The sequence below is a fragment of the Desulfitobacterium dehalogenans ATCC 51507 genome (assembly GCF_000243155.2).
GTDB lineage: Bacteria > Bacillota > Desulfitobacteriia > Desulfitobacteriales > Desulfitobacteriaceae > Desulfitobacterium > Desulfitobacterium dehalogenans.
Genome location: NC_018017.1, coordinates 576,717 through 807,402, shown reverse-complemented (window position 1 = coordinate 807,402; position 230,686 = coordinate 576,717). Strand labels below are relative to the sequence as shown.

Genomic DNA, 230,686 nt, shown 5'->3' with positions numbered 1-230,686 from the left:
GAGCAACCGCCGCCCCAACGTTCGATTTGAACAGTGACCTCTTGAACCCCTGTACCGGAAGCCCCGACAATCCCGATGTTGCCGCGGTTGATGACATTGGCGAATCCCAGGCAAGCACCATTAATAATGGACGTACCGCAATCCGGCCCCATCATGAGCAGACCCTTCTCCAGAGCCATTGTCTTCAGTTCGACTTCTTCCTCAATGGTTACATTGTCGCTGAAGAGGAAGACATTCACCCCTTTGGCTAAAGCCTTGGCTACTTCGATTTTGGCAAAAGCACCTGGTACAGAGATGGTAACCATATTGGCCCCTGGCATTTCTTCCAGGGCCAACTCTAAATTTTTGGCTTTTTGAGCTTCTGCCTTTCCTGAACCGGTGGATTCGGTAAGGGCATTTTCTGCTGCCTGAAGTGCTTCCTCAGCCACTTCCGGCGTTTCTCCATCTACTGCGATGACCAAGTCATTCGCTCCGGCGGCAGCCGCCTCAGGCCCCAGCAGTCCAGCCATTTCCATAACTCGTTTATTGGCGTCGGTGGCCATCATGACGGACGCATTGACAACCCCGGCAATCTTTTTTAATTGGCCGGAAATCCGCATTAAGCGTACTGAATCTTGGTAGCTGTTTTTCTTGACACTATTTTTGACACTCATCGTTGCCCCTCCTTATTGTTTGGTTGACATGGTTTTTGCCATAGCCAGCACGGCTTCCTCGAAGATACTGATGGGGGCGCGTGCTACTCCTGCCCCGATCTGCCCAATACCTGCTTCCTTATGAATAACACCCGTATCGATAATGGGTACGATTCGGGATTCAACCACTTTGCGGATATCAATTCCAGTAGGTGAACCGGCAAAATCCATATTAGGAATAGCAAAAGTCTTGTTGCGGCCATGGGCGATCGAAGCCATTTGTTTATTCAACTCAATAGCATCTTTCACTCCCCCGCCGACAAACGATGCAATGGTGGGAGCGCAGGCAAAGGTCATACCGCCAAAACCTACGGTTTCGATAATGGCACTGTCTCCGATATCCGCTACTGCATCCTCCACACTAAAACCGGCATAGTATAGGCAGTCATCCAGTGCAGGCGCAGCGGTGATAAACCATTGATTACCCATCCCGCCCACTCGAATTCCAAAATCCGTACCATTCCGGGTCATAGCGGTAACGATGGTGCTGTTGGGCACTCCATGAGCGGCATCCAAAACAGATTTCGAAGCAGCCATAGCCAAGTTTAAGCTGAAGGTATTATTGCGGGCCATAAAACGCACCATATCGGCAATATCCTTGCCGTCCACACCGGCTTCAGCCATGAGAGGAACAAGCTCCTTGATCACTAAAGCGGTGGTTGCCTGGCAGCGAACATGGACTTCGTCTCCCATGGATAATCCTTGGGCAACCAGATTGAAGACATTGATGGTACCGCTTTGCTTATCCAGAGCTTTTTTCACATTAGGACCAAAGACATCTCTGAACCAAGTCAAACGCTCAACGGTACTCTCATCAAAATCCCCGTACCAGAGTGTCACTCCTTTTCCTTCATTTAAGGTAGAGTAAGCCCGATTGCCAAAGGCCCTGTTCTCAACAACCCATACAGGCATGGAGGGTGAAATAATTCCGGTCATAGGACCTACCGCATTATGAAAATGATTGGGGGAGAATTCGATTTCATTGTTTTTGATCAGTTCCAGGGCACTCTCCCGATCCTTTGCCCAGCCTTCAAAAACAATGGCTCCAAGCACCCCGCGCTGTACCCCTGGGCACATCCGTTCCCAGGTTAAGGGCGGGCCTGCATGAAAAATACTCCGCGGACCCATCCCAGGGATAACATCCTGAGCACGCTCCATACCGATTAAAACAGGTTCACCCTTAAGAATCTTTTCGATGGTCAGATGATTGGCTTTCTCCACTTCAGCGTTCTCGATCACTTTAAGAGCATTGATTAATTCCGTATTTCCCCCCGCCGGAATCTGCCAGTCTACCAGAACGGTCTCTACCTCCTGGGTGATTAAGTCCTCACCAAAGGAAGGTAAGCCGATGTTAATGGTTTTTAATTTTTGGGAAAACAACTCATACGTAGCCATATTTTTTCCTCCTCACTATTGAGCATCCGGGATAATATAAGTACCGCTTTGCCCTTTCAGAGCATCCTCTAACTTTTCAGCTGAAGTAATTAAGACTTCTTTCCCACTGCTCTTGATGAACTTTAACGCTGCGGCAATCTTCGGTCCCATGCTGCCTGGCGGGAAATGTCCTTCAGCCATATATTTTTCCGCTTCTGAAACGGTGATTCTATCTAACAACTTCATATTGGGCTTACCAAAATTGATGGCGACTTGAGATACCCCGGTAAGGACAATATAAAGATCTGCACCAATTTCTTCTGCCAATAAACTGGAAGCCAAGTCCTTATCGATGACAGCCTCCAGGCCTACGAATTCATCATTCACTCTAGCCACTGGAATCCCACCCCCTCCGCAGGCGATGACAATATTCCCGGCTTGGGCCAATTCCCTGATGGCTTTGCTCTCCATGATTCTCCGTGGTTTCGGTGAGGGAACCACCCTGCGGTACCCCCGCCCGGCGTCCTCGATGATTTTCCATCCTTTGGTTTTTTCCATCTCTTGGGCCCTCTCGGCAGACATGAAGGACCCAATGGGTTTGGTAGGATTCTCAAAGGCGGGATCTGCAGGACTCACGGCAACATTGGTGAGCACGGTAACTGTATCGACATCGACATCGAGCCGTTTAGCCGTCCGTCGCAATGCGGTTGTTAAGATATAGCCAATGGTTCCCTGAGTTGCTGCCACGCAGGCATCCAACGGCTGCATGGGCACCTTTTCTGAGGACTCCTCGTTTTGCACTAAGACCTGACCTACTTGAGGGCCATTGCCATGAACTAAAATGACATCATAACCATTCCGGGATATTCCGATGATGGATTCTGCAGCCGCATCGGCATTCGCCTGTTGCTCCTCAAAGGTTCCTTCTTGTGTCTCTGGCAATAAAGCATTTCCCCCGAAGGCCACTACAGCTATTTTCTTCTCACTATTTACCAAGATCTTGCTCTCCTTCATCTATACAAAATTTAAATATCAAGACCCATAGATTCCACGACCAAAGCCGTAATGTCTTTTTGCACCAGGTCTTTATGAGAAGCCTCAATGGCTTGAGATAGATTGGTCTTGCAGAATGGACAGCAGCTGGCCAGAATGCCGGCACCCGTTTCTTCAGCTTCATCCACACGGGATATTCCGATTCCCATAGCCACATCAGGCATACCTGCTTTCATGCCGCCCCCGGCGCCGCAGCAGCGGGACTCCTCACGGACAAAGTCCATCTCGATCAGCTCCACCCCGGGAATTGCCCTGAGGATATCCCGAGGAGCAGCATATTCTCCAGCATGCAGCCCTAGATGGCATGGATCATGATAGGTTACTTTTTCATGGATGGCCCTTTTAAACTTAAGCTTACCCTCTTGAATTCGTTGGGCCAGGAACTGAGTGATGTGCATCATCTTAAAAGGCAGCTCTTCCCCGGTAATCACCGGATAATCTCCACTAATGGTTTTGAAGCAGCCTGTACAGGAAGCCACAACAATCTCCGCTCCTGTATTCTTAAGAGCTTCTACATTATGGGCTGCGATTTCTTTAATTTGGCTTCGTTGTCCAGTCCGCAGTAATACAGAACCACAGCACCATTCATCTTCTCCCAAAACTGCCACATCTTCGCCTAAGGCTTGGAGTATCTTCATGGTATCCTGAGCCAACTGCTGCATCCGGTAAGAAGAGGTACACCCTACATAAAATGCTATTTTACCCTTCCTCTTCAGCTCCACATTAATGTCTTTCGCCCAATCATTTCTGGCAGAAGCCGGTTCACGATAGGTATTGTGGCTTTCCTCTACAGATGCTCCGATTTTCTTATGAGGTTCCAGAGGACCAAGTTTGTCCTCAACCAGCCAGGAGCGTACATCTTCCCAGATCTCTACCAAGGGCAAATCTGTCTGACAAACTTTCTCGCAGCGACTGCAGGTGGTACAAGCGTAATAACGCTCTTTAACCGTATCGCTGGGTTGTACATCCTTTTCAATCAAAAGTTTAAGAAGATGCATTCTTCCCCGAGGACCATAACTCTCCCATCCGATTTGTTCGGATATGGGGCAAATAGCTGTACAAAATGCACAGGACGCGCAGGTATAGATATGATGTTCAATAGATCGCAGTTTTTCTTGTAGCATTATTGTCTCCCCCTATTTGCCATACTTTACAAAAAGGCCCAACCCAAACATACCCAGACCGTAAGCGAACTTAGGAAGAGCTATCTTAAATCGGGTCATACAGTGAATCGCCTTGCCAGGGTTCATGACTTTACGGGGATCAAGCTCTTTTTTGAGCTGAACCAATTCGTCGAATCTCTCCCCATGGATCTCCTTGGCATAAAAGGCATTGAATAAACCTGCACCATAGGGTACTCCACCTAGATCAATACTCATATCATTTAAGTCTTTAACCAAGGACATCATCGTCAAATAACGGAATTTCTTTCGTTCATCACTGAGCACCTGAGGCATAAACAACATCTCGTTAACACCGAGAGTCCCGTGAATACCAATGGTGATGTTCTTATTTTCCGCCAATTCATTAACCCGTCTGACCACTTCCGTTAACTGATCGATTGGGGCGCTGAATTCCCCGCCGAGAAGATTGGGTCCGGCACTTTTATGGCGCATAGCATAATAACGACCCGCCCATTCTTCCTCTGCAATCTCTCGGGATAATTCCTGGCCCCCATGAGTGATCATGATCTTACGCAGTTCTTGGATATCGGAGTCTAAGGAAGCCCCTTCTCCCTCCAAGACCACAGTGACTAAGTTTTTAGCTGGTGGAACATGAAGCCCGGCTTTTTTCTTAAAGCCAAGCATACCTTCATCTTCGATCAGCAGGAAGAAGGGTTTAAGTGCCGCACTTTCTTTAACTGCCCAGCAAAGCTTGGTTACTTCGTTAAAATTAAAGCTGAAGGGTTCTTGCCGTGCAGGAAGAGGGCGGACTCTCAGCGTCACCGTATCATAGATAGCCAGGACTCCGTCACTGCCGATGAAATCTTGCACTTTATATTGAGAAGCTGCCACGGATTCAATGTATTCCCCTGAGGGTAGAACTACCCCCAGATCCACTACCGTATCTGCCGCATAACCATACGCGGGGGAACCAATTCCCAATCCGCCTTTTCCCAGCCCGACTCCGCCATTGCCCAACCAACCGCCCACGGTGGCCGAGGGAGCGCTGGTAGGGTAGCAATATAAAGTGAGTCCCCGTTTTTCTAAGTATCTTAAGACATTATCCCAGATTATTCCTGAACTGACCTTCACTGTCCTGTTTGCCTCATCCAGGGAGATAATCCCCTTGCGTGCCGTCATATCCACAGAGATTCCGCCCCAAACGGGGTAGGACCCTCCCATCATGGTTGTGGAACGTCCCCGGGGGATAAGGGGGACCCCATTGGCAGCTGTAAATTTCACCAACTGCTGAACCTGCTGAGAAGAATTCGGACGCACAATGGCATCGGGCATGGTCTTGAAGAACAACCCGAAGATCTTCGGCACAGGGGCCATATCATGGGCATATTGCCTGCGTTCAATATCAAGAGTTGATACCGAATCCGGGCCGAGGAGCTCGGTCAATTGGTTTTCTAATGCTTTATTCATAATTCACCTCGCACTTAGGATTGGGCAAAACCCATTAATGGAGTTTTCAAATCCCAGATAACTTTACTTGCTCCGCGTCCCCAGACAGTTATAGTTGAATCCTCTATAACCCTCCCATAAGGAACGCAGCATATTTCCTTTTTCTCAAATACATTCATGACATCCCGCACTTGTTCCGGTCGAACAGATAAGATAAATCCATAACTATGGAAAACTTTTAACCATTGTTCCAGCCCGACTCCCAGCGGGCAGGGAATCTCATCCAAATCAATCTCGGCACCATATTCAGAGGTCTCTAACATCATAATCGTGGTTCCCAGGATTCCCGCCATACTTACATCCTTAGCGGTATCACAAAGTTCCGCCTCTGCCAGGAAGGGAAGACATTCTAATTCCTCTCTGAGTTCCTCAGGTGAACACCTGCTGGAGCAATCCCAGAAATTAAAACCATCTCGTATATTCCCTTCTAATTTGCAGACGAGCATCAGTTGATCCCCCGGGCGGGCGGTGTGACTGGTTAGTAATTTTTTGGCCTGACCTAGTATGGCAACAGCTAAAGCTGAAGTATCTCTGTTCTTGGTAAAATGCCCTCCAACGATAGGTACCCCGAATCGCTCGGCATTCTCCTGCATTCCTTTTAAGACCTTTGAGGCAACCTCATCATCGGTAGCAAAAAGAACATCCACAACTGCCGTAGGTCGTCCTCCCATTGCGTAGATATCGCTGACATTGGTTAAGACGCAACACCTGCCGGCCAATTGAGGATCGGCTCGTAACAAAGGTGGCCATACCCCCTCGGCCGCCAAGAGCAGATAGCCCTCATTACTTGGAATAGCCGCGGCATCATCCCCCAGAAGAACCGGTTGACCATTCACAACGGGGCTAATCGGCAAACTGCTCGCGACTGTCTGGATATCCTGCTTCTCTTGTAGACCGCTTGTCTCCATCCAATCAGCGACAAAATCATTGAGCCAAGACATACTCTCATCCTTCCATGCTGGTTACTCTCGATGTTAAAAAACCACTTTCATATCATAATGAACTACATTGCTGAACACTGAACTTTTCCCTGTTAGAGACCATCCTAATCTCTCAAAAAACTTAACATTTTGCTCCTGAATATGAGCATAGAATATACGGCACCCACGACCTTGAACTTCCTCCATGGCTTTACGAACCAGAAGGGCTCCCAATCTCCCGCGAAATTCGGGCAATACGGCAAGCCTTCCCCCCACCCAGTCTCCATTTTCTATGGGATAGCAACGTACTACTCCAGCTACTCTCCCGCTTTCAGCTTCTACAGCAATAATCGGTACGGCTATGGTATCGTAGTCATCAGAGTCGTCTTCATTAAAAATGCCTTGTTCGTTCACAAAGACTGCTCTTCTTACCTCTTCATACTGCTTGATTTCTTCTCTACTCTCAGCGACTTTCAACTCATATTTAGCCATGCTTTTTCCTTTCAAAAGCGGGCAGCACCGAACAAGCTCCACAACGCACACAGCCGGCTTTACTGTCCGATGCGCTTAACCCATGATCAGCTAAAGCTCTTGCAACTTCCCCATAGATTTCCGCCATAGCCTTCGGCTCCGGCGGTGCCATATTAGCGAAGGGGGTCTCTTTCACCGGCCGAAGGGGTACCACAAAAGGATATACTCCCATTTCGATGCAACGCATACAGCCTGCTAACGTATCGGCCAGACTCTCCCCTAATCCGATGATGATATAAGTGCTCACTTGATTTCGGCCGAAGACTTCTACCGCTCCGGCGAAGCCTTTGAAATAGTCTTCTATGGATATCTTGGCCTTTCCAGGTGTAATACGCTCTCTGACTTTTTGGTCAAAGCTCTCCAGGTGCATTCCAACTGTATCCACGCCGCATTCTTTTAGGTGGCGATAAATATCCGGATCATCTACAGGTTCAAATTGGACATGGACAGGAAGTCCTGTCCCCTCTTTGATAGCCCGGGCGCAATCACCCAAATGCTTGATACCGTATAAGGGATTAACTGTCGTACCGGCTGTAAGGGTTACATGAGTTACCCCATCTAAGCGCTGAGCTGCCCCGGCTACCTCTGCCAACTGTTTAGGGGTTTTTACCGGTACCGTGTTTTCATCATCCAGACTTGTCCCGATGCCACAAAACTGGCACCGCTCCCCCCCATGCCAACGGGAACATGTTTGAATGACTGTGCTGGCCAAACAATCCCGTCCGTGGAGAAGAGCAATTTTGTTATAAGGCACACCATCCTCTGTATGCAATTCATAGAAACGGGGGGGGGCGATTAACCCCACCTCGCTGACTACTTCCCCATCTTTGTAAATAAGGGCGTGCTCTCCATCCTCATGCAAGGAGTATTCAGAACTCATAGCACATTCCCCACTGGTGGGAACCGTAATCTGATAGTTCCCAAAGACCATCCCCTTGCCATTAGCGGGACCCGCCCCGCCTTGACGCCCCTTGCCCGAACCTTGTTCCAGGCGAATACCTTTACTCTGCAATTCCACCATGAGTTTCGCTTTTTTCAACGAGCTGCCCATTTTCCTTACTCCTTTACTGCTCCCATCGGGATAGCCCCCTCCCCCGGCGAGCCGGGGAAGGGGTGAATGTTTATTTACCGATAGAGAGATTTACATCCAAGTTCCCATGATGAAAGCGCCTGATTTATAGTGATCAAGGGAGATGTCAAGAACATCAAGGGGATCTACGGGAATTACACCTTCAAGCAAATCTTCTTCCCGGAATCCGGTAGCACCTAATCCGAATTGGCAGACATAGACTTTGCCGCCTTCTTTCATGAATTGGGTCAATCGTTGGCTATGGGCCAGATGGCCTGGATAAAACTCGTCTCCAACTTTGGGGTAACCCTTGGTTCCGCTTCCCAGAAGAACGCCGGAGGGTCCATAAAGGAGAATAGACGTTTCAAATCCCTTACGTTGAAGACGGGTAGCGGTTAAGAGCGCAATTAAGGTAACGGATGCTTCAGTAAACATCCCGTGAATTTGGACCAGTGCTCTTTGTCCAGGTTCAGCTTTATGATCTGGAAAGATCTTATTTTTAGAGTAAAGACTATCTCCAACTTGTACCTTGGCCATTTGTATTTCCCCCTATCGTTTAATCCTTAAATTTCTTACTTTTTCTTGAAACCGTAAACGCGTTCAGCGTTTTCCCAGAAAATCTTATTCTTGAATTCCTCGGAGATATCCGCGCCTTCCCATTTCCAGTATTCGGAGGGGAGGTCGCTCCATGGTTCGTCAGAACCCCAGAGGATGCGATCTTCGCCTACTCCAGCTTTAGCGATTTCATCCAATAGGAAGCGCACACCGAAACCAATTGCCCAGCAACCGTCGGTGTAAACTTGATACCCTTCTTTCACCCAATTGATGAATTTAGGAACCATTTTAATATGACCACTTACACCGCCACCGAGATGGATGATATGGATACGGATGCGTTTTCCATACTTCTCAATGAATTTATAGTAATTACTGATGTCTGAGCTGCCGCCTGAGCTTGAGTGAGTTTGCAAAGTGAGGTCATATTTTTCACAGGTGCTTACGATCAATTCTGTAAGCTCTTCTTGCTCTGCATCATATTTTTCCGGGTCGGGATTGCCTCCAAGCAAATAAGTCATCTTCAGGCAGGCAATACCCGGTTCACCTGCGTATTTAAGCGCTTCTAACGTGAGTTCCTTATTACGAGGAAGATTGGATACCCAGATACCACCGAGAAGACGGTCGGACTTTCTTACTGCTTCAATGACCAAAGGGTTAAGGCTAAAGGGTTGCTCATGCTTGGGAATTCCATAGTTAGGACAAACAAGTGCCTTTTTGATCCCATACTTGTCCATATGAGCTAAGTAAGAATCCACATCAGGATATTCGATTACCGTGGGGTTTACTTCTTCCTGGAGATCATAATACTTCCAGGGGGCCATTGGCCCAATGTGCGAATGTGCATCGAAGACATTGCGCAAAACCTTCAAGACAATTCCTCCTTTTAATTCTCCTACCCCGCCTAGGATGGGGTATTCCCTATAGGGTTGTATTCATTGTACAATTCCAAAATTTCAGGCAAGTGGTAATTAGCTAACAACTCATCGGATTTTTCATACCATAACATTGTACTTTTGCTTTCCGTAACCTTATCTTGTCTATCTTTTTAGCTATATTTTACTTGCAGGACTATCACACATTTCTTGCAGGAATATTACATCGTCAAATCTCATGTTTCCGGACAGACTGAAAGCCGCCCTACAGGCGGCTTTCAGTCTTCTCGATATTTTCTCAGATTAGCCTAGCACGACGGTTTGCTAGAAGAGCCATATGGTTGACTACTTAATCAGGCTTCGATACAATGTACGAAAAGAAGGGGAATTTGTTTTAAAATCTGATGAAATAATGAAAATAAAAACTATATGTTTGCTTTTTTTAAAATTAAATTAAAAATATAACAATGTATCTTTATAAGTCTGAAAATTTTTATAATTGCAAGGATGGACATTTTGAAACTTTTTAAAAAATCCCCTCAGAAATATCTTAATACGCAAATACTAGGGCTAGTTACCATAATTATTACGATGTTTATGAGTGTATACATAGCAATCAGCGGATATCAGCAATATCAATTAGCTCTTAAAAACCTGCACAATAGTACCTCCATGCTTGCCCAAGAACTGATTGCGACTCGTGTCTTCATCGCTGAACAACAGGATGTGATCAACGTCGATCGGGATGGCACCCTGAACTTTAAACATTTTAACCCTTCGGTAGCTATTCGGGGAATCTCTGAAATTTTTAACGGAACTTTAGGCTATACTTTTAAGCAAACTCAGCTTAATGTACGGAATTCAGTCAATGCCCCCGACTCATACGAACAAGAGGTTTTAGAAAAGTTCTACCAGGATCGCAGTTTGACCGAATATTATTCAATTGATTATACAAATAAAACCTACCGGTATTTAGTACCCCTTGACTATGAAGAAGGTTGTTTGAGCTGCCATGGTGGTCCTGCCGGAAGTATAGATATTACGGGATACTCCCGTGAAGGGGCACAATTGGGGGATTTTGCCGGAGTCATCAGTATTACGGCCCCATTAGAGCCCACCTACGCTGCGCTTTCCTCCGCCGTGATTCAAGATCTTATCTCAACCTTAATCCTGATTATCAGCTTATCCGCCGCCATCTACCTCGTCATCCGTTCTCGAGTGGTAAAACCTCTTGAAAGTATGGCTGATTTAGCGACTCATTTCAGCGAAGGGCATCTCTCCATTCCCACTATGGCTCCAGCAGAGAATTATGAAATCCACGTCCTCCAAAGAAATCTCTTTACTATGGCAAATAATCTAAAAAACCTCTATGACACTCTGGAGTCTAAGGTTGACGAGAGAACCATTGAATTGCTCAGGGCAAACCAAGCTCTGCGTCTCCATCAAGAAAGTCTGCATCGTATCAATGAAGAACTGACAAAGGCCAACGAGGTCAAGTCAGAATTTATTGCTCTTATGAGCCACGAACTGCAGACCCCTCTTACTTCTATCATCGCCTATAGCGAAATCCTCATTCAACAAGGTATAGACGTTCCTGAGTCTTCTGAATATCTGTTTGATATTTACCAGAGCGCTCACCATTTACTGGATCTCATCACAGATCTTCTGGATTTCTCCAAAATCGAGCAGAATAAATTGCATCTTCATCCTTCCTTCTTTGAATTCTCCGAGGTGACTACTGTCCTCGAAAATATCTTTAACCCAATGATTCAGAATAATAAACTTCAGTTTTCTATGGATATTCCCCCTGATTTGCCTGCCATCGAAGCCGATAAAAATAAAATCAAACAGATCCTTATGAACCTCTTATCCAATGCGATTAAATTTACTCCTTGTGGCGGAAGAATTCATCTCCAGGCCCGCTATAATGAACAGAAGGAAGAGATTCAGGTCTCTCTGACGGATACCGGCCGAGGAATTGCCCCAGAGCAACTTCAACAAATATTTGAGAAATTTTATCAGGTGGACTCCGGTACCTGCCGCGAATTCGGCGGATTAGGACTCGGCCTGGCGGTTACTAAGCAAATGATAGAGCTCCACGGGGGGAAAATACAGGTTGATAGTATTCCAGGACAAGGAAGTACATTCCATTTCACCGTTCCGACTACCGCTTCATACCGAGCAGACACTATTTAGAAAGAAGGGGTACACCATGCCAAAGGTTTTGGTTGTCGACGATGAACCTAAAATTCTCAAGATTATCGAGCATAGCTTACGGCGAGAAGGCTATGATGTGATTACAGCCCTTGATGGGAGCCAGGCTATCGAACAATTCCACCGTCAGGAACCTGAACTGATCATCCTTGATTTAATGCTCCCTCATGTAGACGGTTTCCAGGTCTGCAGAACGGTTCGAGAAACGTCTTCAATCCCTATCATCATTTTGTCAGTACGAAACGAGGAGCTGGATAAAATATTGGGGTTCAACCTAGGTGTCGATGACTATCTCGCCAAACCGTTCAGCCCTGTAGAGCTCTGTCTGCGCGTTAAAGCTGTTTTACGACGTACCCGCAAAGAGGAAAGCACACCGACCCCGGATTCCAGCGTTTTTAACAGTAATGGCCTTTATATTAACCCATCAACACGTGAAGTCGCGATCAACGATCAGCCTGTGGAGTTAACCGCTAAAGAATTTGACATGCTTTGGTTCCTTGCCAAGCATCCCAACAAAGTTTTTACCCGAAAGCAGTTGCTCTATCAAATTTGGCAAGCGGACTATTATGGTAATGATGATGCGGTAACTGTTCTTATCAGCCGCCTACGGGAGAAAATTGAACTCGACAAATCGCAACTTTTCCATATAAGGACTTTAAGAGGAGTCGGATATAAGCTTACTATCGAATAATCCACCTCTAGTTCAAGATATTTGATCTAGAAGTAGATCTGGGGAGATCGTTATGCAACTCATTTTGCTTTCCGGTGGAGCGGGAAAAAGACTTTGGCCCATTTCCAATCAAGCACGTCCCAAACAATTCGTCAAGATTCTCCAAAATCAAGATGGTCAGACCGAATCCATGGCCCAACGGGTATGGCGGCAGCTTCACGCCAAGGGATTGACCTCATCAACACTTATTGCCTGCTGTGAATCTCAGACTGATAATCTGACCTCTCAGCTTTGCCCCGACATCAAATTCGTTTGCGAACCTGAACAACGGGATACTTTTCCCGCTATTGCTCTTGCCTGCTCTTACCTGCATACTCAGGAAGACCTTAATGAAGATGAGGTCGTCATCGTTGCTCCCATCGATACCTATGTCGAAGAAAACTTTTTCGATAACTATAGAGAACTTGCCCGATTATTGACTGAAGAACACGGGGAAGTCGGATTGATTGGGATCGCACCCACATCACCTTCCTCTTCTTTTGGGTATATGGTTCCCTCCTCAGAAGCGGCGGACCCTGACTTTTTAAGAATAGAGCGTTTTGTGGAAAAACCTCAACCTGAAGTAGCAGAAAAAATAATCAAAGAAGGGGCTTTATGGAATAGTGGAGTTTTTGCTTTTAAGTTAGGTTTTATTCTGAACTGGTTAAATAGCCATAACTTCCCGACTCAATACGAAGACCTGCGATATTGTTATTCTTCCCTGCCAAAGACGAGCTTTGATTATGAAGTATTGGAAAATTCCTCTCAAATCATTGCCGTAAAATATGAAGGAAACTGGTTAGACCTTGGTACATGGAAGACCTTAACCGCTATCTTGCCTCAGACCATAGGTAAGGGGAGAACAAGTCCGGATTCGGTAAATACCCACATAATCAATGAACTCGATATCCCCATTCTCACCTTGGGGACCTCTGATATAGTGGTAGCTGCCGGCCCCGATGGCATCCTTGTGGCTGATAAGGACTCAAGCCCCCGCCTGAAAGACTTTACCGGTGCTTATCAAAACCGCCCTAGGTATGAAGAGAGGCGCTGGGGTTGGTATTATGTCCTCGATCACTCAAAATCGCTGGATGGTTATGAAGTTCTAACCAAGAAACTTCATCTTCACCATGATAAGTGTTTAAGTTACCAAGTTCATGGCATGCGTACTGAGGTATGGACCGTTACCAGTGGGAACGGACTGTTTGCCTGCGATGACAAGATCTATCCGGTGAAATCAGGGGATGTCCTTCATATTCCGGGCGGAACAAAACATGGTCTGAAGGCCATCACTGATTTAGAGCTCATCGAAGTTCAATCCGGGATTAACTTAATCGAAGAAGATATCACCCGCATTTACCTCTCCTGGGAAGAAGTCGTAAAGCACTGCACCCAGTAAAATAAATAAGCTTAATTGCTCCCTTCATAATTAATCTTGAATATGCAATCTCCAAATGACTAAAGCCCGGGAAGAAATCCTTAAAAAAGAATTTTCCCGAGCTTTCTTTATTATACTTCCCTATCCTTTTTCCTCACATAAATTCATAGAGTATGAGCATCTTACTCATGAGTGCTTCATATCTATTCTGCTAGTTTAATCGTAACTGCTTCATCCTCATTAAGCTTCATCGGTCGAGCATAATATCCAACCTTTTTTGCCTTAGCGATAATCTCTTCGCCGCTGACATCCTTAAAGGTAAGGGTAATGGTGATTTTCCCGGTTTCCCGGTCATAGCTGTCATCATGAAACGCTGCAAAATCCAAACTCTCACCGTTTTCATCCAGCAGTATCAAATCAGGATAACTAATCCCCACTGCTCCCTCCTGATGGAAAGTAGCTACCGCTTTTTCCGGGGTAAGCTCCAGCCCTTCCATCACAAAGCCACCCAGTTCACTCTCCGGCATAGCAATCGGATAACTGCCGATTTCTGCAGTCCGCAGCTTCGGTGCAGGTAAGCCATCCTCCTCACTTCCGCTAACTATGGGAATAAGAGTCAGCTCCTTCATATCCGTTCTGCCTCCGATAAACTCAAAGTTGTTGGTGACCTTTATGAAGAAATTGCCTCCATAGGTAGCCGTAGGAATGACCGTCAGATACCGGCCCTGCTCATCTCGAAGAGCAAACTGTGAGAAGGTATTTTCTGCTCTTTCACTAAGCACAATTTGATTGCCAAAGGGAGAGATGGATACCTTTTCGATGGTAATATCATGCTTATATTCCCCATTCCAGCCAGTGGTCACCTTAGCCTTCATCTTGGGGGCAACCGTTAAGCTTTCCACGGCAACACTGCTTTTGTCCACACTTAAAGGAATATGCCAGCGCCCTTCTTTACCAAAAATCTCTTCAGTGTAGATCTCAAGATTCATAGTATCCTCTAAAAGCCCCACCACAGCAAATCGTTGCATACCTTTCAGAGTATAAGGATCTTCCAGATAAGCATCGATTTCATTTTGGGCAGGAGGTTCAATATAACGCCCATTCTCTTTAAACCAGAAATGAGGGGCTGTCCAATTGATGCGCCACTGCTCTATAGTCTCTTCGTCGCCTAATAGTTGGATAGGCTCTTCACTCTCGGCTGTATAGAAAACACTAATATAATTATCATCAACCGCCAGATTATCCACCGTCACCTTAATTCCCTGGTCACTGGCAGAGACTCCGACTTGACTGTTATACTGCTCATAGACCGCTTGCTGGGAGAGATATTTGAAATCCCGCGGGGCATTAAAATAGCTGATCACGCCGCTGCTCATCTCACCTACGAGAGGGGAAGCAACCACCGACATCGAAGCAAATACTATAAAACCCGCTACAACAAGAAACATCTTCTTGGGTAATCTTCTTACTCCCTGTGTCTTCTCGGGTAAATTAGCCATTAAAGAATCCATCCTTTCCGAAAATCCTCTGGGGACGTTAATCGGTTCACCTTTTGCTTTGTTTTTTATGAATTGGTCAAAGTCATGATGTTCCATTTATTCCATGCCCCCTTCATTCACTAACAACACTTTTAATTTTTGTCTTGCCCTGGCCAAACGCGATTTCACCGTGCCTGTGGGCAAGCTTAACGTTTTACTAATATCCTTGATACTCATATCCTCATAATAAAAAAGCACGGTTATGGTGCGGAACTCCTCATCCAGTTTTTTCACGGCAGTCCATAGCTCTCCTGATTCATTAATCATGCTTTCCGAACTCTCTTCGGGAACCTCAAGTTCTTCTAAGTATATGACTTTCTTGCGCTTATTGGCTAAAGAATAGGCTTCATTGATGACAATCTTCATAATCCAGGGCTTAAAACTGGCAAAGGATCGCAGATCGCTCAAATTCCTATAAGCCTTCAAGATCGCTTCACTGGTCACATCTTCTGCATCTGCGTCATTATGGACAATGCTCTTGGCCAGCCGAAACATATTTAATTTGTGATTATCTATGTAGGTACAAAATCTCTCTTTTTCTTCACTTGCCGTTCTACTTAAGCTACGATTAAAGACGGTTTTCGTAAGCACATGGGGTACCCCCTCGTTTCCCACCCTTTCCAAATCTCTTATCACCTCAGTCTTGCTTATTTGTCCAGACACCTGATAGATGATTATGAGAAGGAAAAGGTTCCCGTATTAAAAACTTTTTTAAAAAATATCTTATTTAGCAAAACTTTATTGGATTTATTGTGTATTAATTAAGTGAGGCAAAAACTATAAACATAGAAGGATGATCCGAGCTTTGGACTCTTCAGATGCAACCCTCCTGAAACTTTATAAGAAGGATAAAAATCAAGGGTTGGAGCTTCTCTACGATCGGTATAAGAAGTATATCTATACAATTGCTTACCATTATGCCGGAAACAAGGAAGATGCTCTCGATTTAACCCAAGATGTTTTTCTGTCCATCTTTAAATCCTTGGATCGCTTCGATGACAGCTTTTCTATGCTCCCTTGGATTAAACGGATTACGGTCAATAAATGTTTAAACTACCTAAGGGATAAAAAGGACGCCTTATCCTTAAACCAACATAATGAAAATGGTCATGAAATTCAAGAGCTACTTCCTTCCAGCAATCGGACCGAGGAAGCGACTCTATACCTGGATACAAAGGAGACCCTGGTCAAGGCCATTCATGCCCTTCCTTCTGAAGAACGCATGGCTATTATCCTAAGGCATATGAAGGGTATGAAGTATGAGGAAATTGCCAAAATTATGGGAGTTCCTTTAGGAACAGTAAAGACCTATTTATATCGAGGGCGAAAAAATCTTAAGACGTGTTTAAGCAAAGACGGATTATGGGAGAGATAAAATGATGACATGTAAACTGGATAAGCTACTGCTTCAGGATCTGCTGGACGATACTCTTGATCCCATAGAAAAGCTCTTTGTGGATGAACACCTTAAGATCTGTCCGGAATGCCGAAAGGAGCTCAATGAGCTGAAGCTTCTTTTCTGGGATCTCAGCGATAAATCTACTTATGAAATTGAACTTCCTCCTGAGCTGGATCAGCTTAAAGGCATCCTCCTTGAGCAAGTCTCTGAGCCTTCTTCTCAGAGTTCTTTCACTGCCCTTGTGGAAATCCAGCGTAAAAATATAAGATCGGCCAGCAGGTTCCTCGATTATGTACCCGGTGTTAAAGCAAGCAATAACCTCGCTAAAGAAAGTTTAAAAGCCACCCCATCAGCTCTTAAATTGGTATCAAAAGGTCTGCTCAAGAGCACTAAGTTGCTCAAAGCTAAGTAGTAGGCCTTGGAGGTGATTTATTGTTCTTATCCATACTTGGTTTTCTTTTACAAGCCCTTGGTTACCTCCTCTTAGCGATCCTCATCATAGTTTTGGCCCTATTAATCATTCCCTACCGCTATCGTATAGCCGGAGAAAAATATGAGCAAAGTCTATTGGAAGGCTCCATCACCTGGCTCTTTGGAGGAATAAAGATTGATTTTAGCCGCACTTTTCCTGGAAGGTTCAGAATCAATCTCGCTGTTTTTCGATGGATTGAACATACCTTTGAACCAAAGACTCCTCCCAGTAAGTCAGAGAAAGAAGGACTCCCTCCTATCGGGAAGTCCGAGAAAGACAAGTATAGCAAAGGAGTTGATCACGCTGCAAAGAGCAAATCCAGTCATAAGGGCAAGGGAAAGAAATCTTCATTTAAAGAGTTTTTAAGGCCGGACATCCTAAAGGAGGCTCTCTCAACTCTGGTCAAACTACTTAAGCACTTTCAGCCCCATACCCTCTTTGTTTCTGCCAAAGTGGGATTCAGCGATCCCATGATGACCGGCTTGCTTTATGGTCTGCTCAGTCAGTTTCATTTCTTGATTCATAAACATGATCTTCATGTGCAACCGGTGTTCGATGAAGAAGTCCTTGAAGGAAAATTTTTAATTGGTGGCCGAGTTTGGGTTCCCTCTCTCCTCTTTATGATTCTAGGGTTCCTGCTCTCTAAACCAGTTAGAAGTATATACATTCCCAAGCTCTTTAAAAAACCAAAGAAATCTAAAGGAGGTCCTCAATATGTCAATTAACACAAAAGAAAACATCGATACGATTTTTGAAAAACTGGAAAGCTTTCTAAAGTCCAAGACCGTGGTTGGAGATCCTATTAAAGTGGGCGAAACTACTATTATTCCCTTTATTGACATTACTTTCGGTCTTGGAACAGGCGGCGGCGGTGGTAAAGATGAGAAAGGTAACGACGGAACCGGCAGCGGTGCCGGCGCAGGGGCTAAAATCCATGCCACCGCAATCCTGGTCATCAAAGGTGATCAAGTTGAGCTCCTTCCCATTAAAAAAGCCGGTGGTTTAGAAAAGCTCCTGGATATGGTTCCGGAAATCGTGGATAAAGTAAAAGAACAAAAGGATGATGAAGATTAATCCTTATTCAAACAGCGAACATTATAGATAACCACTTCCTACACAAAAACGCGGCTCAAAATGAGCTGCGTTTTTGTGTAGGAAGTGGCATCTTCTTTAGAGAGTTTACATCTGACAAATTATGTTTTATACTTAGAACATAAAAATTAACTTGGTTAACTTTTATGTTCAGTTCATATTTTTACTAAGTAAGCTTATTGTCTCTATCGGAGCCAATACAAAACCCTAAGGAGGTCATGATGAGTAAGAACAGTACCTTAAATCGGCGAGAACGAAAAAAAGAAGAGACAAAGCAAAGTATCCTTACTACAGCTATTCAGTTTTTCCAAACCCAAGGCTACGATGCCACGACCATGGAGCAAATAGCGGAGGCTGTGGACATTTCGAAAGTGACACTCTACAATTACTTCCCCTCTAAAGAGCTTATTGTGGCCGAGTTCTTTCAAGACATGAGTCATCAATTTGTGGATCAGGTTTTGGACTTTTTGGCAAAACTACCGACTACCCGCTCAAAAATTTATGAATATTTTCGTGGGCAGTTTGAATGGAACCTCCAATACCGTGAACTCCTTCAAATCTACTTTGTTCACCAGTTTCAATCTATGTTACAGCCAGAGGCTTATCAGAACAGCGGTATGGATCAGGTTCTTGCCCAAATCATTCGCTACGGTCAGGAAGCGGGTGAATTACGCCAAGATCTGCCGACAGAATACTTGGCCAAGCATCTTGAGATTATGTATGTCATGGAATTTATGGTCTGGATCCTTGAGGGAGATTCTTGGAACCCTGAAAAACATCTCGCGGCAATGGTTGATCTCTTTATGAATGGTGCTGAAAACAAAAGCGAAATGAGGTAAAAGCAATTGAAAGTACTATTGATCCAGCCTCCCAGCAGCACAGTCTTTATGGACAAAGTATATATGTATGAGCCTCTCGGATTGGAATACCTTGGTGCGGGTTTGAAGGAAGATGGTCATGAGGTACTTCTCCTTGATGCCCGCCTGGAACCGGATTTTGAAAGGGCCTTTTACTCCTTTCAACCAGATATTGTGGGTATAACAGGATATACTAACCATCTAAACATTGTTAAAGCAATTGCTGCTCACTTCAAGGAGATTAATCCAGATGTGTTTATCATCGTTGGCGGTCATCACGCCACTGTAAAACCTGCCGACTACAACGACCAGGCTATCGACTTAATCGTTATCGGGGAAGGGGTCTTTACCCTGCGCCAGGTTCTGAAGCATAAAGAATCTCAGCTCCCCTTGGGAGATATACCGGGCTTGGCCATACCAGGCTCCATCATGTCCTTTACCGCTGAGCGTCCCTATACAAATCTGGATGATCTGCCCTTTCCCGACCGTTCCTTGACCGCCCGTTACCGCAACCATTATTTTAGTGACTGGATGAAACCCATCGCCTCGATCCGGACTTCTTTGGGATGTTTCGGACGGTGCAATTTTTGCGCCCTATGGTCAATAACCAACGGAAAATATCTGCAGCGAAACCCGGAACGGATCGTTGCGGAATTGCATGGGATCCAAGAAGAAATTGTTTTTTTCTGTGATGATGAATCCATGTGTGACACAAGAAGAATGGATCAACTGGCCGATCTGATCCAGGTAGCAGGCATACGCAAAAAATATTTCCTCTATGGCCGGGTTGATACCATTGTGAAACATCCTGAACTATTTGCCAAATGGAAAAACATCGGCTTAATCCAAGTCTTCGTCGGCTTTGAGAGCTTTTCCGATGAGCACTTGCAAGGCCTTAATAAAAACATTACAGTGGCACAACAAGAAGAGGCAGTAAAGATTCTTAATGACCTTAACATCGATATCTATGGTTCCTTTATCATTGATCCTTCCTTTACCCGCCAAGAATTCGATCAACTGATTGCTTATACCCGTAAACTCAATATTTCTTATGCCGCCCTCTCCATCCTTACCCCTTTACCGGGAACAGCACTTTACGAACAGAACAAGGACCGGCTTCTGACTCATGATCCCAAATTCTTTGATTTCATGCATACGGTATTGCCCACTGCCCTGCCACTTAAACAGTTTTACAGTGAATATGCCCGAACCCTTATGAAGGCTACTCCGGTTCCCCGTTATTTCAGGTTCATTTCCAAGTTTGATCGCAAAAGAAGAATGTCCACCATGAAGGAACTCTATGGAGTAGTGACCGATGTCCGGGAAGGGTATAAATGGCATCTGGCAAAAGAATCTTAAGTGACTATAAAGAGCATCTCACTTCTTGTCGAACAATACTATAGAATAACCCATAGAGCGATTAAGATGAGGTGGCAGACATGAATATCTCCCGGGAAAGGCTTCACGATTTAATTAACCAAATACCTGATGATCGTTTATCTTATCTTGACGATGTGTTTAACCGGATCTTGAGAATCGAATTACATGAGCGTCCTCCCTTGCTGCAATAGCGAGTGAGGACGCTTTTCGTCAATGATTAAACAAACAAATGGATAAACATCACAACAAGAAAAAAATATCCTGTAAAGCTTGCTTCCAGATACTCAAAGCAGCATCAAAATAAAGCAGTAAAGTAATACTAAGAGTAAAATGACAGGTAGCGATTAATGTATACATTTCATATACCGTGCACCTTCTTATTTTTCCTTCAGATATCATATATAATATTAGTGTTCTTCTGAGATGCTTTATAACAAGAATTTACTTGACTAATTCCCACTGACAACTCATAATGTATATAAAGTTGTCTGCAAGTAATCTCTTGCTTTCAGCAGGCTATACAGCTTAAAAGTAAGCCTGTCACACCAAAAGAATATACGATTAAAAACATAAAGAGGAGTTGTTGCTATGGAAAATGTTGACCTCAAAAATTTTGAAGAAAGTATGCTGGATGAACTCAGTGGACTTACTGTAAAGAAAGGTCCCATTGACCCGGAACTTTACCAGAAGTATGAAGTTAAGCGCGGACTTCGCGATTTAGACGGTAGAGGTGTGTTGGTGGGCTTAACCGAGATCGGTGAAGTTCATTCTTATATTATCGATGAAGGGGAAATGGTTCCCGTACCCGGCCGGCTTATTTATCGGGGCTATGATATTACGGATCTTGCTCGGGGCTTTATGGAGGATAACCGTTTTGGATTTGAGGAGACAGCCTATCTTCTTCTCTTTGGCAAATTACCGAACAAGCAGGAGCTCTTTGATTTTCATAGTCTTCTCGACATCTATCAAAAACTCCCTGATAATTTTGCCAAAGATATGATCCTCAATGTACCTAGTAAAGACATCATGAATGGAATGGCCCGCAGTGTCTTGGGCTTCTATTGCTATGACTCCAATCCCGATGATACTTCCATAAGAAACGTACTCAAACAATGCATCCGCCTGATTGCTGCCTTCCCTGCCCTTGCTGTTTATTGTTATCAAGCCTATACCCATTATCACGGGAACAAAAGCTTGGTTATTCATAGCCCTCAACCTGAATTAAGTCTGGCTGAAAATATTCTTTATATGCTGCGCCCAAACCACAAATATACGGAGCTGGAAGCTAAGCTTCTGGATCTGGCCTTAGTCCTTCATGCGGAACATGGCGGGGGAAATAACTCCTCCTTTGTCACTCATGTGGTTACCTCCACCGGAACGGATACTTATTCAGCCATAGCATCAGCATTGGGCTCCTTACGAGGACCAAAGCATGGCGGTGCCAACCATAAAGTTATTCAAATGTTCCAGGATATCAAAGAAAAGGTCTCCGATTGGCAGGATGAGGATGAACTCAGCGCCTACCTTGACAAAATTCTTCTCAAGGATGCCTTTGACCGCTCCGGATTGATCTATGGAGTCGGTCACGCGGTCTACTCCATCTCCGACCCCAGAGCCGTAGTTCTGAAGCACTATGCTTCGAAACTCGCCGCTGAAAAGGGTCTGGATAACGAATTCAATCTTTATGCTAAAGTAGAAGAACTGGCTCCCCAGATCATTGCTAAGCACACGAAGATTTATAAAGGAGTCAGTGCCAATGTAGACTTCTATTCAGGTTTCGTGTATCAAATGCTCAATCTCCCTCTGGAAATGTTCACTCCTATTTTTGCGCTCTCCCGCATCGCCGGTTGGAGTGCTCATCGGATCGAAGAAATCGTCAATGGCGGAAAGATCATTCGCCCTGCTTATAAGAGCGTGGTACCCCGTCAAAAATATATTCCCCTTAACAAAAGATAACGGCGTCAAGTCGTATATTGGGAGCTTTAGGTTAGAACTATATGGACCTTGCTCAATCAAAAGGAGCTGTTGTACCGCGAACTATTTTGTTCGTAGTGCAACAGCTCCCTTTTTGCCACATCTTCACCTTAGCTTCCACCCGCTAAGTATTTCATTTAACACTTTTTCTTCTGCCGGTGTCGTTTCAACCAGGGGCGGCCGTACACTCCCTACTTCAATCCCCATCTGATTGAGTAAATATTTGATCGGAACAGGATTGGCCGTAATAAAAACTCCTTTAAAAATTGGCATCAGCTTTAAGTGCCACCAGCGTGCTGTTTCAATATCTCCGGAAATCCAAGCATCGATCATCAGCTTCATCTCATTCCCAACAATGTGGGATCCTACACCAACGACCCCATTACACCCCAGTGCCAGCATGGGGAGAGTCAGGGAATCATCCCCGCTAAAGATTTCAAATTCATCAGGTAATATTCGCTTCAATTCGCTCACTTGATCCATTGATCCTGAAGCCTCTTTAAGTGCTGTGATGTTGGGGACACAGCTTAAACGCAGAACGGTTTCAGGCAAAAGATTCGCAGAAGTCCTCCCCGGCACATTATACATCATGAGCGGATGAGAAGATACTTCCGCGATCCCGCGAAAATGGCGGTATAACCCTTCCTGTGAAGGTTTATTGTAATAAGGCACGACGGCAATTAGACCATCGACCTCCGTCTCTAAGGTGCGAAGAGCCATTCCGACACTTTCCTGTGTTGAATTGCTCCCTACACTTGCGATGACTTTGGCCTTTGATCCGACCGCTTTTTTTACAACCCTAAATAATTCAAGCTTCTCTTCATCTGCTAAGGTAGGGGATTCTCCAGTTGTGCTTGCCACAACGATTCCATCTGAGCCATGTCTTACCAAGTACTGCGCCAAATCGGCCGCCGCTTGATAATCCACTTCCAGCTCTTTATTCATTGGCGTAACCATCGCAGTTAATAACCTGCCAAAGCTCACTACTCTCAACTCCGATTTCAATTCAAAATTCCGATTCTATTCCTGCTTCTTGTACATTCTGAATAGTTAACAAAGAAACAGCCATGGCTGGGGCTGTTTCTTTGCTTAACTATTTAGGAGGAATCTAAATCTTATTTGCCTTCTTGGGCAAGTAAGCTGATTAAATTCAGAGCAACCTGCTCTGGATCGACCTTCTTTTTGGCCACACCGCTCTCCATGGCTGCTTTGGCTACAGCCGCAGCTACAGCGGGAGCCACCCGATGGTCGAAAGCTTTCGGAATGATATACTCTGCATTGAGCTCCTCAGGGCTGACAATGGAAGCGATTGCTTCCGCAGCGGCAATTTTCATTGGCCCATTGATTTCTCTCGCTTCGGTGTCAAAGGTCCCGCGGAAAATTCCGGGGAAAGAGAGAATATTGTTGATTTGGTTGGGATAGTCGGAACGGCCGGTTCCTACTACAGCAGCGCCCGCTTCCTTAGCCTTTTCAGGCATGATTTCCGGAACAGGATTAGCCTGAGCAAAGACAATTGCATCTTTGGCCATGGACCGGATCATTTCTTGTGTTACTGTATTTCCTACGGAAATTCCGATAAATACGTCAGCGCCCTTCAACGCTTCCGCAAGGCTGCCCTTAACCTTAGAACGATTCGTCTTTAAAGCGATTTCCGCCTTATATTTATTCATGCCTTCGGTGCGTCCCTCATAAATCGTTCCTTTGGTATCGCACATAATTATATTTTGGAGACCGCAATCCATCAACAGCTTAACGATGGCCATCCCTGCCGCACCGGCTCCACTTGTTACGATCTTAACATCCTTCAGGTCCTTCTTAACAATCTTCAGAGCATTGATCATAGCCGCCAAGGTCACGACAGCCGTTCCATGCTGGTCATCATGGAAAACAGGACCATCATACACTGCTTTCAATTTCTCTTCGATTTCAAAGCATTCAGGTGCTTTAATATCTTCTAAATTGATGCCTCCAAAAGTAGGCTCCAGTAATTTGACCACTTCGACAATCTTATCCATATCCTTTGTGTCCAAACAAATGGGAAAGGAATCTACCCCAGCAAAATTCTTGAATAGAAGAGATTTCCCTTCCATTACAGGCATAGCCGCACGGGCACCAATATCTCCAAGACCAAGAACAGCGGTACCATTGGAAACCACGGCCACACAATTAGCCCGATTGGTGTAAGTGTTAACCAATTCAGGATTTTTAGCAATTTCCAGACAGGGTTCAGCCACTCCCGGGGAGTAAGCTAAGCTCAAATCATTGTAATCACGGCAGGGAACTTTAAGAGCGATCTTGATTTTGCCATGATGATCAGCATGGAGTTTCAGCGCATTCTCTCTTAAAGACATTTAAAACACTTCCTTTATCTGTTTACTTTTTCCCAAGCTTAGCATCAATCTCAGCTTGATTCGCAAGAATGTCGAGAGCATTGCTATAAACAGGAGTATCCACCAGCTTATCCTTATAGACGATTGCTGCTTTTCCTTTAGCAATAGCCTCTTCTTCGAAAACCTTCTTAATCTCTCTGGCCCATTGTACATCTTCCGGGTCAGGAGAATAGAGACGATTAGCGGCTTCCACAAGGCTGGGATGAACAATCATCCGTCCTTTATACCCCAATTGGCGCCCTTCCGCTATGTTGCGCGCATATCCTTCTTTGTCAGTGTAATTGAGGAAGGGCGCATCAAGAGCTATAATACCGGCAGCACGAGCCGCAACAGCAACATAACCCCGAGCGAACTGCTGCTCTTTTGCTTCAGGGGTCAGCTTAACCTGCATATCACGGGTAAAATCTACCGCTCCGAAAATTGCCGCAGTAACACGAGGGCTGGCAGCACAAGACTCATAGGCGTTGATGACACCGATGGCGGTCTCTATAAGCAGGCAGATCTTTATGCTTCCTACTTCCAGACCATTCTTCCGTTCCAGCTCCTCAAGTCTCCAGGCCAAACGCTGTACGTCGCCGGCACCGGCAACCTTGGTGAGATTGATTCCTGTAAGACCTTCACATACTGCAGCTTCCAGATCATCATCAGTCATATTCGTTTCCCAGGCATTCACTCGAACCCACGCCTCAGCACCTTGAGAGCCCGCGTGCTTGATATTCGCACGCACCATTCTGCGTGCTCTTGATTTTTCCTGAGGTGGTACCAAATCCTCCAGATCTAAAATAAGTGCATCCGCCTCATAGGTTAAGGCCTCATCCAGAGCCTCCTTATCATTTCCTGCAACAAAGAGTACTGATCTCATAATAGCCATGTTTCTTCCTCCTTACTGAATTGCGTTTTCATACGCTTTTTGTGCTTTCATTGTAGATACCCCACGCCTTTAAGTAAAATACCTATTCTGAATACAGTCTATTTACGAACTGAATAAGCTCTGACTTTTCCTAATTTCCACACTATTCATTCGCTCTACTTATTCGCACTCTTTATTCTCCCATTGAATACGCAATATTCTAAATGGTTATTTTACTCCCTTAGAAAAACTCTTTATTCTAAAGATGAGCCACAAGTCTTTTGAGGAGATGGATCAAAAGCTTAACTGAAAATGCTCAATTGAAGGGAGGTATAAGTCATGAAGTTCACCAAAATCACAGAAATATTAAGTAAGAACGTAAAAAAGACTGTACTCTATGAAAGCGAGTGCACCAATACAGCCGTAATCAATTTACAGCCTGGAGATTCCGTCCCTGCTCACCAACACCCTAATACGGATGATATTTGGGTCGTCGTCCAGGGAGAAGGAGAATTCCTAGGGGGTAAAGGAGTCTCTTTACCTATGAAAGCGGGTACGATCATCCCCAACCTTAAAGGAGAAGCCCATGGCATAAAGAACACCGGAGATGAACCTCTTGTGGTGATTGCTTTTTCTGCCCCAGTACCCATCGAAACCTTCCCAGTGGACTAAAGTCTAAGGAGGATGCCCAATGAATGAATCCTTTCGTAAATATATGAAGGTAGGTCTCGTTCATTTTATGGCTTATCCCCGCACCGGCAAAGGAGAAGGGCCCATCCTGGAAACTTTGAGAAGAATTGCTCTCGATGACTACTTTGAAGTAGTCGAAATGACCTGGATTAAGGACCCCATCGTTAGGAAAAAAGCCAAGCAGATTATTGAGACCTCCCATATGGAGTTTTCTTATGCGGGGATGCCCCGGCTCTTGATCACCAAGCAGAATATCAACTCCCTCAATGAGGAAGAAAGATTACGAGCCCTGGCCAATGTAAAGGAAGGTGTTGATGAAGCCTATGAAATGGGCGCCAAGGATTTCGCCTTCCTCAGCGGAAAATATGAAGAATCTAAAAAGGAAGAGGCCTATCAGGCATTGATCCGCTCTACCAAGGAAATATGTGCCTATGCCAAATCCAAGGGAACTATGAAGGTCGCTATTGAAGTATTTGACTATGATGTTGACAAATGCTCTCTGATTGGACCTGTGGCACTCACCCAACGATATGTTAAGGAAATTCGCCAGGAATATGACAATTTCGGCTTAATGGTAGACTTAAGCCACCTGCCTCAACTCCGGGAAACACCGGCTGAATCTCTGATCCCTGTAAAAGACTATATTATCCATGCTCACATGGGTAATGCTCTTGTCAAAGACAAACTCTCTCCAGTCTATGGAGATGAACATCCGAGATTTGGCTTCCCTGGCAGTGAAAATGATGTGGATGAACTTGTGGAATACCTCCGCGTCCTCCTGGACATTGGATTCCTTAACAAGGAAAATCGGCCGATTGTCAGCCTGGAAGTCAAACCATATGGGGACGAAGACCCTGAATTGGTGATCGCTAATGCTAAGAGAGTCCTAAATTTAGCTTGGGATCAGGTATAATTTCTCAATACAAATGATTCTTAGCTTAAAACTTCAAAAAGTAGAGTTTATGTTCAATTGGAGAACTTAAACTCTACTTCTCTTTTGTTTTATCTCAAAATAATTTGTGGACTGAATCAATGCCCCTATCCTATTTTTCCAAAAACAGAGCCATAATACAGTAAGCAGGAGTGTCAGTAAGGATAAAACTCCTGACGTAAGCGGAGAAAGGAATTCTTCCGCAATCTTGTGACTGGCAATCGTATACATCCGGAATGAAAAAATATATATCCCCCACTCCACTCGGATTGGCATTTTCTTCGTCCAGCTCTGATAGCACCATAGGATAAGGATAAAGACAACAGTCCAAATACCAAAGCCCCAAAAAAAGCAAGCCAATAGCTTAAGGGGCTGTATACTATCCAATAAACCCATGAGGAGTAGATTTTTAGCAAGATCAAAAATTGTACAGATGGTCACTCCCACAGTCCCAAGAACAAAAACAAAAAAAGTATTGATCTCAGCAAAGGTGAGGGACTGCTGAGCGATCCGGACAACGACGAGTACACTGAGGCAGTGAAACCACAGGAATCCAACTATGAACAACAGCGTGTTCATTCCTAATATCAGCCATATCCAGCCCAAGTTGAGAATAATCGCTCTTTCCAAGAGAGCATTACCAATAAGTTGAACACTCATATAGAGCATAGGTACCATGAACCAAGTTATGTTTATCTCTTTACAACTGTATATCCTTTTATAGGTCAAAAAAGAAATCCCAACCACAGTTGCAATCCAAAAAGAATTTAGCAAAATATACGCTTGAATGGGACTGAAAAAGGACATCACCTTTGACATCCATGGATAGAGAATATTGCTCCAGCTCCCCACCCCGATAATGATTGCCAAATAAACAAAGGCTCGATACTTAGAAAAAACTTTTATTGGCATATCTTTAACCCTTTCAAGAGTGCTAAGATTCTTTTACCAAGTCTGGAAGATATGAGAAATTTGCATTATACTTAAAGAGCATCAATTTAAGATACTTCTATCTTCCATTTTAATTATCTTCTATCGAGATGTGAAATACCCGTTATGAATACGGTGTATTCTGATAACGAATAAATGCAAAGGTGGATGGATAAGTGGAAATACGGCATTTAGAATATTTCATCGAAGTTGCACGTCACAAAAGCTTCAGCATCGCAGCCGAGGCAACCCATACCTCCCAACCCTCGATCAGTAAAGCGATTAAGGATCTGGAGGCGGAGCTGGGAAAAGCATTATTCTATCGCAGTACAAAATTTGTAAAACTGACAGATGCCGGAGAGCTTGTTCTTGAGCAAGCGCAACAAATTGTGGCTGCATTTAGAAATATCAATACTCAATTGGAAGGCCTGGCCAAACTACAAACAGGAAAGATCCACATCGGGCTCCCTCCTATTACCGCTGTCACAACCTTTTCCCATATGCTCGGTGCTTTTAAAAATGAGTATCCTAAAATCCAAATTCAGCTCTTTGAATATGGCCCCAAAAAGATTGAAGCTTCTCTCGAAGACGGCTTACTGGATTTCGGCATTTTTACACCGGAAGATAAGGATCTCTTTGAATGGATTTGGTTCGAACAAGACCCCCTTAGTGTCATTATGCACCCTAATCACCCATTAGCTCTGAAGGAATGTATTGATTACAAAGACTTTGCCGGAGAGCAACTTATTTTATACAATAGCGACTATAAGCTCCATGATATTATTATTGCAGGATGCAAAAAGGCGGGTATTAACCCGGAGATCGCCTTTGAAACCTCTCAGCGCGAATTAATGACCCAAATGGTGGCTGCTAAGCTTGGCCTAGCCCTTTTACCTACGAAGATTTGCGAAGTTCTTAACCCGGAAACCATTATTTACCGACCCTTTTCAGACTCGAACCTATGCCTTCAACTGGCTCTGATCTGGAAGAAAGGTCGCTATCTTCCTCATGCCGCTCAAGAACTATTGACTTTTCTAAAGGAGAATTACCTTCTTTTTAATTAAAAAGTACGGGATCAAGGTTTCAGCGAACCTTAGTCCCGTACTTTTATTTTGTTTGACTGATAAAAGATAAAGATGCCTAAATTTATTTTAAAGGAAACGCTGATTGACCATAATCAGCCTTACAGGCCGGAGGATATTTTTCTCTTTGAGAATCTTTTAGAATGGGAGTTCCAACGAATAGTTTTCCGCTAACTGCACCACGAGCTGTGTTCGCAAATGTATATACCCAAAGAAGAGCTAAAAGAACCGTCAAAAGAGCTGTATAACCTGTGGTTAGCGGAGTGATAAATACAGCAGCGATCTTTTGACTGCATAGGGTGTAAGCTGCCAGGGGAAAGATATAGGCCCACCAACCCATGCTAAAGGGAATTCCACCTTTGCGAAGCTGATGTACACTGATAATCGTGATGATGCCTACAATCCAAGCACCAAATCCCCATATGACCACTGCAATAAGATTGGCTAAGTCCGTTGAAGCTAACAGTCCAAGCTCTTGAGCATTCTTTGAAGCATCAATAATCGCACTGACCGCCAGCCCTACCGCACTGAGAAAAATCCCGAAAGAGGGTATGGTGTCCGCAGGCGGAAGAGGGTGATTAGCCAAGCGAACAAAAACAATCGCGCTAATAAAGATAAAGAGAAAAAATCCGATCCCAAATAAGGCGGTATTCATAAGGAGAACGGATACGCTCCAGGAAGAATGAAGTTTCATGGTAAGCTCCAATACAGGATTGCCAATCAGGGAAACGGCCATATTGGCTATAGGAGCCATAATCCAAGAAAAATTGATCATTTCCGGTCTGGGTGTCTCTTCCACCCGCATCATTCTAAAGGTAGTGTAAAAGGTGAAGAAGGTCACCCCGATAATAGCAATAACCCAAAAGGTGAAGATCAAGGAATAGATTAGAGTCTCACTTAAGTATTTACTCCATATTAGATAGATATTGGTTCCGAAAATTACCGTAGCCACGGGCATGGTCACAAAAAAATTACCTGCCAGAGGATGATTCAAATCACGGTAGGCATAAGGAAAATACTTAAGCCAACGGATCACCCAAGGAATGAGCACACAAAAATAGAGAATATCTGCTAAGGCAGCCAATGCTATACCTAAAAAATGCCCTAAAGGAAATGAATTTTGCCATAGAAAAAATATATTTGCTAGACCTCCTGTACCCATAATTACAGCAAACCAGGCAGGAGCCAAATATTTAATCGGATGACGTTCAAGCACTTAAGGAGTCCCCCTTATTTTGAAACGATGTTTCATTTAAAATAGTCACGCATCTATTAGACCATAAAAGTGCTGTAAGTACAAGACTCAAAGTGAATCTATCATAAGTCTGATAAGGCAAAAAGAAATGTTCAGGCAGATTGAACTCCGCCTGAACTCCTAATACTGATTGCCGCTTTTAGAATTATCCTTCTATTACATTATCCATGTTGACTTTGAAGAACTCCCCTTTTTTCATCTCAATATGCCCTGATGCATAGGGCTCTCCTTCCAGGGTAAGGTAGACTTCCGAAGCCCCATAATAATTGCCTAGAGTATTGACAATGCTCTGCAGAATCATCCCTTCATACCCCGATCCCGCGTTCATTTCCCTGACAAAATTCTTGGTAAAGTCTATATAGACTCGGCCATCCTGATTAAGATAAAGGCTCTTTATCTTTACATTATCGCCAATAAGTCTACCGTGATTTGCCTGCTTTTTGAATTCTTCTTCAAAGATCTGCTTTGTAATATCGTTGGTTTTAAAGGACAGTTGAGTTTGGGTCGTATAGATTTTGTCATCGTTAATATTGGGATCATAGACCTTCACGTTTTGAACCAATGGCGTGTCTTTTTCCAATTTGCTTAAGGTCGATATTACTTCATAGCCATCTGTACCTTTATACACAGTCTTGACTAGCCCTACATTGGGAGCATAGTAGTCCGTAATTGTGTTATCCTTACCTTCTGTCGTCACTTCTATAACTTTATAATTTCCGGAAGGAGTTGAAAGGTCCATATTCACATTGGTAATGGTGCGTTTACGATTATCTGCCAGGGTCCAGGATGTGCCTTTGGTCAAGGGCTCCTTTAGAAGAACATCCCCACTGGTATTGAGCGAGGAGCTCTGGGTGAGATCTTCCCGGTAATAGGTTTCTCCTTGGGCCAGAAGCTGTATCATCCGACCAGCGTCAAGTCCCAGAACGCGAACAGTCTCTGTCCCCCTATTGTTCGTCCTCAGCTGCACCTTGCCTCCTTTGATGTAATCCACATAGGTGGTAAAGGAGGCATACTCATTGCCCTGTCCCTCATACACATATTTGGTGTTTTCCTGGTAAGCAAGATAGTTCGCAAGCAAATCCTCTTGTGCCGGCTGCTCATTGTTGTTTTGTGGTTCACCAGTGTTCGAGCCATTAGGGGAATTGTCCTGCTTTATACCACATCCGCCTAAGAAAAGCAGCGCTAAAAGAACTGTAAAAACTCCCATCATTAAAGTGCGTTTTTTCATGATGCTAACCTCCTTGTTTATGTCCAATACTATTTTAGTCTCTTATGCTCAAGAATTTCCACTGGAAATAAAATCATAGGACTCATCCCATTTTGATACTACTTTTAGTATAACCACCATATTGAGCTTTGACCATCTTTATTCAATATCCATCCATAGAGGATTCTTATATATATAAATAATAGACTCAAATAGGGGGGCAAATCTGATACGTACAAATCTATACTCCCGTTGCATAAGAATACTAAAACAAAGAAAGGGTACTGGAAAGCTAAAAGTCTTTCCAAATACCCTCCAATCTAATCCACGTAGTGCCTATTTATAATAATGCTCACCGTTGATGCGCCCAAAGTTAATCCTATTAGCTTAACAACTTAATGATCTGCCTTTTGTACCCCATAAAGGCATCGGATATTCGGAATTCTTCTCCCCGGGGTCGCGGGATATCGATGACAATCTCATGGGCGATTATCCCTGGAGGTCCGGTCATAATATATATTCTATCGGAAAGTAGGATGGCCTCATCGATATCATGAGTAATAAATAAAGAGGACATATTGATTCGGCCCATGAGGTCCAAGTACCAGCGATGCATGGCACTCTTGGTAATGGCATCCAAAGCAGAAAAAGGCTCATCAAAAAGAGCTACATCCTGTGAGAACATATAGGTTCTGAGCAGGGCGGCTCTTTGCCGCATCCCTCCGGAAAGCTGGGTAGGGTACTTCTTCTCGGTTCCTTCTAATCCGAACTCTTTGAAATGACTGGAAGCTTCTTCCCGAGCCAAGCTCTTTTTTATTCCTCGGATAAAGAGAGGCAGTGCCACATTGTCCAACACGGTTAAGTGAGGCTGCATCAAATCCTTTTGCTGCATATAGCTTACTTTACCGGCCTGCCCTGTAATATCCTGAGCGTTGAGAAGCACCTGCCCGGAATCAGGGGTAAGGACACCGGCAATCACATTAAAAAGCGTGCTTTTACCAATGCCGCTCACTCCCAGGAGGCTTACCAGTTCCTTTTCACCAAGTCTGATATTGATATTTTCGATTGTTAATTCTCCCGCAAAACCCTTTGAGATGTTTCGCGTCTCAAGCCTTATCTTATTCATCTTTACTTGGGCAGATAGGCATTGGTAAAGCCTTGTCCTGCCTCAATCCTTTTGGAGATCAATTGATTATCCGCCATCCAAGTATAGAAATTATCCCAACGGGCTTGATCGATGAAGCCCCACTGCTCAACTTCAGCTTTATATTCCTTGGCCAAATACTTTTGGCTGGCAGTTATAAGGTCCAGATCCAATTCCGGGGCATGCTTGACAAGAATTTCAGCGGCTTCTTCAGGGTGAGCTATAGTGTATTCATATCCTTTGGCTACAGCAGCCAAAAAGTTTTTAGCTGTATCTTCATTTTCTTCTAAATATTTAGGACTGGCGGCAATAACCGGGGTGTAATAATCTAAGACAGGGTCAATATCCTTAAACGCAAAATAATTGGTGTCCAGGCCTTTGACTTCTGTAGCTATACCATCCCATCCATAATATACCCAGACGGCATCCACATCCGTTTTCAGGGCAGAAATCACATCCGTTACTGTATTAGGGATCATCTTGATGGCGTCATAGTTACCACCGTCTTTTTCGATAACTTGCTTGATAATAGCCTTTTCCACAGGAGAATCCCAAGTAGCGTAGACCTTGTTCTCCATTTCCTTCGGGCTGGTGATGTTATCTTCTTTAAGAGAGATAATTCCCGAAGTATTGTGCTGCAAAATAGTCCCTACAGCTACCATATCCAGCGGACTGTCCGAGGTAAGAGCAGCCGCAAGCTCTTCTTGGAAGGTTACGCAAAATTCAGCTTTACCGGCAGCTACCAGGGGTAATGCTCCTCCTTCAGGCGGTTGTACAATATCCACCTCAAAACCCGCTTCTTGGAAATAGCCCAATTCTTTAGCCACATAGACACCGGTGTGATTAGTGTTCGGCGTCCAGTCCAGGACAAAGGTGATTTTCTTATTCTCCTGTACACCTTGCTGTCCATTTCCACCGTTACCAGTATTTTGAGCACTGCAGCCGGCTATACCTAAAACCATGAAAACACTCATAACTATTGCAAAGAATCGTTTCTTCATCTCAACATTCTCCTTAAATACTTTTTGACTCTTACCCTTCATTCTGCTGTTCACCGATCTGTGCCCAGGGCATTGCTTTTCGTTCCAAGAGCTCCACACATTTCATAAGCACTAAGCTTAATATGATGATCAAAAAAATTACTGCAAACATTTTATCAAAGGAATAGGATTTTCTGACCCGGGTCATATATACTCCAAGGCCACTGTTTCCTCCCAGCCATTCGGCGATAACTGCACCGACGATAGAATAGGACACCGAGATGCGTAGTCCCGAAAAAAAACCGGGCAGGGCATTGGGCAGCTTAATATACCGGTAGATTTGCCACTTTTTAGCTCCCATAGCTCGCATAAGATTCATAGCGTCTTGGTCCGATGATTTAAATCCTCCTAAAAGAGCAATGGTCATAGGAAAAAAACAGGTCAAAACAATAAGAGTAATCTTTGGTGCCATATCGTAGCCCAGCCACAACACCAACAAAGGGGCTATGGCCACCGTGGGGATGGTCTGAGTGATTACCAAGATGGGATGGAACGCCTTATAGAGTGCATCGAAACGATCCATTAAAAGCGCAATCCAAAAAGCTAAAAGAATACTGAGGGCTAATCCCACGAAAGCTTCTGTCAAAGTGACCTGAGTGTGCTTCATTAGCTCAGGAAAAGAACCCACTAAGGCATGGATTACATCCCCAGGAGACGGAAGCATGAATTTGGGCACTACCTCAAAAAAGGTCACCAGGTACCAAAGGATGAGCAAAAGCAGAAGTACTGCCATTGGATAAAGCTTATTGGTGATGTTTTGTAACCTTTTCATCAATGGTCCAAATCCCGCCTTCCGGCTTATAGCTAATTTTTACATAGGACATAACACTGGGTGCCCCCTCCTCAATGCAGATCATCTGGCAGCGTTTGACTATCTCCATAAGTTGGTCATACTCCCCCTCGATGGTAGTCTCAAAAGGGCCCACATAGACATTGAGACCGGAGGATTTTATGTATTCAATGACCTTATCCACCACACGAATCACTTCTTGTCCTTCCACAGCCGGTAATACTTGAATAGCTACACTTGCATTAATCATTTCTTTTTCTCCTTCTTCCATTAATGTATTAAATAAAAAAACCTTCTGCAGCCAGAAGGTTTTTCAAACAATTCAGGGCATGGAGCCAGAAGCTCATGCATCTTAAGTCCCTCCGCTAGCATTACCTAGATCAGGTCGATGGGTCGGAAACACTCGTTTCCCTCTCAGCCGTTTTCCAGCTCCCCAGCACTATTCCCTTTTCTGTATCATAGCACCCTAATCATTAAAGTGTCAAGAATACTAAGCCTTACACTAAAGTTTACCAACGTCGCGTACTACCTCCGCCTCCGCCGGAACCTCCACCGCCGCCGAAACCTCCTCCACCGAAGCCTCCGCCTCCGCCGCCACCACGGCCACCTCTCATGAGCATACCAATAATCATGCCGAAGATAAAGCCATTAAAATAACGGTGATCAATATAAAATAGGCAGGCGATGCCGAAAAAGGCTAGGATTTTGACCCCAAGGGGTAAGGAACCCATAGTATCTGTTTCGTTACTATAATCGGACGAGGCGTACAAGGCTTGGGGAGAATCAATATCTATCGCCACTTGATACTCCTCCGCGACTTCCTGAACAAAAGCCCGATACCCATTCAAGATGCCTTGATTATAATCGTTCTCCTGGAAATATGGGAACATGTATTCATCTTGGATTCGACCGGTCTTTGCATCAGGCAGAGCGCCTTCCAATCCATACCCAACCTCAATTCGTGAAACTCGTTCATTAGGGGACACTAGAATCAGTAAGCCATTGTTTAGCCTTTTATCACCGATCCCCCATTCTCTTAAGATGGTTAGGGCGTATTCCTCCGGCTCATACCCTTTCAGATCGTTGACCGTAACCACCACGATCTGGGCTTTGGTCTTTTGTTCTAAAGCTGCCGAGTTTTGAACAATAGTCCGCTCGGTGCTTGTATCGAGAACATTAGCTTCATCCAGCACAAAAAAATCACGGGTGGGCTGCGGGATCGAAGGGGTAGCCGCCTGCAAAGGAGAAACTATCGTAAAGAAGAACAGTACCAATCCGGCAAGCAGGAGTTTCCTCTTCATGGGCTTCATTCCCTTCACTTAACCTATACCTGTTATATAATCAAATGTAGCTTGAGCTTTGACTGTGTATCTGGATAGGTTGTTACTTGGAAAAATCCACAGTCGGGGCTTCATGGGCATCCGCGTCAGCCTTAAAATACTCTCGCTCGTCAAAACCAAGAATTCCCGCATAAAGATTGGTAGGCAAATGTTTTATCTTTGTATTATAAGATTGAACCACATTATTATAGTCCATCCGAGCTGTAGTGATGCGGTTTTCCGTCCCTGCCAGTTCGTCCTGTAATGCCCGGAAATTAGCATCAGCCTTTAACTGGGGATAGCTTTCAGAGATAGCCAATAATCGGCTCAAAGCACTGCTAAGCGCTGCATCCGCCTCAGCGGCCTCTCCCACACTGCCTGCTCCGATCAATCGGGATCTGGCATCGGCTATATCCGTAAACACTTCACTTTCATGTTCGGCATATCCCTTAACGGTATTAACCAAGTTGGGAATGAGATCCGCTCTGCGCTGAAGCTGGTTTTCTACCTGGCTCCAACTGCTGTCCACAGTCTCAGAAAGAGTAACTAAATTATTATAACCAGACCCAAGGATCATAGCCAGAATAAGGATTATTCCTACGGGAATCAGCCATTTTTTCATTATGTTTCCCCCATTCACAATTTCATTCTTACTAATACAAAAACTAGCCTATAATAGTCCTAGCCGAGAAATACAAGAGCACAATCACACCTAATATGATGCGGTACCAGCCAAAGACCTTAAAATCATTCTTTTTAATATATCCCATTAAAAATTTAATGGAAATTACAGATACTATGAAGGCGACTACCATTCCTATTAATAAGATCATCAACTCCGGACCTGTAAAGCTAAAGCCAAACTTCAAGAGCTTAAGTGCACTGGCCCCAAACATGACGGGAATAGCGAGGAAAAAAGTGAATTCAGCCGCTACGGTTCGGGAAACTCCCAGCAAAAGGCCTCCCACAATCGTCGCTCCAGAACGGGAAGTTCCAGGGAATATGGCGGCAATCAATTGAAAGATTCCGATCATGAAAGCTGTCGTGTAAGTAATTTGTGATAACTGATTAACACGAGGCCTCTTTCCCTTATTGTAATTTTCAATGACAATAAAGAGAACTCCAAATAAAATCAGCATAACAGCGACGGTTTGATAGTTATAAAAAAGAGCGTTAAATACATCATCCCACAATATACCGATGACTCCTGCCGGAATACAAGCCACGATGATTTTAAACCACATTTCTATGGTCTCTTGCTTAATGGAAACCCCTCTATCGAAAGTAAAGGGATTAAGCTTCTTCCAATACAACAGTACAACAGCCATAATCGCTCCCAACTGAATGACCACAAAAAACATTTCCATAAATGCCTTAGACATATTCAGCTTAATAAATTCATCCACCAATATCATATGCCCTGTGCTACTGATGGGCAGCCATTCTGTAATTCCCTCTACAATACCCAGTAAAATCGCTTTAAAAATCTCTACAATTGCCATAATTCCTCCTATTACATTCCATTGATTTAAATACACCACGCCTATTATATCAATTCAGTTTCTGAATGGGTAGCCGCATTCCCCTCTTCAATATATGACGCAATCCATAAACGTATTATACCTGATCATGTCTAGCCTAGTCCTCAAGGATTGAGTACGCATTTATTAACTTTTTCTTAATTCGTACATGAAAAATCTTACAATAAGTTCAAGCCTATCAGATAAAAAGTGGAAGTTGCTTTCTGGATAGTAAAACAATTACCTCCTATGGTAGAGTTAAACTTCTATTCATAGGAGGTAATTAGCCGATTAAAAAGAAAGAAAAAACTTTTTTAAGAATTATTCAAGACCAATCATGACTGAACTTGCTTTGATAATTGCAATTGCATCATCGCCTACATTTAATCCCAAGGACTCTGCTGAATTCGAAGTTATACTTGCCGTGATTGACTGTCCGTTAATATCTAAAACTACTTCAGTTGACACGGGACCGTTTTTGATTCCAGTAATTTTACCTTTTAACTGATTTCTAGCTGATAATTGCATTAAATAGTGTACCTCCCTATTCAATAATCTGGACTAGTATGCGCACACTCGAAACATTGTAAACGAAATTTTATTTCTTGCCATCAGAACTGTCTTGACCTAATGCTAGTGAACATCTTCTTCCACCTTCTCCAGCCTTTCGTCAAGGAGATAAGGATTGGTTAGGTATTTCTTGACTAATTTAAAGGAATTGGAGTAGTAGAGTCCGTCACAGATGCGTTCGTCTAAGGCATAGCCGATCTCACAGCACTTTTTAACCACTACCTGCTCCCCCTCAACTACGGGTAGTTTTTTGACCTTCCCTAAGGCAACAAAAATCCCTGTAGTACCAAAATCGTAGAGATGATGATAAATAAAATCCAGATTAATCGATTTGAGATAGGTAAAAAAAAGCGAGGTGTGAAAAGGACTGGCTTCAATAATTTTTCTGGGCAATAGATTAAGCCGATCCATCTCCTTCAGCGTCCCTACTAGAAGCTTCACCAGGCCATTAGGCAAGGACATAATGCCACGTGCGATGGTATCCACATCATTGACGGTTCCTGCTGCACAACTTTCCTTTATGGTTCGATCCACTATCTCGACAATTTCTTCGATGCTTTCCAGGCCTGTAAAGAAGAATTTTACCGTTGTTTCTTCGCCTTCATCTTTTAAATAACGCTTAATAGCCATGGAAATAAGGATATCATGTCGAGCATAGATTCTATTGTTCATGACAAAGCGATTCAACTGTGGGCGTTGGGCAAGAACACGCACATAGACCCCAATGAATAGATGCAAGTAATTGAGCTCAATTCCTTGAGCTTTCTTTTCTTTAATATATTGGTCTATTTTATCCACAACAACGACTTGCTTATAAAAATTTTGTGCATCGCTTCGTCTGGTCATTATATGGGGAATAATCCTTACAAAAGGGCTTAGAGACTTAAGAAGCCTCCCATCACTTCGGCCCATCTAAATCCCCCTTTTATTTCCTAATTTGGTCTTCCTTTCATTAATTTCTCTAAGAACAAGACAATCCCTTCTTCCCTAATACATGTCATAATACAAAACTTGGCTAACCCTCTGATAGTTGTAATGAATAAAAAATGGCCGGACAAACTTAGGTTAAGCCCGTGCCATTCTCTATGATTAGTTTAGTGCTTTAAACATCCCGGAATCAAAGATATCATATGGGGTGGATCCTTTTCTCCTAGATTATTAGCAAAAAAATTATAACTTATACAGTCAGATAGTATAAAAAAGGTTTATAGTTTAACTTTTCTATGGGATGATATAAAATGAGGTAAAATGGACAAGCTTAATCAAGGAAGTGATTACATATGACAAAAATCCTGGTACCTGTAGACGGTTCTCCGAATTCTGACAAAGCCATTCGCTATGCTCTTACTCTGGCACGTTGCGAGGACGATCTTCTTATCTTTTTAAATGTTCAGCCCAATTATAACACACCCAATATAAAACGCTTTGCCACCCAAGAACAGATTAAGACTATGCAAGAAGAAGCCAGCAAAGAAGTTCTCGATCACTCTCTGGAAATCGCTAAAGATTCCATCGCATCCATCCATACGCTTCTGCGCACAGGTGACCCTGGAAGAGAAATCTGTAAAGAGGCTCAAAAAAGTGCCGTAGACAGCATTGTTATGGGATACCGAGGACTTGGTGCCGTTAAACGAGCAATCCTGGGTAGTGTAGCAACTCATGTTCTTCATGAAACAAGCTGCCCTGTTACCATAGTTCCTTAGAGGATAAGGTAATGAATAATAACCCATGGTTTGCTGTCGTCAACCCAGCATCGGCTAACGGACAAACTCGAAGAATCTGGCCCAAAATTTATAAGAGCCTTCTTGATCAGGGGATTAATCTTGAATTTGCATACACCACGGGACCAGGGGATGCCACCACTCTTACTCGGCAGGCCTTACAAAATTACGCGCAAATTCTCTCTGTCGGTGGCGATGGTACTCTTAACGAGGTTGTAAATGGATTTTTTGCCGATCAAAAGCTTATTAATCCTGAAGCAAGCCTTGCTGTTCTCTCCCATGGAACTGGGGGAGATTTTCAGCGCACCCTCAATCAAAAACGAGGGCTCCCATCCCTACTGGAAGTTCTTCAGCGGGAAAAAATCATCCCTATTGATTGTGGACTCGTTCAATATGAAGATGCCTCCGGTCAATTATACACTCGTTATTTTCTCAATGCAGCGGATGTGGGTTTGGGAGGAGTGGCGGTCAGCCGAATCAATCAGCGCAGCAAATTCCTCGGCGGCAAACTCTCCTTCCTCCTCGGTGGTATCCTGACCATCTTGACCTACGAAAATAAAAATATGAAATGTGTCATCGATGGAAAAGTCGTGGTCAATGGTCCAACCAATAGTATCTGGATTGGCAATGGGCGCTTTGTCGGAGGAGGGATGATGATTGCCCCTCATGCTGAGCTTGATGATGGCCTTTTCAATATTATTGTTCTCGGCGACCTCCCTATATTCAAAGTCTTGCGTCATTTGCCCAAAATTTATCAAGGTCACCATCTTGAGGTGCCGGGTGTTACAGTCTATCGCGGTAAAGAAATCTCCATTATTTCTAACCCTTCAGCTTACTTGGAGCTGGATGGGGAACACCTGGGATTTACACCCGTCCATTTTTCGTTGATCCCACAGGGGATTCGATTATGGACCTAAATACATGCTCTCATAAATAAACTACAGAGGTGTTATAGATGTCTTTATCCATTAGTGAAAAAGAAAAGATGATAAAAACCTGTGAAGAAATTCTCGACCGTTGTGATAAACCCTTTGTATGGGAAGATGATGGGATCTATGAATCAGAGAGAGCTAAAAGTCCTTTTAATCTTTTCTTACCCCAAGAGCAGATAGCTCAGGAATTAAGCACGTTGTTTGAAACCTTTTGCGGTACTCCCTATATCTACGATCAAGTAAAGGCCGTCTGCCATTTGGAAGCCGAATGGTATGAATATGGAACTTACGGCCTGGATCGAGACTTCACTCGGGTCTTAAGCCGTTACTCTCTGAAACCTGAATATGTGGAACAGGTTAAAGCACATTTTACACAGAGGCTCAAAGAGCTGCAAACTGATTCCTTTTCTTATGGTTCAAAACAATAATATTTGCTTTAGATAAGGTGATTAGAGAGGAGAAGTTTACATGTCCACAATTCCAGAACAGGCTGCCCTTTTAAAGGGTAAGGGGTTCCTTCTCAATAAAGATGGGGAGCATTTTTCCTGTAGGGTGGTCATTCCTGGAGGGAAAATGAATGCCCAACAATCCAAAAGAGTAAGCGAAATCTGTGAACACTATGGAAAAGGGTATTTCTACCTCACCCAAAGGCAAAATATCGAGATCCCTGGTATTCTATTAGATAACCTGGATGGGGTATCTCTAGCTCTCGCTGAAGTCGGTTTAAGCATCGGCTCTACAGGACCCAGACCAAGGCCCATAACCACCTGTAAAGGGGCTATATGCAAATTTAGCCTTTTTGACACTGAAGCTTACACCAGCCAACTTGATGAAAAGATTTATAAAGGGTATTATGACGTGACCCTGCCCGGTAAACTCAGAATCATCACCAGCGGCTGTTTTAATAACTGTTCCATGCCTCATGTGGGCTGCATCGGCATCATCGGTAAGAAAAAAGACCAAGTCGCCATCAGTCTTGGAGGGATGGCCGCTCGTAAACAATCCTTAGGTCGAGAAATCCAAGGTCTTTATACTTTAGATGAAGCTACCGGGATCATTGAAAAAGCGATTCAATATTATAAGGAACATGGCAATAAAGGTGAACGCTTTGCTCAAATGATTGAACGTATTGGCTTTGAAACTGTAGAGAAGGCTTTAATTGGCTAAGACAACCCCTTTACTGATAATTTTTGCTACCTAAAGGGAATGACACAGGGTCATTCCCTATTTTTTAATTACTTTGCCCTTATCATGGTATACTATGTTTAAGGCAAAGGAGGACAAAGGTATGCAGATTGGACAAAATCTTAAAGATAAGATTATGACAAAATTTAGACATTACCAAGAAGACGCCAAAAAGACCCTCCAAAATATCGACCTCACCCAAGATAAACTGAACGCTGTCTTTACTAAAGCAGAAAAACTAAACATTAACACGGCACCTATCCATAAGGTCTACCAGGATATCCTGTTATTGATTCAAATCGTCAAAGCCTATATCAGCAAAGAATATCAAGACATCCCCGCCGGATCCATTGTCGCTATCTTTGCCGCCTTGATTTATTTTTTATCCCCTATTGATATTCTTTTTGACTATATTCCAGGAGTTGGTTATGTGGACGATATGTTTGTCCTCGGTTTAGTCTTAAAGCAAGTAGACTCTGACCTGCAAAGGTTTCGCCTGTGGAAGCAAAGCGGAGATCCCATAGAATCCGCTCCGGAAAATTGAAGATAACCCGGCGCTTCATTGTGACCGGGTTATCTTCTGTCCTTTTTGTCTTGAATTGAATTGTGTATTTCAACAGTACTTCTTTTCTTTTTATTAGGTGTCCGTGCTAACAGAGAGGCCACATCGGCTTCAAAGGATGAAATCCATACCTTTTGCGTTTTATCAAAGAAAACTTTGAGGGTCTTCTTTAAATGAGATTTGGTCAAGGGATCTAAGGTTTTATAGCTCTTAATCATATCGTTAGCCAAGGATAGCTTTTTCTGGGACAGATCGCTGACCGTCATAGCCCCGGTGGCCTGAAGAATATCAAATAAAGCGTCTACGAATTCCGCTCTCTGCTCCATGGACAATTGATTAAGCCAAAGCCTTACAGTCCTGTTAAAATTCTTGCTCCCTTTGGTTAAACCTTTTTCATAGACGAAATGGGCGCCTCTTACCTCCCAAAAGAAAGCATTATGCTGCATAACGCTCAAGCCATTGCTGTTGACCGTAATGTACTCTTCCCCATGCTCAAGGAGCATCCCTACCACGGAGGATTTAGGAACAAAGGTGTGAATCCGGTCGAGGAGCCTCTGATATCCTTCCTGTTCAAGGACATGAGTCAAAAAACCTGGGCCATCATTGTTATACACTCCAATGATTCGATCCTGAACCTCACGTTCCATGGCCGCTGCAGCATAGACCGCCAGATTTCCGCCTTTGGAATGGCCACCTAAATAGAGCTTGCCCGAATATTTCCCTACGATTTTTCCCACATAGGAAATTGCATCCCTTTGGGCCTTGACTTCATCCCTAAAACTCATCTGAAAATCCTCTTTCCATCCGGCTAGGGTATCGTCTGTACCGCGAAAGGCAATAAAGTGCTCCTCTTGATTGATGGAAAAGACCGTCGCGGAAAATTGGTTGCAAATCTCATGATCCACCAGATTCACATAGCTGGATAACTGAACTTCTTTGAAGCGAGTCGTCAGTGAGGCTTTAATCAATAGTTTGGGTATCTCCCGAAAGAAAGGGTTGATACTATTCCGGAGCTTCTGATGGACAAGTCCTTTGAAGTACTGTTCCCCTGCCTCAGTCAAGGATATTGAATCCCTTGAATCCTCTGATGGGAGAATACCATCGAATTCAAGGTAAGCTAAGACTGAAAAGATTAAATTATCCACTTCATTAAATCCATCCTGAGCAAAGCTTAAATCCCCTCGCCAATCGAGATAATCAAATATGTTTTGCATAGGGCACCTTTTCTTCTTCACTTTTCTTGAATAGTGTAAACTCTTTGCTTAGTATGTCTTATTTTTGAATCTATTGCTTAGTCCTATTCTTCTATCTTATTCCTCTATCTTATTCTTCCTTCTTGATTAATATCCTTTTATCATGACTTTCCACCTGACTTTATCATTGGATTCTTGCCAATCAATACTCTTGCTACCCTCTGCCTACACTTCTAATGCTTTCCACTAATGCTGCCATTAAGCGGTGAAACCCCTGAGGATTCTGAGCCGGGACACGATAATGCTTATTAATCTCAATCTGGACAGCTGGAATCCCTAGTTCTCTAGCTGCAAAATTGGCTATTGTATTAGGGCCGGATGCTGCGAAATAGTCGAAGGAGATTTTTGAGAACCCGCAGTTCTGAAAGCTCCGTGCCAGGGTTTCATCTGTACATACTTTTCCGAGAAGGTTCTTCTTATTATTAGTCCCAAAATCTACGTCAAATTCCCTGTCTCGAGCTGCCCCATGGATATCCAGAAGGAGCTTGATTTTGCTTTGCTTGCACAAATAGGCAAGTTTCTCTTTATAGATACAAGGATTATCTACGTTCGGGTCTCCACCATAAAGTTTAGTGACTGCAATGGCATGACAACCCGTTAACTTATTCAACAAGTAGGCGATGGAGCCGGTATATTCGTCGGACATTTTAATCTTCTTCTGGCGAAAATGACGAACCGCATGGGGAGCTGAAATTAGGATGGGGATATCCCCTGTTGTGTACCAGAAGGGCTCCTCCTGCTTGGGATCCACTCGTTTATCAGTTTTATAGAAATAGACTCGCTCAATACTGACTGCTTCTTCATTGAGACGGGTCCGGGTGTATTCAGTAATGAGTTGTTGGTGCTTATGGTTCATAGTTCAATCCCCTTTATCATCTGCTTCTACAGATATTCGATAGTTCTTCCCCACATCCCTTCGAAGCAGGATCCCGATTCTTAAATCAGTTCTCAATGCCCCTTGTTTTCCTTTATATTGAGCACTGCAAACCCTATCAAATAAAGAAAAAGCGGCATAAACAAACCAATGGATTGATAACTTGAGTAGATATACAGATTATATAAGGCATGAATCGTCACCGCTAAAGTATAGAGACCAAACAGCAACGGCCAGATTATTCCGTTTAATTGCCTCGCTATACTAAGCCCAAAGCCAACAATGCCTGTAGTCGTTCCATGGATAAGACAGGTTGTGACACTGCGAGTGACAATAAAGGGAACCGGCGATCCATCTACATGCATGTGCTCTAAAAGATATACATAATTTTCTTGGATGGAAAACCCGATCCCTGCCGCTATCCCAAAATAAACAATGGGTATTTTCTTTTCCGATTTGAATAGAAAATACCCAAGTGGCAATGCTTTTACAAATTCTTCAATAATCGGAGCCCAAGTGATGGAAAGTTGGTGAGTATTAATCTGAAAATGGCAAACCAAAGCATTATTTAACGTCAGTGAAACCGCAAAAGCGATGAGGCCCCAGATGAAAAAGAGTATCAGCAATCTATTTTCCCCTTTTAAAATAATTGCCAGAAAAAAAAGAGGAATAATGGTTCCTACAAAAATAGCCTCACCCATCGGACATCTCCTCAACTTTCATAAAGCCATAAGCCGTTAAGGAAAGGGCCGCCGGAAATAAAGCATCTGTTGAAAGTGTATACGTATCAGGTATCAAACAGATACATATCATAAATATCATATCGCTTAAGCATAGCAAACAAAGACCTGCTATAAACAACCGGTACCGTGTGATAGGAAAAATAGGCTGAGCTTTCCACAAAGTGTACCCTATAGCTAGTGTTAAAGCCAGGTTATCAATATTGATCAGTAGAGTATTAGACCCAACTAGAGACAAGAAAACAGGAATTAGCAATAGTCCTAAGGGCCATAGGTTTCGATACTTTATCTTAATGGTATATTGAGGTATCCTTTTTGTGATTGTGTGAATTACCCCAATCAGAAAAAAATAGGTGCCCATAAAGCCTAGATCCGCAATCGATGGATAGGGAAGTGACGATCCGTCAAGAAATATAAAAGAGAACCAGTAAAGCTGTCCCAAAGTCCAACTCAATACAGCCAAAGCTACTCCCAATACTAAATAACGCTCGAAGCTGAATCGAGCATAGCAGATCACAAGCATGCCGATAGCTAATCCAGCGAAAAGCTGGATCCCATTAGCCACTGTATTTAACTTCGAATAAGGAATATTAGTAAAAAGCAAAATGTAAAACAGGGCCGCCCAAACAAAAGAAAGGATACAGACGGCTTTAACTGTTAAAATCAAGAGTTCTTTTCGCTTTAACATTCTTTGGATGACTTGATCCCACGTAATCATGAAATCCCCTACCTTGAGTGCTTTGTTTGCCTACATTGTCAACTTCATCACCATTCAGAAGTTGATATATACTCTGTATACATTATGACATATTTCACGAGCGAATGTTATATATTTCACAGATTTTTAAAATAATTTTTTGAGATTATATAATATAAAATTCTTATGGCAAATTAAATCCATATAAAAAAACCACCCTCCTCAACCAGGAAGGTGGTCAGACTAGCTAAGATGTTTTACAGTAAAATCCAAATCTTGACTAAATTAATCTTGAACCAATACATTGTGTTTAATGAAAATTGATTAGATGTTTACAGCGAAACTTTGATAAGTCAGCGCTGCGCTCCGTGCAGAGATATGATTCATGACCTTGAGAACAGTCGCCGGAGAATTAGTTAATTCTACAACGCGATACTCCCTCGATGTTTCACCAAAAGATGCTTTGAGGATGGTCAGGATCTGGTCTTTTAGGACAGAGAATTTTTTCGTCCCATTGATATTGTGCTGATCAAGCTTGCCAAGTTTCTTGATCTCTCCATGGAGAATTTGAAAATCACTTTGAAAACTCATCGGAAACCTCTTTCTTTCTTAAATACAAAATTTACACACAAGGAGTATTGTAACAAGAATGGATAATGCTGTCAATAGTTTTGGGTAAAACTTGTAAAAATTTTTAGGCAAAATTTTTGATATGAATTCTTTCATTTTTCTTCTTGACAAATATTATATAACAGGATAATATTCTTATAAATTATATATAAATATCTTAAAACCGTCGATTGAGAGTAGTAGGATAAGAACTCAGGTTCAGAGAGCTGCAGAAGGTGGGATTGCAGTACAAGTAGACTTATCACGAATGGGCTCATGAGGGCAATGCAGAAATTACATGGATAGGCTATGAATAATGAATATCATGGTAAAAGTATGCTAGCCGGGAACTTCACCCGTTATCCATGAAGCGTATATGATGGTATACGAAATGAGTGGCGTATTTTGCGCAATGCAGGTGGTATCGCAGAGATTAGAAGTCTTTGTCCTATAAGGGGACAAAGACTTTTTTAATTTCCTATTTTCTGGATAGAAAAGCTTCAATAAAAATGGAGCTTTTAAAATACTTAACTAAATAAACGAAAGGAATGAAGCCACATGACGAAAGTACCTTACAAAATCTATCTTTCTGAGGAGGAAATGCCGAAAAACTGGTACAACCTGAAGGCTGTGATGAAAGAGCTTCCCCCTCCTATGCTTCACCCAGGGACCCTGAAACCCTGCACTGCCGAAGACCTGCGACCTGTATTTTGTGACGAGTTAATTGAGCAGGAATTAAACACTAAAGACCTCACTATTGAGATCCCTGAAGGTATTCGGGACTTCTACAAGATGTACCGACCCTCTCCTCTGGTCCGAGCCTATTGCCTGGAGAAGTTGCTGGATACTCCCGCAGAGATCTACTATAAATTTGAGGGAACCAATACCTCCGGCTCCCACAAGCTCAACTCCGCTGCCGCTCAAGTCTACTATGCTAAAAAACAGGGCTTAACCTCCCTCACCACAGAGACCGGCGCCGGGCAATGGGGTACGGCTCTATCCATGGCCTGTGCCTATTACCAAATTGATCTCACCGTCTATATGGTGAAGATCTCCTCTGAGCAGAAGCCTTATCGAAAGGCTGTGATTGAGACCTATGGCGGCAAGGTCATCCCCTCTCCTTCTGACACCACAGAAATCGGCAAAAAGATCCTCGCCGAAAATCCCGGTACCGGCGGCTCCCTAGGATGTGCTATCTCCGAAGCCATTGAAATGGCTGTAAGGTCTGAGAATTGCCGCTATGTCTTGGGTAGTGTCCTTGACCATGTGGTTCTCCACCAGACAGTGATTGGTGAAGAGACAAAGATTGCCTGCGAGAAGTACGGTATCCAGCCTGATATCATCATCGGTTGTGTAGGGGGCGGTTCAAACTACGCGGGTCTGATTGCCCCCTTCCTCGGGGATAAACTCCAAGGAAAAAACAATATTAACTTTATCGGCGTAGAACCTGCCTCTTGTCCATCTTTGACCCGTGGCAAATATGCCTATGATTTTGGCGACACAGGAAAAACTACCCCACTGCTGAAAATGTACACCCTAGGTTCAGGATTTATCCCTTCTCCCAACCATGCCGGTGGTCTTCGCTACCACGGCATGAGCAGCATCGTATCTAAGCTCTATCATGATGGTCTTATGGAAGCTCGGGCTGTTGAGCAGTCTAAGATCTTCGATGCCGCTACTCTCTTTGCCCGCAGTGAAGGAATTCTCCCCGCTCCTGAATCTTCCCACGCACTGCGAGCCGCTATGGATGAAGCCCTCAAATGTAAGGAAACCGGCGAGAAGAAAACCATCCTCTTTGGACTCTCAGGTACCGGATACTTCGATCTGGCTGCATATATGAGCTATAACGCAGGCACTATGACCGACTTTATTCCTACGGATGAAGATCTGGAAAAGAGTTTCGCTACCTTGCCTAAAGTTGAGTAGTTAAAAGCCTCATCCAGCAAGGAATGTATCTTTGACTAAAGTCAATTTCCCTAATGTAAAACAAAGTGGTAGAGCGTGGATACTCCCATTCCGAGATATCCTCTCTACCACATTTTATCAAAACCCTATTAAGGCTTACTTTACTATTTCAAGGAATCACAGGTAAGCTATACCTTTTATTATAATTGTCCAGCTAAGACTTCTTTATCCATGCTGCATTCCAATTCTTTAACTTTTTCTCCTTTGTACAGTACCACAACGGCGGGGACATTGGTTACACCATATTTTTCAGCGAGACTCTTTTTGGTCGCCATATCAACTTTCACCAATTTATAGTCTTCATCATACTCTTTATAAAGCTCCTCCATTAATGAAGAAAATTCCAAGCTTTGCGTGTCAGCTGCATTAAAGAATGCAAGTAAGACCTTCTTCTCACTGCTCAGGATGTTCTTTTGGAAGGCCTCAAGTTCTTCAATATAGCGTTCTGCAGCCACAGCGGCAGTGGCACCATCTCCCGCAGCAGAGACAACCTGCCTAAGATATTTCACTCGGTTATCACCAACGGCATAGACTCCGGATAGATTAGTCTCCATTAAGTCGTTGACGGGAACATAGCCTCGGTGATCCATTTCAATCCCACTATTTTTTAGGAATTCAGTGGCCGGAATCATACCCACGAAGAAAAATACGCCTTGGCAGGGAAGGATGGATGAAGTACCTGTCTTTAGGTTCTTGACTTTCACCCCTTCCACATTTTCATCACCTAAGACCGCCTCTAAAGTGGAGTTCCAAACAAACTCCATTTTCTCATTTTGAAAGGCTTTTTCAGCACTGACCTTATTGCAGTCCAAGACCCCTTCGTCATGAAGGACAATGACTGTGACCTTACGAGCAAACTTGGTGATAAACATTCCTTCTTCAATGGCTTGATCCCCGCTGCCTACCACGACTACATCTTCGCCTTCGAAGAACTCAGCATCGCATGTAGCACAATAGGCTACCCCATTACCCCGTAATTCCTTTTCGCCGGGAATATTAAGAAGTCTGGGTTGAGTTCCTACAGCAACTATGACTGCCTTACCATAGAGTTCTTTCTTCTTCTTGGTGGTGACTTTTTTAAGATCTTGAGAAAAATCTGCGCTCACCACTTCATCCTTAAGAAACTCTACGCCAAAGCTCTCGGCATGTTTCTTGAAATCGCCCATGAGCTCTGGACCGCTGGTATTAATATATCCTGGGTAGTTTACGATTTCACGTGTATTATCTACCATACCACCGATGGTCCCTTTATTGATAATCAACGTCCTAAGCTTTGCTCTTCCTCCGTAGATTCCTGCTGTAAGTCCAGCAGGACCTCCGCCAATTATAATCAAATCATAGCAGTTATCCATGTCTAAACCCTCTCTCTTTTGTCCCAAGCATTATCCCAGGATTTCAGAAATCTTTTCTTGAATTTGCTCTTCTTCCACTTCCCCGGCAAACTTTCCAAAGTACTCCCCATCATTAAAAAAAAGAATTTGAGGAACACCTTTAAGGGAAAAAGATTGATACAAATCCTTATTATCCTCTACATCAACATAATAAAATCCGAATTCACCCTCATAGTTTGGAGCTAATTCTTCGAGAACAGGGACAACTTCTTTACAAACATGGCAAGTCTTTCTGGAGAAAATTACCAGGCATTTTTCCCCATTATCATAAATTTTTTCTTCAAAACTTTTAGAATCCAACCTTGTTAATGACATTTTTTACAGTCCCCCAGTCTTAAAAATTTAACTTTACTTTTTACATAGATTCCCAATCTGTGATAATCCCCTCAATCACAATTTTAATAAGTTACGGCTAACATGACAAGCACCAATAACTTGCAACCTTCACAACTTTTTGTTGTACCCAAGATAAAGCTATCTATAACACAAACTGCTATCATCTATAGAAAAATATAAAGATGTAAGTCTTACTTTAGCTGAAAGCATCATGCTATAATATACACAAGCAAAACTATGTCGCCATTACCCTATAGGAGGTGCTCCTATGAGAATTGATCATCTAAAGTATATTACCATCGTCGCTGAAACCGGTTCCATTAGTCATGCTGCCGAACGCTTGTACATTACTCAACAGGGCTTAAGTCAAGCTATCCGACAATTGGAAAAGGAACTGGGGGTTCCTTTACTTAATCGAACTGGCAATAAAATTTATCTTACTCAAACCGGAAAAAGGATTGTCGAGAAGGCAAAAGAACTTCTTGTTACCTATGACGAACTCATTGATATTGCCAAAACAGCTGGGGATAATCCTTTTCTAAAAAGCTCAAAACGAATCACTTTACTTACAACGCCTTTTTTATCCGGCACCTTGTTACCAGATATTATATGTCGATTCACCCAAAAACACCCTAATGCTAATCTTGTCATTAATGAAAAGCTTCCTCAGGAAATTATTGAAGAGATTCGTGAGGACCGAAATGCCATTGGGTTGTTCAGCGGTTTAAGCGACCGACTAAATCACAAGGATTTTTCCAATGCTAATTTGACATTTCAGCCTTTCTTTGAATGCGAGCAATTAATCTGTGTTACAAAGTCTTCACCATTAGCCAATCGAAAATCTGTAAACCCTTCAGAACTAGCTAAATATCCCCTTGCTTTATATGATGTGGGACAAAATGCATCCCAGCTTTGTGAATTACTCAAACCTTTCGGAGAGGTTAAGGTCATGTTAAGGACCGGCAACTCGAAACTTTATCGAGAAACTATTGCCAGCGGCTTAGCCATTGGTTTCTCCAACAGTTTTGCGGAATACTTCGAAAAAAGAAATTCTGTGGTCACCATACCCATCGAGAATACCCCAAAGTTTATTCTCGGCTGGGTTTACTGCGAGGACACCCCACGGAACGAAATGCAAAGGGAATTTATCGACCAGCTTATCCAATACGTAAATCGTATCAGGATCAGTGCGTGATGAGCCGCTGTAAGCTCAACTGATATAAACCGAGGAAAGACCGATTAAGAGTAAATTCTAATCGGTCTTTAAAATTGAGAAAGTAACTTCCTCTTACCCTCTGACGCTCAAGGTAGGAGCTTTATATTTACGATTTTTCTTTTGATTCCGGGGACGACTGATGGATTCTTTAAAGGAAACTGCATTCTTGTCCATCCCTTTTTCATTAGTAGAAGTTTCATCAGTCAGAGCCATATTTTCCATCGATAAACTCTTTAACCCAAAGCTCCTATAGCAGGCGGGCACTTTCATGCTCATACCTTTCATCCTTTCCTTTTTCGACTCCTAATAATAGTCTATGCTCTTACCACAATCCCAAGTCCATTTTAAATAAGATCATGAAGTATATCCAACATTGTTCTTTTTCAGTAACTACAAAAAACTCTTGTACTCATCTTTATCCAAATTAGTTTTCGCGAGTATAGTTATACCATAATTTCCCACATATAGTTGGAACTATTTTGGACACATTATTACAGGAGGTGTAAATATTATGCAAAACCAAAACCAAAACCAAAACCCAAGTCAAAACCAAAGTCAAAGCTACAGTTCAGATGTCCAAAGAGTAAAGAAAGAAATCCAAAATGATTTACAGTCTGCTGCTCAAGGTCAAGCTGGTTCTGCCGGTGCTGGCAGCCAGGGTATGCAATCCAATGCCATGAGCTCTTCCTTAAGCACTCAATCCGAAGCACAAAAGGTTAAACAGGAAATTCAACAAGATTTGCAATCTTAGCAGCCGGAAAGAAATTCAATCTTGAAAGTCGAAACCCTGGATGACTAAAATCGTCTCCGGGGTTTGCTTATGTCCTTTTCGAGTTATCATTTCCAAAAGCCCCCACAACAAAAGCCCCAAGTTGTCGAAAGAGCGCAGAATTTTTCTGAATTTTTAGTAACTATTCTATTGACAGAACCATTCGTGAAATAGTATACTAAATCCAAGAACCCCCCTACCCCCGGTAGGTATATAATCTGGTTGTTTACACCGTTACGTTAAGTCTAAATTTTCTTTTTAAATAAGTGGAGTATCGAATTCCAATACGACGTTTATATTTTATCGGATATTTAATATAAGGAGTGGTTATATGGCTATAAGTGAAAAAGAGGACATCCTTATACGTTTAAGAACCATAAAGGGGCATATCAGCGGCATCGAAAAAATGATAGAGGAGGAAAAGGAGTGTGCCGATATCCTTGTACAGATTTCAGCAGTTACCAGCTCTATGAACAAAGTCAAGAACATGTTGAATAGACATTTCGTTGATCGTTGCTTAGATAAGGTAATCTCCGAAGAAAAAGATCTCAAAACCGAAGTATCAAAAATTCTGGACAATATCCTAAAGTTTAACGAATGATTGGAATGGGGGCAGTTCAATGAAAAGAGTACTCATTCTAGGGGCTGGTACAGCCGGTACAATGATGGCCAATCACCTTCAACGAAAGTTGGATAAAAAGAATTGGGCTATCACTATAGTGGACCAATATGAAAAACACTATTATCAGCCAGGCTTTCTTTTTATCCCCTTTGATCTTTATTCAGAAAAGGATGTGATAAAAAGAACGAGAGACTTTATTCCCAAGGGCGTGGAATATATCAAATCTCCAATCGAATTAATCGAGGCAGAAAAAAATCAGGTATTGCTATCTAATGGCTGGGTCCTTCCCTATGACTTACTGGTTATCGCCACAGGTTGTGAAATAGTCCCCGAAGAAGTGGACGGTGTCATGGATGGCTGGCGAAAAGACATCTTTGATTTCTATACCTTTGAAGGTGCACAGGCACTTAGGGATAAGTTAAAAGATTGGCCTGGGGGAAGATTGGTTGTTCACATTAGTGAAATGCCGATTAAATGCCCTGTTGCACCTTTGGAGTTTGCTTTTCTCTCGGACTGGTTCTTTGCGGAAAAGCGTAAAATTCGTGACAAAGTAGAACTCCTCTATGTTACTCCTCTAGATAGTGCCTTTACAAAGCCAAAATGTGCAGACGTCCTTGGACATTTATTTCCCCAGAAAAAGATTCAATTGATTAATAACTTCAGCATTCCTCATGTGGATGCCAAAAACAAGAAACTCATTTCAGTGGATGGTAAGGAAGTGAATTATGATCTTCTCGTTACCGTACCTGTAAATATGGGTAGTTCTTTGATTGACCGCTCCGGCCTAGGTGATGAATTGAATTTTGTTCCCACCCATATGCATACCCTGCAAACTAAGAAGTACGAAAACATCTTTGTCATTGGGGATGCTTCCGATCTTCCTGCTTCTAAGGCCGGCTCTGTCGCTCATTTCCAAGCGGAGATCTTAACTGAGAATATCTTGAGCTATATTGCTAACAAACCCTTAACCGCCCATTTTGATGGTCATGCTAACTGCTTCATCGAGTCAGGCTACGACAAAGCCTTCTTAATCGATTTCAATTATGAACTTGAACCCGTTGAAGGTACCTTCCCTCTACCTGGAATTGGGCCCTTCTCCCTTCTCAAAGAGACGAAAATCAATCACCTGGGAAAACTGGCTTTTAAAGCAATTTATTGGAACATGCTTTTAAGAGGTATCCCCATCCCCACAGTTCCCGCCGAAATGAAAACCAGCGGGAAAAGGCTGGATGATCTCTATCAACCCTAAAGCAAAAGGAGGAATTTGGATGCAAAAAGTTATTGCAGGTTATACCGTCGATGTAACCCAAGAAGGCTACTTGGTAAACCAATCCCAATGGAACAGGGACATTGCCTCGGAAATCGCCAAAGAACTGGGGATTGAAGGTCTCACCTCTGGACATTGGAAGGTCATTGAATTCCTACAGAAGGACTTTGCTGAGACAGGAAAAATTCCAACCATCCGTAGAGTGAACAAAGTGGGCAATATTGGAACTCAAGAACTCTATGCACTTTTCCCCGAAGGTCCTCTTCTTAAAGCGACAAAAATTGGTGGCTTAAGCAAACCTGTGAGTTGTGTTTAGAGAGGAGAATGAGTATGGCCGACGAAGAAAAAATCAAAAAGGTCTCCATTATTATTTCCAAGGGTTCCTTGGAAGGAATCTACCCAGGATTAATCATGGCCAATGGAGCACGAATGATGGGAATTGAGGCTAATCTCTTCTTTACTTTTTTCGGTTTGAACACCATCACAAAGAGCAAAATGGATTCTATTAAAGTGGCTACCGTGGGCAATCCCGCCATGGGCATCCCCTCCCTGATCGGAATCCTACCCGGAATGTCCTCCCTTGCCACCTTGATGATGAAGAAACAAATGGAGGAATTGGATATTCCACCGATTCCGGAGTTTATAGAAATGATTTCTGATGCCGGCGGAAAAATCTATGCCTGTTTAGCCACTGTGGAAATGTTTAAGTTAAAGAAAGAAGACTTTTGCGATCAACTGAGCAGTATTCTTACAGTGGGTGATTTTTATAATCTTTCTGCCGGTGGACAGATAATATTTACTTGAATAATATTAAGAGGCATGGGCATTCCCTCTGGAAAACCCATGCCTCTTTTTAACTTCTCTACCTTTCATTCAGGAACCATTCCCTTAATAATCCTACGACTTCGATCTTATTCTTTACCTAATTGTTCCGCTAACACTTCTTTATCTATGCTGCACTCCAGTTCCTTGACCTTTTCGCCTTTGTCCAGTACCACAACGGCAGGAGCATTCGCTACACCGTATTTTTCAGCAAGATTTTTCTTTGTTGCCATATCCACTTTGACCAATTTGTACGAATCACCATATTCCTGAATCAGCTCTTCCATCAGGGCAGTGAACTCCAAGCTCGCTGTATTGGCAGCATTGAAAAAAGCCAACAAGACTTTTTTCTCGCTATGGAGGATGTTCTTTTGGAATGCCTCCAGTTCTTCGATATATCGCTCAGCAGCCACAGCAGCTGTAGCACCATCACCTGCCGCTGAGACCACCTGCCTGAGGTATTTAACTCGATTGTCTCCCACTGCATAGACGCCGGGGAGGTTCGTCTCCATTAAGTCGTTAACGGGAATATAACATCGGCGATCCATCTTAATTCCACTCTCTTTGAGGAATTCAGTAGCAGGGATCATACCTACAAAGAAGAACACCCCTTGACATGGAAGTACTGAAGAGCCCCCCGTCTTTAGATTTTTAACCTTGACCCCTTCCACATTGTCCTCACCTAAGACGGCTTCCAAAGTGGAATTCCAGACAAATTCCATCTTTTCATTTTGGAACGCTTTTTCAGCACTGACTTTATTGCAATCCAAAACTCCTTCATCATGAAGGACAATGACCGTAACCTTACGAGCAAATTTGGTAATGAACATGCCTTCTTCAATGGCCTGGTCACCGCTGCCTACTACAACCACGTCTTCGTCCTGGAAGAATTCCGCATCACAGGTAGCACAATAAGCGACACCGCTGCCCCTCAATTCTTTTTCACCGGGAATATTGAGAAGCCTTGGTTGAGTTCCTGTAGCGATGACTACTGCCTTTCCATAAAATTCTTTCTTCTTTTTCGTAGTTACTTTTTTAAGATCCTGGGAAAAATCAGTGCTCACCACTTCATCTTTTAAAAACTCCACCCCAAAACTTTCGGCATGTTTTTTGAAATCACTCATAAGATCTGGACCACTGGTATGGATATAACCAGGATAATTCACAATTTCACGAGTGGTATCCACCATTCCGCCAACGGTTCCCTTATTAATGATCAAGGTCCTAAGTTTCGCTCTTCCTCCATAAATTCCTGCTGCAAGCCCAGCCGGACCTCCTCCAATGATAATTAAGTCGTATGAGTTACTCATCTCTTATAAATTCTCCTCTCCAATAATTGCATCAAATAGTATTGATTATTTAGATCAGACCCACATGAGATTATCTTGAATCTTTTCTACGACTTGGCCTTGATTAAATTCGCCACAGAGCTTACCTTGGTATTCTCCATCTTTGAAAAAAAGCACCTCAGGAATTTGGTCTAATTTAAAGCAGTTAACGACTTCTTTGTTCTCATCGATGTTCACATAATAGAAACCAAATTGGCCCTTGTACTTAGGCTGCAATTCTTCCAACATAGGAATCATTTCCTTACAAGCAGAGCAGTCGTTCTTGTAAAAAAAGATTAAGCACCCTTCCCCAATGTCATAAATTAACTCCTCTAAACCACAACCATCCAACTGAATTAACGACATTTTCAATCTCCCTTCGATCATACAAATTATGAAAAGTTTTTTAAACTCAAAGTAAGCTGACTAAATTATTAATCAACTCATCATCATTTATATCATTAAAAACCAATATATGTCATATCAATTTCACAATTTTTTCACATTTATTATACGCTAAAACTTTCACATTATCAATTAATAAATATTAAGTTGATTTTAGGTATTCCATTCTGCAAAAAATATCAGAGCTATATAACTTCGCCCCACTAATTAGAAAAGCAGCGACAAGCCTTCATGCACTATCCTTTTAATAGTTTAACAATCTGCTCATGGTAGAACAGCAAGATTGCCGGTATTAATAAGAATAGTATCCTCCCCATAATCGTGTTGGCAAAAAGAATCAACGCTCCCAGCCAGCGATTCCCTCCGCTATAGACGCCATGGATATTCTCCCGTGGCACGGTCTTTTTCATAGCTCCGACCTGAGACATGGGTGGGTAATTATCGATATCCACCACAAGGTTATTTCCCTGGATTGCTACAACCCTTTCTATATAAAATACATTATTTTCTTTAAACAAGATGATCTGTCCTATCTTCAAAGGGTATTGAGGATCGAGCTTTTGAAAATAAGTTAAATCATTTACCATAATCTCCGGCTCCATAGTGTTGGACTGGAAAATAAAGGGGATAACCCCTCGGATACTTACTTCCTGACCTGTAGTAGAGGCATTGATAACAATAATGAACACGTTAATAGCTAGGGCAACGCCAATAAAAGCAGTCACCAATACCGTGACCACTTTATGGATGAGCTTGCGCTCCATGACCTGCTTCCCACCGACGGCAATAAGCTCTTTCTTCCCTGTCTTAGAGTCCATGAGGATCACCGAAGCATCCGGTGGCAGAAGACTCAAGTCCTCAGACAAATTATAATATCGAGCAAGACTATCTGCTCGAAAAAGGCAAACCAGCCCACAGATGATGACGACAATGACCCAAAAAGGAAGATAGAGAGAAAGACTCATGTCAAAGAGATTGAAGATATTCTGCATAGCTACCCTATTGCTTATGACATCATAGTGTCCCAGGACTATTTTCAGCAGGAGAATAAGAAAAGCCGATATCCCAATCCCGTACCGAGCATTGATGATGGTTCTGACATAGAGGGAAAAAACCATGGATAGTATAGTGAGCAGCACTAAGTCTATTAACCCTACCAGGAAAAGTGATGGGAGATAGGCAATAATGAGGGGAAACTTCAAGAGACTTGTAAACAATAGTATGGCTACAAATCCCAAAGTGTAGACAAACAAGGAGGTATACCCCAAAGCCAAAAGCTTAGAAAAAAACATCCCTGCCGGGGTATAGCCCATATGGATCATCAAATACCATGAATTCTTTCTGATTTCTGAAAAGAAAAGGGTATCATAGTAGATGATGTAATACCCAGCAGACAAAAAATAGGCAAGATGAATATAGATATATAGGGTGGAAAAGTAGCTGGGCTGCATGATCTCAGGGACTGCATCTGAGAGGACGCTTTCCTGTAAGGTCTGAAAGGCAAAATAAAGGGCGAAAGAAATCAGCCCCAGAAAAAGCGCAAAAGAAATTTTCCGGTTGGTGCTGATCTTATTTTCTGTATAAGCTTGACGAAGCTCCTTCTTTAAAAAGCTATTCCGGTAAATCATACTGCCTCATAAGCTCCTCCAAGGCATATTCTACTGTTTTGCTGTTCTTCTCTATGGACTGAGGAAAATATCCCGAGTCAATAATCCTTTTATAAATCACCTCCAGGTCACTGCGCAAAGAAGTTTCTCCCTTAATTAATAAACGGTCATGTTCTACAACCAGCTGATGATTGGGAAGAATTGCCCGAAGGGCTTCCTTTACACCTGCAAGGTCCTCATCCCTAAGAATCATTTCCACCTTGTCATACTGATCACGAAAATCCTGAACAAGACCTTGATGGATTAAACGCCCCTCTGCCAATACAGCTATATGTGTACAAGCCTTTTCAATCAATGGACAGATAGGGGTAGCTACAACAAGTGTTTTCCCAAGTTCTTTAATGAAGTCAGCCATATTGGCGATAACCTCTATAAGGATTGAGTCAAACTCATATTCAGGAAGATTAAAGACAATCATCTGGGCATCTGAGTAAGCTGCCGCAACTAAAGTGACTACCGCCTTCTCCTCTTTTGTAAGCAGGCCTATGGTCGTAAGAGAAAGATGACCCAAGCCAATTTTGATGATCAACTCAAAAATCTGCTCCTGTCTCTCCACAGCATTTATCTTCCATTTAGCAGTGGCGAGCATGAGAAATTCTAGTACATTCATAGTGTTATAGAGCATGTCTGAGTTACCAATATAAAACACATGCTTTAATATCACTCGTTTTAGCCTCATCATGCCCCGTTCTACTAAGACACAGCGTCCACTTTCGTAGGGTCGAATATTGGCCATGATCTCCAACAAAAGCTTGATTTCGAAACAGGATGTCCCTATGATCCCCCATATCTCAGCCCTATTGATTTGAAGATTAATATCCTTCAATACTTGCTGAAGGCTTTCTCCCTCTCGTAATAAATACTCAGCCGATGAGAGGTTTTCCATCAGTACGACCTTTTGAGACACAGTCAAACTCTCCATAGGCTTTTATCCTCCAGTTTTATAGCCCTTATATAAATTCTGTATCTCCAGCATTCAATGTTATTAATCTTTAAGATAAAGGTAGTCGTGCTATAAATACTCCAATCACCCGCTCAGGGGTAAGTACCTCCTGGTCGATCACGTTGATGGGATTATCTCCTTTGGTCAGATAACCTATACTTCCCGCTCCTTCATCGAGCACTTCAATAATGCGATGGGTTATGATGGCACCGGATAGAGTCTGAAATGTTACGATATCATTTTTTTCTAATCTTTCCGGATTTCTAGGTTCATGAGAAAGAATGACTGTGCCTACCTTTAAGGTAGGCTCCATACTTCCTGATTCAATCACAAATAAGTAATAGCCAAAAATACTGGGAACTTCTCCCCTACCCTTAGCCATATTGATAGACACTAAGGAAAAAAGTAAAGTCACAACTATAACGCCAAAAAGCATTCTACTTAAAGCTTTTAGAAGATCATTTCTACCTCCCAGTCTGTCCACTTTAAGATTCTTGTTGTTATGTAGATCAGACTTCTTTAGTTTTTTAGCCTGAATCTCTTTGCGCATGTCTTCTATTTGCTGCCGAGTTGTGTGTTTTGTGGAGGACATTGTCCGGTCCTTTCATTCCCTTATTTTGTTTACTAGTATATCCTAGCCGTTTTTTTCGATGCTTGGATATGATAAATAATTTTTAATCTCCCGTTTATTATTTTCAATAACTACACATTATAGAAAAGACCGAAACAATTTTAGGCAGGTTATGTAAAGTGTTTCAATATATTAAAAAGCAGCTCCAAGTTATGAAGTTGACGCATTTAAATACTTATAAAGAGCAAAAGAAGATCTGTGAGTATTCCACCTCCAATCTCTCACAAGATCTCCATAAGAATCTTGAGGACATCAAAACTATTTTCGGGTCAAGTTATGACTTAACAATACGCGAATTTGATTTCGGTCCTCAGGGAAATTTTAAAGGCGCACTTGTCTTCCTAACGAGTATGATCGACAAAACATTCTTGAACGAAAGCATAATGAAACCTCTGATGTTTGATACCCGATTCATCGAAAAAGAGGAAAGAAAAACCTTTAATATCAACAGTATTAAGACGACAATGCTTTCGGTTGATGAAGTCTATACAGCTGCCACAATTAATGAAATCATCGAGAGATGCCTGACAGGCTATATCGGTTTGCTCATCTCCGGCTTAAATGAAGCTTTACTCATTGGGACAGATGGTGGTGAGACCCGAAGCCTTGAGGAGCCTAAAACTGAAACCGTTGTTCGAGGCCCTCGTTTAGGGTTTACGGAAAATTTACTTACGAATATATCCCTTTTAAGACGCTATATTAGAAATTCAGATCTTACCTTTGATACCACAATAATAGGCCGAGAAACCAAAACAGCCGTCTGCATAGCCTACATCAAAGGAATAGCAAATCCCCAACTCATCGATGAGATCAAACGTAGACTCGATCGAATTGATACTGATGCCATTCTTGAGTCAGGTTATATCGAACAATTTATTGAAGATGCTCCTTTTTCGATCTTTTCTACAGTAGGAAACAACGAGAGACCCGATGCTGTCGCAGCAAAAATCCTAGAAGGGCGTGCAGCTCTTTTAATTAATGGGACTCCTTTCGTGTTAACTGTTCCCCTGCTCTTCATAGAGACTTTCGCGAGTACTGAAGATTATTATTCCCGCCCCTACTTTGCGGGTATCGTGCGAATGACCCGTTTTCTATCTTATTTTATTTCTATCTTAGGACCGGCAATTTTTGTCGCCTTGAGCACCTTTCATCAAGAATTAATTCCTACTCCATTACTGTTTACCATGGCTGCCTCTGAGGAGGATGTGCCCTTTCCTGCCGTTATCGAAGCCTTATCCATGGGAGCGGTCTTCGAGATCCTTAGAGAAGCCGGGATACGGCTGCCCCGCCCTGTTGGTCAAGCAGTCAGTATCGTGGGGGCTTTGGTTCTCGGCGAATCCGCTGTCCAAGCCGGATTTGTCAGCCAGCCTATGGTTATCGTCATATCTTTAACAGCCGTTGCCAGCTTTGTAGTCCCTGCTCAAACAGACTCAGGAGCCATATTGCGGTTAATCATGGTTCTTCTCGCAGGAACCATGGGTATTTTTGGAATCATGATAGGATTTATTGGAATCGTAGTCCATCTTGCATCACTGAGATCTTTTGGTACTCCCTTTTTTTCACCCATTGCCCCACTCACTCCTTTAGATTTGAAGGACACTATTATTCGATTTCCTTTATGGACTATGGTTACCCGTCCGCGTTTGATTGGATGGAATGATCCCCAGAGACAAGCTTTTAGATTGAAGCCGACACCTCCTTCAAAGGACGAAAAGCGGCAAGACGATCCAGATCAATAGGTTAAAGGCAATAATCGATGGAGTAAAATATCTATGAAAAGCCGAAAGTACTCTCTATTCGTTCTCTTATTATGCATAATATTGGTTTTGAGTATGACAGGGTGTTGGAATCAACGAGAATTAAACACTTTAGCTATTGTCATGGGGTTAAGTATTGATAAGACACAAGTATCGAATCAACTCCTTGTCACTGCACAAGTCGCAAATCCTAAAGAGCTCCAATCATCCCCAGCTAGATCGAATGCCCAAGCATTTTGGAACATCCAAAATACTGGAAATACTCTTTTTTCGATTCTACGTGACTTCACCCATATATCTAACCGCAAACTCTATTTTCCTCATATTCAAGTGCTAATTCTCGGGCGAGACTATGCCAAGGAAGGTATTCAGGAGGAACTTGACTTTTTTATTCGAGACCATGAAACTCGATTAAACATTTGGCTCGTTGTCTCTGAAGGTAACGCTAGGGATGTTTTAGATATTGAACCTGTAATAGATAGAATTCCTGCAATCAATATTTCTAAACTACTTGATGAACAAGACCCAAACTCTCAGACCAGTACAAATCAACTCAATGACTTTTTAACCGCTCTGATTGATCGAACCACTGCACCGACTGCACCCCTAGTTGAAATTGTCGGTAAAGGGGATAAGAAATCACTTCAGGTCAAAGGAACGGCAATTTTTAAAGACGATAAGCTCGTTGGAGAGCTAAATAAATATGAAACCCGTGGACTTTTATGGGTAAAGGATGAAGTAAAGAGTGGCATTATCGATGTGGAGTGTCCAGAGGGTGATGGTAAAGTCAGCATAGAACTTATTGATTCTAAGACTAAAGTCAGCGCAGAGATACGGGATAACCGGGTGGTTATGAGGGTTTATATTCGTGAAAAAGGTGCACTTGCTGCTCAATATTGTGCAGAAAGTTTTAGAACAAAAGAAAAAGTCGAAGCTCTTGAGCGAAATACGGCCGCAGCCATTCAAGATGAGGTTCTGGCGGCATTCAGAAAGGCTCAAGAACTCAATGCGGATATTTTCGGTTTTGGTGAGGTTGTGCGCAAAGAGCACCTCAAAGAGTGGAAGGATATGAAGGAGCGTTGGGATGAAGTTTTTTCAGAGATTATAGTAGAAGTCACTGTGGATGCCAGCATCGAACGTTCGGGCAGGGCACACTATCCTCCCGTACCAGATAAGGAGTAGAGAGTATTGATAAAGTTTGAGAAGGAAATTATTTCAAGTTCACAGCTCAACTTTTTAGTCATCGGTTTTGTCACGGGGGGCCTCGTTACAGTACCCTATTCTACACAAATCATTAATCAAGATAATTGGCTTGCTGTCATTATTGCATTCATTCTCAGCTTGCCTATGGTTTTAGTCTATATCCACCTTGCTCAGAGATTCCCAAAAAACAACTTGATAGAGATCCACGATATAGTATACGGTCCTTTTGTTGGCAAATTGATCTCGGCGACCTACATCATCTTTGTCTTCAATCTTCTCATCTATAATCTCGTTTATGTGGGAGATTTTTCGCTAACGTACCTTCTTCCCGAAACCCCTATGTGGATTGTTCTGCTCATGTTCACCTTTGTGTGTACTTGGGCCGTAAGGTCAGGCCTAGAAGTTATTGTTCGGGTTAATCCACTCTTTGTTGCAATCACTCTGTTTATCACTTTTTCGACCATGATTTTACTCATTCCAGAGATGGATTTTTCAAATCTTATCCCCCTTTTTGACACACCCATGCCTGATTTTATTCAAGGCGTACACGTCATGCTTACCATCCCATACTTGGAAATCGTTATCTTCTTATTTTTCCTGCCCAGTGTCAATAACACAAAGCAAATTCCACGATCCATCTTATTTGGCTTCAGTTTTGGATCACTTTTCTTACTTTTACCTATCATTCGAAATACCACGGTGCTGGGTCCTTTAGTCGGCATGCTAACCTCTCCCTCTTATGAGAGCATTCGCTTAATTGATATCGGTAATTTTCTTACGCGATTAGAAGTGCTGTATGCCATTGCATTGATTATTATGCTGTTTATTAAGAGCAGTCTCTTTTATTATGTGACGGTTTTAAGTATAGCTCAGCTCCTACGCCTGCACTCTTATCTCCCCTTAGTAGTCCCCTTAGGAATTATCGGCATCTGCTTAAGCTTAATTGTTCATGAACCTTCTCTATTAAATATTGATACCACTGTGGACGTATGGCCATTCTTTGCTCTTCCCTTTGAAGTTTTCCTTCCCATCCTCACATTATTACTGGCTAAATTTCGAAAATTACCTAAGCAAAAACAGGAGGGTTAAAGGGTGAACATTCTTCTCTTGGTCATAGTCTTTTTAGGTGTGGTACTATTTGAAATACCTAACTTAATTCAAAAAAAACATTGGCGGGAACTCATTACAGTCACCTTTTTCCTGTCGATTGGCTTTATTCTCTCTCTGCTGTTAACTATGGGCATTGAAGTCCCCAACCCCAGCAAAGCTTTGGTCTATATCTTTAAAGAAGTATTGCACTTAAGTTATCATTAAAAAGAATCTAAAAGCGGAAGTATTAGGTCATACTAACACTTCCGCTTCTTGAACTCTATCTATACGCTAACGAAACTCGCTTTCGTTTTCTTCCTTAAATTAAACCTTTATGGGAATCAAACTACTTTTGGATACCGGTCACAGAGACTTGAATGGCTGTCCCGTAGCCTGCCCCTGCATAGTTAATATCTACATTAGTATTACTTGGCCAGTTGACTGATACGGTATAGACCTTTTCCTGTCCTTGGGCACTAAGAACAAATTGGTCATTAATCTCTACTTTACCTTCGGAGTTTACTGTACCTATTATATCCCCCGCAGAATTTTCTACTGTGAATACCAAGGGCGCAATGGCTTTTTTGCCGTTAGGAGCTAGTACATCCACATCAATATCTAAGTCCATAGCCGTTTCACTGACTACAGTATCTTCAAAATTCTTAACGCTAAACTGCCAACTCATGGTTTCAGAAGGGGCAATCTTAACATTTTCAACAAAGGTATCTGTCCCTCCTTTAGTAAGGATAAACTCCTTAGCCACCACACTTCCTTGAGCCAATGCATCAATATGTGTGGTGTATATAGCCAAAGTTCCGGAAATGATGGATGTGGATACCACTAAAGCGAGCGCGACTATGCTTAGTACTTTTTTCATTAGTTACTTCCTCCATGATGTTATGCTTTATTTTTAATGGGGTGTAATACTTATTCCAAAACTAGACACACTGTTATAATTAGAAAGGGTACCCACCGTTAAGGAACTAAGAACCATAACCGTTAGTACAAAAATCAGAATAACCTTTGTCCTCATAACCCCTCCTCCTTCAATTCATTAAGGTTGGTGTATCACATTAACGTTAGAGATAAGACCTGTGTTACTACCACCAACACCAATATTTTGGAGTGTATCCACACCCATCCCACTGGCCAATCCTCCAAAAGATACGCTTTGTCCGGGTAAGATGTTGTCCATACTCACGTTGTTATAGGCTGGGTTTTCAAATCGATAAATTCCTTGGGGTGAACGCGATATTAACTTGGCATTCCAGGCATTATTCAACCGATCGCTTTGGAGGAGGAAGGTCATAAACCAATCTTCGATGGGTACAGAGGAATTGTTGGTGATGGTAATCTTATATTGATATTGATACTCTCCGCTTTGCCCGTTCTGCCAAGGGGGAGTGGTTTCATAAAGCACGCTTACCTGACCCTGCTCGGGTTCAGGAGTTTCCGGGTTTGGACTGCTGTCCAAGGGCACCTGGGAAGCCTGGGCATCCACTATGATACTGGTACCAAATTTTTCCCCAGCATAATCCTTATCCGACTTACTTTCGCTGGGCCAAGCAATCTCCACCAATATATCTCGTTCTTGACCTGTTTCAGCAAGAAGGAAGGATCCTAAAAGATCAAATGTCCCAACCCCCGTTACCTGGTTCAGAATAGTCCCCATTCCATCTCTCACAGTTACTGTGAGGGGCTCAATAGCCTTTTTACCTGGGGAAGCGGATATACTAAATGTAAGTTTATAGTAAATATCTGTCTCAGATATCACATACTTTTCATAGTTCTTCACTTTAAACTGCCATTGAAGAGTCTCCGAAGGTGCTATTTTTAACCCTTCTTGAAAGGTGTCCGTTCCTTCACCGACAAAAATAAACTCCTTAGCCACCACACTGCCTCCAGCAAGGTTGTCGATGGCGACAGTATAAGATGCAAGTGTCCCTGCTGCAATTGAGCTTACCATTGCCAATACCAATGCTAAAAAAAGGATTATCCTCTTCACATGACCTCACCTCCATTACATGGTGCTCTTTCTCTTATGAAACGAGACCTCAAATCCTCGGGTTATGTTCAAAACCACTCTCTGTGAGAACTGTAAGATGAATTAGCTATCTAAAATTTAGAATTACTTAAACAGATTACCATGATTAGTAAAATACGGTCTACATGTACATTATGGAAAAACAAACGATTTTAATCCATTTATTGTTAAATAGTATGAATGATATTGTAGGATGACCATTCCCCTCCAGAGAGTGTTTTGATGGCCTGTTTTTTGGGGTATATTATTTTATCAATCTCTCCATCGGTAAGACCTTTGGCCCTCAATTCCCTCACCTTATCCTGCAATTCCGTAAGAAAATCAAGCTTCTGTCTCATTTTTTCCTTGCCTTTAAGAACGACCCCGGCATGGGAACAAAACATCGTATCAAAATCAAGCTGCAGTACTTTTTCTAGGGTAGCTATCATCTGAAGCATATTTTCTTCATAAAGAGCTAAGACCACTTTCCGACCTATATACAAATCTCCTGTAATGAGCCAGCCTTGATCCTGCTCATAGAATACATGGTGGAACTCCGTATGGCCAGGTGCCTCAATGGCCTCGAAAGTGTATCGCTCCGTCCGGATCACCTTCGGCATGGCTTGAGGGTAAAAAGGTTCTCGACCTCCCCAGATAAGACGACGATATAGCCGATATCTTCCCCTTTTCTCCGCGGTTTTAATAGCCTCAGAGTGAAGATAGATGGGTACCAGTTTATTCTTCTGCAGCCAATGGGCCATACCGGAATGATCTTCATGGACATGGGTAAGAGCGACTTGTTCAATGGTCTGCTGACTGAAGAATTTCGCTGTATCTTTTTGCAAGGTAGATGGTCCAGTGTCAAAAAGCAGTCCATCCACTAAGTAGATATAGACGTTCATCTTAATACTAAGTCCACTACAGAGACCATGAGTAATAATAATGTCTTTATATTTACTGAAATTTATCATTCTTTTACCTCCTTATGTTTTAGAAGTTGCACGTAACATATTCTGAATTTATAGACTATTTAGTATATTGTCAATGCACAATTGATTATTAGCGCTCGAATAAAAGGGAATTCAATTAAAGCCTGAGTTAGAATCCAATATTCAATAAAGGTTTACTTGCGAATCTGAATTTCTCTCTTTATTATAATAAGGATAGTTGTTATTTTTATAGATAACCTCTACTAGAGAATCACTTACTGTAATAGAATCAGAAAATCATGAGCGCTATAGGCATCAATACTTTTTTTGGGAGGTTTTTTCGTGATACTAGATAAAGAATCAAATCTTATCTTTGATGGAGCAATGGGCACCATGCTGCAAAAATATGACCTTAACCCCGGTCAGCCCCCAGAGGTATTGAATATAACAAGACCGGAGATTATCGAGGAAATCCATAGGAAATACATCGAAGCCGGCAGCAATATTATCACTACTAATACCTTTGGAGCCATTGAGACGAAATTAAAAGGAACCGGATATACCGTAGAGGAAGTAGTTCAGTCAGCTATTGCCATTGCCCGAAAAGCAGCAGGAAATAACCTGGTCGCTTTAGATGTGGGACCAACCGGTGAGCTTGTTGAACCTTTGGGAGATTTATCCTTCGAAGAGGTGTATGACTTATACACCCGTCAAATCAAGGCAGCGACTTTAACCGGGAAAGTCGATCTGGTATTAATCGAGACCTTTTTTGACCTAACTGAAGTAAAAGCAGCCATTAAGGCTGCTAAGGATCATTCTTCCCTGCCCGTTATCTGTACATTTACTTTCCAAAAGCAAGGAAAAACCTTAATGGGCAACGATGTCAAGACGGTAGCAGCTTCTTTAGAAGAGTATGGTGTTGATGCTATTGGCGCCAACTGTTCTTTAGGTCCCTGTGAGATGTTGCCCATTGTTGAAACTATGGTGTCTTCTACCCATTTGCCTATTTTGGTTCAGCCCAACGCTGGGTTGCCGAAATTGATCGATAACCAAACCGTCTATGATGTAGAGCCTAAGGAATTTGCCCGATATATAAAGGCTATGGCTAATCTGGGTGTGAAGTGGTTTGGCGGATGCTGTGGGACAACTCCTGAGTTTATCCGTGCTGTAAAGGAATCGTTGAGTTTACTATAACGGATTTGGTTTCTATGTAAAATCGCTCGAAGAAGGGTAAAGACCGGGCTATCAATGGATAATCCTGTCTTTACCCTTCTAATATGACATCGTAGGATGCTCAATTATGGTATTTTTCTTCATAGTCGGCCAAGCTTTAGTCCAAAACAGCTTCCTTTCTCCCGTAAAACACTTCTTTGTCAAAGTCCTTTTCCCAGGCAGCAATAGCCACTGCACCCGATAAATCATCGGTTACATTCAATACTGCACGAAACATCTCTGCAATCCGATCCACTCCAGCCAATAACGCAATTCCCTCAATAGGAAGTCCAACCGCGTTGAGGACAATAGCCAAGGTCACCATCCCTCCTCCGGGCACTGCAGTACCACCAAGACCAATAAGCACAGCAAAGAAAACCAACATGATTTGCTCTGTTAGTCCAAACTCAATACCGAAAAATTGAGCGATCATAATACTGGCCACAGCGTGGAACATTGCGGTTCCATCCGAATTCATCGTCGCCCCCAATGGTAATGCGAACTGACTTATGGTTTTACCTACACCGAGGTTTCTCTGGGCTGTCTCAATGGATATGGGCAAACTGGCCGCTGATGAACATGTGGTAAACGCCACGATCATCGCATTCAGACTTCTTCGATAGAATTGGATCGGACTTACTCGAGCGATACCCCATACTACGATACCGCAAATAACAAATGTCTGTAAAATGAGAGCAATGATCAAAGTAACGAGATATTTTGCCAGAGGAATCAAAACCTCAATCCCCACAGTTCCTGTTACCCAGGTCATCAAAGCGAACACAGCGTAAGGGGCCATTTTCATAATGATGGTGATCATCTGAATTGCTGCGGAGTTGATGACGCTAAACGCTGATAAAATCCGAGTTCCCGCATCTCCCAACATGGATAAAGCCAGGCCAAAAAAAGCAGAAAATATCACCATTTGGAACATATCTTGGCGAGCCATAGCATCTACAGGATTTTTAGGTACCATTTTCAAAATAACCTCTGAAATCGAGGGAGCAGATATTTCACTTACCGGAGAAGAAAGAAGGTCGGTCGGGGGAGTAATACCTGTTCCTGGTTGAAATATATTACCGATCCCCACACCAATGACAATGGCGATAATTGTAGTTCCTACATAGAAAATCAACAGCTTATACCCTAAACGGCCAAGCTTTTTCATATCTCCACCCAACCCACCGATAGCGCACGACACTCCGGTGAAGATTAAAGGAATAATAGCCATTTGAATTAGTCTCAGAAAAATATCACCAATGATTTTTATAGAGCTAATCTTGTCCCCGAAAAACCAACCAAAAAATATGCCTAAAGTCATACCGATAAATATCTTCAGGGTAAGGGACATCCTTTTCTTCTCCATAAGATCATTCCTTTCGCTTGTAGATATCTGCGAAGTCTGGGTATATCCAATTAAAATAACTCAGACACATTTGCCCTTGCAGCAACTTTCATTCTTTTTAATTTTTTTAGATATATCACCGAGCCTCCTCTAAACATGATAATATTACAAAGTGAAAATGCTTCTCGATAATGACGATTATCGAGAAGCTGTCTTTCTATCTTTCAATTACATTGGAGTTAATATTTATATTACATCCAACCATACAACCATATCCAATATGGAATACTAACCACCATCAAGGCAAAATAAGTATAGGCCCAAAAACTTTCGGCTTTCCAGAACTTTTTGTGGTCAGGGAAATAGCCACTGAGAAGGAAACCGACCCCATGACCGGCACCATAAGGCGTCAAGGCTCCGAAGCCTTCTTTAGTGTGAATTAATAACATTCCGAACAGTTGTACGGGGAAACCAGGAATCGAAGAGACTACGGCCAACCATAGAGGCATTAAAGTGGTAACGTGGGCAGTGATACTTACATAGAGGTAGTGGAGTAAGAAGTCGATTAAAGCCAGTAAAATCATGATCACAACCGGCGATAAAGCTAATCCAACTAGATAAGTCGCTGAAGCTTGAGAAACCCATTCCAAGAATCCCACATCTTTTAATCCGTTAGCTAAAGTAATCAATGTACCCAGCACCATGACAATATTCCAGGCTGACTTTTCTTCAATGACTTGCTCCCAAGTAATAACCTTGGTTAAGAGCATTGCCGAAACTGCCATAATGGCTACCATAGCCGGAGGGAATATGTCGTCCATGCTGATCCACGCGACAAGTGCGAACAAGAAGATTATGAGTGTAGTGATTTCTTTTTTCGAGAATTTCCCCATTTCTTTTAACTGTTCTGCAGCCCAGTTTGGAGCTTCAGGGAACTTCTTGATTTCAGGCGGGAAGAATTTATAAGCAATCAACGGAGTCGTAACTAATAGAATTAAGGCCTGGGGAATGAAGCCCACAAGATAACCCATCCAGGAAATCGGAGTAAACCCGGTGGCTGCAGCAATATATTCAATCCCAAGAACCGTCATGGCTGCGGCAGTCAGGAAGGTGGAGCTGGAGATGAAGGTGGCAGTAAAGGATGTAAAGAGAAGGAACGAACCGATCTTTCCCGCTGATTCACCAGGGTGAGAGCCCAAGGCTTCTGCTGTGGCTCTGGTGATTGGGTACATGGTGCCGAAGCTGCGGGCTGTGTTCGATGGCATAAATGGACCAAGGCAGAAGTCGGCAAGGGTGACTGCATAACCTAAGCCCAATGAGGTTTTACCTAAAATTTTGATGAAGAAAAGTGCAATCCGACGTCCGATACCGGTGTCCTTCAGCGCTACAGCAAAGATCATGGCCGCAAAAACCAACCAGACTACACTGTTAGAAAAACCGGATATAGCCCAACTTAACGTGTCTTTACCACTTTTACCAAGAAGGTTAAAGATAGCTATAAAAGAGATTCCAATTAAGCCGATGGCTCCCATAGGGAGGGCTTCCAAGGCGACGCTTAAGATAATTGTCACAAAAGCAGCGAAATAATACCAGGCATTCGTTGGTAATCCCTCGGGATTGGGAATAATAAACGCGATGATTAGACCGATAACAATAGGGATAATAATTTGCAGCAGTTTTGACGTTTTTCTTTCCGGTTTTGGGTCCATTTCCTTTTCTTCCATAATTTCACCTCATTTTATTTTTATTCCCCTGGCTCCCTCCCTTTGGAGGGGGCCAGGATAAGGAATACCTTGAGTGAACCGTTAAACTGGAATTTCGATATCCAGTAAAGGAGGATATTGCTGGCTCCCGAACACATCGCTGTCTCCGGCACTTCCACTGGGTTTTTTTCTATTGATGGTGAATTTAATAGCAAAAGCAGGATCAAATTCCACGAAATCAGCGATATCACTGTCTGTAAGACCAAATAACTCTTTCACAGTTTCCCGTGTGAGAGCACCACTTTTTCTGACTAAGTCGTAGTTTTCTTTTTCTCTAAAAATGATGTCAAAGGTAATTCTGTCGGTACCTGCATTTTTGCTACGGATGGTCTTAGCCAACTCAGAAAGTTTTCTTGTTGCCATGTTTAAATCTCCCCTTCTAATTTTGATTATTTTACGTCGATCATAGTGACTTTGAAGAGCTCCATAGGGTCATCCACAGGTACAGTGTGATCCATGGTCCATGTATAAGCATCTGTTGCTTGTACGACTTCATCCAGGATAAAAGCTACAGAACCCGCTGTTCCCTTAACTTCTGGTAAGCGTGCGTAGAATAATTGACGGCAGCCCAGCATTGCTACTTCTTCAGCCATTTCCTTAGTAGGAGCAACACCTTGAACAATCACACAAAGTTCATGAGACTTGATTTCTTTGATAGGTTCCAGATCACCCATGACTCCGTTCTTACCATAGACATGATAATGGAGCTCATAACCGTTTTCTCCGAACCGTTCTACGACTTGACTCTTAGCCCATTCAATCATTTGATCCACATTTTGTACTGAATAGGGATCACGGATTCCGGCAATACCGATAAAGCGGGAGCCTACTCTTCCAGCTCCCTCCAGCTTAACCTTGACTTTGCCTTCAATAGGTGCAAATTTGGGATTGGTAATGCGGCAGGTTTTCTCATCATGCTGTTCGTAAACGCATTGACTCATATCCATCATGCCGCCGGCAACATACTCAAAGTAAGGATTGGTTCTTTCATACATAGCATGACCGGCAACGGATGCCACAGTGCACATTTGATCCGGATGCATTGCTTTAACTTTTACATCTTCGTGACTGATAATACCCATTACTGATTCCTTACCGCCGTAAGGTTCTGCACAGAAAGATGCGCATTCAAGGACTTTGCCTAAATAATAGGACAGGTTCTCCGGGTATCCTTGTTGAATGGCTGGAGCTGCAAAAATAGCGCAATCACTGGAGCGTCCACCAATAATAACGTCTGCTCCCATGTCAAGCAGTTTAATATAAGGATGGACTCCAGCTACCGCAACGATGCGATCGGTCTTCTCAATCTCTTCCTTTGTCAAATTGCCACGTCCGTCTAAACCCTCCAAAGTTTCACCGTTTTCGAGCTTAGTCATGAGGTACTCTTTATCAACTTCTGAATAGAAATACCCCAGTTTGAATTTGGGTATATTATGTTTTTTAGCAAGGTCCTTGATAATTTGAACATAGGCATCCACTTGTTTATTCGTGCCGGTATCTCCGGCAGAACCAATCAACATCGGTACACCCAATCTGCGTGCTTCCACCAGCATCAGTTCAAGGTCATGGATCTGAGTGGATTTTAAACTTGTGCAAATATCGGCGCCTAAAGGACCAGGCCCGATATCGTCACTACCCGAATCGCATAAGATATAGTCGGGATTTTCACTAACTCCAATGTAGAAACTCTTCTCTTTTGTCGGGCCAAAACCAAGATGACCGTTAGGACTAAGGAATTTCAGTTCTTTTTTCATGCTAGATCCCCCTATAGTTTTTTCCGGATAATTACAGTAATCATCGGCTGAATAATTATATCCACTTCCTCTAATGATATTACTGGTTATATCCAGTTATAATATGACATTCTACATTCTTCCTTCTATTCCTTCTTTAAAAATAATAAAGTTTAAAAATTTTTCAAAGTTTTTTTAATGGTTATGTCCAGTTATGCAAATTCTCTAATTGGTCTTGTAAATAATTTAGAATTATGCTAAAGTCAGACCTATAAAATAGGACGGTGGTAATATGTCAAGCGCTTTTAATGATAATCAAATTCCATTGTATATTCAGTTGAAGAACTTGATTACACAAAAAATTAAAGATGGTGAATTTCTCCCGGGTGAAAAGCTACGCTCTGAGCGGGAATTATGTGAGTTATATGATGTCAGTCGCATTACGGTCCGACAAGCCATGAATGAACTGGAAAAAGAGGGGCTGATTTTTAAGACCCACGGAAAAGGTACCTTTGTGGCAGAGCCCAAAGTAGAACAAGAGCTTTTTACAATCACTCCTTTCCAGAATTCCCTTCTTATGAAAGGACTTAAGCCCAACACCAAAATCATGGAATATCTTGTCCTGCCCAATTCTTACGAAATTAGTCTCATTCTCAATGTTCCCCTAGTCGAGCATATCTTTCAGTTGAAGTTACTTGGATTAAACGAAGATAATCCTATGGCTTTTTATAATTCTTATTTTTCCATTGAGTTGGGCCAGAAAATGCTGGAGCTTGCTGTGTCAGCTTCTTCTCGTCACGAATCCTTTACTACCCTGGATCTATATAAAAACATCCCTGAAATCAACCTGAGAACCATAAGTCAAACTATTGAGGCTTCAATAGCTGATAGTTATATTGCAAGCATCCTGGAAGTTAAGAAAGGGAGCCCGATCTTTATCGTTCAATCCGTAATCTATTCTGACCAAAATCAACCTCTGGAAAAAAAGACTGCCATTTACCGCGGAGACAAATACAAATTCTCTGTCATCCGAAACCCTAATAACAATGAAGTTTCACCTTAAGAAATTTTATAAAAGCTGCCCTTATTACCTCCCCAAAAGACCATTCAAAAAGGCAAGATTTAAAGAAATGGCATGCAAACCAATAAAGGAAATTTTAGAATGTATGAAAATAAAGAAGAAGCCGAAATATGGCTTCTAGAACAGAAAGACATCTTAAAACCCGTGGCATTAACCGGATATTGCCGATTACTACCACGGGTTTCATTTTTAGATTATATCTTCATCATTTAGGACGCTGCAGTCTTAATTTTTTACTAATTGGACTGGAAATAAAGATCCCGATCGTTAGAGGGAGCATAATAATACCCTTCTTTTTTTCCAACTTGGACGCCATCCAATTTATCCCGGAGATTTCCACATTGGATGCCTACTATATCTTTGAGTTCATCTATCCAAGATGGAGAAATGGGATTCATTAGGACTAGATTGACGCAAGCAAAGATTGGTTTGACCTGATTTGTCAGTTTCTTTAGACTACCTAAAACTGCCCAAATTTCAATGGAGTTCTCTTCCTGGCTGCTTGCAATAAAGTGTAGTCTGTTTACTTGCTCTATAAATTCAGGAAGCACCCATATTTTCGTGGATATATCAATGAAAATACGTACTTTTTGCTCGATTTTCTTTTCATTTCGAATCGCCCAAGTAGCTAAACACTCCAAAAAAGTAATAATTCTTGGAGCATAATCACAAGCACAATGGTAAATACCAGGCTTGCTAGGATTAGTAGCCCAAGAAATATCTGAATCATACGGATCTATAGTTATAACGGGGTTCTGGTGTGAATCGTGCCACATCCTTTTTTCCGAATCTGTAAGAACAATGTTGATTGTATTCTCTTTGACATATTCTCTGTCCTGAAGGATAGACCATATTAATTTCGTCTTCCCAGATCCAGCCTCACCCAGAATCAGATGACTACCGGAGAAAAATTTTTCAAAAGGTTTTACATTCTGCTCCATTGGCATTACTTCCTTTCAAAATAATATTGTGCAAATCCTATTTAGAGAATATTTTAATTGCTTTTGATATTATAGTTCTACATCTTCTTCAATTAACCTCTACATTTTTAGAAAAATACAAATCGATAAGGAATAAAAAAACCGTGGTCTTGACCGGTTCGCAGCCGACCAATACCACGGGTTTTATTATTCTTTTTTACTTCTGCAAACTATCTTGGGCTTAAGAAGTTACTCGACAGTAACGCTTTTTGCCAAATTTCTTGGTTTATCCACATCGCAGCCTCTGGCTACGGAAACATAGTAAGACAAGAGTTGCATCGGAATCACGGTAAGAATCGGAGCCAGTTCGGCGATGGTCTCGGGCAAATAGATTACATGGTCCACTGATTTGACCAGGTCCTTATTACCTTTGAAGGTGATGCCAATGACTCGGGCATCACGGGCTCTGACCTCGATAATATTGGATAGAGTCTTTTCATAGACATCCATCTGAGTGGCCAGGGCAATGACAGGAGTCTTGTCGGTGATTAAGGCTAGGGTGCCGTGCTTGAGTTCCCCGGCTGCATAGGCTTCCGCATGAATATAAGAGATTTCTTTGAGCTTTAGAGCACCTTCCATAGCCACGTTCCAATCCAGGCTACGACCGATGAAGAAAGTGTCTTCTACATCAACAAAGGACTGAGCAAAGTCTTTAATATGCTCGGCCTCATCGAGAATTTCCTGAACTTGAGCGGGAATTTTGCGTAGGGCAGCAATGACTTCCTGGATTTTTTCGGCAGACAGGGTGCCGCGAATCTGAGCCAGATATAGCCCTAGAAGGACCATTCCTTCCAATTGGGTGGTATAGGCCTTAGTGGAGGCTACGGCGATTTCCGGGCCGGCCCAGGTGTAAATTACATCATGGGCTTCACGGGCTACAGAGCTTCCTACCACATTAGTGACGGCGACTACGCGGGCACCGTTTCTTTTGGCCTCCCGGAGGGCTGCTAAGGTATCAGCGGTTTCACCGGATTGGCTGATGACCACGACTAACGTGTGCTCATCTACTAAGGGAGAACGATAGCGGAATTCTGAAGCGATATCCACTTCTACCGCGAGACGAACCCAGCGTTCAATGAGAGTTTTCCCCACTAAGCCCGCATGCCAAGCTGTGCCACAGGCCACGATAAAGACTTTTCGAAAGTTCTTCAGTTGTTCTGCAGTTAGGTTCACTTCACTAAGAACGGCCCTGTTTTCCTCCAAGCGGCCGATTAAGGTATCCCGAAGAGCACGAGGCTGTTCGTAGATTTCTTTAAGCATAAAATGATCATAACCAGCTTTTTCAGCTGCTACGGCATCCCACTTCACTTCATAAAGCTGCTTTTCCTTTTCTTTCCCTTCAAAATCCGTAATTTTTACCCCATCTTTAGTGAGAACAACCATCTCACCATCTTCGATGATATAGGTTTTGCGAGTGTAGTTAAGGATAGCAGGAATATCACTGGCTACCAAGAATTCCTCTTCTCCTAATCCTACAACCATGGGACTGTCTTTGCGGGCAGCCACAAGAATATCCGAATCTTGACGGCTCATCACCAGAATAGCGAAGGAGCCTTTGAGTTTATTAATCACTTCGCGTACCGTTGCGACTAAGTCGCCCTTATAGAAATACTCCACTAAGTGGGGCAATACTTCGGTGTCTGTCTCCGACACAAAGGCATGACCTTGTTCGATTAGCCACTCCTTCAGCTCGATATAGTTCTCAATGATCCCGTTATGGACTACGGCGAATTTCGCTTCAGTATCCAAATGAGGATGAGCATTGAGATCGGAGGGACGGCCATGGGTTGCCCAACGGGTATGCCCGATGCCGATGCAGGTCTGAGAAAAATCCTCTCCCAGCTTGTCTTCTAAAACAGCTAATTTGCCTACTGTCTTGCAGGCCTTAATGGCGTCCTGCTCAAGGACTGCCACCCCGGATGAATCATATCCGCGGTATTCTAACTTCTTTAGTCCATCCAATAGAACAGGAATAGCCGGGCGTTTACCAATATATCCAACGATACCACACATAGTTTTTTTCTCCTCTCAACTCTGCTTCACATGCATAGACACACAAGGAAGCCTCTAAAGGTAATACATAAAGAAAACCCGGCTTCGCCGTGCCTTTGACCCATATCCCCAGTGAGGCGAAGCCGTTGGTTGCCCTTATGCTTAGAAAGTATATAACGCAAGTTTATACTTTCTGATAGTGAAATAAAAAACCGCTCTCCGAGCGGTTCAAGGTTTTCTGGCAGCATGAATAAAGAGGTAATCCAAAAAAGGGCAGACTACTCCTATTCCTTGAAGTTTACCTATTGTCCCGCAAATTACTTCACGGTTTTGTGATAAGCTTACGGTGTCAAGACACCGAGAGGGCATCCGCCGAGTCTTTCGATAACCCTCCTCCTCGTCAACCATGATCGAGATTCGATGTTAGAACCTCGTGCCTCGTACTTCGTACTTCGTACCTCGATTCTGGTCCAGGCGCTATATGAACTTGCCAGATCTTAACCACACAGATGTCTTGTTACACTCATTCACTTTGCTCTTTCTTCCTTCTTACACATCCCCCCTATCAAGAATGTTCATGTACACTCCAGAGCTGTCCTTTGATCTTTACAAAGCATCATTTATCATGACACTCCACGATTAAAGAATAGTTTGAGGCACATGAACATTATACGTCTTCCTTGAAAAATATCTACAGTAAATATTTTCTTTTGACTAAATTCAGCCAAAAATTTCTTAAAGCTCTTCCCGTTTAATAATATCCACCACGGATTGGGCTAGGCCCATGAGCTGCTCATGATCCTGGCCTTCTACCATGACACGAACTAAGGACTCAGTTCCGGATGGGCGTACGAGAACCCGCCCCCGATCTCCCAGAAAGCGTTTGACTTCCTCCACCTTTTGGAAGACATAAGGGTTTTCCATGGCTTTCTTCTTATCCTTAACTTGAACATTAATCAGTACCTGAGGTAGACGCTGCATTTGGGCGGCGAGCTTTGAGATTGGTTTTCCTTGCTCCTTAAGCACTGCTAGAAGCTGCAAAGCCGTAAGCAGGCCATCGCCGGTGGTGTTATGATCCAGGAAAATAATATGCCCGGACTGTTCACCCCCTAGCTTCGCTCCTGTTTTGAGGAGCTCTTCCATAACATAACGATCCCCTACCTGGGTCTCATAAACTTTAACTCCAGCTTCCTTTAAAGCGATATGCAAGCCTAGATTACTCATGACAGTGACTACGATGGAATTCTCTGCCAGCTGTCCTTTGGCTTTTAGCGCCAAGGCACAAATAACCATAATAAAGTCCCCATCAACGACTTTTCCTTCTTCATCTACGGCTATTAAGCGATCCGCATCGCCATCATTGGCTAAGCCCAGGTCGGCCTTGTGCTCGACTACGGCTTGTTGAAGTACCTCCGTATGGGTGGAGCCGCAACCTGCATTGATATTAACCCCATCAGGGGTAACAGATAGAGGGATTACCTCCACTCCCAGTTCCTGAAGAACTTGGGGACCTACCCGGAATGCAGCACCATTGGAACCATCATAAACCACCTTAATTCCTGCAAGGGAGCCTACGGTCCTTTTCAGGAAATCCATATACCGACGCTCGGCATCCTGGACCTCTATCACTCGCCCTACTTCACCACCAATGGGGGTGGCCCAGGGCTTTTCATGACTACGGACAAGGTCTTCGATCTCTTCCTCCACCGCATCAGGGAGCTTGTAACCTGTACAGAAAAAAAACTTTATTCCATTATCTTGAACCGGGTTATGAGATGCTGAGATGACGACTCCGGCACTGGCTTCTAAAGTTCGTGTTAAGTAAGCAATCCCTGGAGTGGGTAAAACCCCTACCCTCAACACATCAGCTCCAACCGAGCATATCCCGGCAATTAAGGCTGCTTCCAACATATCTCCGGAAATCCGGGTATCTTTGCCGATTACAATACGAGGATGGGGGTGTTCCTTACTCAATACATAGGCACCGGCCTGACCCAAACGAAACGCTAAGTCGGGCGTTAGCTCCTTATTAGCCACACCTCGTACCCCATCCGTTCCAAACAATTTACCCAAGTAAACTACCCCTTCCATAACGCTACTACCTTATGGGCATACTGGATTTCTAAGGCAAAGCATTGCCATCAATATCATCTTATTCCTTAGTAATAGACTCTAAAACATAAATATATCTGATTCTCTTTTGTAATATTTCACAAATAGGAGGTTCATCCTAATCTGCAGGGTTATACTGAGCCATGATTCGTTCGGCGCTGCGGATTCCATCTACGGCGGCGCTCATGATTCCACCGGCGTAACCTGCCCCTTCACCGGCGGGAAAAAGCCCTTGGATATGCAAAGATTCTCCTGTTTTATCCCGAGTGATACGCACCGGAGCACTGGTTCGAGTTTCGATTCCCGTCAAGGTCCCCTTTTCGCCGGCAAAGCCCTGAATCTTCTGGTCAAAGGAAAGTAGGGCTCTGTCCAACACATCACCCACGGCTTGCGGTAAAACAGCGTGGAGTTCAACAGGATGAATGCCCGGAGTATAGCTGGAAGGCAAAAGAAATTCTCCTGAGACCCGCTTTGCTAAGAAGTCTCGGACACTTTGCGCCGGAGCTTTATAATCACGACCACCGGCTAAAAAAGCCTGGTGCTCCCAATACTCTTGAAATTCAACCCCCGCTAAGGGATGCTCCCCTTGAAAGTCCCCTTTTCCTACAGTCACTACCAGGGCGCTGTTGGCTACTCCTGTATCCCGTCGATATTCACTCATGCCATTGGTCACCAACCGTTCCACATCTGAAGCAGCGGCCACCACTTTTCCACCGGGACACATGCAAAAAGCATAGGCCCCTCGACCGGTCGTTGTGTCCTGATACGTCAGCTGATAATCGGCAGGGCCCAGTTTTGGATGGAGTTCCATTCCATATTGGCTGGTGTTAATGAGCTCCTGAGGGTGCTCGACCCGAAGCCCAATGGCGAAAGCCTTCTGTTCCAGATGGACCCCTTGTTCCAGCAGCAGCCGATAGGTATCCCGAGCACTGTGCCCGATAGCCAGGATCATCGCCTCTGCCGGGATCACCTCCGAGTGATTCACCTCAACACCGGTAAGCTTCCCGTTTTGATGACGTAGACCTGTGAGTTTAGCGCGAAAACGCACTTCTCCCCCCATGGACTGGATTTTTTGCCGAAGTCTTTGAGTCACGATTTTCAAGATATCTGTTCCGATATGAGCCTTAGCCAGAAAAAGTATTTCCGCAGGAGCCCCTTGCTCTACAAAGGTCTCCAATACTTCTGTAATACGAGGATCCGCTATGCGGGTGGTTAGTTTTCCATCAGAGAAGGTTCCTGCTCCTCCTTCTCCAAACTGAACATTGCTTTCAATATCCAGCTGACCTTTTTTCCAAAAGTTCTCCACCTTCAAGGTCCGAGTCTCCACATCATCCCCCCGCTCCAGGACCAGTGGCGCATAGCCAGCTCTGGCTAAAGCCAGAGCAGCGAAATATCCTGCGGGTCCAGCCCCAACCACGATGGGACGATGACTTAAGTTTTTCTCAGGCTTTATAAAAGGCTTCGGCATAACCTGGGGTTCAGGTTTGAGACCGGCTACCCGATGCAAGACACGGTCCACTTCTTTATACGGAATCTCCAAGGAAAATCCGAGGGTATAAGAGAAAAATAATTGGGGCTTTTTTCGAGCATCTACTGAGCGGCGCAAAATTCGCAAGTTGGAGATGCTCTGCTGGGGAACTTTAAGCTTACGGGCCATCATCAGAGGAAGTTGTCGTTCATCCTCTTCTACCGGCACCCGTAAATTTGTCCATATGAGGTTCAATGAGTATACCTCCACTTACTTAGTGGTACATCTCTTCTTTATACATTACTGAGTAAACCACTGTCCAAATGCTCTTTGGACGAAGCAATGTTATCCTACACTACCGGCTTGTTTCCAGGGCTACTTGGATTACCCGGATTTTCCGGCTCTTCAGGAGGATCGTCTTTGGCCTTCAGAGTATAGGTAATATCTGGGACAGAAATCATCTCAACACCGGCAGGCAAATGCCAATAAACCTTAGCGGTATGCTCTCCCGCAGTCTTGCCAACCGCATCGATCCAGAGAGAAATCTGCTCTTTAGTTAAGCTATTGAGAATTTCCGGGTAAGCTCTGACCGTCACACTGATCGCAGGAAGCGGTTTCTCAAGAACTAAATCCCCAGGAAGATTCTTAAGTTCAATGGAAAGATCGTAGAGGGTTTTGTCCTGAATAGTACTGCCCATTTCCACAATGACTGAGAAAGTTGTCCTAGATCCATAGCTTAAACCTTCAGGCAAGCTCACTTTATCCGAAGATATCTCATAGGTTCTTGTCTCAGATAGTCCATTGATATCCACAGAACCAATAGTCAATGCATTAAACTGTGCAAGAGCTTCAGTCTCACCATAGACCTGAACTCCATTGGGAACCACCTGAATGGAGCGTACTTCTCTTCCTTCGGCGGGAGTCCCTGTGGTGGTTGCGTTAAGAGGAACTCTTTTGCTTTCCAACTCTTTTGCCACAATGGGGACAATGATATCCACACTGGTGGGGCTTGAGGTGATAGTCTCTACACTGGGATCGGGGCCAAAGATGGCCAATCCGTTTTTGTCACGGAACAAGAGGGGCCGGGAAACTTGCAAGGTTTCATTGGCTCCGGCCACACTGACCTCCACCAAAACCTTATCCACTTCACCTAATAGGCTGCTGGGTCCCCTGACATTGACCTCACTGGGCTTAACGATAGTCTCCCCGGGCTTTTTGCCATTAGCAGGTGTTCCGGAAACCTCCACGGTTACAGGAAGCATTCTTTCTTCTACCGTATCCAATTGCAGGGTAACCACCCGAGGAGAAATCTCGACGATCTTAATATTAGGAATGGGATCAACCTTCACTTCATAGTCATGCTCTCCGGGTTCGCTGCCGCTGAGATCCACATAAGCAAAAAGCTCATTGACATTGATGCTTGGGTTATACCCCTCCGTCTTGACTCTCACCGAGGGCAGTTTGGTCATAATCATAGAGTTGGCGGGTGTATTCTTAGTGATCAAGGAGAGGGTCAAAGTCGGATCCCGATCTAAGGTCTGGCTGTTTCCTTGGCTTGTCACCCAAAGCCAAAAAAGAATAGCCAAGACTAAACTAATGGTTTTATATCCTAAGTTCCGTTGTATCATTTCTTTCATTCTTATGACCTCCAAAAGGGCACATAACTCTTGGTCGTGGTATCCACTTGAAGCTCGCGACACAATAATTCCTTCAGGCTTTTTTCATCAAGGAAACGAGTCAATACTCCATCAGTTGCTACTGATATAGCTCCTGTCTCTTCTGAGACAATGATAACCACCGAATCGGAGACTTCTGTAAGGCCTATGGCCGCTCGATGGCGTGTTCCCAGTTCCTTTTGAATGGCATTGCTTTCAGAAAGGGGCAAGAAGCACCCTGCCGCTGCGACACGATCATTGCGAATGATAACTGCCCCATCGTGAAGAGGAGTATTGGGAATGAACACATTAAGCAAGAATTCAGAGGAAACCACACCATCGATTTTGATGCCTGTCTCTACATAGTTTTGAAGGCCTGTGGTCCTCTCCATTGCGATTAATGCCCCAATCCGGTTCTTAGAAAGAACTTGGGTACATCGTACCAGTTCATCAATAACTTGAATCATAGCATCATTGCCTACTGCTTGAGGATGACGCACGAAGAACTTACCACGACCGATTTGCTCCAAGGCCCGACGCAACTCCGGTTGAAAGACAACAGGCAACGCGATAAAGAACATGGACCAGAGTCGATCCAACAGCCAATTGATGGTGGATAATTTTAAAAACTGAGCAATATTGGATAGAATAAGCAGCACAAGGATTCCTTTAAGAAGCTGAACAGCACGAGTTCCCTTGATCAGCATCAGGAGCTGATAAAGGACAATGGCCACGACCGCAATATCCAGTATTGTCCGCCAATCAAAAGATGATTGTAGTTGTGAAAGCAACTGACTCACGGTCTACCTCCTCTGCTTTTCTCTTTCTCCATACAATTCTGCATAGAGGGGCTGAATCCCTTGCTCGTCTCAGGAATTTATTTTACACTTTAATAGGAATAAATTAAAGGATACTTCATCTTAATAATTTATTAATTTTTTTAACTTGAGAACACAATGCTTAATTTCGTAGAACTCTAGGAGGTTTTAAATCATGGAAATTAAAGATTGGCAAAAGCAAGTAGACGACTGGATTACTCAATTCGAGGAAGGGTATTGGCAGCCCTCATCCATGATGCTCCGCCTGACCGAAGAAGTAGGTGAGCTGGCCCGGGAAGTCAACCATCGTTATGGCGAAAAACCGAAAAAGCCCAATGAGCCTGAAGGGGATCTGGCCTTGGAAATGGCCGATATCCTCTTTATTATCATTTCTATGGCCAATTCTCTCAACATCGATTTGGAAGAGGCCTTTGCCCGGATGATGGAAAAATACCGTATTCGTGACAGCAACCGCTGGACACGAAAAGAACAAGAGTAGTGTTCCCCAATGGACAGACAAGTATTTTCCAGGTATTGATTTTCTAAGTTATTTAAATATCCTTTGGGCTAATCCCGGCTTACGAATCTCTACCGCTTGGTGGGGACAAAGTTCTTGACAACAAAAACAGCGAATACAGGCCTCGAGATCGATCTCGGGTCTTTTTTTATCGTTTAATTTCAATGCCTGAGGTGGACAATTCTTCACACAATCTGCACAGCCCACACATTGGTCATGGTGAAACAAAGGCTTAGGGCGAACCTGATTCAGGATAAATTTTCTTGCTTCCGATGGCAAGGGCACTCGGTCAATGAAGTTTATAGACATGGATTTAGGAACGGCAAAACTCTGGATGCGCCATAGAGATCGAGGATCCCCTGTGAGAGCTACTTCCTCAATGCGACTGGCAAAACCCCGCTCTCTGGCAGCCATGATGGTGGGAACTCTTTCTGGCTTTAGGCCGATTAAATGGGTGGCCGCTACATCTAGGGCGAAGGGATTCTCACTCATGAGAAGTGCACCCACTGCCCGTGGTTGACCTGCCGAGGGACCATCCCCCTCCATCCCCACTATTCCATCCATAATACTGAGAGCGGGTTTAACCCAGGTGGCTATGTCCACGAGAAGATCCGCAAACTGTGTGACCTCCGGCATTTTAAAATGATATTCCGCTTTAAGCAGTCCCGGAATTATACCGAAAAGGTTTTTTACAGCTCCCGTAAAAGTCATCATGGCATGGGTTTTTAATTTTGATAAGGAAATCACCACATCGGCATCGCAGACACTTTTGGTGACTGTTAAGCTTTTAACCAGCTTTCCATCAGAATGGGCAACCACTTCCTGGCCTACATCAAAGTTGAGTTCTGCTCCCGTTCGTTCCACTACTTCCTTAAGTCCACAGCGAGCGTATATGCCTTGGAGAGCACCCACCGTATAGGGCCCCCCAGGACTGTCCCCGATGATGGGAATTCCTCCCGCTTCTTGAACCAAACGAACAACAGCCTCCACCACACTGGGATGGGTGGTGACAGCTTCTTCGGGACGTTTTTTCATAAGTAAATTTACTTTAAGGAAGACCTTTTGACCCGGTTTCACAAAAGTCTCCATGCCCCCCAATTCTTGTAATCCGCTTCTTAAGAACTCTTCTACACCAGAAGTGTATTCCGGACAGTATTTTAAGACGACTTTGGAGCCCACTAGCTCACGACCTCTCACTGAGTGTTATTATTTCAAATCTCTAAATCAAGCCCCTTCAAATAGACGAAAATAAATCGTATTAAAGGTATGTCGGACAACAATTATTATACCTTTTTTGAGCAGTTATGGGAAATTTCCAGCGATATCCGTATCTATCCAAGAATAACCTAACTCCAAGCTCTATAAAAGTTGGTAAGATGTTCCAAAATATTTCTAAGGTCGTAAAACCATTTGGAGGTATGTTATGAAAAAGGCGAAAAAGCTAGCCATCGGCGTATCCTTAGTCGTTTTGTTGGCAGTGGCTGGGGCTCCTGTTCAAGCTGCGCTTAAGGTGAGCAATTCTTATTCTTCAAGCGGTTCCAATGGTTCCATCATCTCACTGCGTTCCTGCATGCCTTGGACGAACAACACCAGACCCACGACACCGAGTACACCTTCGGCTCCTTCTTATAATGATTCTAACGGCTCTACTCAAAACGGATCTACACCTGTGAATACGAATCCCATGAATACTCCGAAAGCTGAAAAGCCTTCTAACCCAACCCCTCCACCGACTCAGCCAGCACAAACCAAACCGGCTCCAACTCAGCCTGCACCGACCAAACCAGCCACTCAGCCAACCACTCCTCCCACTAGTGCTACCACCACAGTCAGCACCCAAGAACAACTTATGATTAACGGGATCAATAAAGAGAGAGCAGACGCTGGTCTCGCTCCTATGAAGGTGGATCTTCTCTTAGTGGATGTAGCCCGGTTAAAGGCCCAGGATATGAAAACCAACGGCTATTTCAGCCACACTTCTCCCACCTACGGTTCTCCCTTTGACATGCTAAGAAATGCAGGCATTCAATACCGCTCTGCCGGTGAGAATATTGCCCGCAATATGTCAGTAGATGCTGCTATGGCTGCTTTCATGAGCAGTGACGGCCATCGCAAAAACATCTTGAATCCTGCTTATACTCATGTAGGAGTGGGTGTTGTCAGCAGCAGCTCCGGTAATTACTACGTGCAAATCTTCGCTCAGCTGTAAAGAGTGACGAGATCAGAGATAAACTCTGATCAGGGTGAAGTATCTTAATCCGTAACCTAAACCTCTCTTAGAATTAGTTAAGGCGTGACCTCAATGGTTACGCCTTCCTTATTTTTTACATAGTCTATAGCAAGTTAGTTCTGGAACCAAGCAGTTCATCTCCGTGTTCCGAGCTAATAGCCACAGAGTGGGGCAAGAAACCGCTCCCCTGTATCAAAGGAGGTGAAAGAATGCCGACCATTATTTATCCGCGGACTTTGCCTTGGAGTTGGATGGTTCAGCGCCCGCAACAACTTATGCGGGAGCTTTCTTACTTAGGGTATACCATCTTTTATGAAGACCGCGGGGCTTTTCCTCAGCCCCAGGTCAAAAAACTCTGGGATTCCTTCTATCTCTGTCAAGGAATCTCGCCTTTGGCACTGGCTCATCCTCGACCCCGTATTCTTTGGCTGACTTTTCCCCAACATCTCCATCTCATTGATACTTATCGGCCGGATGCGGTGATTTTTGATTGCTCCGATGAAGCCAAGGAGGAGTTCGCTGCCTGGGGGCCCTACATAAAACCTTTACTCACCCAAGCTAAACTGGTTTTTGCTTCCTCCCAGAGCCTTTATGATCAATTGGCACCACAGCATCCTGAGGTAACCCTACTGCGCAACGGGGTAGATTTTTCTCATTTTTGTACACCCCAAAAACGTCCTCTTGATCTACCGACAGGGCAGCCCGTTATTGGCTACAGCGGAGCCATCGCTCCTTGGCTGGATTGGGATCTGATGAAGGAGGTAATTGAAAGTTGTCCCGATTTTCATTTTATTTTTCTCGGTGCTTTGATGATGCTCAAGCGCTTTCCTTTAGAGGGACCCAATATAAGCTATCTCGGCTTAAAATCTTATGACAGCCTTCCCGGTTATCTCCACCGCTTTAATGTCAGTCTCATTCCCTTTAAGCTGACACCTATGACCATAGGCTGTAATCCCATTAAGCTATACGAATATGCTGCAGCCGGTTTACCCACTATAGCTACTCCTTTGCCGGAGCTTATAAGAGCCCAAAAAGTCATTCAGAGCCTTAGTGCCGAGGACTCTGAGCGACATCGGGAAGATTACTGTCCTGGTCTTAACCTAGCTACCACTGCAGAAGCTTTCTCCCAACACATTGAGGAAGCCCTGCTTAAGAGCACCGATCAAGAGGCCTTACAGGCCTTCGCCCTGCAAAACACCTGGCAAAAGCGAGCTGTAGAAATTCATAATAAAATCCTTAAGCAAGGGCTCTACACAGGCTAATCCTGTAACATTTGGGGTAAAACTTGAATAGAATACCCCGAAAATACAAAAAAGGAGGGAAAACAACTCATGGCTGACCTCTATCCATATGACCCCTATCGCGAAAGAGTATGCATAATTGTCGAGAAAGTCTTTTTCAGCTGCCAACAGAGAGAGTGTTTTCCAAACTTCCCAATTGACTTGCCTGATTTCGGCGGCCCGTTCACTTATGTGGACATGACTTTCCAAAATGGGGTCATCCTTCCCGAGAGTATCGTTATTACCCCTATTCCCAGCCGTCCAAATTTTGCCCGGGCTCAATTCACCGTGCGCATCTGCTTCACCGCCACTGTAAGAAATGCTGCCGGGCAGCTCCTCACTGTTGCAGGCTGTCTGCCGGACATCTTCAAGGACATCGTAATTTACTATCCGCCTACCCGTCCTGAGTTCGATTTCAACCTAAGGGTTGAAACTCGCAGCGAGCTCCTGGCTCCAGCCATCATATCTGGGGACGATTTAATCATCACTGTAGGGTCTTTCGTTATTGCGAAGCTAACCGGATTTGTGCAGCTGGCCATTGACGCTTTTGGGTATTGCCCAGAGCCTCCTTTCAGCGAAGAGTTCCCCACCGAAGAGCCTCGCATCGACTTCTTGAATCCAAATCTCACTCCATTCCCAACGGATTTCTTCCCTCCACTACTCCCCAGTCCCGTTCCCGGCCCTGTGTATGTGAATCTCACCTAAGCTTACACTCTTATCAACTGTTCTTAATGTCTGTAAATGCTAGGGCTGTCATTAGGCAGCCCTAGTCCAACATCATAGGAGGTGTGCCTATTGCCTTCATATACTTCCCCATCCCAATCCTGCCTTTTACTTAATGAGGGTACTTCTTACTTATTAGAGATGCGCAGTGATGGATTAACCTTATCTTCTTCCGATAGTCATCCATTGTTTGAGTTAAAGGAATCCATTCTTCTTGCTCAGGGAACTCTTGATGATGCCCAGCAGATTCATCTCGCCTACATAAAAGCTTCCGGTGATTTTTGTTACTCTGTTATCCTTCCTACCGGACATCATCAAACCATGTCCCTGGGTAGACTGGATATTCGGACCCAGCGTTTTGATCGTCTACTCCTCTTTCCCGCGGGTAAGGAAATTCATATCTTCTATGCCAGTTCGCATTATGGACTTCCCGATGTCTGGCGCATCACCCATCTCTTCTGGAACGGTCAGACCTGGAAATCCGCCCTGCTGGGAGAAGTAGTTCATCCTCGCTATCCTTTGTATCATGTGCTCATGGATTCCCGCTCCAATCTTCATGTTCTCATGATGACCTTTCTAGGAAGTCGCTCCGTTTTGCTGGCCAGTATGTTTAATGGGACCTTTTATCTCTGGTCTAAACGTCAGGAGGTCCTTACTATCCCCCGTGAAGTAGTGGACATGACGGCGGTTATTACCCCTCAGGATGAAGGGCATCTTTTCTGGGCAGCCAAACAACCGGCCAGTGATCGCTTTGAAATCGGTCACGGAATCCAAAGTAAATTGAATGACTTTAAGAGTACCTGGCGAATCGATGCCCCACCGGCAACCAATCTTGAAGGCCCCTTGAAGGGGTTGGGAGCTATTGAATCCCAGGGTATTCTCAATCTTTTAGTAAACATTAACCAAGCTGTACTGTTTCAGGTCCAAGAGAGGAGCTGGAAGCCTGTCTTAGCCCATTCCGGTGACTTTTTCTCCCTGCACATCGCTCAGAAAGCTGAGAGAACAACCACCTATACTCATTGGCTGGGCATAGCCGGTCAAGAAGCCCCTTTATTTGCCCAGGAACTGTCCCTGGTCAGGACCTCCTCTCTCAATGGGACTCCTCAGGTTTCTGTTCATCAGGACAATAGCCTGCAAGTTGCTCCCCATGGAAAGAACCTTCCTCAGACCACGACGGATGGAATCGATGCTCAAGCTATCTCTGGACAAGGCAACTCTCTAGCTTGTACCGCCCAAGCCCCTCCCCCTACCACCTCTGAGCAGACCAACCCCCAGGAAACATCTAATGATAGCTCCTCTTCTCGCCATTTAAGCCTTATCTTCAGTGATCTGAAAGAGAGTACCACACACATCACCAGTAACCTGGAATACTTAAGTGAAAAAGTGAACTCCCTTCCCGAGGTACTGGAACTCCTCAAGGAGCTTAAAACTAAAAACGATCAGACCCTTAACACTCTACAACAGCTGGAAACTCAAGTCCATCACATACAAACACAAAGAGAAGTGGCTGCAAAGAAAGGATTTTGGCAGCGATGGTTAACATAAACAGCCTAATGAAATACGGGGATGTACTGAAGCAATATCCCCAGTTGAAGCCTCTTTTTCGCAGACTGGGTATCCCCGTCTCCGGCTGCGGCATCTATTATTTACTGGACATGACTTTGGAACATCTGGCCCAGCGCTATAATCTGGCTACAGAAACCTTGCTCAAAGCCTTGAAAAGGGGATATTAGTGTGAAAGTTCTTTTTCAAGTCCGTCAGGATTATCGCAAAAACCCAGCGGGAGATACCATTCAGCTTCTAGCCACAGCTCAAGCCTTAAGAAACCTTGGGATACAGGTCTTTTTATCCCTTAATCCTAAGGTCCAGCTTGAAGAATATGACTTGGTTCATATTTTTAATGTCACTCGAGTGGTGGATGCCTCTATGTTTTTAGAAAATGCCAAAAAGCAGAATAAACCCATTGTGGCATCCCCCATATATTGGAACATGGCGCCTTACTTAGAAAAAGTAGAAATAAATTCGGCAGCTTTAAAGCAATGGGAATCCTATCAGCCTTGGCGCTGTCAATTGCTGCAGGATTGTGATCTGCTCCTTCCTAACGGCCAAGCGGAAATGGAGCAGATTCAAGGAGACTTCCAGGTCACAACACCTTATAAGGTGATTCCCAATGGGTTTCCTCTTGAGTATCTTGGCATTGACGAAACTTATTTCCGAGAGCAATGCCCGGGACTTCCGGAAGAATTCGTTCTCTCGGTAGCCCGTATTTCATCCCGTAAGAATCAAAAATGGCTGGCCCAATGCTGTCAGGAGCTAGGGCTTACTCTTGTCCTGGCAGGCCCTATTAATGAACCGAAGTATTTTGAGGAAGTACAAGCTTATCCCAATGTGGTTTACCTGGGCACCATACAAGGTCGGTTGCTGGCCTCTGCTTATGCTACAGCCAAGGTTCATGCTATACCCAGTTGGTTCGAGACACCGGGGTTATCCAGCTTAGAGGCGGCAGCCTGCGGTGCTGTGGTCCTTTCCACGGATCAAGGGTGTACCAAGGAGTATTTTCTGGATAAGGCTGTCTATATAGACCCCTTTGAAGAAAAAAGCCTGACTCCTGCCTTAGAAAAGGCCTTGACCTTCTCGCCGGAGCCTTTAACGCAACATATTCAGAATCATTATTCTTGGTCCAGAATTGGAGAAATGACCTTGGCGGCCTATAAGCATGTACTGGAGGGCTTCTATTCCAAATAGTCTATGAGGGTAAATCAATATGTATAATAAAGTAAAAAGACGGGACTTAAGCTGTAAAAGTCTCGTCTTTTATGATTTTAAGGAAAAATACTACTCTGGTTTGTTTCCAGCTTATACTCTTCCGGTCCGGATAAAATCCAGTACTTTCTGCCAGGTTCCATAACGATCAGTTCCTGAAATCAGAATGGCCCTCTCCAAGGGTTTAGTGCTTCCACCGACCACATATATTTTCTTAGCCGAATCCAGATACCCTTTGCTTAGAAGATCCAAGTAAAGAATGGGAGCCTGAAGATAATCCGCCAAGTATCCAGCTGCCCTCTCATCCGCTCCCCGACCCACCAAGATTAGATGCTCCACTTTGTCATCTCCTCCTACATTGCTGTTGTGTAGTCCATCGATTTCTCCCTCTAAAGCCATGATCATGTCCTCCCAGGTATAGCCGTAGGCCTTCAGATAATCGATGGGATCCGTATGATTGCTTTCTCGATAGGTAAGGGATATATCTCGATGTGAGAGGACATTGCTTGTTGCCCATCCGTAGCGGACACAGGCGTCAGCCACCAGCCAAAGGGTCCGTTTCCAGACTTCCTGGAATTTTTGGGGCTCATGTTCACGGGGTTCGCTCATTTCCACGGACAGAAAACGATGGTTGGCCGTATACCCGGCATGCCAGGCCACTTCATTTTCTGGAATGGCACGAATGATCTCAGTCCAATCCACAAAATAGTGGGCAGAGGCAGCTCGGTGCTGGCTGTTGAAATAGTTAAATTCATTTTGGGCCGTAGCCCCAGGAGTCGCTGTGGAGTGAATCACGAAGCCCTGGGGCCGCAGAGACTCTTGAGGTCGATTATTGACCAGGATTTGGTCTTTCACTTCGTATCCCGTAATAATCCCTCCATTTCTTGGTATTCTTTTCCTTCTTTAGCTCTTAGCACATCCCTTAGCATACTCTCTACTACTTATCTCCTAATTTTCACTGCTTCTTTAATCTATACTCCGTTTATTCTATGATCCAATATGCATTATGGTCCGTTTCTCTGTTTGACATTAAAGTGATGGAAAAAGTCATGGGCGAAATTAGCACCCTTACCGACCACTAAACCAGTGATAATGACCCCCACATACCCATCTTTAGTCTGAATTCCAATTAAGCTTAGGGCATTGATTTGGGTTTCATAGGCAAGAAGAATCCCTATACTCAAGCTAATCAATTCTAAGGTAAGGGGGCGAATTTTATCAGGTAGAAAGGGAATCGCGCTGACAATCGTCTTAAAGAGGTCCACAACCTTCTCTACCACGACAGCTAAAAGCACAACCAAACTTAAGGCATCCATTTCTGACCCCCCTTAAAAACCATAAATATCCCTCCACTCTAACTATATTCGAGCCTTTTCTTTTAGGTTCGTGGGGTTACCTGGAAAATAGTGTCCCATACTGCAGCCTCCATACATCAGTGATGCCGTAAAGAGGCATTGAAGTTGATAGTAATAGAAAAACGGGCCTATCCTAGTAAGATACACCCGTTTTGGCGCCAGCCGAGGCCATGCTTGCCTCTACTGAACCTTAGACAAAGCCTATGAAAATAGCATCGCCGCCTATGTTAAAAAATAGTTTGCGACACTCCATATATAATCCGTCTTACTCTTTCAAGGGGTTAGTTGATTTAAACGCTCCTGAGTGGTTTTCAGAACATTTTCAAGGAGGGGCAGATCATTGCCGGTAAAGACTTCCTCTTCATTGTCCTTAATTTTTTCGATGGTTTTTTCTACGGGGATGACGCGGAATTGCTGCCTGCCCCCTCTAGTATAACTGTGGGAGTACGTCGGAATTAGCTCCACTTCCTCCAATACGGTGGTTAGGGATACCACAGTATCGGAGACCCCTTTTGACGCAGTACCTGAAGTCTCTTTTGAAGCAAAGTTTTCCGACTTGCCGGGTTGAATTATTTTTTCAATGTTGAATTTTAACCGAAGAATGACACCGCTGTTGCGCTCCTGACCCCTTTGGTCCCCGATAAAGTTCCCAATGGAATAGGCCACAAATTTCTTTTTACCATCAATACTGAAGTATTCCACCGGCTGAATCACGTGAGGATGGCTTCCTACGATGGCATCTGCACCCGCTGTCAAAAATTCTTGAGCAAGGGTCCGTTGTTCTTCAGTGGGCTTTGTACTGTATTCCACTCCCCAATGAAGTACAAGGATTAGCAAATCTACTTGAGAGCGCAATTGATGGATATCTTGGAGAATCCGCTCTTTTTCCAGCATGTTAATAAAATACTGGTGCTCTGAAGGGAGGCTTAAACCGTTGGTTCCATAAGTATAGGCCAAATAGCCCACCTTAATGCCGCGGATATCCTTAATGAAATAACCAGAATCCTCTGGACCTTTACGAATACCCAAAACATCCAGTCCTGCTTTTTCGAGGACATCTACAGTCCTGACTGCCCCTTGGTATCCTTGATCAAGAATATGATTATTGGCTGTGACCACCCCATCCACTCCGTAGGATTTCAGGTGATCTGCGATGCCATCCGGGCTGTTAAATAGAGGATACCCGGTGTAACCTTTCTCTGGACCAGCCAGGGCTGCCTCCAGATTAGTGGTACAATAATCTCCCTCCTCCATCAAATCTCTTACTGCTCCAAAGAAATTAAAAGCATAGGAGCCATCCGGCTGGCCCCCTGACCAGATCAGGGTGTTGTGCATGAGTATATCCCCTAAAGCGGTTAGGGTAATGGTCTCCTTCTGGGTTATGAGCTCAGATTTCGGTTCGGGTACAGGAATGGGAGCAAACTCATTTTGACCCGTTCGCTCAGTCGATCCAATGGGATTCGATTGATCCTGGCAACCCGTTAGGAATAGAGATAGGAAGATAAGTAAAAAGAGCATCATAGTAAAAGGAGCTTTCGGCGAGGGATATTTTATCATGGGAGCCTCCACATTGAAGTAATTCTTTTTCCTTGTTCACGACTATCTTTGTGAACCGCTTTTCTAGATATTCGCTTCCTATTCTCTTATGTCCTCCTATACTTTGGTCTTCAGCTATTTTTTCAATTCGCCGCGAAGCGTCAGATCCGGAATTCAGGTTTACCTTAGATAGAGAAATCATTGACGTAAATATTACTTAAGGATATCATAGATACATATACTCTATAATTAAGGAGGTCTTTTTAGTGAAGTACTCGAGAGCGACAGATTATGCTCTTCACACAGTCTTGTTTCTTGCCAGGAGTGAATCAGAAAAAAAACTGGGGGTTCAGGAATTAGCTGAAAAGCAAAATGTTTCATCTACCTACTTATCGAAAATACTTAATAAGTTAGTTAAGGAAGGTATGATTCATTCTTCACCAGGAGTCAATGGAGGGTATTCCCTAAGTCCCCGCTGGGAGGAGATCACCTTTTTGGATATTATCCAAGCCATAGAGGGTAAATCCTCTTTGTTTGACTGTTGCTTGAACTCGAACCCTGAATGCTCAATAAAAAAAGTTATGCTTGCAGCGGAAAAGAATATGGAAGAGGAATTACGAAATAAAAAAATATCAGATCTTGTTTAGATACTGATGAAAAAGGGGTTATTTTTATGGCCATTACAATAAAACAACCTATTCAAAAACAGCCTGTTCAATACTCTAAAATCGGCGTGTTATCTCTAGCCCATATGCTCAATGATCTCTACAGCAATTTTCTTCCCCAGATGCTTCCCTTTCTGATTATTTTATATCCCGGCTTCACGGCTACTCAAGCGGCGATTCTCGTATCTTCCTTTACCATTTCTTCCTCTTTGGTTCAACCCTTTATCGGCTATTATCTGGATCGCCGCGGCAAGCGTTGGTTTGTCTATGTAGGAACCCTATGGATGGGCATATTGCTCAGCTTGACAGGGGTTGTTCATGAGAATTATATCCTTCTGGTTACTTTAGCTACTCTGGCCGGCCTTGGTACGGCGGCCTTTCATCCCCAGGCTTCTACCATGGTCAATATTCTCAGCGGAGATTATAAAGCGGTTTTACTTTCCGCGTTCATTGCCTTTGGTAATTTTGGTTTTGCCCTTGGCCCTCTGCTCTTAGTGCCCTTATTTGAAGCCCATGGGTTACAGGGAACCCTCTACATGGTGATTCCCGGCGTGATGGTATCCTTGCTGCTCCTATTCTTTGCTCCCCGAGTCAATGTCTCTCCCGAAAACCCTCCTGAGTTTTCCGCTCTGGTGGTTTCTCTGAAAGCCGCTGCAAAGGAACTAAGCGCTATCGTCGGAGTCATCGCCATACGTTCTTTAGCTTATACAGGAATGCTCACCATGCTACCTTTGTATTTTAAATCCCAGAATTTATCCAATATCGCGGCCAGCCACCTGGTAACCATTATGCTTGCCTCTGGAGCGGTGGGTGGAATTATCGGCGGTTTTATTTCCGATCGATTTGGCCGGAAGCCTTTAATCGTAGGATCCCTCCTTCTGACTACACCTTTGTTCTTTGCCTTCCTCTACACAGAGGGAACCTTAAGCACTGTCTTCCTGGCCTTAGCAGGGGCTTCTTTGCTCTCGAGCTTTTCTGTGACCGTGGTCGCGGCTCAAGAGGTTATTCCCAATAATAAAGCCATGGCAGCAGGTTTAACTTTAGGCTTCGCCGGAGGAATCGGGGGCCTTGCGGTGGTTCTGATCGGCCGCATCGCCGATCTTTGGGGGCTTCAAGCGGCTATTTCCACCCTCTTTGTCCTGCCCCTTGTCGCCGGTCTGATGGCGCTATTTATGAAAAGCCGTCCTGCGGCACGGGTGCAGCGGAGTGCTTAGTCATTAAATTTTAAAAATAAGATTGGCGATGAATATTACTCTTCTGCTTCTCCAGTGATTTTTCATAAACCCATTTTTGGAGCCCGCCTGTTGATGAAATGGCAAGTTCGGCAAACTCATCAGCCTTTTTATAATCTTGTTCTCTATAGGCAGCTTCTGCTTCAAGTGCATATTGTAGATGTTTATGCTTAATCTGGGCTTTATAAGTCTCGAATTCCTCAAATTTCCTGTTAAGTAAAGCAATTAAAGCCAGGTTATAATACCGGATATTTCTGTCTTTAATCTCTTGAGCGGTTGCTTCGGCTTCTCTCAGGAGATTTTTTTCTATTTGCACTGTGGCCGTGAGAGCGATTTTAGCTTGCTTGTAGAAAGAGCTGAGCCTTGCCAATTGGATCTCTGCTTCTTGATAATCTTTTTCTATTAGTGAAAGCAATAGGGCATAGTAGGGATGTTTCCTCTTCCGCTGAACATATTTGTCCACTAAATTTATGTTCTTCGTATAGATAGCAATGTAGAGATAGAATGCCACACCACAAATCACCAAAATTACGTAGAGATACAGTAACAACGGTATCAAATTGATTTCTAATCCGAAATAATCTTCCGAGATAGCTATCACTACCCCAAGTACTATTCCCAGTAAAATAAAAGATGAATAATATACTACTCTCCTATTCATTTATTAAACCCACTTTCAGTTAATTGTCTCCCAACTTAACTAGCATGTATAATCTTGACTAATAAACTGCTTTCAATCCCTGCTCCCGAAAAACCCTTTCCTATCGACTTTAGCCATAGAAAAAAGCCTGCACCCTTGCAGGCTTGAAGATCATAAAGGGTCGATGGCAGGGCTCGAAGGTTGCAAGTCTTTGATTGAAACTTTTATTAACCGTTATTGACGTCAATAAAAGGGACTGCACCACCGGTAACATTGGGAAGTTTACCATCCCATTTTTCAATGGCTTTAATCTTGGCTTCAATTTCCCTTAGTTTTACAAGTTCAGGAGTAACTTCTTGCTTTTGGAGTCGTAGAGATTCTGCTTCAGCTTTTGCCTGCTCTACTTTTTGCTTGGCCTCGATTTCAATTCTTTGCAGATCAAGATTAGCTTTTAAAGCTTGCTGCTCAGCAATTTGTTTTTGTTCAATTGCGTTATTGAATTCCTGACTAAATTTGAATTCAGTTATATTGATTTCGTCTAGAACCGCATAGTAAGTTGCTAATTTTGAAGAGAGAGTCTCTTTGATCTTGGCACTAACTTCTGAACGTTTGGAGATCAGCTCTTCAGCAGTATATTGGGCTGTGATTGCTTTGACTGCTTCACCGATGGCTGGATCGACAATTCGTTCTCCATAAGATAATCCGACGTTTTGATAGAGCTTATTCACTTGATTAGGGTCAAGGTGAAAGTTAACCGCAACGGTTGTCGTGACAATTTGCAGGTCTTTTGAAGCGGCTGTTTGCTCGGATTGGGATTTTTGGACACGCACTTCTACAGGGATTACGTCTTGAACGAAGGGAATCTTAAAATGTAATCCTTCTGTCAAGACGACTGGGCGAACAGCCCCTAATTGCAGAACAATACCTCTTTGGCCTGCGTTCACGATGACAAAGGCGTCCAGTGCCAGGATAACAAGAAATACAATCACAATGCCAAAGGCAATGAAGTTTTTGCCCATTTTCATTTTAGGAACCATATTGACAACTTTTTCAGAATCCAATTCATATCCTCCCTTTTAATTTAATTGTGATACAGATGCTTCTCCTTAACTATACCTTATGACAATAATAAAAATCTATCTTTTCTTGCTCAGCAAGAGGGAAATTATAACAAAAGACCATTTCTTAAAACCAATAATTCAGCCTGCATCAAGCAGAATTCATAGGCTTTAAGAAATGGTCTTAATCATTTTTAAGAAATGGAGCCGATGGCAGGACTCGAACCTGTAACCTGCTGATTACAAATCAGCTGCTCTACCAATTGAGCTACATCGGCTTGTCTTGCGACAAAATCTATAATAGCATAAGGCAAAAACTTTTTCAACACCAAAATAAACAAAAAAACAAAAGATAATAATCTCAGATGATTTCCCAAAGCAGGTTAGGGGCATACTAATTTTGCTTAAAAGGGAGGGCACATGATGAGCAATCTAACCTATGAAGAAATATTCGGCCGTCTGGTCAAAGCCTCTTATCAGGGAAAGCTCCAGGAGGAAATCGATTCCCTGGAATCCTCCGGAGATGAGCATACCAAGCAGTATGTCCAATATGCTTTAGGTAAAGGTGATCCGGATAAGGTCGTCTTCCAGATTAAATCCTGCAATAGAGGGTGTTCTGAAGAGGATCATAATTGCGAAGCCTCCTGTCTCTTTAATGCAGTAGTCCGGGATATGGAAGGTAATGTGATCATTCAGGACCGGAACTGCACCCATTGCGGAGAATGCATCGAGACCTGCTCTTTAGACAGTTTAGTGGATAAAAAGGAGTTTATTCCTCTGGTGGAAATCCTCCAGTCTAAGGAGATCCCTGTCTTTGCTATGGTAGCTCCGGCGATTATCGGGCAATTTGGTGGTGATGTGGCCATGGGGCAACTTCGTGCTGCTCTGAAGCATCTCGGCTTTTATGGGATGATTGAGGTAGCACTTTTTGCTGATGTTCTGAGCTTAAAGGAAGCCTTGGAATTTGACAAGCACGTTCAAACGGATAAGGATTTTGTCCTTACCAGTTGTTGCTGCCCAATCTGGGTAGGGATGGTAAAAAGGGTCTATGATACCCTGGTTCCTCATATCTCTCCCTCGGTATCCCCTATGGTAGCCTGTGGGAGGAGTATTAAACGCCTGCATCCCGATGCCAAAACGGTCTTTATCGGTCCTTGCATTGCCAAAAAAGCTGAAGCCAAGGAACCGGACATTCGAGACGCGGTGGATGCTGTATTGACTTTTCACGAGCTTAAGCAAATTTTTGAGGCCACGGATATTGATCCCTCAGAGATGGAGGATATACCCAGTGAACACTCCTCCACCAGCGGTAGGATCTATGCCCGCACTGGCGGAGTCTCCAAATCTATCTCCGATACATTAAACCGTATTCGGCCGGATAAGCCGGTGAAGATTAAATCCATTCAAGCTAATGGAGTTAAAGAATGCAAGGCCCTCCTCAATGATATTATGAACAACGAGATTAAGGCAAACTTCTATGAGGGCATGGGCTGCCCCGGCGGCTGTGTGGGAGGACCCAAGGCTATACTGAATGCAGAGAAGGGCACTGAGTTTGTAAACAAGTACGGAGCAGAGGCAGACGCCCATACTCCCGCGGATAATCAGCATGTACTGGAACTGCTTAAGCAATTAGGTATAGATAGTGTAGAGGAGCTTTTAGGAGGAGAGTCCGCGGCAATTTTCCAACGGGATTTCTAAATTAATTTCAGATGGGGGCTGATACCATGGATACCCAACAGCAGGCGACGATTAAACAAGCCTCGGTAATTGAGTTAAAACCGAATACAACAAACATACACTCTGAGAAAGACATATGCCCGGAGAAAAATATAAGTCCGGGAAAGCAAACTACAAAGAATAAGAAGATGACCCTGCTCATGTTCAGCGGTGAGTATGATAAAGCCTTGGCAGGTTTGATTCTGGCTAATTCAGGGCGGGAGATGGGTATGGATGTGACTATGTTCTTTGCCTTTTGGGGGCTTTGTCTAGTACGAGATCCTGAAAAAATGACGCTGGAAGACAAATCCCTCTATGAGCAGATGTTTGGCATGGTTACTCCTAAGGGAATCGAGGATTTGCCTCTTTCACGCATGAACATGGCCGGCTTAGGAAAGGCTATGCTCAAAGAAATGATGGAAGATGAGGATACGCCACCCCTTACCGCGTTTCTCAATGGGGCAAGAAAAAAAGGGGTGCAATTCTATGGTTGTAAGCTCTCTGTGGACGTAATGGGCTTTAAAAAGGAGGAATTGCTCCCGGAAGTGCAAATTATAACCGCTGCGGATTTTCTACAAGAGGCGATGGAGTCTCAAATACAGTTATTTATATAGAGTTATTGTTTACCAGGTTTAGGGTCATCAAGTATTTTAAAGGCTGAGAAAATTCCTCAGCCTTCGTTTTTTATGTAACTTAAGCAAAAAGCTGCTGACTATACAATGTCAACAGCCTCTGTATGCCCTGGCGTCATCCGACAGGATCGTGGTTCTGTTTAGCTTTCTTGCCTTAATGAACTGCCTTAAATAACAAGAGCAGTAAGCAGAAGGGTCCCCAGGCCCACTTCGCCGTATCCACTATAGCCCCCTACGGAGTATTGATATCCCGTATATCCGCTACTCCGAAAAAGTCGATTTCTATACATAGATCAAACCTCCTATAAAATATCATCCGTTAAAAATGAGTATACAATAAAATATGCTTGATAAAAGAAATCTGAGACAAGTTTGGAGCTAAGCATTTATTTTTTGCATAAAAGAGATTACCACATTATGGAAAAGGTATTTTATCCTATTCAAAAATCGATGGCCATTTAAAGCCTAAAACCAAAAAACGTTGCAACGCGGTTGCAACGGAAGCACTACCGCTAAAAAAAGAAATCCCGCAATCTCTTGCAGGATAAGGATTCCATTGGAGCCGATGGTCGGAATCGAACCGACGACCTGCTCATTACGAGTGAGCTGCTCTACCTCTGAGCCACATCGGCACTTTTTAACGAATGTAATTCTACCTGATTTCTTTCTTTAAGTCAACAGGAACAACTTGTTCCTTGGGTTATTTATTCTCAGTTATACCCACCGGAAGTGAATTAATTGAGAAAATTCGTATATTTTAGTGTCTATATTTGTTGAAAACATTGACTTTACGCATGTCCCGTGTTACTTTTTTGTAAGAGTCAGGAAAATAAAGCAATCAAGTTCATAAAAAACGCGGTCGCTTTGTCTTCTAGACTTGCGCAATAAAGAATCCCCAGACGTGGGGATTCTTTTCTTTTTCACAAGAGCCATGAAGTCCTTGCTGAAACCAAAAAACCCCTGAGAATCTTGTCAGAGGCTGCTACTCAATCGGACCGCCAAAGGGCTCAAAAAAAATAAGACCCTGCCAGTTATGACAGGGGAAGAAAAAATATATCTTCAAAGGAGGCTAAAAGGAAAAGGTATGGTTATATAATAACCAATAAAAGTGAGCAATGTGTTGCGAGAGTGTGAACGATTTGTGAAAACTTATAGAAAGTTATTGAAGATATATGGATCAATTCCCTGTTCTCAGGGACCGAAAGATCCTCGGACGAGAGCTGACAATCCTCCCCAGGACATCAAGAAAGGAGTCGATTTCTGCTTTGGTGTTGTAGAGGGCTAAACTTGCTCTGACCATCCCAGGGTGAGGCAAGGAGGGATTAGCCATGTGGTATTCCATCTCTTGCTTGGAGATATGCAAAAGCCGCTGTACGTAAGGTTGAGCACAAAAACAGCCATTGCGCACAGAGATTCCTCCTTCCTTAGCCAAGTACTCTGCTACATCTTCGTGAAATAAACCTTCCACATTAAAGGAGATCACCCCAATTCGCTGGGAAAGTTGCTGCTGATTAAGAGGTATTCCCCCATAAAAAGTTATTCCCTCCATCCAGCGCAATTGCTCATAGGCATATCCTAGTAAACCTTCTTCATGCTGTAATACTTTTTTCATACCTATTGCACTCAGCGTCCGTACAGCGGCAACAAGTGCTACTACCCCCATAAGATTGGGAGTCCCGGCCTCTTCCTTACCTGGAGCATCATACCAGAGGACACGATCTGGTGTTACCATCCGAGCCGTCCCCCCGCCCTGATAATCCGGAGCCCCCTGTTCGAAAAAGGCACGGGGACCAATTAATACCCCTGTACCGAAAGGGGCATACATCTTGTGGGCTGAGAAAGCCAAGAAATCAATATGCTCTATGGAGTGAGATGGGCGCATATCTACAGGAGCATGAGGAACCAGTTGTGCTCCATCCACACAAATTTTCGCCCCATAGCGGTGGGAAAGCTCAGCAATCTTATGAATTGGGTTCCGATGGCCTGTAACGTTAGAAGCCCCTGTGACCGTCACGAGTTTGACTGCACCTTGGTAGCGCTCCAGCTTAGCCCTGAGGTCGTCCATGCGCAGGCGCCCCTGTTCATCAATCTCTATGTAGTCCAGATGGAATTTTTCCCGCCAGGGAAGAAGATTGGAATGATGCTCCATCCAGGTGGTCAAGATGACCTCTTTTTTGTTTTTATTCCACAAATGATTAGCCAGTTTATTAATTGCTTCTGTAGTGTTTTTTACAAAGATAACCACATCCGTCCGGGAGTCTCCTCCAACAAACTTGAGAACCTCGGTCCTGGCCTGCTCATAAATTTGGGAAGACACAACGGATTTATACCCTGCTCCCCGATGAACAGAGCCATATAAAGGGGCAAAACGGTTGATCTCCTCAAGGACAGAAAGAAACGGCGGGGTCGTAGCCCCATTATCAAAGTTTATCCCGGGGACTGAGCCTCCTGCAGCTAAAGGAACTCGGGTATCTAGCCCGAGGAAAAGATGACCGTAATTCGTAGGTTGTGTCCATGGGAAAAAGCGAAAGTTCATCCTTTAACCTCCTATATCATCGATTATGTTGCTGCATTTCTATCACTTTGCATTATATGAACAATGTAATAATGTGGTCATTGTCCATTCCTGGAAGGATAATTATTTGATTATATCGAATTATGTCACAGAAGAGAGGTGAGTTTTTTTTGCAATCTCAAAAAAGGGAAGACATGATGATTTTTGGCTTCTTTGGTATCGCATTTGTTTGCTTTAATATCGTCCTTCCTGTCCAAAGTGATCGCTTTGCCAATAGTATGGAACTTACTTATGTGGTCAGTGCTTTTCTGGCTATAACAATCGCTTTTGCATTTAACCGAATTGTCCAATGGAATAAGGCTAAAAAACAGAAATCCATTGAAGAACAGCAAGCTGCAGAAAAAGGAAAACACCCGAAACAAAAGATGAAAAAGAAGAAAAACTAAGCCTTTCTTATGTTCTTGCCTGATTTACGGTACTATTTTCCTATCTATGAACAAATTGTTCCTTGATATTCGACACATTCCATGGTATTTTGTCATAGTCAGGAAAAATACCGCGTTTGCCTGACATTGCGTAATAAATTCCTGGACGCAGGAATTTGTAACCAGTCTACTTCGTTACCCAAACGAAAAAGGGAGTGTTCCTAAACTATTAATGTAGTTAAGGGCGCTCCCTTTTTCGTTGTTTCTTCCAATTTTTAGAATCCAATGAGGTCTTCCTTAATAACTTAATCTGTTTTCTTGGATGGATTTTTTTACATATCCTGGGGAAATATATTCTATTAAGGAGGGTTATGCCGTGCTCAATCGTCGAAAATTTCTTAAGCTGGTAGTCAAAGGAGCAATTCTAGGCAACTTTATCAGCTTAGTAACCCCCGAACTAGAAAAAGCTCTCGCTCAAGGTGAAATCAAAAAACTTCCCATTGTCATGGTGGAAACAGGAACCTGTACCGGAGATAGCATCTCCTTAGATAATATCTGGTCACCCACTTTATCCGATGTATTCACCAACATTACCGAATGGCGTTATGACTGGACCATGATGCAATCTCAAGGGGAGCTAGCCTATAATGTCTTATTGGAGACAGAAAAAAATCGAGCTCATGAATTTGTCCTTCTTGTTCAAGGGGCTATGATTCGTCGGGACGGAGGTCATTATAACCACGCCGGACTAGAAAATGGCCAACTGGTCACTGGTCTGGATCTGGTACGCAGACTGGGGCTAAAAGCCAAATATGTAGTGGCTATTGGCCATTGTGCTACCTATGGAGGACCCGTCGCCGGGTACCCTAATCCTACGCAGTGCACCGGGGTACAAAACATTTTACCTGAGCGCCGGGTGATTAACGTCTCCGGCTGCCCTGCCCATCCGGATTGGATCATGGGGACTCTCCTTCATTTGGCTCTTTATGGGGAGCCAGAGCTAGAGAAATTTGGCCGGCCCAAAATGTTTTACGGAGAAACTATCCATAATAATTGCCCCCGTCGTCGCTACTATGACCAAGGTATATTTGCTACAGATATCGGTCAGAAGGAATGTCTTTACCGGGTAGGCTGTAAAGGCCCGGTCACCTATGCGGATTGCCCGATCCGTCGTTGGAATGATCGCTACAACTGGCCCATAGGGTGCAATTCCCCCTGCATTGGCTGCACCGAACCTGGTTTTCCTGACCTTATGGAGCCCTTTACTACCCATTTTCCCGATATCCACTTTCCAGGAGGAAGCCGAGCAACAACGGATCGAATAGGCAGAGGGGTCTTGGGGCTAGCCGCTTTAGGAATCGGTGGATATTTTTTGACCTCCTTCTACAAGGGCCGCCTTCATCGCAACGTTATTAGGTCTACCATTAAAGGGAAGAAAAAGATTAGAGTGAGGAAAGTTAAAGTCTATCATCAATATCGGCCAAAGGAATCAAAGGATTAAAGCCGGCATTGAGACCTGATACCCCTGTTAAGATTACTGAAATTTTAATTACCAAGGAGTGAGCTTGCTGGAAAAGAAGATTCTCTTTCCATTTGCCCGCATACATAATCCGATGTTAGTGGAAGCCCATCTGGAAAACGGAGTTATCCAAGACGCCTTTATCTCGGATACCCTTTACCGCGGCTTTGAGCAAATCCTCGAAGGCCGCCCTGCTTTCGATATGCCTTATTACACTCAACGCATCTGTGGCATCTGTTCCTCTGTTCATGCCGTAGCAGCAGCCTATGCTGTGGAACAAGCACTGGGAATGAATGTCCCCCCTAACGGATTGATCCAGCGCAATCTCATTATGGGTAGTGACTTTTTACAGAATCATATCCGGCATTTCTACCTTATGAGTATGCCTGATTATTTTAAAGGGCCTGATATTTACCCCTTCATCCCCCATTTAGAGGGAGATCTCCGCCTTACTCCCGAAGAAGATCAACGCATGACGGAGCATTACTTCCAAGCTATCGAGATTTCCCGGGATGCTCATGCCGCCTTCGGCGTATTCGGCGGAAAGGCTCCCCATGGGCATGGAATCGTACCCGGTGGATGCACCATGCATGTAGATGCCGATAAAATCAATCGCTATCGAGGCTATCTGGTCAAAATCCTCGAGTTTATTGATAACGTCATGATACCCGATGTGGAGTTCCTGGCAGAGCGCTACCCGGAGTATGTCCACCTAGGGAAAGGTAATGGGAACTTTCTCTCTGTGGGGGCCTTCACACAGCCAGATGGCAGTACCCTATTCCCTCACGGAACTGTGCTCAACGATCGACACCAGCCCTTCGATGATCGGTTAATCACGGAGGAAGTAACAACAGCCTGGTACAAATCAACAAAACCCGCTCACCCTTGGCAAGGGACAACAGAGCCGGACAAGAATCAGCCCCAAGGTTATACCTGGGTCAAGGCACCCCGCTACCAGGGACACGCCCTGGAGGTGGGTCCCCTGGCCCGTGCCGTGATAGCTAAGGAAAAAATTATCGGTTACGGAGCCATTGGCCGCCATTGGTCTCGGGTCATGGAAACCAAAAAAATCACCCAGGCCGCCATGATTTGGCTGGAGCGCTTGGTTCCTGGAGCGGAGACTTTAAATACCAAAGTCCAGCAGGAATCAGGTATGGGAATCGGTTATGTGGATGCCATGCGAGGAGCTTTGGGTCATTGGGTAAAGATCGAAAAAGGGCGGGTTAAACATTATCAAATCATAACACCATCAGCTTGGAATTTTAGTTCGCGTGATGAAGCCGGCACCTGCAGTGTAGGGGAGTTATCCATTCGCGGCCTTACTATCAAGCATCCGGAATTAAAAGAAGCTGGGAGAGTCATTCGCTCTTTTGACCCATGCTTCTCCTGCAGTGTGCATCTCATCGATGGTAAACAACTTCGTACTTTAGATGTCCGAGTCTAAAATCTTAAGCAAAAATCCTATTCCTAAAATTTTTTCAGGCCGGGGGTGAAAGCGTTGAATAACAATAAAAAAGGCCTGGATTCCCAAATCCAGCTTAAGCTTCGCAAGCCTGTGATGAAAGAATTACACAAGGAAAATTTAATTAGTCGTCTAGGGGTGGGATACCCTGCCCCGGTCCGCTTTTTTCATTGGGGATTTGCCCTTTCCCTTGCCGGGATCATTCTCTCCGGTCTGATTCTTCATCAACCTTTGCCCTTTCTAGCGCTGCCGTATGGCAAAGTCTTCGTGGTACATGTAAGTATCGGTTGGCTAGCCTCAGCTTTTTTTATCTTTCGTTTAGTAGATATGCTTCTGCGTAGGGATAAAACACTCCTTCTCTCATGGCAGGATATAAAGAATCTCCCCAAACTTTTTGCCTACTATTTATTTCTCCGTCCAAGCCTTCCTCCCTATGGGCAGTATGATCCGGGGCAAAAGCTCATCTTTGGCAGCTGGTTTCTGCTTTTTCCTTTTCTGGTCTTCATCTCTTTAGCCTCCTACTGGGCAGGAGAGCACCTGGATTGGGTTCTAAAATTCTTAGGAGGTATTCAGGTTCTGCGTATGATTAAGTTTACCGGAGCCATTTACTTTATCTCCACCATCCTTCTTCACATTTACCTGAGCCTCACAGAGGATCTTAGCCGACTCCAATCCATGGTTACCGGGTATGAACAAAAGCCCCCTGAGAAAAACCCTCAAACCACTGCAAAATCTGGCCGCTCTTAGATTCAGAAATGCTTGGCTTGCTCCTAAGTATACTGTCGAAGTATCTTGTCGTTGAGACAAACAAAAAAGTTCCTACTTAAAGGAACTTTTTGTATACCTGTCTTAATTTATCTTATTGTTCTTAATTCCAGCTCTGTAAGACCGTTCTTAAAATCTTCCCCGAACGGGTCATTGGCAGCTTTTCTTTGATTTTAACATCGATAGGGCAATGAAGGGAAAAATGTTCCCGAACATAATGAATGACCTCTTGAGTAAAGCGCTCATAGTCCGCATCACTGCCCAAGCCATCCTCCAGTGCCAAATACACACTTAAAATCTGACATTGTGTAAGATCGTCGGACTTAGCCACCACTCCGGCTTCTAGGACCCGTGGAAAGTCTAGTAAGACAGACTCCAACTGATAGTAGCTGATGGTATTCTTTCCCGAACGGAATCCATCCATAAATATTCCGTCCCACATATCTCTTTCTTTTGCTAAAGCGATCTCTGCTCCACCCATTCTAACCCCTCCTATAAAAGACGGTTCCGTTCACTTAAAGTCTTTTAATTTATTATAGACTGTCATGACCTTTTCCTCTATAATTCTCTCCGAATTGTCTGAATTTTTGAGCGAGTGGTTTATATTCTTCCGTGAAATGCTTGTGAACCCCAGTATAAGCCCATTTGGAGGTTTGAACCTTCCTTTTCCGGATCACTTGAAGAATCACTCAACCTTTAATCTACTTAATCACCCATAACTACCTAAAAATTTCCGAGTATAAAATGATACATTTTACCTCACTATTGGGTATAATGGAATGTAGAGTTCGAAACTGGAAGGGAAGATGCATCTTGCCGTTACATATCCATTTTGTTGGAATTAAAGGAACAGGAATGAGTGCTTTAGCTCAAGTCACCGCTCATATCGAAGGGGCCCTTATTACGGGTTCAGATGTTCCGGAACGCTTCTTTACCGATGCGGTCCTGGAGCGTGCTCATATTCCCGTACTTAGCTTTTCCGCCGCCAATGTTGAAAAGGCGGATATCGTTGTGGCCTCAGCGGCCTATGGTGATAACCATGAAGAAATCGCCCGGGCACGGGAATTAAATATTCCGGTCTATTCCTACCCTCAATTTTTGGGCAGGCTTATGTCCAAAAAGCGAGGTATTGCTGTCGCCGGAACTCATGGTAAAACCACCACCACAGCCATGATTGGGCTGGCACTTCTTCAGTCGGGAATTGACCCCACCATTGTGGTGGGTAGCGATGTCCCCAGCATTGGCGGGAATGCCTATTCCGGTCAAGGGGATTACTTCCTGGCCGAATCCTGTGAATACCGTCGTCATTTTCTGAATTACTCTCCGGAATACTTAATTATTACGAATATCGAGTTTGATCATCCAGATTATTTCAAGGATTTAGATGATGTGATATGTGCCTTTTCGGAAATCGCACAGAAGATACCACCTCACGGCAAGATTTTTATCTGGCATGAAGACCCTCAGAGAGAAGCCATTCAAGCTCAATCACCTATCATAACCTTTGGGTTGAGTGAGGAAGCCGATATCCATGCCACCAATATTCAGTTCCATGACGAAGGAAGTTCTATGACCATCGTGGCTCATGGAACTGTACTGGGAGAATTTCATCTTCATGTCAGTGGTAAGCATAATATTCTCAATGCCTTAGCGAGTATCGCCCTATGCTTAGAAATTGGGGTTCCTACAGAAAAAGTCCTTGAGTCATTAGGCCATTTCAATGGCACCAAACGCCGTTTTGAACATATCGGACAGAATGCCGGAGCACTTATCGTAGATGATTATGCTCACCATCCTACGGAAATCCGTTCGACCCTTGAAGGGGCAAGACTCTCCTTCCCTGACCGCCGTATTCGGGCTATCTTCCAACCCCATACCTTTAGTCGCACAGAAAAACTCCTCCAAGAGTTCTCCCAATCCTTCCAAGCCGCCGATGAAGTGGTCATTGCTGAAATCTTCGCTTCCGCCCGGGAGACGAATCTCAATACCATTTCCGCTTCCTCTCTGGCGGACTTAATAAGCCAGCAAGGAGTTAATGCTCGTTATATTCACTCCCTTGAAGAGATTCAAACGTATCTTGCCCAAACCCTTGCCCCCGAGGATCTGGTTTTGACCCTAGGGGCAGGAGATATTTATAAAGTGGGACAAAGTTTAGTCTGCTGACAAATAGTTCGATAGAATAACCATAATAATGCTCTATTTAATTCACCACCGTTTTAGGTACTTTACTTTAGCCCTGAATCACCGGATGCTTCTGTGATTCAGGGCTTTAGGAGTTTATTGAGGAAATAGATCAAAGCAAGTTTAGAATAAAAATTCGTAGCCGGGGCTTACTATGTTATACTATTAATTAAATAGATAAAGGCCTTCACTGGTGGAGGAGGGGTAACATGGCTCAGACTACTCGTGCGGAACGGGAAAAAAAGACCGTCGAAGTCATGATCATGCTCTATTGTAAAGATAACCATAAACCTAAGGGTAACCTATGTACAGAGTGCCAGGAACTTTTGACCTATTCTCAGAGGCGGGCAGAGCATTGCAGGTTTGGAGAAGATAAGCCGGTATGCGGTGATTGTCCCATCCATTGTTATAAAAAGGATATGCGGGAAAAGATTCGAACCATCATGCGCTACTCAGGCCCCCGAATGATCCTTCATCATCCATTGATGGCTATGCAGCATGTCATCGACAAAAGACATAAGCCACAGACCGAAGAAGATAACATTGGCTGAGAAATAAAGGTGCATCATACTGTATGGAAGCCTGATACGTAAAAAAGAAATGGCCCCTGTGGGGCCATTCCTTTTTTACATAGTGATAGATTACGAATAAGATGATCTTCTTCCGATCTCCTTCAATATCTCCTGCCAGTCCTGGCAACGGATAATTCCTGAAGGCAAGTCCCCTTGGTTATAGCTGGCATCCAAGAGGAGCACGGGTACTCCTACTTCAGAAATTGCCTGGGCATTCCCTAGAAAATCCTCCAAGAATATTTCCAGTTGCCACTGCAACACATAATCCACTTTACTTTGGAAGCCCGTAAAGAGGATCTTTTCATGGGGTATCTTGTGCTTTTTCATCCAACGAAGAGTATAGACTTCCTCATCCAGAGATCGGGCAGTAACATAGACCACCTCATGGCCCTGGCGGAGGAGCTTTTCAATGCCTTCCTTAGCACCGACCATCGGATCAGGGATATCGAACAGGGTGGCCACATTATCTTCGAAGTACTTCCCCATATCCTCCCAGGACACACCAAAATCCAAATGCATATCGTAATTCTTCAGTTCTAAGATATTGGTTCCAAAATGACGGTTCAGTTTTTTGACCCAAGCCTTATAGCTGTCGGAAACCACTCCGTCAATGTCTACACCTATTCGCAAAGGACTGTTCTCTCCTTTAAGTTATCTTCAGCGCATCAATTCTTCTAATTCCAAAGGTTCCACCCGGCGCCCGTCTTGATAGGCCCGCATATTTCCTCCGGAGATCTCATCGATCAAAGCGATCTGCTTGTCATCACCGATTCTGCCAAACTCAAATTTGATATCATAGAGTTCCAGGCCTTTTTGTGCCAACTCTTCCTTTACGATCCCCGCAATCTTCTGAGTTAATTCTTTCAACACTTTATATTCATCTTTAGACAGAATTCCCAGCATGTCCAAGGCATCTTCAGTAATCGGTGGATCATTTCTGTCGTCATCTTTCAGGGTTACTTCCACAAAAGCATCCAAAAGTTGTCCATCTTGAGCGTATTTCCCATAGCGGCGCAGAAAGCTTCCTACCGCCCGATAGCGGCAAATGACTTCTAAGCCTTGTCCGAAAGGGGTGGCTTTTTTTACTTTCATGGTGCCTGCTTCGAGGTCTGCATCGATATAATGGGTTGGGATGCCTAGAGCGTTTAATTTCTCAAAAAAATACTTGGTCAGCAGAAGACCTGCTTTTCCTGCTCCTTCGATTTGTAATCCCACGGTGTTAGCCCCCGGATCAAAGACCCCATTTTCCCCAGTGACATCATCTTTGAATTTCAGCAAGCAGTTACCGTCTTCTAAGGCATAGACATCTTTTGTCTTTCCCGTATAGATTAATTCCATCTGTTTCTACCTCTTTCTCATTACTCTTCTTTGCTTTAACTTTTGCATGCTTAAGTATGACATTTATATTATAGTATACCATTTTTTACCCGTCTGAGGCTGAAAAATCGTCTTATAGCTTTGGAAGTTTAGGCAAATTCAGGGTTGGAGGGAGCTGTCTTTTATGGTTACTCTGCCGGTGCATTTTCTCAATCTTCTCTTGTATTTCTTCGGGTATCTCTTCCCCAAGAAGATACCGGTCAATCAGGTCATAGGTAATGCCCATTTCCTGCTCATCGGTTTGCCCTTCCCATAATCCGGCTGTGGGAACCCGATTCACTATCTTTTCCGGAAGGCCCAGTTGAGCAGCCCAGGCTCGCACTTCGGTCTTAGTCAGGGACGCAATCGGGAGAATATCCACTCCCCCATCACCGTATTTGGTGAAATAACCTGTATAAGCTTCGGGAGCATTGTCCGTCCCTACCACAAGATAATTAAGGGAGTTGGCTACAGCGTATAAGGCGGACATACGCAGGCGTGCCTTAAGGTTTCCTTGACTTAATCGTTCTTCGAAGGTATACCCTTGAGCAGTAAGAACTTCTTTGACCGAAGTCAGGATGCCTTGGTGGGCTTGGGTCAGATCAATTTCAACAGTCTTGAGTGATAGGGCCTCTGTCGTAAGCCATGCATCTTCTCTGTCCGCAGGATTGGACCCAGCCGGTAGTATGACTCCGATGGAGTTATAGGGGAAAGCCCGCTTACATAACCCCGCTACCACTGCTGAATCAACCCCGCCTGAGACACCGATCACTAACCCCTGGGCATGAGCCTCATGGACACACTCCCGAAGCCACTCCACAGCCCGGTTAATTCGTGTTTCTAATTCCTCAGCACTCCACATAGTTTTATCCTCCTTATGTAAGTTACTCAGATAATCCTCTTGACTGACCTTCCTCTACCTTAGTGCTGATTTCAAGAAGTAGAGACTGCCTAAGTTCGAAGAGCTTTGGTGATAAGTCCACGATGTAGCGATGAGGGTTAACCAAACGTTTCACTTCATCCCACAAGGTCTCACATTCATGTTGGGCGTAGGTCTGAATATCTTTGAGATAGGGCAACTCATAGACTCGCTTACCCCCTCGGAAAACCGGCACCAGGAGCTCCCGGGTCTTAAAATCAGTGAGAGTCTTGCGCTTCCAGGTCTCAATAGGGTCGAAGATAGTCAAAGGCTCCTCGAAATGCTCCTCCTCTAAGGCAATCAGATCCGCCATCGCCTTTCCCCCCCGATCATAAAAACGCACAATCTTCTTAACGCCGGGGTTGGTTATCTTGGAGATATTCTCTGAGACTTTGAGACGGGGCTCAAAGTCTCCATTCTGACCTTCGGCGGAGAGTTTATAGACTCCGCCTAAAGCTGGGGTGTCCTTGGAGGTAATTAAGTGAGTCCCTACCCCCCAGGAATCAATAGCCGCTCCTTGGGCGCGAATAGCTGAGATGGTATGCTCATCCAGATCATTAGAGGCCACGATGTGGGCATTTTTAAGACCTGCTTCATCCAACATTTTACGAGCCTCCCGGGAGAGATAGGTTAAGTCACCGCTGTCAATGCGGATGCCTAAGAAACGATGTCCCTCCGCCTCCAGCTCCAGCCCCACCTTGATGGCGTTGGGGACTCCGGATTTAAGTACATTATAGGTATCCACTAAAAGCAAGCATTGATCCGGGAAGGTTCTGGCATAAGCCCGGAAGGCTTCCAGTTCGCTGGGAAAGCACTGAATCCAACTATGAGCTTGAGTCCCGGATAGGGGTATACCATAGCGTTTTCCAGCCAGCACATTGGAGGTAAATTGACACCCACCGATAAAAGCTGCCCGTGAACCTAATATCCCGGCATCAGGTCCTTGAGCTCGTCTTAAACCAAATTCCATGACACTGTCTCCACCGGCAGCGGCTACCACTCGGGAGGCTTTCGTAGCAATGAGCGTCTCGAAATTCACTATATTTAGAAGTGCCGTCTCGATGAGCTGGGCTTCAAAAATCCGGGCTTTTACCCGTACCAGAGGTTCATAGGGAAAAACCACGGTCCCCTCAGGCACGGCATCTATATCGCCATTGAATCGGAAATCCTTCAATACCTTGAGAAACCCCTCATCGAACATGCCCAATCCCTTGAGATAAGCTATATCCCCAGGAGAAAACCGCAAACTTTCAATATACTCCACAACTTGCTCTAAACCCGCAGCTATGGCGTAGCCGCCGCCACTGGGGATTTTGCGAAAATAGAGATCAAAGACCGCTTCCTTATCTTCATAGCCATTTTGGTAATAGCCTTGCATCATGGTGAGTTGATATAAATCAGTTAATAATGCAATGTCCTGCACTTAAATAGCCCCCTCTTTAGTACCGAATCCCTTTTCTTCCCTCTTTCTATGTGGCCTTCCCTTAACTTTCTCTTTCCTAGTAAGATGTGTTTACACACATTTGTCCTCATTTTATCCCCACAAAAGAGGAATCTATCCCAAATTATCCCCGTGAACCTGGGACTTATTCTGCAGTTATCCACAAAGTTATCCACACTATGCACAGGCCTTCTAAGGTATTTCTATGCATACGGGCTTGTACCTGTTGATTTTCAGGATATCTTGCTTTTTATTTATACCCCGTATAGGTATCACCCCAAGTTATCCACAGGTTTTCCCACTTATCCACATTATCCACTAATAAATTGTTCCAAAATATCCTCCGTCCGGAGAATAGCTTGAACCACACTTTCGGGAGAAGGTCCGCCAGGAATATGGCGTTGACGGACGCAGTACTCTATACCGATGCTTTCAAAAAGATCCTCTGCAAATACATGTGAATGCTCTTGAAACTCCTCTAAGGTGAGATCTTCCAAACCACAGCTTTGTTTGGAGCAGTAAAGAACCAGCTTACCGACGATTTCATGGGCTTCTCTAAAAGGTACATTTTTCTTGGCCAGATAATCCGCTAAATCCGTAGCATTGGTAAAGCCCCCCTTGGCACCTTCAGCCATAGCCTTTTTATTGACCTTCATGGTGCGGAGCATGGGTTCTACCACGAGGAGGGATTTCTGGATGGTATCCACTGCATCAAAGACCTGCTCCTTATCTTCCTGCATATCCTTATTATAAGCTAAAGGGAGTCCTTTCATTACGGTAAGCAAAGCGATAAGATCACCATAGACACGGCCTGTTTTTCCCCGGACTAATTCAGCCACGTCGGGGTTCTTCTTCTGAGGCATAATGCTGGATCCGGTGGAGTAGCCATCATCCATAATCACAAATTGAAATTCTCCTGTGGACCAAAGAACCAATTCCTCGCAGAGACGACTCAGATGCATCATCAAGATGGAGGCTGCACTGAGGAATTCCAAAGCAAAATCCCGATCACTCACTCCATCGAGAGAATTCCAGGTGATGCCGTCAAAGCCCAGCTCCTGAGCCACCATCTCCCGCTTTAAGGGGAAAGTGGTCCCTGCTAAAGCCCCGGAGCCTAAGGGGGATACATTGAGCCGTTTGCGAGTATCTTTTAGTCGGCCTAAATCCCGAAGAAACATTTGGGCGTAGGCCATCATATGGTGGGCAAAGGAGATGGGCTGGGCTTTTTGCAGGTGAGTATAGCCCGGCATATAGGTCTCCAGATGTTCCTTGGCGAGATTTAAAACAGTGCGCAGAAGGGTGACCAGCAGCTCTTGAGTATGGTCGATTTCTTCCCGAAGAAACAGACGCAGATCCAGGGCTACCTGATCATTGCGGCTACGTCCCGTATGAACCTTCTTCCCTACGGTCCCTATCCGCTCCGTGAGGAGCTTCTCTACATTCATATGTATGTCTTCGGCCCCGATTTCGAATTGGATTTTTCCCTCTTGGATGTCTGTTAGAATGCCTTTAAGGCCTTCAATGATTTGCTGTGCCTCTTCAGAGGTCAGGACCCCGATCTCACCCAGCATCCGCGCATGGGCAACACTTCCTTGAATATCCTGCTTGTACAACCGTTGATCAAAGGAAATTGAGGAATGAAAATCCTCCACTAAGGTATCCGTTGATTTTTCAAAGCGACCACCCCAAAGTTTCATCTATGCTTCATCCTTTCATGCTAAGAAAAGCGCCCTGAGGGCGCTTTATCTCTCTTATCCAATTATACATACAGTGGATAAGTCAACTAAACTCCATATGGAGTATGTGCTCCATATGAAGTAAGTTTCCTTTATCTCAACCCTGATTTCTTTTCCATTAATGCTCTTACTTTAAGAGGAAGGCCGAAGAGATTAATGAAGCCTTCTGCATCCTTTTGGTTATAGACCCCATCCCGCCCGAAAGTGGCAAATTCTTCGCTATAGAGAGAGTAGGGGGATTTCACACCGGCTAAGCTGCAATTGCCTTTGTAGAGCTTCAAACGTACCGTTCCTGTGACGTTTTTCTGGGTAACATCCACGAAAGCATCTAAGGCTTCCCGTAAAGGAGAATGCCAAACGCCATCGTAAACCAACTCAGCATATTTCAGGGCGATTTGTTCCTTATAATGAAGGGTTAAACGATCCAGGGTCAGATGTTCAAGGGCTTGATGGGCTGTGTAGAGAATGGTTCCACCAGGAGTTTCATAAACCCCCCGGGATTTCATTCCCACCAAACGATTTTCCACCATATCTACTATGCCAATGCCATGCTTACCGCCAGCCACGTTGAGGGCTTCCAAAAGCTGAACAGGACCTAGCTTTTCTCCATTTAAAGAGACAGGAATACCTTGTTCAAAATCCAACTCCAGATACTCGGCTTCATCGGGGGCATCCTCCGGTGAAACCCCAAGGAGATAGAGATCCTTTTGGGGCTCATTCCAAGGGTCTTCTAAATCGCCCCCTTCATGGCTAAGATGCCAGACATTACGGTCCATACTATAAGGACGATCCTTCGTTACAGGGACAGGAATTCCCCTCTCAACCGCATAGTCGATAGCATCTTCCCGGGATTTGATATCCCAGATCCGCCAGGGAGCAATAATCTCCAGATCAGGGTTCAAGGCTTTGACGGCCAGCTCAAAACGAACTTGGTCATTTCCTTTTCCTGTGGCACCGTGAGCAATGGCCACAGCTCCCTCTTTTTCCGCAATCTCCACTAAACGTTGGGCAATCAGGGGACGGGCAAAGGAAGTTCCCAGAAGATATTTACCTTCATAGACAGCTCCGGCTTTTAAGGTGGGGTAGATGAAATCCGTAACGAATTCTTCTTGCAGATCTTCGATATATAGTTTACTGGCTCCGCTCTTAATAGCTTTTTCGTGGAGGGGCTCCAGCTCTTCTCCTTGTCCCAAGTCAGCAGCCATAGCAATGACTTCATAACCATAATTCTCTTTCAGCCAAGGGATAATGATAGAGGTATCTAATCCTCCAGAATACGCGAGAACAACCTTCTTCATAGGGATAACTTCCTTTCTTAACATGTATAACTATAGTATAGTGCATGAACCAAAATAGATCCTTCACAAAGGACTGACTGAAGTCACTTTAAACTTTAACTCTATTAATTTCTTGATAAAACACGAAATTCCTGCCTCTTACATCAATAAAGCCATGATTGCTTTATGAGCGTGGAGTCGATTTTCAGCCTCATCAAAGATTACGGATTGAGGTCCTTCAAGAACCTCTTCCGTAATTTCTTCTCCCCGGTGAGCCGGAAGACAATGCATGACAATGGCATCGGATTGAGCCATCTCCATAGTCCCCCTGTCGATTCGGTAGCCTTGGAAGGCCTTCATACGGATTGCGGCCTCTTCTTCCTGCCCCATGCTGGCCCAGACATCGGTGTAGAGGACATCGGCCCCCTTGGCTGCCGCGAGGGGATCCTCCACCCATTCCACCAGGCCGCCGTGTTTTTTAGCCTGTGCCTGTGCTTGAGCAAAAACTTGAGCATCAGGCTTATAGCCAACGGGAGTGGCAATGACCACATGCATTCCCATTTTACCGGCAAACATTAGAGAGTGGGCCATATTGTTCCCATCACCGATATAGGTCAGCTTTAATCCTTCCAGACGGTGTTTGTATTCCTGGATAGTCAGTAGATCCGCCAGGACTTGGGTAGGATGAAGAAAATCGCTTAAACCGTTGATGACGGGAATATCAGCATACTTAGCCAACTCCGTCACATCTTGATGGCTGTGGGTTCTTATCATGATTCCATCCACCATCCGGGTTAAGACACGAGCGGTATCTTTTATAGGTTCCCCACGTCCGATTTGAATATCCCGGTTACTCAAAAATAAAGCATGCCCTCCCAGCTGGAGGATACCGGCTTCAAAAGCAACCCGGGTCCGTGTGGAAGACTTTGTGAAAATCATGGCCAAGGTCTTACCTTGGAGGATGGGATGGGGAGTTCCCCCTTTCCGTTCCCCTTTCAATTCTTTGGCGACCTTGAGCATATGAAGAATCTCATCAGGTGTAAAATCTTGAAGACAGATAAAATCACGACCTGTAAATTGTGCTTTATCCAAATCCAGCATTCCTATCTCTCCCTCTTTTCAAGTGAATTCTTGATAGATTGTATAGCTTTATTAACAATCCAAGGTATTTGTTCCTTATTTAATATGAATCATTATACTAATGAATGCATAATAATTCAACCATCTTTTTTCTTTTATCTTCAATGCTGAAAATTTTAAAACCTATTCAATTTTTATCCAAGTATAAGGTAACTCCGAATCACATAAGGTAATTTAAAGTTTGCGAAATGACTATTCAAAAGGTGAGCCCCCGTGTAATATTATTATAGAACTGAAAGGTGGGATATATCGTGACTTGGACCGACCGTATGAAGAAAACCATTGAGACCTTTAAGAGAATGGCTCTCCCTCTCTTTGGCTTTTTCCTTCTTTTTGCTTTGGTGGAGGGTATTATCGCCGTTATTTCTCTTGGTGCAGCTTTTTTACCCTTTTTCAATATGAATGGCTTAGGGCCCTCCTTTTCTCCGGCACCCTATATGAATCCCAATATCCCGGTTCCTCCGGGATATGGATACGGTCCGTCCCTGGGCTATGCTTTTGGCTTGGAAGAATTGGCACCCTTTATGCACATGCTGCCGAGATTATTAGGCGGAATAGCCATACTTATGATAGTGAGCATGGTTTTAGGCAGTGTTTTTATTACAGGAGTCTTCCAGCTTACCAAAAAAGCCTACACTGAAAAAGCCCAGTTTCGGGATATTAAACTAAAAGGGTTTCCACGACTCTTAGGCTGGTATGGAATAATAACCTTTATCAGTATCATTGCGATAGGTGTTGGAATTCTGGTTGCTATGGGCTTTAGATCCCCATATTCCATGGCTTTGTTTGCTTTGATTTATATGCTCGCACTTATGGCTGCAGGTCTCTTTGTGGCTCCGTGGGTCTCCTCGGCTCCGTTCCATATGCTGAACCATAGAGAATTTACTTTTGGGCAAGCCTTTAAAGAAAGCTGGCGTTTCTACCGCCGCCATATGGGACCTTTATGGGGAGCATTTCTTACCTTATTGGGTATCCAGCTATTCATTAATTTAATTAATCGCAACTCTCCTGACATCGGGCTTATTCTCACTTTTATTATTACTCCCTTCGTTACGATTCTGCCCATCGTTTGGGTATTGACTCTTGAAGAAGAGGAGCTGCCCACTTCGGGACAGGAAACTTACAATGTGGAAAGGGATGCTCACCCTACTTCAGAACCTTATAACCATGAGGAACCGAAACTTCATGAGTCTCCAAGTCCAAAGGATGACCCTTCTGAAAAGAACAGCAGGGCAACAAGTTCATCATCCGCTCCCCCCTATATTCCACCGAAAGATCCCTATTCCGCACACGAATCTCCTTACCAGGCTCCTTATACATCTTCCTACGGAAGCACCTCTTCCGGAGAGTTCGAGAAGGAACCTATAAATTTCTGCCCCACCTGTGGTGAAAAGGTACGGGAAGGAGCCAGCTATTGCTCTAAATGTGGGACGAAGCTTTAACTCTCCCGACGAATACTCTTAACATCAAAAAGGCACGACAATGGGACCAACCATTATCGTGCCTTTTCTATTTCTCTATAGAATTTTTTAATCTTATAAAAAGCATCTCTTCCAGCGGTTTAGCGGGCGGACACATTGCTTGGACTTGCTTTCCTCGTAACCATCGCTTCAACCAAAACAAAGGCAGCCATGAGCAAGCTGGCGATCATCCCCACCAAAAAAGAATCTCTGCCGATCTGAAGTCCGAAGAGCTTGCTGACTCCGTCATAAACATAGGGCTGGATAAAGCCGCCAATATTCATAGCGCTGACACCGATGGAGATGGCTAAAGCCACCAAAGGAGGGGGAACTGTGATAGAAAGCTTAACCCAATAAGAGGGTACAAGGACTCCCATGGACAGGCCGATGATCGTCGTCGCTACAAAGAACTGTGCAAGGGTATAGGAGGTATAACCTATACCAAAGCCAATTCCGAAAAGAAGGAAAAGCAGGGTGAAGGTATAATCCTTTAACACTCTCATGACTTTTCCAGCCAGGAAACCTCCGATGAGACCACCGACGGTCATAAGAGTTAAGGCTACACCAATAGAAGATGCATCTGCAATCTTTTCCCCATCAAGCATCACCGCTGCATTGTTGGTGAGAATAAATAAAATCATTTGAAAAGCGAATAAGGCTACGAAACAGGGATAAACTCTACTGGGCATTTTTAATCTTTCACCCTTGGGAGCTACTTTTCGCTGAGGTTCCGGAAGGGCCAGATGGACGGCCAGGAAGATGAGAACCCCAAGAAGGTAGGCGTAAAAGGCATAATTCCAACCAAAGGAGCCAAGGAACCCTCCAGCCATCTGGTACATAATACCGCCGATGCTGGTAAAAGCCGACTGGAATCCCATCATAGTCTCTCTTTCGTGTCCGTCAAAAAAGTCGGAGATCAAATCTGCTGCCATAGGCATGAGAAAACCAAGACCAATCCCCAGTAGACACCGCATGGCCAAAATCAAGGAGAAATGGGTCATGAAGGCCGGCAAAAACCCTCCCAGGACAAAACAGAGAGATGCAAAAGCGAAAAGGGCCTTTTTGGGAAAGTATTGAGTTAATTTTCCATAAATCGGTGCAAAAAACACAATGAACAACGAGGGCAGACCGGAAATCAACATAACTGTAGTGGGATCAATATCAGGAAAAGCTTTCATGATATCGGCTAATACCGGATTGGTGACCATAGCACCCATCCCCATAGCACTCACAGCGAGCACCCCAAATTTTAACTTACCTTTACTCATAATTGACCTCCCGCATTAGTGCTTGGAAACTATATTCTTTAAGGCAAAGAAAACCCGGCTTCGCCGTGCCTTTGACCTATACCTCCAATGAGGAGAAGTCGCTGGTTGCCCTTGTGCACCCGCAGACTTATACTTTCTGATATGTTAAACTAAGGGTAACTCTGGTTTTCGAGAGCTGCCCCTTGCGCACAAATAGCCCTTCATTAATTCTCCTTTCTACTGTCTTTGACCTGTGGGAAGTTATCTGTTTTTTTACAGATTAGACTGTGCATATTGCATAGTCTAAAAGTTTCAAAAATAGGGAGGCATGGCTATGGAAACCTGTTCTGTTCATGGACAAACGTCATTATCACTGAAGTTATTGGAGACATTGTATTCCGAATCATCTCTTCAGTCTCTTGTCGCCATCGGTTATGAACTACTCCAGAACCCCTTTTCCATTATGGATCTGCGCTCGAATGTCCTGGCCATAACGGGGGAGTCCCCCGTAGAAGATGACCCTGTATGGAATGAGACCGTCCATACAGAAAGCCATTCTCTACAGACCTTTTCCTACTATGTTGATAATAAACTGATAGAAAAAATCGCTGAAAGCGAGCACCCATTTTTCTGGTCAGATGCCTATTCCAAATATCCTCGCATCATAGGAAAAATTAAGATTGACGGAAAACACATCGCTCACATCATTGTCTGTGCTCACCAGAGAGACTTTAACGTGAGGGACTTGGATGTGGTCTCTCTTCTATGTCAAGCAGTATCTATAGAGTTACAAAAAAACAAGTACACCACCTATTCCCAAGAGCTATCCCACGAGGCCTTCCTCTACGATTTGCTGGAAGGGATACCTAAGAACCCGAAGCGTATGGATGAACAGCTGAAGCGAGTTGGCTTGACGTTAAAAAGCATTTTCTGCGTTATAACTATTGACATTAGTAATTGGGATAAGACCATCTCTACCCTTCCCTATCTAAAGGATGAATTGGAGCTGCATTTGAATCATGCTAAGGGAGTCATTCATAACCGCAAAATTGTTCTCATCGCCAGCTTTGAGAGTGAGAAGCATTTTTTCGAAACAGAGCTCAAGGGGTTAAGGCAGTTCATCTCATCCTATAACCTGGAAGCGGGCATCAGCCGTCCTTTTTACAATCTTAAAGAGCTGCGGTACTTTTATCTGGAGTCCATAGAGGCTCTTAAAATAGGCAAACTTATCCACACCGACCGCTCTATTTTCCAATACGAGGATTATGTTATCTTCCACCTGATCATTAACTTTACAAAGGATGATGAGGATCTCTATAGTCTCTATAAGCTCATCCATCCCGGCATCATAAAACTCATGGATTACGATAAACAAAATAACAGCGAGTACGCCTACAGCCTTTATACCTATATCTACAACTTCAAAAACACTACTTCTTCTGCGGCCTCACTTAATATTCATCGGAATTCTTTTTTCAATCGTATGGAAAAAGTCGAAAAGCTAACAAATATGGATTTAAGCCATAGTTACACCCTTCATTATCTCTACTTATCTTTTAAGATTTTGGAATTATTAAACATCTCAATGCCCCGCATTTAACTTTCAGAGAAAGCCCTTCACCTAAGAATGTTGCAGAGAAATGGGCTTTACACCTGTGCCTGAGTGTTTGTATACTAGATTCAGTGCAGCGTTACATTGCATTCGTTGCAAAGAGTTATGCTATAGTAAGCAGACCTGATAAGGAGGACCTGTGATGATTAGAAAAACTATTGACGAAACAGTCCATAATGCTCGGGGTGGTGAAGGAAGTGTGGTATTCTCCCACATCCTGACTAAGGAAGAATTAATGGGGCACGCTAATGTCTATGCCAAAGTCACGGTAAAACCCCATAGCAGCATTGGTTATCACCAGCATGTCGGCAACACTGAGCCCTATTATATCCTTTCCGGAAAAGGAATCTTCACCGATAACGACGGGACACGCAGCGAAGTGGGTCCTGGAGATGTATGCGTTATCAAAGTAGGGGAAAGCCACGGCTTGGAAAATAACACCGATGAAGATCTGGTCATGATAGCCCTCATCATCAATGAAGGCTAATGATCACAAAAGCTGGCATTGCTCAATGAAGCAATGCCAGCTTTCTTTATCTTAATAGATCTTTATGGTCAAGGTCCCCCCCTCTACCAATGTCCGAAGGATAATATCTTCTTTGGTAGTGTTCTTGAATTTAAAATCCAGGACTGAATAGAATACGGTGGCATCTTGTCCCGGAGGTACATAACCAACCGGCAGGGAATGATGATGCCTTTCCACGATTTCTAAATGAGCCAGATTGGTGGCATTAAAAAGTGTGGATGAAACCTGACATATTCCTCCGCCAATGCCCGGTATGAAACTATTCCCTTCGATAACCACAGCTTCCTTATACCCGGCTGCAATGGTCCTCTCGCCTACTGTCTCGTTGAAGGAGAAGATTTCTCCCGGTGCTATGCGTGTACCGTTGATAGCCTCTGTAGCCAAGCGAATATTTTCAGTACGGTTCACTTCATTGACATTAAAGCGGGTAGAAAATTCGGCCAGGGGCAGAGGTTCACTCACCGTAAGACTCAGTTTGACGGGCTTTTCATATCCCTCCACTCTTCCTTCCAGAACCTTTAATCCCATAGTCCGGGTGTCGATGACGGTCTCATTCCACCGGACAGTCAGATTCACCCCATCGCCATTATAAAGATATGCTCGAACCGTCGCCGGTAAGGAATACTCCTTCCCTTGTACCACTGTGGCTTCGATCTCAGGTATCGAATGGATATCTATGGCTCTCACCGACCCTGAGAGCAGATCTGCAGCGCTTTTCAGGATCGCATCGGGCACTGCACCCTTGCCCCCAAAAGAAATAAGGTCCGGCTTCATTTCGTTGCGGGAAAGGTCTTCCAGGTAATGGGCCGTAGCTTTCGGCAAGGTAGGAGCCGAGGGATCGATAAAAACGATAGGATCCCCCATCTGAGCGGCAACCACACTGCCTGCTAAAGCATCCGCAAAATTATGGCCAGTGGTGAGATATAAAGTTGATGGATTGGGGGCAAAGGTCTTCGCTATCACCATGTTGGTATCAAAACGGGATTGTCCTATTAGCCTCTCCACACTGACCTGGGGCAGCAATTGACGGATCTCAGAGAGAACACGATCGGAAATAGCCCCTGTTCCCCCTGTAATATACACCTTTCCCGGTCTCTTTTCCTGAAGAAATTCCTTGATCTTTTGAGGCAGCTCAGCCGGAGGAGATAGCAAAATGGGCCAGCTTTGGTTGGCAGCGAAACTGGAGATACTTAAGGCATCAGCATACTGTTCCCCAGAGGATATGACCACGGTCGAATCATCACTTTCCTTGAGTGTGCCGGCGATTTTATAGGAGGTGTCGTATCTATCCCCGCCTGAGATTCGAACCATGTTAGAAAATCCAAGGTCGATGAATTTCCTCTCAAATTCCCTGCCGATGATACTCTCTCCGCCTATGATATATAGAGTTCCTTGAGGGTCTAAGTTTTGACCGACATAGTCGAAGGCATCCTCAGAGGTTTCAATTTTAGTATCCACTAAAATTATGGGGGCCTTCATTTCATGAGCCATCACACTTGCCGATAGAGCATCGGCATAACCATTCCCGGTGGCAATCACTACATTTTTCACTTTCTCCTGAGAATCTTCCGAAGGATGGCGGTTGTTTTCAAGGTTTATTTTACGACGATAATACTCAGAGATGATCTTAGCGGTCTCATATCTGGTCTCCCCGTAGAGCCTGTATTGGCTTATCTGACGATTTGTCGCCAATTCGGAAAAATTCCCCGGCATCGTGTCTGTCGAGGCTAAAACGGGGCTATTCACTGAGATACAATAGAAAAAGAAAACAATGGCAGCAAGTTTTTTTCTCTTCTTCATGGACTCCACTCCTTCAGCATGCATCCCGAATATTATCTCATAATGGAGAAGTGAAGCCTGTCGAAGGGAGTATTCCGTGCTCAGACTTATTTTTTGGCATTCTGTCTTAAATTCGCTAATGAACCTCTTTCACAGAGATTTATCTCCTAGCCGGGAGAGCGGTCGGTCTTTAGCTGCCTTTTCGAATATCTGTACCCTATATTGGATAAACTGTACTATATCATCTGACAATCTGTACTACTTATTGGGATGATTTTAATGTGTTTTTATATTTTTACTCCAAATCTGTTTACATTTCACTATAACAGTGATATCATAATGGTATCGAAGTAATCTTAAATCATTTTTTCCTTAAAAGGAGGCTATCCGTTATGAACGAAAAAAAGGCCTGGGTACTCAATGGTTATCTCGCTATGGTTATCGTTTTAGCTTTGCTCATCGGTGGCACAGCCCTTCTCATTCAAACACGATTTATCCTGGGGATCGTTCTTATCTGTATTGGGTTGGTTCTGTCCAGCGGCATCGTTGTGATACAGCCCAATAAATCCTATGTCATTACCTTTTTCGGCAGCTACATTGGAACGATACGCGAACCCGGACTTTGGCTCACCATCCCTTTTTCTATGCGCAAATCCGCTTCCTTGCGAGTTCGTAACTTCAACAGCAAGACTTTAAAGGTCAATGATGTGGAAGGAAATCCTATTGAGATTGCCGCGGTCATTGTTTTTCGGGTCATCGATACAGCCAAAGCCATTTTCGACGTGGATAAGTATGAGCAATTCGTCGAGATTCAAAGCGAGACCGCTCTCCGTCATGTCACCAGCCGTTACCCTTATGACAACTTCCAAAAAGAAGGCTATTCCCTGCGGGGTCATTCTGAAGAAGTAGCCGGAGAGCTCAGTCTGGAACTTCAGGAACGCCTCAAAGTGGCTGGTGTAGAAGTTATGGAAGCCCGCTTGACCCATTTAGCTTATGCTACTGAGATTGCCGGTGCAATGCTCCAGCGTCAACAAGCCAATGCTATTCTGGATGCCCGTCAGATCATTGTTGAGGGCGCCATGGGTATGGTCCGGATGGCCGTGGAACGCCTGGAAAAAGAAAATGTGGTTCAGCTTGATGAAGAGCGTAAAGCCGCGATGATTAACAATCTGCTGGTGACCATCGTCTCTGACCGCTCCGCTCAGCCTGTCATCAATACAGGTACCCTCTACTAATTTAGAATAATCCTGACAGGTGTTGATGTGTATGCCCAAGAAACAATTCGCTTTAAGGTTAGATCCCAAGCTATACACTGCCCTGGAAAAATGGGCAGCCGATGAGTTTAGAAGCGTCAACTCTCATATTGAGTTTCTGCTTCGAGAAGCTACCCGCAAGTCGGGACGCCTTAATAAGGATGGGAAAACACCTGATGAAGGAGGAGATTAATAGATGTTAACCCTCATGGAAGAAGTTCTTCTTATTTCTCTGAATGAAGAAAAGGGTAACTTCTCTTTCACTGCCAGCACCTGCATAGATTACTGTCTTACAGGTGCCATCCTTATGGAGTTAGAGCATCTTAAGCGGATTCGGGTGGATAAAAAGACTGTGGAAGTCTCCGATGCCAGGCCCCTTAATAATCGGCGACTGGAACTTGCCCTTCACCAGATGGATTCCAGCAAACGTCATCGCCCCCCTGACTATTGGATATCCAGGCTTCGCAGTACCCTCAAGGGCTTAAGGAAAGGCATTCTGGAGGAGATGGCGGATAAGGCTCTATTGCGTGAGGAAGAACAGCAAACCTTTATCTTCTTTTCCTCCACTCGTTATCCTGTCCGGGATGAACGGGCAAGAAAGGATATCTTGGATCGGATCCATCGCGTGCTTTTGCGGAGGGAAGACCCAGACCGCCAAACGGCCAAACTCATCGGCTTGCTCTATGCCGGCGGTATCCTCCCCTACCTGGTGGATAAAGGGGATCGAAAAGAAGCCAAAAAACGTGCTAAAGAAGTCACCAAAGATGATATATTGGCTAATGCCGTGAAAAAAGCCGTGCAGGCTACCTACTCCAATCCCGCCTTCTACTAAGATGGGAGCCCAAAGAAAGCAAACTCTTTCCAGCCTTTAAAAAACAGGGGGACGTTCACCGCATATGAAACGTCCCCCTGACTTATTAGACAACTAACTTTTCACCCAAGTGGCCCCAATCTCTTGAAGGGCGATCTTATCCATTTTCCCTGCCATGGCCTGGTTAAAACGCTGAATAGGTTCCTCCATGGGCTCTTGGGAGAGTTTAAAGGTTCCCCAATGCATGGGGAGAATCTTTTTCGCTCCCATTTCCTCGGCCATCTGAATGGCTTGCTCCGGAGTGGCATGACGGGCTTCAAAGGATTTGGGAGAATAAGCGGCAATACCCATAATCGCCAGCTCAATCTCTACTTCCCGCAATTGTTGCTGGAACTTTTCCGTATAACCCGTGTCAGCACCTATGAAGATATTGACACCATTTTTGGAAAGAAGGATGGAGTTAGCCTCCATCTCCTTGTTCCAAGGAAGGCGTGCTCCCCAATGCTCCCCTTCAATGGCTTTGACCTTAAGTCCCCCCGGATATTTTTTTTCGTCACCCCAATGCATCTCATCAATAGTTCTATAGTTCAACCCCTCCCAAAGGGAGCGGGTTCCCTTGGCTGTGACGACTGCGGTATCCGGTGATTGCATAGTCCTAAGGCTGGGGTAGTCAAAATGATCCGTGTGGGCATGGGAACAAATGACCAGATCCACCTTGCCTACCTGTTCAGCCGTTAAAGGGCTGGCTACATAGCGCTTCATACCGATAGTATAATTGCCTAGAGGAGTTAATCCGATTCTTTCGTAAAAAGTCGGATCGATGAGGATTTTTGTACCATAAAAGTTGATTAAAAAACCCGCATGACCAAGCCAGGCCACCGTTAGCTCCTCGTTCTTCCACTTTGCCGGCGTAGGAGTCAGGGTTGGCTTTGCTATTTTTTCCGTAGTATCATTTATATATCCCATATGAGAGGCCAAGGCTAACCCTCCTGCTGCTACAGCTCCCAAGGCGATAAACTTCCGCCGACTGATGCCGTTTTTTGGTGTTTCCATTAAGCTTTACCTCATACAACTCTTGCTATTAAAATTATACAATAGGATCTATAAAAAATACAAAGGAGAGTTGCCCTATCCTTTTCAGGTAGTGTCGCAACTCTCTTTTTATTGCATCTTTCTCTTACATCACTGGCTTGGCTTAGGCTTTTGTCGCTGCATCCAGTCCGGCCAGGTATCCGAAGATAACTCCGCCGGCTACAGGGTTGCCAGGGCCATGATAGGTAATTCCAGGGCCGCCTAATCCTGCAGCATTGCCGGCGGCATAGAGACCGGGGATAACATTGCCATGGACATCGATAACTTGTGCTTTAGCATTAATCCGTGCTCCGCCACAGGTTCCGCAATTGCCCGAGTGAATCTGAATGCCATAGTAGGGACCTTTGGCCAGGGGAGCCAAGGTGCAGGCAGGGTTCTCAGGATCTGCCTGTGCCATAGCATAGTCACCGGAGGCAAACCGATCGAAATAACTTTCTCCGCGGTGGAAATGGGGATCTGTGGGAGGAGTCTGGGAAGCATATTTATTAAATTCAGCTACAGTAGCTTCTAAACCTTTGGCATCGATGCCTAGTTTTTGAGCCAGTTCCGCCAAAGTATCTCCCTTGGTGATATAATCAGGAACATTATCCCCTTTAGCACCGGCGATACCGTACTTGCTCCATTGAACTGAGTCGGCGATGACAAAGGCCGGTAAATTGCGCCAACGATTCTCCCCAAAAGTGTCTCTCTCATAGAAAGGATAAGCGGAAGTATCATAATCACAGGCTTCGTTCATAAAACGCTTGCCCTCTTTATTAACAACGATCGTGCCGGGCTTTCCTCTCCAGAGGAACCAATCGCCAATAATCGTTTTCCAGGTGCTTTTTTTGTAATCTTTGGCGTTTTGACGATAGTTAGCCACTTCGTCTTCCCAGCCGGGGAGCAAATAAACCATTAACCCCCAGGATTCGTTCATATTGCGCAGATCGGCACCGGCCTCCATAGCCATTCTTAAGCCGTCGCCGCAGCCATAGACCCCTCCGCCACTGCCGGGATTAAAGACCACGGATGCATCCACCGGGCCTCTTTGGTAGGTTTTGAGCAGATCTTTATCCCATTCAAAACCGCCTGTAGCCAGAACGACCCCTTTGTTGGCTTTGACACGAATTTCTTTGCCATCTTGGTAAGCAGTAACGCCGATGATTTTGCCGGAATCATCCTTAATGAGCTTTTTGGCATGAGTATTTAGGGCAAATTTTACCCCTTTAGCAAGAGAGTAATCGTAAAGGGCAGCCATTAAAGCTTCTCCGGACCCTTTGCCATCGTAGGACGGACTGATACTGCGACCCAGTCTCTTTCCTCCCGGCCATTCCGGATGATAATCTGGATAGCCGAACTTGAATTCGATTTGCAATTTGTTCATAAGAAACTCAACGATTTGGGGGCCATTTTCGAGGTAAGCATCGATGAGTTCTTCATCAACCTGACCATCATTGCCTTTCATAATATACTGGCGGCCTTCCTCGATGGAATCCGGGATTCCCTCTTTTTTCTGCATAGGATTGGCAGGCACCCATAAGGCTCCGCCAGATACCCGGGTCGTTCCTCCTGGAATAGGCAAAGATTCCAAAACCAATACCGAGGCTCCGGCCTCTGCTGCGGAAACGGCAGCTCCACCGCCGGCACAACCAAATCCTATTACGACAACATCCGCTTCAGCATCCCAGTTTTCCGTAGCGGCCGGTGCTTGGGGTGCTGCGGACTGAGTACTGCACCCTGTCAAAAGGCCTGCTCCTGCTGCCACTGCAGTAGCTAACCCGCCGATCATAAATTTACGACGGCTTACATTTAAACTATCGCTCATCAAAGAGTCACTCCCTCATTACTATTGCGATTATTTTTGAAATGCCTCATCATATTTGCTTTCAATTTTTACCAGGGGTTGAGCTTGAACCCAAGTCCAAAGATCATCCCAAGCTGCTGCCGGAGCGATGGTCAGATTACCCGTCAGTGTACTCTGATATTGAGTAAGAATAGGATTTTCTTCTGTTTTACCTTCTCCCTCTATTCCCTCATTATCACTTGTGCCATCGGGATGGATCTCACCGCCTTTACCATCTCCTTTACGTCCGTCTTCATGGCAGGGCGTGCAGGTAACCTGATCCTCACTCATGGAGACAAAGGCATTGGTTTCTGTCGTTGTGCTCACTATCACGACAACAGCAAATGCAAGCAGCAAAAATACCCGTTTAGCCCACTTCATACCTTTTTCCAATCTTCTCACCTCCTCCTTGAGTGCACTTTCACATCAAAAGTGGCCCCATTCCTCCTTTGTTCTATGACCATGACCATTATATATGAAGCCTGTCCGCAGATGCGCAGACAGGCTTCATATCATTCTCCTTATTATGTTTAAGGGAGCATAGCCTTTGATATGTGAGGAATCGAAGGTATTCTGAGTATGGATAGGGTAGAGTCTTGATAAGGATAGGGTAGAGTAAAAATTAACATAAGGTAGAGTTTGCTCAAAAAGATGCCGTCGCGAACCATTGCTGAATTTTTCGAGCTGTTTGGAAGTCAGGATTTCTTCGACCCAACTCCAGCTTCGAGACCGTGGTTTGATCGATACCAATGGCTTCCGCTGCCTGCATCTGGGTCAGCCTTCTTCTTAGGCGTTCCTTCCTTAATTGCTCACCAAGGTTATTTAAGGATCCTGCTAATTTAGGCGGTTTAGTGGGTTTTGTCGCTGATTTAATCTTAGCGTATTGATCGATTATAGTCTGAGGAGGTTCCACCACCAATTTTAACTCCAGCCAGTCCTGCCCATTCTTATAGATCCGATCATATTGCCAACCGGCGATAATCTCCTTATCTTTGAGAGTATCCATCATCTTTTCAAATCGCTCGATTATTTTGGCTGAGCGTGACCTTTGATATTCCAGACGTATGGCATTAAGCAAGGTAGGGATGCGAATCGGTTCCAAATAATGTCCCCGGGATTGCCGGCTTCTCCATAACCAGGAGAAATAGCGGGCTGCCCGTTTCTCGTAAGCCTGGCGGTAAGGGTCCAGTTCAAAAACTCTTTTGGAAAGGATGGAGGTTTGCCTCTTCCCTTTCCGCAAATCGCGAACTAAAGGATTACCTGGCCGCACCTCCCATTTAAAATCCCCTTTGCTTCCTGTGTCCTGTAAATCCTTGCTTTTAGAAATAATAAAGGCTTTTTCTTCTAAGGTAAAGGAGCTGATCCCAGTGGGATTAATCCAGAGTTGATCTAATAAATCCATGTGGGCGGCAATACGTTCCCGCCACTTAGCTTTATATCCTCCTCTTTGTCCATGACCATTTTTCTGCCTGCGCAACCCTCGGAGATCGAGAATATCATCTGCATGAATCACGATTTTTTCTTGAAGGGATGTGGATTTCTTGAGCCAGAGGTGGCAGATTGAATCCATGACATCAGCTGTCTCGTCATTCATTCCTTTTATCAAGTCTTGACAAGGTTTAATGAGTGAATCATTCTCCCTTTTGAGAATCACCCTCCCGCTGGAGCTGCCGCTGGGAGTTTCCAGATTTGCACTAAACCAGATCCTATTGTCTTGTATGGCAAATTCCTGTGCTGCTACCACTTTGCGCAGTTGATGGTACATGGCCATACTAAACGTGGTAAGATACGAGGCTTTTTCTTGTATCATTCTCGGTCGGAGGATACTCTGCACCCCCATAACCGGTGCATTTAACCCTAAAAATTCTTCATAAAAAACCAAACTATACCGGGAAGGCTCGAGATACTCTTTTTGCAGGGATTGCATGTAGATATCCACAAAATTTTTGGCATAAATATTAAAGAGACTGTTAAACCGCTCGGCATTTGCATAGCAAAGGGTTTTGGAATAGACCTTTGACCAGGTTCGCTCCGACATACAGGACAGCGTTCTCAACTCAAATTCTTGAGACATGGCCTCCAGTGTCCAGATTACAGAGTGATTCCAATACCATCTCACCGCATCTTCCCACACATTCCCTTGATCAAGAAGATCCATGACAAATCTGCATACATGATTATCCACCCGTTCACTGACATCCGGGCTGAGGCTCAGGTCGCGAATATTCCCGCGATCATCAGTACAATAAATAACATGGGCCTTATGGAGCAAATCCCTATCCATTTCTCCCAGGCGTTGGGTTATGCTGTTCAAATAAGAATTTAAGAGAGCGGACTTAAGGTAGGAGGTGATCATGTCCGGGACTTGAGAAAAGCGTATCCCTGCTGTCCAACTCTTTAAATTACTTGAGTTCAAGGCATATTGAGCCTTCTCCAGCCACTCCTGATTCAATCCTTGTGACCCCAAATAGATCCTGCTAGCATTCGTGAACTCTTTCATAATCTTCCTCCTTATATTGCCCTATTCCAGGGAGGCACGGGGACGATCCTAGGATACCCTTTCAATCACAGAAACCATGTTATGTACAGTGTCGGTCATTTCTTCGATCTTTTCTTCCCTATCGTTAATAATCCATACGATCAATATTTCTACACACAATCCCACACTAGCCTTTTGCAGGAAAGAAGATATTCCTTTATTCGTCATCATGGCTGTAAAGACTTCGAGAATGTGACTGGATATGGTTTCTCTGAGAAACTCCGTCTTACTAGACTGAATCAAAGCATAGATAAGCTCACTATGGCTTGTATAATACTGATAAAATCTACGCAAATAAACCTTTTTATCATCTTCGTCATCCAAGTGGGCATTGTCATCATTAAAAGGTTGGAGGTAATCCCGAAGGACATCCATAGGCTGTGTATAATACCGGTAAAAGGTTGAACGGGACACTCCAGCTTTTAGCACTAATTCTTTTACAGTGATGTCCTCTAAATCTTTCTCTTTCATCAGTCGCATTACAGCAGTATATAGACAATCTTGGGCAAAGCTCTTTCTCAGCACGGGACATTTTCCCCCTTTATGTCTCATTTAACTGATAACATATTGAATGACTAGAGTCAGAATGTTAAGGTAATATCAGAAACCTGTGATAATAATAACAAATTACTCTATTTATGGAAAGGGGGATTATTCAACAATTGTATATACTCTGATCTATCAGCACTATACTTTTACAACTAGAGGATCGCTAAGAGGAAGGGTCAGTTGATTAGTCTTTTTCCGCTTGTATTAGTGAAGGAAATTACAAGAAGATAAATAAGGAGTGGATAATTTCATGACGACTTCAAATAGTTCGAAGGGGATCTCTCGTAAAGATTTTATCAAGGGCGCGGCTTTTAGTATTGCTGGTATAGCAACCATTGGCTTAGCCGGTTGTTCCACCGACACTTCCAAGAGTAACCCACCGGCACCGGCAGAGGGTATAGCTTGGGACCACGAGACGGATGTAGTGGTGGTGGGCTTTGGTGGTGCGGGAGGAGCGGCAGCTTGGGAAGCAGGTACAGCAGGATCCGAAGTCATCGTTCTCGAATTGGCTAAAGCGGCCGGCGGAAGTACTAATATCTGCGGCGGCCTCGTCACCATCGGTGGAGGTAATGCTCTGCAGAAAGCAGCCGGCTTTGAAGACAGCCCAGAGAACTTCTACAACTATTTAATAGCGGCATTGGGTACGGGGGCCGATGAGGACCAGTGCCGTATCTTTGCTGAACAAAGCCCGGATATGTACACCTGGCTTACGGAAAAGATTGGCGTAAAATTCAATCCCGGTGTCAACCCCCTCTGGCCCGAAACTCCTAATCCTACAGCCGGTTTAACCTGTACGGGGGACGAGTACCATATGGATTATGCTGCCGTGAGCAAAGCCGTACACCGTACAGGCTGGGTAGACAGCGAAACCCGGCCGGGGGGAAGAGACGGATCCGGTTTCTTCCAGCCTTTACTACGTGCTGTGGAAGCTCTTCCCAAGGTTAAGATTATGTACGAAACAGCGGGAGAGCAATTGGTCTATGATCATGATAAAAAACGGGTTCTTGGTATCAAGGCTAAGCAAGGGGATAAGACCCTCTCCATCAAAGCTCGCAAAGCAGTCGTTCTTACCGCCGGCGGCTTTGCCAAGAACGAAGATATGGTGAGAACCCACTGCCCAGCATTCAATGGGGTGTATGCTCTGGGAACCGCCGGGGATAACGGTGTAGGTATCAAAATGGGGCAGGCCTTGGGGGCAGCTTTACAAAACATGCACATGGCCTTTTCCACCAGTACGGCCTATGCCTACACCACCCAGGAAGGCTGTGCAGGCGGCCCCCTCTCTCAGGGCATCATTGTCAATCAATTCGGCTCACGTTTCGTCGCCGAAGATCATTACCATTCTTGGGTAGCAGAATATATGCTCCAAAATCACAGACCGCAGAAGCATCTTCCCAGCTATCTCATCTTCGATGCCAAAATGCACGATATCTTGTCGGAGAAATCCAAAGAAAGCCTGGAAAAGGCCAAGGTCACTAAAGCCAATAGTATCGAAGAGCTGGCCAAAGCCCTGGGTACTTCTGAAGGCGTGTTGGAAAATACCGTGCAATTCTACAATTCTAAAGCAGCTGAGGGAAAGGATCCTTTACTTAATAAACAGAGCAAATTCATCAAGCCGATTGCCACCGCTCCCTTCTATGCTCTGGAAATCGTCCCCACGAGCATGTTCACCGTAGGCGGATTACGGATCAACACCAAGGCCCAAGTTCTCTCCGCTGAGACCGGAGCACCTATAGCCGGACTCTACTCAGCCGGGCGGAATGCCGCCAATGTTATCGCTCAGCAATACGGCGGAAGCGGCACCAGTGTGGCCACTTGCTTTGTCTTTGGCAGGATTATCGGGCAAAATGCTGCGGCTGAAGCTGCTGTTTAAACTCAAAAGGAGAGTCCATTCATGGGGCCACGGGGACAGGTCAACTGGTACTATACTATCAAACACTAGACACTAAATGATTAATGGGACTGATTCCTATTTTGCATAGGTTCAGTCCCAATTTTCATCTTCCGATACATATTGACTATGAAGCAAAAAAATGTACTAATAAGATTAGTCATTAAACATATAGCCAATTTTACGCACAGTCTTAATGTATTTGGGCTTTAAGGGATCCTCTTCAATCTTTTTTCGTAGGTTACTAACATGGACACATACTGTTCGCACATCCCCGTAACTGGGACGCTGCCATATGAAGTAATAGATTTCTTCCAGCTCTAAGACAATCCCTTTGTTTCTCATCAAGAAGTAAAGAATTTGAAATTCCGTTGGGGATAGATACACCCTATCGTTTCCCTTTTGAACGGTATGGGTATTGGTATTAAGAGCCAGCTCCCCACTATAGAGCATGTCCTCAACGCGAGGATTACTCCGTTGCATACGCCTTAAATTCGCTTCAATACGAGCCAGCAAAACCGGGCACTTAAATGGCTTAACCAAATAATCATCGCCACCCAGACGCAAGGCCTTAACAATGGTTTCCTCATCATCAAGACAGCTAATGAATATGATTGGACAATAGAGTCTTCGCCGGAGTTGAGCACAGATTTCCATGCCATCCATTCCCGGTAAACGAATATCAAGCAAAATTGCACCGACCTGCTCATTGGCTGCGCTCAACGCCTCCTGGGCATTTTTCACCCATTGAACGTGATATTCTTGGTTTTTCGCAAGATAAAACTGAATGATCTCGGCAATCGTAGGATCATCTTCAACTAGCAAAATGCGATGCATGGATATCACCTTCTTATAGTATTCCGTCCTGATAGTCTTTCCAAGACGATTGTGAAACTTTATATTTGTACTTCAGCCTTATTTTAATGGAGGTTTCTCCTATGCGCAAGTTCACCCTTCCTTTGGTCATGTTCGTCATGATTTTTATGCTATCCTTTCTGGTCCCAGGCTATCTAACCAGCCAAACTCCAATATTCTACTCGGGTTCAGTTATTCCTGAGGATATAGCAGAACGCAGTTACATCGTTTCTAGCCCGAAGAATCAATCGATCGAGGAAAGCCAACTTTCCCTTCATCTTCACATACCCAAAGAAGTACCTGAACTCGTTCTGGTGTTCTCCGATTTTAAATCCGTGCAAGTACATATGGATGGTGCCCTTACCTATTCTTATGATAGCCATACTTTCTACCAAAGAGTGCACCAAATCCCTCTACCCAGGGACAACGTGGATGAAGATAAAACTTTAAACATAGACCTTGATCTTCAACTCCCTCGCCATTCCTTTGCAACCAAGATTATGCTGGCCACGCATGAAAACGCCGAGAAAGATATGTTATTGGCTTATGGGTTGAGCATGCTCACCTTAGGTATCTATCTACTCATCGTTATCTACAGTCTATCCCTCTATATCAAAAAGCCCAGCGAAAAATATCTGCTCCTGCTTATGGCACTGGCATTGACTGCTCTAATCTCCGCTTTATCCAATTCGAATTTTATTCTTTTAGAATTTCGTTCTCTGACGGATTTGGTACGAATATTTCGCATCGTCTTTTCTGTTGCACTCTGCTTTGTGCTAATGGATATTCACCTTCCTGGGAAGTGGAATCTGCTGGTACGAGGGCCGGGAATCACTGCCCTTACTTTTATGCTGATTCTCCTCAATTCCTTGGGGCTAAACAATTTGTTTGAGCATATAGCCTATTCCCTCGCTCTGCCCTCCGCTTATGCGGTTATAGCCGGCTGTGCGAAGAAGAGACCGGATGCCTACATCCTACTCATCGGGACTGCCATACGCGAAGGCTTACGTGTCTTTTTCCGCTTTGTGGAGCTTGGTTACTTTCTTCCTGCCATATCCATGTTTTATTACTATATCCCCCAATTCAGCGGCATGATCTTTGCCTTTTCATGTATGTTTGTGATTAATAGCCGATTCGCTCGAAAATTTGACGAGGTAGATAAACTGGTGGTTAAACTCGAAGAAGCAAATGCCCACTTGGACGCCAAAGTCTTGCTTCGTACTCAAGAACTCGAAAAGGCTAACCAAAAAATACTGGAAGAGCAAAGAAAAAAGCACAGTATGACTGCTAACATTTTTCATGATCTGCGCACTCCCATCTTTAATGCCCAAGGTTCAGCAGAAATGATAGAGCTCTCTGACGAAAGAAATGCAGCCACACTCACTGTTCTCAAAAATCAACTGGATTATCTCGGTCGCCTAACAGAAGACTTACTCCTCATTTCCAAGTTGGAGGAAGGAGGCATTACCTTTAATCAATTTCGTGTGCGATTGGATTCTCTTTGCGCTACCGTCCTCGAAGGTTCCCAGACTATGGCTCAGCGGAAAGGCATTGCATTATCCAGCCAAATCGAAAAGGATGTCTGCGTTACAGGAGATGCCTTTCGTCTCAAGCAAGTGCTGGAAAACCTTATGTCAAATGCTTTAAAATTTACTTCCGAAAACGGATCAATAACCCTTATCCTTCGTAGTGAAGGGCCAAATGCCGTCATTGAAATCTGCGACACAGGCCTTGGCATCGATTCAGAGGATTTGCCCAAAATCTTTGGTCGCTATTATTACAGCAAACAAGGGAGCAACATTGAATCCTCAGGTCTGGGCCTTTCCATCGCTTTCGAAATCGTGAAAGCCCACCAGGGTGAGATCCGTGTGGAGAGTGAGGCGGACAAAGGCTCGACTTTCATCGTGATACTACCCCTGGAACAAGTCGAAGGACATTAGTGAAACAAAACCTCTAAAACTATTTACGATAGTTTTAGAGGTTTCATCGTCTATAGAGATTGTTTATGTGCATTTTATCTTAGTTAGTTAAAGTGATTCCTATTTTCCCTTGCAAAGATTACTTAATATCTGTTGCAGCCTGTTCCCCTACTACATCACCGAATACAACAGCAACAATGAGTGCGTATCCAACTTCTCCAGCAGCGGCACCATGACCGGAAGTTGCTCCTGCGGCATAGAGGCCCGGAATGACTTTACCTTCTGTACTGATGACATGTCCAGTCTCATCCACTTTAATCCCACCGTAAGTGCTTTGCATAGAAGGTGTGACTAAAGCAGCATAGTATTTGGGCTTATCAATGGGATCAGAAATTTTCCGGCCAAATTCCTTATCCTCACCATTAATTGTATAAGATTGGTAATCCTTCATCGTCTTAAGGAAGTTTTCTTTATTGACATCGATCTTATCAGCTAATCCTTCAAGAGTATCAGCAGAGATGAAATAACCGGAATCGTTGTATCCCTTCATTAGCTTGAGATCTTCAATGACAGTTTGGTCGAAGATAGCGTAGGCTTCATGACCCTTCTGCATCATCATTTGCTCAGACTTGTAGTTAATGGAGCCATGGTCTTCATTGACAAAGCGTTTGCCATCATGATTAACCAGCACGGTATGGTTGTTAATTGCCGTGAGAGATACCGCTGACCCATCCTCTAAAACATGAGCAAGATAATTGGCTTTGACTTGATCCATATTATAAAGGGCTGCACCGACCTTTTCGGCCATGATGATTCCATCACCGGTCAAAGAAGCAGAGCCCGTGGTGGGTCGATTAAGCCAGGTGGGATTATACTTGGCGAGGAGTTCCGGATTATTGGAGAAACCACCGGTCGTTACGATGACAGCCTTCGCCTTAATCTTATAATTGCCATCGGGAGTCTCTATTTCGATTCCCGTTGCCTTACCATCTTCCATAATGATTGAGGTAGCCTTAGTGTTTAAGCGATAATCGACTTTCTTTGCGTTCAATTCCTTAGATAAGGCGGCGACAATATGGGTACCCGGTGCACTGCCATCTTTAATTTTGTGTTGGAAGGTATTGGTGATTCTACCGAAGGGTACACCCAAATCGACGAGCCAATCAACCATCGCTCCGCTGCGATCGGCATAGGTCTTCAGGGTGGTCCGATCCGCAGGCATGTTCTTTTGGGTGGCAATACCATCCAATTGTTTGTAGAAATCTTCGGCTGAGCTGTTGGGGATGCTTAATTCCTTTTGAACGCTTGAACCTGCTGCATTAAGCAAAGTAGAAGCCATCATAGTATCGCCACCACCCAGCATACCCATCTTTTCCACGAGGATAACATCTTTACCTAAAGCGGATGCTTTAATGGCGGCAATCATCCCCGCTGCACCGGCACCGACAACCACGATATCTGTCTCAGCATCCTGTACTTGGATCTTTTCCTTTTCGACTCCTTGCATCAACTTGTTAATATCTCCACCCGCTTTGGTCAGCGCTTCTTTAGCAGCTGCCAAAATCGCACCACTGGTCAAGGAAGCTCCGGCAATTGTATCAACCTTTAAGGTTTGCCCTTCCACAATCTTTTGTGGAATCTGTTGAATCGGAGCATCACTTAACATTGCCGTTTCACTATGTTCTAAAACCTTCACAGAAAGAATTCTACTTTCATCTACCGTTACTTCTAATTTTAAGATTCCATTACGTCCAGGAGCTTCAGCCGCATAGGTTCCTGGAGTAAAGCTTAACCCATCGCTTGTTTTTTTTGGAGTTTCCTTTGGTGTATTCGTTGAGCTCGAGCATGCTGTCAGTGTAAATAGCATCGCTAAGCAGATTAACAAAGAAATTATTTTCTTAAATCTCTTGTTCATACAGTTTCCCCCAACCTAATTTGGTTTTCGATTGAGCTCTAATCGAAAATTAATATAAGCACTTGATCACTGTGCTTTAATCACATTGTACATTATTTATCAAAGTAAGTGTTTAAAGATTCGCTAAAGGTTTATGGCTCTCATCATATTTCAAAGCGGGAAATACTCTCGTTAAGGGACTTAGAGTTATCTTTTGCAGACTGGGCCAGTTGGATGACTTCATTGGTCATTTGAGTAATATCCATTGCTTCACCGGCAATATTAGACGCCCCATGTGCCGCATCATTTGAAGCCTGGGAAATCCCCTGAATGGCCTGAACCATATTCTGTACTGATGCCAAAAGTTCTTCTGAGGTTACACTAATCTCATTCATCATAGCATCAATACTGGAAGAACTCTGGCTATACTGCTCGCTGGATTCAACAAGATAGCTATAATCAGCCAGCACTTTCTTATCTACGAATTCTAAGATTTCCCCCGAGCTGACGGTTAAGTCTTTTACAGCCTCTACAATGACTTTCGTGACATCCTGAATTCTCGCGACTGCATTATTGGAGCTCTCAGCCAGTTTACGGATTTCCTCTGCTACCACTGAGAACCCTTTTCCCGCTTCACCGGCTCTGGCGGCTTCTATGGCAGCATTAAGGGCTAATAAATTTGTCTGGGACGTTATGGCCAGGATTGATTCGGACAGTTCATTGATTTGGGATACTATCCCGGATTTTTCGATAGCCTCTTGCAGGTCACCTTTTGTTTTCGTGTAAATTTCCATTGCACTGCTGCTTGAAGACATGGCTTTCTTTTTCATTTCCTCTGCCATAGCTTTTACGGTTCCCACCGTTATCAAGGTTTCCTGAGATTTGGAAGCCACTGTTTCCGCAGCCCCTTCCATTTGCGTCGATGTCGCATTCATCTCTTCTGTTGCCGCTGCCGTTTCCTCTGACCCCGCTGATAATTCCTCCGTAGTGGCCGAGACATTTTCTATGGAATGATTTAGACGCTCCATACTGGCATTGATCGATGAAAGCACTTCATTCATATGAACAGACTTTTCCTTAACTTCTCCCACAATAGTTATGATCGATTCACGCATCGTTTTCATAGCATTGCCAAGGAGTCCTGTTTCATCTTTCATCTTAAGTAGCTTTTCCGAAACCTCTTGGGTAAAATCGCCAGTGGCTACAGTATTCAAATATTCCGAAACCGCTTTCAATGGACTGGAAATTTTAGAAGCAATCCAATAGGTTAAAACTATACCCAGGACAAGAAATACAACGGAGATAAGCAATATGTTCTTTGCCAGTTCATCGACTTTTGCCATTACTTCTGATTTTGGAGCTGTAATGGCAAGAGCCCAGTCCGTCCCCTCTATCGGCATAAATCCCATATATCGGGTAATATTCTGATAAGTATATTCGCCGACTCCCTTTTCTCCCTGGATCATCTTTTCGTGGAGGGCGGCCAAACCTCTCAGAGACTCATCGGCTTTAGCCAGATCGGAGAAATTGGTCATATTCATTACCAAATCCTTGTCCTTATGGGCGACAACGATTCCGCTATTATTAATCATATAAGCTTGTCCGCTTTCCCCAAACTTGATATCATCGGTCATAGCACTTAATTCATTTCCGTCGCGAGTCGCAATTACGACACCCTTTACTTTTCCAGCCTCATCCTTTATCGGCACCGCATATGTAACAATTAAGGCTTTACTCGCTTTCCCTACTACTGGGTCGGAAACAGCGCCCTCCCCTGCCAAAGCCTTTTTAAAATAATTGCGGTCTGCCACTTCTATCACTGATCCGTCGCTTAGAGTTACTTGGCCTTTCAAGTTGCCAATCCCTATTTTCTGATAGCCGCTTCGCTTAATTTCTCGACTTAACTGATTTAACTTTTGTTCTACTGTTAATTGATCATTAATAACAAGATCACTTTCGGCCACTGCCGCCATAGCATTGAGTTGTACGTCTACCCGAGCTTTGATCGTTTTTGCTCCTTCATCTGCTAGTTGCAGCAAGGATTGATCAATGTTATCCGACACTGAATGAGAGGCTGCCGAATAGGATATCATTCCGATACCGGCACAAATAAATAGAATAATAACACCAAAGAATAAAGAAAGTCTCGTTTTGATACTCTTCAAGATATTTCCCCCTATAATATGATTTATTATCAGACGAGGTATGGAATATAAAATTCCATATTTATACCAATTGTACATCTAATTACAAGACAGAAGTTTAAAGATTCGCTAAATATTGAAGGAATGGCAAAAGGAGATGAAACCCAAAAGGAGAGTCCTCTCTTACTACCCTACAGGGGTAGTAAGAGAGGACTCTCCTTTTACTATAATCTTATTCGAGTTAATCTTTTGGATTTAGAAGGAAGTAAAAGAACCATCCCCTTGCCTCACTTTACCAACACTCAGCAAAAACCTGATCGAGAATGGTGATGGCCCCATCTATTTCTTGATAAGAAACATTGAGAGGGGGTAAAAATCTTAGGGCTTTTCCTCCCACAAAATTAATCAGCAGGCCTTTTTCTCTGGCTCCTTCCACAATCTCCGCTCCTGAGCGGTCAAGAGGCCAGCCAAGGATAAAGCCCTGTCCTCGGATCTCTGTGCCGGTTTGGTATTTGTCTGCCAGCTTTTGCAGCTTCAGCTTAAAATACTGTGCCCGTTTTAGAACATCTTCCAGGAATCCTTCCTCGGTGATCACATCCATTACAGCACAGCCTACGGCTGTAGCCAGGGGGTTCCCCCCGAAGGTTGAGGCATGATCTCCGGGCTTAAAGGTGGAGGCAACTTCTTCCTTAGTCAGCATGGCCCCGATGGGCACCCCGCCCCCCAAGGCTTTAGCTAAGGTCATAATATCCGGGGCCACATTGCTCCATTCATAGGCAAAAAGCTTGCCGGTTCTCCCTAAGCCCACTTGAACTTCATCAAAGATAAGAAGTGCCCCGTAATCATCGCAAAGCTTGCGGGCTTTTGCTAAGAATTCCACCTCTAAGGGAAATACCCCGCCTTCCCCCTGAATAGGCTCCAGCATTACGGCTGCCACCTTAGGGCTCATTTTCTCTTCCAGCTGCGCCAGGTCATTGATGGGCACATAAGTGAATCCTTCCGGCAAAGGTGCATACCCTTCTTGGTATTTGGTCTGCCCGGTAGCCGTCAATGTGGCTAAAGTCCGACCATGGAAGGAGTTGACCAGAGTCAGGATTTCATATTTATCCTCGCTATAATGCTCTTTGGCGTATTTTCGAGCTAATTTTATGGCTGCTTCATTGGCTTCGGCGCCGCTGTTGCAGAAAAAAATCTTGTCGGCAAAGGAGTGTTCCACTAATTTTTCCGCCAGGGCGATTTGATTAGGAATCCAATAGAGGTTGGAGGTATGCACTATCTCCTCAGCCTGCTTTTGAATGGCCTCCACCACCGCCGGATGGCTATGACCCAGCGAGCTGACCGCTAAGCCTGTGACAAAGTCCAAATACTGCTTACCTTCAATATCCCAAACGATAGAGCCCTTCCCCTTGACAATGGCCATGGGCAGACGGCCATAGGTATTCATCACTACCTCTTGACCCCGTTGAATCATGGCATGGGTCTTTTCGAACATATTTTACCTCCCCCTTCTAAAAAGTCCTTTGATCTCAAGAATTAAACATCGTTCCAATTCCGCCATCCGTAAAGAGTTCTAAAAGAATAGCGTGAGGGATTCGTCCATCGAGGATATGAACACTTCCCACCCCCCCTTGCAGGGCTGCCCGGGCACATTCTACTTTGGGAATCATTCCTCCGCTAATCACACCCAAATCAATCAGCCCCGAGATCTCATCTTTCTTGATCACGGAAAGCAGGGAATCTTTATTCTCCATATCCCTAAGAACCCCTGGCACATCGGTGAGTAGAAGAAATCTATCGGCTTTCAAGGCTTTGGCAATTTCCCCGGCGGCTGTATCGGCGTTGATATTATAGGATTCCCCATCCTCACCGCCGGCCACCGGTGAGATAACAGGAATATAGCCTTGTTCCACGAGAGAGGTAACTATTTCCGGACGAACCTGCTCGATCTCTCCTACAAAGCCCAAATCCACATCCTCCAATTCCCCTTGGAAATTCTGAAACTTCATGGGCTTCTTAACTGCTTGGAGTAACTGAGCATCTTTTCCTGATAATCCTACAGCTTTGCCGCCGAAACGGTTGAGCAAGGAAATGATTTCTGTGTTGAGCTTTCCCACCAAGACCATGGAGGCGATTTCCATAGTTTCTTTATCGGTGACCCTCAGCCCTCGCACAAAATGGCTTTCTTTTCCGACTCTGGTCAACATTGAATTGATCTCAGGACCTCCCCCATGGACCACTACCGGACGAATCCCGACGGAGTGCAGAAGAAGAATATCCAGCATGACTTTTTCCTTGAGGTCCTGCTCAAGCATAGCATGACCGCCATATTTAATGACCATTGTTTTGCCGGCAAATTTCTGAATATAAGGCAGTGCCTCAATGAGCACTCTGGCTTTATCCAGGCCTTTATCTAGAGGAGTCATCTCCATATCCCCTTTCTTGAGGTCGGAAGGTAGAGGCCGGAGAGCAAAAACCCCCTCTTTGAAACCCCGGCCCCGGCCTTCATTCAAGTCCGATAATCTCCATTAATGGTGACATAATCATGGGTCAGGTCACACCCCCAGGCCGTGGCCTGGGCTTGCCCTTCTTGAAGCAGAAGCTTGATGGTCACATCCTTCTTGATGAGGACCTCCTTGGCTTCCTCTTCGGAGAAATTAACTCCCTGACCTTCCTTGGCTACTAAGACATGACCCAGATAGATCTCTACTTGATCGGGATCGAACTCCGCTCCGGAATACCCTGCGGCGGCAAGGATTCTTCCCCAGTTGGCATCCTCGCCATAGAGAGCTGTCTTTACCAAACTGGATCCGCAAATGCTTTTAGCGATCTTACGGGCATCCTCCACTGTAGCTGCCCCAAAAGCCTGGACTTCCAGAAATTTGGTCGCTCCTTCCCCATCCCGGGCGATGTCCTGAGCCAGCTTCTTGCATACGGCCAAAAACATCCGGCGAAACTCCGCCCACTCTCCGGAATTTAAGGTGATCCCCGACTTTCCGTTGGCAAGAACCAATACCATATCGTTAGTGCTGGTATCCCCATCCACTGTCACCATATTAAAACTTTCTTCTACCGCTTCACTTAAGAGTTCCTGCAGATCGGGGGCAGGAATTGTAGCATCCGTGGTGATAAAGCCCAGCATAGTACCCATATTGGGATGGATCATTCCGGAGCCTTTAGCCATAGCTCCCAGGCGGACTTTTCCATTCTCTGTGAGCAATTCACAAGCTGCCTCTTTAACTACGGTGTCGGTGGTCATAATGGCCAACGCTGCCTGATGGGAATTCTGCAGCGCTTCCTCTGGGGATATTTTCTTTGAGATCTCCAGAGAGGCCGCCCCGATCCCTTTGGTAACACGCTCTACAGGCAATTCCGCACCGATGACCCCGGTGGAAGCCACAAGCACATCTTCGGCGGCAATTCCCAGTACTTCTGCAGTCTTCACAGCCATAGCCCAGGCGGCCTCATCTCCCGGTTTTCCCACACAGGCATTGGCGTTACCGCTGTTAGCCACCATAGCCTGAGCCACGCCATTCTCCAAATGTTTTTTGGTCAGAAGCAAGGGATGAGCTTTCACCTTATTGCGGGTAAACACTCCCGCAGCTTGAGCCGGTGCCTCGGAATAAACCAAGGCCACATCGTATTTATTCGGATATTTAACCCCCGCCTTGACTCCCGCTGCCCGGAATCCCTGAGGAGCGGCAATCCCTCCCTGAATCCAGGACCACTTGGGTTGGGATTCGCATATGCTTTCTGTACTTTGAGTTGTTTTATCCATTTAACTCACTACCTTTATTATTTAATAGGTCCAAACTGAATGAATGAACTTATTTATGGCCAAAGTCCTCTCATTTTAAGCCCCATATTCTCCGGCAGTCCGCAGATCAGATTCATATTTTGAATGGCCTGCCCAGAGGCCCCTTTGACCAAATTATCCAGTGAGGAGATCAGGATAGCCCGCCCGGTCCGTGAATCCACTTTAAGCTGGAGAAAACTATGATTGCTTCCTGAAGCGAATTTTGTTTGTGGCCAGATTCCCTCCGGAAGAATATGCACAAACTCCTCTCCCTCATACTGCTCCTGCCAGCAGACTTTAAGGTCAGCCTCTGTGACGCCGGGTGTAACCTGGGCATAGATGGTGGCAAGGATTCCCCGAGTCATAGGCACTAGATGGGGGGTAAAATTAACCAGGAGTTCTGACCCTGCTGCCTCCGTTAATTGCTGCTCAATCTCCGGTGTGTGGCGATGGCTGGCTACTCCGTAGGCTTTAAAATTCTCATTGACTTCACTGAAATGGTTTCCCAAAGTAACACCACGTCCCGCTCCGGAAACTCCGGATTTGGCATCGATAATCAGTCCATCTTTCTGCAGCAGCCCTTTTTGGAGTAGTGGAGCCAAAGCTAAGAGGGTGGCTGTGGGATAGCAGCCGGGGTTGGCTATGAGGGCTTTTCCCACAATTTTATCCCGATACAATTCCGGAAGACCATAGACTGCTCCAGGAATCAGCTCTTTAGCAGGATGCTTTACTTTATACCAATTTTCATAAACTGTTGCATCCTTGAGGCGAAAATCTGCTCCCAAATCGATGACTTTAATGCCTCGGTTCAGCCATTGGGCAGTTCGGTCTGCTGTAAGTCCATGAGGAAGGGCGCAGAACAAAACATCCAAGTCCGGCACCTGCTCATTATCCAGCTTCCCTGTTCCTAACCCTGACCCCATACCTTGACTAGACCTTAACCCTGAAAACTGTGGGAACATCTCCTCATAGACTGCTCCGCTATTACTGGAGGAGCCTAAGTATGCTAATTCTATTTCAGGGTGATTTTGGAGTAAACGCGCCAGCTCTTGACCTGTATACCCTGTGGCTCCGATAATTCCTACTTTCACACCGATACCTCCTCATTATCGTTTTAATAATTATACATTTATATGCATAATAATTCAATTGCTTTTTTAAGTATTTTATTTTTTTTAGTCACTCTTTACCACTTACGCTCACCTTCACTAAGTTGTTCATTTTTATACTTACTGATTAATCACTATTCTATTTTGTAGGTTCTCTTGAATTTGTGCTATCATTGTATGGAATAAATTCCTTAATCCAAAGTGTATGGAATTCATAGAGCAGCTAATCCATGGTTCAACATGAATTCGCCGCTTCTACATAGGAGGAAATCAAGTGAACTCAACCATTGGGGAAATCATGGAGGTCTGCCTTCTGGCCGGTAAAATCATGCTGCAAAGCGGGGCGGAGATCTATCGGATCGAAGATACCATGAACCGTATTGCCCGTACTTGTGCGGTTCCTGAAGCTCATAGCTATGTTACACCCACAGGAATTTTCTTATCCCTTCAGGGCCAGGAGAGGGATCAGGAGCAGACTAAGTTTCTGAGAATCTATGAGCGTCAAATTGATTTGAATAAAATCGTCAGTGTCAATGAAATCTCCCGCAAATTAAGCGAGAAGGAGCTTACCATTCAGCAGGCCTATGACGCTCTTTTAACTATCGAAAAATCCGGCTTTCTTTACCCCTTCTGGCTGCAGCTCATCGCGGCAGCTCTGGCCAGCGGCTTTTTCAGTCTGGCCTTCGGAGGAACCATAATTGACTTCTTGCCCTCAGTGGCGGCTGGTGGATTGGGGTTTTTACTCTATGCCAAATCCAATCGCCGCATTGCCGTAAAGTTCTTCTCCGAAATCTTTGCTGCCTTTACCATCGGCTTTATTGCTTATTTTTTCTATTATCTCGGTATTGATATTCAGATCGACAAAGTCATTATTGGATCGGTCATGCCTTTAGTGCCCGGTGTGATCATCACGAATGCTGTCCGTGATCTGATGGCCGGGGATCTTGTCGCAGGACTTGCCCGTGGAACTGAAGCTTTCTTAACAGCCTTTGCCATCGGTACTGGAGTAGCGGTGGTTTTAGCTGTGCTAATGTAGGAAAATGGGGGACAATAAACCTGTCCCTTTTACCTTGTTATAGGAAGGAGTCGCATTTATGAATTGGACCGCACTTTATGCAAGTTTTTTTGCCACCATGGCTTTTGGAGTATTGTTTAATGTTCCTCGTAAAAGTCTCCTCACCGGCGGCCTCGTGGGGATGCTGGGCTGGGCTATCTTTGTAACCCTTACGGTGAATATGAAAATAAATATCATCACCGCCACTTTGTTTGCCGCCTTCAGTGTCGCTACCGTCAGTCAAATCCTTGCGCGACGGTACAAAATGCCGGTTACGGTCTTTAGCATCTCCGGCATCATTCCTCTGGTTCCCGGAGGGATGGCCTATGATACTATCCGGCAATTTATTGAAAACAATTATACGGAAGGAGTCCGTTTAGGCACCATCACCCTTCTCATCGCCGGCTCCATTGCCTTTGGGTTGATTTTCTCCGGTGTTATTACGGAAACCTTCAGTCGAAAAAGGGTATATCCTAAGCCGAATCTGCCTGGCCGGTGACCAGGAGCATCAGCCTATAATAAAAAAAAGGCATAATTCCCCTTTAGGGGAAATTATGCCTTTTCTTGTTGCCGGAGAGGGCAGGATTCAAACCTGCGTGTGTGATTTCGAATCCTTTGGTATAACCTGACTTAAGTCGGCTGAGCTCCTTCTGTATTATGGGGAATATTCCCCCGTTTGGTTAGTTTATTCACCAGCTTTACCAGCTCGTACCACAAGACCGACACAGCGGCCAGACCCAAAGCAGTCAGCAGCGAGGGCATGGGTAACGCAACAAGCTTTAAAATACCGGAGAGCGGCGTGTAAAGGATAAGGCCCAGCAACACCAGTGTGCCGATGTTGACCGCCCACATCACTCCGTCTTTGGCAAGGCGGCGGAGAGACTGGAATGCGAAGTCGTGGTCAGAGCTGTTAACCTGTACCAAGAACAAATTCGCCAGCATGACAATGGCAAGCCCCATGGAGCGGGCCGCGGGAGCATTGTCGGGGTTGCCCGCCAGCACCGTGAGATATGCACCAAATGAGGCTGCGAACACGGCCAAGCCTTGCAGTACGCTTTTGCCCAGCAAACCGCCGGTGAGCAGCTTGGCTTTCGGGTCGCGGGGGCGGCGTTCCATGATATCGGTTTCGGCAGGCTGGCGCTCCAGTACGATGGAGCAGGTGGGATCAATGAGAACTTCCAGCAGTACCACATGGAACGGCAGGAGTAATAGCGCAGCAGGGGCGATACCGAGGAATGGGGCCAGTAGGGATGCGAGGGCAATCGGAATATGGATGGTAAAGCCGTAACCCACCGCTTTGCGGATATTGTCATAGATGCGGCGCCCGTCCTTCACGGTCTCTACAATAGTGGTGAAGTTATCGTCAAGCAGGATAAGGTCGGCGGCCTCGCGGCTCACTTGGCTGCCCCGCTTGCCCATGGCGATACCAATATCGGCGTGCTTGAGGGCGGGCGCATCGTTGACGCCGTCGCCGGTCATGGCCACGATTTCACCGTTTTCCTTGAATGCCTTGACGATACGCATTTTGTGTTCTGGCACAACGCGGGAGAAGATGGAAGAAGTCTTGACGGCCTCCCGCAGCTCCTCGTCGCTCATGGCGTTAAGCCTATCGCCGGTGATGATGTCGTCGCCGTGAGGCCAACCGATTTTTTAGCGATAGCCGAGGCGGTGATACCGTTGTCCCCAGTAATCATTACTACACGGATGCCTGCCCGGTTACAGACGGCGATGTCCTCCTTCACTCCCTCACGCGGCGGATCAGCAAGGCCCACCAGCCCCAGCAGGGTCAGGCGGCAGTCGGTAATGGAAGCCGGAATCGCTGCTTCGCCAGCCAGCTTGGCCGTAGCGATGGCGATAACTCTTAGGCCCTGGCCGGAAAGCTCCAGATTTCTGCGTTCCGCCTCCCCACGCTGTTCATCGGTCAGATCGCAAACAGTAAAGATGCGCTCAGGACTGCCCTTGGCGGCAATCAGGATTTCGCCGTCATGTCGCCAGACATGACCCATCATTTTCAGTTCGTTGGTAAAGGCATACTCTGTAAGAAAGCCGCTTTCTTCAAAGAGGTGCTCCCGGGATATACCGTGAGCCTCGCAATAGGCAAGCATCGCCTTCTCCAAGGGATCATAGGTATCGGTCTCGCAGCCCAGCCCCATGATCTCCACCAGATTCTGTTCGTCTCCGAAAGCGACCCAAATATCCTGAACGGTCATCTGGTTCATAGTAATGGTACCGGTCTTATCCACACATAGTACCGACACCGCGCCCAGCGTCTTCACGCTGGGGAGCTTGCGCACAAGGGAATGCTTTTTTGCCAGCCGCCACGCACCCATGGAGAGGAATACGGTGAGGATGACGGGAAATTCCTCCGGAATCATAGCCATGGCCAGCGTCACGCCGGACAGAATGCTTTCCACCAGCCGGTCCATAAAGTCATGGTCCGGGATATTAAACCAAGTGAATACGCCGACCAATACGAACAGGATACCTGCGATGACCGCACAGGTCCTGACCAGCTTGCCGGTCTGCTTCTGGAGGGGAGTTTCCTCCTGTGGTGCGGCGGCTACGTTTTTGCCAATTTTACCGTATTCCGTGGATGCGCCAATCTTTTCCACCCGCACAATGGCCGTGCCCTGGATGACCAGAGTGCCGGCGTAGCAGTAGTCTTTCCTCCAGTAATCGACTGAAGGTTCCGCATTTTCCCCCGTCACTTTCCACACACCCTCGGCCTCGCCGGTGAGGGAAGATTCATCTACGCACAGGTCGGCACATTTGACCACCACGCCGTCTGCAGGAATCTTCACCCCTTCGCAAATCATCATGAGATCCCCGGGAACGAGGTCGGCGCTGACAATGGTCTGTTCCTTTCCGTCCCGGATGACCGTAACATGCGGTGCGGATAGTTCTTTCATGGCGTTCAGTGTTTTGTCAGTTTTCCATTCCTGAATCACGTTGATGCTGATCATGCCCACCACGAAGGTAAGCATGATCATGCCGTCCCTTGGCTCGCCCAGCACAAAGTAGATGGCTGCCGCCACCAGCAGCAGTAAAAACATCGGTTCACAGATAATATGAAGCGTCTTTCTGAGAAAGCTCTCCTTCCTTGGTGGGGTCAACTCGTTTTTACCGAATTGCTCCTGAAGCTCCTTGGCTTCGTCGGCGGTGAGTCCCGCCATACTTATGAGCCTGTTTGTCATAAAAGAATCCTCCATTTCGCCTTTCGACGTGTAAGATTTCTCTTATGGCACTCCATCTTCAAAAGTTGGTTGTTCCATCAGGGTATAAAAAACACCTGCGGAACAACTACTGTCCCACAGATGTATCGATAATCCATCTGCTGCCGCTCGTTAAAGCAGCCCGGCCCCACGCCAAAAAGGCATCGCCTGCTCAGTTAAAACGAGATACTACTGTAGCCGTACCGACTCGATCAGGAGGGAGCCTGCGGGGGTATCTTCAAACAATAGATCTAAGGATTTAACTTCGGCGAGATTTACACCCTCAAAAGAAGATAGGGGGAGTATCAGGCTTGCCAGCGGTGTCTTAACCGACCAAAAGTAAATTTTCTCTTCAAAAACCGGTGTGAAATCAAGCTCCCCTTGTGCTCTCATAAGTGTCTGTAATTGATCGGGTAGATTTACTCTGGCCGTATTGCCCTGAGCGTCGGTGATGCGTACTGCAAAGCGCTGATATTCCTGATGTCTATTCTTTTCATCCGCGGCATCAACCACAAGATCGAGAGCCAATGCGGCATATTCCTTCCAGTCCGTCACTGATGGGGCTAGTTGAAAAACCCCGGGAGCGTCCGCCCAACCCAGCTTCAAAAGCTGTCGGGATTGCTGCGCTCCCTCTCCGAAGGTGATGGTGTCCACCAATAGCTCGTCTTGCTTAAAATACCAGGCATCTTTCTTTGTTTCTGCCTGCAGGTTTTCTGTGGTATAGCCGGCTGTATCCCCAGCCGCCAACAACACCCTGCTCTGAGCGTTTCTGTAGAGCACCGAGGCCTTCCTGCCGAACATTGTCTCGGGCTGAGCTTTATCAGGAGGTAAAAGTGATGCCTCCTTTTGCAGGGTGAGGTAAAAGAAATCCGCCGCAAATGCTTGTAAGAACGCTTCCTGCTCCTCTCGAGCCAGCTGATCCGAGAGATCCATGGTTGAAGCCAGCATCCCCCCATCATTGCGCTGAATGTTACTGTTAAAATAATTATGATTGGCTCCTTTGAGATAGACCGCCAGGTGTTCTCCTTGTGTCTTCTCACCCAGTACGTCGTACAGAGCAAAACCGTCCAGTCCAATCACATCACCATCGTACTCGGGAATAATCAGAGCGACTTGGGCGTCCGGCCAGGTACGGTCGGCAAACAGGAAGGTCGGTGCAATGCAGAGCAGTGCGCGGGCCGGCGTTCCTTCATTTTGCATATCCTCGGCAATGTCAAAAATAGTTTCACCACCTCGGGAGTGTCCGATTAAGCCAATCTTGCCAAAGTCAATTTTTCCAGCAAGCTCCACAGGATAGCCCTTTGGCTCACCCTTTTCTGCCTGCATCAAACTCTTTAAATGCTCCGCCGCCAGATACTGGGATTTTTCGCGATCATCATTATCACCATATTTCCAGGTATAAGCTTTGCTCATATCCATGGATACCGCTACAAAACCCTGTTCGGCCAGGGCCTCAACCAAATAGCGATAACCTGTGTCAAAGCGAAGGTTTTCGTTATCATTTGAATGAGAGCCGTGGGTAATGAGCACCAGAGGGAAGGGTCCCGAGCCCTCAGGAACACCGATTATACCATTGAGGTGATAAGGCATCTTTTTGCCTGCAGGGGATACATAGGTGCCTGTGCCAACATCAAACTCCTGTACAGTATAGGGGTATTGCGATGTCGCAAGGCTATTCATATGAACCCTTTCCAGATTGACTACTGTTTGCGTAGGATTAACCTTATGGTCGGGTTGGGCATTGCCGCCGGAAGCCGTCGTGCTGATGCCGCATCCGCTCATTAAAAGGGCTGCGCAGAGAGCAAAAATACTCAGCTTATTTTTCATGCTATCCTCCATTTCATGAGATACAAGAGTACCCCCCTTTAGACGTGTCAAAGTAAGCATTCCTTTCGCTACTCAGGCTTTTTCTTGTTGTTCCGCCTTTTCACGTCCATGTTTTTTACTGTTTACCTCTCATTGGGGGCCTATGGCCGCATGATATTATTCTATTCAACTGACTTCGATGGCAACCTTGCTCCCTCCCATCCCAGCTTGGGCCGGGGTAACCATGAGCTTAACCGGCACTCTGTTCTTAATCGATTCCACATGGCTGATGATGCCCACGGATAACCGGTCATGATGGAGCCTTTCCAAAGAATCCATCACCACCTCCAGGAGGTTGTCATCCAGGGTTCCGAAGCCCTCATCCAGAAAGAATAACTCCAGGGGTGCCGTTCCCTTGAGCTGAATTTGTGCGGATAGGGCCAGGGCCAGGGATAAGGAGGCCAGAAAGGTCTCCCCTCCGGATAAGGTACTGGCATCCCGTTGAGCTCCGCCGTTCTTATAATCCCGGATCAGGAATTTTCCGTTTGGATCCACTTCCAGGCCATAGTTTCCTCCGGTAATCTCTTTGAGTCGCTTACCGGCTTCAATGGAGACGTATTTCAGTTGGTGGGCCGCTACAAATTCAACGAATCGCTTCCCTCTGAATAATTTCTCCAGATCCCGCAAAAGGCCCAGTTGACGTTCCAGCTCAGCTTGAGTCTTAAGAAGGTCTTTTTTCTTGATCAAATTCTCCTTCATGGTTTTTACATGGGTTTCGATCGTAATCTTACTTTCCTCCAGTGTTTTGAAGAGGGTATCTTTTTCTTCCCTGGCCCTTTGAATCTGCTCCCATTGTTCGGCGCTCAAGCTTCTGGCCCCAAGCTTTGTCTGCAGGTTCCCGATAGCCCCAAGGAGCTGTATTAAGGAATCCTGGTAGTCCTTGACCTTCCTTTTGAGTTTCTCGATCTCAGTTTTATCCAACAGATGGCTCTTCGCTTCCTCACTATCCTTGATCTGCTCCTCCTGAAAAACCTTATCCAGGGATTCCTTATCTTTTTGGCTCCTTTCCATCAGGCCTTGCCGGCTGTTGTGAGCCGATTGCAGGCGGATATAACACTCGTTGTACTGCTTTTCTGTCTCGTTTTTCCTTGTTTCCGCCTGGGTGTAGGCTTGTTCAATCCGGGTTATTTTTTCTGTGATCTCCTTTTGATAGGCTTCTAAATTCTCGATCTCACCCACTTTGGCTTTTATGGCAGTCTGCTTGTCCTGGATAAAGCTCTCTTTCTCTTTGAGGGTCCCCAGGCTTTCCTTCAAGGATTCTTTGAGGGCGGACAGTTCTGTGCTGAGACATTCTTTCCTGGCTTGAGCTTTTTTTAAAGTTTCTCTTAATACTTTAAGCTCACTCTCCAGTCCGGCCTTCTCCTTTTCCTTTACGGTGATCTCCTGATGCTCATGCTTAATGTCCTGGATACCCAGCTCAGCCTTAAGGGCAGCCAGTTCCTGCTCATAAGCTTCAACTTTAGATTTTGCCAGCTCAAGGTTCTTCTCCCGGCTCTCCAATTGGGCTGTCTTTTCTGTTTTAAGGGTGTTTTGTTCATTTAGTTTTATAGCCAACTGGTTTTTCTCTTGGGTCAGCCGGTTGATTTCTGCTTCCAGATGGCCTTTTTGAGCCGTATATCCGGATATTCCTTCCCTTAATGCCTCAAATTCCTTCTGCATAGCATCAGGATCATAGGCCTTGTACTCTTCTCCCATGGCTGCAGCCTTTTCTCTCACCTCTTTCAGGGTGTTCTCTAGGGTCTTGATCTGCTCCTGGGTCTTGATGATCTCCTGATACAAGGTTTGATCCTGATCTTTGCTTTCCCTTAAGGCAGCTTGGATCTCCTCGGTATTTAAAGTATCAAAAGTATTCACCGCCTCAAGCTGATGGTGGGTTGACCCGCACACCGGGCAAGCTTCTCCCTCAATCAAGGCAGAACGCAATGTATAGGCCAGGTTTTCCCTTTCCACTTTCTTAAGAGCGTTCTCCAGCTCGGTGATTTCCTGTACCAACTGAGCTTTTTTCTCTTGGGCGGTACTTAGCTTGGGCAAGAGGCCCTGGATATCCTTTTCACCCTGACTGATCGCGGCAGAATACTCATGATGTTTAGCCCATTGGTCCTTAACCTGATTGAGCTTTTCCTGCAGGGCAACCAGGGTCTCCGAGTCTCCTGGGCAAGCTTCTATTAAATTCTGAAGGGTTAAAGTAACTCCTTGGAGTATCTCTGTCTTGGCATCCAGCTCTTGCGAATATTCCAGTCCCTTGTCCTGAGCCTCCTGAAGCTGTTCTTTGATGGTTTTGACCTCTTCCCCTAAGCTAATGACCTGTTGTCCGGCCTCTTCCCAGCGGCTGAGGGTGAGAAGGGCTTCATTGATCTTCCGCTTAAACTCCTGGCCGATCGTTAATGTTTCCGCCCTTTGCTCTTGATCCTGAATATCGGCATTGACCTTGGCAATAAACTCTTCACCTTTATTGATCCGGCCCTGTTTTTCTTCCCGCTCTTTTTCAAGCCGGCCAATATTCTCTTGAAGAGAGCCCTTTTCCTGGATGAGGTTCTCCAGTTTCTTTTTTTCCTCGATGGCGTCGGCTGCATTCTGTTCACGCAGCCTTAAAGCAGGGAGCTCTTTGTCTTTTTGAGTTCCCGCTTGTTCCAACTGGGTCTCAGCTTCTTTTTTCTTCAAGGCTAAAGCTGCAGTGTCCTTTTCCAATTGGGCCACTTGTTCCTGGGTTGTTGCGATTTTCCCCAAAGTATCTTCATATTGATCCAGATAAGGCTTAACCCGCAGGGACCGTTCACCAAGTGTTGCTTTGACTTCGCTTTCCTTCATCTCGGCTTCCGCTTTTTTAAGGTCAGCCTTTTGAGCTTCCTGTCGGTTCAATTCCCCTTGCAGCTCCCACACTTCTTTCCCATGGTTAAAGTCCTCTTCCGCCTTTTTTAATTCTTCCCGGGATTGGGCCAGCTGTTCCTTAAGGGAGGCTAATTCCTTGTTCTTCTCTTCAAGAAGCTCTTCACTGCACTCTTCATAGGATTTGAGCTGACCTTCCAGGATATTGGCTTTGTCTAGCTCTTGCCGGATTCTTGTAGCTAAGCGGGAGGACAGTTCATCGCCGTATTTTTGCAGATTAAACAGCCTCTCCAGCATCTCTCTCCGGTCTCTTCCCTCCAGCCTTAGAAATTCGCTGAACTTTCCCTGAGGCAGAACCACGGTCCGGGTGAAATCCTCCAGGGTCAAGCCGATGATTTCTTCGCTTCTTTTGGTAACTTCCCTGACCTGTTCCTCTAAAACTATCTCCCCTTCATCGGTTAAATGAAGGACTTTCGCTGAATGGGTACGCACATTGCCTGTCTTTTTATCTCTGCGGAACTCCCGATCCACTCGGTACTTTTGGGTATCCTTCTCCGCAATCTGAAACTCATAGCTGACCTGCAAGGATTCGCAGTTGGTGTTCATATAATTGGTACTTCCCCGGGCTACTGCGCCATAAAGTGCCAGGGTGATCCCGTCCAGGATGGTGGATTTGCCGCTGCCGGTGGGTCCGAAGATACCAAATAAGCCTTTGCTGGTGAGCCTTGAGAAATCAATTTCCTGGGTATCGATAAAGCTATTCAGCCCTTTGATCTTCAGCTTAATGGGTCTCATGGGTTTCTTCTCCCTCCTGTTCCTGGATAATGGATAACAGCAAATCCACAATCTCCTGTTGAGGTTCTACAGCCCTCTCTTTAAGATAAAATTCCTTGAAGATATCCTCAATTTTCTTATCAGCAAAGCTATCCAGAACAAATTCCTCATTTTCCCTTTCGGAAAGAATCGGCAAAATCTCCAGGATATCTTTCTTGGTGCTTCTCATGAGCTTGATCTCATCTTCCCGTATATAGCGGTCCGTATTAACTTCCAGGTACACCCAGCACTCCCTGTCTTTATTCTTTTCACATTCCTCCAGAGCCCACTCAATGCTTTCACACTTCCAGATTTCAATCGGCTTGTACACTTTAAAGTCGACCTCTTCGAGAGTGTACTCCTGTTGAGGCTTCAAATCCACAATGAAGCATTTCTTAGCAAAATGGATCTCTTTTTTATTGTAATGAATGGGAGAACCGGCATAGCGTGCTCTTTTGTCCGTTCCCTGGACGATTTGAGGCTTATGTATATGACCCAGGGCAATATATTGGGCTGCCTTGGGAAAGCATCTGCCGTCAACAATAAAGCTTCCCCCCAATTGGATGCTTCGTTCTGAGCCTGACTCTTCGCTTCCCGTAGCAAAGAGATGGGACACCACAATATTAATCGTGTCTTCTCGAAATTTTTCACTAAGATTATCGAAGAGCAATTTAATTTTATCGCCATAGATTTTTAATCGTTCCTCTTCTTCATCCATGGCATCATAGAGGACTTCGTTGAGCCTTTTTTCACTGGGATAAGGTACAGTGAGGATTACGGCTTTTTCCCCGTTGATATCAACCTCTACAAAGCCTTCTCCCGAATCGATCACCCGATGTCTGCCATAGTCACCTTGGGCAACAATGGTCTTGGGTGTTCCCACCATAATAATCCCATGATCCCTGGCCAAAGGCCCTGCTGCCACCAAGCGTTCCGGGTTGTCATGATTACCGGCTATAACTAAAGTAAGCCGCTCACCATGAGCCGATAATTTTTTTAATGTGTCATAAAACATTTTCTCCGCTTTGGCCGGGGGGTTGGGACTATCATAAACATCTCCGGCGATGATGACTAAATCCACCTGTTTTTCCTCAACAATATCTATGAAATCCTTCAGGAAAAGCTCCTGCTCCTCCATCCGGCTCAAGCCCTCTAAATTCTTGCCTAAATGCCAATCGGAAGTATGTAGAATTCTCACGCTTCCCCATCCTTTCTCTTTGCTGAAACATCCTACTCTTTAATCCATTATAACGTATAGGCCGGACAAAATACTGACTAAAATCATCACTAAAGAAAAAGCCGCTGCTTCAACCCAAAAGCAACGACTTTTTTCACGGAATGTTACTATTTCGCAGGGACCCGGGATTTCAATTCCCGTTTGGCGCGACTTAACAGCTTGGGGACACTTAAGATATCCCAGCCGGTAAGGGCTAAGGCTTGAATAGCCAGTAAAAGCAGACGCTCTCCCGAAGCGGAAAGACAGGTCTGGGCAAAATCACGGGTATGAGGTATGTTCATGCCTCCCCCAAGAGTTAAGTAAGGATGGATAGCCGGGATAAGCCGGCTGACATTTCCCATATCCACAGAACCCATAGCGTATTGGGGAGGAGAGATATTGCGAACTCCCAATTCCCGCAGGTTATCTTCAAAAATTCCGGCTAAGGTGCGATTGGTCTGCATTTCATCGTAGGAGTTCTCAAACATGCTCCAGGTGACTTTGGCCGAGACCTGGGCTGCCGCATCCTGGGCACAGCGTATGACCTGTTTTCGAATGGTATTCAATACCTTCCTCTGGCGTGCCCGCAGATAAAACCTTGCTACCGCCCGTTCCGGTATCACATTAGGTGAGGTACCGCCTTCTGTGATAATTCCATTAATATAAGCATCGTGGGGGAGATTATCTTTTAACTGGTTTATCTTATTATAAAAATCAATCAGGGCGTCTAAGGCATTCACACCATAATAAGCAGCGGCTACGGCGTGGGCAGGTCTTCCTATAAAAACAAATTCCAGAGCATCCAAGGCTAAAGAGGAGATGCTTGTAACATTCTGGCTGCCAGGATGAAACATAAGAGCAGCATCCACCCCTTGAAAGGCCCCTTTATTCACTAATATGACCTTTCCGCCGCTGGTTTCCTCGGCAGGACTTCCCACCACCCAGATCTCACCGGGCAATTCAAGGCTTTTGCTTAAAGTGATGGCTGCACCCACGCTGGCCGCCCCGATCAAATTATGCCCGCAGCCATGACCGATTCCCGGCAAAGCATCGTACTCGGCAAGAAAAGCAAGCCGCGGACCAGGTTTATAGCCCGAGAAGCGGGCGATAAATGCCGTCTCTAAACCGGCTGCCGGCTGTTCAACCTCAAATCCATGGCTTTTAAGCAGCTGGGTTAAGGTCTCCACCGCAAAATATTCTTGATACCCAAGCTCCGGATTCTCGCCAATTAGGCATGCGGCTTCCCAAGCTTCTTTCCAGACGATACGAGCTTGATCTCTAAAGAACATCTTAAGGGCGTCCATTGAAACAACTCCATCTCTTTAGGAATTCCCATTAAATGCTTTTCTCTTAAGTTTATTATCTCGTATTCCTTCAAAGAGGACCCATGAAAACAAGATACCCATCACAGCTAAACCGTATTGCTGCCATAGGAACTGATATCCTAGTTTTAGATTCGAGAGAATGGCGAGGGTATCGAAAAGCCAAACCCACCTATCCTGGAACCAGGCCAGAATGGGAATATTGGCGGTAAGCCACAGAACAAGGGCATTTAGCCCACCACCCAGCCAAGATCCCAAAAACCAATTGATGAGGAAGAGGCTTAAGGAAAGGACAAAAAACGTGCTTAAGAAAATGATCCCCCATTTTCTACGTTGCATAGCTAAGCGCTTTTCCTGAAAATCCACCGGAGCAGCAAGAATCTGGTCCATAATCCTCATCCGCATTCCTTGTAAGGGCTCTTGAGCTATCGGCTTATCATGAAATACCGACTTGAGTATATCATCCATTTCCTTCATAGCCATTCCTCCTTTCCATGATTTGGCGAAGTTTCTCTTTGCCGCGATGGAGGTGAGTCTTTACTGAGCTGATCGGAATATTTAACACTGTGCTTATCTCTTCATAACTTAGCTCTTGTTGATAGCGCAGATAGAGAGCTTGCCGGTAATGCTCGGGCAATTCTTCCAGGATGGCTTGAACATCCAAGGCCTGCTCTTTGGCCAAATAGGCTTCCTCCGGTCCCACGTGATGATCCACCAGGTTTTCATCGATACTTAAAGGGATTTCCCGCTTTTTCTTGCGCATGAGATCGATGGCCTTATTTCTGGCAATAGCATAGAGCCATGCCCGAAAAGTGTAGGAGGATGAATAACGCCAAAGATTCCGATAAGCCGCTAAAAAAGCTTCTTGGGCACAGTCAAAAACTTCATCCTCAGTGCCCAGTATCCCACGCAAAAAATGAATTAAGGGTTCTTGATAACGCTGAACCAGCAATCCGTATTGCTCATGCCTTCCCTTGAGAACCTGCTGAATTAATTCAGCATCTTCCATAATGACGAGCAGCTCCTGTCTCTTCTTTCTACCTCTCATTATGTTTTACGTTTCCATACATAAAAAAGTTTCATTATTATCATTTTAAGCCGTATTCACGGATTGTGCAATTGAACTTTCTTTAGATGGGATTTTGGTGAGTCATGGATAAATCTTCTGTCCAAAAGCTGAGCCGATGAGGCCTACGGCTAATTCTGCGGTCTTATTTTGTACATCCAGAATGGGGTTGACCTCCACTACATCCATACTCAGCAGGCATTGGCAATCGGCAACCATCTCCATGGCCAAATGAGCTTCCCGATAGGTTATGCCCCCCTGCACTGGGGTTCCAACACCAGGAGCTTCACTGGGATCCAGCACATCCAGATCAAAGCTGATATGGACTCCGTCAGTGCCTTGATTGGCAATCTCCAGCCCTTGACGAACCACTACTTCCATCCCCAAACGGTCAATATCGCTCATGGAAAACACCGTAATTTTAGATTGGCGGATCATATCCCGCTCTTCATCATCAAAGTCCCTGGCCCCGATGATCACAGTGTTCTCTTCCTTGATCTTCCGGTCAGCCCCACCAATGCGGACTAACTCCTCAACCCCAATACCATTGGCTACAGCTAAAGGCATTCCATGAATATTGCCGCTGGAAGTGGTATCCACGGAGTTATAATCGCCATGGGTGTCGAACCAAATAACTCCAAACTGCTTACCGCTGGCAGCACACCCCGCTAAAGAACCTATTCCTAAGCTGTGATCTCCCCCGATGACTAAGGGAATCACTCCCTCCTTAATGGCTTGAGCCACCAGGGGATAGAGCTTTTCGTTGACTTCTGAAATCTCCGGGAGATATTTGAGCAGAGGATCTTTAATTTCCCGGGTCTCGGCGATAGGGACATCAATATTGCCCACATCCTCCACTTCCCAGCCCAACTTTTTTAAACGTTCATGGAGCCCTGCATAGCGAATGGCACTGGGTCCCATATCCACTCCTCTCCGATCCGCTCCTAAGTCGATAGGTACTCCAATGATGCGTACCTTTCTTCTTTCCATCGACAACCCCTTCTTTCATTTTAATTCTTCTATTAACTTTTCAAAGAAGAAGGTTTTATATACAGAAAAGCAGCAAGAGCAATTCCTTCTCTTACTGCTTAGGGATTAATTTTTTCAAAATCTCTTCTGTATCCATACCTTCAGAGAGCTCAAAACTTCCTGTTCGAAAACGACCGGCGAGATTTTTCTGCTTAACTAAATTCAAAAATTCTTCTTTCGAGGATATCCATCCTTCGGCAAGCAGAAGGTCAGCAATTTTATCTGCAGTAGACCCTGAAGGAATGACAAAGGTTTGGGTGGGCTTGCCGTTCTCAGCATCGGCACTTGAAGGGTTTCTTGAATTCGTATCCGGATTCTGTACAGGGTTTTCTCCCGTCTCATCAGGCTTTACTGGATTTTCAGGGAGCTCTGGATTGTTACTCCCCTCCTTGTTCTCATCTTCATCCTGACTCGGAACCTCACCCTGATTCTCATTGCCCGGTGTGTTACGGCCGGGGCCGGTTTGCTCCGGCGGTGAACTCCCGGCAAAGTTAATGCTTACAGGAGGGACCACCATGGCCAGAAGAGCGCTGAGTATCAGCCCTGAACCCAGTCCCAATAGATAGGAGCGGGATAGTTTCATGATCTCAGCCCCTTTCCTTGAGGGGCTGTACGCAGAACCATAGTGACCGCATCCCGGCTGATGGCCAAATGGCCGGCAATTTCCGCTACGGACCAGCCTTGCTGATCAAGCTCCAAAACCCATTGATACTTTTCCGGGAGCATGGGAGATGGAGACTCCTCTTCAACGGACAGGAAGGAAGGACTATATTGGGGAAACTTCGTAGTCTGAGCCAGAGTCTCCAAAGGAGAATCGGTCGGGGCATTGCTGTTGTCATAAAGACGATGATAGGGGTTGACCCCTTGAGCTGAGTTCAAAGGATTGGCTGAGAAGTAAGGCTGGGGGTTCATCTGGGGTTGAGGTTCAGCCTGAGCAAAAGCGTCCTTAGCTAAAGTGGTTAACCGATTAATACTAACCTTCTGGGTATTAACCTCCGTGCGGAGATCTTCTTGAACATTTTCGTTGCGAAACAGCCTCAATTCATGATCTCCTAATTGAGTTTCAACTTCCCGAAGACCTTTTTGAACTTTACTGATCTCCTTTTTTACTCCGGCTAAACCTTGAAGGATGGTGAGTATTTCCGGGCTGGTTTTGCCGGAGGAATTCCCCATTCTCACAGCCCAAATAAGACAAAGCACTCCTGATATAAACAAAAGGACGGGTAAAAGAGTCATGCGGTATTCCCTCCTAATTTTTCGCAGACAAGCATAGAGTAAATATTATTCGGGACAATACCTAACATTTCCTTCTTTTTCGGCAAATCCGGTTCTTAATCCTTCATTGGGAGTAGCATTTGTCAAAGTCAATTGGCTATAGAATGTTATACAAATATGTAATATAATGTTAGTGATATTAAAATTAAGGAGAGTTGGAGATATGTTCCGTAAATCTATTCGAACGTCCTTTACCCTTACTTTAATATTTCTATTAATGTGCTCACCTTATGTTTCGGCCGTGCCGTTACTCCCCTGGTTGCCAGAGCCCTTGGTTCACTCTACTCAAATCATTGAAGACCGGTTAGAAATGACCGGCCCAACCACCGGCATTTTCCACTACAAACTCTTTGATACAAATGGCGAGGACATCACCAGTGAATTTCCGGTTTCTGATTTATTTGTGGAAGCCAAACCTTCAAACGGCTGGGACACTTTGGGAATCGCAGAAGCAAACTTGGACCCTCAAACAGGAACCTGTACATTGACCTATAACTTTTCCGAAGCGGACAAATTTATTTTTGTTCATATCTCGCCCAGATACAGCAGAGGAGCTTATGAAAGATTAATTGTCGGCAATTCCGATGAAGAATACCTGAAAAGAGTTGATGAACTTCATATTCTTACCGATAGCTTAACGAGTTCCGGAGCAAATTCCGCCACATTTCGCTACAATGTCATCAATTTCATCGACGATATTACAGCTAAAATTCCTGCTTCTCAGATCGAAGCCTTTTCGGCCCCGGGTTCCGAGATCACCCTCGACCCTGCCACAGGTACCGGCACCATTGCTTTTGATACCTTAGATACAGACCAGTTTATCAAAACTACTCTAAGAGATAAACTCACAGGAGTTACCGCCGTTTTAAACACTCTTGGACTAGATCCGGTTCCAGCTTCGCAAGTGACAACCCCTTCGGCAATATCCAGAGTTGATTTCGTTTCAAGTGATCTGGTAAAAACCGAGACAGGTACAGCAACTTTCCAGTATAAACTGTTGGATCATTATTATACAAATATCACCAAGACCATTCCCTCGGAAGATCTGAAGGCAACAGCTATCATTAATTCTACCCATGCTGACGTAAGCCTGGAGCCGGAAACCGGTACCGGCACCATAACTTATGATTTCTCTGATAATGATGAGCAAGTCCTGGTTACTTTGGCTCACCAAAAAGGAATGGAAATCTCAGCGCTGTTAAATCTTCATTCGCCATCAGGGTATGAAGCAAACAATACTGAAAACAACACTGATGAGGATCTTGAAATCGCTCAAATATCTTTTTTACCCACTGGTAAATTATCCCCTAATATCACTACTTACTTGCATTACCGAATACTTAATAAAGAAGGTAAAGATATAACGCCAAAAATTCCCGCTTCTGAGTTAAGCGCAAGCTCATCTGTCAATTCAATGATCACCTTAAAGCCATCGGACAGAGAGTTTAGGATAACCTATAATTTTCATGACTCAGATAAAACGATTCTTGTTTCTTTGGAAGACAAAGCCACCGGTGTCAAGACATCAATCAATATCGGCAATATGCCCCCAGAGCCTGGGTCAGAAGAGAATATAGTAGATAACACAGCCATAACTTTTAAGGACCCCGTTTTAGAGCAAGCAGTCCGGGAGCTTATCTATAAGCCAACAGCAGAGATTTATAAAAATGACGTCAAAAACATTTCCGATCTATTCATCGACAAGGGCTGTAAAGATTTATCCGGAATCGAAAACTTAACCGGTCTGGTCTCACTAGCAATTCATTCTGATCATATTGATGATCTGTCACCTTTAACGGAGTTGTCAAAACTAAGAAACCTAAACTATCAAGGCACGCTCAGTGATTTAAACACTCTGTCACAACTGACAAATTTGAAACTTCTTGAGATCAGCTCTGCCGCAATCAGTCAATATGATTTCTCTTCAATACAGAAAGCTTTACCCAATTGCTACATTATCCATTAAAGAAAAATCCTCGGGGCGAACCCGAGGATTTTTTTATTCATTAGCATTAATTCATATCCACTGTAGGGATTCCGTCCTTTTGCAATCTACGGCAATACTCGGAAAGCCCTTGGTAAATGGCTACACTCAGTTGATGCTGATAGTCTGTTTCGTTTAATTTTTGTTCTTCCAGAAGATTGGACAGAAAGCCCACTTCCACAGTCACTGCGGCTTGTTCAGCCCTCTTTAGAATAAACAAATCCTGGTCGGCTTTGGCCACTCGTTTGGTACCGGCCAGCTTATTTAACTCCGCTTGTATGGTCTCAGCGAGCAGCTTTCCTTCTGGTGAACCCTCATGGTAAAAGACTTGGGGTCCGGTTAAGGAGTGGTTGGGGGAGCTGTTCACATGAATGCTTAAGTAAACATCGGCCTCGTAATCCTTAGCCAGTTGGATTCTTTGGGCCAGGTCTTCCCTTTTTCTTTTGGCCAGGCCCTCAGAAGTTCCCAGATCCACATCGGTCTTCCGAACCATGACAGGCTTTCCTCCAGCCTGTTGAATAAAGATCTGCAGGTGCTTGGCAATATTTAAGGTGATATCCTTTTCCAAGCTGACTTTCCCTACGGCCCCCGGGTCAACACCGCCATGTCCGGCGTCGATGAGGACAACCTGGTTGCCAATAGTCCAACTCCAGATCGTTTCATCCTTTTGGTTATACTTCCATACTAAGCCGCCTGTCACAATAAGCGCCAGCAAGAGCACCGATACAGCCATCCAACCCTTATTCCACCGTCTATGATGTTTAAACCTTCTCATTCTCCTCATGGCTCTTCTCCCTTCCCATACCTTGGGCCGGATGTCATCCCACCCTTAAAAAAACTTATGGAGAAGGTGCTTGGCATTATTCCTTAATAGTGGTATTCCTAAGGAATTTTCGGGATAGTCTTTACATTGGGCCCTGACTATGCCTAAACAGTAGGTCTCAGGAGCATTTTGGCGAAAAGACAACTTTCCCTTACCTTTCGAGTTGTAAGTTGCTTTTCCCTTAGATTGCGGGAACTCCTGGGCTTTGACTTTCCAATAGTAAAGTTATAAAGTAAATATTATTAGGACTCAAAAGACTTCTGCAGCTGGAAGAGGATTTCATGAGGTATAACGCAAAAGAGGAATAGTATACCAAAACCTGTTGAGTCCTATGATTGTGAAATGAGAAACAACTCTATCCGCTCCTTCTAAGTAAAAATCCAGGACATCGAAGCCGGCGGCGTAGAGGCGTAGAGTACAAGAATGGAGGGTCAAACAGATGAGCGAAACTGCAATTCAGGCTATCGAAAGGAAAGAAAAGCCCAAGGAAGTCCGAAGTAAAGGTTTTGTACCGGGGGTAATCTACGGTAAAAGTATGGACTCCATCAGTGTGAAATTTGATGAGAAGAAGCTTAATAAGGCACTGCAGGGACGTTCCCAAAAAGCCAAAATCTCTGTGCAAGTCGGAGATGAGACCAAGCAGTGTTTCGTCCAAGAGATTCAAAAAGACATTACTATAGGCAAAACCATTCATATTGCTATGCAAGTAGTGGAAGATGATCAGGTTGTGAAGATGAAGGTTCCGATTATATTCAACGGGACTGAAAGCCTCAATGAAAAAAGACTCATCCTACAGCCCTATGTTTCTGAAATCGAGCTTTCCGGCCCTAGTGTCGATATGCCTGAGTATATTGCTATAGATGTTGCCGACAAGCCCTTGGGAGAGAAATTCACTGTGGGAGATCTTATGGTTAAGCCTTCAATAACACTATTTGATGATCCGGAAAAAATCATTGCTGCCATTATCGGCTCAAGAGTTCATCTGCCTGCAGAGGATACTTCCGATGCCGCTGAAAGTTAATCTTCCGAATCCGACCTGTTAAAGAACCTATACAAAAAACAGGCCTCACAAAGTGGGGCCTGTTTTTTGTATAGGTTATTCACCTTCCCCGGAAGCGGCTTAAAAAGTTCTGCAAGCGGGCGCTCTGAGGATTATGGAAGATTTCCCGGGGCGGTCCTTGTTCAATTATGTGCCCTTCATCAAAGAAGACCACCCGGTCCGCCACATCCCTGGCAAAATCCATCTCGTGGGTGATAAGGAGCATAGCCATCTCCCCTTCATGGGCAATCTCTTTGATTACTTCCAGCACTTCACCCACCAGCTCCGGATCCAAAGCGGAGGTCGGCTCATCAAACAACATAATTTTGGGACGCATGACTAAGGCCCTGGCGATGGCCACCCGTTGTTTCTGCCCGCCGGACAGTTGGGCGGGATAGGCATCGAGCTTATCACCCAGGCCCACTTTCTCAAGCATCGTAACGGCCTGCTTCTCAGCATCATCCCGGGTCATCCCCAGTACATGGATAGGAGCGGCTGTCACATTCCTCAAAATGGTCATATGAGGAAAAAGATTAAAATGCTGAAAGACCATACCGATCTTATTGCGAATTTTATGCAGGTGTTTTTCATTGGCTTTAACCAATTTTCCATTGACCATTTGATGCCATAACAACTCCCCATCTACTTGGATGGTTCCGGAAGTGGGCTCTTCCAAAGTCATTAGCAATCTGGCCAGGGTGGTTTTTCCCGAGCCGCTGGGTCCGATCAAGGCTACTTTCTCCCCTGGCGCAATATCCAAATCAATTTCTTTTAGAACCTGCAAGTCTCCATAAGTTTTGGAGATTTTTTCGTAGTGCACTACAGGTTGTTTAACTTTTTTCCCGGCCTTGGACCGATGATTTATAGATTCCTCCGGTGTATTCTCTAACAATTTTAATTGGGCACTCATCCTATTCCCCCTTAGCGAACGCTTTTAGTCATTCTCATCTCCAAACGATGAATCATTAGTGAACAGGGATAACTTAGCAATAAGAACAAAAATCCTACAATTGTAAATCCCTCCAGATACCGAAAGGAATGGGAACCGATAATTTTGGCTGTCTGCAAAATTTCCACCAAGGTAATGGCCGAAAGAAGGGGTGTCTCTTTAAACATGGTGATCAAATAATTTCCCATCACCGGGATGACCGGCGGCACCGCCTGAGGAATGATAATCTTGGACCATACTTGCCAGGGGCTGAAGTTGAGAGCTTTGGCCGCCTCCCATTGCCCCTGAGGTACCGCTTCAATTCCCGAGCGGTAGACTTCGGAAAGATAGGTGCTGTAGTGAATCCCTAAGCCAATGATCCCGGCAGTCAGGGGACTCAGGGACAGCCCGGCTTGGGGCAGCACATAGAAAATAAAATAGAGTTGCACCAACAAAGGGGTGCTGCGGATAAACTCGACAAAACCTTTTGAGCCGTAAGCAACGGGTTTCAAGGAAGATCGCCCGCCAATGGTGAGAAACATCCCTAAAAACAAGGCTAGAAAAAATCCGGCAAAGGTGGCGATCACGGTAATCTTGAGTGCCGCAAATATCTCCGGGAAAATTTTGAGGGCAAAATCCCAATTCCACATTTTAATACCTCCCTATGGTCAGCCTGGTTTCTATCCAGCGAATCCCCCGTGTCAAAGGCCAGGCAATCAGGAAGTAGATTACAAGCAGCAAGCTGTAAATTAAAGTCGTCTCCATGGTGGAAGCATTGAGCACGGATGCCTGATAGGTCAAGTCGGCTAAGGTAATTAAGGAGACCAGGGAAGTACTTTTCAGCAGCTCAATCTGCAGATTGCCAAACCCCGGCAGCATCATGACAAAAGCCTGAGGCAGGATAACGCACCGCAGGCGTTGCCAGGGACTAAAGTTTAAGGCGATTCCTGCCTCCGTCTGCCCTTTGGGAACCGCCAAAATAGCACTGCGCACCACTTCGGAACCATAGGCCCCACAGTTTAACCCTAAGGTCAGGACACCGGCCGCCAAGGGAGGCAAGCTGATACCTAAAATAGGTAAAGCAAAATAGATCCAGAAAAGCTGAACAAGGAGAGAAGTGCCCCGGAAGGCTTCTACATAGACCGCCGTCAGAAAGCGGATCAGCGGATAGTTGGACAATCGGCCGAACCCTGCCAGGAAAGCCAGTACAAAAGCAAGGAGTGTTGCCAAAAGAGTGATGGTGAGGGTTATTTCCAGCCCTTTTAACAGTGCCGGTAAGAGGTCTAAGATGGCCAAGGTCATCACTTCCTACTTAATAATGTCTTCTACAGTCGCGTCCCCTGGAAGCTCTTGCTCTGTAAAGCCAAAGGATTCAAGGATCTTCTGCAGTTCACCGGATTCTTTCAGCTTTTGCAATTCGGCATTGAAAGCCTCCCGAAAATCACTGTCTTCATGACGGAATGCGGTTGCTCCATAACCCTTGACATTTTTACCATTGATAACCGGCTGAGTGAAGTCCATGACCCGCTCCAGATTGGGATCAGCGGCTGTATCCAAGGTAGCCTGAACCGAGGGGCCGGTGGCGGTAATCACATCTGCCCGCCCGGCTTGCAATGCCGCCAAAGCTGCCGGCATATCCGGAACAGTCACAATTCTATCCTTGGGGACACCACTGGCTACCAGGTAATCATACTCAATGGCCCCTCCAGGTAAAGCGACTTTAGCTGTTCCATGCTTGGCGATATCTTCATAGCTATGTAAGTCGAGAGGATTTCCCTTTTTGACGGCGATGGCTTCCCCAATGCTGTATTCGGGATTGGCAAAGGACACCTGTTCAGCCCGTTCAGGCGTAATAAACATTCCGGCGGTAACCATGTCGAAACGTTTGGCCTGGAGACCGGGAATCAAAGAAGCAAATTCCGTAAGCTCCCCCTGCATTTCATTAATCCCCAGCTCTTTTAAGATGGCCCGGGCGATTTCAACCGCTTCACCGGTGAGTTTTCCGTCGGCAGTTTTGTAGGCGTAAGGTTTTTCATTAGCAAAGCCAACGGTGACGGCCCCTTTCTCCTTAGCCTTCTCCAGGGTACTCATCCCGCCATCGTTTGTCTTGGTCGAGCCACACCCTCCCAAGGCAAAGACACTAAAGGCCAGCATCCCCACCAGCAGAGTCTTGAGCAGTGGTAACTTTTTCATTCAACTTCCTCCTTTTTTACCGGCTGAAATCCGCAAAAAGGCATAGAAAAAGGGCCTGAACAGGCCCAAGAAGAAGCAGCGCATAACATTGGCTATTGATTTAGCATAAAAAACACTAAAACGGTTCACACGCTTACGAGGTTAGCTGCCGGGTTCGGAATGATACCTTTCCGTCACTTCAAGAAGTTTAACTCCTAAAAAGTGATTCACCCCCATTATGGTTCCCCCGTTTTCCTTTTTGGGAAATTCAGCCTTGACTACAAACATTCAGTTCGCAATCTGACAACTTTTTATTTTATTATAAGTTGTTACAACTCAATGTTAACACCTGAATTGGCAGATTGCAATAAAAAATTTGCTTGTTTTCCATTTTCTTCAGCTATTCAGCCATCTCTTCAAAGCGAATTTATTGACCTCTCTATTTATATCGGCAAGACTGGTGGTCAAGGGAACCTCCTTGGGACAGGCCCGTACACAGTTTTGGGCGTTGCCGCAGTCGGTGATCCCTCCATCACCCATGAGAGCGGATAGACGAATATGCTTATGCATAGCTCCTGAGGGATGAGTATTGAAAAGGCGAGCCTGGGAAACGGCGGCCGGACCAATAAATCGGGAACGGGAATTAACCTGAGGGCAGGATTCCATGCAGCATCCACAGGTCATGCATTTGGAAAGCTCGTACGCCCATAGTCTATCTACTTCAGCCATACGGGGTCCGGGACCCAGATCATAGGTCCCGTCGATATCAATCCAGGCATGGACCCTCTTTAAATTCTCAAACATCATGGTTCTATCCACCATAAGATCCCGGAGGATGGGGAATTTCCGGAGTGGCTCCAGGACAATGGGCTGCTCCAAATGATCCACCAAGGCTGAGCAGGCCTGCCTGGCTTGGCCGTTAATATTCATGGTACAGGCACCGCAGACTTCTTCAAGACAGTTGCATTCCCAAACCACGGGATTGGTCGCTTTTCCCTGGGCATTGACGGGGTTCTTTTGAATTTCCATCAAGCAGGAAATGATATTCATTTTGGGACTATAAACTACTGCAAACTCTTCCCAGAAGGCAGGTTGATCCGGAGCATTTTGGCGACGGACTTTTAAACGAACAATCTTTTGCCCTGACATGAATATCCCTCCTATTTCTCTACATCATAACGCCGCTGTCTGGGCGTGATGAGTGATACATCCACAGGTTCATAACTGAACCGCGGACCCTCAGGTGTGTAGGTGGCAATGGTGGTCTTCAGCCAATTCGCATCATCCCGCTCCGGATAGTCGGGCTTATAATGGGCTCCTCGGCTTTCATTGCGATTAAGGGCCCCCAGGGTAATGACACGGGCCAGCTCCAGCATATTCCAAAGCTGCCGGATAAAGAGGGCTGTCTGATTGCTCCAATGGACATCATCAATGAGTTTGATCCTCTGCCAACGCTCTATAAGCTCCTGGATCTTTTGATCCGTCTCAGTCAGTTTGTTATTATAGCGGATAACGGTGACATTTTGAGTCATAATATCACCCAGTTCTTTATAAATGTGGTAGGGATTTTCCTCACCCTTCATATTGAGAATCCTGCTCCAGAGCTCCTCCTGGACTTTTCGTTCACGGGCAAAGGCTTCCTCTTCCCCACCGGGGGTCTTCAAGTTGTTTTTCTTAATGTACTCCAGGGACCTGGGACCGGCGATCATCCCGCCATAAATGGCCGAGAGCAAGGAATTGGCCCCTAAGCGGTTGGCCCCATGGTATTGATATTCACACTCCCCGGCGGCAAACAATCCTGGGATATTGGTCATTTGCTCATAATCCACCCACATTCCGCCCATGGAATAGTGAACCGCCGGGAAAATCCGCATGGGAACCTTTTTGGGGTCATCCCCGACAAATTTCTCATAGATCTCAAGAATTCCCCCCAGCTTGACCTGGAGTTCATGGGGATCCTTATGGGAGAGATCCAAATAGACCATGTTTTCACCGTTAACCCCCAGCCCCAAATCAAAGACCACATGATAGATGGCCCGGGTGGCAATATCCCGAGGGACCAGGTTTCCATAGGCCGGGTACATCTCTTCTAAGAAATACCAAGGCTTGCCCTCCTTATAGGTCCAGACCCGCCCACCCTCACCACGGGCCGACTCGGACATGAGCCGCAGCTTATCTTCTCCCGGGATAGCCGTAGGGTGAATCTGGATAAACTCACCGTTGGCATATTTGACCCCTTGCTGGTAGAGGGCTGAGGCCACCGAGCCTGTATTAATGGTGGAGTTGGTGCTCTTGCCGAAGATCATGCCGCACCCTCCGGCAGCCACGATGACGGCATCGGCGGGAAAGCTGTTAATGCCCATATCGTAAAGGTTCTGGGCGACTATTCCCTTGCAAACGCCCTCATCAATAACAGCAGAGAGCATCTCCCAACCTTCATATTTTGTTACTAATCCGGCCACTTCAAAACGACGGACTTGCTCATCCAGGGCATAGAGAAGCTGCTGCCCTGTGGTGGCTCCGGCAAAGGCGGTACGGTGGTGCTTGGTCCCGCCGAAACGCCGGAAATCCAAAAGCCCTTCCGGTGTCCGGTTAAACATAACCCCCATGCGGTCCATGAGATGAATAATGCCCGGTGCCGCATCACACATAGCTTTGACTGGGGGCTGATTGGCCAGAAAATCCCCTCCATAGACCGAATCATCGAAATGCTCCCAAGGTGAGTCTCCCTCACCTTTTGTGTTGACCGCTCCGTTGATTCCTCCTTGAGCGCATACGGAATGGGAGCGCTTCACCGGTACCAAAGAGAATAAATCCACCGGTGTTCCTTCTTCAGCTATCTTAATGGCAGCCATCAGACCCGCCAGTCCTCCGCCTACCACGATGACTCTGCTCATCTTCTTCACCTCTCACTTTTGTTCCACTATGAAAATCTATCGAGGAAACTTTCTTTTTACATAAAGGAGGTCAGATCAAGAAGCCCAATAACAGTCATGAGAACAAAGACAGCAAAACATGCATAGGTCCAGATCTGCTGTGCCCTGGGACCCACAGTAATACCCCAGGTGATGGCGAAAGCCCATAGGCCGTTGGTAAAGTGGAAGATGGCCAGGACAATTCCAAGCACATAAAAAATAAGCCCCCAGGGATTGGCGATGGCATTTTGCATTCCTGCAAAGTTGGCTTCCCCAAAGCGAAGAGCCAAAACATGAATGATCACGAAAATCAAGGTATAAATACCGGAAATCCGCTGGATAATATAGAACCAGTTCCGTGCGTATTGATAGCGCAGGACATTGCTTTGACCGGTGTAAACCACCCAGCTGCCATAAACAGCATGAAAAATAATCGGAACAAAGATCACGATTATCTCAATCAGGAAAATTCCTGGAACACTCTGCATGGTCTGGATCACCTTATCGTATTGCTCCGGACCGAAACGTGCAGAAAGGTTTAAAAACATATGGAATATTAGAAAGATACCGATGGGCAACAGCCCCAAAAGAGAATGGACACGACGAATCAGAAAATGGTAAGAACCCGATTCTGTTCTTCTTAAACTTACCTCATTGCTCATGCTCTAACCTCTTTTCTCCTCAATATTTCCCTCCGCAATTCTGTCTAATAACTCTTCCCAAGAGGACAAGACTATCTGTAAATTAGCCCGATAGTTCTTCACCTCCTCCAAAGTTTTATGATCGAAACTAATATCTGGTCACAATTTCGAGGCGTACTTCACCTTGAAATTTTGGACTCCGGACTCCTCATCTCAAGTGCTTTGAATGCTAGGGCATTTTGACTATTGAGTCAATTCGTGCACTTTATAGCCAGCAGACTTAAATAATGAAACTCTTATGGACAATTTATTTAAATATCTGGTAATAGTTTTAATATGTTAAATTTATATTAATACGGGAAAAGGGGTACGTCAACCTAATTATTATAATATTCCAAATTTTCGAACTAGTTGGCATGCAATCATAACCTCCTTCCCTGCACTCCTTTAGTTCAGAGTGCTTATTTCAAGAATTGAAGGAATATATAGACGAATTAGTCATTTGGGATTATACTGAATTTAGAAAAAGGTTTTAGTAGTAGGGAGGGAATTTTTATGAGTATACCGGAGTTTCGTGCCTACGACAAAAGAGAGAAGAACCTGATCTATAATCAGGATTTATGGCTGCCCAGATCTTTGCAGAACATAGGACATACTGTTTATCCCGTTCATATTACAGAAGACGGCATACACTATCGGCTGAATTGTCTGTCCAACCATTATGAACATGATTGGGAAGAAGATGTGGTGACTTGTTATGGCATAGAGATTATGGCGTTTACAGGGTTTTGGGACCATGAGGAACCTCGTAAAAAGATCTACTGCAACGACATCATCTCTTTTATCTCCAAAGAAAATTCGGACCTCCCCTCCAGTTCACAAACCGGACGGATTATATTTTGCCAGGGATCCAAGGAATGGATTGTGGTCGATAAGAAAGAACACTATCTTGAGAAATTATGCCAAGTTGTAAGCCCCCGGGTCATAGGAAATTGGTTTGATCACGCAGAGCTGCTGGAATAAAAAAAGGTACTCCGACTATCTTACATCGATAGTGCGGAGTATCTTTTTATATCGACTTCCTACCTACTTCTTACCTTATTGAACTAACTCCGTGCAACATAATGAGTATGCAGCAGCTCATGGGATCTATGACTTCCTGGTTTTTCCAGATACTCTTCGTAGATCTTTTTTATCTCAGGGTTTTCATGGGATTTCCGTTTGACAGCCTGGCGGTCCAGGGCATAAATGCCGGCTGCTCTTAACCGGTTGACTTCCTGGGTCCTGGACTTATCCATAAGAATCGGTTGGCCGCCGCCATTGATGCATCCTCCCGGGCACCCCATCACTTCAATAAAATGATAGTTCGCAGTACCCTCGCGAATCCGATCCAAAAGCTGGGCAGCGTTGCCTGTACCATGGACAACAGCGGCTTTAATCTCCAAGCCATCGATATGCACTGTTGCCTCTTTAATGCCTTCAAATCCTCGAACCGCACTATATTCAATGGCTTCTAAATCTTGTCCTGTCAGAATATCCGCCACCGTCCGCAGGGCAGCCTCCATGACTCCTCCCGTATTGGCAAAGATGACCCCAGCGCCGGTGGATGTACCTAAAAGCTCATCATATTCGCTATCTTCTAAGTCATTAAAATTGATTCCCGCTTGTTTAATCATTTTGGCCAGTTCCCGTGTAGTGATCACCGCATCTACATCTTTGCGGCCCTGAACCATCATCTCTTCCCGATCTGCTTCGTACTTCTTGGCAGTACAAGGCATAACAGAGACTACAAAGATTTTCTTGGGATCAAGACCAGCTTTCTGCGGATAGTATGACTTAGCCACAGCCCCGAACATCTGCTGAGGGGATTTGCAGCTGGATAGATTATCGAGAAAATCTGTAAAGTTATGCTCACAGAATTTCACCCAGCCTGGAGAGCAGGATGTAATCAGAGGGAGTTTGCCTCCTTGCTGAATCCGCTGAAGAAGTTCTGTCCCTTCCTCCATAATGGTCAGGTCGGCACTAAAGGTGGTATCAAAAACTTTGTCAAAACCCAAACGTCTCAGGGCGGTCACCATTTTTCCCCGGACATTGATTCCCACCGGCAGGCCGAACTCTTCGCCCAAGGCTACCCGCACGGCTGGAGCTGTCTGCACCACCACATGGAGTTCAGGATCTTCCAAGGCGCTCCACACTTTATCCGAATCGTCCCTCTCCTGGAGAGCTCCTACCGGGCAAATCTTAATACATTGTCCACAGTTAATGCAGCTGCGGCCGGAAAGGGCTTCCTCGTAGGGAGTGGTCACTGTAGTATGGGCGCCCCTCTGGGCTATTTCTATGGCATTGACCTTTTGGGTATTGGAACATATACTGACGCAGCGACCGCACAGTATGCATTTGCTGGAGTCTCTGACGATCGGTCCCCACTCATCCATCTCCGCACGGGCAGCTTTTTTCTCATAAGAAACAGAGCTTACGCCGAAGTCCTCGGCAAGCTTCTGGAGTTCACACTTCTGATTTCTCGCACAGGATAAGCATTCCCGGTTGTGGTTAGCTAAAATAAGCTCCAGAAGCTCTTTGCGGGTTTCCCTGACGAGCTTGCCGGCGGTCTTCACCACGATTCCTTCCTCGACCTTCGTGACACAGGCAGGCTGAAGGCCTCTCCATCCTTCAACTTCTACTACACAGATGCGGCAAGAGCCTGGTTCATGGACTCCTTGCATAAAGCAAAGGGTCGGGATATTGACTTTATATTCCTTGGCAGCTTGTAAGATGGTCGTTCCTTTAGGAACGGATACCTGAATTCCGTCAATCTTTAAGTTAATCTTATCCACCCTATTTACCCCCTTGCTCCATGCATGCTGCATTTTCCGCTTGGACATTGACCTTGAACATGAGCTTCGAATTCATCGGTAAAATGTTTGAGTAATGTGGTAACAGGGACTGGAGCACTCTGCCCTAAACCGCAAAAGCTGGTGTTTTTCATGGTTTGGGCTAAGCTCTTAAGACGCTGGAGATCTTCCATCGTTGCCCGGCCTTCCCCCAGCTTTTCCAGGATCTCCACCATTCTTTGGTTTCCTTCCCGGCAAGGAGTGCATTTTCCGCAGGATTCCTCTTCAAAAAACTCCATGACGGCCTTGAGGTAATCCACCACACAATGAGTATCGTCAACAACCAGTACTGCTCCTGAACCAAGAGATAAGCCATGATCCCTTAAGTCCTTATAGCAAATCTTCGTATCCAGCAAACTCCCGGGAAAGCAAGAACCGCTGGAGCCGCCTAAATGGACAAATTTCAGTTTACGGCCCTGGGCGATACCGCCGCCCAGATCCTCAATCAGTTCCCGGAAGGTGGTTCCAAAGGGAACTTCATAAACTCCCCGGTGAACCACATTGCCGGAGAGACACATGAGTTTGGTCCCGCCGCTGAATTCTGTGCCCATAGACAAAAACTTTTCCCCACCCTCTTTAACAATCCAGGGTATGCAAGCGAAGGTTTCCACATTATTCAGCACCGTGGGCTTCATATTTAAGCCGGCATTTTTTATATAGGGTGGTTTGCGCCGCGGGCGCCCGGTTTTTCCTTCAATGGACTCCACCAAGGCGGTATTTTCCCCGCAAACATAAGCCCCTGCTCCCGAGATCACTTGAATATCAAAATTCAATCCGGTACCTAAGATGTTTTCCCCAAGGAAACCGGCTTCTTTAGCATTCTCAATGGCCTTTCTCAAGATTTTCTGAATCGCGGAATATTCTCCCCGGCAGTAAATAAACCCTTCCTGAGCACCAAAAATATAGGCACCGATGGTCATGCCTTCGATCAGCATCAGTGGATCTTTGTCCATAATGTACCGATCCTTAAAGGTACCGGGTTCACCTTCGTCGGCATTACAGACCATGTATTTCAGGCCTTTTTCCAGTGGAATGGCATAAGCCTGCTCCCATTTAATTCCCGTCGGATAGGCAGCACCCCCCCGTCCAAACAGTTGAGCTGTCTTAATTTCTTCAATGATATCTTCCGGCTTCATGGTGATGGCTTTTTTCAGTCCTTCATAACCGCCTGCAGCCCTATATTCCTCCACCGAATCCGCTTGTATTCTATCAAAGCGCGAGCTGAGAATTTGCATAGTTTTCATAGCTTAAGCCTCCTCCCTGTAAGAACGAATGATCTCTTTGAGGGAATTCCGGGTTAAATTGCCATAAGTTTTTGCGCCGATTTTTATGGCAGGGGAGATATCGCAGGCCCCAAAGCAACTGGCTCGTTCTATGGTAAATAAACCGTCCTGAGTGGTTTCACTACACTTAATTCCAAGCTCCTCTTCCAGCAGCTGCTCAATAGTTTCTGAGCCGGTAACATGACAGGGGCCGCTTTTACAAACTTCTATGAGATACTTTCCACGAGGTTCCGTGCTAAACATGGCATAGAAGGTAATCACTCCGAAGACTTTATTCAGGGGTAATTCAAGGGCATCGGCCACATACTCCACCCATTCTTTAGGCAGGTAGTTTTTCCCCGAAAGGGCTTGAAGCTCAAGCATGATTTGAATTAGATTTTCTTGTGAGCAGCGATACTTTTCCAGAATACCGTCGATTCTTTCCATGTTCTAATTCTCCTCCAGTACGGTTTTTTTTACAGCAATTTTGCATCAGCTGTTGTTTCACATTCTAAAACCACTTTCCATCATATAAAACAAAATATTTATGCCTTTATTGTAATGCATTAGTGATAAAAATAACATACTTAATGTAAAAGTTCTAATTTTGGATTTAGTTCAAAATTTCTCATTATTCCCTCCAAATAAAGAAGAGAAAAACGTGCCCTTATCGGGCACGTCCTTTTCTCTTGCTGGAGACTTAATGATCGGCTGTAAGGAAAAGATTTAGAGCGTAAAATTAGCATTGACTGTCTTGGTTAAATCCTCGGAATGATGATTGAGGGCATCCATGGTATTGCTAAGCCGTATTAGCTCAGAGGAAATTCCAGTAGCCGCACTTGCTACTTGAGTAGCTCCTGCCGCACCTTGGGTAATGGTCACGGTGACATTATCCATGGCTGCGGTCACGGAGCTGACCATTTCGGATAAACTTGCCAAGGTTGTGGCAAAATCACTGGTTAGATTATACACTGTTTCGGCATCATGCAAATACTGATTCCCTGTCTCTACCAATCGGTTGTAATCGGGTACGACCACCTCATTAATAAACTGCAGATTACCCAGCGCTCCCTGGGATAAGTCCTCATGGGCTCCAATCACTTTACCCACAAGGTCTTCAATCTCCTTGACGGTTTGGGAGGATTGCTCCGCCAGTTTGCGTACCTCTTCAGCTACGACGGCGAATCCCCGGCCATTTTCCCCGGCGCGGGCTGCTTCAATGGCTGCATTCAGCGCCAACAGATTGGTCTGATCGGCAATGGCCGAGATACCTTGAGTAAGCTCAGCAATCTTCAGAACGACCTTTGAGTCCTCAATGGATTGCTCCAGACTGATTCTTTCTTTTTCATAAATGTCTGCTGAACGGGTTTGGGCTTGGATCGCTTGTTCCTTAAGCTCGTTGGCCCGTTTTCTAATCTCCATGGATTGATGGTTTCCTTCAGCGGCTCTTTGACCTAAGTCCTTTATAGTGCGATTGAGCTCTTCATTGGAAGCGGAGATTTCTTCAGCTGTCGCTGCGATTTCTTCAAAACCGGCTGATACTTCTTCAGTGGAAGCAGCCATCTCTTCGGAACTGGCTGAAATACCTGATATGGCATTCACACACTCACTGGTAGCCAGATTGACCTGCTGGGTCACATTCACCGTTTTACCGATGAGATTCTTTAGATTCTTCATGGCCCCATCAAGGTGACCGACGAGCTGCCCTATCTCATCCCGCCCTCCTTGAGCTTCGATGGTGAAATCCCCCGCGGAAAGTGCCTCAGCTACAACCTGACCTTTATGGATGGATTTTTTGACCGAGCGAATGATCAGGATGGTGACGGTTATGGAAATCAGAATCGCGGCAATGAGAATCATCAGGATGGTGCGGAGAAGTTGATTTATCAATGTATTGATTTTTAATTCTTCCAGCACCAATTGATCGGTCTGATAAGCAATGAAGGTCTCGAGAGCCTTTGTGGTGGCAGCATTGACTGGGGCTGCCGTATTCACGCCATATTGGTTCGCGGCCTCTGAACCTTGGGTCTCGAAGAGCTGGATCATTTTAGCTTGGTGAGGAGCGAATTCAGACATGGCCTGAACGACAGCATCAAGCTTATCCCGATCCTCTTCCGTGATCATACCTTGGAGAATCTCCAAATCATGGTTGGCTTTATCGATGGCCTCATTGAGATCGTTACGAAATTTCTCACTGCCCGAGGTGAAATAACCTCGCTGAGCCGCTGTTTGCTTTACAAACTGCAACGAAATATCCTGAGCAGTATTTTGAACCTTTACCCGGTACTCCGCTACACTCTGGGAAACGGTGCTCACATTAACCATCTGATAATAAACCGCCCCGACAATAATGGACATAAGGAAAATAAGACCGGTATAGCTCAAGATTAATTTTGTGGATAGTTTCACTACCTTTTCCCTCCCAAATCCATATTTATTCTTTTTTTACACTATTCAACTATACTACACCCACTAAGACCCTTCAATTTACGCTAAGTTATATCATGTATAAACCCTGATCCATTGGTCCCGGCGGTATGTGAAAAAGGTCCTGGTTTGTCTCGAAGAAAGTGATCAGGGGCGGGATTGAACACTCGCAAAAGAAAAAAACCAAGGCTGCGCCTCGGTTTCTTATTGATCATGATCATCTAACTTATAAATTCGTGGCCCTGAGTCCTGCTCGACGATTAATCCTCCTGTACCGATAACCAATGTGGCAATCGAGACGGCATTTCTTAAGGCGGTGCAGGTCACCTGTACCGGATCAATAATCCCGGCCTCCAGCATATTCACACATTGGTCTTCTGCCGCATTATAGCCCCAATTCTCGGGCAATTCTCTGACTTCATCCAGAATAACATCCCCGTCATGCCCGGCATTGTAGGCAATTTGCCGCAAGGGCTCTTCCAGGGCCCTTTGAATAATCCGCAGACCGACGTCTTCGTCCGGCTCTTCCGACTTGACTTGAGCTAAGGACTCACTAGCCCTTAGCAGGGCCATTCCCCCGCCCAGGACAAAACCTTCTTTAATAGCCGCTTGAACTGCGTTGACGGCATCATCAATCCTGTCTTTTTTCTCCTTTAATTCCAGCATGGTCGGAGCCCCGACTTTGATCAGCGCTATGCCGCCCTGCAGCCAGCCCAGTCTTTCCTGAAGCTTTTCCTTGCGCCAGCCCGGTAAACGGGATTCGAATTCTTTACCCACCTCGGCGGCCCGGGCGGCGATTTTTTCCTTGTCCCCTAAACCGCCCATAATCGTGGTCCTATTATTATCCACGATAATCCGCCTGGCCCGCCCCAAGTGCTCCTCCTGGACGTCTTCCAGTTGCAGTATGCTCTCTTCGGAGACTGCTACCGCCCCGGTGATCGCTGCAATATCCTGTAAATACTCCTGGCGTCTTTCCCCGTAACCCGGGGTTTGAATCGCCACAACATTCATGGTTTTCTTTTTTTTGTTCGTCAGCAGGAGAGCAAGTACATCGATCGAAATGTCCTCAGCTAGGATCACCAAAGGCTTTTGCGTCTTAACAGCTACTTCCAGCACGTCAAAGATTTCATAGATATAGCTTATTTTACGGTCCGTAACCATGATATAAGGGTCTTCCAGCACTTCGGTTTTATTATCCCAGGAGCTGACAACTTTCGGAGTAAAACAACCTTTATCGAAACGGATTCCTTCCAGCACTTCAAAGAATGTGTTCTGAGTCTTTCCTTCTTCTACTTTGATGATCCCGTTCAACCCGACTCTTTGCACAGCATCGGCTATCAGGTTTCCGATATCCTTATCTCCAGCCGCGATCGTTGCCACCCGGGACACTTCGGTTGGATCGGAAACTCTGATGGCCCTTGCTTTAAGGGCGTCGGCAACGATCTCCGCCCCTTTTTCCATCCCTTGAATTAATGAAGCCTGGTCAGCGCCTGCTGCAATATTTTTCATCCCTTCCAGGACCATGGCCTGAGCAAGTACAACCGCAGTGGTGGTTCCGTCTCCAACTCTGTCATTGGTTTTTTCCGACGCCTCTTTTATGATGCCACACCCCAGGTTTTGAAAAGGGTTGGCCAGGGAGATATGTTTGGCGATACTCACTCCGTCATTGGTTATTTTGGGCATGCCGATATAAGGACCCAAAACCACATTTCTCCCCTTTGGCCCTAAGGTTACTTTGACACATGAGGCCAGCTGCTCGATTCCTTCGGTTAATGCTCTTCGCGCTTTCTCGCCGGAAAGCATGGTTGTGCTCATATTCATTCTCCCTTAACTCAGCATTAGGAATTCCATGCCTCTAGTATCACCAGAAAAACAAAGATCGCGATTAAACCATAGGAAGCCAGAATCGACAGAGCCGTTTTGTCTAATTTTGTTGCTTTATTTTCCATGCTTAACACCCACCGTTTTTTTCGTAGTGATGATACCCGTTACACTGTTTTTAACTTTACGGGAAAGTCCTGCCGCTTTGTCAAGAATGGTGCCGACCGGGCAAAAGGCATGGCACCAAAACCGGCGAATGAAGAAACTGGAGAGCAAGATGACAAAAAGCAGATACCACTGATAGCTTGAACCATTTAACCCGAAAATCGTTCCAAAGGGTTCAAAACTGGATACAGAAGGATTAAGGGCCAGGAAAGCCAGGAAAAGAACCAGGAATAAGATGACTTCTTTACCTAAACGAATCCACTTCATATATTTTCCCATCGAAAGATTGATTCGGCTTATTTTATGAGTGGTTTCCTGTAACCCGCAGAAAGGACATACATAAGTGCAGTATAGATTTTTGCCGGTAACTAAAGCCGGCGCGAAAGCACCGATCAAAATGATATACCACAAAAGGTTTTCGCCGGGTACCGGAAAGTACCCCAGAAACAGAGCACTGATCTGTCCCATGGACAATGATCTGTTAAGCCAGAACCCTAAAATGACAACACTAAGCAGCAAAAACGGAAATCTAAATCTTGCTAACTGTTTAAATTTAGGCATAAAATAGGATAAGACAAAGAGTAATGCGATCACAATTTCATGTAGGCCGATGTTCCACTTTACCTCAGCTTTCTTGGGCGTAATCTTTAACTCTTCCAAGGCAATGGTATGAGCCACACTTTGGACACTTGAGGCTATGGCACGGGTGGAAAGGGTTGCCCCGGACACTCCGTCGACATCATAATTGAAAGCCAATGAATCTCCGACTTGCTTTTTTTCGAACTGACGGAAAAATCCGGCCTTGGTAATTTTATTAATATAGGAAGGGGTTTCCTTATGTTCTAAAATTACGATATCCTTAAACTTTCCATCTGGTGAAAGGACTGTACCCACGAGAAGAGGGCCGCCATAACCAATATTGCTATCTATTCCCAGATATGCGCTAACAGAGCCATCTTGCCCGATTGCTTTTGCCGTCCGGTCATTGATGGATTCAAAGCCGGCAGCATCTGAAACCAGTTCCCGGTAGTATCCCTCGACCAGATTGGCATCCATTTTATCGGCATGTTTCGCAAATACCGCTGTCACAACAAGGATGACCACTGCAATGAGTGTTATATATTTTCTCATGTTTCTCATGTCTCATCTAACCTTTCCGGAAAACGATTATCTGCCTTAGGTAATAAAGGGGCTAAGCGGTAAGTATAAAACTCACCGCTTAAACTTTTATTTTTATTACATGGGTTTCAAGGGATACTTTTCAGGCCACTCCAGCCACCATTTGTATTTTTCAATGGTCTCTGTACCATAGCCAAAGATATCATCAATGGATTTAAGGAAGGTGGAAGCAGCTTCACCCTTGCTGCCAACCCAAACCCCTGCTTTATGGAACCAGGAATCTTCCTTGGAGTTCCAGGGGCAGACTTTCAGGCAGGTACCGCAAGAGGACCCTTCTTCATTGGTGGTACGGAACTCTGTGCATTTCTTAAAGTCACTGTTCCAACGCAGGTATCCGTTATATTCAATGGGATCTTCATCAAAGGTAATCGCGTCGTTTGGACAATTGTCGGCGCATTTTTTGCATACCCGGCAGAAGTCCAGAAGACCGAAATCAATGGGTTTATCAGGAGCAAGGGGCAAATCGGTCGTTACTGCGGCTACTTTATGGCGGTATCCCAAACGGGGATGGATCGCGCAGTCTCCCGTACGTGACAATTCTCCCAGACCTGCCGCCATGATGCAGACAGGCATGATGGCCTCGTAGTTTTTAGCGTGATGAGCTCGCGCATTGTAACCAAGGGTTCTGATATATTTGGCCATAATGACGGCAATGCAGCCACTGGTAAAGTAACTTTGCATAGACATCGCTCCACTGATACCGTCGTATCCTGTGGATGCCCACATGGTCTCAATACCCTGATCGATCATAACCACGATAACGTTAGGATAAATTTTGGTAACCGGTGTCACACATTCTTCAACAGGTTTGCTCATGAGTCCGACTGTATCGGAAACATGATGAGTATAATAGCCATACTCCGGCATCTTGCCGATCCCTACTTCGTCCGCCCGTAAGAAATAGCAGCAGTCTCTGATATGCTGAGACATTTGCTCCGGGTCCGGGATGGGAGTCTTCGTCGGTTCGGCATCACCATCTACCACATCCTCCGCAGCTATGAGGTTACGCGCCCAGCTGATAGTTCCTCCAAAAGGATGCTTAGCGATAAATTGGAAGAAACCTCTTTGGGGATCAGGACCGTATAAACCTCTGACCGCTTGCATAAAGCCGGCATCGGCTTCGGAAGTCTTTTTTACCTTGGAAATGATTTTGGTAGTGCCCAGCCACTCGTCGTTGTTCTCAACAAAGCGAACTTTTGCTCCTGCAAAATCATGTACCGGGCGAAGTTTAGAGCGTGCATTGGTGGGTCCCGGGACATAGTTCATTGTTTCAGCGGCATTGGCGACCTTGGCCGGAGCCTTGATCGCTCCGATGACTCCCATGGTAGTTGCTGCAGCCCCAACTTTCAGAAAGCTTCTGCGGTTCATGCCTGTTTGCTGCCTTTGTTCATTGTTTTCCATTCTTTTCTCCCCTTAAGCTTCCACTGCATTTCTACTATTTGTTTTCTTCATGTTAATAAATCCTAATAAACGGGCTAAGATAAAACCTAGTACTACTGATATCCCTAAAAACACAAACACTGCGGTACTTGTGGCCTTAACATGACCGGCCTTAGCATTAAGGTAGATATAGGAAACCCCCATCCAGGTCACACCGTACCAAAGGACAAATAAAACCCAATTAAGCACGGTTTTCCACATTTCGGCCTTTTTTGCCCTTGGTTTAATAAAGAGAATAGCAGCTAAGAATAATACACCCGCGATAAAAATTAAAAATGTACCCATAACTTTTCCACCTCCCTTTGTAAGGCAATTAAAAAGTAGTTACGGGTACATTGTAATAAGGAATACATACACAAGTATTAGTGCGTATTAACTTTTATCTGAATTTCTCAATCTTCCCTTCCGTAGTCAAAAGGATGGAAGCAATGCCCATAGCATTGCGAAGGGCCGTAACGGAGACCTTGGCCGGGTCGACTATTCCCGCCGCTGCCCAGTCCACGAATTTTCCGGACAGAGCGTCATAACCCATGTCATAGCCCAGGGTTTTCGTCATGGCCACAATCTTTTTGCCATTGCCCCCTGAATTGCTCACTATTTGCTGCAAAGGAGCTTCCAAGGCCCTTTGGACCAGCTTGATCCCCGCTTTTTCATAGTCTGTGGACACCGGAACCTTATCCAGAGCCTGGGCCGCCCTGATAAAGACCGTGCCTCCCCCGGGCACAACGCCGCTTTCAACCGCTGCCTTTGCCGCATGCACAGCATCGATAACCCGGTCTTTGAGTTCCTTCAGAGCGATGTGTGTATCGGCGCCGACGCGGATCACCGCAATTCCCCCGGCAAGAGCGGAGATACGCTGTTTTAATTGAGCCCCTTCCTCAGAATCGGAGGTTTGCCCGAGAATGACTTTCAATTTCCTTACTTGTTCCTGAATGCCTTCAGCCGTTCCCGCCCCGCCTAAAATAGTCGTCTTATAGCGTGTAACGACAACTTTCTGGGACTTACCCAGCATTGGTTTTTCAATATTTTTAAGAACCATGCCCAGTTTTTTGGTGATTACCGAGCCTCCGGTGACTATGGCCAGATCTTCCATAATACCCTGGCGATCATCGCCATGACTTGGAGTCTTAACGACGACGACCTTTTCCTGGTTGGCCTTATTATGAGCAATCAACATCCCCAGGACATCTTTCGTCATGTTCCCTGCGATGATTAAAAGGGGGCGTTTCTCCCAGGCGCACCAATTTAGAGTCCGTTTCACCTCGGAGATCTCCTTCAGAGTATAATCCGTGATTAAAATATAGGGGTTTTCCAGACTGACCATCAGTTCCTCCCCCTCGTTCAGGAAATAGGAGGACATATACCCGCTGTTCAGTTCCAAGCCCTCGGTCACTTCGACATAAGTATGGCGCTCTATGGATTCTTCCACGGAAATAGTGCCATCCGGTCCCACTTTGGCCATAGCCTGAGCGATCAACTCCCCAACAGGGGTGCTTTTCGAAGAAACGGAAGCCACTTGACAGACCCCGTCGGGGACCGTCACGGGAACACTCAGCCTCTGGATTTCTGCTACAGCATAGTCGACAGCTCTTTCAATCCCCTTTTTAAACTGCATCGGGTCCAAACCGGCTTCCACGAGGGAAAGTCCCCCCTTGGCCATGGCTTGAGCCAGGACAATAGAGGTCGTAGTCCCATCCCCTACCAAATCGTTGGTCTGGGCGGCGGCTTCCTTGCAGAGCTTCGCTCCCAGATTCTCCTGAGCGTCGGATAAGCTTATATATTTAGCGACGGTTACCCCATCCCTGGTAATCAGAGGATACGCGCCTCTTCGCTCAATGACAATGTTCTTGCCCCGAGGTCCAAGGGTCAATTTGACCATATCCGCGACCTGATCCACGCCGGATACTAATGCTTTACGTACACTCATTGTCTTATCTCCACTACCACGCCGTCTTTTAAAATGATTTCTGCATTAACTGCCCCATCCAGAGTGTCTCCAACCTTTAAGTCATAGGGCCCTTCTACCGAACCAATGACTACTTCCTCCCCGACGACCAGTTCCTCCAGGGCATCCATATTCATTCTGAGCTCATCCCGTCGGACATGAAAATCAGAAGCCTCAGCATCAAATTTTTGGCGGATTCTGTCCAATTGAGCCCCATCCGCTCCCTTCAGGGAAAACTCCGTCAGTGTTTTTTTCTTTTTATCTTCAAACTCGATCTGTTGATTGTTTAAAGCCACCAATTGCTCTCTTAATTCTTTCCGACTGGTTTCTTTGCCCTCTTCAGTAATAATCTGTTTTAGCATGATTTCTCGGAAAATGGTAATGTTCGACACTTTAAATTCCTCCTCTGCCTTTGATTTAGATGATCCCCTTAAATTTTAATACATAAAAAAGAGATGATCTTTAGAGTGCACTAACTTCAGATGAGATATTTTATCGGAAGCATGATCCTAATAGTAGGACGTTTGTTCGGAGAGATGCTTAAGCTCCTCAAGATTATAAACAATGAATTTATTCTTTTTCTTGTCTAAAATATTTTCCTTTTTAAGACAAGCCAGGACTTTGGATACGGTCACATGATGGGCTCCGGTAATTTCCCCAATACTCTTCTGGGATAAGGGCATCGTAATTTCATAGGTATCCCCCACCCGTTTTCCCTGGGAAGAGCAAAGCTCATAAAACAATCTTAAAATTCTGATCGTTGGGTTATAAGTATTGATCTCGGCTACCTGTCTCGCATAGTAAGCCACTTTGGTAAGGTAGTTTTTAAATATTTCAAATATCATATCTTCATCGGTGCGAAAAATAACTCTCAAACATTCTTCGGAAAACCAGCATGTCCTTGTCTGTTCCATAGCTGTGGCATAAATATTATTTCCCGTGGGGTATAATCTCCCGATAAGAGAATTGCTGCCGGCATAATAAAGAAGTTTTTCACTTCCATCTTCAAAAATTATATCTAATTTTATTTTTCCATCCATTAAAAAAATCATACTGGTGGTATCTTCCCCAGGCATTATTATGGCACTACCTTTTGCAAACTCCCTAATAATCCCCATATCTGTATAATTGCGTAGTTTTTCGATTGGGAAAAAACTATCCGGAATAATTGCTCCACAGAAATCCTTGTCCAAACCTTCAGCAGACATTTTAGCCATCCCCTTTTTTATCTCTATAGTTGAATATTGACTATACAGTTAAACTTATTGCACATTAACATTTTGGATCATAAAGAATGCTATAATCTCATTTGGAACGCTTGACAAACAGTTATTTTGTGAAAGGATGAACTTTACCATGCACAAATTTCTCATTGGTCCATATAAGGAACTAAAATTAAAGCCACTCCCTGAATTTACTGAGGATGATTTGAATCGGGCTGTTATTGAGTCCACCTTAAAACTACTGAATGAATGGTCTAAAAAAAATAAGCTCGCCGAGATCGGGGATGAAGTCATCATAAACCTTAATCCCGTTTGTGACGGCATATTTGTACCCGAACTGGCCAAATCAAACTTTAAATATACAGTAGGAGATCCCTCTATGCTGGAACAATTTAAAAATGTCATCCACTGCAAAGCTGGAGATAGTTTTAAGATGGACATCCTCTTTCCTGAAAGCGCCCCTTTGGAGCGGATAAGCGGTAAAACTGTGACCTTCGACGCCGATGTTTTGGAGGTAATCAACCATAGCCAACAACTGGAATCTTCTGACGAAATTGCCAGACTGATTGATCCTGCGGTCTCCAGTATGGAAGAGCTTAAGAACAATCTGCGCGGCATCATCGCCGATAACTGGAGCCAGGTCATTGCCGAAAGTAAGCTCGAGATGATTTTCGAAGAAATCCTAGCCTACTCCGAATACGAATTTGATGAAGAAGAATTTAAAAAAGTGTATGAAGATATCTTGGTTAAAACCCGCCAAAGTATAATATCCTCAGAAAACCTATCCATGATGCCCTCCCTTCTGTCTGAAGATGATGAGTATTTTTATGAAGATTGTAAGATTCTTACCGAAAAAACCATTTTACGCAAATTGATTTTAGATGAAATAGCACACTTGGAAACTATCGGCGTCACTGATGATGAGATTCAGGAAGAGAAAAAACGTTTATTAAATTTAGCGGCGGATCAAACTGCTTTTTATAAACAATTCCCTGACGAAGAATCCATTGGCAATAATCTCGTCGAGGAAAAAGTTGCAAAACTGCTTTTGGAATGGAATAATAAGTGAATTCCGCAACAAATAGAGCGATAGTTTAACTTCAGTATCCGGCTCCGGAAGCTACTTATTTTATATCATGGATAAAGCAGTTTGTCTCTGGTATACCCCTTATTAAAAAATGGAAATACTCCCGGCTCATTTAGTATACACTAAACAAGTTCCCTAATTCTTAATCCGTACTAACAAATGCATTTTTTGCTTTGGAGCTAATGATTAGCTCCAAAGCTTTTTTGATCTCAGCGCAGCATGGCGCTATGGTTAAAGACCAATGTACTGTATAAAAACAGAACATCCTGATCGGTAAAGGTGATGAACTGGGGCAAAAGCTTGCTGTCCATATACCGCAAATCAATCAAGGTAATCTTCGAGTACCCTTCCAATAAAAGAGGAGCAAGACTGCTGGCAAAGGAATCCCGAAAAATAATCAGCTCTCGGCCACTGGGTTCCTTCTTGTTTTCCAGCACTAAAAATGCCGATGCTCCCGACAGGAACAGATCATAGGCATCCATCCCGCCGGCTGCCTCTAAAGTGTAAAGGGGAGTCACTCTATTCTTTTCCAGGTTATATAGAGTGGAGTTGGCGATGGTCTCACTCTGAAGATAGATGATCTCATCGGGCTTTGGGCTAAGGGCCGACTGCCCGTAATAAGCTCCATAGAAAGGAGCAAAAGATGAACGGTCATAGCCGGCCAAGGGAGGGAGATCCACCCCCATACTTCCGGCAAGCCGGGCCACTACCTGGCCAAGGTTCTCCTGACGCCAATGGGGGTCTGTCCGGTAATAATCCTCCGCCTTCAAGCAGTCAAAAAGCTCGATCTCTTTGATAGTGTGATCAATCTCAAGGCTTAGTTTTTCCCGCATTTTGGCATAGTCCATGGCCAGGATTTTGTTCTCTTCAGCCACGTAATAGCTCTTGTCCGGAATAACCCCATAATAAACCTTCATCCCGGTAAGATACTTGTCGTACAGATCATTGATTTTCTGAGCCCCAAGGGATACTTGTCCTTCATTGAGGGGATATTCCAGTTTGTACACCCCATCCCCGACAAGATAAATACCGTTGTTCTCTTTTTTCCTTAGAATATCCAAAGAAAAATGGGCCTTAAGCCTGCGAAAATCATCCCGGGCCGGGAACTGATCCAGCAGGTACTCCTCCAGTTCCTTCGCTAACTCACCTGAGAATACACTTTGGACGCTAAGCTCGGGAAAGCCGGCCAGCTTCCGGCGTTCGCTTACCGAAAGGGCTTCATCCTTGAGTATTAGGGAGGCCGCAAAAAATCCCCAGAGCACCAGAAAAAAGCTCAGAACCACAACCCTGTTTTTTCCTCGTTCAGTCATGGCTCTCCTCCTTAAAAACGAAAATATAAAAATGGGTTAAAGGACCCGTCCACCAAATAAGCGCTGACAAGCAAAAGAAGGCCGGTCAAGACGATGGGCTCCGCCCATAAAAGAGTAGCAGCAGCAGTCGCACCCTTGGAGCGGGACTGTACTTTGACCAACAGATTTTTCAGCCACGGTGTGGCGCCAACGAGAGAAATCCCCAGCAAAAAGGCATAGTCCTTTAAATAATACAGGGTGACCTCATTCCAAAGGGGTAAGGGAAGTACCCCGAACATCCCTTGAAAATCCTGCAAAGCCCCTGATAGTCCCGTAGCATTGAAAAGGACGAAGCTGCAGACGATGAAAAACATCGTATATACTCTGCGGAATCCGTCAGGGAGCTTCTCCAGGAATCGGTTCAGGAAGAGCTTTTCCATGAGCAGCAACAGCCCAAACAGCAGTCCCCAGAGGATAAAGTTCCATTCCGCTCCATGCCAAAACCCTGTCAAGAACCAGACGATCAGGATGTTGCGGACCCCTTTCCCCAAGGAAACCCGATTCCCCCCCAGGGGGATATAGACATAATCCCGAAACCAGGAGCTGAGACTGATATGCCAGCGCCGCCAAAACTCGGTGATGGAACGGGAAATATAAGGATAATTGAAGTTTTCAGGAAACCGAAAGCCGAAGATGCGGCCCAAGCCGATAGCCATATCACTATAGCCGGAAAAATCAAAGTAGATCTGCAGAGTAAAGGCAAGGGCATAGATCCAGTAAAAAAGCACACTCTTCTCATCAGAGAGCTGAAAGACAGCGCAGAGCTCCCCCATGCTGTTGGCAATGATCACCTTCTTGGCCAGCCCAATCACAAAACGGCGGATACCCAAGGCTATGTCCGTCATGCCGTGAGTTCGGCGGCGGAGATCCTCTTCTACGGTGCTGTACCTTACGATGGGCCCCGCCACCAACTGGGGAAAAAGGGAGACATAAGTCGCGAGATTCACCAGACTCCGTTCTGCTTTGACTTCCCCCCTATAAACGTCGATGGCATAACTCATGGTCTGGAAGGTATAGAAACTGATGCCCAGGGGGAGAGCTATCTGCAGCAGGGAGATCTCCCCTCCGGTCAGTCCATTCCAATTGGCAATAAAGAAATCGGCATACTTGAAAAAACCCAGTATGCCGAGATTGATTAGTATCGAGGAGGCCAGGGCGGCTTTTGCTCTCCTTAACCCCCGATGAGCTTCGATATACAGGCCGTGAAGATAAGCGGAGAGGGTGGAAATGATGAGCAGTACCGTATAGATGGGCTCTCCCGCAAAATAGAAGATTAAGCTGGCCCCTAATAAGACGACATTTTTCACTCCATAGGGCACAAGGAAGTAACTGAGGAGTACTATGGGCAGAAAGACATACAAAAAGCTGATGCTGGAAAAAAGCATAAAGAGGTCTCCTTAAAGGGCATCAAAATTGGCGGCAACTGCATCGGCAATATCCTTATGGGACATAATCACCAGGATCAGATTCCCCTTATGCTTGACAACGGTCTTTTCAGCCTGTACGCAAATCCATTTGCGGGGATCGATCTTTTGTTCTATGGCAGCCGCAGTTTTGGCCGGGTCCACACCCTCAGGCAGCTGCAACAAAGCGATGGAATGGGCGACGGAACTAATCATAGCTTCAGATGCCAATCCTTCCGCTCCCTCGATGGGGTCGATGCCGAAATACCAGGCAAACCGATCCGCCGTAACTTCCGTGTCACCGGTTAGTACATCTATCTTGACCCCTGTGAGCAGCTTAGTCATCTTATCCTCAAGAGTTGCCGCTGTATTCCCCTCGGAGGGCTTGCTTGACTCCGGGGGAGAAGTCGGCGCAGGAGGGGTTTTCGGAGGTGTCACTGTCTCTTGTGGTTTGCTGGGAGCCGTATTCTTGGGGGGAGGGGTGTTCGTAGACGGCTTGCTTTCCTGAGGGGCGGTATTGTCACCGGAAGTGTTATTATCATTGGTTACGGGGGTATTCGGGTCTGTCACCGGATCCGTTTCAGGATCCTGGGGATCTTCCGTTTCCTTCGCAGGGTCGGTGTTTTCCTGAGATATGTTGGTTTCCGGGGAATCTGTGTTTTGAGTACACCCCACTATGCCCGTAAGCATAAGGGTAGTCAGAGCTATTGCTAGAATCTTTTTCATGAATGGTCCTCCTACTATTTCGATAATCAAAGCTATAGACGCCTATAGGGACAGGAATCTAACGCTGGTGGTTTCTGACATAGGGAACAAGCATAGGATGAAAAAGATTCCTAGGGTCGTGTAGCTTTACGCACACCGCTCACTTATTAGCTCCAGGGCTGGTCAACTCGCTTTCTTAGCAGCTCCGCCAAACCTCCAGGTAATACCTGATGTGAACCAGTGGCTCCGCTGTGTTAAGAAAGCCTCGTTAACCCAGACGCCCCTCCGCTAAAATCCTTCGCTCTTGTGCGTAAAGCTACGCTTTCAGGTCTTTTTCAGGGTACTGTGGCCCTGAACCTTCTCCACAGGCTCCGCGTTTGTGGTACCGAAAGCAGTATCACCCTGGGGCTTTGGTTGGTTAGCCTGCTCATTTGCCTCAGGCTCGGCAGCCTTATTCAAGCGAAACAGCCAGCGGACGTGAGGACTTCCAGAATGATCATAGCCATGGGCCAAGAGTACATCGCCGTTTTTTTGTTCCATGACAAGAATAAAGGTCTGGTTTTTATCCTTAAGATCCGCCCGGTAAATGGTTTTCACCTTATCCAGATTTTCATGAGCTTTGTTGTTCAGAGGATTAAAGAGCCTATACTGCTCCTGACGGGTAAGGGGATATTTATAAAGACTGCCGAGCATGACCCAGTCCTGATCGGAAATCTCCTTGCGAAACAGCACATAGTCGGCAGAAATGTTGTACTGAGGGGCGCTGTCCGTGGTGTAAGTAAAGGAATACTGGGGTGCATCGTAGAGAATCTCATCTACACTATAGACGGCACCGGTGAAGTTCTCCCCTACCTTGGGATTAGCCATCAGCCCCAGGCCCAGGATGATCACGGCCATAAAAGCAACCAACAAGACCCTGAAGGCGGGCTTTTTATAGTTGAGCACATTCATAATCCGCCCCTTGGTATCACCCTCTCCAAAGGCCAGGGGAGTGCCGCCCACGATACGCCTGCCCGTGGCAAGAGCAAGCAGGGAGGAAGAATACTCTTTTTTCACCTCATTGCCCAGCTTCTTAATGACTGCCTCGTCGCAGGACATCTCCATGTCCCTGCCGGAAAGGAAAAAAGCCGCCCACACCAGGGGATTAAACCAATGGATGCAGAGCACAAAAAAGCTCAGGATCTTGACCACATGATCAATCCGCCGGATATGGGTCTGCTCATGGAGCAGAATATACTCCTTCTCCGTGCCGGAAAGTGAATCCGGCAAATAAATCTTGGGACGGATCACCCCCATCACAAAGGGGGTATCGATGTCTGCACAGAGGTATATGTTCTCCTTATCATGGACCGCGGTTCCCAGCCGCCTTTTTAAACCTATAAGGGAGAAAATGCTGTACAGAAGAAGAGCAGCAATGCCCCAAAGCCACAGTAGGGACCCCAAAAAGACCCAGATCTGCAGAGGATTAATGCTTGCATAGGGAACCGCCCCGGGCAGGGACGAGCTGATAACCCGGTCCGCCGCCCCAATCCCGGTATGGACCTGGGGCATGGCCGCATAAACAATATCGGATGGAATGGGTTCGGAATTCACCGGCAATAAACTTAAGGCACTCTCAAAGGAAAAGGGGCAAACCAAACGAAAAAGCACAACACTCCAAAGGGCGTAGGAAAAAACCTTCGGCGCCTTTCTGAGCAAAAGCCGCATGAGCACTACACACAGGATGACCACACTCCCGGTAAAACTCATGTTGAGTACCTGTAAGAATAGTTCCTCCTGCATAATTACCCCTCCTTATGCTCGTCAATGAGCCGCTGCAGCTCACGGATTTCTTTCGCACTTAATTTGTTTCTGCGGGTGAACGCCGCAAAAAACCGGGGCAGAGAACCTCCAAAGGTTTCGCTCAAAAACTGCTCCCCCTGTGCCGCTGTGAAATCTTCCCTGCTCATCAGGGCTGTAACCCTGCCTTTTTGATTTTCAAATATCCCCCGGTCGCAAAGCCGCTTGAGCATGGTATAAGTGGTGGACTTCTTCCAGCTCAGTTCCCTCTCGCACAGCTTGACAAGCTCCCCGGAAGGAATAGGGGCATGGAGCCAAATCAAATCAGCAAATTTTTGCTCCATTTCCCCAAGCTTATACTGTTCCATAAGATAAGTCCTCCCTTGAATTTTGGTTGAATGCCATTAGACTAAGTGAAGTCTAACACGATTAGACCTTCAGGTCAATGCTTTTTCCCTATCAAAAAGGCAAATGCCCAGGGTTTTGTATTCCCTGGGCATCAAGTTCTAGACACTATTGTTAAAAATCTACTATTCTAATTGCAAGCACTCATTATTTAGCTTGTTCCAATGCCTTATTGACAGCTTCCTTGATCGCACCTGAGCTCAGGCTGGCTCCGGTGACCGAATCCACTTCCGTGGACTGGGCCTCTACAATCAGTGAAGGAAGCTTTTCGATGGCAATGCTACCGATTCCATCAGTCTCCTGGTGTTCAACCACATTAACCTCTGCAATCTTCCCATCTTTCACCACCACAGAGACCTTTAAACCCGGATGTATTCCTGCGTCACTGGTTCCTTCATAGGTGCCGTCTTTATAACTGACGGCTGCCGGGCCTTCGTTGGCAGCGGGTGATTCCTTCGATACGGCGGCTGAACCATTCTCAGCCGGTTTGTCTGCAGCCGCGGGGCTTGAACTGCATCCTGCAGCAATAACCAGGACAAGGGACAGGGATAATATCAAGACATATTTGTTCTTTCTCATTTCTAAACTCCTTACATGATGATAAATTATGGTCTAAATAGAAGTTAATTTCGCAGCATGACCGCCCGCTTTGCGTCCCCAGTGAACGGTACCCATAATTGCCGTCCCGGAGCCCGGATAGTAGGGTCCTATCCATCCTCCCGCATTCAGTCCGCCTGCATACAGGCGGGGAATGACTTCACCGTTGGGCCGGAGTACCTGACCATCCACATTAATCTTTACACCGCCCAGCGAACCCAGGTTGGCGGCAACATTTTTATAGGCATAGAAGGGCCCTGTGATGGGCTTCAGTCCTGTCTTTCTGTCAAACTGGTTATCCTTGTTTTTTTGCATATCGGAATTCCAGGTTGCCAATGCGGAAGCGAGATTTGCCGGGTCCACGGCAATCAATCCAGCCAGTTCTTCTATGCTATCTGCTTTAAACACCACACCGTCGGTCACATCTTTAGCAACACTTTCTTTGGTCCAGGGCGCCTTCTCTGCCGAGAGGCTGCTCTCTCCAAAGATCATGAAGGTTGGGCCGTCCAATTGCTTCTCTTGCTGGAAAATGGCCCGATAATGGTAGGCATAGGTTGCGTCTTCGCAAACGAACCGCCTTCCTTTTTGGTTGACGATAAAGGATGGAAATAAGGGTACCCGGTTATCTGTAGCAGCCCCCGTTTTGGCACAAAAATCGATGGTTCCGCCAAACCCGCATACTGCTGCGCCGATTTCCATAGCCATACGGATTCCATCACCTGTATTGGTAGGAGTGCACAGACATTGTTGAGTTGTCAGATCCCAATACTGCTGGGGGCTTAATGCTTTCGCCATTTCTTTATTCTGATCGATACTTGCCGCCGCTAAGATGACTCCTTTGTTCGCTTTTACTTTTATTTCAGCATCCTTCTGTCTGGCAGTAACACCAATCACTTCGCCCTTTTCATTGGTCAGAAGTCCGGTTACTTCAGTTTCATATTCGATCAGTGCGCCTTTTTCCTCGGCTGCCTTTAAAAGAGCCTTGGTAAGGATGGTACCGCTGCCGATTCCGCCCCCGTTCTCATAGACATGAATGCGGTCAGCAAAGAAAGAGTCCTCTACATAGGGAATATGAGAATGCCCGTAGACACTTGTCCATTTAAGGCCTACCGTATCTGTCAGCCATTGTATATGCTCCGGCGCTTGATAAGCCAGATCCTTCACAAGTTCTTCGTCAACCGCCCCTTCGCCGGCTTTAAGCCACAGCTTATAGTGCTTCTCCGGAGTGTCATCCTGATAGGAAGTATATTGCTTTTGGGCATCCGTACCCGCTGCCTGCATAACTCCACCGGAAAAGTTGGTGGTCCCCCCCGCTACTCCTCCTTTTTCCAGCGTTAAGACCTTGGCACCATCCAGGGCAGCCTGGAGAGCCGCCGCCAGTCCGGTACCTCCTCCGCCGACGATCACTACATCTGCCTCTTTATCCCATTTTACTTCATTGGAGGTCGATGCTGCCCCCTGAGTACAGCCGCCGAGAATACCTACCGTTGCTACGCCTACGGCACCGGCTGCGGCACGCTTAACAAAATCTCTTCTTGAAATCATAACTTTGGTCTCCTTGTACTTTATTTCCCTTTTCCCTTCTATTCTAATCCACCTTTCCTTGTGCGCATAGAAACAAGCCGGGCAGTTTGTCTCATATGAGACAAATTGCCGAGTATGTCTCACCTTTATCAGCGTCCTTGGGGACTACTTGCCTGGGAATAGCTTGATTATCGGTCTCAATCTTCCTATAATTGAATTAGCCAAGTTGGATTGAGCTGTCATAAGAGGATCAGGTCGCTCTGAGGAGGAATGATGATGGAACAAAATATATCGGAGGCGCTGCTCTTTAAGGGATTAAGCGAATTGCTTCACAAGAAAACCATTGATAAGCTTTCGGTTACCGACATCATTAAGGCATCGGGCGTAAGCCGGGCTACTTTTTACCGATACTATACCGATAAGTATGATTTGCTGAATTCAAACTATAAAAAGATTCTGGAGAATACCTTGTTTCGCTTTGATGAGGGCATTCCTTGGCGGGATACTCAGTATCAGCTGTATCAAGAGTTGAAAGACAACCTAAAGTTATTCCAAAATGCCATCCGGTCATCGGATGTGAACTCCCTGAAGAATTATATCTTTACTATAAGTATGGATTTTTTTCTTGGTGTTTTGAAGAAAAATAAGGTAGATATTCACGACTGGAAGGTCAGGAAAAAGATAGAGGCCTGTGTTTATGGAAACTTGGAGATTACGGTTATCTGGATTTTAGAAGGGGCTGAGGAGCCTATCAAGGATCTTATGGAAGTCATGAATGCTGTATTGCCCTCGGAATTCAGGAGATATTTTATACCGGATGAGCAGGAAAATGGGGATCGGTATTCGCTATGCTCTGACGATTGCTGCTTTGTATAACTTAAACCACATTCTTTTTCATAAGAATGTGGTTTTTTTATGACTGGCTGCCCCATGTTATTAATATAAAAGGTTTGAAACTATACACTAGTGTCGGTATAATCTATAATATAAACGACAGTAGTGTATAGTTTATTCTATGCATTTTGTCATTCATTATGGAGGTGGGCTTTATGTCACCAAAAGTTAGTGAAGACTATAAAAAAGAGAGAGAAAGAGAGTTGATAGAAGCAGCCAAGAAGGTGTTTATCGAGAAAGGATTTGTTCGCACATCTATGCAGGATATTATGGACAAAGCCGGAATATCCAGAGGTGCATTGTATAGTTATTTCAATAATATTAATCACGTTTTTATCGAAGTATTAAAATATGATGACCAAAAAGACATTTACTATTTTGTGACATCTGATGAAAGTCCACTATGGCCACAATTAAAAAACTGGGTTAAAGAACAGCAAATTTATATTGAGGCAATTGACCAAACATTGCTCTATGCAAAAGCGGAATTCTTTTTATCATCTAAAAACGCAAATAATAAAGATAATTCCCCTTACATTTCTGAACGCTACAATCGAACCATCGAAGCTATAGAAGAAGTTTTAAATGAAGGAATGCATAGAGGAGAATTTAGACCACAACAATCCACTCGTTCTATTGCGAGGTATCTCCTATCCTTTATAAACGGTTTAATGTTGGACACGTTTCAGTTAGGGCCTGAACAAACAAAAGTAAAGGATCAATTATCTGTCTTGCTTTTCTCTTTAGAAAAATTAATCAATCCTAAATCCGCAAACTAATGAGTGATCGTTATGCTGTTTGAATCATCAAGGGTGAAACTAAGAAAGATGACAAAGGAAGACACAGAACTTTATCATAAGTGGAGAAATGATGTGGAAGTTATGCATTCCACCAGCCCATCTTTAGATGTTTATCACAAAGTCTATTTAGAGATGGTGAATGGCATGACATCATTCATATGGGTCTTCTGCAAAATGAATACTTCGAGAAACAAGCAAAGAATGAATAATTAGGACTTTAAAAATAAAAATCCCCCAACCATGCATGGTTGAGGGATTTGCTATTTCTTTGTGATTAACGCCAACGAATCCATAGAGAGACGCTTGGAAGGCATCACTTTATTGCTGCAGGCGATTACATCTTATCTGACCCTAATTTTCTCGCCAGGATAAATAGTAGCTGGTCTACTGCGAACATGAGGGTTTAATTTAAGCAAATGATGAACAGAAGTCCCATGACGTTTAGCTATTTTATAAAGTGATTCCCCTTTTCTCACTGAATGGCCCATATTGTTTTATCCTCCCTTTATCACCAAGATACTCCACTATATGGCCGGACAATATTTCTTTGTGCAAGTACTATCTTAAATTAAAAATCCGAAGCACTAGAATAATCAAAAACCCCCAAACCACGCGGGTTTGAGGGTTCCAAGATTTTCGAGATATTAACGTTTGGAGAATTGTGGAGCTTTACGGGCTTTCTTCAAGCCGTATTTACGACGCTCTTTCATACGTGGGTCACGGGTGAGGAACCCTGCACGCTTGAGAGCTGGACGCAAGCTGGGATCTGCTTTCAGAAGAGCGCGGGCAATTCCGAGACGGAGAGCTCCGGCTTGTCCTGTAGTACCGCCGCCATGGGCGAGAGCAACTACATCATATTTGCCAACTGTGTCGGTTACCCCGAACGGTTGTTGAACGATCATTTCCAGAGTTTTCTTGCCGAAGTACTCAGCAAGCTCTCTTTTATTTACTGTAACTTTTCCTTCTCCAGGAATTAAACGTACACGAGCTACCGCGTTTTTGCGGCGTCCGGTACCTTGATATTGTAATTGTGCAGCCATGTTTTACTTCCTCCTTCCCGTTTATTGAATGGTCCAAATTTCGGGTTGTTGCGCTTGATGCGGATGATTTTCGTCACGATATACTTTCAGCTTCGTATACATCTGAGCACCCAGCTTGTTATGAGGAAGCATTCCTTTGACGGCATGCTCAACAGCTCTTTCAGGCATGTTTTGCATCAGCTTTCTGTAAGGGGTTTCTTTCAAACCACCAGGATAGCCGGAGTGACGGCGATACATTTTTTGATCTAATTTATTACCGGTTAAAACAACTTTTTCTGCATTAATGATGATCACATGATCTCCTGTGTCAACATTAGGAGTAAAAGTTGGTTTATGTTTACCTCTAAGGATGCGAGCAGCTTCAGTAGCTAAACGACCCAAAGGAAGGCCTGCAGCGTCAATGACATACCATTTACGCTCCACCGCATTCGCTTTCGCAAAGAACGTGGACATAAGTTTCCCTCCATCAATTATCCGTATTTCAGTCCGATCTGCTTCGTGGGGCTCAGGCACTCGGCAGTTATGCAGCATTATGGGGCTCAGGCATAAACAACAGCATAAAGACTCATAATGGTATTTTATAAAACGTGTAAGTAAATGTCAAGAAGATCAAATGAAATAATGTAAGTCATTCGAAAAGCGAGACTGAAAACATGATGGATATCATTCTATATCGCCAAATCCGATACACAATGATATCCATCATAAAAGTTCTCCTGCTTCGCTTTTTTCCTATTATACTTGGTTTTGTCCCGATGAACTCCTACACCCTGTCTTACAACTTCCATTGAAGAATTCATTTTGTCGGGAGATCGCTTGATCAGGTCTAATGGATTAATAACGCCGATGGTTTGTTTTTTCTTTTTGGCTCCCATAGTACACTCTCCTTAAATGATTATAGTACTTATATAGTTATAGTATAGCATTTTCTGAGGATTTTTCATATATTAACAGGATAAATCTGTAAACGGTCAAGAATCGATTCATATTGCTCTTTCCAAAAGTACTGGGATTAGGACTGCTTTTTGCTTTAACAAAAAAAATATGGAAATCCCCCCACAAAATACCGCCGCATTTCCGTATTAAATAGTAAATACGATTAAGGGAGGAATACCTAGTGAAACGAAAGTTTAAAGCTCTATTCTCAACGGTCTGTATAGTGAGTTTATTCCTATCTTCCTCATTGCCTGTGCTGGCAGCACCCCCATCTTGGGCTCAGTCCCATGTAAAATCTACCCAAAGCATTTCAAAGGATAGCAAAACACATAAAGTATCTGCAATAATTTTGAAAAAGAGAATGTTCCTTAATGTCGGAGATAGTGCTACCCTGGCCGTGAAAATCGCTCCTTATAAAGCGAATCAAAAGGTCACTTGGAAATCCAGCAACACAGCCGTCGCAACAGTTGACGCAAACGGAAAAGTCGTCGGTGTCAAGGCAGGAACAGCATATGTCACTGCAACAGCGGAGGATGGAAGCAAATCAGCAACTTGTAGGGTGACTGTAGCTAATTCCCAAGGAACCGAGAAGATTAGTGTAACGGGTGTCACCTTGAATCAATCCACAATGAATCTGTCCGCAGGAGGATCCATAGGGACTTTAACAGCCAATGTATCCCCTAGCGACGCGACGAACAAGAATGTAACCTGGACATCCAGCAACTTAAACGTGGCAACGGTTAATAGTCAGGGCGTGGTGACTCCCTTGACCCCAGGTGTGGCAACCATTACGGTCACAACAGTGGATGGCTTAAAGACAGCTCGTTGTACCGTAAATGTAGTAGCACAACCCATCATCAGTAATGTAAAAATTTCCTCAAATAACGCAGATACGACAAAAGCTATGAATGGCGATACCATTTCTCTAACCTTTACATCCAATGTGCCTGTGACCAAATTAAGTAATTTCAAGATTAATGGGAGTAATCCGGATCACTTCACACATGTTGGAAATGTCTATACCGCAACCCATTTAGTCGATTCTGGAGATCTGATTACAGGTGCCCCGGCAACCTTCCAAATCAATGTAAAGAACGCCGCAGGGATCTACTCTCAAACTATTGAAGCAACATCTGACGGAAGTACAGTCACGATCATTCCTAAATATGCCAGAATCTCTAAAGTAGCGATTTCTTCAGATAATACGGACCCCACAAAAGCTACCATCGGCGATGTCATTACTCTGAAATTTACTACGGATGAAGCCGTGACCAAACTCAGTAACTTCAAGATTAACGGCAGCAATCCTGATAGTTTTGTGGAAGTCAATAATAACGACGGAACGTACACTTATATTGCCAAACATTTAGTTGATTCTGGAGATCAAATAACCGGAGACCCCGCAACCTTTCAAATCAATATCAAAAACGCTGCCGGGATTTACTCACCAACGGTTGAAAAAACATCAGATCGCAGCAGTGTGACGATTCGGTAGTTTCAGCAATGCTGGAAACAAGGCCTCGGAGAGACCAAAAATCTCTTCGGGGTCTTGTTTTCTTTTGCAAATTTAGTTTTCCCCTTGGTATAACTCATAGTCCTTTACTCTTAATGAACCATTGGGGTACCGGGAACGAAAGCCGGCACCTGATGCATCATATTATTGCCGTATCCTTTAACATTCCACGCAGAAACCCGCGGCTGCTGATTACCCAGGGAATCTTCTGCTTTGACCATAAGGGAATAGTGCCCCGGTGAGGAAATCGTCCAGGTATATTCCCAGAAGGTCCAGGTGAATTGCTGGTGCTCCGGACTTGCCAGGATAGCATCCGTCCAGTTCATTCCATCATCGGTACTCACGCTGACCTTGGTGATCATACCCTTACCCGTCCAGGCCAGGCCGCGCAGGACATAAGTGCCGGGCTTCAGCACTTCCCCTCTCGACGGCCAGGTTATAACCGAATTCACCTTCATCTCGGTAACCGGAACTGCCTGCTGATAGTCATCCTCCCGCTGCAGATACAGATAGTCCACCGCTTGAAAGGGTCCTTCAAAAGGGGTGGCGGAAGCCGTAATCCCGGTCAGCCATTTTACATTTGCCATGCCATACCACCCGGGGACAATCAGCCGTACAGGGGCACCATGTTTAAAGGGCAGCGGTTCATCATTCATTTCATAGGCCAGCAGGCATTCAGCAAGCAGTTCCTTTTGAAAAGGGAGGCTCCGCTGATAGTTGAACTCCCCCGGCATGTCTGGACGCTGACCGGAATCACTGCCGGTAAAGATAATCTCCTGTACCCCGGCATCGATCTGAGTCAGATCCAAGAGATAGCTTAAGGGCACACCAGTCCATTTCGCATTACCGACCGCACCAATACCATATTGTTCACCGGCAGCAGGCGGTGTGAGGAAAGAACGCTTATTGCCTGCGCATTCAAAGGTCACATTCTTAGTGACCCGCGGCATCTTCAATAATTCATCATAATGAAAAGCAACCGGACGCTGGCATTGCCCGCCAATGCTCAGGGACCAGGTTGCCATGTCGATCTGCGGATAGGGAAAATGATTGCGGATATAAAAAAGCTCATTGGGAACCAGCCAGGTTGTCACCAGCCCCAAAGGACACTCCAGATTTTCCGGCTCCGTTTTGGCCGGGATTAAGCCCGCTTTGCCTTCATTAGGCGCAGTAACCGATAGGTTCGGCATGCAAAGTTCCTCCCCAGAATTTTCCCATAGTATTCCGGGTTTCCGCAAAGATTATGTAAAACCTGTGCTTCCTACCTGCTTCAAGTATCAATTCGGTTTGATTTCAACTTAATTTAGAGCCACAATATTCGCATTCTGCTATCGTTCCTTCGACCACCGAATTACTGGCACCGCAGCCTTTACATGTAATAACCTTTATTTCTACTTTGACGATCGGTTTGGTATGGGTATATTCTTTCCGAGAATCCATATAGGGGAAAACCATACCGCCTGCTAATATATCAAAAAAGCCTCCGGGAAAGTAATTTTTAGCGCTCATTTTCATCAAATCATATTTCACAGTTTCTTTGCTAATTCCAAGAGTATTGGCAATATCCTCGACTTTCCGCTTTCGTTCTATTAAAACCAACTTCAAATATTTCTTATATCTGATGGATCGGGCTTTCGAATTTCTTGCCCACACGATAAAAGCTACTCCAAGAATCAGAAAAGGTATATAATCTCCATAAGCTCCCCCCTCAAACTGATCTAATTCAATATCCATTGCTATATCTATTGCCATATTTATTAGAAGAAATATTACTATAACCCACCCGATCACATTGATAAATTTATATATTTTGAGAGCAGCTTCTTTATCCACGGTAGTTCTTTGGTGAATAAGATAAATTCCTAATGGAAGACAAAAAATAAAAGTTAATATTAGTACTGGCCATGTCAAGTAAAATTCCAATTTTTCTTGTCTCTTTATCTTATTATAAAGTTCTATATCGCTGAATTGATGCTTTTCATTTTGCAAAATCATGCTTCCACCTCTTTGCTGTGTGCTGAGGGCCGCATCGTCAAGCAGGGTACACCGGAGCAGATCTTTAACCATCCTCAGGAAGAAAGAACCCAATCATTTTTAAGTAAAATTCTTTAAGGAGTGTCGCATATTACTAAGAGTAGTAGGCGACACTCCCCTTTTCTTATTCTTTCGTGCCTATTCAACCTCAACCCTTCTTGAAGCTCTTGGATACAGATAGATTAGATCCTGCCTTATAATCGATTTTAATATCATAACTGAATTCTCCTTCCAGCATCAATTCTGGATTGAATTCTCCTTCCAGTATCAATTTCGGATCGATTTCAATTTTAGAGCCACAATATTCGCATTCTGCTATCGTTCCTTCAACCACCGAATTACTGGCACCACAGCCTTTACATGTAATAACCCTTGTTTTTGCTTCGACTATCGGGTCGGTATCTTCATTGTAAGAATCATCCATATGGGAAAAAACCATACCACCTTTTGATTCATCAAAATAGCCACCAGGAAAGTAATTCTTACGGATCATTGTCACCAAGTCAGCTTTCACCTTTTGGTGACTAAATCCCAAAATATTTGCAATATCATTGACTTGCCACTTTTGGTTAATTAAAACTAATGATAAATATTTCTTATATCTGAGGGATTGGGCTTTTAACCTTCTACCCCACACACTGAAAAACAACCCCAAAACCAGATAAAATGATAAAGAGCCACTATAATAATCTTCCCTTGAACTCATATCTATTACAAACATTGCAGCAATTATAAGAAAAAACCACCCGATAAAATTGACTACTTTATAAATTTTGAGAGCGGCTTCTTTATCCTCGGTAGTTCTTCGGTAAATAAGGTAAATTCCTAGTGGGAAAAAAAGAATAAACACTAATATTATGACTGGCCATGTGAGATAAAATTTTAACTCTCGATTCTTAGATAAAAAATTATAAATTTGTATATCACTGAATTGATATTTTCCCTTTTGAATACTCATTCTTCCACCCCTTTGCCGTGTGATATTTTATTATAGCTATTCTTCTTTTGAACCTAATGATACTCTATAGATCAAAATTGAAACTACTGCAACCATTCCTATGATGCCAATGTTTATCATATAAAAAATGTTAGTATAATCTTTGAAAATATTTCTAAAAAGTCCTATTAAGAGCGTAAATAGCCAATACATAGAGAAAACTGAAATTATTCCTGTACGCAATATTATCTGACGTGAAGATGATGGTTGGATAGCTAACAGTGTAATCCCGCCAAATAAAGCAATTTCTGCAATTAAAACAAAAGCCAAGGAAACCCAGTCCAAAGAACTTTTATTATCCACTCCCAAAAAGAAGATTATGAATGTGACTGCCAAAACGATTAATCCTATTAACAAACTGTAAAAGAAATTAATGTTTTTATTCATAACTCAGTTCCTTTCTCACACTTTGTTTCCGCACTCAGGGCAAAACTTGGTACTGCCTTGAATCTCACAATTACATTTCGGACATTTTTTAATAAGAGATTCACCACACTCAGGACAAAACTTTGCATTCTTTTCTATTGAAGTTCCACACTTGGGACATAGGCTAGGTGTTTCTCTACCACAGACATGACATTTATCTGCCCTATCCTTTAAATCAGCCCCACAATATTTACATGGTGTATAAATATCGCCGCATTCCGGACAAAATTTAACGTTCTTGGAATACTCTTTACCGCAACTGCTGCAGGTCACTTTATCTGATTCTATGGAAGGTTCAGCTAATTGTTGAGTATCATGCCCGCAATACCCACAAAATCTTTGATTGCTTGCCACTTCGTTATTGCATTTGGGGCATTTCTTCATATCCCTTATATTTATAGTGTTATTTGCCATACTGCCCACCTGCTGACCCAAAGTGCCTCCGACTCCAACTCCCATCCCCAAGCCAATTCCTGCTCCCATCAGTCCTGCCTGCCCAGAGCTGGGATTTGTCGCTGCACCTTCCAATGTATCAAATGAACGTTCTTGAACATAATTATATCCAACAATATCCATCTCAGCTCTTTTAGCAAGTGCATCTTTTAATTTTTTTACACCTGCATCCTCTTCTGAGACATTTATATCATTAACATAAAAATTGATAAGCTTAATACCATATTCCTCTAAAACAGGCCCTGTTCGTTCTTTTAAAAAATCAGAAAGCTCCTCAAGGTAGGCATTGATTTCCAATACACTGATTTGTTTCTTTACCAGATAACTTGAAATTGCATCTTTGGCTTTGGTCAAATATAAACCTCTAAAAAACTTAACAATATTCTCCTTATCCAGCCTTGGTAACGTACCAACCAACTTTACTAAAAACTTCCGAGAATCACAAATCTGAATGCCAAATTGTCCAAAAGCTCTTAAAGGAGCAAAAATTTTATATTTGGGGTCTTGTAGTTGAATAGGCGAAGGGGTTCCCCATTTAATATCAAGCAAATATAGTTTATTGATGAACCAGACTTCAGCAGTAAAGGGAGATCTTCCTCCAAACGGTAAATTGACAATATTATTTAAAATAGGAATATTAGCCGTTTCAAGTGTATGTCTGCCGCTGGTAAACAGGTCTAATGCTTTCCCCTCTTTAAATAAGATTGCTTCTTGCGACTCGTTGACGATTACTTGTGTCCATGTACCCAGTTCCTCGTTCGGATATTTCCAGGCCAATACATCCGGCTGTCCATTATATTTTACGACCTCAACAATTGCCATAATAAGTCACTCTCCAATATTTTTATCTGCCCATTAAATGGTGATTCAAAGGCTTTTTACTGTAAAAAGAAAATATCCCTTATATCTCTAAAACGTATGATACACAAATGCTTAAAAGAAGTATTGTCTTTCTTATACAAGCATTGCTCAATCTCCCTTCATGCTTCCGGGCTCAATCAAATAAGTTCCATGTTATATTTATTCATAGTAATCTTCTCATATCTTTCTTAAAAAATAAGGGGAAATTTGTCGTATATATAAACTTATAGACATATCAATGGTCGGCGCAATTAGTGAAGCATTCGGTATCAATGATAGCGATACCCATGAAATCAAGAATGTTAATTTTCCCAAAGGCGCCAAGCTTTCTTTACCGAGAGATTTAACGGTTAAAATGATACCTGAGGTTACAGGATAAATATCAACCAAAAAAACAGGGCTTCCCGAAGAGTGGATACTTCTGGGAAGCCTTTGCTTGCACTATCAGAAAGTATAAACTTGTGCACTATACTTTCTAAGCATAAGGGCAACCAACGACTTCACCTTTTGTGATGCGTAAAAATGTAAAGCTCGACGAAGCCGGGTTTTCTTTATAGGCAGGGAATTGTCGTGTGGTTCAGGTGGCATAAGTCCAGGTTCTAGTTGCAGCCGCCAAAAGAGAACCCACTCACTTTTTTCTTGAATCCCGGGCCATCCTCCGGGAAAGAGATATAGAGATTCCTTACCTTGGCACTTTGGCAAGCGGGGCAAACAGCCTTTTCTATGTCCTCTTCCGAGGCTTCAAGCTTAAATTCATGGTGGCAGCTATCACAGAGCATGGTATATTCCGGGAAGCGATTGGAAGGCACTTCATCCGTCTCTGCCATTTCTCTCAGAACATTGACCTCGTTGCAGCCATTGCATCCATTACATTCTTTCATCTTCTTCCTCCCGTCATCCTTATTTTTTTGCATAAAACGGTCTCCACTCAGAGTTCAGTGGTTTCTGCAGCTATGCGAAGATAACGCGCAGACCTTTACCCTAATCCTATTTGCAAATAGCGTGCCAAAGCCTTAAGGAGAGCTCATTGCCCATAACTGCTGGCTTGAGCACTCAATGCGCCGACAATGTAACGGGTCAAATTGGGATTTCTGTCGCAAAATAATCTAAATACAAAAACACCGCCAGATTAACCCCATCCGGGGACATGGTGCTTATAAAGCATGTCCAAGAATACGACAACGTTGTCGCGTTCCTGGACATGCCCGTTTTCTGTATCTTTTTGATTCAGGCTGTAACCACTGGACAAGTCAAGCCCTAGAGTATAGAAGCGAGGTCTCCCTCCCTCGGTTTATACTATCTGTACATTCTGGTCATACTGTGCATAAGGTACTGCATATGATAGTATTGGAGGTGAGGGAGGAATGACTATGTTAACTGAATTACAGTTTACTGAGGCTAGGAGTCAATTTTCAACTCTGTACGATTCTGTCTTCAACTCTTTTAACCCTGCAATTGTTAACAGAAAACAAACCGAACAAGTCGCAATGCTTCGGGTTGATTTACTCAAGATGATACTAGAAAACTACACATTGATTCCGGAAATTATTCAAGAAGAGGATGGATCAATAACACTTGCTCTTGATCTTCTTGAGATTTATGTTAATAACTCGACCTTAGAGTCAGCCGCTAAGAACTTAGTCGAAGACATTAAACTCTATGCTCAAGATTATTCAAACCGTTCCCAACTATTTCTTCATGCCCCAAACCGAACACACCATTTCCCATATGTATTGAGAATTATGCTATGTGAAAACGACGAAGAAATCCGTACTTTGATAGGTCTGTAAGCTATGACACCAAAGTTTGGAGATTTGAAACGTTATTGCGATAAGAACGGTTGGGTTTTGGCTCGAAACACGGGTCATTGGTATTACGAAAAAGTCTTAAATGACGGAACCCTTCTTCGAACAAAAATAAGCCATGCCGTCAGTAAAGAGATTCCCAAGAATCTATGGGATAGAATTCTGCGCAAACAACTACATATAAGTGAGAAAGACTTTTGGAAAGGACTTTAATTGGTCTTGAAGAAAGTCTTTTTTGCGCTTCGGTTGCCTTCCGGTAATCATTACTATCTTTAACCGTGTTCGCACTGCACTTGATCTTGCGCTTTATTCTACCTCCCACTCGGGATATTGTTCCAAGAGTTCTCCCTTACCGGCAATCACTTTGGCCGCCGCCACTTCTTCTGCGCTCTTCTCAAAAGTGACGGTAAATCTCCACTCCTCTCCGAAATCAAACAGATAAGGTATTTTTGCTTCGGCATCAGGTTAAGCCCGAGTAATTTTACTTTATCGATAAAGGGCCCCCGATCATTGCCGGGGGACCAATTTAACAAGCAACAGTGGCATCGAAATTGCCCACTAGATTAAAATGATTGAATGAAAAGCAACAGTCTGACACCCATAAACGGTATTTAAGGGACACCGCGGGATGTAAGAAGTGTGCGCAAATTGAGAACAAGAAACTCCCAAGCCGTATCATGCCTTGGGAGTTTCTTGTTTTTAAGGAGAGGCCTGCGGCATTTCATCCAAGGTTTCCCCTTAATAAAGATCGACCACTTTTCTCGCTTTATACCTTTGGCCTATACCCAGTTTGTCGGACACAGGTGAGTTTTTCACTCTTCAATTATCCCATTTTTTGTGACAAGAAAGCACGTTATTACTTGCAGCCAAGGGAGAAAAGTAATTGAAAGTTCGTAGATATCCCGTTAGAACCATTTTTACCAGCAATTAAAGATTTTAGAGTCGAGCTCCATAATGTTGACTCATCACAGTAGAAGAGTATTTTTTAATCTTCCATTCAGGTATCTTGCAAGCGGGACACAAAGAAAATAACCACTTATTTCTTATCCAACGAGCAGCTCGGCTGTGCCGTGAATTAGAAATAACATAATGACAATTGCAATGGGTAATAATCTCGGCAAAATCTCCCCTTCGGGTTATGGATTTTATCCCATGCAAAGTCCCCTTTCGTGAAGGCCAAAGTTTAATTTTATCAAGCAAATTAAAGAAATCGTTGTTTTTTCGGTAATATCTTATCTTGTCATTGGATTTTGCTAAGAGATTCATTACGATATTCTCCTTTCTTGATCATTTAGTCTTAGGAGTAAATCCCACTCACTTTTATCATATCAAAAAGCATCGTCGCAACGCCTAATTGAAGGGGATCATGAATTAACCGCGGCTTAATCCCTGGAATAGCTTCCGGATGAATACCTAATGGCACTCCTGGTGCAGCAATATAACTTTCTGGTGTTATATGCTCCTTGTTTATGAATTCGCCTTCAGAACATGCATCAATAATAAACTGATGACCTCTTAAGGCTATTATTAGATTTTCTTCAATGCTGATTCGGCTTCCACTCTTTTTATAAATCTCTTGAGCCAAAGTTTCACTTGCTTTCCGCTCTAAGTCAAATACATGAACCTTACCCTTAAAATTGAGAACAGAAAAGGCTGCCGCACGTCCTACCCTCCCCGCACCCATGATTAAAACGCTGCGATTCTCAAGGCTATTGACCATATAATCTAATGCAGCGGCATACCCTTTTCCAGTTGCCTCACTATTTTCCGAGAAATATCCGCTTTTTAAATGCATAGCGATAAAGCGATCATCATCCGCCATAAAAATCATTTCAGATTTCCGCTCTAATGCTTCAGCGACGCCCTGAACATCTGAGTGATTCATAACTTGGGCCTTCGCTCCTAAAAAAGTTAAAATTCCTGAAACGGTTTCTGCAAATCCACGAATAACCCCTAATCCACTTGTTATTGGTACAACTGCAATATTGCCCAAATTATCAATTTGTCCTTCGTTCACCTGGGAAATGCCGACAGCATGGGCTGCTATTTCAGAAAGGGTATGTCCGGTCTTAATGACTAATTCTCGGTTGTAATTTTCCATCCTGTTGCCAATGCAACGTATATCGCTCTCGCTTAGACGGGTCATACCTTTCCATCTCCTTCTAATCCGCATAATAATAGAAAAGTTCAGGTAGAATTTAAAAGGCTTAAGAAGCTGAAGTTTTAGTGGTGGTTGGCATGGATAAACTAAAGGGATAAGGATCTAAGAAACGAGGAATATGGAGTTGCTCTTGAATTCTCCGGATAATTTCATACCGTTTGGCCCATACTTCGTACTGTGTGGGTCCCCGGGTAATTAAAGTAACGACCCACTCCTTCTTTTCCGGAGTATAATCCGTCAAGGCCTCATCCGCCCCGAAGAAATCAGTGAGCAGACGAAGAGGACCCGCTTCGGCGATAATATGCTCACCAGAAACTTCAATCCGATCCGCATTTACTTTCAGATGCTCATATATACAAAAGCTATCTTGGGGAGAGGGACGCTTCGGGATAGGAACGTAGAGGCTTTCCTGGGTAAAGGAATATCCTAAACATTCAACCATATTTATACCCGAGGAATGATAAATGGCCGTAGGAGTCTGACTTGGCAGCCGGGCATCAATTTCTAGAGCCTTTAACTTTCCTAAATGGAGAATAGTCTCCACATCCATAATACCATTTAAGCCTATTTGACTTGCTATTTTTAGGGCAAGTTCTTCAAATTCATCAATAAACTTGTATTTAAGCTCGGCAGGGGATAAAACGCGTTTACAATCATATTGGGCATCCATCTCTAATTCGGTGATGGGAAACACTCTATACTCGCCAGCAAATCCTATTACTTCAATGGAATAGGATGGCCCTTCAAGAAACTCTTCCACAATCCATTCCTTTTCAGGATCTTTAGCGAGAATACCCTCCATCTCTTCCCTATGGGTTACTGTTTGAACTTCCACGCTTCCGCTTGCTCCCGAAGGCTTGATCAGCAAAGGAAAAGAACACTGGGGCCAAGGCAGAGGCATGGGTATATGCAGTTCTTGAAATAGCTGATTGGATTTTAGCTTTGAAGAAGAAATCCTATAAGCATTCATATCAAGGGCCAATGGGATCTGGAGGTTTTCTGCAACCTTCGTGAGAAATATCAGTACATCCAGATCTTCAATGGCAGGAAGGATTAAATCAATGTCATTTTTTAGTAACGCTCTAAAATCCTCCTGAGAAGCTAAAATGTCCAAGCAATGAAAGCTGTCTGCCAAGGTGGAAGCTTGAGCATTCTCTCTTCGGTCAAACAACGTGACTCGCCATCCTGCCTTCTTTGCCAGATAAGTTGCCTCTACTCCTTGCAATTTCCCTCCAATAACTGCTACCTGCATTGAATCCCCTCTTTCTTAAAGCTACTAATCATTGCTTGACGTGATTGAACCCAAGCTTGATATTCACTGAGAGTTGCCGGTTCTAAATGATTGGCATCCAGAACGGGGATGATTTTTTCTAGCGAGCGATTTCCATCATCAATATCTAAAGTACTTTGAGACACCCCGGCCATGCCCACGGAAGGGGGAATGATTGATGTAATGACATTTGCCCCAGCATCGAGACGTTTTACCAATCCCTTTAAGCCATCCACATCGAGAGAAGCAGGAATTAAGCGATCGGGCATAACCAAGCGCATTATAGCTATGATTAACAGTTCCCGAAAATGCGAGGTTATTTTCCAATTTTCCAAAGGGGTGTTTTTCTGCGGAACAAAACTCATGACCCTAACTTGATCAACCCCCATTCTTCTCATAGTAAGGATGGACTCCGCAACATCTTCATTCGTATCACCGACACCAGTTAACATCCCTTCTTCAATCAGGTACCCCATTTTTTGGGCACTCATCTTCCGATTCATACGTTCTTCATAACTCTGTTTTATTCGCAATTGACTATAAAGGGCTTTATTATGCGTTTCTTGATAACAAGCGTACCAATCTGCACCCGCTTCTTTCAATTTCCACAAAATTTCCTCAGAAACCACCCCTGGTGAGATCATAACGGGAATCTCTATTTCGCGTTTGATATCTTTGACTATTTGAATGAGATCATTAAATCCCTGTCTGTCACAATAATAAAGGGGATCTTCACCCATTGTTAAATCCAATAAATGCACTCCTGATTGACCTAAGCAATGTGCTGTAGCCATAATCTCACCTTGACTTTTTCGGTAGCGAGGATAACCTGAGTTCGATTTCCGATAAAGGCAAAATGTACAATCGTTTCTGCAATAGGTTGAAAAATATATAAAACCATAGAGAAAGATTCTGTTGCGAAAATACTTCCCTCGAAGTTTCTGAGCGACCCCCATGACTTTATTGAATTCTTCTTCGCTCGCCAGATCCAATAAGGCGACAATCTCATGACGCTCAAGGGTTAATTCTCGGCTTGCTTTTTCAAGTATCTTGTCCAGTTGCGACTTTCCCATTGGGCCCCCTCCTTAAAAGCAATTCAAGCAATGACTCATCAGGTTACTAGAATAAGGTGACCACCAAAAGGATAGTGGAAATCCTTTGGTGGTCGAGGAGGTTAAAAATCAAACATTCCAGAGCGGTGTGCCGTAAGATAGCGCATACAATAATCATCACGTCCGGTCAGCGTTTCTGCAACGACTAGGTTTGCCATCATTTGTTTATCTAAGGGATCGACGATTAGTCCATCAAGACCCTTAGCAACTGCCATGACGGCAAAGGCTCGATTAATAAATTTACGGTTCGGCAATCCGTAGGAAATGTTCGATAAACCGCACATAGTGTGGACCCCTTTGAACTCTTTGGAAATAGCCTCTACTGCATTGAGAAATTCGAACCCAAAGCTCTTGTTTGTTGCAACGGGTTGAACCAGGGGATCCACGTAGATATTTTCGATCGGAACATTGTGCTGCACTAAACCATTAATGAGTTGGTCTGCGATTCTGAGCCGTTGTTCGGTTGTCTCGGGCATCCCTTCATCGCTCATACATAAAGCGATGACTTTAAGATCGGTTCCAGCGACCACAGGTACTAGGGCATCGTAGCGACTCTTTTCCAAAGAAATGGAATTAATCATTGCAGTACCTTTATGTACCGATAATGCCGCTTGAATGGCCTGAGGATCCGGACTATCAAGACAACAGGGAGCATCTGTAGCCTCTTGAACAGTCTTCACAAGCCATTTTAGGTACTCTGCTTCTTTCCCCACGAAGATTCCCGCATTCACGTCAATGAAATCTGCTCCTGCATTGCGTTGAGCAATGGCAACTTTTTTTACAGCTTCCACGTCTTGTACACGGATGGCTTCTCCAATGGCCTTTCTACTAGCATTAATAAGTTCTCCGACAATTAACATCTTATCTCCTCCAAAATAAATCTCTACCCATTTTACCGGTCTTCTTTCATTTCCCTATTGATGAAAGAACTTTTTTATCGCCTCCTTCTGAACACTATTTCTATACGATTGGATAACGGTAGATAATTGAATATCCTTTTATGAAATTTATCTATATAAATAGGGGGAATTGAGTTTAAATAGGGAAAATTGAGTCTTTTTAATCTAATTTGATGGAATATTTCGTCTTGTAAATATAAAGACATTCGTACTATCATAGTTTTAAGGACTAGATCTTTTTATCTTTAACGTACATAAATAGCAAAATCTATGCCAACCAATTTTATTTTCACTAACTTTGCTATATCAAGGTTTTAAGGAGTTCATTGTCATTACGCCCGTCTTCTCCACTGTAATTTGTCCTTTACAGTCATAATAATCTGCTACTAAGGATAGATGTCACATAATTTTTCATTGAAATAAATATTTACAGTAATAGATAAAGTTTTTTTAATCATTTGAATTGCAAAAAACCCTAGTAATTAAAGGAAAAACACCTGGTTGTGAGGGGATTCATATGAAAAAAGAAACAATTCGCATTATTGATGAACTCAAACAAAAAAATGAAGAACTCCAAAAAGAAAACGAAATGCTAAAAGCAATCATTGACAGCATTCATGAATCTGTATATGCAGTCAATGAGAAAGATGAAGTTATTCTCTATAATAGCGAATCCGAAAAAATGGAAGGTCTAAACCGGCAAGACTTGTTAGGAAAAAAAGAAGATGAGGTATTTGCTCCTCCTTATTACTTTTCTGATGAAATCATAAAAAAAATTTTAAGGACAGGAAAACCGCTGATTGAACAACCCTATTGGTATTACTTAAACGACGGACGAAAAACCAATATGATATATAGTGCATTCCCTTTTTACTACAAAGGGCAAGTGGCTGCCGTTTACGTTATCTTTCGCAATATGAGTCAGATGAGTGATTTTATCGCTATTACATTGGAAATGCAGAAGAAATTTAGTCAGCAAGAAAACAGCCAACCTACGGGGGCAACTTTTCTTCTCGAAGATATTAAAGGAAATGACACAATAAAAAGAATAACGGGGGAAGCACGAAAAATTGCCCGCCGTAACTCTCCGGTCTTAATCGTGGGTGAAACAGGTACAGGTAAAGAACTTTTTGCACAAGGGATTCATAATGCAAGTTTGCACTCCAAAGGCCCCTTTATTCCTATCAATTGTGCGGCTATTCCAGAGACACTATTGGAAAGCTTACTTTTCGGGACGGTCAAAGGTGCCTTTACAGGTGCCACAGAATCACCGGGTCTATTCGAGCAAGCCGGAGACGGAACCATTTTTTTGGACGAAATAAATTCTATGTCCTTACCCCTACAGGCTAAACTGCTCAGAATACTACAGGGCAGAACCGTTAGAAGGCTGGGAAGCAACGTTGAAATTCCTTTAAATTGCAGAATTATCAGCGCTACCAACATGGATCCAATTGAAACCGTAGAAAAGAAGATTATGCGGTCCGACTTATTTTTCCGTTTAGCAACCGTTACCCTGTATATTCCTCCCTTGCGAGAAAGAAAAGAGGATATCCGATTATTAGCGCTGCATTTCATAAAAAAATACAATAATGAATTTGGGTTATTCGTAAAAAATGTTTCCGAAGAATTAATAGAACATTTTGAGCACTATCATTGGCCAGGAAATGCACGAGAGTTAGAAAATTTCATCGAAGGCGCCATGAATTTTGTCCATTCTGAAGATAGAATTTTAAAGTTGCACCATTTGCCAGAATATTTTCGAGAAAGAATTTTTCAGGTTAAAAACTTCCAAAAGTCATTGAATTTTAAAGGAACACTTCAAAGTGTTTTACAGGAAACCGAAAAGGCTTTCATAGAAAGTATCTTAACAAAAAATAATGGTAATATTACTAGAGCATCTTACGAACTTGGTATTTCTAGACAAAATCTCCATCATAAACTTAAATCTTTATCGATTGAAACAAATACCATTAAAAAAGATTACTAATAACAACACACGGAGGAAATGCACCTACATCTCCTCCGTGTGTTGTTTCTAACAGTGTCCTGGTTATGGATACTTGGCACCTACCACGAATCCGCTAACCCTAACACTGTAATACTTGTGTATTTTGATTGGGGTTTTAAAGGGATTACTTTTCTGCGTCTTCGACGATCTTTCTAAGTTTTTGTTGCACTTCCTTATCTAATGGCTCGGGTTTGTATTCGTTAAGGATCTCGCGTGCCTTCTCGGCAGCTCGTTCCGCAACGTCTTTTCCTCCGGTTTCAGCTTCCCAGATTTGGCGCATTCTACGATCAAAGAGAGTCGCTCTGGATTGTTCAGTTCTCACATGAGCCATGGTGTGCTTTTCCGTCAGATAGTGTTTACCACTACCGCCGCCAACCTTCCTAATGAGATCGACAGCCAGTGTCTCATCATTGATTTCTACGCCACGAACCACTCTTTTTACCATCTTAGCTATTTCAGCATCGATAAGTAATTGGGTATAGCTGAAGGTTACCCCTAACTCCAGCATTCCCATCCCATAAATCATATTTACTCCTGCTAAGGCCGGTAATAACGCTGTAATCGTTTTTTCATGTCCTGCCTGAGCGTCGGAGCATTTGCTATCTGCCTATGTTCCTGCAGTATAGCTAGGCAATAAGTAGAACTGTGCCAAAGCTGCCACACCCGCGCTGCACATGCCAAGCTCCGGCGAACCCACCGGGGCAGTAGCATATTGCAAGTCAAAGGTCGTGGTGGAGCTGCCGTACATCACAGGTGCCCCCCTGTCTGCGAGCTGTGCTAAAGTAATTCCTGCAAGAACCTCAGCATTGTGCACTACAAGAGTACCCGCAATGGTCACCGGCGTTGTCGCCCCGGACATAGCCATAGATAATATATTGACAGGAACACCTGCTCGGGCAAAGGTCATAATGATATCACAGCATTCTTTGTGCAGTTGAAGCGGGCTTTGCGGACAGGTCAGGGCAGAAAGAATCGGACGCTTTCTTAAATTGTCCATGCCACCGACAATGGCAGCACCCATTTCCAGGTACTTTTGAGCATGATCCCCCGAGGTAAGGTCAATATGCATCACGTGTTTACTCGTATTATTTAGAAAAGCTTCTGCTTCATGTAAATCTACAGAGACTTTTGGACAATCTCTGGCTGAAACTGCGTGAGAATATACATCAACTTCATCCAAATAGTCTGCCACCAAAGCGGTTCCGGCAACATCTGCTTTAACCGTATTTCTTAAGTCCCCTGTATAAGGGTCAACAATTTTTACACCGGCACCAAAAGTAGTAAAATTTACCCGGCTGCCTTCCAAAACTGTATCGTTCTTTGGATTACGGCCGGCAAGTGTAATAGTGCTAGGTGCATAACGAATTGCATCCTCCACAAGGTGGGGAGGAATATATACTACGGATTGACTACGATCCACCACAGCCCCCGCATCTTGGAAAAGATCGAGTGCTTCCTTAGAAGTGATATGCACCCCTTCCTGCCAAAGGACCTCTAGAGTTGCATAATGGATTTGTCTTAATTCTTCCTCTGTATACATGTTCATACTGAACCCATGTTTTTGAGGATTATTTGACCGAGGATTTCGTATGGTCACTTTTCAGCCCACCCTCCTAATAATTTTGTTATTCTTCATGCATCCAATGGCAGAATACTTAAGCCAATAGTTTTTTACCAAGTTCACAAGCCGAAGCTGCATCCGGAGCAAAACCATCGGCGCCAATTTCATTAGCAAACTCTTCAGAAATCGGAGCTCCGCCAATTATAATGCGAACCTTCTCCCTTAGCCCTTCTTTTACAAACAGATCAATCGTATCTTTCATAGCTACCATGGTAGTAGTTAATAGTGCTGACATGGCTATAATATCGGCATTATGTTCCTTCGCAGCTGTGACAAACTGTTCCGGAGAAATATCAACGCCCAAATTGATGACCGTGAAACCCTCACTCTCCATCATCATTGCCACCAAATTCTTCCCAATATCATGAAGGTCACCTTTTACAGTACCAATCAAGACCTTACCCTCTGAGGGCATGTCACCTTCAGAAATTAAGGGTTTGACCAAATAAATTCCTTCCGACATAGCCCTAGCAGCCATGAGCACTTCAGGTACAAACATATCACCTTTTTTAAAGCGCACTCCAACAATACTCATTCCTGCTATTAAACCTTGATTAATAATTTCTAAAGGATCTATCCCACTATCAATGAGGGATTTCGTTAATGTTTTTACCTGTTCGTCGTCTCCACTTAACACAGCTTTAGACAAATCATCAAAACTTGGCATTTCGCTACCTCCCTATCTTTATTGATTTTAAACAGTAAGATTATCCTCCTTTCAAATTCTGTACAATTTATAATAAGCAAATTTGATACCAATTCTAATAAAATGCAGAAAACCTAGATGGGGAAAGGGTTAGGGTATTTCTCTATACACAAAGCCATCATCAGAACTGTAATTATTGGTTTACAGTTCTAATGATGGCTTTGTTAAAATCAAGTGTAATTATTTTTTTCAATGAAAGAATGAATTACTTTATTTAAGATTGATTATTTTATATTTAACCGAACCCCGTCGAGATAAGTTAAGCTCCTGGCGATACTTTGGACATTCTGTGTTCCTTCTCTAATCATAAGAAGCCTTTCCAATCCGAAACCTATCCCAACCCATGAATCAAAGATGCCCCATTTTTCGTCCATAAAATGAGGTCCCATTGCGCCGGACCCAAGCTCCACCTCGCCTTTCATTACATCTATGGTATCTCCATAGACCACAGATGACTCGCTGAGAAGCCCATAGTCCTTAATTTCTGCCGCTTCCATAATCCATTGAGCCATTTCTTCAAGCCGTGAATGCCGTTCCTCAACGGGGGTACCCAGTTCTGTGACGTTGAGCATAGTAAATTCATTAAGATGTTGGGCACCTTGTGATTCTTTTCGATAACAGGTTCCAATTTCAAATATTCTGATGGGTTTTTCCCAAAGGCGGATTAGATCTTTCCAAAGAGTATATAGATTTGGGGCTAACATGGGGCGCAAACATCGCTTATTATCTAACCAAAAAACTTGAGAAAAGAGCGGATGCTCGTCTGATATGGTCATTTTTGCTAACGCGGATTTGGAAATAATCGTCGGTGTGACCACCTGAACAAATCCATGCTGACGTAATACTCTTGCCAACTGGTCCTCAAGATCAAGCAACCCTGGCCTATGCTTTACCTTACGAAGTTCTTCAAGCTTTTGTTTTCCCCTCTTTACCAATTCATATTCCGCATCTTGAAAGGCGCGATTACGGCTAGCAGTATCTGTAAAGCTCATATCAAGCTGTTCAGCTGTAGCGTTCAGTTCTATTAACCGTTGTAATTGAACCTTAGACCAAGAAATAGTCACCAAAGGCACCCTCCAGTCAAGAACACTTTGATAGAGTATTGGCGGGGAGTACGGGAGTTTCACCCGCCTGCACGAATTTAGAGTCCGTGTGATCCATACGATCCACCCCCCATATTAACTCCATTCTCACATTAATGTAAGATATATGCAATGCTTTTTGATTTTACTCCAAGTTAATTTCCGCATTTTTCGGAAGAGCTAACCCACAAGCTACTTCAATACCTTATTAGTGCAAATCTCATTCCTTATTGACCTAAGGATTGAGACTTTAACTGTCCTTCTTCCAGGACTTTTCCATTAAGTAATTGGTCCCGACCCGTTCTCTACACCTTTTCCAGAGCAGGCTAAATAGAGCATCTCATATATGCCGCTAAAACGTTGAACATATAGCATATATTCCTTCTTCGCCTGTTCGAAACTGTGGGGGTTCATCACCACAAGGCTAGCAGCAGAATTCGAGGAATGGGGAGGCCTTGTCCGGGTTGATTTATTCTCTTTTTTCGTGAGGATTATTTCCAAAGGCTTCGGTTCTTCTTTTGTTCTTTTGACCTTTTTCAAGTGTTGAGGCTCCTTAAGCTGAGGGACGAATCGTTTTCCAAAATAGAATAGAAGGATGATACCAATAGCAACGACGACACTTTCCAAACTGCTTCCCCTAGTCCCTCCCCCCAGTCCTTTAAATATATTTAGCAACCTGTTTCATTTATCAACTGAAGCAACAAGGCTTCCCGAAGAGTGGATACTCCCGGGAAGCCTTTGCTTGTATGCAGGGATCTGCCGTGTGGTTCAGATGAAACAGGCCAAAAGAACAGCTTTAGGCTATTTTATTTTCTTAATTGCCGGTATTTCTGCCTGTTGCTATTTGGCTTATCCGGCACAGTCATTTCGATCAACCCAAGTTCCAGGGCCGGACGCAAATAATTATTACTGAACGTAGGACGGTGTCTGATTCCTAGCCGTTCCAAAAGCTCTTTTGCCGAGAACGTTTCATTCTCCAAGACCATCATCAGGCGTTCGACTTGTTCGGTTACTTGTTCGCGAATCAGGGTTTCTACCGGAAGCCAATGAAACACCGGCTTCCAGCAGCTTAACAGCAAAGTTTGCCACATTCGACCCATACGCCCGTTGCCATCGGCAAAGGGATGTATGAACTCAAATTCATAATGAAATAGACAACTTTTGATGAGGATGTGTATCGGCATTTTTTACCCAATGAAGTAAATCGCTGATCAGTTTTGGCACAAGTTCAGCCGGCGGAGCCATATGTACCAGTTCACTCCCGGCAAAAACACCAACCCCCCGGAACGGAATCGACCGGATTCATGGGTCAAGTCCAGCATTAGGATTTTATGTGCTTTTAAAAGATCGTCCATATTATACGGATCAAACGATAGCAGGAGATTATATGCCTCGTAAGCATTTTTTACTTCACGAATTTCCTTTGGTGCGCCAAGAACACGTTTGCCATTTATCACATCCGTCATTTGTTCCAGGGACAGAGAATTGTTTTCAATCGCCTTCACAGCTTCTCCCGCAAGGCATTGCAATGTCAGAAACACCCAGAACCGTTCTTGATCATCATGCCCGTTTATTATCCCCGTTTTCTTGCGCGGAAGAAATTTTATTTCTTATAATCTGCATGCGCTCATCAAGCATGGCGCTGATTTCCGCACATTCTGCAAGCTCCCGTGCTAGTTCTTGGCTTTGGTTTTCCGGGATACTCTTTTTGTAGCGCAACTTGTGTTCAAGACTGGCCCAAAAATCCATAGCAATGGTCCTGAGCTGAACCTCCACTTTCACGTTACGCTTTTCTTTGTGAAGAAAAATAGGCACTTCCACAATTAAGTGAAGACTGCGATATCCACTCGGCTTTGGCTCTTTGATATAGTTCTTACGCTCAATCAGGGTGACATCGTCCTGTTCCAACAGGCATTCCTCCAACATGTAGATGTCTTCCGGGAAAGAGCAGATAATTCGTAGCCCGGCAATATCAGTGATGTTTTCCTCTATTGCTTCCAAGGTAATGGGTATGCCCCGGTTACGAATCTTTTTGATCAGGCTCTTCCTGGATTTGATCCGCGACTTGATGCCTTCTATAGGATTCCTGTCATATTGAAGAGAGAACTGTTCATTTAACACTTTGAATTTCGTCTCAACTTCCATGATGGCACATCGATAATAAGACATCAGCATATCGTACGGTTCTTTATTTTGACGAATGAATTCTAAAAATTCGTCTGACATCAAATTATCCCGTACGAACTTCTCTTTCCTGGTTTTGAGTATATTTTTTAAGTCCATATGAAACTCCTTTTGTATGCCCTGCGAAATGAAACCTTTTGGCTTGGGCTAGGTATTTAGTATTTATGCCGTTTCTCTTAAAACTCCGATTTACGGTTCAATTATACTTTCAATTTGTGAATAATTCTACCGCAGAAGTAGCTACCCCTTCACACTGATTATAAGACAAGTAATGGACAAAGGGTTGTGATAACGTGATTTTACACACATCTTCTCTTTCTGCATCATGTTAAAATGAACGAAGAATTTCGAAGGAGGGGTCAATAATGATCAGAAAGATGATCAAAATCGATGAACAGGCCTGCGACGGCTGCGGATTATGCATTACTGCCTGTCACGAAGGGGCGCTGGTGCTGGTAAATGGCAAAGCCAGCCTGCTCCGCGATGATTATTGCGACGGGCTTGGCAACTGTCTTCCTGCCTGCCCGAAGGATGCGATCTCTTTTGAAGAAAGAGAAGCGGTGGAATTTGATGAAGAAGCCGTCAAAAAACATCTGGAAGGCCACCATCACCATCATGACCACCATGAACACACCTTGGCTTGCGGCTGTCCAGGCAATCATGCCGAGCTGCTGAGCCGTCCCGAATCCACCTATAAACCCGAAACCCAGCCGGAAGCTAAATCCCAGTTGAAGCAATGGCCGGTGCAAATAAAACTGGCTCCCCCAAACGCCCCCTATTTCGATAATGCCCATCTCTTGATCGCTGCCGACTGTAGTGCCTACGCCTACGGGAATTTCCACAACGAGTTTATGCGTAATAAAATCACCCTGATCGGCTGTCCAAAACTTGATTCTGTGGACTACAGCGAAAAACTGACGGCCATTCTGCAGCAAAACTCGCTTAAATCCCTGACCCTTGTCCGGATGGAAGTTCCCTGCTGCGGTGGTTTGGAAAGTGCGGTGAAAACCGCTCTCAAAAACAGCGGCCAAGTCATACCCTGGCAGGTCGTCACGATCACAACCAACGGCCGGATTCTGGAGGATTAGATTCATAACGGCAATGTCTGAGGCAAAACTTATAAGCACCCCTGCGCAGACAAATACAACTGAGCAAAAAAGGCTTCCTGAAGAGTGCATACTCCCGGGAAGCCTTTTTTTCGTTATGGGCAGTACTTTTCATAGCTTCTCCCGCAAGGCATTGTGGAGGAAATCTTGGATCTTCTCCTTATATATAATGTGCAGCTCCGGGTTTTTCCCGGCAAACCGGGTCATTTCATAGGCCAGTTCCTTAAAGTTCTTGAAAAGGCTGTCATATAAAAAAGCGATTTTATTGGCCTCGGCCTTGCCATAGGCTTCATTCAAAGCCGCCTCCATTTGTTTGATGGCTTTATAACCTGTCCGCTCTTTCAGCTTGTCATAGGAGGCCTTTTTATTCTCGATCTCCTGCTCCAGCTTTCCCTTCACCCTCTCCAAATCATGGATTTCGGCTTTCAGGCTGTCCCGTTCTTCGGCCAACCGGGCATTCTTATCCTTTTCCTTGTCCAGATCATCACGAAGATCTGCGCTCTCCTGCCTGGCCTGATCCCGCTCGGTCACGGCCTGCCCTGCTTCCTGCAGCGCCTCTTGCCGCTGCTCAACGGCCTGTTTCAGCTCCCGGGTGCTCATGCCTTCTACATCCATCTCCATCAGGAACTCAACCCGCTCTTCCTTGGGAAGCCCTAAAAGAATCAAGGCTTGAACAGAGGTCAGGTTCGGCAGAATCCGGCCTTCCTCAGTCTGAATCCCCTCCCCGCCTTGGAGCATCGCCCGATTCTGAGAAGATCCTCCGGCTGGGGACAAGGGAAAGTATTCTCCATAAGCATCAAAAAGCGTAATAAAACGCTGGGCGGTTCTTTGGGAGTAATTGACCGATACCTCCAGCCATTGCCCCCACTCCCCATTGGGAAGCATGGTTCTGACCTCTTTGAGCCTGCGCCCGATCTCGATAGTATGGATAAGGAAAATTTTCTCCATCTGCCGCTTCATGGTATTGATCTCGGAGGCAATCACAACGGGGGTCCGGTTGGCTGCTAATTCATCCATCATGCAATCCATCCTCTCCTGCACCTGGCAAATCTTCTGTATGTTCTATCCATAGCATATGATCCGCCTGCTCAGAGTGACCGTCGCCCCAAAACAATGTCCAGGAACACGACAACGTTGTCGCGGCCCTGGACAAGCCCTATCTCCATATCTTTTTAGCTCCGGCTGTAACCTCCGGATAAATCGAATCATAGGGTATAGAGACAGGCCAGGTATCCGGTCTGCTGATTAAACAGAGGAGTTGAATTGAATGGCCATTGTTTCTGAACCACTCAATTCTGCATTGGTGGTGGTCTATCAGGATGGCTCTACTCCTGCCGGAGCTCCGGTGAGCCGCCAGAAGAGTATAAGCTATGTGCGTCCCGATGCTTCAGAAGAAGCACTTTATGAAATCGCACAGGCGCTGTTCAGTCTCTCCCTTCATCCGGTTCTGGATGTGCTGCTGAAAAAGAATTTCCGGCTGAAGGAAGAATAATAATGAGCAGAAAAATCAAAAAAGAAAGGATGGGGCTTCATGGCAATAGCCACTAATAAAATCCTCCGGCTCAGTTTCAGTACTGCCGGAGGAAAGACGTTCACTCTAACAATTCCCAATCCCCGGGAGGATCTGAGCCAGGCTGAAATTCTGGCCGTCATGGATAAAATGATATCGGAAGATATTTTAATGACGACCAGCGGCGCTATCACGGGAGTCAAGGACATTAGGGTCGTCAATACCGTCATCAATGATTTATTCGATCCTGTCCAGCCTTAAAGGCAGCAGCGTGCCATTTGTGCCGTAAAGAATACCTTGGGATTGCCGGCTAAGGTCACTTGGCCGGCGGTCCATCCTCTTTTCCTAGAGCAACGGCCTGCACAAAACCTGTCCAAGAACAAGACAACATTGTCGCGCCCCTGGATAATATTAGGCAGCCGGGGGCCCTCCACTCCTTCCCAATTCGGAATCACGGTTTTTATCCTGCAAAGCGCATGCGAAGCTTTGTTACCCGTCTCAAAACAACGGGACGATGGAGTTCGGCGGCACATAAAGCATTCATGGCATAATCCACCTGGCATACCAAGTCTTAGTCTCTAATGTGTTCCTTTATCCAGTTAATTATATCCTCTTCATCAATTGTCCCTTCTGCTGTCTCTAAACCTAAATCAATCAGCTCATCCTGAGTATAAGTTATCATTACTTATTCATCTTAAGTAGTATAAGCATTACCGCAATACCAATTCTTTTATTTCCATCAACAAATCCGTGATTGTTGATTAAGCTGTGCATTGTAACTGCAATCTTTTCAATATTACTTGAATACAAATCTCTACCATCATAAGTCATAAAAGGCCTATTCAGAGCACTCTCTATAAGTCAAATATCTCTTACTCCGTTAGAGCCACCCGTTTCTTTAATAATTTTTCTCGTGGAAAAGAATAATATTTTCAATACTTAGAACCCTGATCACTTTGCTAACTCCTCAAGCGCTTCTCGATTTTCATTAATAACTGTTTCCATTAGAGTTTCAATTTCTCTTTGCTCTTTGGACTTTATGAATTCAACAAATTCAATGACTTCTTTCTTTTTTTCTTCAGTCAACTGCTCAAAGTCTTTTAGAAGCTTTTCCGCTAAAGTCATAGCGCGCACCTCTCTTACATATATTAACAATTATAATTATACCACATATAACTCAGATAATCCCACTTAAATTTGTGCCTGAGTGGTGCAGATACCTGCACAAAACCTGTCCAAGAACACGACAACGTTGTCGCATTCCTGGATAAGCCTCTTGTTTCACTCTACAGCGAGTTGCCGCCTGACGATGACTTGATTTAAATGGTCACAGTAATTTCTTTAAGCAGAACCCTCTGAAATTCCGGCTCCGGCAAAGGTTTAACACTTAAATGAAATTCCACCTCACTGATATCGTCCGGCAAGGACGGTGTCACCACGAAGGAATGCTGAATTGTTTTATCTGAACCGCTTCCTCTGTTTAGGGTGCATAGATATTCCGGTGCAATAGACAGTTCAAACATCGCATGTCCCAGATGGACAAAAGGTTCAGAGGTGATCATTTCAGTTTCAATATGCACAATACTGGCATTGCTGTATTGCTTTATATAGGTTACAGTATGAGACAATTTATCAACGGTCACTGATCTTAAAACGGGAATAAATTTCAAAAAATCGATCGGCTCTACCGGTACATGGATATGCTTCTCACTGTGCAAATGAGCAAAAACTATGCGCAACCAATCTTCCTTAAGGACGAAGGCTTGGCTCCAGTGGGAAATCAGGTCCGGATCAGGAAAACCGGGATTTTGATTGGACAGCTCTTTGCGCTTGGCAAGGAGGGAACAGATCTCTTCGTCCAGAGGAGCCAACTCTTTGCAGTAATAATCCGTAGGCGGGTGAAAAGGCACAGCGTTCATGAACTCAACCTTCTTTCCAGTTATTTATGAATCCTTCTTCTGTTACTTCCACCATGATCTGCTTTTTCCTGCCTTGGCAAGGGGGGCTTACAGTGGGCATAGGATGTCCCCAAACACGACAACGTTGTCGCGTTTGGGAACAAAGCCGATTTTCGTTAGTTTTTCCAATCAGAGCCCAAACTTCCTTATTCACACTCACAGCCATCATCCTGAATGACCACGACTTTGCTCTCAGGAAACGGCGTTCTCGTATTTTTTGATTCTCAGCATAGGTAGAGTTGGCACTACAGAAAATGAATAAAGAGCATTAGATTATCACTGGACAGTGAAAAGTTTTCAGCCTTAAGAAGCCCATGAATCTGCGTCAGCAGAGGGCAAATCTTGCTTGGAACGAATAATTTGGGTTACCGAAAGGTGTCTGCTTTGGGCAAACCGTCGAAAAATCGACTGCCGCAAATGGGCCGGTACGATGGCCTTCATGCAAACGCCGGAGTGCCGGAACACTCAGAAAGTAGCGGTCCAGCAGAAGCAAGGCCCCGCCAAACGAACGGGCGGCGGTGAAGGCTTGAGCGATCATTTGCACGACATGGGAATCCTGCCGTTGGGCTTGCGGAGTCCTCCCAACCCAAAATCGTTTTGACGCCGTCTTGCAGGTTCATGAACAGAGGCAGACAGAACCACTTTGAGTGGGGAATCGGCCAGAATGCCGATCGCACCGAACAAATGGCCGAAGATTACTCGCCTTTGGACGAATTCTCGGATTCCTGGTAATTTTTAAGGAGAACTCTTCACTGTCCAGTTTCTTAGTGGTTATTATTTACCAGAATTACGAGTTTTCTGACTGTACAAAAATCATATCACTCCAGTAGCAAAATTCTGTAAACAAACGGCATGGTAAAAATATGGAAATGTCACAAACTTTTCTTGACAAACTGATTAGTTTTTAATGCAATGCTAATGATTGACCATATATAATATTGGCCAGTGAACAGTCTTTTATGAACTACTTTGCAACTCAGAACTTTGAAATTGACCATAATGACAAACGAGTTTCGATAATCAAAACTCGTTTGTCGATTAGACTGTTCCTTCTGTGCTGAAACGGGATTAAGCTTGAACAGAATTCTTCGAAGCGGCTGGGGTTTCGTATTTACGATTCCATCCAGTAAATACTGAGAAAAACAGAACCGCTAATAAAGTCCAGTTATATGGATTCATTAAAGCCGTCCAAATCGATGGCAATGGAAGATTAAATGCCTGAGCAGCGGAAGACATAGCCCCATACCAAACAATAACACAAATATGCCAGGGCAAGGTAAAGAACATCGAACATACTGCACAGTCCATGAGATTAGCCCGCCTTGCAGGAGCTAGGTTAAATTTCTTACCAATTGGTTTTACGAAACTTGGACCAACGAGTAATTCTGCTGGTGCATTTGCTGCAATTGGAATCGATGCTATGATTGTTACAAAAATAATTGATAATTCCGCTTGCCTAACGGTTTTAGCGATTGTCTTTTCAGCCCATTTTAATATGCTATTCATAACTCCACTTTCTACTAATATCTGAGTTACGGCTAACACGAGAAGGGCAAATATTATCGCTCCGGTTACACCAGAAATCCCTTTTTCAATTAATCCTGTTGATTCCCCTCTTTGAGCGGGAATGTGAAATAATACTGAAGGTACCATTTTGCCCGTTAACATCGCTATAATTGCTGCGCAAATGTTTCCCCAAATCAAAGACTCTACAATATGCCTTCCTTTTAGAGCCAAGACGACAACGACTGCAAAGCTAGCCAACATAAGGAGTCCACGTGGGTCAACCGTTGCTGCTATTTCAGGTAAATTCGATACTGTGCCGCCACCGCCAAATATCATTATTGGTATTACGGCCAATGCGGCAGCTGTCAATGAGAGAGGGGCACGACTACGAACAACATCCTTCATTGTCGCTTCTTGGGTGAACGCCGATACAATCGTAGTATCAGATACTGGTGCTAAATTATCGCCAAAGGCGGCACCTGCTAAAATCGTGGCGCCTAACATAGCTGGATTAGCGCCAAGAAATATACCAGCTGGGTATAATACTGGCATAAGGGCAAGTACTGTTCCCGTGCTCGTACCCGTTCCCAGTGAAAACATCATTGCCGCTAAGAAGGAAACCAAGACAAAAATTGCACCTGTTGCTCCGGCTTCCATTCCAAACCATAGCAAACCTTCAACTAGACCTCCCGCAACCATCAACTGGCCAAAAACACCAGCAAACAACCAAGCCGTAACAATTACTATACCATTCTTATCACCTAGTCCTCGGAGAACCGCTTGACAATATTCAAATTTATTTTTAGCAAATAACAATCCTGCCACGATAGCAAGCCAACCGCCCGCCCAAAAAGCCTGTGTTCCTCCACGCTCAGCAACCGAAAGCCAGACTAATATCCCAATTAGTACAAACAGTGGAATTAGTCCACCTAGTATTCCGCCATACATATCAAGTTTTTTACTCGCATCGAATTCATAGCTGTTCTCTACTTCTTGATTAGCCATCTTGCTACCTCCTAATAAAAATTATTAAATTTTAAATTCATATTAAGCAACGATGCTTTGTTTCCACCTGACGTAAGTCCCAAAAGATCATCTCTTTTAATGTAAATATTGGGACCGCCCAGTGCTTTGCTGAAGTTGGGCAGGAATTCCAAGGGGGTTTTACCCTTCCGTGTAACGTCTGCGCTTAAATTGTGCTAGATTCATAATAATAGCCCCCACTTTGTAATAATTATTTCTTGCACAAACCTTACTAAGTCTTCGCCCTAATTGGCTGTGTTAAAATACTCAGACTGAAAAATTAGCAGAAGGCACAGGGTCATTTTCAGAATTGCCAACAATCATGGCAGCGGAAGCATCGCCGGCAACATTTAAAGTGGTACGCGCCATATCTAAAATACGGTCAACACCTGCTACCAGAGCTATACCTTCTAAAGGTAGACCAACTGAGGAGAGAACCATTGTCAGCATAATTAACGCTGCACCAGGAACGCCGGCAGCTCCAAGGGAGGCCAGTGTGCCTGTTAATACGATGGTGAATTGTTGGGCTATTGTCAAATCCAACCCATATACTTGTGCTACAAATAGGGCTGCCACACCTTGATAAATTGCTGCGCCATCGCTGTTAATGGTTGATCCTAGGGAAAGCACGAAACTGGATACATCTTTAGAAACACCTAGGCCGTCTTCCACAGATCTAAAAGTAGAAGGTAAAGCGGCTGCACTTGAACAGGTAGAAAAGGCTACTAAGAGCGCTGGCAACATAGCTTTATAAAACTTGATAGGACTAGCTTTTCCTATAAATTTAATAGCTGCCGAATAAATAAATGCTGCGTGGATGAAGCAGGCCAAAAATACAACGAGGATGATCTTAGCCATGGGAGCCAAAACAGCAAGACCATGAACAGCAACAACTGGGACCATTAAACCAAAGACACCAATAGGAGCTAATGCCATGACAAAATTGGTAATTACAAACACTATTTCGGAGAATCCTTCAAAGAAATTGCGTACCGGTTCCGCCTTTTTGCCAACAAAGGTGATCGCGACACCTACAAAAAGAGCAAAGACAACGATCTGTAACATGTTTCCTTTTACTAAATCCTCTAAAGGATTAGCAGGAATAATTTGCAAAATCATAGCTATGATCCCTGGAGATTCAGTTGCTTGATAGTTTGCATCAACTGGTATTTGAATGCCAGCACCAGGCTGAATCATATTAGCTAGTGTCATACCGATAGCAATGGCGATAGCCGTCGTACTAATATAATAGGCTACAGTTTTTCCGCCCATTCGGCCAAGCTTTTTTACATCACCAACACTTGAAGCTCCTACAACAAGGGTAGAAAAGATCAAAGGAACAATAACCATTTTAATTAAGCGCATAAACAACTCACCAAGGGGCTGAATATAACTCTTCGCGAAGTCAGCAGGAACAACAAGACCGACGAGGACTCCTAGGATTAAACCGATGAAAATTTTTGTGGCCAAATTTATTCTTTTCATTAGTTTCCCTCCATCATCATTTTTAGTTGTCAATAAGAACAAACGCAAAACTAGTTTGAGGATTCGCGCACTTTTCTTTCGGCGTATCGAATCGCAGAGCAAGCGAGTATCTTTGTCGGATCGATATACTTTTCATTGATATTAAACTTCTCAAAGGCAATAGGTAATTCGGTGCAGCCTAAAACCAGAATTTCGGCATTTTTCTTTTTTAATTGAGCTATTACGCGATAGATACTTGTCAAGTCAAAGGTGTCTTGGCCTACTTTGATGGCTAGAATCAAATCCGCTATAGCTTGCCGTCCCTCTTCATCGGGTTTAATAACCTCCATATCATAGGAAGCAAATGTCTTATCATAGACTCCCGTATTATAAGTCCCTCTTGTAGCAAGCAGCCCTATTTTCTTACAGCGAGTGCTCTCTTTTTTAATCTCTTTCGCTGTTTCTTCAATCATATTAATAAAATCAATACGGAGATGCTTTTTTATAGCATCATAAAAGTAATGGGCAGTATTGCAGGGCATTATAATTGCATCAGCGCCCATGCTTTGAAGTTTAAGAGCTGATTCAACCATTGCTTTCTCCGGACTTTCCCCGTCACCTAAGAGGAAGTCAAGACGATTTGGAATTCCTGGATAATTATCAATAATAAGATGAATATGGTCTTGATCTCGAGTGGCCTCTGTTAACGTGACAATTTTATTAAACATGTCCACAGTAGCTAAAGGGCCCATTCCTCCTAAAATTCCAATAACCTTATTCATAAATTACACTCTTCACTCCTGTTAAGGAACTGTGCAAGATCCCTAATTTGATTTGAGTGAGATGACCATACCCTGATGGTCATCTCAATTAGTTGCTTATTCTTTTTCTTAAACTATTTATCCTTACCAAGAATTGTTGGCATATAGGCATACAATGCCGGAGATCCGCCGGTATGTACAAACACCACATTCTCACCTTTTTTCAATTGGCCTTGACGAATCAATCCGATAAGCCCTGCCATTGTCTTACCAGTATAAACTGGGTCAAGCAAGATTCCTTCAGTTCTTGCAAGTAGTTGTACTGCTTCTACCATCGTTTCGGTAGGAAGAGAATATCCCGGTCCGACATATTCATCAACAACTTTTACTGCTTCACGGGAAATTGCTATTTTAAGTCCTATTTTCTCTGCAGTTTTATTGGCAAGATCGAAAATTAGGTTTTCCTGAGCTTTAGTTGAACGGTTAACACTGATGCCTGTAACAGGAATATTCATGTTGTTGCCTTGGAATCCAACAAGTAATCCACTGTGTGTTCCGCCACTGCCGCTTGCACAGACAAGATGGTCAAAATTGATGCCTTTTTCAAACATTTGCTCAGAAATTTCTTGAGCACATGCGACATAGCCCAGGGTGCCAATAGGGTTGGAACCGCCGCCGGGAACTATATATCCTTTTCTGCCTTCAGCAGCAAGTTCATTAGCTACCTTTTGCATAGCTTCCAGCATATTGGAACCGCCTGCAACAACAGAAACCTTTTCTACACCCAGTACATGGAAGAGGAAGTTGTTACCGCTGGCCTCAAGGTTGTAGCTGTCTTTTACTCTTTCTTCAAGGACAAGTCTGCATTTTAACCCTTCTTTCACTGCAGCGGCTAACGTAAGACGGCAGTGGTTGGATTGGACTGCTCCACAAGTAATAATGGTATCGGCACCTTGATCCAGAGCATCCTGCATCAAAAATTCCAATTTTCTCGTTTTGTTGCCACCTGATGTAAGCCCCAAAAGATCATCTCTTTTAATGTAAATATTAGGGCCACCCAGTGCTTTGCTGAAGTTGGGCAGGAATTCTAAGGGAGTTTTACCTTCTGTGTAACGTCTGCGCTTAAATTGTGCTAGATTCATAATAATGTCCTCCATCTTGTTATAATTATTTTTTACACAAGCTTGCTGGAAGCTTTAGCCTTTACGATGTTCCCATGGGTACCGTTGAGACATTTAGATTTTATATCTCCGCAATGACTTCGATTTCGATATTCGCTCCTTTTGGCAAGGCAGCAACTTATACGGCAGAATGGCTCGGCGGATTCTTATCAAAGAATGTAGCATAAACCTCATTAACTGCTGCAAAATCATTGATGTCCGTTAAAAAAACCGTACCCTTTACCACCTTATTTAAATCTGCCCCCGCTGACCGAAGAACAGCTTGGACATTTTTAATGGATCGAGCAGTCTGAGCTTTGATGTCCTCGGGAAACAGCCCCGTGCTTGGATCCAGCGGTAATTGACTCGAAACAAACACATAATTCCCCGCCTTAATGCCTTGGACATAGGGTCCCATGACTGCCGGCGCAGCATCTGTTTGAATAATCTCCTTCAAAGTTATCACCTCCTCCGCTTGATCATCTTATTTCTTTCACAAGATTAAGCAAAAAAATGATTCCTTAAGATGGCCTTGTGT

At 44.5% G+C, this 230,686-nt stretch carries 221 protein-coding genes, 2 tRNA genes, 2 pseudogenes and 3 riboswitches (1 of these 228 running past the window's edge); of the genes and pseudogenes, 73 read left to right on the top strand and 152 right to left on the bottom strand.

Going from position 1 to position 230,686, the window contains the following annotated elements; genetic code table 11:
• The 10 genes from fdrA to DESDE_RS03765 form a co-directional block, all read right to left on the bottom strand.
• Window positions 1–653, bottom strand: the beginning of a protein-coding gene (fdrA, locus tag DESDE_RS03810) for an acyl-CoA synthetase FdrA (RefSeq protein WP_014792722.1). Its footprint begins 925 nt before the window's first position; 653 of the gene's 1,578 nt are visible here — the first part of the coding sequence; its start codon is at window positions 651–653; its stop codon lies off the left edge, out of view.
• 12 nt (window positions 654–665) lie between these two features.
• Window positions 666–2,087 carry a YlbE family protein gene (locus tag DESDE_RS03805; RefSeq protein ID WP_014792721.1) on the bottom strand — a complete coding sequence of 474 codons (1,422 nt, stop codon included), beginning with the start codon at window positions 2,085–2,087 and terminating at the stop codon, window positions 666–668.
• A gap of 15 nt (window positions 2,088–2,102) precedes the next feature.
• The gene (gene arcC, locus DESDE_RS03800) at window positions 2,103–3,062 is read right to left on the bottom strand and encodes a carbamate kinase (RefSeq protein WP_014792720.1); all 960 of its coding nucleotides are present in this window, start codon (window positions 3,060–3,062) and stop codon (window positions 2,103–2,105) included.
• Between the two features lie 29 nt (window positions 3,063–3,091).
• On the bottom strand, window positions 3,092–4,243 hold the full coding sequence (locus DESDE_RS03795) for a (Fe-S)-binding protein (RefSeq protein ID WP_014792719.1): 1,152 nt from the start codon (window positions 4,241–4,243) through the stop codon (window positions 3,092–3,094).
• Window positions 4,244–4,255: 12 nt separating this feature from the next.
• Window positions 4,256–5,710, bottom strand: coding sequence for an FAD-binding oxidoreductase (locus DESDE_RS03790; RefSeq protein WP_014792718.1), 1,455 nt, complete (start codon window positions 5,708–5,710; stop codon window positions 4,256–4,258).
• A 14-nt stretch (window positions 5,711–5,724) separates the two neighbouring features.
• A complete protein-coding gene (locus DESDE_RS03785; protein ID WP_014792717.1) occupies window positions 5,725–6,690 on the bottom strand; it encodes a sll0787 family AIR synthase-like protein in 966 nt (321 codons plus the stop codon).
• Window positions 6,691–6,723: 33 nt separating this feature from the next.
• Window positions 6,724–7,161, bottom strand: a complete 438-nt coding sequence (locus DESDE_RS03780) for an MSMEG_0567/Sll0786 family nitrogen starvation N-acetyltransferase (protein ID WP_014792716.1) — start codon at window positions 7,159–7,161, stop codon at window positions 6,724–6,726.
• Window positions 7,154–8,251 carry an MSMEG_0568 family radical SAM protein gene (locus DESDE_RS03775; RefSeq protein ID WP_014792715.1) on the bottom strand — a complete coding sequence of 366 codons (1,098 nt, stop codon included), beginning with the start codon at window positions 8,249–8,251 and terminating at the stop codon, window positions 7,154–7,156. Before DESDE_RS03775 ends, DESDE_RS03780 begins: the two co-directional genes overlap by 8 nt.
• Before the next feature lie 90 nt (window positions 8,252–8,341).
• A complete protein-coding gene (locus tag DESDE_RS03770) occupies window positions 8,342–8,806 on the bottom strand; it encodes an MSMEG_0572/Sll0783 family nitrogen starvation response protein (protein WP_014792714.1) in 465 nt (154 codons plus the stop codon).
• A 35-nt stretch (window positions 8,807–8,841) separates the two neighbouring features.
• On the bottom strand, window positions 8,842–9,696 hold the full coding sequence (locus DESDE_RS03765; protein WP_014792713.1) for an amidohydrolase family protein: 855 nt from the start codon (window positions 9,694–9,696) through the stop codon (window positions 8,842–8,844).
• 600 nt (window positions 9,697–10,296) lie between these two features.
• Here DESDE_RS03765 and DESDE_RS03760 point away from each other — a divergent pair.
• Genes DESDE_RS03760 through DESDE_RS03750 form a run of 3 tightly spaced genes read left to right on the top strand, consistent with a single transcriptional unit; the run spans window position 10,297 to window position 14,021 of the window.
• Entirely contained in the window at window positions 10,297–11,895 is a 1,599-nt protein-coding gene (locus DESDE_RS03760) for an ATP-binding protein (RefSeq protein ID WP_242831322.1), read from the top strand.
• 16 nt (window positions 11,896–11,911) lie between these two features.
• Entirely contained in the window at window positions 11,912–12,604 is a 693-nt protein-coding gene (locus DESDE_RS03755) for a response regulator transcription factor (RefSeq protein ID WP_014792711.1), read from the top strand.
• 52 nt (window positions 12,605–12,656) lie between these two features.
• A complete protein-coding gene (locus DESDE_RS03750; protein WP_014792710.1) occupies window positions 12,657–14,021 on the top strand; it encodes a sugar phosphate nucleotidyltransferase in 1,365 nt (454 codons plus the stop codon).
• 182 nt (window positions 14,022–14,203) lie between these two features.
• On the opposite strand, the gene DESDE_RS03745 is transcribed toward DESDE_RS03750, so the two are convergent.
• On the bottom strand, window positions 14,204–15,595 hold the full coding sequence (locus DESDE_RS03745; protein ID WP_014792709.1) for a DUF4179 domain-containing protein: 1,392 nt from the start codon (window positions 15,593–15,595) through the stop codon (window positions 14,204–14,206).
• Window positions 15,596–16,129 carry an RNA polymerase sigma factor gene (locus tag DESDE_RS03740; RefSeq protein WP_014792708.1) on the bottom strand — a complete coding sequence of 178 codons (534 nt, stop codon included), beginning with the start codon at window positions 16,127–16,129 and terminating at the stop codon, window positions 15,596–15,598.
• 202 nt (window positions 16,130–16,331) lie between these two features.
• Between DESDE_RS03740 and DESDE_RS03735 the strand changes: the two genes are divergently transcribed.
• The 8 genes from DESDE_RS03735 (at window position 16,332) to DESDE_RS03705 (ending at window position 22,694) form a co-directional block, all read left to right on the top strand.
• On the top strand, window positions 16,332–16,913 hold the full coding sequence (locus DESDE_RS03735; protein ID WP_172637580.1) for an RNA polymerase sigma factor: 582 nt from the start codon (window positions 16,332–16,334) through the stop codon (window positions 16,911–16,913).
• A gap of 1 nt (window position 16,914) precedes the next feature.
• Entirely contained in the window at window positions 16,915–17,349 is a 435-nt protein-coding gene (locus DESDE_RS03730; protein WP_041917203.1) for a zf-HC2 domain-containing protein, read from the top strand.
• A 20-nt stretch (window positions 17,350–17,369) separates the two neighbouring features.
• Entirely contained in the window at window positions 17,370–18,134 is a 765-nt protein-coding gene (locus tag DESDE_RS03725; RefSeq protein ID WP_014792705.1) for a DUF2953 domain-containing protein, read from the top strand.
• Window positions 18,124–18,483 carry a GerW family sporulation protein gene (locus tag DESDE_RS03720; protein WP_014792704.1) on the top strand — a complete coding sequence of 120 codons (360 nt, stop codon included), beginning with the start codon at window positions 18,124–18,126 and terminating at the stop codon, window positions 18,481–18,483. The genes DESDE_RS03725 and DESDE_RS03720 overlap by 11 nt, the downstream gene beginning before the upstream one ends.
• A gap of 239 nt (window positions 18,484–18,722) precedes the next feature.
• Window positions 18,723–19,340: a TetR/AcrR family transcriptional regulator gene (locus tag DESDE_RS03715; RefSeq protein WP_014792703.1), complete on the top strand. Its 618-nt coding sequence runs from the start codon at window positions 18,723–18,725 to the stop codon at window positions 19,338–19,340.
• A 6-nt stretch (window positions 19,341–19,346) separates the two neighbouring features.
• On the top strand, window positions 19,347–20,717 hold the full coding sequence (locus DESDE_RS03710; protein WP_014792702.1) for a B12-binding domain-containing radical SAM protein: 1,371 nt from the start codon (window positions 19,347–19,349) through the stop codon (window positions 20,715–20,717).
• Between the two features lie 71 nt (window positions 20,718–20,788).
• On the top strand, window positions 20,789–20,929 hold the full coding sequence (locus DESDE_RS22245) for a hypothetical protein (protein ID WP_207636040.1): 141 nt from the start codon (window positions 20,789–20,791) through the stop codon (window positions 20,927–20,929).
• 397 nt (window positions 20,930–21,326) lie between these two features.
• Complete coding sequence (locus DESDE_RS03705) at window positions 21,327–22,694, top strand: citrate/2-methylcitrate synthase (RefSeq protein ID WP_014792700.1); 1,368 nt, start codon at window positions 21,327–21,329, stop codon at window positions 22,692–22,694.
• A gap of 123 nt (window positions 22,695–22,817) precedes the next feature.
• Here the strand turns inward: DESDE_RS03705 and dapA are convergent, their stop codons facing one another.
• From dapA to DESDE_RS03690, 3 genes are all read right to left on the bottom strand, one after another.
• Window positions 22,818–23,696 carry a 4-hydroxy-tetrahydrodipicolinate synthase gene (gene dapA, locus DESDE_RS03700; protein ID WP_014792699.1) on the bottom strand — a complete coding sequence of 293 codons (879 nt, stop codon included), beginning with the start codon at window positions 23,694–23,696 and terminating at the stop codon, window positions 22,818–22,820.
• A 131-nt stretch (window positions 23,697–23,827) separates the two neighbouring features.
• Window positions 23,828–25,063 carry an NAD(P)-dependent malic enzyme gene (locus DESDE_RS03695; protein ID WP_014792698.1) on the bottom strand — a complete coding sequence of 412 codons (1,236 nt, stop codon included), beginning with the start codon at window positions 25,061–25,063 and terminating at the stop codon, window positions 23,828–23,830.
• A gap of 22 nt (window positions 25,064–25,085) precedes the next feature.
• Window positions 25,086–25,973, bottom strand: coding sequence for an HpcH/HpaI aldolase/citrate lyase family protein (locus DESDE_RS03690; RefSeq protein WP_014792697.1), 888 nt, complete (start codon window positions 25,971–25,973; stop codon window positions 25,086–25,088).
• 318 nt (window positions 25,974–26,291) lie between these two features.
• Here DESDE_RS03690 and DESDE_RS03685 point away from each other — a divergent pair, with 318 nt between their 5' ends.
• A complete protein-coding gene (locus DESDE_RS03685; RefSeq protein ID WP_014792696.1) occupies window positions 26,292–26,624 on the top strand; it encodes a cupin domain-containing protein in 333 nt (110 codons plus the stop codon).
• A gap of 19 nt (window positions 26,625–26,643) precedes the next feature.
• Entirely contained in the window at window positions 26,644–27,555 is a 912-nt protein-coding gene (locus DESDE_RS03680) for a sugar phosphate isomerase/epimerase family protein (protein WP_014792695.1), read from the top strand.
• Window positions 27,556–27,621: 66 nt separating this feature from the next.
• Here the strand turns inward: DESDE_RS03680 and DESDE_RS03675 are convergent, their stop codons facing one another.
• Entirely contained in the window at window positions 27,622–28,485 is an 864-nt protein-coding gene (locus tag DESDE_RS03675; RefSeq protein WP_014792694.1) for an SLAC1 family transporter, read from the bottom strand.
• Between the two features lie 194 nt (window positions 28,486–28,679).
• On the opposite strand from DESDE_RS03675, the gene DESDE_RS03670 reads away from it, so the two are divergent.
• Window positions 28,680–29,567: a LysR family transcriptional regulator gene (locus tag DESDE_RS03670; RefSeq protein ID WP_014792693.1), complete on the top strand. Its 888-nt coding sequence runs from the start codon at window positions 28,680–28,682 to the stop codon at window positions 29,565–29,567.
• Between the two features lie 82 nt (window positions 29,568–29,649).
• Here DESDE_RS03670 and DESDE_RS03665 read toward each other — a convergent pair whose 3' ends face one another.
• The 11 genes from DESDE_RS03665 to DESDE_RS03615 all read right to left on the bottom strand — a co-directional run bounded on the left by DESDE_RS03665 (window position 29,650) and on the right by DESDE_RS03615 (window position 39,342).
• On the bottom strand, window positions 29,650–30,801 hold the full coding sequence (locus tag DESDE_RS03665; RefSeq protein ID WP_014792692.1) for a TDT family transporter: 1,152 nt from the start codon (window positions 30,799–30,801) through the stop codon (window positions 29,650–29,652).
• Between the two features lie 184 nt (window positions 30,802–30,985).
• Entirely contained in the window at window positions 30,986–32,068 is a 1,083-nt protein-coding gene (locus tag DESDE_RS03660; RefSeq protein WP_014792691.1) for a GerMN domain-containing protein, read from the bottom strand.
• A 361-nt stretch (window positions 32,069–32,429) separates the two neighbouring features.
• Window positions 32,430–33,173, bottom strand: a complete 744-nt coding sequence (locus DESDE_RS03655; protein WP_014792690.1) for an ABC transporter ATP-binding protein — start codon at window positions 33,171–33,173, stop codon at window positions 32,430–32,432.
• A 2-nt stretch (window positions 33,174–33,175) separates the two neighbouring features.
• Entirely contained in the window at window positions 33,176–34,192 is a 1,017-nt protein-coding gene (locus DESDE_RS03650; protein ID WP_014792689.1) for an ABC transporter substrate-binding protein, read from the bottom strand.
• A gap of 31 nt (window positions 34,193–34,223) precedes the next feature.
• Complete coding sequence (locus DESDE_RS03645; protein WP_014792688.1) at window positions 34,224–35,006, bottom strand: ABC transporter permease; 783 nt, start codon at window positions 35,004–35,006, stop codon at window positions 34,224–34,226.
• Entirely contained in the window at window positions 34,975–35,271 is a 297-nt protein-coding gene (locus DESDE_RS03640) for a thiamine-binding protein (protein WP_014792687.1), read from the bottom strand. Before DESDE_RS03640 ends, DESDE_RS03645 begins: the two co-directional genes overlap by 32 nt.
• An 89-nt stretch (window positions 35,272–35,360) precedes the next feature.
• A riboswitch (TPP riboswitch) is annotated at window positions 35,361–35,467 on the bottom strand.
• A gap of 63 nt (window positions 35,468–35,530) precedes the next feature.
• Entirely contained in the window at window positions 35,531–36,322 is a 792-nt protein-coding gene (locus tag DESDE_RS03635) for a TPM domain-containing protein (RefSeq protein ID WP_014792686.1), read from the bottom strand.
• Window positions 36,323–36,404: 82 nt separating this feature from the next.
• Window positions 36,405–36,962, bottom strand: coding sequence for a LemA family protein (locus DESDE_RS03630; RefSeq protein WP_014792685.1), 558 nt, complete (start codon window positions 36,960–36,962; stop codon window positions 36,405–36,407).
• A gap of 43 nt (window positions 36,963–37,005) precedes the next feature.
• The gene (locus DESDE_RS03625; protein ID WP_014792684.1) at window positions 37,006–37,842 is read right to left on the bottom strand and encodes an undecaprenyl-diphosphate phosphatase; all 837 of its coding nucleotides are present in this window, start codon (window positions 37,840–37,842) and stop codon (window positions 37,006–37,008) included.
• A 339-nt stretch (window positions 37,843–38,181) separates the two neighbouring features.
• Complete coding sequence (locus DESDE_RS03620) at window positions 38,182–38,388, bottom strand: TOBE domain-containing protein (RefSeq protein WP_014792683.1); 207 nt, start codon at window positions 38,386–38,388, stop codon at window positions 38,182–38,184.
• 105 nt (window positions 38,389–38,493) lie between these two features.
• Entirely contained in the window at window positions 38,494–39,342 is an 849-nt protein-coding gene (locus DESDE_RS03615; RefSeq protein ID WP_014792682.1) for a 2-oxo acid dehydrogenase subunit E2, read from the bottom strand.
• A 368-nt stretch (window positions 39,343–39,710) separates the two neighbouring features.
• Between DESDE_RS03615 and DESDE_RS03610 the strand changes: the two genes are divergently transcribed.
• From DESDE_RS03610 to DESDE_RS03590, 5 genes are all read left to right on the top strand, one after another.
• On the top strand, window positions 39,711–40,133 hold the full coding sequence (locus tag DESDE_RS03610; protein WP_014792681.1) for a universal stress protein: 423 nt from the start codon (window positions 39,711–39,713) through the stop codon (window positions 40,131–40,133).
• A gap of 11 nt (window positions 40,134–40,144) precedes the next feature.
• Window positions 40,145–41,068, top strand: coding sequence for a diacylglycerol/lipid kinase family protein (locus DESDE_RS03605; RefSeq protein ID WP_014792680.1), 924 nt, complete (start codon window positions 40,145–40,147; stop codon window positions 41,066–41,068).
• 38 nt (window positions 41,069–41,106) lie between these two features.
• Window positions 41,107–41,511 carry a hypothetical protein gene (locus tag DESDE_RS22355; RefSeq protein ID WP_014792679.1) on the top strand — a complete coding sequence of 135 codons (405 nt, stop codon included), beginning with the start codon at window positions 41,107–41,109 and terminating at the stop codon, window positions 41,509–41,511.
• Window positions 41,512–41,551: 40 nt separating this feature from the next.
• Window positions 41,552–42,250, top strand: a complete 699-nt coding sequence (locus tag DESDE_RS22350) for a sulfite reductase subunit beta (protein ID WP_014792678.1) — start codon at window positions 41,552–41,554, stop codon at window positions 42,248–42,250.
• A 121-nt stretch (window positions 42,251–42,371) separates the two neighbouring features.
• Complete coding sequence (locus DESDE_RS03590; protein WP_014792677.1) at window positions 42,372–42,812, top strand: YkvA family protein; 441 nt, start codon at window positions 42,372–42,374, stop codon at window positions 42,810–42,812.
• A 29-nt stretch (window positions 42,813–42,841) separates the two neighbouring features.
• Here DESDE_RS03590 and DESDE_RS03585 read toward each other — a convergent pair whose 3' ends face one another.
• The 5 genes from DESDE_RS03585 to DESDE_RS03565 all read right to left on the bottom strand — a co-directional run bounded on the left by DESDE_RS03585 (window position 42,842) and on the right by DESDE_RS03565 (window position 46,985).
• Complete coding sequence (locus DESDE_RS03585; protein WP_014792676.1) at window positions 42,842–44,044, bottom strand: DUF2974 domain-containing protein; 1,203 nt, start codon at window positions 44,042–44,044, stop codon at window positions 42,842–42,844.
• A 193-nt stretch (window positions 44,045–44,237) separates the two neighbouring features.
• Complete coding sequence (locus tag DESDE_RS03580) at window positions 44,238–44,939, bottom strand: hypothetical protein (RefSeq protein ID WP_014792675.1); 702 nt, start codon at window positions 44,937–44,939, stop codon at window positions 44,238–44,240.
• 92 nt (window positions 44,940–45,031) lie between these two features.
• Window positions 45,032–45,658 (bottom strand): PrsW family glutamic-type intramembrane protease, encoded by a 627-nt coding sequence (locus DESDE_RS03575; protein ID WP_014792674.1) that lies wholly within the window; start codon window positions 45,656–45,658, stop codon window positions 45,032–45,034.
• Complete coding sequence (locus DESDE_RS03570) at window positions 45,651–46,415, bottom strand: hypothetical protein (RefSeq protein WP_014792673.1); 765 nt, start codon at window positions 46,413–46,415, stop codon at window positions 45,651–45,653. Before DESDE_RS03570 ends, DESDE_RS03575 begins: the two co-directional genes overlap by 8 nt.
• A gap of 303 nt (window positions 46,416–46,718) precedes the next feature.
• The gene (locus DESDE_RS03565) at window positions 46,719–46,985 is read right to left on the bottom strand and encodes a hypothetical protein (RefSeq protein WP_014792672.1); all 267 of its coding nucleotides are present in this window, start codon (window positions 46,983–46,985) and stop codon (window positions 46,719–46,721) included.
• A gap of 576 nt (window positions 46,986–47,561) precedes the next feature.
• Between DESDE_RS03565 and DESDE_RS03560 the strand changes: the two genes are divergently transcribed.
• Window positions 47,562–48,929, top strand: a complete 1,368-nt coding sequence (locus DESDE_RS03560) for a TrpB-like pyridoxal phosphate-dependent enzyme (protein ID WP_014792671.1) — start codon at window positions 47,562–47,564, stop codon at window positions 48,927–48,929.
• Window positions 48,930–49,108: 179 nt separating this feature from the next.
• Here DESDE_RS03560 and DESDE_RS03555 read toward each other — a convergent pair whose 3' ends face one another.
• Both DESDE_RS03555 and DESDE_RS03550 read right to left on the bottom strand, forming a co-directional pair.
• Window positions 49,109–50,320, bottom strand: a complete 1,212-nt coding sequence (locus DESDE_RS03555) for an FAD-dependent oxidoreductase (protein WP_014792670.1) — start codon at window positions 50,318–50,320, stop codon at window positions 49,109–49,111.
• A 30-nt stretch (window positions 50,321–50,350) separates the two neighbouring features.
• Window positions 50,351–50,674, bottom strand: a complete 324-nt coding sequence (locus DESDE_RS03550) for a thioredoxin family protein (RefSeq protein WP_014792669.1) — start codon at window positions 50,672–50,674, stop codon at window positions 50,351–50,353.
• Between the two features lie 289 nt (window positions 50,675–50,963).
• Here DESDE_RS03550 and DESDE_RS03545 point away from each other — a divergent pair, with 289 nt between their 5' ends.
• The gene (locus DESDE_RS03545) at window positions 50,964–51,890 is read left to right on the top strand and encodes a LysR family transcriptional regulator (RefSeq protein ID WP_014792668.1); all 927 of its coding nucleotides are present in this window, start codon (window positions 50,964–50,966) and stop codon (window positions 51,888–51,890) included.
• Between the two features lie 93 nt (window positions 51,891–51,983).
• Here DESDE_RS03545 and DESDE_RS03540 read toward each other — a convergent pair whose 3' ends face one another.
• Window positions 51,984–52,187, bottom strand: a complete 204-nt coding sequence (locus DESDE_RS03540) for a hypothetical protein (protein WP_014792667.1) — start codon at window positions 52,185–52,187, stop codon at window positions 51,984–51,986.
• Window positions 52,188–52,422: 235 nt separating this feature from the next.
• Between DESDE_RS03540 and DESDE_RS03535 the strand changes: the two genes are divergently transcribed.
• The 5 genes from DESDE_RS03535 (at window position 52,423) to DESDE_RS03515 (ending at window position 55,373) form a co-directional block, all read left to right on the top strand.
• A complete protein-coding gene (locus tag DESDE_RS03535; protein WP_014792666.1) occupies window positions 52,423–52,662 on the top strand; it encodes a hypothetical protein in 240 nt (79 codons plus the stop codon).
• Window positions 52,663–53,011: 349 nt separating this feature from the next.
• Entirely contained in the window at window positions 53,012–53,281 is a 270-nt protein-coding gene (locus DESDE_RS03530; protein WP_014792665.1) for a metal-sensing transcriptional repressor, read from the top strand.
• A 19-nt stretch (window positions 53,282–53,300) separates the two neighbouring features.
• Entirely contained in the window at window positions 53,301–54,551 is a 1,251-nt protein-coding gene (gene sqr / locus DESDE_RS03525) for a type III sulfide quinone reductase, selenoprotein subtype (RefSeq protein WP_014792664.1), read from the top strand.
• 19 nt (window positions 54,552–54,570) lie between these two features.
• Window positions 54,571–54,885 carry a TusE/DsrC/DsvC family sulfur relay protein gene (locus tag DESDE_RS03520; RefSeq protein ID WP_014792663.1) on the top strand — a complete coding sequence of 105 codons (315 nt, stop codon included), beginning with the start codon at window positions 54,571–54,573 and terminating at the stop codon, window positions 54,883–54,885.
• Window positions 54,886–54,899: 14 nt separating this feature from the next.
• On the top strand, window positions 54,900–55,373 hold the full coding sequence (locus DESDE_RS03515) for a DsrE/DsrF/DrsH-like family protein (RefSeq protein ID WP_014792662.1): 474 nt from the start codon (window positions 54,900–54,902) through the stop codon (window positions 55,371–55,373).
• A 107-nt stretch (window positions 55,374–55,480) separates the two neighbouring features.
• Here DESDE_RS03515 and DESDE_RS03510 read toward each other — a convergent pair whose 3' ends face one another.
• From DESDE_RS03510 to DESDE_RS03490, 5 genes are all read right to left on the bottom strand, one after another.
• Complete coding sequence (locus tag DESDE_RS03510; protein WP_014792661.1) at window positions 55,481–56,701, bottom strand: FAD-dependent oxidoreductase; 1,221 nt, start codon at window positions 56,699–56,701, stop codon at window positions 55,481–55,483.
• 54 nt (window positions 56,702–56,755) lie between these two features.
• The gene (locus DESDE_RS03505) at window positions 56,756–57,085 is read right to left on the bottom strand and encodes a thioredoxin family protein (RefSeq protein WP_014792660.1); all 330 of its coding nucleotides are present in this window, start codon (window positions 57,083–57,085) and stop codon (window positions 56,756–56,758) included.
• Window positions 57,086–57,360: 275 nt separating this feature from the next.
• Window positions 57,361–58,752: a S24/S26 family peptidase gene (locus tag DESDE_RS03500; protein WP_014792659.1), complete on the bottom strand. Its 1,392-nt coding sequence runs from the start codon at window positions 58,750–58,752 to the stop codon at window positions 57,361–57,363.
• Complete coding sequence (locus DESDE_RS03495; RefSeq protein WP_014792658.1) at window positions 58,736–59,713, bottom strand: P-loop NTPase family protein; 978 nt, start codon at window positions 59,711–59,713, stop codon at window positions 58,736–58,738. Before DESDE_RS03495 ends, DESDE_RS03500 begins: the two co-directional genes overlap by 17 nt.
• A 70-nt stretch (window positions 59,714–59,783) precedes the next feature.
• Entirely contained in the window at window positions 59,784–60,326 is a 543-nt protein-coding gene (locus DESDE_RS03490; protein ID WP_014792657.1) for a signal peptidase I, read from the bottom strand.
• Between the two features lie 158 nt (window positions 60,327–60,484).
• Here DESDE_RS03490 and DESDE_RS03485 point away from each other — a divergent pair, with 158 nt between their 5' ends.
• From DESDE_RS03485 to DESDE_RS03470, 4 genes are read left to right on the top strand one after another with little or no spacing between them, the layout of a single operon-like run.
• Window positions 60,485–62,104, top strand: a complete 1,620-nt coding sequence (locus DESDE_RS03485) for a spore germination protein (protein ID WP_014792656.1) — start codon at window positions 60,485–60,487, stop codon at window positions 62,102–62,104.
• 33 nt (window positions 62,105–62,137) lie between these two features.
• Entirely contained in the window at window positions 62,138–63,304 is a 1,167-nt protein-coding gene (locus DESDE_RS03480) for a Ger(x)C family spore germination protein (RefSeq protein WP_014792655.1), read from the top strand.
• 6 nt (window positions 63,305–63,310) lie between these two features.
• Window positions 63,311–64,414 (top strand): GerAB/ArcD/ProY family transporter, encoded by a 1,104-nt coding sequence (locus tag DESDE_RS03475; protein ID WP_014792654.1) that lies wholly within the window; start codon window positions 63,311–63,313, stop codon window positions 64,412–64,414.
• Window positions 64,415–64,417: 3 nt separating this feature from the next.
• On the top strand, window positions 64,418–64,639 hold the full coding sequence (locus DESDE_RS03470) for a hypothetical protein (protein ID WP_014792653.1): 222 nt from the start codon (window positions 64,418–64,420) through the stop codon (window positions 64,637–64,639).
• A gap of 121 nt (window positions 64,640–64,760) precedes the next feature.
• Here DESDE_RS03470 and DESDE_RS03465 read toward each other — a convergent pair whose 3' ends face one another.
• The 4 genes from DESDE_RS03465 to DESDE_RS03455 form a co-directional block, all read right to left on the bottom strand.
• Window positions 64,761–65,291: a hypothetical protein gene (locus DESDE_RS03465; RefSeq protein ID WP_014792652.1), complete on the bottom strand. Its 531-nt coding sequence runs from the start codon at window positions 65,289–65,291 to the stop codon at window positions 64,761–64,763.
• A 33-nt stretch (window positions 65,292–65,324) separates the two neighbouring features.
• The gene (locus DESDE_RS22670) at window positions 65,325–65,447 is read right to left on the bottom strand and encodes a hypothetical protein (protein ID WP_014792651.1); all 123 of its coding nucleotides are present in this window, start codon (window positions 65,445–65,447) and stop codon (window positions 65,325–65,327) included.
• A 21-nt stretch (window positions 65,448–65,468) separates the two neighbouring features.
• Complete coding sequence (locus DESDE_RS03460; RefSeq protein ID WP_014792650.1) at window positions 65,469–66,419, bottom strand: cellulose binding domain-containing protein; 951 nt, start codon at window positions 66,417–66,419, stop codon at window positions 65,469–65,471.
• A 206-nt stretch (window positions 66,420–66,625) separates the two neighbouring features.
• On the bottom strand, window positions 66,626–67,408 hold the full coding sequence (locus tag DESDE_RS03455; protein WP_014792649.1) for an MBL fold metallo-hydrolase: 783 nt from the start codon (window positions 67,406–67,408) through the stop codon (window positions 66,626–66,628).
• A 300-nt stretch (window positions 67,409–67,708) separates the two neighbouring features.
• On the opposite strand from DESDE_RS03455, the gene DESDE_RS03450 reads away from it, so the two are divergent.
• Window positions 67,709–68,560 carry a homocysteine S-methyltransferase family protein gene (locus DESDE_RS03450; protein ID WP_014792648.1) on the top strand — a complete coding sequence of 284 codons (852 nt, stop codon included), beginning with the start codon at window positions 67,709–67,711 and terminating at the stop codon, window positions 68,558–68,560.
• A 136-nt stretch (window positions 68,561–68,696) separates the two neighbouring features.
• Here DESDE_RS03450 and DESDE_RS03445 read toward each other — a convergent pair whose 3' ends face one another.
• From DESDE_RS03445 to DESDE_RS03430, 4 genes are all read right to left on the bottom strand, one after another.
• Window positions 68,697–69,944, bottom strand: coding sequence for a dicarboxylate/amino acid:cation symporter (locus tag DESDE_RS03445; protein WP_014792647.1), 1,248 nt, complete (start codon window positions 69,942–69,944; stop codon window positions 68,697–68,699).
• A gap of 230 nt (window positions 69,945–70,174) precedes the next feature.
• Window positions 70,175–71,647, bottom strand: a complete 1,473-nt coding sequence (locus tag DESDE_RS03440; protein WP_014792646.1) for a DASS family sodium-coupled anion symporter — start codon at window positions 71,645–71,647, stop codon at window positions 70,175–70,177.
• Window positions 71,648–71,728: 81 nt separating this feature from the next.
• Window positions 71,729–72,049 carry a DUF4387 domain-containing protein gene (locus DESDE_RS03435; RefSeq protein ID WP_014792645.1) on the bottom strand — a complete coding sequence of 107 codons (321 nt, stop codon included), beginning with the start codon at window positions 72,047–72,049 and terminating at the stop codon, window positions 71,729–71,731.
• A gap of 26 nt (window positions 72,050–72,075) precedes the next feature.
• A complete protein-coding gene (locus DESDE_RS03430; RefSeq protein WP_014792644.1) occupies window positions 72,076–73,440 on the bottom strand; it encodes an acyclic terpene utilization AtuA family protein in 1,365 nt (454 codons plus the stop codon).
• A gap of 271 nt (window positions 73,441–73,711) precedes the next feature.
• On the opposite strand from DESDE_RS03430, the gene DESDE_RS03425 reads away from it, so the two are divergent.
• Window positions 73,712–74,482, top strand: a complete 771-nt coding sequence (locus tag DESDE_RS03425) for a GntR family transcriptional regulator (RefSeq protein WP_014792643.1) — start codon at window positions 73,712–73,714, stop codon at window positions 74,480–74,482.
• A gap of 254 nt (window positions 74,483–74,736) precedes the next feature.
• Here DESDE_RS03425 and DESDE_RS03420 read toward each other — a convergent pair whose 3' ends face one another.
• The 6 genes from DESDE_RS03420 to cdaA form a co-directional block, all read right to left on the bottom strand.
• The gene (locus DESDE_RS03420) at window positions 74,737–75,441 is read right to left on the bottom strand and encodes a hypothetical protein (protein ID WP_014792641.1); all 705 of its coding nucleotides are present in this window, start codon (window positions 75,439–75,441) and stop codon (window positions 74,737–74,739) included.
• A gap of 228 nt (window positions 75,442–75,669) precedes the next feature.
• Complete coding sequence (glmS, locus tag DESDE_RS03415; RefSeq protein WP_014792640.1) at window positions 75,670–77,493, bottom strand: glutamine--fructose-6-phosphate transaminase (isomerizing); 1,824 nt, start codon at window positions 77,491–77,493, stop codon at window positions 75,670–75,672.
• A gap of 714 nt (window positions 77,494–78,207) precedes the next feature.
• Window positions 78,208–79,545 (bottom strand): phosphoglucosamine mutase, encoded by a 1,338-nt coding sequence (gene glmM, locus DESDE_RS03410; protein WP_028305442.1) that lies wholly within the window; start codon window positions 79,543–79,545, stop codon window positions 78,208–78,210.
• A gap of 157 nt (window positions 79,546–79,702) precedes the next feature.
• The gene (locus DESDE_RS03405; protein WP_014792638.1) at window positions 79,703–81,307 is read right to left on the bottom strand and encodes an NAD(P)/FAD-dependent oxidoreductase; all 1,605 of its coding nucleotides are present in this window, start codon (window positions 81,305–81,307) and stop codon (window positions 79,703–79,705) included.
• A 95-nt stretch (window positions 81,308–81,402) separates the two neighbouring features.
• Window positions 81,403–82,689 (bottom strand): CdaR family protein, encoded by a 1,287-nt coding sequence (locus DESDE_RS03400; RefSeq protein ID WP_014792637.1) that lies wholly within the window; start codon window positions 82,687–82,689, stop codon window positions 81,403–81,405.
• A 2-nt stretch (window positions 82,690–82,691) separates the two neighbouring features.
• Window positions 82,692–83,507, bottom strand: a complete 816-nt coding sequence (gene cdaA / locus DESDE_RS03395) for a diadenylate cyclase CdaA (protein ID WP_014792636.1) — start codon at window positions 83,505–83,507, stop codon at window positions 82,692–82,694.
• 193 nt (window positions 83,508–83,700) lie between these two features.
• Between cdaA and DESDE_RS03390 the strand changes: the two genes are divergently transcribed.
• Window positions 83,701–84,024: a nucleotide pyrophosphohydrolase gene (locus tag DESDE_RS03390; protein ID WP_014792635.1), complete on the top strand. Its 324-nt coding sequence runs from the start codon at window positions 83,701–83,703 to the stop codon at window positions 84,022–84,024.
• A 48-nt stretch (window positions 84,025–84,072) separates the two neighbouring features.
• Here DESDE_RS03390 and DESDE_RS03385 read toward each other — a convergent pair whose 3' ends face one another.
• Entirely contained in the window at window positions 84,073–85,221 is a 1,149-nt protein-coding gene (locus tag DESDE_RS03385) for a DUF362 domain-containing protein (protein WP_014792634.1), read from the bottom strand.
• A gap of 244 nt (window positions 85,222–85,465) precedes the next feature.
• Between DESDE_RS03385 and DESDE_RS03380 the strand changes: the two genes are divergently transcribed.
• The 6 genes from DESDE_RS03380 to DESDE_RS03355 all read left to right on the top strand — a co-directional run bounded on the left by DESDE_RS03380 (window position 85,466) and on the right by DESDE_RS03355 (window position 91,020).
• Window positions 85,466–86,251 carry a CAP domain-containing protein gene (locus tag DESDE_RS03380; protein WP_014792633.1) on the top strand — a complete coding sequence of 262 codons (786 nt, stop codon included), beginning with the start codon at window positions 85,466–85,468 and terminating at the stop codon, window positions 86,249–86,251.
• 230 nt (window positions 86,252–86,481) lie between these two features.
• On the top strand, window positions 86,482–87,534 hold the full coding sequence (locus DESDE_RS03375) for a glycosyltransferase family protein (RefSeq protein ID WP_014792632.1): 1,053 nt from the start codon (window positions 86,482–86,484) through the stop codon (window positions 87,532–87,534).
• 69 nt (window positions 87,535–87,603) lie between these two features.
• Window positions 87,604–88,257 carry a hypothetical protein gene (locus DESDE_RS03370; RefSeq protein WP_014792631.1) on the top strand — a complete coding sequence of 218 codons (654 nt, stop codon included), beginning with the start codon at window positions 87,604–87,606 and terminating at the stop codon, window positions 88,255–88,257.
• Between the two features lie 81 nt (window positions 88,258–88,338).
• A complete protein-coding gene (locus tag DESDE_RS03365) occupies window positions 88,339–89,820 on the top strand; it encodes a hypothetical protein (RefSeq protein ID WP_242831320.1) in 1,482 nt (493 codons plus the stop codon).
• A gap of 8 nt (window positions 89,821–89,828) precedes the next feature.
• On the top strand, window positions 89,829–90,008 hold the full coding sequence (locus tag DESDE_RS03360; RefSeq protein ID WP_242831319.1) for a hypothetical protein: 180 nt from the start codon (window positions 89,829–89,831) through the stop codon (window positions 90,006–90,008).
• 1 nt (window position 90,009) lies between these two features.
• On the top strand, window positions 90,010–91,020 hold the full coding sequence (locus DESDE_RS03355) for a glycosyltransferase family 4 protein (protein ID WP_014792628.1): 1,011 nt from the start codon (window positions 90,010–90,012) through the stop codon (window positions 91,018–91,020).
• A gap of 111 nt (window positions 91,021–91,131) precedes the next feature.
• On the opposite strand, the gene DESDE_RS03350 is transcribed toward DESDE_RS03355, so the two are convergent.
• The 3 genes from DESDE_RS03350 to DESDE_RS03340 form a co-directional block, all read right to left on the bottom strand.
• Window positions 91,132–91,893 carry a peptidoglycan recognition protein family protein gene (locus DESDE_RS03350; protein ID WP_014792627.1) on the bottom strand — a complete coding sequence of 254 codons (762 nt, stop codon included), beginning with the start codon at window positions 91,891–91,893 and terminating at the stop codon, window positions 91,132–91,134.
• A gap of 149 nt (window positions 91,894–92,042) precedes the next feature.
• The gene (locus DESDE_RS03345; RefSeq protein ID WP_014792626.1) at window positions 92,043–92,354 is read right to left on the bottom strand and encodes a hypothetical protein; all 312 of its coding nucleotides are present in this window, start codon (window positions 92,352–92,354) and stop codon (window positions 92,043–92,045) included.
• A gap of 312 nt (window positions 92,355–92,666) precedes the next feature.
• Window positions 92,667–93,950 (bottom strand): CapA family protein, encoded by a 1,284-nt coding sequence (locus DESDE_RS03340; RefSeq protein WP_014792625.1) that lies wholly within the window; start codon window positions 93,948–93,950, stop codon window positions 92,667–92,669.
• A gap of 245 nt (window positions 93,951–94,195) precedes the next feature.
• Between DESDE_RS03340 and DESDE_RS03335 the strand changes: the two genes are divergently transcribed.
• Together DESDE_RS03335 and DESDE_RS03330 are read left to right on the top strand one after the other, a co-directional pair.
• Entirely contained in the window at window positions 94,196–94,576 is a 381-nt protein-coding gene (locus DESDE_RS03335) for an RrF2 family transcriptional regulator (RefSeq protein ID WP_014792624.1), read from the top strand.
• Between the two features lie 26 nt (window positions 94,577–94,602).
• On the top strand, window positions 94,603–95,808 hold the full coding sequence (locus DESDE_RS03330) for an MFS transporter (RefSeq protein WP_014792623.1): 1,206 nt from the start codon (window positions 94,603–94,605) through the stop codon (window positions 95,806–95,808).
• 10 nt (window positions 95,809–95,818) lie between these two features.
• Here DESDE_RS03330 and DESDE_RS03325 read toward each other — a convergent pair whose 3' ends face one another.
• From DESDE_RS03325 to DESDE_RS03315, 3 genes are all read right to left on the bottom strand, one after another.
• Entirely contained in the window at window positions 95,819–96,487 is a 669-nt protein-coding gene (locus DESDE_RS03325; protein WP_014792622.1) for a hypothetical protein, read from the bottom strand.
• Between the two features lie 206 nt (window positions 96,488–96,693).
• A complete protein-coding gene (locus DESDE_RS03320; protein ID WP_014792621.1) occupies window positions 96,694–97,527 on the bottom strand; it encodes a prohibitin family protein in 834 nt (277 codons plus the stop codon).
• 199 nt (window positions 97,528–97,726) lie between these two features.
• A tRNA-Thr gene (locus DESDE_RS03315) sits at window positions 97,727–97,802 on the bottom strand.
• A 145-nt stretch (window positions 97,803–97,947) separates the two neighbouring features.
• Here DESDE_RS03315 and DESDE_RS03310 point away from each other — a divergent pair.
• Both DESDE_RS03310 and DESDE_RS03305 read left to right on the top strand, forming a co-directional pair.
• Window positions 97,948–99,222: a [Fe-Fe] hydrogenase large subunit C-terminal domain-containing protein gene (locus tag DESDE_RS03310; protein ID WP_014792620.1), complete on the top strand. Its 1,275-nt coding sequence runs from the start codon at window positions 97,948–97,950 to the stop codon at window positions 99,220–99,222.
• 167 nt (window positions 99,223–99,389) lie between these two features.
• Entirely contained in the window at window positions 99,390–99,854 is a 465-nt protein-coding gene (locus DESDE_RS03305; protein WP_041917330.1) for a DsrE/DsrF/DrsH-like family protein, read from the top strand.
• Between the two features lie 185 nt (window positions 99,855–100,039).
• Here DESDE_RS03305 and DESDE_RS22665 read toward each other — a convergent pair whose 3' ends face one another.
• The 3 genes from DESDE_RS22665 to DESDE_RS03295 form a co-directional block, all read right to left on the bottom strand.
• On the bottom strand, window positions 100,040–100,162 hold the full coding sequence (locus DESDE_RS22665; protein ID WP_014792618.1) for a hypothetical protein: 123 nt from the start codon (window positions 100,160–100,162) through the stop codon (window positions 100,040–100,042).
• A 267-nt stretch (window positions 100,163–100,429) separates the two neighbouring features.
• A tRNA-Thr gene (locus DESDE_RS03300) sits at window positions 100,430–100,504 on the bottom strand.
• 545 nt (window positions 100,505–101,049) lie between these two features.
• Window positions 101,050–102,408, bottom strand: a complete 1,359-nt coding sequence (locus DESDE_RS03295; RefSeq protein ID WP_014792617.1) for an aminotransferase class V-fold PLP-dependent enzyme — start codon at window positions 102,406–102,408, stop codon at window positions 101,050–101,052.
• A 122-nt stretch (window positions 102,409–102,530) separates the two neighbouring features.
• Here DESDE_RS03295 and DESDE_RS03290 point away from each other — a divergent pair, with 122 nt between their 5' ends.
• The 4 genes from DESDE_RS03290 (at window position 102,531) to DESDE_RS03275 (ending at window position 106,540) form a co-directional block, all read left to right on the top strand.
• Window positions 102,531–102,833, top strand: coding sequence for a hypothetical protein (locus DESDE_RS03290; protein ID WP_242831318.1), 303 nt, complete (start codon window positions 102,531–102,533; stop codon window positions 102,831–102,833).
• Window positions 102,834–103,188: 355 nt separating this feature from the next.
• Window positions 103,189–104,313: a hydrogenase small subunit gene (locus tag DESDE_RS03285; protein WP_014792615.1), complete on the top strand. Its 1,125-nt coding sequence runs from the start codon at window positions 103,189–103,191 to the stop codon at window positions 104,311–104,313.
• Between the two features lie 58 nt (window positions 104,314–104,371).
• Window positions 104,372–105,775, top strand: coding sequence for a nickel-dependent hydrogenase large subunit (locus tag DESDE_RS03280; RefSeq protein WP_174270137.1), 1,404 nt, complete (start codon window positions 104,372–104,374; stop codon window positions 105,773–105,775).
• Between the two features lie 54 nt (window positions 105,776–105,829).
• A complete protein-coding gene (locus DESDE_RS03275; protein WP_014792613.1) occupies window positions 105,830–106,540 on the top strand; it encodes a cytochrome b/b6 domain-containing protein in 711 nt (236 codons plus the stop codon).
• A 121-nt stretch (window positions 106,541–106,661) separates the two neighbouring features.
• Here DESDE_RS03275 and DESDE_RS03270 read toward each other — a convergent pair whose 3' ends face one another.
• Complete coding sequence (locus tag DESDE_RS03270; RefSeq protein ID WP_019849461.1) at window positions 106,662–107,039, bottom strand: AMP-binding enzyme; 378 nt, start codon at window positions 107,037–107,039, stop codon at window positions 106,662–106,664.
• 332 nt (window positions 107,040–107,371) lie between these two features.
• Between DESDE_RS03270 and murC the strand changes: the two genes are divergently transcribed.
• Entirely contained in the window at window positions 107,372–108,721 is a 1,350-nt protein-coding gene (gene murC / locus DESDE_RS03265; protein WP_014792612.1) for a UDP-N-acetylmuramate--L-alanine ligase, read from the top strand.
• 227 nt (window positions 108,722–108,948) lie between these two features.
• Window positions 108,949–109,290, top strand: a complete 342-nt coding sequence (locus tag DESDE_RS03260; protein WP_014792611.1) for a nitrous oxide-stimulated promoter family protein — start codon at window positions 108,949–108,951, stop codon at window positions 109,288–109,290.
• A gap of 90 nt (window positions 109,291–109,380) precedes the next feature.
• On the opposite strand, the gene DESDE_RS03255 is transcribed toward DESDE_RS03260, so the two are convergent.
• The 7 genes from DESDE_RS03255 to argF all read right to left on the bottom strand — a co-directional run bounded on the left by DESDE_RS03255 (window position 109,381) and on the right by argF (window position 117,141).
• Window positions 109,381–109,941 carry a 5' nucleotidase, NT5C type gene (locus tag DESDE_RS03255; protein ID WP_014792610.1) on the bottom strand — a complete coding sequence of 187 codons (561 nt, stop codon included), beginning with the start codon at window positions 109,939–109,941 and terminating at the stop codon, window positions 109,381–109,383.
• A gap of 27 nt (window positions 109,942–109,968) precedes the next feature.
• The gene (locus tag DESDE_RS03250) at window positions 109,969–110,649 is read right to left on the bottom strand and encodes a phosphoribosylaminoimidazolesuccinocarboxamide synthase (protein ID WP_014792609.1); all 681 of its coding nucleotides are present in this window, start codon (window positions 110,647–110,649) and stop codon (window positions 109,969–109,971) included.
• Window positions 110,650–110,761: 112 nt separating this feature from the next.
• Entirely contained in the window at window positions 110,762–111,529 is a 768-nt protein-coding gene (nadE, locus tag DESDE_RS03245) for an NAD(+) synthase (protein WP_014792608.1), read from the bottom strand.
• A 22-nt stretch (window positions 111,530–111,551) separates the two neighbouring features.
• The gene (locus DESDE_RS03240; protein ID WP_014792607.1) at window positions 111,552–113,009 is read right to left on the bottom strand and encodes a nicotinate phosphoribosyltransferase; all 1,458 of its coding nucleotides are present in this window, start codon (window positions 113,007–113,009) and stop codon (window positions 111,552–111,554) included.
• 329 nt (window positions 113,010–113,338) lie between these two features.
• Window positions 113,339–114,724 carry an argininosuccinate lyase gene (argH, locus tag DESDE_RS03235; protein ID WP_014792606.1) on the bottom strand — a complete coding sequence of 462 codons (1,386 nt, stop codon included), beginning with the start codon at window positions 114,722–114,724 and terminating at the stop codon, window positions 113,339–113,341.
• A gap of 131 nt (window positions 114,725–114,855) precedes the next feature.
• Complete coding sequence (locus DESDE_RS03230) at window positions 114,856–116,085, bottom strand: argininosuccinate synthase (protein ID WP_172637579.1); 1,230 nt, start codon at window positions 116,083–116,085, stop codon at window positions 114,856–114,858.
• A 114-nt stretch (window positions 116,086–116,199) separates the two neighbouring features.
• Window positions 116,200–117,141 carry an ornithine carbamoyltransferase gene (argF, locus tag DESDE_RS03225; protein ID WP_014792604.1) on the bottom strand — a complete coding sequence of 314 codons (942 nt, stop codon included), beginning with the start codon at window positions 117,139–117,141 and terminating at the stop codon, window positions 116,200–116,202.
• Between the two features lie 290 nt (window positions 117,142–117,431).
• Between argF and DESDE_RS03220 the strand changes: the two genes are divergently transcribed.
• Window positions 117,432–118,622 (top strand): zinc ribbon domain-containing protein, encoded by a 1,191-nt coding sequence (locus DESDE_RS03220; protein ID WP_014792603.1) that lies wholly within the window; start codon window positions 117,432–117,434, stop codon window positions 118,620–118,622.
• 119 nt (window positions 118,623–118,741) lie between these two features.
• Here the strand turns inward: DESDE_RS03220 and DESDE_RS03215 are convergent, their stop codons facing one another.
• On the bottom strand, window positions 118,742–119,908 hold the full coding sequence (locus DESDE_RS03215; protein ID WP_014792602.1) for an MFS transporter: 1,167 nt from the start codon (window positions 119,906–119,908) through the stop codon (window positions 118,742–118,744).
• A 307-nt stretch (window positions 119,909–120,215) separates the two neighbouring features.
• Here DESDE_RS03215 and DESDE_RS03210 point away from each other — a divergent pair, with 307 nt between their 5' ends.
• Both DESDE_RS03210 and DESDE_RS03205 read left to right on the top strand, forming a co-directional pair.
• Window positions 120,216–121,487: a PucR family transcriptional regulator gene (locus tag DESDE_RS03210; RefSeq protein WP_174270136.1), complete on the top strand. Its 1,272-nt coding sequence runs from the start codon at window positions 120,216–120,218 to the stop codon at window positions 121,485–121,487.
• A 154-nt stretch (window positions 121,488–121,641) separates the two neighbouring features.
• Complete coding sequence (locus DESDE_RS03205; protein WP_014792600.1) at window positions 121,642–121,986, top strand: cupin domain-containing protein; 345 nt, start codon at window positions 121,642–121,644, stop codon at window positions 121,984–121,986.
• Window positions 121,987–122,037: 51 nt separating this feature from the next.
• Here DESDE_RS03205 and DESDE_RS03200 read toward each other — a convergent pair whose 3' ends face one another.
• Entirely contained in the window at window positions 122,038–123,825 is a 1,788-nt protein-coding gene (locus tag DESDE_RS03200) for a cell wall-binding repeat-containing protein (RefSeq protein ID WP_014792599.1), read from the bottom strand.
• A gap of 371 nt (window positions 123,826–124,196) precedes the next feature.
• Here DESDE_RS03200 and DESDE_RS03195 point away from each other — a divergent pair, with 371 nt between their 5' ends.
• From DESDE_RS03195 to DESDE_RS03185, 3 genes are read left to right on the top strand one after another with little or no spacing between them, the layout of a single operon-like run.
• Entirely contained in the window at window positions 124,197–125,039 is an 843-nt protein-coding gene (locus DESDE_RS03195) for an SPFH domain-containing protein (protein WP_014792598.1), read from the top strand.
• 25 nt (window positions 125,040–125,064) lie between these two features.
• Window positions 125,065–125,250 carry a type II toxin-antitoxin system antitoxin gene (locus tag DESDE_RS03190; RefSeq protein WP_014792597.1) on the top strand — a complete coding sequence of 62 codons (186 nt, stop codon included), beginning with the start codon at window positions 125,065–125,067 and terminating at the stop codon, window positions 125,248–125,250.
• 3 nt (window positions 125,251–125,253) lie between these two features.
• Window positions 125,254–125,889: a GOLPH3/VPS74 family protein gene (locus DESDE_RS03185; RefSeq protein WP_014792596.1), complete on the top strand. Its 636-nt coding sequence runs from the start codon at window positions 125,254–125,256 to the stop codon at window positions 125,887–125,889.
• A gap of 93 nt (window positions 125,890–125,982) precedes the next feature.
• Here the strand turns inward: DESDE_RS03185 and DESDE_RS03180 are convergent, their stop codons facing one another.
• The 5 genes from DESDE_RS03180 to DESDE_RS03160 all read right to left on the bottom strand — a co-directional run bounded on the left by DESDE_RS03180 (window position 125,983) and on the right by DESDE_RS03160 (window position 131,846).
• Window positions 125,983–126,921 carry an MBL fold metallo-hydrolase gene (locus DESDE_RS03180; RefSeq protein WP_014792595.1) on the bottom strand — a complete coding sequence of 313 codons (939 nt, stop codon included), beginning with the start codon at window positions 126,919–126,921 and terminating at the stop codon, window positions 125,983–125,985.
• A 142-nt stretch (window positions 126,922–127,063) separates the two neighbouring features.
• Entirely contained in the window at window positions 127,064–128,764 is a 1,701-nt protein-coding gene (locus DESDE_RS03175; protein WP_014792594.1) for an FAD-dependent oxidoreductase, read from the bottom strand.
• A 30-nt stretch (window positions 128,765–128,794) separates the two neighbouring features.
• The gene (locus DESDE_RS03170) at window positions 128,795–129,175 is read right to left on the bottom strand and encodes a hypothetical protein (protein WP_014792593.1); all 381 of its coding nucleotides are present in this window, start codon (window positions 129,173–129,175) and stop codon (window positions 128,795–128,797) included.
• 250 nt (window positions 129,176–129,425) lie between these two features.
• Window positions 129,426–131,282 carry a helix-turn-helix transcriptional regulator gene (locus tag DESDE_RS03165; RefSeq protein ID WP_014792592.1) on the bottom strand — a complete coding sequence of 619 codons (1,857 nt, stop codon included), beginning with the start codon at window positions 131,280–131,282 and terminating at the stop codon, window positions 129,426–129,428.
• A 48-nt stretch (window positions 131,283–131,330) separates the two neighbouring features.
• Entirely contained in the window at window positions 131,331–131,846 is a 516-nt protein-coding gene (locus DESDE_RS03160; RefSeq protein ID WP_014792591.1) for a TetR/AcrR family transcriptional regulator, read from the bottom strand.
• Between the two features lie 274 nt (window positions 131,847–132,120).
• On the opposite strand from DESDE_RS03160, the gene DESDE_RS03155 reads away from it, so the two are divergent.
• Window positions 132,121–133,743: an FAD-dependent oxidoreductase gene (locus DESDE_RS03155; protein ID WP_014792590.1), complete on the top strand. Its 1,623-nt coding sequence runs from the start codon at window positions 132,121–132,123 to the stop codon at window positions 133,741–133,743.
• Window positions 133,744–133,917: 174 nt separating this feature from the next.
• Here DESDE_RS03155 and DESDE_RS03150 read toward each other — a convergent pair whose 3' ends face one another.
• Window positions 133,918–134,598 (bottom strand): response regulator transcription factor, encoded by a 681-nt coding sequence (locus tag DESDE_RS03150; protein ID WP_014792589.1) that lies wholly within the window; start codon window positions 134,596–134,598, stop codon window positions 133,918–133,920.
• A 101-nt stretch (window positions 134,599–134,699) separates the two neighbouring features.
• Here DESDE_RS03150 and DESDE_RS03145 point away from each other — a divergent pair, with 101 nt between their 5' ends.
• The gene (locus tag DESDE_RS03145; protein WP_014792588.1) at window positions 134,700–136,556 is read left to right on the top strand and encodes a sensor histidine kinase; all 1,857 of its coding nucleotides are present in this window, start codon (window positions 134,700–134,702) and stop codon (window positions 136,554–136,556) included.
• 118 nt (window positions 136,557–136,674) lie between these two features.
• On the opposite strand, the gene DESDE_RS03140 is transcribed toward DESDE_RS03145, so the two are convergent.
• From DESDE_RS03140 to argC, 6 genes are all read right to left on the bottom strand, one after another.
• Window positions 136,675–138,450, bottom strand: a complete 1,776-nt coding sequence (locus tag DESDE_RS03140) for an FAD-binding protein (RefSeq protein WP_014792587.1) — start codon at window positions 138,448–138,450, stop codon at window positions 136,675–136,677.
• Between the two features lie 143 nt (window positions 138,451–138,593).
• The gene (locus DESDE_RS03135; RefSeq protein ID WP_014792586.1) at window positions 138,594–140,594 is read right to left on the bottom strand and encodes a methyl-accepting chemotaxis protein; all 2,001 of its coding nucleotides are present in this window, start codon (window positions 140,592–140,594) and stop codon (window positions 138,594–138,596) included.
• A gap of 271 nt (window positions 140,595–140,865) precedes the next feature.
• The gene (locus DESDE_RS03130; RefSeq protein ID WP_014792585.1) at window positions 140,866–142,065 is read right to left on the bottom strand and encodes an aspartate aminotransferase family protein; all 1,200 of its coding nucleotides are present in this window, start codon (window positions 142,063–142,065) and stop codon (window positions 140,866–140,868) included.
• A gap of 34 nt (window positions 142,066–142,099) precedes the next feature.
• Window positions 142,100–142,996, bottom strand: a complete 897-nt coding sequence (gene argB / locus DESDE_RS03125) for an acetylglutamate kinase (RefSeq protein WP_028305439.1) — start codon at window positions 142,994–142,996, stop codon at window positions 142,100–142,102.
• Between the two features lie 83 nt (window positions 142,997–143,079).
• Window positions 143,080–144,348 (bottom strand): bifunctional glutamate N-acetyltransferase/amino-acid acetyltransferase ArgJ, encoded by a 1,269-nt coding sequence (gene argJ / locus DESDE_RS03120; RefSeq protein WP_014792583.1) that lies wholly within the window; start codon window positions 144,346–144,348, stop codon window positions 143,080–143,082.
• Between the two features lie 53 nt (window positions 144,349–144,401).
• The gene (gene argC, locus DESDE_RS03115; protein ID WP_014792582.1) at window positions 144,402–145,457 is read right to left on the bottom strand and encodes an N-acetyl-gamma-glutamyl-phosphate reductase; all 1,056 of its coding nucleotides are present in this window, start codon (window positions 145,455–145,457) and stop codon (window positions 144,402–144,404) included.
• 292 nt (window positions 145,458–145,749) lie between these two features.
• Here argC and DESDE_RS03110 point away from each other — a divergent pair, with 292 nt between their 5' ends.
• Both DESDE_RS03110 and DESDE_RS03105 read left to right on the top strand, forming a co-directional pair.
• Complete coding sequence (locus tag DESDE_RS03110) at window positions 145,750–146,511, top strand: threonine/serine exporter family protein (protein WP_014792581.1); 762 nt, start codon at window positions 145,750–145,752, stop codon at window positions 146,509–146,511.
• A gap of 58 nt (window positions 146,512–146,569) precedes the next feature.
• Window positions 146,570–147,028: a threonine/serine exporter family protein gene (locus DESDE_RS03105; RefSeq protein WP_014792580.1), complete on the top strand. Its 459-nt coding sequence runs from the start codon at window positions 146,570–146,572 to the stop codon at window positions 147,026–147,028.
• 131 nt (window positions 147,029–147,159) lie between these two features.
• On the opposite strand, the pseudogene DESDE_RS03100 reads toward DESDE_RS03105, so the two are convergent.
• From DESDE_RS03100 to DESDE_RS03055, 10 genes and pseudogenes are all read right to left on the bottom strand, one after another.
• Window positions 147,160–149,723: pseudogene (locus DESDE_RS03100) on the bottom strand (cation-translocating P-type ATPase).
• 107 nt (window positions 149,724–149,830) lie between these two features.
• Window positions 149,831–149,927, bottom strand: a riboswitch (NiCo riboswitch).
• 3 nt (window positions 149,928–149,930) lie between these two features.
• Window positions 149,931–151,568, bottom strand: coding sequence for an alpha/beta hydrolase (locus DESDE_RS03095; RefSeq protein WP_014792579.1), 1,638 nt, complete (start codon window positions 151,566–151,568; stop codon window positions 149,931–149,933).
• A gap of 165 nt (window positions 151,569–151,733) precedes the next feature.
• On the bottom strand, window positions 151,734–155,228 hold the full coding sequence (locus tag DESDE_RS03090; RefSeq protein ID WP_014792578.1) for an AAA family ATPase: 3,495 nt from the start codon (window positions 155,226–155,228) through the stop codon (window positions 151,734–151,736).
• Window positions 155,215–156,444 (bottom strand): exonuclease SbcCD subunit D, encoded by a 1,230-nt coding sequence (locus tag DESDE_RS03085; protein WP_014792577.1) that lies wholly within the window; start codon window positions 156,442–156,444, stop codon window positions 155,215–155,217. Before DESDE_RS03085 ends, DESDE_RS03090 begins: the two co-directional genes overlap by 14 nt.
• 146 nt (window positions 156,445–156,590) lie before the next feature.
• Window positions 156,591–157,766, bottom strand: coding sequence for a M20 family metallopeptidase (locus DESDE_RS03080; RefSeq protein ID WP_014792576.1), 1,176 nt, complete (start codon window positions 157,764–157,766; stop codon window positions 156,591–156,593).
• A gap of 18 nt (window positions 157,767–157,784) precedes the next feature.
• Entirely contained in the window at window positions 157,785–158,261 is a 477-nt protein-coding gene (locus DESDE_RS03075; RefSeq protein WP_014792575.1) for a hypothetical protein, read from the bottom strand.
• Window positions 158,245–158,793, bottom strand: a complete 549-nt coding sequence (locus DESDE_RS03070; RefSeq protein WP_014792574.1) for an RNA polymerase sigma factor — start codon at window positions 158,791–158,793, stop codon at window positions 158,245–158,247. The genes DESDE_RS03075 and DESDE_RS03070 overlap by 17 nt, the downstream gene beginning before the upstream one ends.
• Window positions 158,794–158,934: 141 nt before the next feature.
• Window positions 158,935–159,840, bottom strand: coding sequence for an arginase (gene rocF, locus DESDE_RS03065; protein WP_014792573.1), 906 nt, complete (start codon window positions 159,838–159,840; stop codon window positions 158,935–158,937).
• A gap of 91 nt (window positions 159,841–159,931) precedes the next feature.
• Window positions 159,932–160,462 (bottom strand): endolytic transglycosylase MltG, encoded by a 531-nt coding sequence (locus DESDE_RS03060; protein WP_014792572.1) that lies wholly within the window; start codon window positions 160,460–160,462, stop codon window positions 159,932–159,934.
• On the bottom strand, window positions 160,459–161,115 hold the full coding sequence (locus tag DESDE_RS03055; protein ID WP_014792571.1) for a sigma-70 region 4 domain-containing protein: 657 nt from the start codon (window positions 161,113–161,115) through the stop codon (window positions 160,459–160,461). The genes DESDE_RS03060 and DESDE_RS03055 overlap by 4 nt, the downstream gene beginning before the upstream one ends.
• Window positions 161,116–161,317: 202 nt before the next feature.
• Between DESDE_RS03055 and DESDE_RS03050 the strand changes: the two genes are divergently transcribed.
• Window positions 161,318–163,120 carry a hypothetical protein gene (locus DESDE_RS03050; protein ID WP_014792570.1) on the top strand — a complete coding sequence of 601 codons (1,803 nt, stop codon included), beginning with the start codon at window positions 161,318–161,320 and terminating at the stop codon, window positions 163,118–163,120.
• 46 nt (window positions 163,121–163,166) lie between these two features.
• Here the strand turns inward: DESDE_RS03050 and DESDE_RS03045 are convergent, their stop codons facing one another.
• On the bottom strand, window positions 163,167–163,922 hold the full coding sequence (locus DESDE_RS03045) for an N-acetylmuramoyl-L-alanine amidase (protein ID WP_014792569.1): 756 nt from the start codon (window positions 163,920–163,922) through the stop codon (window positions 163,167–163,169).
• Between the two features lie 478 nt (window positions 163,923–164,400).
• Between DESDE_RS03045 and DESDE_RS03040 the strand changes: the two genes are divergently transcribed.
• Window positions 164,401–164,982 carry a 50S ribosomal protein L25 gene (locus DESDE_RS03040; RefSeq protein ID WP_014792568.1) on the top strand — a complete coding sequence of 194 codons (582 nt, stop codon included), beginning with the start codon at window positions 164,401–164,403 and terminating at the stop codon, window positions 164,980–164,982.
• A gap of 79 nt (window positions 164,983–165,061) precedes the next feature.
• Here the strand turns inward: DESDE_RS03040 and ehuA are convergent, their stop codons facing one another.
• The 7 genes from ehuA to DESDE_RS03005 all read right to left on the bottom strand — a co-directional run bounded on the left by ehuA (window position 165,062) and on the right by DESDE_RS03005 (window position 171,677).
• Window positions 165,062–165,910, bottom strand: a complete 849-nt coding sequence (ehuA, locus tag DESDE_RS03035; protein ID WP_014792567.1) for an ectoine/hydroxyectoine ABC transporter ATP-binding protein EhuA — start codon at window positions 165,908–165,910, stop codon at window positions 165,062–165,064.
• Between the two features lie 11 nt (window positions 165,911–165,921).
• Window positions 165,922–166,578 (bottom strand): ectoine/hydroxyectoine ABC transporter permease subunit EhuD, encoded by a 657-nt coding sequence (gene ehuD, locus DESDE_RS03030; RefSeq protein ID WP_014792566.1) that lies wholly within the window; start codon window positions 166,576–166,578, stop codon window positions 165,922–165,924.
• A gap of 1 nt (window position 166,579) precedes the next feature.
• Window positions 166,580–167,230 carry an ectoine/hydroxyectoine ABC transporter permease subunit EhuC gene (gene ehuC / locus DESDE_RS03025; RefSeq protein ID WP_014792565.1) on the bottom strand — a complete coding sequence of 217 codons (651 nt, stop codon included), beginning with the start codon at window positions 167,228–167,230 and terminating at the stop codon, window positions 166,580–166,582.
• A 6-nt stretch (window positions 167,231–167,236) separates the two neighbouring features.
• Window positions 167,237–168,121 (bottom strand): ectoine/hydroxyectoine ABC transporter substrate-binding protein EhuB, encoded by an 885-nt coding sequence (gene ehuB / locus DESDE_RS03020; protein ID WP_014792564.1) that lies wholly within the window; start codon window positions 168,119–168,121, stop codon window positions 167,237–167,239.
• Between the two features lie 116 nt (window positions 168,122–168,237).
• Window positions 168,238–168,384, bottom strand: a riboswitch (cyclic di-AMP (ydaO/yuaA leader).
• Window positions 168,385–168,496: 112 nt separating this feature from the next.
• Window positions 168,497–169,249, bottom strand: a complete 753-nt coding sequence (sdhB, locus tag DESDE_RS03015; RefSeq protein WP_014792563.1) for a succinate dehydrogenase iron-sulfur subunit — start codon at window positions 169,247–169,249, stop codon at window positions 168,497–168,499.
• A gap of 11 nt (window positions 169,250–169,260) precedes the next feature.
• A complete protein-coding gene (gene sdhA, locus DESDE_RS03010; RefSeq protein WP_014792562.1) occupies window positions 169,261–170,997 on the bottom strand; it encodes a succinate dehydrogenase flavoprotein subunit in 1,737 nt (578 codons plus the stop codon).
• 56 nt (window positions 170,998–171,053) lie between these two features.
• Complete coding sequence (locus DESDE_RS03005) at window positions 171,054–171,677, bottom strand: succinate dehydrogenase cytochrome b558 subunit (RefSeq protein ID WP_014792561.1); 624 nt, start codon at window positions 171,675–171,677, stop codon at window positions 171,054–171,056.
• A gap of 534 nt (window positions 171,678–172,211) precedes the next feature.
• Here DESDE_RS03005 and DESDE_RS03000 point away from each other — a divergent pair.
• Window positions 172,212–172,679 (top strand): YopX family protein, encoded by a 468-nt coding sequence (locus DESDE_RS03000; protein WP_014792560.1) that lies wholly within the window; start codon window positions 172,212–172,214, stop codon window positions 172,677–172,679.
• Window positions 172,680–172,762: 83 nt separating this feature from the next.
• Here the strand turns inward: DESDE_RS03000 and DESDE_RS02995 are convergent, their stop codons facing one another.
• The 11 genes from DESDE_RS02995 to DESDE_RS02945 form a co-directional block, all read right to left on the bottom strand.
• The gene (locus tag DESDE_RS02995; protein ID WP_014792559.1) at window positions 172,763–174,490 is read right to left on the bottom strand and encodes an NADH-dependent [FeFe] hydrogenase, group A6; all 1,728 of its coding nucleotides are present in this window, start codon (window positions 174,488–174,490) and stop codon (window positions 172,763–172,765) included.
• A gap of 5 nt (window positions 174,491–174,495) precedes the next feature.
• Window positions 174,496–175,791 (bottom strand): complex I 51 kDa subunit family protein, encoded by a 1,296-nt coding sequence (locus DESDE_RS02990; protein WP_014792558.1) that lies wholly within the window; start codon window positions 175,789–175,791, stop codon window positions 174,496–174,498.
• A 3-nt stretch (window positions 175,792–175,794) separates the two neighbouring features.
• Window positions 175,795–176,256 carry an NADH-quinone oxidoreductase subunit NuoE family protein gene (locus DESDE_RS02985; protein ID WP_014792557.1) on the bottom strand — a complete coding sequence of 154 codons (462 nt, stop codon included), beginning with the start codon at window positions 176,254–176,256 and terminating at the stop codon, window positions 175,795–175,797.
• Between the two features lie 279 nt (window positions 176,257–176,535).
• Window positions 176,536–178,218: a methyl-accepting chemotaxis protein gene (locus DESDE_RS02980; RefSeq protein ID WP_014792556.1), complete on the bottom strand. Its 1,683-nt coding sequence runs from the start codon at window positions 178,216–178,218 to the stop codon at window positions 176,536–176,538.
• 222 nt (window positions 178,219–178,440) lie between these two features.
• Window positions 178,441–180,051 (bottom strand): chaperonin GroEL, encoded by a 1,611-nt coding sequence (gene groL / locus DESDE_RS02975; protein ID WP_014792555.1) that lies wholly within the window; start codon window positions 180,049–180,051, stop codon window positions 178,441–178,443.
• A 123-nt stretch (window positions 180,052–180,174) separates the two neighbouring features.
• Window positions 180,175–181,353 (bottom strand): 4Fe-4S binding protein, encoded by a 1,179-nt coding sequence (locus tag DESDE_RS02970; protein ID WP_019849418.1) that lies wholly within the window; start codon window positions 181,351–181,353, stop codon window positions 180,175–180,177.
• A gap of 105 nt (window positions 181,354–181,458) precedes the next feature.
• Entirely contained in the window at window positions 181,459–182,802 is a 1,344-nt protein-coding gene (locus tag DESDE_RS02965; protein WP_014792552.1) for a reductive dehalogenase, read from the bottom strand.
• Window positions 182,803–182,814: 12 nt separating this feature from the next.
• Complete coding sequence (locus DESDE_RS02960) at window positions 182,815–183,126, bottom strand: hypothetical protein (protein ID WP_014792551.1); 312 nt, start codon at window positions 183,124–183,126, stop codon at window positions 182,815–182,817.
• Between the two features lie 94 nt (window positions 183,127–183,220).
• The gene (locus tag DESDE_RS02955; protein WP_014792550.1) at window positions 183,221–184,768 is read right to left on the bottom strand and encodes an Hsp60 family chaperonin; all 1,548 of its coding nucleotides are present in this window, start codon (window positions 184,766–184,768) and stop codon (window positions 183,221–183,223) included.
• Window positions 184,765–185,178, bottom strand: coding sequence for a YlqD family protein (locus DESDE_RS02950; RefSeq protein ID WP_014792549.1), 414 nt, complete (start codon window positions 185,176–185,178; stop codon window positions 184,765–184,767). The genes DESDE_RS02955 and DESDE_RS02950 overlap by 4 nt, the downstream gene beginning before the upstream one ends.
• 117 nt (window positions 185,179–185,295) lie before the next feature.
• Complete coding sequence (locus DESDE_RS02945; RefSeq protein WP_014792548.1) at window positions 185,296–185,994, bottom strand: Crp/Fnr family transcriptional regulator; 699 nt, start codon at window positions 185,992–185,994, stop codon at window positions 185,296–185,298.
• A 148-nt stretch (window positions 185,995–186,142) separates the two neighbouring features.
• Between DESDE_RS02945 and DESDE_RS02940 the strand changes: the two genes are divergently transcribed.
• A complete protein-coding gene (locus tag DESDE_RS02940; RefSeq protein ID WP_014792547.1) occupies window positions 186,143–187,078 on the top strand; it encodes a trigger factor in 936 nt (311 codons plus the stop codon).
• Between the two features lie 227 nt (window positions 187,079–187,305).
• Here DESDE_RS02940 and DESDE_RS02935 read toward each other — a convergent pair whose 3' ends face one another.
• The 7 genes from DESDE_RS02935 to DESDE_RS02905 all read right to left on the bottom strand — a co-directional run bounded on the left by DESDE_RS02935 (window position 187,306) and on the right by DESDE_RS02905 (window position 194,879).
• A complete protein-coding gene (locus DESDE_RS02935; RefSeq protein WP_014792546.1) occupies window positions 187,306–188,406 on the bottom strand; it encodes a DHHW family protein in 1,101 nt (366 codons plus the stop codon).
• Window positions 188,407–188,417: 11 nt separating this feature from the next.
• On the bottom strand, window positions 188,418–189,830 hold the full coding sequence (locus DESDE_RS02930; protein ID WP_014792545.1) for an MBOAT family O-acyltransferase: 1,413 nt from the start codon (window positions 189,828–189,830) through the stop codon (window positions 188,418–188,420).
• A 12-nt stretch (window positions 189,831–189,842) separates the two neighbouring features.
• A complete protein-coding gene (locus tag DESDE_RS02925; RefSeq protein WP_014792544.1) occupies window positions 189,843–190,574 on the bottom strand; it encodes a hypothetical protein in 732 nt (243 codons plus the stop codon).
• Between the two features lie 303 nt (window positions 190,575–190,877).
• The gene (locus DESDE_RS02920) at window positions 190,878–192,335 is read right to left on the bottom strand and encodes a M56 family metallopeptidase (protein WP_014792543.1); all 1,458 of its coding nucleotides are present in this window, start codon (window positions 192,333–192,335) and stop codon (window positions 190,878–190,880) included.
• Between the two features lie 2 nt (window positions 192,336–192,337).
• On the bottom strand, window positions 192,338–192,700 hold the full coding sequence (locus DESDE_RS02915; RefSeq protein ID WP_014792542.1) for a BlaI/MecI/CopY family transcriptional regulator: 363 nt from the start codon (window positions 192,698–192,700) through the stop codon (window positions 192,338–192,340).
• Between the two features lie 184 nt (window positions 192,701–192,884).
• A complete protein-coding gene (locus DESDE_RS02910) occupies window positions 192,885–193,316 on the bottom strand; it encodes an FMN-binding protein (RefSeq protein WP_014792541.1) in 432 nt (143 codons plus the stop codon).
• A gap of 33 nt (window positions 193,317–193,349) precedes the next feature.
• Window positions 193,350–194,879: an FAD-dependent oxidoreductase gene (locus DESDE_RS02905; protein ID WP_014792540.1), complete on the bottom strand. Its 1,530-nt coding sequence runs from the start codon at window positions 194,877–194,879 to the stop codon at window positions 193,350–193,352.
• 249 nt (window positions 194,880–195,128) lie between these two features.
• Here DESDE_RS02905 and DESDE_RS02900 point away from each other — a divergent pair, with 249 nt between their 5' ends.
• Together DESDE_RS02900 and DESDE_RS02895 are read left to right on the top strand one after the other, a co-directional pair.
• Window positions 195,129–195,734, top strand: coding sequence for a TetR/AcrR family transcriptional regulator (locus tag DESDE_RS02900; protein ID WP_242831316.1), 606 nt, complete (start codon window positions 195,129–195,131; stop codon window positions 195,732–195,734).
• A gap of 173 nt (window positions 195,735–195,907) precedes the next feature.
• A complete protein-coding gene (locus DESDE_RS02895; RefSeq protein ID WP_014792538.1) occupies window positions 195,908–196,531 on the top strand; it encodes a TetR/AcrR family transcriptional regulator in 624 nt (207 codons plus the stop codon).
• A 665-nt stretch (window positions 196,532–197,196) separates the two neighbouring features.
• Here the strand turns inward: DESDE_RS02895 and rpsI are convergent.
• From rpsI to DESDE_RS02875, 3 genes are all read right to left on the bottom strand, one after another.
• Entirely contained in the window at window positions 197,197–197,592 is a 396-nt protein-coding gene (gene rpsI / locus DESDE_RS02885) for a 30S ribosomal protein S9 (RefSeq protein ID WP_014792536.1), read from the bottom strand.
• 21 nt (window positions 197,593–197,613) lie between these two features.
• Window positions 197,614–198,045, bottom strand: coding sequence for a 50S ribosomal protein L13 (gene rplM, locus DESDE_RS02880; RefSeq protein WP_014792535.1), 432 nt, complete (start codon window positions 198,043–198,045; stop codon window positions 197,614–197,616).
• Window positions 198,046–198,260: 215 nt separating this feature from the next.
• Window positions 198,261–198,467, bottom strand: coding sequence for a hypothetical protein (locus tag DESDE_RS02875; protein ID WP_014792534.1), 207 nt, complete (start codon window positions 198,465–198,467; stop codon window positions 198,261–198,263).
• 410 nt (window positions 198,468–198,877) lie between these two features.
• Here DESDE_RS02875 and DESDE_RS02870 point away from each other — a divergent pair, with 410 nt between their 5' ends.
• Window positions 198,878–200,023, top strand: a complete 1,146-nt coding sequence (locus DESDE_RS02870) for an Ig-like domain-containing protein (protein WP_242831315.1) — start codon at window positions 198,878–198,880, stop codon at window positions 200,021–200,023.
• Between the two features lie 110 nt (window positions 200,024–200,133).
• On the opposite strand, the gene DESDE_RS02865 is transcribed toward DESDE_RS02870, so the two are convergent.
• The 5 genes from DESDE_RS02865 to DESDE_RS02845 all read right to left on the bottom strand — a co-directional run bounded on the left by DESDE_RS02865 (window position 200,134) and on the right by DESDE_RS02845 (window position 204,773).
• Window positions 200,134–201,231 (bottom strand): sulfite oxidase, encoded by a 1,098-nt coding sequence (locus DESDE_RS02865; protein WP_014792532.1) that lies wholly within the window; start codon window positions 201,229–201,231, stop codon window positions 200,134–200,136.
• 103 nt (window positions 201,232–201,334) lie between these two features.
• On the bottom strand, window positions 201,335–202,036 hold the full coding sequence (locus DESDE_RS02860; protein ID WP_014792531.1) for a helix-turn-helix domain-containing protein: 702 nt from the start codon (window positions 202,034–202,036) through the stop codon (window positions 201,335–201,337).
• Between the two features lie 187 nt (window positions 202,037–202,223).
• Window positions 202,224–203,033, bottom strand: a complete 810-nt coding sequence (locus tag DESDE_RS02855) for a hypothetical protein (RefSeq protein ID WP_014792530.1) — start codon at window positions 203,031–203,033, stop codon at window positions 202,224–202,226.
• Between the two features lie 36 nt (window positions 203,034–203,069).
• Window positions 203,070–203,459, bottom strand: coding sequence for a hypothetical protein (locus DESDE_RS02850; protein ID WP_014792529.1), 390 nt, complete (start codon window positions 203,457–203,459; stop codon window positions 203,070–203,072).
• A gap of 15 nt (window positions 203,460–203,474) precedes the next feature.
• A complete protein-coding gene (locus DESDE_RS02845) occupies window positions 203,475–204,773 on the bottom strand; it encodes an SPFH domain-containing protein (protein ID WP_014792528.1) in 1,299 nt (432 codons plus the stop codon).
• A gap of 277 nt (window positions 204,774–205,050) precedes the next feature.
• Between DESDE_RS02845 and DESDE_RS21775 the strand changes: the two genes are divergently transcribed.
• Window positions 205,051–205,191 carry a hypothetical protein gene (locus DESDE_RS21775; RefSeq protein WP_158309854.1) on the top strand — a complete coding sequence of 47 codons (141 nt, stop codon included), beginning with the start codon at window positions 205,051–205,053 and terminating at the stop codon, window positions 205,189–205,191.
• Window positions 205,192–205,411: 220 nt separating this feature from the next.
• On the opposite strand, the gene DESDE_RS02840 is transcribed toward DESDE_RS21775, so the two are convergent.
• Window positions 205,412–205,693 (bottom strand): FmdB family zinc ribbon protein, encoded by a 282-nt coding sequence (locus DESDE_RS02840; protein WP_014792527.1) that lies wholly within the window; start codon window positions 205,691–205,693, stop codon window positions 205,412–205,414.
• Window positions 205,694–206,176: 483 nt separating this feature from the next.
• On the opposite strand from DESDE_RS02840, the gene DESDE_RS02835 reads away from it, so the two are divergent.
• A complete protein-coding gene (locus DESDE_RS02835; RefSeq protein ID WP_014792526.1) occupies window positions 206,177–206,602 on the top strand; it encodes a hypothetical protein in 426 nt (141 codons plus the stop codon).
• 3 nt (window positions 206,603–206,605) lie between these two features.
• On the top strand, window positions 206,606–206,830 hold the full coding sequence (locus tag DESDE_RS20935; protein ID WP_014792525.1) for a hypothetical protein: 225 nt from the start codon (window positions 206,606–206,608) through the stop codon (window positions 206,828–206,830).
• A gap of 723 nt (window positions 206,831–207,553) precedes the next feature.
• Here the strand turns inward: DESDE_RS20935 and pylSn are convergent.
• The 5 genes from pylSn to DESDE_RS02810 form a co-directional block, all read right to left on the bottom strand.
• The gene (gene pylSn / locus DESDE_RS02830) at window positions 207,554–207,883 is read right to left on the bottom strand and encodes a pyrrolysine--tRNA(Pyl) ligase small subunit (RefSeq protein WP_014792524.1); all 330 of its coding nucleotides are present in this window, start codon (window positions 207,881–207,883) and stop codon (window positions 207,554–207,556) included.
• Window positions 207,884–207,914: 31 nt separating this feature from the next.
• On the bottom strand, window positions 207,915–208,763 hold the full coding sequence (pylD, locus tag DESDE_RS02825) for a 3-methylornithyl-N6-L-lysine dehydrogenase PylD (protein WP_014792523.1): 849 nt from the start codon (window positions 208,761–208,763) through the stop codon (window positions 207,915–207,917).
• Window positions 208,764–208,824: 61 nt separating this feature from the next.
• Window positions 208,825–210,030 (bottom strand): 3-methylornithine--L-lysine ligase PylC, encoded by a 1,206-nt coding sequence (gene pylC, locus DESDE_RS02820; protein ID WP_014792522.1) that lies wholly within the window; start codon window positions 210,028–210,030, stop codon window positions 208,825–208,827.
• On the bottom strand, window positions 210,021–211,121 hold the full coding sequence (gene pylB / locus DESDE_RS02815; protein WP_014792521.1) for a methylornithine synthase PylB: 1,101 nt from the start codon (window positions 211,119–211,121) through the stop codon (window positions 210,021–210,023). The genes pylC and pylB overlap by 10 nt, the downstream gene beginning before the upstream one ends.
• Before the next feature lie 101 nt (window positions 211,122–211,222).
• Window positions 211,223–212,020: a methyltetrahydrofolate cobalamin methyltransferase gene (locus tag DESDE_RS02810; protein ID WP_014792520.1), complete on the bottom strand. Its 798-nt coding sequence runs from the start codon at window positions 212,018–212,020 to the stop codon at window positions 211,223–211,225.
• Window positions 212,021–212,576: 556 nt separating this feature from the next.
• Here DESDE_RS02810 and DESDE_RS02805 point away from each other — a divergent pair.
• Window positions 212,577–214,046 carry a sigma-54 interaction domain-containing protein gene (locus DESDE_RS02805; RefSeq protein ID WP_014792519.1) on the top strand — a complete coding sequence of 490 codons (1,470 nt, stop codon included), beginning with the start codon at window positions 212,577–212,579 and terminating at the stop codon, window positions 214,044–214,046.
• A gap of 145 nt (window positions 214,047–214,191) precedes the next feature.
• Here the strand turns inward: DESDE_RS02805 and mttB are convergent.
• The 7 genes and pseudogenes from mttB to DESDE_RS02765 form a co-directional block, all read right to left on the bottom strand.
• Window positions 214,192–215,664 (bottom strand): annotated as a pseudogene (gene mttB / locus DESDE_RS22335) ([trimethylamine--corrinoid protein] Co-methyltransferase).
• A gap of 58 nt (window positions 215,665–215,722) precedes the next feature.
• On the bottom strand, window positions 215,723–216,355 hold the full coding sequence (locus DESDE_RS02790; RefSeq protein ID WP_014792518.1) for a cobalamin B12-binding domain-containing protein: 633 nt from the start codon (window positions 216,353–216,355) through the stop codon (window positions 215,723–215,725).
• A 263-nt stretch (window positions 216,356–216,618) separates the two neighbouring features.
• Window positions 216,619–217,458, bottom strand: a complete 840-nt coding sequence (gene pylSc, locus DESDE_RS02785) for a pyrrolysine--tRNA(Pyl) ligase large subunit (protein ID WP_014792517.1) — start codon at window positions 217,456–217,458, stop codon at window positions 216,619–216,621.
• A gap of 297 nt (window positions 217,459–217,755) precedes the next feature.
• Window positions 217,756–218,016 carry a hypothetical protein gene (locus DESDE_RS02780; protein WP_242831313.1) on the bottom strand — a complete coding sequence of 87 codons (261 nt, stop codon included), beginning with the start codon at window positions 218,014–218,016 and terminating at the stop codon, window positions 217,756–217,758.
• Between the two features lie 266 nt (window positions 218,017–218,282).
• On the bottom strand, window positions 218,283–218,660 hold the full coding sequence (locus tag DESDE_RS22855; protein ID WP_345787800.1) for a Fic family protein: 378 nt from the start codon (window positions 218,658–218,660) through the stop codon (window positions 218,283–218,285).
• A gap of 27 nt (window positions 218,661–218,687) precedes the next feature.
• A complete protein-coding gene (locus DESDE_RS22850) occupies window positions 218,688–218,981 on the bottom strand; it encodes a Fic family protein (RefSeq protein WP_345787799.1) in 294 nt (97 codons plus the stop codon).
• A 55-nt stretch (window positions 218,982–219,036) separates the two neighbouring features.
• Complete coding sequence (locus DESDE_RS02765; RefSeq protein ID WP_014792515.1) at window positions 219,037–219,759, bottom strand: GTP pyrophosphokinase; 723 nt, start codon at window positions 219,757–219,759, stop codon at window positions 219,037–219,039.
• Between the two features lie 266 nt (window positions 219,760–220,025).
• On the opposite strand from DESDE_RS02765, the gene DESDE_RS02760 reads away from it, so the two are divergent.
• Entirely contained in the window at window positions 220,026–220,748 is a 723-nt protein-coding gene (locus DESDE_RS02760) for an ATP-binding protein (protein WP_014792514.1), read from the top strand.
• A gap of 129 nt (window positions 220,749–220,877) precedes the next feature.
• On the opposite strand, the gene DESDE_RS02755 is transcribed toward DESDE_RS02760, so the two are convergent.
• A complete protein-coding gene (locus DESDE_RS02755) occupies window positions 220,878–221,786 on the bottom strand; it encodes a DUF3102 domain-containing protein (protein WP_014792513.1) in 909 nt (302 codons plus the stop codon).
• A gap of 247 nt (window positions 221,787–222,033) precedes the next feature.
• On the opposite strand from DESDE_RS02755, the gene DESDE_RS02750 reads away from it, so the two are divergent.
• The gene (locus DESDE_RS02750; protein ID WP_014792512.1) at window positions 222,034–222,258 is read left to right on the top strand and encodes a DUF1659 domain-containing protein; all 225 of its coding nucleotides are present in this window, start codon (window positions 222,034–222,036) and stop codon (window positions 222,256–222,258) included.
• A gap of 39 nt (window positions 222,259–222,297) precedes the next feature.
• The gene (locus DESDE_RS02745) at window positions 222,298–222,537 is read left to right on the top strand and encodes a DUF2922 domain-containing protein (RefSeq protein ID WP_014792511.1); all 240 of its coding nucleotides are present in this window, start codon (window positions 222,298–222,300) and stop codon (window positions 222,535–222,537) included.
• Between the two features lie 420 nt (window positions 222,538–222,957).
• Here the strand turns inward: DESDE_RS02745 and DESDE_RS22330 are convergent, their stop codons facing one another.
• The 8 genes from DESDE_RS22330 to DESDE_RS02695 form a co-directional block, all read right to left on the bottom strand.
• Complete coding sequence (locus DESDE_RS22330; RefSeq protein ID WP_242831312.1) at window positions 222,958–223,107, bottom strand: Fic family protein; 150 nt, start codon at window positions 223,105–223,107, stop codon at window positions 222,958–222,960.
• A 120-nt stretch (window positions 223,108–223,227) separates the two neighbouring features.
• Window positions 223,228–223,401: a hypothetical protein gene (locus tag DESDE_RS21975; protein WP_014792510.1), complete on the bottom strand. Its 174-nt coding sequence runs from the start codon at window positions 223,399–223,401 to the stop codon at window positions 223,228–223,230.
• Window positions 223,402–223,595: 194 nt separating this feature from the next.
• Complete coding sequence (locus tag DESDE_RS02730; protein ID WP_014792509.1) at window positions 223,596–224,195, bottom strand: hypothetical protein; 600 nt, start codon at window positions 224,193–224,195, stop codon at window positions 223,596–223,598.
• 1,107 nt (window positions 224,196–225,302) lie between these two features.
• Window positions 225,303–226,745, bottom strand: coding sequence for a Na+/H+ antiporter NhaC family protein (locus DESDE_RS02715; protein WP_014792508.1), 1,443 nt, complete (start codon window positions 226,743–226,745; stop codon window positions 225,303–225,305).
• Between the two features lie 285 nt (window positions 226,746–227,030).
• Window positions 227,031–228,248, bottom strand: a complete 1,218-nt coding sequence (locus DESDE_RS02710; protein ID WP_014792507.1) for a dicarboxylate/amino acid:cation symporter — start codon at window positions 228,246–228,248, stop codon at window positions 227,031–227,033.
• A 50-nt stretch (window positions 228,249–228,298) separates the two neighbouring features.
• Window positions 228,299–229,009: a cysteate racemase gene (gene cuyB / locus DESDE_RS02705; protein ID WP_014792506.1), complete on the bottom strand. Its 711-nt coding sequence runs from the start codon at window positions 229,007–229,009 to the stop codon at window positions 228,299–228,301.
• Between the two features lie 113 nt (window positions 229,010–229,122).
• Window positions 229,123–230,130, bottom strand: a complete 1,008-nt coding sequence (gene cuyA / locus DESDE_RS02700; protein ID WP_014792505.1) for a D-cysteate sulfo-lyase — start codon at window positions 230,128–230,130, stop codon at window positions 229,123–229,125.
• 157 nt (window positions 230,131–230,287) lie between these two features.
• Complete coding sequence (locus DESDE_RS02695; RefSeq protein ID WP_014792504.1) at window positions 230,288–230,605, bottom strand: Rid family detoxifying hydrolase; 318 nt, start codon at window positions 230,603–230,605, stop codon at window positions 230,288–230,290.
• Between the last annotated feature and the right edge of the window lie 81 nt (window positions 230,606–230,686).

Excerpts from the sequence above, each read along its gene's own strand:
- DESDE_RS03805 (WP_014792721.1), bottom strand. The coding sequence starts at position 2,087 with ATGGCTACGTATGAGTTGTTTTCCCAAAAATTAAAAACCATTAACATC.
- DESDE_RS03795 (WP_014792719.1), bottom strand. The coding sequence starts at position 4,243 with ATGCTACAAGAAAAACTGCGATCTATTGAACATCATATCTATACCTGC.
- DESDE_RS03790 (WP_014792718.1), bottom strand. The coding sequence starts at position 5,710 with ATGAATAAAGCATTAGAAAACCAATTGACCGAGCTCCTCGGCCCGGAT.
- DESDE_RS03785 (WP_014792717.1), bottom strand. The coding sequence starts at position 6,690 with ATGTCTTGGCTCAATGATTTTGTCGCTGATTGGATGGAGACAAGCGGT.
- DESDE_RS03780 (WP_014792716.1), bottom strand. The coding sequence starts at position 7,161 with ATGGCTAAATATGAGTTGAAAGTCGCTGAGAGTAGAGAAGAAATCAAG.
- DESDE_RS03775 (WP_014792715.1), bottom strand. The coding sequence starts at position 8,251 with ATGGGCAGCTCGTTGAAAAAAGCGAAACTCATGGTGGAATTGCAGAGT.
- DESDE_RS03770 (WP_014792714.1), bottom strand. The coding sequence starts at position 8,806 with ATGGCCAAGGTACAAGTTGGAGATAGTCTTTACTCTAAAAATAAGATC.
- DESDE_RS03760 (WP_242831322.1), top strand. The coding sequence starts at position 10,297 with ATGAGTGTATACATAGCAATCAGCGGATATCAGCAATATCAATTAGCT.
- DESDE_RS03755 (WP_014792711.1), top strand. The coding sequence starts at position 11,912 with ATGCCAAAGGTTTTGGTTGTCGACGATGAACCTAAAATTCTCAAGATT.
- DESDE_RS03750 (WP_014792710.1), top strand. The coding sequence starts at position 12,657 with ATGCAACTCATTTTGCTTTCCGGTGGAGCGGGAAAAAGACTTTGGCCC.
- DESDE_RS03745 (WP_014792709.1), bottom strand. The coding sequence starts at position 15,595 with ATGGAACATCATGACTTTGACCAATTCATAAAAAACAAAGCAAAAGGT.
- DESDE_RS03735 (WP_172637580.1), top strand. The coding sequence starts at position 16,332 with ATGATCCGAGCTTTGGACTCTTCAGATGCAACCCTCCTGAAACTTTAT.
- DESDE_RS03730 (WP_041917203.1), top strand. The coding sequence starts at position 16,915 with ATGATGACATGTAAACTGGATAAGCTACTGCTTCAGGATCTGCTGGAC.
- DESDE_RS03720 (WP_014792704.1), top strand. The coding sequence starts at position 18,124 with ATGTCAATTAACACAAAAGAAAACATCGATACGATTTTTGAAAAACTG.
- DESDE_RS03715 (WP_014792703.1), top strand. The coding sequence starts at position 18,723 with ATGAGTAAGAACAGTACCTTAAATCGGCGAGAACGAAAAAAAGAAGAG.
- DESDE_RS03705 (WP_014792700.1), top strand. The coding sequence starts at position 21,327 with ATGGAAAATGTTGACCTCAAAAATTTTGAAGAAAGTATGCTGGATGAA.
- DESDE_RS03695 (WP_014792698.1), bottom strand. The coding sequence starts at position 25,063 with ATGTCTTTAAGAGAGAATGCGCTGAAACTCCATGCTGATCATCATGGC.
- DESDE_RS03690 (WP_014792697.1), bottom strand. The coding sequence starts at position 25,973 with ATGGCTATTATGAGATCAGTACTCTTTGTTGCAGGAAATGATAAGGAG.
- DESDE_RS03685 (WP_014792696.1), top strand. The coding sequence starts at position 26,292 with ATGAAGTTCACCAAAATCACAGAAATATTAAGTAAGAACGTAAAAAAG.
- DESDE_RS03680 (WP_014792695.1), top strand. The coding sequence starts at position 26,644 with ATGAATGAATCCTTTCGTAAATATATGAAGGTAGGTCTCGTTCATTTT.
- DESDE_RS03675 (WP_014792694.1), bottom strand. The coding sequence starts at position 28,485 with ATGCCAATAAAAGTTTTTTCTAAGTATCGAGCCTTTGTTTATTTGGCA.
- DESDE_RS03660 (WP_014792691.1), bottom strand. The coding sequence starts at position 32,068 with ATGAAAAAACGCACTTTAATGATGGGAGTTTTTACAGTTCTTTTAGCG.
- DESDE_RS03655 (WP_014792690.1), bottom strand. The coding sequence starts at position 33,173 with ATGAATAAGATAAGGCTTGAGACGCGAAACATCTCAAAGGGTTTTGCG.
- DESDE_RS03650 (WP_014792689.1), bottom strand. The coding sequence starts at position 34,192 with ATGAAGAAACGATTCTTTGCAATAGTTATGAGTGTTTTCATGGTTTTA.
- DESDE_RS03640 (WP_014792687.1), bottom strand. The coding sequence starts at position 35,271 with ATGATTAATGCAAGTGTAGCTATTCAAGTATTACCGGCTGTGGAAGGA.
- DESDE_RS03635 (WP_014792686.1), bottom strand. The coding sequence starts at position 36,322 with ATGAAGAGGAAACTCCTGCTTGCCGGATTGGTACTGTTCTTCTTTACG.
- DESDE_RS03630 (WP_014792685.1), bottom strand. The coding sequence starts at position 36,962 with ATGAAAAAATGGCTGATTCCCGTAGGAATAATCCTTATTCTGGCTATG.
- DESDE_RS03625 (WP_014792684.1), bottom strand. The coding sequence starts at position 37,842 with ATGGCAATTGTAGAGATTTTTAAAGCGATTTTACTGGGTATTGTAGAG.
- DESDE_RS03620 (WP_014792683.1), bottom strand. The coding sequence starts at position 38,388 with ATGCAATTATCAGCTAGAAATCAGTTAAAAGGTAAAATTACTGGAATC.
- DESDE_RS03615 (WP_014792682.1), bottom strand. The coding sequence starts at position 39,342 with ATGGGCCGAAGTGATGGGAGGCTTCTTAAGTCTCTAAGCCCTTTTGTA.
- DESDE_RS03610 (WP_014792681.1), top strand. The coding sequence starts at position 39,711 with ATGACAAAAATCCTGGTACCTGTAGACGGTTCTCCGAATTCTGACAAA.
- DESDE_RS03605 (WP_014792680.1), top strand. The coding sequence starts at position 40,145 with ATGAATAATAACCCATGGTTTGCTGTCGTCAACCCAGCATCGGCTAAC.
- DESDE_RS22355 (WP_014792679.1), top strand. The coding sequence starts at position 41,107 with ATGTCTTTATCCATTAGTGAAAAAGAAAAGATGATAAAAACCTGTGAA.
- DESDE_RS22350 (WP_014792678.1), top strand. The coding sequence starts at position 41,552 with ATGTCCACAATTCCAGAACAGGCTGCCCTTTTAAAGGGTAAGGGGTTC.
- DESDE_RS03590 (WP_014792677.1), top strand. The coding sequence starts at position 42,372 with ATGCAGATTGGACAAAATCTTAAAGATAAGATTATGACAAAATTTAGA.
- DESDE_RS03585 (WP_014792676.1), bottom strand. The coding sequence starts at position 44,044 with ATGCAAAACATATTTGATTATCTCGATTGGCGAGGGGATTTAAGCTTT.
- DESDE_RS03580 (WP_014792675.1), bottom strand. The coding sequence starts at position 44,939 with ATGAACCATAAGCACCAACAACTCATTACTGAATACACCCGGACCCGT.
- DESDE_RS03575 (WP_014792674.1), bottom strand. The coding sequence starts at position 45,658 with ATGGGTGAGGCTATTTTTGTAGGAACCATTATTCCTCTTTTTTTTCTG.
- DESDE_RS03570 (WP_014792673.1), bottom strand. The coding sequence starts at position 46,415 with ATGATTACGTGGGATCAAGTCATCCAAAGAATGTTAAAGCGAAAAGAA.
- DESDE_RS03565 (WP_014792672.1), bottom strand. The coding sequence starts at position 46,985 with ATGAGTTTTCAAAGTGATTTTCAAATTCTCCATGGAGAGATCAAGAAA.
- DESDE_RS03560 (WP_014792671.1), top strand. The coding sequence starts at position 47,562 with ATGACGAAAGTACCTTACAAAATCTATCTTTCTGAGGAGGAAATGCCG.
- DESDE_RS03555 (WP_014792670.1), bottom strand. The coding sequence starts at position 50,320 with ATGGATAACTGCTATGATTTGATTATAATTGGCGGAGGTCCTGCTGGA.
- DESDE_RS03550 (WP_014792669.1), bottom strand. The coding sequence starts at position 50,674 with ATGTCATTAACAAGGTTGGATTCTAAAAGTTTTGAAGAAAAAATTTAT.
- DESDE_RS03545 (WP_014792668.1), top strand. The coding sequence starts at position 50,964 with ATGAGAATTGATCATCTAAAGTATATTACCATCGTCGCTGAAACCGGT.
- DESDE_RS03540 (WP_014792667.1), bottom strand. The coding sequence starts at position 52,187 with ATGAGCATGAAAGTGCCCGCCTGCTATAGGAGCTTTGGGTTAAAGAGT.
- DESDE_RS03535 (WP_014792666.1), top strand. The coding sequence starts at position 52,423 with ATGCAAAACCAAAACCAAAACCAAAACCCAAGTCAAAACCAAAGTCAA.
- DESDE_RS03530 (WP_014792665.1), top strand. The coding sequence starts at position 53,012 with ATGGCTATAAGTGAAAAAGAGGACATCCTTATACGTTTAAGAACCATA.
- sqr (WP_014792664.1), top strand. The coding sequence starts at position 53,301 with ATGAAAAGAGTACTCATTCTAGGGGCTGGTACAGCCGGTACAATGATG.
- DESDE_RS03520 (WP_014792663.1), top strand. The coding sequence starts at position 54,571 with ATGCAAAAAGTTATTGCAGGTTATACCGTCGATGTAACCCAAGAAGGC.
- DESDE_RS03515 (WP_014792662.1), top strand. The coding sequence starts at position 54,900 with ATGGCCGACGAAGAAAAAATCAAAAAGGTCTCCATTATTATTTCCAAG.
- DESDE_RS03510 (WP_014792661.1), bottom strand. The coding sequence starts at position 56,701 with ATGAGTAACTCATACGACTTAATTATCATTGGAGGAGGTCCGGCTGGG.
- DESDE_RS03505 (WP_014792660.1), bottom strand. The coding sequence starts at position 57,085 with ATGTCGTTAATTCAGTTGGATGGTTGTGGTTTAGAGGAGTTAATTTAT.
- DESDE_RS03500 (WP_014792659.1), bottom strand. The coding sequence starts at position 58,752 with ATGATTTACCGGAATAGCTTTTTAAAGAAGGAGCTTCGTCAAGCTTAT.
- DESDE_RS03495 (WP_014792658.1), bottom strand. The coding sequence starts at position 59,713 with ATGGAGAGTTTGACTGTGTCTCAAAAGGTCGTACTGATGGAAAACCTC.
- DESDE_RS03490 (WP_014792657.1), bottom strand. The coding sequence starts at position 60,326 with ATGTCCTCCACAAAACACACAACTCGGCAGCAAATAGAAGACATGCGC.
- DESDE_RS03480 (WP_014792655.1), top strand. The coding sequence starts at position 62,138 with ATGAAAAGCCGAAAGTACTCTCTATTCGTTCTCTTATTATGCATAATA.
- DESDE_RS03465 (WP_014792652.1), bottom strand. The coding sequence starts at position 65,291 with ATGAAAAAAGTACTAAGCATAGTCGCGCTCGCTTTAGTGGTATCCACA.
- DESDE_RS22670 (WP_014792651.1), bottom strand. The coding sequence starts at position 65,447 with ATGAGGACAAAGGTTATTCTGATTTTTGTACTAACGGTTATGGTTCTT.
- DESDE_RS03455 (WP_014792649.1), bottom strand. The coding sequence starts at position 67,408 with ATGATAAATTTCAGTAAATATAAAGACATTATTATTACTCATGGTCTC.
- DESDE_RS03445 (WP_014792647.1), bottom strand. The coding sequence starts at position 69,944 with ATGGAGAAGAAAAGGATGTCCCTTACCCTGAAGATATTTATCGGTATG.
- DESDE_RS03440 (WP_014792646.1), bottom strand. The coding sequence starts at position 71,647 with ATGGAAGAAAAGGAAATGGACCCAAAACCGGAAAGAAAAACGTCAAAA.
- DESDE_RS03435 (WP_014792645.1), bottom strand. The coding sequence starts at position 72,049 with ATGGCAACAAGAAAACTTTCTGAGTTGGCTAAGACCATCCGTAGCAAA.
- DESDE_RS03430 (WP_014792644.1), bottom strand. The coding sequence starts at position 73,440 with ATGAAAAAAGAACTGAAATTCCTTAGTCCTAACGGTCATCTTGGTTTT.
- DESDE_RS03425 (WP_014792643.1), top strand. The coding sequence starts at position 73,712 with ATGTCAAGCGCTTTTAATGATAATCAAATTCCATTGTATATTCAGTTG.
- DESDE_RS03420 (WP_014792641.1), bottom strand. The coding sequence starts at position 75,441 with ATGGAGCAGAATGTAAAACCTTTTGAAAAATTTTTCTCCGGTAGTCAT.
- glmS (WP_014792640.1), bottom strand. The coding sequence starts at position 77,493 with ATGTGTGGTATCGTTGGATATATTGGTAAACGCCCGGCTATTCCTGTT.
- DESDE_RS03400 (WP_014792637.1), bottom strand. The coding sequence starts at position 82,689 with ATGAAAGAAATGATACAACGGAACTTAGGATATAAAACCATTAGTTTA.
- DESDE_RS03390 (WP_014792635.1), top strand. The coding sequence starts at position 83,701 with ATGGAAATTAAAGATTGGCAAAAGCAAGTAGACGACTGGATTACTCAA.
- DESDE_RS03380 (WP_014792633.1), top strand. The coding sequence starts at position 85,466 with ATGAAAAAGGCGAAAAAGCTAGCCATCGGCGTATCCTTAGTCGTTTTG.
- DESDE_RS03375 (WP_014792632.1), top strand. The coding sequence starts at position 86,482 with ATGCCGACCATTATTTATCCGCGGACTTTGCCTTGGAGTTGGATGGTT.
- DESDE_RS03370 (WP_014792631.1), top strand. The coding sequence starts at position 87,604 with ATGGCTGACCTCTATCCATATGACCCCTATCGCGAAAGAGTATGCATA.
- DESDE_RS03360 (WP_242831319.1), top strand. The coding sequence starts at position 89,829 with ATGAAATACGGGGATGTACTGAAGCAATATCCCCAGTTGAAGCCTCTT.
- DESDE_RS03345 (WP_014792626.1), bottom strand. The coding sequence starts at position 92,354 with ATGGATGCCTTAAGTTTGGTTGTGCTTTTAGCTGTCGTGGTAGAGAAG.
- DESDE_RS03340 (WP_014792625.1), bottom strand. The coding sequence starts at position 93,950 with ATGATAAAATATCCCTCGCCGAAAGCTCCTTTTACTATGATGCTCTTT.
- DESDE_RS03330 (WP_014792623.1), top strand. The coding sequence starts at position 94,603 with ATGGCCATTACAATAAAACAACCTATTCAAAAACAGCCTGTTCAATAC.
- DESDE_RS03325 (WP_014792622.1), bottom strand. The coding sequence starts at position 96,487 with ATGAATAGGAGAGTAGTATATTATTCATCTTTTATTTTACTGGGAATA.
- DESDE_RS03310 (WP_014792620.1), top strand. The coding sequence starts at position 97,948 with ATGAGCAATCTAACCTATGAAGAAATATTCGGCCGTCTGGTCAAAGCC.
- DESDE_RS03305 (WP_041917330.1), top strand. The coding sequence starts at position 99,390 with ATGACCCTGCTCATGTTCAGCGGTGAGTATGATAAAGCCTTGGCAGGT.
- DESDE_RS22665 (WP_014792618.1), bottom strand. The coding sequence starts at position 100,162 with ATGTATAGAAATCGACTTTTTCGGAGTAGCGGATATACGGGATATCAA.
- DESDE_RS03295 (WP_014792617.1), bottom strand. The coding sequence starts at position 102,408 with ATGAACTTTCGCTTTTTCCCATGGACACAACCTACGAATTACGGTCAT.
- DESDE_RS03290 (WP_242831318.1), top strand. The coding sequence starts at position 102,531 with ATGTCACAGAAGAGAGGTGAGTTTTTTTTGCAATCTCAAAAAAGGGAA.
- DESDE_RS03270 (WP_019849461.1), bottom strand. The coding sequence starts at position 107,039 with ATGGGTGGAGCAGAGATCGCTTTAGCAAAAGAAAGAGATATGTGGGAC.
- DESDE_RS03260 (WP_014792611.1), top strand. The coding sequence starts at position 108,949 with ATGGCTCAGACTACTCGTGCGGAACGGGAAAAAAAGACCGTCGAAGTC.
- DESDE_RS03250 (WP_014792609.1), bottom strand. The coding sequence starts at position 110,649 with ATGGAATTAATCTATACGGGAAAGACAAAAGATGTCTATGCCTTAGAA.
- nadE (WP_014792608.1), bottom strand. The coding sequence starts at position 111,529 with ATGTGGAGTGCTGAGGAATTAGAAACACGAATTAACCGGGCTGTGGAG.
- argH (WP_014792606.1), bottom strand. The coding sequence starts at position 114,724 with ATGAAACTTTGGGGTGGTCGCTTTGAAAAATCAACGGATACCTTAGTG.
- DESDE_RS03230 (WP_172637579.1), bottom strand. The coding sequence starts at position 116,085 with ATGTTAAGAAAGGAAGTTATCCCTATGAAGAAGGTTGTTCTCGCGTAT.
- argF (WP_014792604.1), bottom strand. The coding sequence starts at position 117,141 with ATGCTGGATTTGGATAAAGCACAATTTACAGGTCGTGATTTTATCTGT.
- DESDE_RS03215 (WP_014792602.1), bottom strand. The coding sequence starts at position 119,908 with ATGAGTAAAGGTAAGTTAAAATTTGGGGTGCTCGCTGTGAGTGCTATG.
- DESDE_RS03210 (WP_174270136.1), top strand. The coding sequence starts at position 120,216 with ATGGCTATGGAAACCTGTTCTGTTCATGGACAAACGTCATTATCACTG.
- DESDE_RS03205 (WP_014792600.1), top strand. The coding sequence starts at position 121,642 with ATGATTAGAAAAACTATTGACGAAACAGTCCATAATGCTCGGGGTGGT.
- DESDE_RS03200 (WP_014792599.1), bottom strand. The coding sequence starts at position 123,825 with ATGAAGAAGAGAAAAAAACTTGCTGCCATTGTTTTCTTTTTCTATTGT.
- DESDE_RS03195 (WP_014792598.1), top strand. The coding sequence starts at position 124,197 with ATGAACGAAAAAAAGGCCTGGGTACTCAATGGTTATCTCGCTATGGTT.
- DESDE_RS03190 (WP_014792597.1), top strand. The coding sequence starts at position 125,065 with ATGTGTATGCCCAAGAAACAATTCGCTTTAAGGTTAGATCCCAAGCTA.
- DESDE_RS03185 (WP_014792596.1), top strand. The coding sequence starts at position 125,254 with ATGTTAACCCTCATGGAAGAAGTTCTTCTTATTTCTCTGAATGAAGAA.
- DESDE_RS03180 (WP_014792595.1), bottom strand. The coding sequence starts at position 126,921 with ATGGAAACACCAAAAAACGGCATCAGTCGGCGGAAGTTTATCGCCTTG.
- DESDE_RS03175 (WP_014792594.1), bottom strand. The coding sequence starts at position 128,764 with ATGAGCGATAGTTTAAATGTAAGCCGTCGTAAATTTATGATCGGCGGG.
- DESDE_RS03165 (WP_014792592.1), bottom strand. The coding sequence starts at position 131,282 with ATGAAAGAGTTCACGAATGCTAGCAGGATCTATTTGGGGTCACAAGGA.
- DESDE_RS03155 (WP_014792590.1), top strand. The coding sequence starts at position 132,121 with ATGACGACTTCAAATAGTTCGAAGGGGATCTCTCGTAAAGATTTTATC.
- DESDE_RS03150 (WP_014792589.1), bottom strand. The coding sequence starts at position 134,598 with ATGCATCGCATTTTGCTAGTTGAAGATGATCCTACGATTGCCGAGATC.
- DESDE_RS03145 (WP_014792588.1), top strand. The coding sequence starts at position 134,700 with ATGCGCAAGTTCACCCTTCCTTTGGTCATGTTCGTCATGATTTTTATG.
- DESDE_RS03140 (WP_014792587.1), bottom strand. The coding sequence starts at position 138,450 with ATGAACAAGAGATTTAAGAAAATAATTTCTTTGTTAATCTGCTTAGCG.
- DESDE_RS03130 (WP_014792585.1), bottom strand. The coding sequence starts at position 142,065 with ATGTTCGAAAAGACCCATGCCATGATTCAACGGGGTCAAGAGGTAGTG.
- argB (WP_028305439.1), bottom strand. The coding sequence starts at position 142,996 with ATGACTCCTCTAGATAAAGGCCTGGATAAAGCCAGAGTGCTCATTGAG.
- argJ (WP_014792583.1), bottom strand. The coding sequence starts at position 144,348 with ATGGATAAAACAACTCAAAGTACAGAAAGCATATGCGAATCCCAACCC.
- DESDE_RS03105 (WP_014792580.1), top strand. The coding sequence starts at position 146,570 with ATGAATTGGACCGCACTTTATGCAAGTTTTTTTGCCACCATGGCTTTT.
- DESDE_RS03095 (WP_014792579.1), bottom strand. The coding sequence starts at position 151,568 with ATGAAAAATAAGCTGAGTATTTTTGCTCTCTGCGCAGCCCTTTTAATG.
- DESDE_RS03090 (WP_014792578.1), bottom strand. The coding sequence starts at position 155,228 with ATGAGACCCATTAAGCTGAAGATCAAAGGGCTGAATAGCTTTATCGAT.
- DESDE_RS03080 (WP_014792576.1), bottom strand. The coding sequence starts at position 157,766 with ATGGACGCCCTTAAGATGTTCTTTAGAGATCAAGCTCGTATCGTCTGG.
- DESDE_RS03075 (WP_014792575.1), bottom strand. The coding sequence starts at position 158,261 with ATGAAGGAAATGGATGATATACTCAAGTCGGTATTTCATGATAAGCCG.
- DESDE_RS03070 (WP_014792574.1), bottom strand. The coding sequence starts at position 158,793 with ATGGAAGATGCTGAATTAATTCAGCAGGTTCTCAAGGGAAGGCATGAG.
- rocF (WP_014792573.1), bottom strand. The coding sequence starts at position 159,840 with ATGGAAAGAAGAAAGGTACGCATCATTGGAGTACCTATCGACTTAGGA.
- DESDE_RS03060 (WP_014792572.1), bottom strand. The coding sequence starts at position 160,462 with ATGAAACTATCCCGCTCCTATCTATTGGGACTGGGTTCAGGGCTGATA.
- DESDE_RS03055 (WP_014792571.1), bottom strand. The coding sequence starts at position 161,115 with ATGACTCTTTTACCCGTCCTTTTGTTTATATCAGGAGTGCTTTGTCTT.
- DESDE_RS03050 (WP_014792570.1), top strand. The coding sequence starts at position 161,318 with ATGTTCCGTAAATCTATTCGAACGTCCTTTACCCTTACTTTAATATTT.
- DESDE_RS03045 (WP_014792569.1), bottom strand. The coding sequence starts at position 163,922 with ATGAGGAGAATGAGAAGGTTTAAACATCATAGACGGTGGAATAAGGGT.
- DESDE_RS03040 (WP_014792568.1), top strand. The coding sequence starts at position 164,401 with ATGAGCGAAACTGCAATTCAGGCTATCGAAAGGAAAGAAAAGCCCAAG.
- ehuA (WP_014792567.1), bottom strand. The coding sequence starts at position 165,910 with ATGAGTGCCCAATTAAAATTGTTAGAGAATACACCGGAGGAATCTATA.
- ehuD (WP_014792566.1), bottom strand. The coding sequence starts at position 166,578 with ATGTGGAATTGGGATTTTGCCCTCAAAATTTTCCCGGAGATATTTGCG.
- ehuC (WP_014792565.1), bottom strand. The coding sequence starts at position 167,230 with ATGACCTTGGCCATCTTAGACCTCTTACCGGCACTGTTAAAAGGGCTG.
- ehuB (WP_014792564.1), bottom strand. The coding sequence starts at position 168,121 with ATGAAAAAGTTACCACTGCTCAAGACTCTGCTGGTGGGGATGCTGGCC.
- sdhB (WP_014792563.1), bottom strand. The coding sequence starts at position 169,249 with ATGTCAGGGCAAAAGATTGTTCGTTTAAAAGTCCGTCGCCAAAATGCT.
- sdhA (WP_014792562.1), bottom strand. The coding sequence starts at position 170,997 with ATGAGCAGAGTCATCGTGGTAGGCGGAGGACTGGCGGGTCTGATGGCT.
- DESDE_RS03005 (WP_014792561.1), bottom strand. The coding sequence starts at position 171,677 with ATGAGCAATGAGGTAAGTTTAAGAAGAACAGAATCGGGTTCTTACCAT.
- DESDE_RS03000 (WP_014792560.1), top strand. The coding sequence starts at position 172,212 with ATGAGTATACCGGAGTTTCGTGCCTACGACAAAAGAGAGAAGAACCTG.
- DESDE_RS02990 (WP_014792558.1), bottom strand. The coding sequence starts at position 175,791 with ATGAAAACTATGCAAATTCTCAGCTCGCGCTTTGATAGAATACAAGCG.
- DESDE_RS02985 (WP_014792557.1), bottom strand. The coding sequence starts at position 176,256 with ATGGAAAGAATCGACGGTATTCTGGAAAAGTATCGCTGCTCACAAGAA.
- groL (WP_014792555.1), bottom strand. The coding sequence starts at position 180,051 with ATGAGCACAACCATGCTTTCCGGCGAGAAAGCGCGAAGAGCATTAACC.
- DESDE_RS02970 (WP_019849418.1), bottom strand. The coding sequence starts at position 181,353 with ATGAGAAAATATATAACACTCATTGCAGTGGTCATCCTTGTTGTGACA.
- DESDE_RS02965 (WP_014792552.1), bottom strand. The coding sequence starts at position 182,802 with ATGGAAAACAATGAACAAAGGCAGCAAACAGGCATGAACCGCAGAAGC.
- DESDE_RS02960 (WP_014792551.1), bottom strand. The coding sequence starts at position 183,126 with ATGGGTACATTTTTAATTTTTATCGCGGGTGTATTATTCTTAGCTGCT.
- DESDE_RS02955 (WP_014792550.1), bottom strand. The coding sequence starts at position 184,768 with ATGAGTGTACGTAAAGCATTAGTATCCGGCGTGGATCAGGTCGCGGAT.
- DESDE_RS02945 (WP_014792548.1), bottom strand. The coding sequence starts at position 185,994 with ATGTCTGCTGAAGGTTTGGACAAGGATTTCTGTGGAGCAATTATTCCG.
- DESDE_RS02940 (WP_014792547.1), top strand. The coding sequence starts at position 186,143 with ATGCACAAATTTCTCATTGGTCCATATAAGGAACTAAAATTAAAGCCA.
- DESDE_RS02935 (WP_014792546.1), bottom strand. The coding sequence starts at position 188,406 with ATGACTGAACGAGGAAAAAACAGGGTTGTGGTTCTGAGCTTTTTTCTG.
- DESDE_RS02930 (WP_014792545.1), bottom strand. The coding sequence starts at position 189,830 with ATGCTTTTTTCCAGCATCAGCTTTTTGTATGTCTTTCTGCCCATAGTA.
- DESDE_RS02925 (WP_014792544.1), bottom strand. The coding sequence starts at position 190,574 with ATGAAAAAGATTCTAGCAATAGCTCTGACTACCCTTATGCTTACGGGC.
- DESDE_RS02920 (WP_014792543.1), bottom strand. The coding sequence starts at position 192,335 with ATGCAGGAGGAACTATTCTTACAGGTACTCAACATGAGTTTTACCGGG.
- DESDE_RS02915 (WP_014792542.1), bottom strand. The coding sequence starts at position 192,700 with ATGGAACAGTATAAGCTTGGGGAAATGGAGCAAAAATTTGCTGATTTG.
- DESDE_RS02910 (WP_014792541.1), bottom strand. The coding sequence starts at position 193,316 with ATGAGAAAGAACAAATATGTCTTGATATTATCCCTGTCCCTTGTCCTG.
- DESDE_RS02905 (WP_014792540.1), bottom strand. The coding sequence starts at position 194,879 with ATGATTTCAAGAAGAGATTTTGTTAAGCGTGCCGCAGCCGGTGCCGTA.
- DESDE_RS02900 (WP_242831316.1), top strand. The coding sequence starts at position 195,129 with ATGATGATGGAACAAAATATATCGGAGGCGCTGCTCTTTAAGGGATTA.
- DESDE_RS02895 (WP_014792538.1), top strand. The coding sequence starts at position 195,908 with ATGTCACCAAAAGTTAGTGAAGACTATAAAAAAGAGAGAGAAAGAGAG.
- rpsI (WP_014792536.1), bottom strand. The coding sequence starts at position 197,592 with ATGGCTGCACAATTACAATATCAAGGTACCGGACGCCGCAAAAACGCG.
- rplM (WP_014792535.1), bottom strand. The coding sequence starts at position 198,045 with ATGTCCACGTTCTTTGCGAAAGCGAATGCGGTGGAGCGTAAATGGTAT.
- DESDE_RS02875 (WP_014792534.1), bottom strand. The coding sequence starts at position 198,467 with ATGGGAGCCAAAAAGAAAAAACAAACCATCGGCGTTATTAATCCATTA.
- DESDE_RS02865 (WP_014792532.1), bottom strand. The coding sequence starts at position 201,231 with ATGCCGAACCTATCGGTTACTGCGCCTAATGAAGGCAAAGCGGGCTTA.
- DESDE_RS02860 (WP_014792531.1), bottom strand. The coding sequence starts at position 202,036 with ATGATTTTGCAAAATGAAAAGCATCAATTCAGCGATATAGAACTTTAT.
- DESDE_RS02855 (WP_014792530.1), bottom strand. The coding sequence starts at position 203,033 with ATGAGTATTCAAAAGGGAAAATATCAATTCAGTGATATACAAATTTAT.
- DESDE_RS02850 (WP_014792529.1), bottom strand. The coding sequence starts at position 203,459 with ATGAATAAAAACATTAATTTCTTTTACAGTTTGTTAATAGGATTAATC.
- DESDE_RS02845 (WP_014792528.1), bottom strand. The coding sequence starts at position 204,773 with ATGGCAATTGTTGAGGTCGTAAAATATAATGGACAGCCGGATGTATTG.
- DESDE_RS21775 (WP_158309854.1), top strand. The coding sequence starts at position 205,051 with ATGGTCGGCGCAATTAGTGAAGCATTCGGTATCAATGATAGCGATACC.
- DESDE_RS02840 (WP_014792527.1), bottom strand. The coding sequence starts at position 205,693 with ATGAAAGAATGTAATGGATGCAATGGCTGCAACGAGGTCAATGTTCTG.
- DESDE_RS02835 (WP_014792526.1), top strand. The coding sequence starts at position 206,177 with ATGACTATGTTAACTGAATTACAGTTTACTGAGGCTAGGAGTCAATTT.
- DESDE_RS20935 (WP_014792525.1), top strand. The coding sequence starts at position 206,606 with ATGACACCAAAGTTTGGAGATTTGAAACGTTATTGCGATAAGAACGGT.
- pylSn (WP_014792524.1), bottom strand. The coding sequence starts at position 207,883 with ATGAATCTCTTAGCAAAATCCAATGACAAGATAAGATATTACCGAAAA.
- pylD (WP_014792523.1), bottom strand. The coding sequence starts at position 208,763 with ATGACCCGTCTAAGCGAGAGCGATATACGTTGCATTGGCAACAGGATG.
- pylC (WP_014792522.1), bottom strand. The coding sequence starts at position 210,030 with ATGCAGGTAGCAGTTATTGGAGGGAAATTGCAAGGAGTAGAGGCAACT.
- pylB (WP_014792521.1), bottom strand. The coding sequence starts at position 211,121 with ATGGGAAAGTCGCAACTGGACAAGATACTTGAAAAAGCAAGCCGAGAA.
- DESDE_RS02810 (WP_014792520.1), bottom strand. The coding sequence starts at position 212,020 with ATGTTAATTGTCGGAGAACTTATTAATGCTAGTAGAAAGGCCATTGGA.
- DESDE_RS02805 (WP_014792519.1), top strand. The coding sequence starts at position 212,577 with ATGAAAAAAGAAACAATTCGCATTATTGATGAACTCAAACAAAAAAAT.
- DESDE_RS02790 (WP_014792518.1), bottom strand. The coding sequence starts at position 216,355 with ATGCCAAGTTTTGATGATTTGTCTAAAGCTGTGTTAAGTGGAGACGAC.
- DESDE_RS22855 (WP_345787800.1), bottom strand. The coding sequence starts at position 218,660 with ATGCCGATACACATCCTCATCAAAAGTTGTCTATTTCATTATGAATTT.
- DESDE_RS02765 (WP_014792515.1), bottom strand. The coding sequence starts at position 219,759 with ATGGACTTAAAAAATATACTCAAAACCAGGAAAGAGAAGTTCGTACGG.
- DESDE_RS02760 (WP_014792514.1), top strand. The coding sequence starts at position 220,026 with ATGATCAGAAAGATGATCAAAATCGATGAACAGGCCTGCGACGGCTGC.
- DESDE_RS02755 (WP_014792513.1), bottom strand. The coding sequence starts at position 221,786 with ATGATGGATGAATTAGCAGCCAACCGGACCCCCGTTGTGATTGCCTCC.
- DESDE_RS02750 (WP_014792512.1), top strand. The coding sequence starts at position 222,034 with ATGGCCATTGTTTCTGAACCACTCAATTCTGCATTGGTGGTGGTCTAT.
- DESDE_RS02745 (WP_014792511.1), top strand. The coding sequence starts at position 222,298 with ATGGCAATAGCCACTAATAAAATCCTCCGGCTCAGTTTCAGTACTGCC.
- DESDE_RS22330 (WP_242831312.1), bottom strand. The coding sequence starts at position 223,107 with ATGACTTATGATGGTAGAGATTTGTATTCAAGTAATATTGAAAAGATT.
- DESDE_RS21975 (WP_014792510.1), bottom strand. The coding sequence starts at position 223,401 with ATGACTTTAGCGGAAAAGCTTCTAAAAGACTTTGAGCAGTTGACTGAA.
- DESDE_RS02730 (WP_014792509.1), bottom strand. The coding sequence starts at position 224,195 with ATGAACGCTGTGCCTTTTCACCCGCCTACGGATTATTACTGCAAAGAG.
- DESDE_RS02715 (WP_014792508.1), bottom strand. The coding sequence starts at position 226,745 with ATGGCTAATCAAGAAGTAGAGAACAGCTATGAATTCGATGCGAGTAAA.
- DESDE_RS02710 (WP_014792507.1), bottom strand. The coding sequence starts at position 228,248 with ATGAAAAGAATAAATTTGGCCACAAAAATTTTCATCGGTTTAATCCTA.
- cuyB (WP_014792506.1), bottom strand. The coding sequence starts at position 229,009 with ATGAATAAGGTTATTGGAATTTTAGGAGGAATGGGCCCTTTAGCTACT.
- cuyA (WP_014792505.1), bottom strand. The coding sequence starts at position 230,130 with ATGAATCTAGCACAATTTAAGCGCAGACGTTACACAGAAGGTAAAACT.